Origin of the sequence: Pseudomonas sp. ef1 (assembly GCF_007293365.2) — a bacterium.
In the GTDB taxonomy this organism is placed as follows: Bacteria; Pseudomonadota; Gammaproteobacteria; order Pseudomonadales; family Pseudomonadaceae; genus Aquipseudomonas; species Aquipseudomonas siliginis.
In genome coordinates, this window is sequence record NZ_CM129815.1 from 2,123,343 (window position 1) to 2,351,994 (window position 228,652).

The 228,652-nt window shown below is 59.7% G+C and carries 208 protein-coding genes, 2 tRNA genes and 6 pseudogenes (1 of these 216 running past the window's edge); 133 read left to right on the plus strand and 83 right to left on the minus strand.

Annotation, left to right across the window (positions count from 1 at the left end):
- From FEE99_RS09540 to FEE99_RS09575, 8 genes are all read right to left on the minus strand, one after another.
- A protein-coding gene (locus tag FEE99_RS09540; protein WP_041478211.1) for a membrane-targeted effector domain-containing toxin crosses the window boundary here: on the minus strand, window positions 1-1,580 show its 5' end (the start). Its footprint begins 4,144 nt before the window's first position; only the first 1,580 of its 5,724 coding nucleotides appear in the window; the start codon lies at window positions 1,578-1,580; its stop codon lies beyond the left edge, outside the window.
- Window positions 1,581-1,709: 129 nt separating this feature from the next.
- On the minus strand, window positions 1,710-3,425 hold the full coding sequence (gene nagE / locus FEE99_RS09545; RefSeq protein WP_041478210.1) for an N-acetylglucosamine-specific PTS transporter subunit IIBC: 1,716 nt from the start codon (window positions 3,423-3,425) through the stop codon (window positions 1,710-1,712).
- 23 nt (window positions 3,426-3,448) lie between these two features.
- Window positions 3,449-5,962: a phosphoenolpyruvate--protein phosphotransferase gene (gene ptsP / locus FEE99_RS09550; protein ID WP_041478208.1), complete on the minus strand. Its 2,514-nt coding sequence runs from the start codon at window positions 5,960-5,962 to the stop codon at window positions 3,449-3,451.
- Window positions 5,963-6,114: 152 nt separating this feature from the next.
- Window positions 6,115-7,137 carry an SIS domain-containing protein gene (locus FEE99_RS09555; protein ID WP_143978889.1) on the minus strand — a complete coding sequence of 341 codons (1,023 nt, stop codon included), beginning with the start codon at window positions 7,135-7,137 and terminating at the stop codon, window positions 6,115-6,117.
- Window positions 7,118-8,224 (minus strand): N-acetylglucosamine-6-phosphate deacetylase, encoded by a 1,107-nt coding sequence (gene nagA, locus FEE99_RS09560; protein ID WP_041478206.1) that lies wholly within the window; start codon window positions 8,222-8,224, stop codon window positions 7,118-7,120. The genes FEE99_RS09555 and nagA overlap by 20 nt, the downstream gene beginning before the upstream one ends.
- A gap of 24 nt (window positions 8,225-8,248) precedes the next feature.
- Window positions 8,249-8,980, minus strand: a complete 732-nt coding sequence (locus FEE99_RS09565) for a GntR family transcriptional regulator (protein WP_041478204.1) — start codon at window positions 8,978-8,980, stop codon at window positions 8,249-8,251.
- 281 nt (window positions 8,981-9,261) lie between these two features.
- The gene (locus FEE99_RS09570) at window positions 9,262-9,777 is read right to left on the minus strand and encodes a L,D-transpeptidase family protein (RefSeq protein WP_016771549.1); all 516 of its coding nucleotides are present in this window, start codon (window positions 9,775-9,777) and stop codon (window positions 9,262-9,264) included.
- 74 nt (window positions 9,778-9,851) lie between these two features.
- Complete coding sequence (locus tag FEE99_RS09575; RefSeq protein WP_041478203.1) at window positions 9,852-10,406, minus strand: NUDIX hydrolase; 555 nt, start codon at window positions 10,404-10,406, stop codon at window positions 9,852-9,854.
- A gap of 147 nt (window positions 10,407-10,553) precedes the next feature.
- On the opposite strand from FEE99_RS09575, the gene FEE99_RS09580 reads away from it, so the two are divergent.
- The 5 genes from FEE99_RS09580 to purT all read left to right on the plus strand — a co-directional run bounded on the left by FEE99_RS09580 (window position 10,554) and on the right by purT (window position 13,831).
- Window positions 10,554-11,153: a CoA pyrophosphatase gene (locus tag FEE99_RS09580; protein WP_016771547.1), complete on the plus strand. Its 600-nt coding sequence runs from the start codon at window positions 10,554-10,556 to the stop codon at window positions 11,151-11,153.
- Between the two features lie 37 nt (window positions 11,154-11,190).
- Entirely contained in the window at window positions 11,191-11,715 is a 525-nt protein-coding gene (locus FEE99_RS09585; RefSeq protein ID WP_016771546.1) for a gamma carbonic anhydrase family protein, read from the plus strand.
- Window positions 11,712-11,927: a DUF1289 domain-containing protein gene (locus tag FEE99_RS09590; RefSeq protein ID WP_041478202.1), complete on the plus strand. Its 216-nt coding sequence runs from the start codon at window positions 11,712-11,714 to the stop codon at window positions 11,925-11,927. Before FEE99_RS09585 ends, FEE99_RS09590 begins: the two co-directional genes overlap by 4 nt.
- Before the next feature lie 154 nt (window positions 11,928-12,081).
- Complete coding sequence (locus FEE99_RS09595; protein WP_016771544.1) at window positions 12,082-12,549, plus strand: VUT family protein; 468 nt, start codon at window positions 12,082-12,084, stop codon at window positions 12,547-12,549.
- Window positions 12,550-12,649: 100 nt separating this feature from the next.
- Window positions 12,650-13,831, plus strand: a complete 1,182-nt coding sequence (purT, locus tag FEE99_RS09600; RefSeq protein ID WP_041478201.1) for a formate-dependent phosphoribosylglycinamide formyltransferase — start codon at window positions 12,650-12,652, stop codon at window positions 13,829-13,831.
- 93 nt (window positions 13,832-13,924) lie between these two features.
- Here the strand turns inward: purT and FEE99_RS09605 are convergent, their stop codons facing one another.
- The 3 genes from FEE99_RS09605 to FEE99_RS09615 all read right to left on the minus strand — a co-directional run bounded on the left by FEE99_RS09605 (window position 13,925) and on the right by FEE99_RS09615 (window position 17,583).
- Complete coding sequence (locus tag FEE99_RS09605; RefSeq protein WP_041478199.1) at window positions 13,925-15,241, minus strand: MFS transporter; 1,317 nt, start codon at window positions 15,239-15,241, stop codon at window positions 13,925-13,927.
- 275 nt (window positions 15,242-15,516) lie between these two features.
- Window positions 15,517-16,758, minus strand: a complete 1,242-nt coding sequence (locus FEE99_RS09610) for a CNNM domain-containing protein (protein ID WP_041478198.1) — start codon at window positions 16,756-16,758, stop codon at window positions 15,517-15,519.
- Window positions 16,759-16,770: 12 nt separating this feature from the next.
- Window positions 16,771-17,583, minus strand: coding sequence for a cytochrome C assembly family protein (locus FEE99_RS09615; protein ID WP_016771539.1), 813 nt, complete (start codon window positions 17,581-17,583; stop codon window positions 16,771-16,773).
- A gap of 210 nt (window positions 17,584-17,793) precedes the next feature.
- Here FEE99_RS09615 and ffh point away from each other — a divergent pair, with 210 nt between their 5' ends.
- The 12 genes from ffh to FEE99_RS09675 all read left to right on the plus strand — a co-directional run bounded on the left by ffh (window position 17,794) and on the right by FEE99_RS09675 (window position 28,961).
- Entirely contained in the window at window positions 17,794-19,170 is a 1,377-nt protein-coding gene (ffh, locus tag FEE99_RS09620) for a signal recognition particle protein (RefSeq protein ID WP_007967791.1), read from the plus strand.
- Between the two features lie 249 nt (window positions 19,171-19,419).
- Entirely contained in the window at window positions 19,420-19,671 is a 252-nt protein-coding gene (rpsP, locus tag FEE99_RS09625) for a 30S ribosomal protein S16 (RefSeq protein WP_003185073.1), read from the plus strand.
- A gap of 5 nt (window positions 19,672-19,676) precedes the next feature.
- Window positions 19,677-20,213: a ribosome maturation factor RimM gene (gene rimM, locus FEE99_RS09630; RefSeq protein WP_016771538.1), complete on the plus strand. Its 537-nt coding sequence runs from the start codon at window positions 19,677-19,679 to the stop codon at window positions 20,211-20,213.
- Window positions 20,214-20,257: 44 nt separating this feature from the next.
- Window positions 20,258-20,968 (plus strand): tRNA (guanosine(37)-N1)-methyltransferase TrmD, encoded by a 711-nt coding sequence (gene trmD, locus FEE99_RS09635; RefSeq protein WP_231507574.1) that lies wholly within the window; start codon window positions 20,258-20,260, stop codon window positions 20,966-20,968.
- 45 nt (window positions 20,969-21,013) lie between these two features.
- Window positions 21,014-21,364 carry a 50S ribosomal protein L19 gene (gene rplS, locus FEE99_RS09640; RefSeq protein ID WP_041478196.1) on the plus strand — a complete coding sequence of 117 codons (351 nt, stop codon included), beginning with the start codon at window positions 21,014-21,016 and terminating at the stop codon, window positions 21,362-21,364.
- A gap of 187 nt (window positions 21,365-21,551) precedes the next feature.
- Complete coding sequence (gene xerD, locus FEE99_RS09645; RefSeq protein ID WP_041478195.1) at window positions 21,552-22,448, plus strand: site-specific tyrosine recombinase XerD; 897 nt, start codon at window positions 21,552-21,554, stop codon at window positions 22,446-22,448.
- Between the two features lie 366 nt (window positions 22,449-22,814).
- Window positions 22,815-23,546, plus strand: a complete 732-nt coding sequence (gene dsbC, locus FEE99_RS09650; RefSeq protein WP_041478193.1) for a bifunctional protein-disulfide isomerase/oxidoreductase DsbC — start codon at window positions 22,815-22,817, stop codon at window positions 23,544-23,546.
- 131 nt (window positions 23,547-23,677) lie between these two features.
- Window positions 23,678-24,982, plus strand: a complete 1,305-nt coding sequence (locus tag FEE99_RS09655) for a homoserine dehydrogenase (protein ID WP_024011722.1) — start codon at window positions 23,678-23,680, stop codon at window positions 24,980-24,982.
- A gap of 106 nt (window positions 24,983-25,088) precedes the next feature.
- Window positions 25,089-26,498 carry a threonine synthase gene (thrC, locus tag FEE99_RS09660; RefSeq protein WP_024011723.1) on the plus strand — a complete coding sequence of 470 codons (1,410 nt, stop codon included), beginning with the start codon at window positions 25,089-25,091 and terminating at the stop codon, window positions 26,496-26,498.
- Window positions 26,499-26,618: 120 nt separating this feature from the next.
- The gene (locus FEE99_RS09665; protein ID WP_041478192.1) at window positions 26,619-27,992 is read left to right on the plus strand and encodes a transporter substrate-binding domain-containing protein; all 1,374 of its coding nucleotides are present in this window, start codon (window positions 26,619-26,621) and stop codon (window positions 27,990-27,992) included.
- A 117-nt stretch (window positions 27,993-28,109) separates the two neighbouring features.
- Complete coding sequence (locus FEE99_RS09670; protein ID WP_041478191.1) at window positions 28,110-28,517, plus strand: response regulator; 408 nt, start codon at window positions 28,110-28,112, stop codon at window positions 28,515-28,517.
- Window positions 28,518-28,679: 162 nt separating this feature from the next.
- Complete coding sequence (locus FEE99_RS09675; RefSeq protein WP_016771530.1) at window positions 28,680-28,961, plus strand: DUF3509 domain-containing protein; 282 nt, start codon at window positions 28,680-28,682, stop codon at window positions 28,959-28,961.
- Between the two features lie 220 nt (window positions 28,962-29,181).
- Here the strand turns inward: FEE99_RS09675 and FEE99_RS09680 are convergent, their stop codons facing one another.
- Window positions 29,182-30,381: a CaiB/BaiF CoA transferase family protein gene (locus FEE99_RS09680; RefSeq protein ID WP_041478190.1), complete on the minus strand. Its 1,200-nt coding sequence runs from the start codon at window positions 30,379-30,381 to the stop codon at window positions 29,182-29,184.
- 146 nt (window positions 30,382-30,527) lie between these two features.
- Here FEE99_RS09680 and FEE99_RS09685 point away from each other — a divergent pair, with 146 nt between their 5' ends.
- The 3 genes from FEE99_RS09685 to FEE99_RS09695 all read left to right on the plus strand — a co-directional run bounded on the left by FEE99_RS09685 (window position 30,528) and on the right by FEE99_RS09695 (window position 34,207).
- Window positions 30,528-31,070, plus strand: a complete 543-nt coding sequence (locus FEE99_RS09685) for a YaeQ family protein (protein ID WP_007908961.1) — start codon at window positions 30,528-30,530, stop codon at window positions 31,068-31,070.
- 54 nt (window positions 31,071-31,124) lie between these two features.
- The gene (gene recJ, locus FEE99_RS09690) at window positions 31,125-32,834 is read left to right on the plus strand and encodes a single-stranded-DNA-specific exonuclease RecJ (protein ID WP_143978890.1); all 1,710 of its coding nucleotides are present in this window, start codon (window positions 31,125-31,127) and stop codon (window positions 32,832-32,834) included.
- Window positions 32,835-33,100: 266 nt separating this feature from the next.
- The gene (locus tag FEE99_RS09695) at window positions 33,101-34,207 is read left to right on the plus strand and encodes an NADH:flavin oxidoreductase/NADH oxidase (RefSeq protein ID WP_041478189.1); all 1,107 of its coding nucleotides are present in this window, start codon (window positions 33,101-33,103) and stop codon (window positions 34,205-34,207) included.
- A 177-nt stretch (window positions 34,208-34,384) separates the two neighbouring features.
- Here FEE99_RS09695 and FEE99_RS09700 read toward each other — a convergent pair whose 3' ends face one another.
- On the minus strand, window positions 34,385-36,013 hold the full coding sequence (locus FEE99_RS09700) for a glucan biosynthesis protein D (RefSeq protein ID WP_143978891.1): 1,629 nt from the start codon (window positions 36,011-36,013) through the stop codon (window positions 34,385-34,387).
- A gap of 403 nt (window positions 36,014-36,416) precedes the next feature.
- On the opposite strand from FEE99_RS09700, the gene FEE99_RS09705 reads away from it, so the two are divergent.
- Window positions 36,417-36,602, plus strand: coding sequence for a hypothetical protein (locus FEE99_RS09705; RefSeq protein ID WP_041478186.1), 186 nt, complete (start codon window positions 36,417-36,419; stop codon window positions 36,600-36,602).
- 180 nt (window positions 36,603-36,782) lie between these two features.
- Window positions 36,783-37,514 (plus strand): tellurite resistance TerB family protein, encoded by a 732-nt coding sequence (locus FEE99_RS09710; RefSeq protein ID WP_039759087.1) that lies wholly within the window; start codon window positions 36,783-36,785, stop codon window positions 37,512-37,514.
- Between the two features lie 294 nt (window positions 37,515-37,808).
- Here FEE99_RS09710 and FEE99_RS09715 read toward each other — a convergent pair whose 3' ends face one another.
- From FEE99_RS09715 to FEE99_RS09785, 15 genes and pseudogenes are all read right to left on the minus strand, one after another.
- The gene (locus tag FEE99_RS09715) at window positions 37,809-38,240 is read right to left on the minus strand and encodes a hypothetical protein (RefSeq protein WP_041478184.1); all 432 of its coding nucleotides are present in this window, start codon (window positions 38,238-38,240) and stop codon (window positions 37,809-37,811) included.
- Window positions 38,241-38,545: 305 nt separating this feature from the next.
- Entirely contained in the window at window positions 38,546-38,851 is a 306-nt protein-coding gene (locus FEE99_RS09720) for a hypothetical protein (protein ID WP_052392158.1), read from the minus strand.
- Window positions 38,852-38,992: 141 nt separating this feature from the next.
- Entirely contained in the window at window positions 38,993-40,018 is a 1,026-nt protein-coding gene (locus tag FEE99_RS09725) for a hypothetical protein (RefSeq protein ID WP_041478182.1), read from the minus strand.
- A 197-nt stretch (window positions 40,019-40,215) separates the two neighbouring features.
- A complete protein-coding gene (locus tag FEE99_RS09730) occupies window positions 40,216-40,506 on the minus strand; it encodes a hypothetical protein (RefSeq protein ID WP_041478181.1) in 291 nt (96 codons plus the stop codon).
- Window positions 40,506-43,039, minus strand: a pseudogene (locus FEE99_RS09735) (RHS repeat-associated core domain-containing protein); the annotation flags it as partial. The pseudogene FEE99_RS09735 and the gene FEE99_RS09730, both read right to left, overlap by 1 nt.
- Window positions 43,040-43,103: 64 nt before the next feature.
- Complete coding sequence (locus tag FEE99_RS09740) at window positions 43,104-43,448, minus strand: hypothetical protein (RefSeq protein WP_167351290.1); 345 nt, start codon at window positions 43,446-43,448, stop codon at window positions 43,104-43,106.
- 425 nt (window positions 43,449-43,873) lie between these two features.
- Window positions 43,874-45,381, minus strand: a pseudogene (locus FEE99_RS09745) (RHS repeat domain-containing protein); the annotation flags it as partial.
- A 661-nt stretch (window positions 45,382-46,042) separates the two neighbouring features.
- Window positions 46,043-46,342 (minus strand): hypothetical protein, encoded by a 300-nt coding sequence (locus FEE99_RS09750; RefSeq protein ID WP_143978892.1) that lies wholly within the window; start codon window positions 46,340-46,342, stop codon window positions 46,043-46,045.
- A 73-nt stretch (window positions 46,343-46,415) separates the two neighbouring features.
- Window positions 46,416-46,829: a hypothetical protein gene (locus FEE99_RS09755; RefSeq protein WP_041478177.1), complete on the minus strand. Its 414-nt coding sequence runs from the start codon at window positions 46,827-46,829 to the stop codon at window positions 46,416-46,418.
- A gap of 302 nt (window positions 46,830-47,131) precedes the next feature.
- Window positions 47,132-48,438: pseudogene (locus FEE99_RS09760) on the minus strand (RHS repeat domain-containing protein); the annotation flags it as partial.
- 22 nt (window positions 48,439-48,460) lie between these two features.
- Window positions 48,461-48,763 (minus strand): hypothetical protein, encoded by a 303-nt coding sequence (locus FEE99_RS09765; protein WP_041478175.1) that lies wholly within the window; start codon window positions 48,761-48,763, stop codon window positions 48,461-48,463.
- A 3-nt stretch (window positions 48,764-48,766) separates the two neighbouring features.
- Window positions 48,767-53,422 (minus strand): RHS repeat-associated core domain-containing protein, encoded by a 4,656-nt coding sequence (locus tag FEE99_RS09770; protein WP_041478174.1) that lies wholly within the window; start codon window positions 53,420-53,422, stop codon window positions 48,767-48,769.
- Window positions 53,422-54,159: a DUF4123 domain-containing protein gene (locus tag FEE99_RS09775; RefSeq protein WP_041478173.1), complete on the minus strand. Its 738-nt coding sequence runs from the start codon at window positions 54,157-54,159 to the stop codon at window positions 53,422-53,424. Before FEE99_RS09775 ends, FEE99_RS09770 begins: the two co-directional genes overlap by 1 nt.
- Entirely contained in the window at window positions 54,149-56,191 is a 2,043-nt protein-coding gene (gene tssI, locus FEE99_RS09780) for a type VI secretion system Vgr family protein (RefSeq protein ID WP_041478172.1), read from the minus strand. Before tssI ends, FEE99_RS09775 begins: the two co-directional genes overlap by 11 nt.
- Window positions 56,192-56,325: 134 nt before the next feature.
- Entirely contained in the window at window positions 56,326-56,841 is a 516-nt protein-coding gene (locus tag FEE99_RS09785) for an Hcp family type VI secretion system effector (protein WP_007949952.1), read from the minus strand.
- 438 nt (window positions 56,842-57,279) lie between these two features.
- On the opposite strand from FEE99_RS09785, the gene FEE99_RS09790 reads away from it, so the two are divergent.
- The 13 genes and pseudogenes from FEE99_RS09790 (at window position 57,280) to FEE99_RS09850 (ending at window position 72,253) form a co-directional block, all read left to right on the plus strand.
- Window positions 57,280-58,902: a methyl-accepting chemotaxis protein gene (locus tag FEE99_RS09790; protein ID WP_041478171.1), complete on the plus strand. Its 1,623-nt coding sequence runs from the start codon at window positions 57,280-57,282 to the stop codon at window positions 58,900-58,902.
- On the plus strand, window positions 58,902-59,438 hold the full coding sequence (locus FEE99_RS09795; protein ID WP_041478170.1) for a chemotaxis protein CheW: 537 nt from the start codon (window positions 58,902-58,904) through the stop codon (window positions 59,436-59,438). The genes FEE99_RS09790 and FEE99_RS09795 overlap by 1 nt, the downstream gene beginning before the upstream one ends.
- Window positions 59,435-60,708 (plus strand): annotated as a pseudogene (locus FEE99_RS09800) (CheR family methyltransferase). Before FEE99_RS09795 ends, FEE99_RS09800 begins: the two are co-directional and overlap by 4 nt.
- Complete coding sequence (locus FEE99_RS09805; RefSeq protein WP_041478167.1) at window positions 60,705-61,388, plus strand: chemotaxis protein CheW; 684 nt, start codon at window positions 60,705-60,707, stop codon at window positions 61,386-61,388. Before FEE99_RS09800 ends, FEE99_RS09805 begins: the two are co-directional and overlap by 4 nt.
- Window positions 61,385-63,655, plus strand: coding sequence for a hybrid sensor histidine kinase/response regulator (locus FEE99_RS09810; RefSeq protein ID WP_143978893.1), 2,271 nt, complete (start codon window positions 61,385-61,387; stop codon window positions 63,653-63,655). Before FEE99_RS09805 ends, FEE99_RS09810 begins: the two co-directional genes overlap by 4 nt.
- Window positions 63,652-64,662 (plus strand): chemotaxis response regulator protein-glutamate methylesterase, encoded by a 1,011-nt coding sequence (cheB, locus tag FEE99_RS09815; RefSeq protein ID WP_041478163.1) that lies wholly within the window; start codon window positions 63,652-63,654, stop codon window positions 64,660-64,662. Before FEE99_RS09810 ends, cheB begins: the two co-directional genes overlap by 4 nt.
- Window positions 64,663-64,710: 48 nt before the next feature.
- Window positions 64,711-65,712 carry a response regulator gene (locus FEE99_RS09820; RefSeq protein ID WP_041478162.1) on the plus strand — a complete coding sequence of 334 codons (1,002 nt, stop codon included), beginning with the start codon at window positions 64,711-64,713 and terminating at the stop codon, window positions 65,710-65,712.
- Window positions 65,713-65,914: 202 nt separating this feature from the next.
- Window positions 65,915-67,010, plus strand: a protein-coding gene (gene prfB / locus FEE99_RS09825) for a peptide chain release factor 2 (RefSeq protein WP_099758102.1) whose coding sequence is annotated in 2 segments (ribosomal slippage) — window positions 65,915-65,986 and window positions 65,988-67,010 — 1,095 coding nt in all. Because the reading frame shifts where the segments join, the coding sequence is not laid out codon by codon here.
- Between the two features lie 79 nt (window positions 67,011-67,089).
- Window positions 67,090-68,592: a lysine--tRNA ligase gene (gene lysS / locus FEE99_RS09830; RefSeq protein WP_024011743.1), complete on the plus strand. Its 1,503-nt coding sequence runs from the start codon at window positions 67,090-67,092 to the stop codon at window positions 68,590-68,592.
- A 105-nt stretch (window positions 68,593-68,697) separates the two neighbouring features.
- Window positions 68,698-69,411 (plus strand): TetR/AcrR family transcriptional regulator, encoded by a 714-nt coding sequence (locus FEE99_RS09835; RefSeq protein ID WP_016771505.1) that lies wholly within the window; start codon window positions 68,698-68,700, stop codon window positions 69,409-69,411.
- 195 nt (window positions 69,412-69,606) lie between these two features.
- Window positions 69,607-70,857 (plus strand): flavohemoglobin expression-modulating QEGLA motif protein, encoded by a 1,251-nt coding sequence (locus FEE99_RS09840; protein WP_166554750.1) that lies wholly within the window; start codon window positions 69,607-69,609, stop codon window positions 70,855-70,857.
- A 164-nt stretch (window positions 70,858-71,021) separates the two neighbouring features.
- Window positions 71,022-71,927, plus strand: a complete 906-nt coding sequence (locus FEE99_RS09845; protein WP_041478161.1) for an alpha/beta hydrolase — start codon at window positions 71,022-71,024, stop codon at window positions 71,925-71,927.
- Complete coding sequence (locus FEE99_RS09850) at window positions 71,924-72,253, plus strand: hypothetical protein (RefSeq protein WP_041478159.1); 330 nt, start codon at window positions 71,924-71,926, stop codon at window positions 72,251-72,253. The genes FEE99_RS09845 and FEE99_RS09850 overlap by 4 nt, the downstream gene beginning before the upstream one ends.
- Window positions 72,254-72,492: 239 nt before the next feature.
- Here FEE99_RS09850 and FEE99_RS09855 read toward each other — a convergent pair whose 3' ends face one another.
- The 4 genes from FEE99_RS09855 to FEE99_RS09870 all read right to left on the minus strand — a co-directional run bounded on the left by FEE99_RS09855 (window position 72,493) and on the right by FEE99_RS09870 (window position 76,897).
- Complete coding sequence (locus FEE99_RS09855) at window positions 72,493-74,736, minus strand: hypothetical protein (protein ID WP_052392156.1); 2,244 nt, start codon at window positions 74,734-74,736, stop codon at window positions 72,493-72,495.
- Window positions 74,737-74,937: 201 nt separating this feature from the next.
- On the minus strand, window positions 74,938-75,726 hold the full coding sequence (locus tag FEE99_RS09860; protein ID WP_024011746.1) for an OmpA family protein: 789 nt from the start codon (window positions 75,724-75,726) through the stop codon (window positions 74,938-74,940).
- 55 nt (window positions 75,727-75,781) lie between these two features.
- A complete protein-coding gene (locus tag FEE99_RS09865) occupies window positions 75,782-76,186 on the minus strand; it encodes a DUF4398 domain-containing protein (RefSeq protein ID WP_024011747.1) in 405 nt (134 codons plus the stop codon).
- Window positions 76,187-76,552: 366 nt separating this feature from the next.
- Entirely contained in the window at window positions 76,553-76,897 is a 345-nt protein-coding gene (locus FEE99_RS09870) for a hypothetical protein (RefSeq protein WP_016771500.1), read from the minus strand.
- Window positions 76,898-77,109: 212 nt separating this feature from the next.
- Between FEE99_RS09870 and ppc the strand changes: the two genes are divergently transcribed.
- From ppc to FEE99_RS09905, 7 genes are all read left to right on the plus strand, one after another.
- The gene (ppc, locus tag FEE99_RS09875) at window positions 77,110-79,740 is read left to right on the plus strand and encodes a phosphoenolpyruvate carboxylase (RefSeq protein ID WP_041478158.1); all 2,631 of its coding nucleotides are present in this window, start codon (window positions 77,110-77,112) and stop codon (window positions 79,738-79,740) included.
- Window positions 79,741-80,040: 300 nt separating this feature from the next.
- Window positions 80,041-80,691 (plus strand): adenylate kinase, encoded by a 651-nt coding sequence (gene adk / locus FEE99_RS09880; RefSeq protein WP_039762420.1) that lies wholly within the window; start codon window positions 80,041-80,043, stop codon window positions 80,689-80,691.
- A gap of 95 nt (window positions 80,692-80,786) precedes the next feature.
- Window positions 80,787-81,461 (plus strand): tRNA (adenosine(37)-N6)-threonylcarbamoyltransferase complex dimerization subunit type 1 TsaB, encoded by a 675-nt coding sequence (tsaB, locus tag FEE99_RS09885; RefSeq protein WP_041478157.1) that lies wholly within the window; start codon window positions 80,787-80,789, stop codon window positions 81,459-81,461.
- A 257-nt stretch (window positions 81,462-81,718) separates the two neighbouring features.
- Window positions 81,719-82,027, plus strand: coding sequence for a hypothetical protein (locus tag FEE99_RS09890; RefSeq protein WP_016771497.1), 309 nt, complete (start codon window positions 81,719-81,721; stop codon window positions 82,025-82,027).
- A complete protein-coding gene (locus FEE99_RS09895) occupies window positions 82,027-82,887 on the plus strand; it encodes a DUF72 domain-containing protein (protein ID WP_041478155.1) in 861 nt (286 codons plus the stop codon). The genes FEE99_RS09890 and FEE99_RS09895 overlap by 1 nt, the downstream gene beginning before the upstream one ends.
- 30 nt (window positions 82,888-82,917) lie before the next feature.
- On the plus strand, window positions 82,918-83,754 hold the full coding sequence (locus FEE99_RS09900; RefSeq protein WP_041478153.1) for an isocitrate lyase/PEP mutase family protein: 837 nt from the start codon (window positions 82,918-82,920) through the stop codon (window positions 83,752-83,754).
- Window positions 83,755-83,756: 2 nt separating this feature from the next.
- Complete coding sequence (locus FEE99_RS09905; protein WP_041478152.1) at window positions 83,757-84,449, plus strand: extensin-like domain-containing protein; 693 nt, start codon at window positions 83,757-83,759, stop codon at window positions 84,447-84,449.
- A 3-nt stretch (window positions 84,450-84,452) separates the two neighbouring features.
- On the opposite strand, the gene FEE99_RS09910 is transcribed toward FEE99_RS09905, so the two are convergent.
- A complete protein-coding gene (locus tag FEE99_RS09910; RefSeq protein WP_041478150.1) occupies window positions 84,453-85,073 on the minus strand; it encodes a hypothetical protein in 621 nt (206 codons plus the stop codon).
- Window positions 85,074-85,165: 92 nt separating this feature from the next.
- On the opposite strand from FEE99_RS09910, the gene FEE99_RS09915 reads away from it, so the two are divergent.
- Window positions 85,166-85,948 (plus strand): class I SAM-dependent methyltransferase, encoded by a 783-nt coding sequence (locus FEE99_RS09915; protein WP_041478224.1) that lies wholly within the window; start codon window positions 85,166-85,168, stop codon window positions 85,946-85,948.
- Window positions 85,949-86,024: 76 nt separating this feature from the next.
- On the opposite strand, the gene FEE99_RS09920 is transcribed toward FEE99_RS09915, so the two are convergent.
- Window positions 86,025-86,678, minus strand: coding sequence for a TetR/AcrR family transcriptional regulator (locus FEE99_RS09920; protein ID WP_041478149.1), 654 nt, complete (start codon window positions 86,676-86,678; stop codon window positions 86,025-86,027).
- A gap of 94 nt (window positions 86,679-86,772) precedes the next feature.
- Between FEE99_RS09920 and FEE99_RS09925 the strand changes: the two genes are divergently transcribed.
- The 3 genes from FEE99_RS09925 (at window position 86,773) to FEE99_RS09935 (ending at window position 92,905) form a co-directional block, all read left to right on the plus strand.
- The gene (locus tag FEE99_RS09925) at window positions 86,773-87,873 is read left to right on the plus strand and encodes an efflux RND transporter periplasmic adaptor subunit (protein ID WP_041478148.1); all 1,101 of its coding nucleotides are present in this window, start codon (window positions 86,773-86,775) and stop codon (window positions 87,871-87,873) included.
- A 6-nt stretch (window positions 87,874-87,879) separates the two neighbouring features.
- Window positions 87,880-90,948, plus strand: coding sequence for an efflux RND transporter permease subunit (locus tag FEE99_RS09930; protein WP_041478146.1), 3,069 nt, complete (start codon window positions 87,880-87,882; stop codon window positions 90,946-90,948).
- Between the two features lie 565 nt (window positions 90,949-91,513).
- Window positions 91,514-92,905, plus strand: coding sequence for a Fic family protein (locus FEE99_RS09935; RefSeq protein ID WP_041478145.1), 1,392 nt, complete (start codon window positions 91,514-91,516; stop codon window positions 92,903-92,905).
- Here FEE99_RS09935 and FEE99_RS09940 read toward each other — a convergent pair.
- The 3 genes from FEE99_RS09940 to plsB all read right to left on the minus strand — a co-directional run bounded on the left by FEE99_RS09940 (window position 92,902) and on the right by plsB (window position 96,638).
- A complete protein-coding gene (locus tag FEE99_RS09940) occupies window positions 92,902-93,591 on the minus strand; it encodes a DUF4197 domain-containing protein (protein WP_041478144.1) in 690 nt (229 codons plus the stop codon). The two genes, FEE99_RS09935 and FEE99_RS09940, sit on opposite strands and share 4 nt — an antisense overlap.
- 27 nt (window positions 93,592-93,618) lie before the next feature.
- Complete coding sequence (locus FEE99_RS09945) at window positions 93,619-94,017, minus strand: YbaY family lipoprotein (protein WP_041478142.1); 399 nt, start codon at window positions 94,015-94,017, stop codon at window positions 93,619-93,621.
- Window positions 94,018-94,136: 119 nt separating this feature from the next.
- Complete coding sequence (plsB, locus tag FEE99_RS09950; protein WP_041478140.1) at window positions 94,137-96,638, minus strand: glycerol-3-phosphate 1-O-acyltransferase PlsB; 2,502 nt, start codon at window positions 96,636-96,638, stop codon at window positions 94,137-94,139.
- A 236-nt stretch (window positions 96,639-96,874) separates the two neighbouring features.
- Here plsB and FEE99_RS09955 point away from each other — a divergent pair.
- Window positions 96,875-97,083: pseudogene (locus tag FEE99_RS09955) on the plus strand (cold-shock protein).
- An 83-nt stretch (window positions 97,084-97,166) separates the two neighbouring features.
- On the opposite strand, the gene FEE99_RS09960 reads toward FEE99_RS09955, so the two are convergent.
- The 4 genes from FEE99_RS09960 to FEE99_RS09975 all read right to left on the minus strand — a co-directional run bounded on the left by FEE99_RS09960 (window position 97,167) and on the right by FEE99_RS09975 (window position 102,414).
- Entirely contained in the window at window positions 97,167-97,544 is a 378-nt protein-coding gene (locus FEE99_RS09960) for a hypothetical protein (RefSeq protein WP_016771488.1), read from the minus strand.
- 75 nt (window positions 97,545-97,619) lie between these two features.
- Entirely contained in the window at window positions 97,620-98,429 is an 810-nt protein-coding gene (locus tag FEE99_RS09965) for a putative RNA methyltransferase (protein WP_041478139.1), read from the minus strand.
- On the minus strand, window positions 98,429-99,580 hold the full coding sequence (gene dapE, locus FEE99_RS09970; protein WP_041478138.1) for a succinyl-diaminopimelate desuccinylase: 1,152 nt from the start codon (window positions 99,578-99,580) through the stop codon (window positions 98,429-98,431). The genes FEE99_RS09965 and dapE overlap by 1 nt, the downstream gene beginning before the upstream one ends.
- Before the next feature lie 242 nt (window positions 99,581-99,822).
- Window positions 99,823-102,414, minus strand: coding sequence for a glycosyltransferase (locus FEE99_RS09975; protein ID WP_041478137.1), 2,592 nt, complete (start codon window positions 102,412-102,414; stop codon window positions 99,823-99,825).
- Between the two features lie 214 nt (window positions 102,415-102,628).
- On the opposite strand from FEE99_RS09975, the gene tcdA reads away from it, so the two are divergent.
- Window positions 102,629-103,447 carry a tRNA cyclic N6-threonylcarbamoyladenosine(37) synthase TcdA gene (gene tcdA, locus FEE99_RS09980; RefSeq protein WP_039762445.1) on the plus strand — a complete coding sequence of 273 codons (819 nt, stop codon included), beginning with the start codon at window positions 102,629-102,631 and terminating at the stop codon, window positions 103,445-103,447.
- An 89-nt stretch (window positions 103,448-103,536) separates the two neighbouring features.
- Here tcdA and FEE99_RS09985 read toward each other — a convergent pair whose 3' ends face one another.
- From FEE99_RS09985 to FEE99_RS10000, 4 genes are all read right to left on the minus strand, one after another.
- Window positions 103,537-103,941, minus strand: coding sequence for a SufE family protein (locus FEE99_RS09985; RefSeq protein ID WP_041478136.1), 405 nt, complete (start codon window positions 103,939-103,941; stop codon window positions 103,537-103,539).
- A complete protein-coding gene (locus tag FEE99_RS09990) occupies window positions 103,938-105,143 on the minus strand; it encodes an aminotransferase class V-fold PLP-dependent enzyme (RefSeq protein WP_041478135.1) in 1,206 nt (401 codons plus the stop codon). Before FEE99_RS09990 ends, FEE99_RS09985 begins: the two co-directional genes overlap by 4 nt.
- 131 nt (window positions 105,144-105,274) lie before the next feature.
- Window positions 105,275-106,309 (minus strand): 2,3,4,5-tetrahydropyridine-2,6-dicarboxylate N-succinyltransferase, encoded by a 1,035-nt coding sequence (gene dapD, locus FEE99_RS09995; RefSeq protein ID WP_041478134.1) that lies wholly within the window; start codon window positions 106,307-106,309, stop codon window positions 105,275-105,277.
- Between the two features lie 31 nt (window positions 106,310-106,340).
- Window positions 106,341-106,649, minus strand: a complete 309-nt coding sequence (locus FEE99_RS10000) for an arsenate reductase (RefSeq protein ID WP_050977860.1) — start codon at window positions 106,647-106,649, stop codon at window positions 106,341-106,343.
- A gap of 346 nt (window positions 106,650-106,995) precedes the next feature.
- Between FEE99_RS10000 and FEE99_RS10005 the strand changes: the two genes are divergently transcribed.
- Window positions 106,996-108,627 carry a Na+/H+ antiporter gene (locus FEE99_RS10005; RefSeq protein ID WP_041478133.1) on the plus strand — a complete coding sequence of 544 codons (1,632 nt, stop codon included), beginning with the start codon at window positions 106,996-106,998 and terminating at the stop codon, window positions 108,625-108,627.
- 45 nt (window positions 108,628-108,672) lie between these two features.
- Here FEE99_RS10005 and dapC read toward each other — a convergent pair whose 3' ends face one another.
- From dapC to map, 3 genes are all read right to left on the minus strand, one after another.
- Window positions 108,673-109,872, minus strand: coding sequence for a succinyldiaminopimelate transaminase (gene dapC, locus FEE99_RS10010; RefSeq protein ID WP_041478132.1), 1,200 nt, complete (start codon window positions 109,870-109,872; stop codon window positions 108,673-108,675).
- 221 nt (window positions 109,873-110,093) lie between these two features.
- Complete coding sequence (locus tag FEE99_RS10015; RefSeq protein ID WP_041478131.1) at window positions 110,094-112,796, minus strand: [protein-PII] uridylyltransferase; 2,703 nt, start codon at window positions 112,794-112,796, stop codon at window positions 110,094-110,096.
- 40 nt (window positions 112,797-112,836) lie between these two features.
- Window positions 112,837-113,619 (minus strand): type I methionyl aminopeptidase, encoded by a 783-nt coding sequence (gene map / locus FEE99_RS10020; RefSeq protein ID WP_024011828.1) that lies wholly within the window; start codon window positions 113,617-113,619, stop codon window positions 112,837-112,839.
- Window positions 113,620-113,991: 372 nt separating this feature from the next.
- Between map and rpsB the strand changes: the two genes are divergently transcribed.
- The 23 genes from rpsB (at window position 113,992) to ispD (ending at window position 140,110) form a co-directional block, all read left to right on the plus strand.
- Window positions 113,992-114,729 carry a 30S ribosomal protein S2 gene (gene rpsB / locus FEE99_RS10025; RefSeq protein WP_003222119.1) on the plus strand — a complete coding sequence of 246 codons (738 nt, stop codon included), beginning with the start codon at window positions 113,992-113,994 and terminating at the stop codon, window positions 114,727-114,729.
- A 191-nt stretch (window positions 114,730-114,920) separates the two neighbouring features.
- Window positions 114,921-115,784 carry a translation elongation factor Ts gene (gene tsf / locus FEE99_RS10030; protein WP_041478130.1) on the plus strand — a complete coding sequence of 288 codons (864 nt, stop codon included), beginning with the start codon at window positions 114,921-114,923 and terminating at the stop codon, window positions 115,782-115,784.
- A 209-nt stretch (window positions 115,785-115,993) separates the two neighbouring features.
- Window positions 115,994-116,737 (plus strand): UMP kinase, encoded by a 744-nt coding sequence (pyrH, locus tag FEE99_RS10035; RefSeq protein WP_003222124.1) that lies wholly within the window; start codon window positions 115,994-115,996, stop codon window positions 116,735-116,737.
- Window positions 116,734-117,291: a ribosome recycling factor gene (frr, locus tag FEE99_RS10040; RefSeq protein ID WP_007954771.1), complete on the plus strand. Its 558-nt coding sequence runs from the start codon at window positions 116,734-116,736 to the stop codon at window positions 117,289-117,291. Before pyrH ends, frr begins: the two co-directional genes overlap by 4 nt.
- A gap of 14 nt (window positions 117,292-117,305) precedes the next feature.
- Window positions 117,306-118,061 carry a polyprenyl diphosphate synthase gene (gene uppS, locus FEE99_RS10045; RefSeq protein WP_016771475.1) on the plus strand — a complete coding sequence of 252 codons (756 nt, stop codon included), beginning with the start codon at window positions 117,306-117,308 and terminating at the stop codon, window positions 118,059-118,061.
- A complete protein-coding gene (locus FEE99_RS10050) occupies window positions 118,061-118,867 on the plus strand; it encodes a phosphatidate cytidylyltransferase (protein WP_016771474.1) in 807 nt (268 codons plus the stop codon). Before uppS ends, FEE99_RS10050 begins: the two co-directional genes overlap by 1 nt.
- On the plus strand, window positions 118,864-120,054 hold the full coding sequence (ispC, locus tag FEE99_RS10055) for a 1-deoxy-D-xylulose-5-phosphate reductoisomerase (protein WP_041478129.1): 1,191 nt from the start codon (window positions 118,864-118,866) through the stop codon (window positions 120,052-120,054). Before FEE99_RS10050 ends, ispC begins: the two co-directional genes overlap by 4 nt.
- A gap of 54 nt (window positions 120,055-120,108) precedes the next feature.
- The gene (gene rseP / locus FEE99_RS10060; protein WP_041478128.1) at window positions 120,109-121,461 is read left to right on the plus strand and encodes a sigma E protease regulator RseP; all 1,353 of its coding nucleotides are present in this window, start codon (window positions 120,109-120,111) and stop codon (window positions 121,459-121,461) included.
- Window positions 121,462-121,535: 74 nt separating this feature from the next.
- Complete coding sequence (gene bamA, locus FEE99_RS10065; protein ID WP_041478127.1) at window positions 121,536-123,911, plus strand: outer membrane protein assembly factor BamA; 2,376 nt, start codon at window positions 121,536-121,538, stop codon at window positions 123,909-123,911.
- Window positions 123,912-123,956: 45 nt separating this feature from the next.
- Window positions 123,957-124,460 (plus strand): OmpH family outer membrane protein, encoded by a 504-nt coding sequence (locus FEE99_RS10070; RefSeq protein ID WP_003222140.1) that lies wholly within the window; start codon window positions 123,957-123,959, stop codon window positions 124,458-124,460.
- Window positions 124,461-124,463: 3 nt separating this feature from the next.
- Entirely contained in the window at window positions 124,464-125,519 is a 1,056-nt protein-coding gene (gene lpxD / locus FEE99_RS10075) for a UDP-3-O-(3-hydroxymyristoyl)glucosamine N-acyltransferase (RefSeq protein ID WP_041478126.1), read from the plus strand.
- 106 nt (window positions 125,520-125,625) lie between these two features.
- A complete protein-coding gene (gene fabZ / locus FEE99_RS10080) occupies window positions 125,626-126,066 on the plus strand; it encodes a 3-hydroxyacyl-ACP dehydratase FabZ (protein ID WP_016771469.1) in 441 nt (146 codons plus the stop codon).
- Window positions 126,063-126,839, plus strand: a complete 777-nt coding sequence (gene lpxA / locus FEE99_RS10085) for an acyl-ACP--UDP-N-acetylglucosamine O-acyltransferase (RefSeq protein ID WP_016771468.1) — start codon at window positions 126,063-126,065, stop codon at window positions 126,837-126,839. Before fabZ ends, lpxA begins: the two co-directional genes overlap by 4 nt.
- Window positions 126,840-126,841: 2 nt before the next feature.
- On the plus strand, window positions 126,842-127,972 hold the full coding sequence (gene lpxB, locus FEE99_RS10090) for a lipid-A-disaccharide synthase (protein ID WP_041478125.1): 1,131 nt from the start codon (window positions 126,842-126,844) through the stop codon (window positions 127,970-127,972).
- Between the two features lie 11 nt (window positions 127,973-127,983).
- The gene (gene rnhB, locus FEE99_RS10095) at window positions 127,984-128,610 is read left to right on the plus strand and encodes a ribonuclease HII (protein ID WP_016771466.1); all 627 of its coding nucleotides are present in this window, start codon (window positions 127,984-127,986) and stop codon (window positions 128,608-128,610) included.
- 76 nt (window positions 128,611-128,686) lie between these two features.
- Window positions 128,687-132,208 carry a DNA polymerase III subunit alpha gene (gene dnaE, locus FEE99_RS10100; protein ID WP_041478124.1) on the plus strand — a complete coding sequence of 1,174 codons (3,522 nt, stop codon included), beginning with the start codon at window positions 128,687-128,689 and terminating at the stop codon, window positions 132,206-132,208.
- A 139-nt stretch (window positions 132,209-132,347) separates the two neighbouring features.
- Window positions 132,348-133,295, plus strand: a complete 948-nt coding sequence (locus FEE99_RS10105) for an acetyl-CoA carboxylase carboxyltransferase subunit alpha (protein WP_016771465.1) — start codon at window positions 132,348-132,350, stop codon at window positions 133,293-133,295.
- Window positions 133,296-133,428: 133 nt separating this feature from the next.
- Window positions 133,429-134,757 carry a tRNA lysidine(34) synthetase TilS gene (gene tilS, locus FEE99_RS10110; RefSeq protein ID WP_041478123.1) on the plus strand — a complete coding sequence of 443 codons (1,329 nt, stop codon included), beginning with the start codon at window positions 133,429-133,431 and terminating at the stop codon, window positions 134,755-134,757.
- A 274-nt stretch (window positions 134,758-135,031) separates the two neighbouring features.
- Window positions 135,032-136,663 carry a CTP synthase gene (locus tag FEE99_RS10115; protein WP_016771462.1) on the plus strand — a complete coding sequence of 544 codons (1,632 nt, stop codon included), beginning with the start codon at window positions 135,032-135,034 and terminating at the stop codon, window positions 136,661-136,663.
- Window positions 136,664-136,667: 4 nt separating this feature from the next.
- On the plus strand, window positions 136,668-137,513 hold the full coding sequence (kdsA, locus tag FEE99_RS10120) for a 3-deoxy-8-phosphooctulonate synthase (protein WP_041478122.1): 846 nt from the start codon (window positions 136,668-136,670) through the stop codon (window positions 137,511-137,513).
- Between the two features lie 155 nt (window positions 137,514-137,668).
- The gene (gene eno / locus FEE99_RS10125; protein WP_041478121.1) at window positions 137,669-138,958 is read left to right on the plus strand and encodes a phosphopyruvate hydratase; all 1,290 of its coding nucleotides are present in this window, start codon (window positions 137,669-137,671) and stop codon (window positions 138,956-138,958) included.
- Window positions 138,959-139,127: 169 nt separating this feature from the next.
- Window positions 139,128-139,406, plus strand: a complete 279-nt coding sequence (gene ftsB / locus FEE99_RS10130; protein ID WP_016771460.1) for a cell division protein FtsB — start codon at window positions 139,128-139,130, stop codon at window positions 139,404-139,406.
- Window positions 139,403-140,110, plus strand: a complete 708-nt coding sequence (ispD, locus tag FEE99_RS10135) for a 2-C-methyl-D-erythritol 4-phosphate cytidylyltransferase (protein ID WP_041478120.1) — start codon at window positions 139,403-139,405, stop codon at window positions 140,108-140,110. Before ftsB ends, ispD begins: the two co-directional genes overlap by 4 nt.
- Window positions 140,111-140,242: 132 nt before the next feature.
- Here ispD and FEE99_RS10140 read toward each other — a convergent pair whose 3' ends face one another.
- On the minus strand, window positions 140,243-141,139 hold the full coding sequence (locus tag FEE99_RS10140; protein ID WP_041478119.1) for a LysR substrate-binding domain-containing protein: 897 nt from the start codon (window positions 141,137-141,139) through the stop codon (window positions 140,243-140,245).
- Window positions 141,140-141,256: 117 nt separating this feature from the next.
- On the opposite strand from FEE99_RS10140, the gene FEE99_RS10145 reads away from it, so the two are divergent.
- The 8 genes from FEE99_RS10145 to rpoS all read left to right on the plus strand — a co-directional run bounded on the left by FEE99_RS10145 (window position 141,257) and on the right by rpoS (window position 148,480).
- On the plus strand, window positions 141,257-142,369 hold the full coding sequence (locus FEE99_RS10145; RefSeq protein ID WP_041478118.1) for an S-(hydroxymethyl)glutathione dehydrogenase/class III alcohol dehydrogenase: 1,113 nt from the start codon (window positions 141,257-141,259) through the stop codon (window positions 142,367-142,369).
- 88 nt (window positions 142,370-142,457) lie between these two features.
- Window positions 142,458-143,303 carry an S-formylglutathione hydrolase gene (fghA, locus tag FEE99_RS10150; protein ID WP_041478117.1) on the plus strand — a complete coding sequence of 282 codons (846 nt, stop codon included), beginning with the start codon at window positions 142,458-142,460 and terminating at the stop codon, window positions 143,301-143,303.
- 43 nt (window positions 143,304-143,346) lie between these two features.
- Window positions 143,347-143,820: a 2-C-methyl-D-erythritol 2,4-cyclodiphosphate synthase gene (gene ispF / locus FEE99_RS10155; protein ID WP_016771456.1), complete on the plus strand. Its 474-nt coding sequence runs from the start codon at window positions 143,347-143,349 to the stop codon at window positions 143,818-143,820.
- Window positions 143,817-144,875: a tRNA pseudouridine(13) synthase TruD gene (truD, locus tag FEE99_RS10160; protein ID WP_041478116.1), complete on the plus strand. Its 1,059-nt coding sequence runs from the start codon at window positions 143,817-143,819 to the stop codon at window positions 144,873-144,875. The genes ispF and truD overlap by 4 nt, the downstream gene beginning before the upstream one ends.
- Window positions 144,863-145,606 (plus strand): 5'/3'-nucleotidase SurE, encoded by a 744-nt coding sequence (gene surE, locus FEE99_RS10165; RefSeq protein WP_447121762.1) that lies wholly within the window; start codon window positions 144,863-144,865, stop codon window positions 145,604-145,606. Before truD ends, surE begins: the two co-directional genes overlap by 13 nt.
- 43 nt (window positions 145,607-145,649) lie before the next feature.
- Window positions 145,650-146,285 carry a protein-L-isoaspartate(D-aspartate) O-methyltransferase gene (locus FEE99_RS10170; RefSeq protein ID WP_160768345.1) on the plus strand — a complete coding sequence of 212 codons (636 nt, stop codon included), beginning with the start codon at window positions 145,650-145,652 and terminating at the stop codon, window positions 146,283-146,285.
- 211 nt (window positions 146,286-146,496) lie between these two features.
- Complete coding sequence (locus tag FEE99_RS10175) at window positions 146,497-147,366, plus strand: peptidoglycan DD-metalloendopeptidase family protein (RefSeq protein ID WP_041478115.1); 870 nt, start codon at window positions 146,497-146,499, stop codon at window positions 147,364-147,366.
- Between the two features lie 106 nt (window positions 147,367-147,472).
- Window positions 147,473-148,480 (plus strand): RNA polymerase sigma factor RpoS, encoded by a 1,008-nt coding sequence (gene rpoS, locus FEE99_RS10180; RefSeq protein WP_016771451.1) that lies wholly within the window; start codon window positions 147,473-147,475, stop codon window positions 148,478-148,480.
- A gap of 528 nt (window positions 148,481-149,008) precedes the next feature.
- Here rpoS and fdxA read toward each other — a convergent pair.
- Window positions 149,009-149,332, minus strand: coding sequence for a ferredoxin FdxA (gene fdxA, locus FEE99_RS10185; RefSeq protein WP_041478114.1), 324 nt, complete (start codon window positions 149,330-149,332; stop codon window positions 149,009-149,011).
- 163 nt (window positions 149,333-149,495) lie between these two features.
- Window positions 149,496-152,078 (minus strand): DNA mismatch repair protein MutS, encoded by a 2,583-nt coding sequence (gene mutS, locus FEE99_RS10190; protein ID WP_041478113.1) that lies wholly within the window; start codon window positions 152,076-152,078, stop codon window positions 149,496-149,498.
- A 202-nt stretch (window positions 152,079-152,280) separates the two neighbouring features.
- Between mutS and FEE99_RS10195 the strand changes: the two genes are divergently transcribed.
- The 42 genes and pseudogenes from FEE99_RS10195 to recX all read left to right on the plus strand — a co-directional run bounded on the left by FEE99_RS10195 (window position 152,281) and on the right by recX (window position 183,998).
- Entirely contained in the window at window positions 152,281-153,024 is a 744-nt protein-coding gene (locus FEE99_RS10195; RefSeq protein ID WP_081932448.1) for a LexA family transcriptional regulator, read from the plus strand.
- A gap of 458 nt (window positions 153,025-153,482) precedes the next feature.
- Entirely contained in the window at window positions 153,483-153,995 is a 513-nt protein-coding gene (locus FEE99_RS10200; protein WP_081932446.1) for a tail fiber assembly protein, read from the plus strand.
- 137 nt (window positions 153,996-154,132) lie between these two features.
- The gene (locus FEE99_RS10205) at window positions 154,133-154,471 is read left to right on the plus strand and encodes a phage holin family protein (protein WP_041478110.1); all 339 of its coding nucleotides are present in this window, start codon (window positions 154,133-154,135) and stop codon (window positions 154,469-154,471) included.
- 71 nt (window positions 154,472-154,542) lie between these two features.
- A complete protein-coding gene (locus FEE99_RS10210; RefSeq protein ID WP_041478109.1) occupies window positions 154,543-155,064 on the plus strand; it encodes a hypothetical protein in 522 nt (173 codons plus the stop codon).
- A 3-nt stretch (window positions 155,065-155,067) separates the two neighbouring features.
- Entirely contained in the window at window positions 155,068-155,676 is a 609-nt protein-coding gene (locus tag FEE99_RS10215; RefSeq protein ID WP_041478108.1) for a phage baseplate assembly protein V, read from the plus strand.
- 14 nt (window positions 155,677-155,690) lie between these two features.
- Window positions 155,691-156,023: a phage baseplate protein gene (locus FEE99_RS10220; protein WP_041478107.1), complete on the plus strand. Its 333-nt coding sequence runs from the start codon at window positions 155,691-155,693 to the stop codon at window positions 156,021-156,023.
- A complete protein-coding gene (locus FEE99_RS10225) occupies window positions 156,020-157,015 on the plus strand; it encodes a baseplate J/gp47 family protein (protein WP_041478106.1) in 996 nt (331 codons plus the stop codon). Before FEE99_RS10220 ends, FEE99_RS10225 begins: the two co-directional genes overlap by 4 nt.
- A complete protein-coding gene (locus FEE99_RS10230; RefSeq protein WP_041478105.1) occupies window positions 157,012-157,647 on the plus strand; it encodes a phage tail protein I in 636 nt (211 codons plus the stop codon). Before FEE99_RS10225 ends, FEE99_RS10230 begins: the two co-directional genes overlap by 4 nt.
- Window positions 157,648-159,261 carry a phage tail protein gene (locus FEE99_RS10235; protein WP_237143808.1) on the plus strand — a complete coding sequence of 538 codons (1,614 nt, stop codon included), beginning with the start codon at window positions 157,648-157,650 and terminating at the stop codon, window positions 159,259-159,261.
- 9 nt (window positions 159,262-159,270) lie between these two features.
- A complete protein-coding gene (locus FEE99_RS10240) occupies window positions 159,271-159,849 on the plus strand; it encodes a phage tail protein (protein ID WP_237143809.1) in 579 nt (192 codons plus the stop codon).
- 231 nt (window positions 159,850-160,080) lie between these two features.
- Window positions 160,081-160,266 carry a hypothetical protein gene (locus FEE99_RS10245; protein ID WP_041478104.1) on the plus strand — a complete coding sequence of 62 codons (186 nt, stop codon included), beginning with the start codon at window positions 160,081-160,083 and terminating at the stop codon, window positions 160,264-160,266.
- Between the two features lie 2 nt (window positions 160,267-160,268).
- Complete coding sequence (locus FEE99_RS10250; protein ID WP_041478103.1) at window positions 160,269-161,435, plus strand: tail protein; 1,167 nt, start codon at window positions 160,269-160,271, stop codon at window positions 161,433-161,435.
- A complete protein-coding gene (locus FEE99_RS10255) occupies window positions 161,435-161,941 on the plus strand; it encodes a phage major tail tube protein (RefSeq protein ID WP_039762530.1) in 507 nt (168 codons plus the stop codon). Before FEE99_RS10250 ends, FEE99_RS10255 begins: the two co-directional genes overlap by 1 nt.
- Window positions 161,942-162,093: 152 nt before the next feature.
- Entirely contained in the window at window positions 162,094-162,675 is a 582-nt protein-coding gene (locus tag FEE99_RS10260) for a phage tail assembly protein (protein WP_041478102.1), read from the plus strand.
- 202 nt (window positions 162,676-162,877) lie between these two features.
- Window positions 162,878-164,776 (plus strand): phage tail tape measure protein, encoded by a 1,899-nt coding sequence (locus FEE99_RS10265; RefSeq protein WP_447121766.1) that lies wholly within the window; start codon window positions 162,878-162,880, stop codon window positions 164,774-164,776.
- Complete coding sequence (locus FEE99_RS10270) at window positions 164,776-165,159, plus strand: phage tail protein (protein ID WP_041478101.1); 384 nt, start codon at window positions 164,776-164,778, stop codon at window positions 165,157-165,159. Before FEE99_RS10265 ends, FEE99_RS10270 begins: the two co-directional genes overlap by 1 nt.
- Window positions 165,152-165,364, plus strand: coding sequence for a tail protein X (locus FEE99_RS10275; RefSeq protein WP_041478100.1), 213 nt, complete (start codon window positions 165,152-165,154; stop codon window positions 165,362-165,364). The genes FEE99_RS10270 and FEE99_RS10275 overlap by 8 nt, the downstream gene beginning before the upstream one ends.
- A 9-nt stretch (window positions 165,365-165,373) precedes the next feature.
- Entirely contained in the window at window positions 165,374-166,396 is a 1,023-nt protein-coding gene (locus FEE99_RS10280; RefSeq protein WP_041478099.1) for a phage-like tail protein, read from the plus strand.
- A 157-nt stretch (window positions 166,397-166,553) separates the two neighbouring features.
- Window positions 166,554-167,138 carry a phage tail terminator protein gene (locus FEE99_RS10285; RefSeq protein ID WP_041478098.1) on the plus strand — a complete coding sequence of 195 codons (585 nt, stop codon included), beginning with the start codon at window positions 166,554-166,556 and terminating at the stop codon, window positions 167,136-167,138.
- A complete protein-coding gene (locus tag FEE99_RS10290; protein ID WP_024011856.1) occupies window positions 167,135-167,317 on the plus strand; it encodes a DUF2635 domain-containing protein in 183 nt (60 codons plus the stop codon). Before FEE99_RS10285 ends, FEE99_RS10290 begins: the two co-directional genes overlap by 4 nt.
- Entirely contained in the window at window positions 167,317-168,813 is a 1,497-nt protein-coding gene (locus tag FEE99_RS10295; protein ID WP_041478097.1) for a phage tail sheath subtilisin-like domain-containing protein, read from the plus strand. The genes FEE99_RS10290 and FEE99_RS10295 overlap by 1 nt, the downstream gene beginning before the upstream one ends.
- A 67-nt stretch (window positions 168,814-168,880) precedes the next feature.
- Window positions 168,881-169,228, plus strand: a complete 348-nt coding sequence (locus FEE99_RS10300) for a phage tail tube protein (RefSeq protein WP_007908779.1) — start codon at window positions 168,881-168,883, stop codon at window positions 169,226-169,228.
- Window positions 169,225-169,521, plus strand: coding sequence for a phage tail assembly protein (locus tag FEE99_RS10305; RefSeq protein ID WP_024011858.1), 297 nt, complete (start codon window positions 169,225-169,227; stop codon window positions 169,519-169,521). The genes FEE99_RS10300 and FEE99_RS10305 overlap by 4 nt, the downstream gene beginning before the upstream one ends.
- A gap of 130 nt (window positions 169,522-169,651) precedes the next feature.
- A complete protein-coding gene (locus tag FEE99_RS10310) occupies window positions 169,652-171,541 on the plus strand; it encodes a hypothetical protein (protein WP_041478096.1) in 1,890 nt (629 codons plus the stop codon).
- Window positions 171,538-172,776, plus strand: a complete 1,239-nt coding sequence (locus tag FEE99_RS10315) for a DNA circularization protein (RefSeq protein ID WP_041478095.1) — start codon at window positions 171,538-171,540, stop codon at window positions 172,774-172,776. Before FEE99_RS10310 ends, FEE99_RS10315 begins: the two co-directional genes overlap by 4 nt.
- Before the next feature lie 3 nt (window positions 172,777-172,779).
- Window positions 172,780-173,823 carry a phage baseplate assembly protein gene (locus FEE99_RS10320; RefSeq protein WP_041478094.1) on the plus strand — a complete coding sequence of 348 codons (1,044 nt, stop codon included), beginning with the start codon at window positions 172,780-172,782 and terminating at the stop codon, window positions 173,821-173,823.
- A gap of 142 nt (window positions 173,824-173,965) precedes the next feature.
- Window positions 173,966-174,475, plus strand: a complete 510-nt coding sequence (locus FEE99_RS10325) for a phage baseplate assembly protein V (protein WP_041478093.1) — start codon at window positions 173,966-173,968, stop codon at window positions 174,473-174,475.
- Entirely contained in the window at window positions 174,475-174,873 is a 399-nt protein-coding gene (locus tag FEE99_RS10330) for a phage GP46 family protein (protein WP_041478092.1), read from the plus strand. Before FEE99_RS10325 ends, FEE99_RS10330 begins: the two co-directional genes overlap by 1 nt.
- Window positions 174,863-175,909 carry a baseplate J/gp47 family protein gene (locus FEE99_RS10335; protein WP_041478091.1) on the plus strand — a complete coding sequence of 349 codons (1,047 nt, stop codon included), beginning with the start codon at window positions 174,863-174,865 and terminating at the stop codon, window positions 175,907-175,909. The genes FEE99_RS10330 and FEE99_RS10335 overlap by 11 nt, the downstream gene beginning before the upstream one ends.
- A complete protein-coding gene (locus FEE99_RS10340; protein ID WP_041478090.1) occupies window positions 175,897-176,496 on the plus strand; it encodes a YmfQ family protein in 600 nt (199 codons plus the stop codon). Before FEE99_RS10335 ends, FEE99_RS10340 begins: the two co-directional genes overlap by 13 nt.
- A 13-nt stretch (window positions 176,497-176,509) precedes the next feature.
- Window positions 176,510-177,391 carry a gp53-like domain-containing protein gene (locus FEE99_RS10345; RefSeq protein WP_052392154.1) on the plus strand — a complete coding sequence of 294 codons (882 nt, stop codon included), beginning with the start codon at window positions 176,510-176,512 and terminating at the stop codon, window positions 177,389-177,391.
- A 17-nt stretch (window positions 177,392-177,408) separates the two neighbouring features.
- Window positions 177,409-177,828, plus strand: coding sequence for a tail fiber assembly protein (locus tag FEE99_RS10350; protein ID WP_052392153.1), 420 nt, complete (start codon window positions 177,409-177,411; stop codon window positions 177,826-177,828).
- 210 nt (window positions 177,829-178,038) lie between these two features.
- A pseudogene (locus FEE99_RS10355) lies at window positions 178,039-178,239 on the plus strand (hypothetical protein); the annotation flags it as partial.
- 75 nt (window positions 178,240-178,314) lie between these two features.
- A complete protein-coding gene (locus FEE99_RS10360; RefSeq protein ID WP_420480644.1) occupies window positions 178,315-178,743 on the plus strand; it encodes a gp53-like domain-containing protein in 429 nt (142 codons plus the stop codon).
- A gap of 9 nt (window positions 178,744-178,752) precedes the next feature.
- Window positions 178,753-179,190 (plus strand): phage tail assembly chaperone, encoded by a 438-nt coding sequence (locus FEE99_RS10365; protein ID WP_041478088.1) that lies wholly within the window; start codon window positions 178,753-178,755, stop codon window positions 179,188-179,190.
- Window positions 179,191-179,281: 91 nt separating this feature from the next.
- Window positions 179,282-180,484 (plus strand): carbohydrate-binding protein, encoded by a 1,203-nt coding sequence (locus tag FEE99_RS10370; RefSeq protein ID WP_041478217.1) that lies wholly within the window; start codon window positions 179,282-179,284, stop codon window positions 180,482-180,484.
- Between the two features lie 9 nt (window positions 180,485-180,493).
- Window positions 180,494-180,709, plus strand: coding sequence for a hypothetical protein (locus FEE99_RS10375; RefSeq protein ID WP_081932444.1), 216 nt, complete (start codon window positions 180,494-180,496; stop codon window positions 180,707-180,709).
- A 36-nt stretch (window positions 180,710-180,745) separates the two neighbouring features.
- The gene (locus tag FEE99_RS10380; RefSeq protein WP_041478087.1) at window positions 180,746-181,312 is read left to right on the plus strand and encodes a glycoside hydrolase family 19 protein; all 567 of its coding nucleotides are present in this window, start codon (window positions 180,746-180,748) and stop codon (window positions 181,310-181,312) included.
- On the plus strand, window positions 181,291-181,809 hold the full coding sequence (locus FEE99_RS10385; RefSeq protein WP_041478086.1) for a lysis system i-spanin subunit Rz: 519 nt from the start codon (window positions 181,291-181,293) through the stop codon (window positions 181,807-181,809). Before FEE99_RS10380 ends, FEE99_RS10385 begins: the two co-directional genes overlap by 22 nt.
- Window positions 181,810-181,876: 67 nt before the next feature.
- A complete protein-coding gene (locus FEE99_RS10390; RefSeq protein ID WP_041478216.1) occupies window positions 181,877-182,377 on the plus strand; it encodes a CinA family protein in 501 nt (166 codons plus the stop codon).
- An 83-nt stretch (window positions 182,378-182,460) separates the two neighbouring features.
- Entirely contained in the window at window positions 182,461-183,519 is a 1,059-nt protein-coding gene (recA, locus tag FEE99_RS10395) for a recombinase RecA (protein ID WP_024011876.1), read from the plus strand.
- Window positions 183,520-183,527: 8 nt separating this feature from the next.
- The gene (gene recX / locus FEE99_RS10400; RefSeq protein ID WP_041478085.1) at window positions 183,528-183,998 is read left to right on the plus strand and encodes a recombination regulator RecX; all 471 of its coding nucleotides are present in this window, start codon (window positions 183,528-183,530) and stop codon (window positions 183,996-183,998) included.
- 60 nt (window positions 183,999-184,058) lie between these two features.
- Here the strand turns inward: recX and FEE99_RS10405 are convergent, their stop codons facing one another.
- Window positions 184,059-185,174, minus strand: a complete 1,116-nt coding sequence (locus FEE99_RS10405; protein ID WP_041478084.1) for an LOG family protein — start codon at window positions 185,172-185,174, stop codon at window positions 184,059-184,061.
- Between the two features lie 341 nt (window positions 185,175-185,515).
- On the opposite strand from FEE99_RS10405, the gene FEE99_RS10410 reads away from it, so the two are divergent.
- Window positions 185,516-185,713 (plus strand): hypothetical protein, encoded by a 198-nt coding sequence (locus tag FEE99_RS10410; RefSeq protein WP_016770569.1) that lies wholly within the window; start codon window positions 185,516-185,518, stop codon window positions 185,711-185,713.
- Here the strand turns inward: FEE99_RS10410 and FEE99_RS10415 are convergent, their stop codons facing one another.
- Window positions 185,714-186,139, minus strand: coding sequence for a PA3611 family quorum-sensing-regulated virulence factor (locus tag FEE99_RS10415; RefSeq protein ID WP_007908738.1), 426 nt, complete (start codon window positions 186,137-186,139; stop codon window positions 185,714-185,716).
- 189 nt (window positions 186,140-186,328) lie between these two features.
- On the opposite strand from FEE99_RS10415, the gene FEE99_RS10420 reads away from it, so the two are divergent.
- The 3 genes from FEE99_RS10420 (at window position 186,329) to FEE99_RS10430 (ending at window position 188,386) form a co-directional block, all read left to right on the plus strand.
- Window positions 186,329-187,075 carry a tRNA-uridine aminocarboxypropyltransferase gene (locus FEE99_RS10420; RefSeq protein WP_041478083.1) on the plus strand — a complete coding sequence of 249 codons (747 nt, stop codon included), beginning with the start codon at window positions 186,329-186,331 and terminating at the stop codon, window positions 187,073-187,075.
- A gap of 223 nt (window positions 187,076-187,298) precedes the next feature.
- A complete protein-coding gene (erdR, locus tag FEE99_RS10425; RefSeq protein WP_016771412.1) occupies window positions 187,299-187,949 on the plus strand; it encodes a response regulator transcription factor ErdR in 651 nt (216 codons plus the stop codon).
- Window positions 187,950-188,023: 74 nt separating this feature from the next.
- Entirely contained in the window at window positions 188,024-188,386 is a 363-nt protein-coding gene (locus FEE99_RS10430) for a diacylglycerol kinase (RefSeq protein ID WP_041478082.1), read from the plus strand.
- On the opposite strand, the gene FEE99_RS10435 is transcribed toward FEE99_RS10430, so the two are convergent.
- Window positions 188,383-189,309, minus strand: coding sequence for a LysR family transcriptional regulator (locus FEE99_RS10435; RefSeq protein WP_024011881.1), 927 nt, complete (start codon window positions 189,307-189,309; stop codon window positions 188,383-188,385). The two genes, FEE99_RS10430 and FEE99_RS10435, sit on opposite strands and share 4 nt — an antisense overlap.
- Before the next feature lie 132 nt (window positions 189,310-189,441).
- Between FEE99_RS10435 and fpr the strand changes: the two genes are divergently transcribed.
- The gene (fpr, locus tag FEE99_RS10440; RefSeq protein ID WP_007908723.1) at window positions 189,442-190,221 is read left to right on the plus strand and encodes a ferredoxin-NADP reductase; all 780 of its coding nucleotides are present in this window, start codon (window positions 189,442-189,444) and stop codon (window positions 190,219-190,221) included.
- A gap of 176 nt (window positions 190,222-190,397) precedes the next feature.
- On the opposite strand, the gene tsaA is transcribed toward fpr, so the two are convergent.
- The 6 genes from tsaA to rimO form a co-directional block, all read right to left on the minus strand.
- Window positions 190,398-191,096, minus strand: a complete 699-nt coding sequence (gene tsaA / locus FEE99_RS10445; RefSeq protein ID WP_041478081.1) for a tRNA (N6-threonylcarbamoyladenosine(37)-N6)-methyltransferase TrmO — start codon at window positions 191,094-191,096, stop codon at window positions 190,398-190,400.
- Between the two features lie 182 nt (window positions 191,097-191,278).
- Window positions 191,279-192,049: an SDR family oxidoreductase gene (locus FEE99_RS10450; protein ID WP_041478080.1), complete on the minus strand. Its 771-nt coding sequence runs from the start codon at window positions 192,047-192,049 to the stop codon at window positions 191,279-191,281.
- Window positions 192,050-192,213: 164 nt separating this feature from the next.
- On the minus strand, window positions 192,214-192,681 hold the full coding sequence (locus FEE99_RS10455; protein WP_016771408.1) for a YehS family protein: 468 nt from the start codon (window positions 192,679-192,681) through the stop codon (window positions 192,214-192,216).
- Window positions 192,682-192,751: 70 nt separating this feature from the next.
- On the minus strand, window positions 192,752-193,462 hold the full coding sequence (locus FEE99_RS10460) for an rRNA pseudouridine synthase (protein WP_041478079.1): 711 nt from the start codon (window positions 193,460-193,462) through the stop codon (window positions 192,752-192,754).
- 191 nt (window positions 193,463-193,653) lie between these two features.
- Complete coding sequence (locus FEE99_RS10465; protein ID WP_041478078.1) at window positions 193,654-194,127, minus strand: GNAT family N-acetyltransferase; 474 nt, start codon at window positions 194,125-194,127, stop codon at window positions 193,654-193,656.
- A 207-nt stretch (window positions 194,128-194,334) separates the two neighbouring features.
- Window positions 194,335-195,672 (minus strand): 30S ribosomal protein S12 methylthiotransferase RimO, encoded by a 1,338-nt coding sequence (rimO, locus tag FEE99_RS10470; RefSeq protein WP_041478077.1) that lies wholly within the window; start codon window positions 195,670-195,672, stop codon window positions 194,335-194,337.
- A gap of 349 nt (window positions 195,673-196,021) precedes the next feature.
- Here rimO and FEE99_RS10475 point away from each other — a divergent pair, with 349 nt between their 5' ends.
- Window positions 196,022-197,863 (plus strand): potassium transporter Kup, encoded by a 1,842-nt coding sequence (locus FEE99_RS10475; RefSeq protein WP_371924010.1) that lies wholly within the window; start codon window positions 196,022-196,024, stop codon window positions 197,861-197,863.
- A gap of 162 nt (window positions 197,864-198,025) precedes the next feature.
- Here FEE99_RS10475 and FEE99_RS10480 read toward each other — a convergent pair whose 3' ends face one another.
- The 5 genes from FEE99_RS10480 to FEE99_RS10500 all read right to left on the minus strand — a co-directional run bounded on the left by FEE99_RS10480 (window position 198,026) and on the right by FEE99_RS10500 (window position 203,455).
- Window positions 198,026-198,352, minus strand: coding sequence for a DUF3077 domain-containing protein (locus FEE99_RS10480; RefSeq protein WP_041478075.1), 327 nt, complete (start codon window positions 198,350-198,352; stop codon window positions 198,026-198,028).
- A 518-nt stretch (window positions 198,353-198,870) separates the two neighbouring features.
- A complete protein-coding gene (locus FEE99_RS10485; RefSeq protein ID WP_041478074.1) occupies window positions 198,871-200,166 on the minus strand; it encodes a virulence factor family protein in 1,296 nt (431 codons plus the stop codon).
- A complete protein-coding gene (mprF, locus tag FEE99_RS10490; protein ID WP_041478073.1) occupies window positions 200,166-202,805 on the minus strand; it encodes a bifunctional lysylphosphatidylglycerol flippase/synthetase MprF in 2,640 nt (879 codons plus the stop codon). Before mprF ends, FEE99_RS10485 begins: the two co-directional genes overlap by 1 nt.
- Window positions 202,806-203,084: 279 nt before the next feature.
- Window positions 203,085-203,161 (minus strand) — tRNA-Met (locus tag FEE99_RS10495).
- A 217-nt stretch (window positions 203,162-203,378) separates the two neighbouring features.
- Window positions 203,379-203,455 (minus strand) — tRNA-Met (locus FEE99_RS10500).
- Between the two features lie 279 nt (window positions 203,456-203,734).
- Between FEE99_RS10500 and dinB the strand changes: the two genes are divergently transcribed.
- The gene (gene dinB, locus FEE99_RS10505; RefSeq protein WP_041478215.1) at window positions 203,735-204,796 is read left to right on the plus strand and encodes a DNA polymerase IV; all 1,062 of its coding nucleotides are present in this window, start codon (window positions 203,735-203,737) and stop codon (window positions 204,794-204,796) included.
- Window positions 204,797-204,922: 126 nt separating this feature from the next.
- Here the strand turns inward: dinB and FEE99_RS10510 are convergent, their stop codons facing one another.
- The 4 genes from FEE99_RS10510 to FEE99_RS10525 all read right to left on the minus strand — a co-directional run bounded on the left by FEE99_RS10510 (window position 204,923) and on the right by FEE99_RS10525 (window position 209,695).
- Window positions 204,923-205,876 carry a hypothetical protein gene (locus FEE99_RS10510; protein ID WP_041478072.1) on the minus strand — a complete coding sequence of 318 codons (954 nt, stop codon included), beginning with the start codon at window positions 205,874-205,876 and terminating at the stop codon, window positions 204,923-204,925.
- A 17-nt stretch (window positions 205,877-205,893) separates the two neighbouring features.
- Window positions 205,894-207,609, minus strand: a complete 1,716-nt coding sequence (locus FEE99_RS10515; protein ID WP_041478071.1) for a proline--tRNA ligase — start codon at window positions 207,607-207,609, stop codon at window positions 205,894-205,896.
- A 129-nt stretch (window positions 207,610-207,738) separates the two neighbouring features.
- Window positions 207,739-209,298, minus strand: a complete 1,560-nt coding sequence (locus FEE99_RS10520; protein WP_041478070.1) for an AmpG family muropeptide MFS transporter — start codon at window positions 209,296-209,298, stop codon at window positions 207,739-207,741.
- Between the two features lie 43 nt (window positions 209,299-209,341).
- Entirely contained in the window at window positions 209,342-209,695 is a 354-nt protein-coding gene (locus FEE99_RS10525) for an MGMT family protein (RefSeq protein WP_016771391.1), read from the minus strand.
- A gap of 165 nt (window positions 209,696-209,860) precedes the next feature.
- On the opposite strand from FEE99_RS10525, the gene FEE99_RS10530 reads away from it, so the two are divergent.
- Window positions 209,861-210,868 (plus strand): DUF481 domain-containing protein, encoded by a 1,008-nt coding sequence (locus tag FEE99_RS10530; protein WP_041478069.1) that lies wholly within the window; start codon window positions 209,861-209,863, stop codon window positions 210,866-210,868.
- Between the two features lie 118 nt (window positions 210,869-210,986).
- Here FEE99_RS10530 and FEE99_RS10535 read toward each other — a convergent pair whose 3' ends face one another.
- A complete protein-coding gene (locus FEE99_RS10535; protein ID WP_002554837.1) occupies window positions 210,987-211,196 on the minus strand; it encodes a cold-shock protein in 210 nt (69 codons plus the stop codon).
- 355 nt (window positions 211,197-211,551) lie between these two features.
- Between FEE99_RS10535 and dcd the strand changes: the two genes are divergently transcribed.
- Window positions 211,552-212,118, plus strand: coding sequence for a dCTP deaminase (dcd, locus tag FEE99_RS10540; protein WP_007940589.1), 567 nt, complete (start codon window positions 211,552-211,554; stop codon window positions 212,116-212,118).
- A gap of 107 nt (window positions 212,119-212,225) precedes the next feature.
- Window positions 212,226-212,435, plus strand: coding sequence for a hypothetical protein (locus FEE99_RS10545; RefSeq protein WP_016771389.1), 210 nt, complete (start codon window positions 212,226-212,228; stop codon window positions 212,433-212,435).
- A gap of 44 nt (window positions 212,436-212,479) precedes the next feature.
- Here FEE99_RS10545 and pdeM read toward each other — a convergent pair whose 3' ends face one another.
- The 10 genes from pdeM to FEE99_RS10595 all read right to left on the minus strand — a co-directional run bounded on the left by pdeM (window position 212,480) and on the right by FEE99_RS10595 (window position 225,730).
- A complete protein-coding gene (gene pdeM, locus FEE99_RS10550; RefSeq protein ID WP_310214578.1) occupies window positions 212,480-213,133 on the minus strand; it encodes a ligase-associated DNA damage response endonuclease PdeM in 654 nt (217 codons plus the stop codon).
- Entirely contained in the window at window positions 213,130-215,619 is a 2,490-nt protein-coding gene (locus tag FEE99_RS10555; RefSeq protein WP_041478067.1) for a ligase-associated DNA damage response DEXH box helicase, read from the minus strand. The genes pdeM and FEE99_RS10555 overlap by 4 nt, the downstream gene beginning before the upstream one ends.
- Before the next feature lie 182 nt (window positions 215,620-215,801).
- A complete protein-coding gene (locus FEE99_RS10560; protein ID WP_041478066.1) occupies window positions 215,802-216,566 on the minus strand; it encodes an ABC transporter ATP-binding protein in 765 nt (254 codons plus the stop codon).
- A gap of 12 nt (window positions 216,567-216,578) precedes the next feature.
- Entirely contained in the window at window positions 216,579-217,697 is a 1,119-nt protein-coding gene (locus tag FEE99_RS10565) for a succinylglutamate desuccinylase/aspartoacylase family protein (protein ID WP_041478065.1), read from the minus strand.
- Window positions 217,698-217,725: 28 nt separating this feature from the next.
- Window positions 217,726-218,436, minus strand: a complete 711-nt coding sequence (locus FEE99_RS10570; RefSeq protein WP_041478064.1) for an ABC transporter permease — start codon at window positions 218,434-218,436, stop codon at window positions 217,726-217,728.
- A complete protein-coding gene (locus FEE99_RS10575) occupies window positions 218,433-219,161 on the minus strand; it encodes an ABC transporter permease (protein WP_016771383.1) in 729 nt (242 codons plus the stop codon). Before FEE99_RS10575 ends, FEE99_RS10570 begins: the two co-directional genes overlap by 4 nt.
- A gap of 56 nt (window positions 219,162-219,217) precedes the next feature.
- A complete protein-coding gene (locus FEE99_RS10580; RefSeq protein WP_041478063.1) occupies window positions 219,218-220,000 on the minus strand; it encodes a transporter substrate-binding domain-containing protein in 783 nt (260 codons plus the stop codon).
- Window positions 220,001-220,370: 370 nt separating this feature from the next.
- Complete coding sequence (locus FEE99_RS10585; protein WP_041478062.1) at window positions 220,371-222,059, minus strand: ATP-dependent DNA ligase; 1,689 nt, start codon at window positions 222,057-222,059, stop codon at window positions 220,371-220,373.
- On the minus strand, window positions 222,056-223,090 hold the full coding sequence (locus FEE99_RS10590; RefSeq protein WP_041478061.1) for a ligase-associated DNA damage response exonuclease: 1,035 nt from the start codon (window positions 223,088-223,090) through the stop codon (window positions 222,056-222,058). Before FEE99_RS10590 ends, FEE99_RS10585 begins: the two co-directional genes overlap by 4 nt.
- A 189-nt stretch (window positions 223,091-223,279) precedes the next feature.
- Complete coding sequence (locus FEE99_RS10595) at window positions 223,280-225,730, minus strand: penicillin acylase family protein (RefSeq protein ID WP_041478060.1); 2,451 nt, start codon at window positions 225,728-225,730, stop codon at window positions 223,280-223,282.
- 201 nt (window positions 225,731-225,931) lie between these two features.
- Between FEE99_RS10595 and FEE99_RS10600 the strand changes: the two genes are divergently transcribed.
- Window positions 225,932-226,489, plus strand: coding sequence for a cysteine hydrolase family protein (locus FEE99_RS10600; RefSeq protein WP_041478059.1), 558 nt, complete (start codon window positions 225,932-225,934; stop codon window positions 226,487-226,489).
- Between the two features lie 201 nt (window positions 226,490-226,690).
- On the opposite strand, the gene FEE99_RS10605 is transcribed toward FEE99_RS10600, so the two are convergent.
- The 3 genes from FEE99_RS10605 to FEE99_RS10615 all read right to left on the minus strand — a co-directional run bounded on the left by FEE99_RS10605 (window position 226,691) and on the right by FEE99_RS10615 (window position 227,983).
- Window positions 226,691-226,894: an SEC-C metal-binding domain-containing protein gene (locus FEE99_RS10605; RefSeq protein WP_003198420.1), complete on the minus strand. Its 204-nt coding sequence runs from the start codon at window positions 226,892-226,894 to the stop codon at window positions 226,691-226,693.
- 5 nt (window positions 226,895-226,899) lie between these two features.
- Complete coding sequence (locus tag FEE99_RS10610; protein WP_024011906.1) at window positions 226,900-227,385, minus strand: LEA type 2 family protein; 486 nt, start codon at window positions 227,383-227,385, stop codon at window positions 226,900-226,902.
- A gap of 121 nt (window positions 227,386-227,506) precedes the next feature.
- The gene (locus tag FEE99_RS10615; RefSeq protein WP_041478058.1) at window positions 227,507-227,983 is read right to left on the minus strand and encodes a YchJ family protein; all 477 of its coding nucleotides are present in this window, start codon (window positions 227,981-227,983) and stop codon (window positions 227,507-227,509) included.
- Window positions 227,984-228,652: the final 669 nt, after the last annotated feature.

Sequence of the window (228,652 nt, forward strand, 5' to 3'; positions counted from 1 at the left end):
GCGCGCAGCTGTGGATCGCTGCCGTTACGCAGGCGCTGGAGCATTTGCAGATCGCCGTCGAGCAGGTGCCCTTGCAGCGCTGCGGCATGGGCGAGCGCGACGATGCGCTGATCGAGCATCTGCTCGATCGCAGGTTTGATCGCGGATCTCGCCTGCATCTGCGTTTGCAAGCGTGCGAAGTCGACGCGCGGTTCCAGCTCCAGTGCCTGCTTGATCACCCAGGCGGGCGTTACGTCCGCGTACTCGTCGGATAACGGCAGGTCGTTGTAAGTCAGCCGGGTGTGGCTGAGAAACGCCGAGCCTGGTAACTCATCGCCGGTGTGCGGGCCGCGCAAGGTCAGCTCGAGCAGATTGCTCTTGTGCACATAAGCGCCGAATCCGGGGACCTGTCGATCCGTAATGATCTGCAGCTTGTCCGGTTCCAGGTCGTCGATTTGCAGATCATCACTCAGCCGTTCCAGCCATTGGTGGCGGGCCACGGCCATCAGGCTGACCGCCGGACCCATCAGGTCAAGCAGGTTTTGCCGGGCCTGATTGTAATTGCCCAGGTGCAACGCCAGTTCGGCCCGCTTGGCGGCGTCGGCGCTGCGGTACCAGTCCGGGGCGCTGTTGCGCAAATGCCGCTCGAACAGGGTTTGTGCCTGAAGTGCCAGGCGCGGGGTGAGATCCGGCAGCGCAGCGCCGATGGCGCGCTCCAGCTCGGCGATCAATACAGCGCCATCCTGCTGCGGATTGGCGGCAAAACTCAATGCATGTTCGATATCCTGGGTGCGCTTTTCGATCAGGGCATCGTAGATGTGTTCGAACAGCGGTTTGCTGTCGATGGGCGCCAGCTGCAATGGCCAGATTCCCGCTGTACCGACATCGTGGTAGCGGCTGGGCAGCAGCTGCATCAATTCGCCACGGCTGATGCTGTGCTGCATGGTCTTGAGCAGATGGGCATCGAGATCAGCCAGGGAATTGAACAACTCCAGGCCCCTGGCCGGTGTGAACAACACGACGAAGCCCGCGCTCTGGTCGGTCAGCAGATCGCTGACTTTCGGGGTGTCGTTTTGCGTCACAAGAAAAGCCCCGGCCAGCTCGACAGTGGTTTGCTGATAAGTGAACTGCAACGTATACATCGCCGGACGCAACAGCGGGCCGAGTGCCAGTTTCTGTATCAGCTCGCCGGCCTGTGGGTGCAGCAGGCGATCGGTGACGGCCTGTTGCGCTTCGTACTCAAGCGCAGTGAAGCCGGCGTCATATTTGAGGAAGGTTTTTGCCGATTTGCCGTCGATCTCGTCACGCAGATCCATGTTGATCAGTTGCGTGTTGAGGCGCACCTTCAGCGTGGCGATCAGTTGCTTGCCTGCCTCGCTCTGCAGGTCGGTGGTTGCCAGCGCCTGATAGAGCGCGCGGCTGCGTTGCAGATAGCCGTCGCGATAGGTTTTCAGCTGCTCTTCGAGGCGTTTGAGATGAGCCTGCTCGGTGCTCGGTTTGTGCTCGGGCAACAGCGGGGTTTCGGTGTTGAAGAGAAGACGACCGATCTGGTTGAGATCGTTTTTGAGCTCATCGGGTGTGGGTGCGTTGGGGGTGCTCATGGGCACGATTTCCATGCTGGGGATGAAGGGCCAGCATGGCGAGCAGGGCGTGGAGGAGGGTGGTATTCATGTATCGTGCGCGTGCCGTATTTTCGGCGCCCGCTCCAGTCCTCCCGCCACCCGCGCAGATCAAACCTGCGCGCGGATCTCCCCGCGACTCAGCAACGCCTCGATCGCGCCACTCAAACTCGCGGCCTTGTCCCCCACCAGCAAATGCCAGACGCCACCGTCCAACCGGCTGACACCCAGGCAGCCGAGCGCTTTGAGCTGCGCCTCGGACGGCGCCTTGGCATCGGCCAGTTGCAGGCGAATACGGGTCATGGCGATGCAATCGAGTTGCAGCACATTGTCGCGACCGCCCAGTGCATTCAGCCATTGCTGCGCCTCGTTGCGGGTAAGCGCAACAGTCGTCGGCTCATCGGCAACTACTACGGTTTCTGCCAAAGTTGTACGGCCCAGCGCAGGCATGGCCAAGCGAATCTCATCGGCAATGCTGTCAGCCAACGGCCCGACCACGACCTGCAAGCTGCCGCCCTTGCCCGGGCGCACCACCGCCATTGCGCCCAGCGCTTTCAGATCGGCATCCGAGGCCTTGTTGCGGTCGACCATCTCCAGGCGCAGTCGGGTCGTGCACGCGCCGACGGTGAGCAGATTCTCGGCGCCGCCCAAGGCTTTGATATACGCGCTGGCGCGTTCGGTTTCCGAAAGCACGGCTTTTTCGGCGCTGGCGACGTCTTCACGTCCCGGCGTCTTCAGGTTGAAGCGGCGGATACAGAAGTCGAAAACCAGGTAATAGATGGCCGCATAAGCCAGCCCGACCGGCACCACCAGCCAACCATTGGTCGACTTGCCCCAGCCGAGAATCATGTCGATGAAACCACCGGAAAAGGTGAAGCCCAGATGAATGTTCAGGCCGTTGGTGATCGCCATCGACAGCCCGGTCAGCAGCGCATGCAGGAGGAACAGCAGCGGCGCGAGAAACATGAAGGCGAATTCGATCGGCTCGGTCACACCGGTGAGAAACGAGGTCAGTGCCATCGACAGGAAGATCCCGCCCATCACCTTGCGCCGCTCTGGCAAAGCGTTGCGGTACATCGCCAGGCACGCGGCGGGCAGGCCGAAGATCATCATCGGGAACATGCCGGTCATGAACTGCCCACCCTTCGGATCGCCGGCGAAATAACGCGACAGATCGCCGGTCACCAATGCCCCAGTGGTCGGGTCGGTGAAGTTGCCGAAGACGAACCACGCCATGTTGTTGAGGATGTGGTGCAGGCCAGTGACGATCAGCAGGCGGTTGAACACGCCGAAGACGAAGGCGCCGATGCTGCCGCTTTCCATCATCAGCGCGCCGAACGCATTGATGCCCTGCTGGATCGGAGGCCAGATATAGCCGAACAGCACGCCCAGCCCCACCGCTGCAAAACCGGTGACAATCGGCACGAAACGCCGGCCACCGAAGAACGCCAGATACTCCGGCAGCTTGATGTCCTTGAAGCGGTTGTACAGCGCACCGGCCATCAGGCCGCTGACGATCCCGGCGAGCATGCCCATGTTGATGGTCGAATCGAGCACCTTGAGCGTGGAGATCATCACCAGATAACCGATCACCCCGGCCAGACCGGCGGTGCCGTTGTTGTCTTTGGCGAAACCGACGGCGATGCCGATGGCAAAGATCATCGCCAGGTTGGCGAAGATCACTTGCCCGGCATCGTGAATGATCGCGATGTTCAACAGGTCCGTATCGCCCAGGCGCAGCAGCAGGCCGGCAATCGGCAGGATCGCGATCGGCAGCATCAGCGCGCGGCCCAGGCGTTGCAGGCCTTCGATGAAGAGTTGGTACATGGCGTTTGTCCTTTTTGTTTTTGTTAGCGCAGAGGCCAATGTTGATGACAGGCGTGGCGAACGGCAGCGGCGCTGGCCAGCTTGAGCAGGTCGCGGCTCAGGCGCTGACATTCGGCTTCATGCAGCTGACGCACGCGGTCCTTGATTTCACCGATCTGCACCGGGCTCACCGACAGTTCGGTGACGCCCAGGCCGATCAGCACCGGCGTCGCCAAAGGGTCGGAGGCGAGGGCGCCGCAGACGCCGACCCAGCGCTTGTGTACCGCCGCACCCTCGCAGGTCATGGCGATCAGGCGCAGCAACGCCGGGTGCAGGGCATCGACCCGCGCCGCCAGCCCGGCGTGGTCGCGGTCCATGGCCAGGGTGTATTGCGACAGATCGTTGGTGCCGATCGAGAGGAAGTCGGCGTGTTCGGCCAATTGCTCGGCTTGCAGCGCGGCGGCGGGGACTTCGATCATCACGCCGATTTCCGGGCGCTCGGTAATCCCCAGCTCAAGACACAAGGCATCGACGCGCTGGCGGATGTGCAGCAGCTCGTCGACCTCGGTGACCATCGGCAACAGAATCCGGCAACGCGGCAACGGCTTGACCTGCAACAGCGCGCGCAGTTGCTGATCGAGAATTTCCGGGCGCGCCTGCGCCAGACGAATGCCGCGCAATCCGAGCACCGGGTTGGCCTCGGCGGGCAGTGGCAGGTAGTCGAGTTGCTTGTCGCCTCCGACGTCGATGGTGCGGATGATCACCGACTTGTCGCCCATGGCATCAATCACCGCTTGATAGGCGCTGCGCTGTTCTTCGACGTCGGGTGCCGTCTGGCGATCGACGAAGAGAAACTCGGTGCGCAACAGGCCTACACCATCAGCACCGTTGGCAAAAGCGTCTGCCGCTTCGTTGCTTGAGGCGACGTTGGCGACCACTTCGATGTGCACGCCATTGCGCGTTTCAGCGGGCAAATGGGCTTTGGCCTGTTGGCTTTCGCGACGCTGCTGACGCTCGATCTGCGCCTGTTGCACTTCGCTCAGGCGCTCGGCGTTTGGCGTCAATTCGAGGCGCCCGCCGTCAGCATCGAGCACCACGGCCTGATCTTGCGGCTGCTCAAGAAATTGCGCGCCCAAAGCGACGAGGCACGGCAGACCTTTGCCGCGCGCCAGAATCGCTACGTGGGAAGTCGCGCCGCCCTCGGCCATGCACAACCCGGCGACGCCTTGCGCGCTGAGTTGCAGCAGATCCGACGGCGTCAGTTCTTGTGCGGCGACGATGGCGCCGGCCGGAACCTGGTATCCCCAGGCCTCGCCAAGCAGAGCGCGCAGGACGCGTTGCTTGAGGTCGCGCAAATCGTTGGCACGTTCGGCCAGCAGCGGACTGCCGGTGCCTTGGAGCATGTCGCACTGGGTGTCGATCGACTGACTCCAGGCGTGCGTCGCAGCGGTGCCTTGCGCGATGAATTGCTGCGCGGCGTCGAGCAGGGCCGGGTCTTCGAGCAGCGCCATGTGTGCGGCGAAGATCGCTTCTTCGTCGGCGTTCTTGTGCTTTTTCGCCTGGGCGAGGGTGGCGGCGATTTCGCTGCGCACCGCGTTCAATGCCGTTTCAAGCGTCTGCTGCTGTTGCACCGGATCGTGATGGCCCGTATCCGCCGGCAAGGTGATCGCGTTCAAGCGAAACAACGGCCCGGCGACCAGCCCCGGCGCCGCGCAGACACCGTGCAGCACACCTGCCTCGGCCGGGCGTTTCGGCGCCGCAGTGCTGACCGGCGCTTGCGCGTGATGATCGTCTGGCAGCGCCGTGGCCAATGCGCCAAGCAGGGCGTGCAGCGCGGCATCGGCGTCCGGCCCCTGACAACTGACCTGCACCTCATCCTGCTCGCCAATGGCCAGACCCATCAAACCGATCAGGCTGTTGCACGGCGCCGATTTGCCGTTGAAGTGCAGCTGTGAGTGGCTGCTGAAACCTTGGGCGGTCTGGCGGATCAGCGCAGCCGGGCGCGCATGCAAGCCGCCGCGATGAGCGACCCGCGCTTGGCCACGAACCTCAGGCCCGCCGCTTGTATCGGCATTCGCCGCCACTACATTGCGCGCGATGATGTGCAGCAACGGCTCGCCGACTTTCACTGTTTTGAGGGTGATCGGCCGTACCTGAAAATCCGCGCTGTTGGTCAGGATCAACAGGCTGACCAGGCTTTTGCAGTGCTGGCCGACCTTGTCCAGGTCATAACGCAGCAGCGGCTGACCGAGGCTGACGCGATCGCTTTCCTTGACCAGCATGGCGAAACCTTCGCCGTTCAGCTCAACGGTATCGAGGCCCAGATGCAGGAGGATTTCCGCACCGTTGTCGGCACGCACGGTCACCGCGTGACTGCTGCGCGCGACGTGGATGACCACGCCGGCGCAGGGCGAATACAGCGTGTCGTTGAGCGGGTCGATGGCGATGCCGTCGCCCATCGCGCCACTGGCGAACACCGCGTCCGGGACGTTGGCGAGCGTCAGTACCGGGCCGCTGAGCGGGGCGCTGAGGGTCAGCTCTTTATTGTTGTCGGGCATGGCTGGGTCTCATCAGTTGAATCTCGGTTCGATGCCCCCTGTAGGAGCTGCCGAAGGCTGCGATCTTTTGATCTTGTTTTTTCGCTACGTGAAAAAAACAAAAGATCGCAGCCTTCGGCAGCTCCTACAGGGAGTACATCCGTCAACGGCTATCAGTGCGTGCGGGTCACTTTGCTCAAATGGCGCGGCTGATCCGGGTCCATGCCCCGCGCCACGGCCAGGCCAGCGGCCATTACGTAGAAACTCTGGATCGCCAGAATCGGGTCGACGGCCGGGTGTTCGGCGCGGCTCAGGGTCAGGTCGCGTTCGCTGACGTCATCCGGCGCGGCGAGCAAGACCCGGGCGCCGCGCTGGCGCATTTCCGCCGCCAGGCTCAGCAGGCCGGCCTGCTCGGCGCCGCGCGGGGCGAAAACCAGCAGCGGATAGTGTTCGTCGATCAGTGCCATCGGGCCATGACGGACTTCGGCACTGCTGAACGCTTCGGCCTGAATCGCCGAGGTTTCCTTGAACTTCAGCGCCGCTTCCTGAGCAATCGCGAAACCGGCGCCACGGCCGATCACCATCAGGCGCTCGCAATCGCGCAACGCTTCGATGGCCAAGCTCCAGTCCTGTTTCGCCGCTTCGCGCAGGCCTTCTGGCAGCGCATCGTGGGCTTGCAGCAATTCGCTGTCCTCTTTCCAGTGCGCGATCAAACGCGCGCTGGCGCTGAGGGTGGCGATAAAGCTTTTGGTCGCAGCGACGCTGCTTTCAGTCCCGGCAAGCAGCGGCAGGCTGAATTCACAAGCTGCCTCCAGGGGGGAATCGGCGGCATTGACCATCGACACGCTCAGCGCGCCACGCTTGCGCAACAGACGCAGGCTGTTGACCAGATCCGGGCTCTGCCCCGACTGCGAGAACGCAAAGGCGACCTGACCGCTGACTTTCAGCGGCGCCTGCTGCATGGTCACCACCGACATCGGCAATGAGGCCACCGGCACGCCCAGTTGCTGCATGGTCAGGTAGGCGAAGTAGCTCGCCGCGTGGTCGGAGCTGCCACGGGCGACGGTCATCGCCACTTGCGGCGGCTGCCGGCGCAGGCGCCCGGCGATCTCGATCATCGGCGCGTCGAGCTGTTGCAGTTGGGCTTGCACGGCCTCGAACGAGGACAGCGCCTCTTCAAGCATTTTTGAAGTCAATGTCTTCTCCTTCGACCATGACGGCGGTCAGTGTGAGTGAGCGATCGAGCCGCACGCAGTCGGCCCAGGCGCCGGGGGCAAGGCGCCCGCGTTCGGTAATGCCGAGGTAGTCGGCGGGAAATTGCGACAGACGCTGCGAGGCTTCGGCGATCGGCAGACCGATTTTCACCAGATTGCGCAGGGCCTGATCCATGGTCAGGGTGCTGCCGGCCAGCGTGCCGTCGGGCAGACGCACGCCGCCCAGGCATTTGGTCACAGTGTGGCTGCCGAGCTTGTATTCACCGTCGGGCATGCCGGCGGCGGCGGTCGAATCGGTGACGCAATACAGGCACGGGATCGAACGCAGGGCCACGCGAATGGCGCCGGGGTGTACGTGCAGCAGATCGGGAATCAGCTCGGCGTATTTGGCGTGCGCCAGTGCTGCGCCGACGATGCCCGGCTCGCGGTGATGCAGCGGGCTCATGGCGTTATAGAGGTGAGTGAAACTGCTGGCACCGGCAGCCAATGCGGCGACGCCTTCCTCGTAGCTGCCGAGGGTGTGGCCGATCTGTATGCGGATGCCCCGACTGCTCAGCTCACGGATCAACGCATCGTGGCCAGCGATTTCCGGGGCGATGGTGATGACGCGGATCGGCGCCAGCGCCAGATATTCTTCAACTTCGGCCATCAACGCGGTGTGGGCGAAGTTCGGTTGAGCGCCGAGTTTTCCCGGGTTGATGTAAGGGCCTTCAAGGTGTACGCCGAGGACTCGCGCGGCGCCTTTCGGACGCTGTTCACAGAATTCTCCTACCTCTTTCAAGACGCTGGAGATCTCCGCGCTAGGCGCAGTCATGGTGGTGGCCAACAGCGAGGTGGTGCCGAAACGCACATGGGTTTTGCTGATGGTTTCGAAGGCTTCGGCGCCTTCCATAATGTCTTTGCCACCGCCGCCATGCACATGCAGGTCGATGAAGCCCGGCAGCAGATAGGGCAGATCGTTAGCCGCCGGATCGCAGGGCACGCCCTCGATCGACACGATCTTGCCGTGTTCGTGAATCAGCCGGCCGCGAACCCAGCCGCTGGCGGTGAGGATGTTGTCTTCGGACATTTTCGTTCTCGCTTGGGGCCGCTCTCAGCGGCGCAGCTCTGCCACAAAGTCGTAGTAGTCGTTGCGGCAATAGGTGTCGGTGACTTCGATCGGCGTGTTGTCTTCCAGATAGCCGACCCGGGTCATCAGCAGCATGGCGGTGCCAGGGGCGATGCCAACCAGTGCGGCGAATTCGTCAGAGGCGTTGATTGCCTGGATGTGCTGAAGGGCGCGGACGATCGGTTTGCCGATGCCGTCGAGGTATTCGTAAAGCGAATCGCCCACCGCTTGCGGCCTGGGCATGATCGACGCGGGCAGGGTGCTCATCTCGATCGCCATGACCGTGTCATCGGCTTTGCGCAGACGCTTCATGCGTGCCACCTTGTCGTTCGGCGACAGGCTGAGGCGGATCAGTTCTTCGTGGGTTGGCAGGGTGATCTCCCGCTCCAGCCATTTCGAACTCGGCACGAAACCTTTCAGGCGCAGCATTTCGCTGAAGCCGGACAGGCGCGACAGCGGTTGTTCCAGGCGTGGGGTGATGAACGTGCCCGAGCCTTGCAGGCGGCGGATCAGGCCTTGCTCAAGCAAGACTTCCAGCGCCTTGCGTGCGGTGACTCGGGAGATGCCGAGCTGGTCGCTGAGGCTGCGCTCGGACGGCATCGCCTGTTCGGCCTTCCACTGCCCGGCATGAATCGCCGCTTCCAGATTGCGCGCCAGTTGCAAGTACAGCGGCGTCGGCTGGGAATCGTCGGGACGTAAGGTCTGGAGGTCGTTCATGTAGGTCGTTTCCGTCGCGAGTATAGGATTGTTGTGGCTCGCTTGTGCGACGGAAACTAATACCACTTGAATACCATGTCAACGCGATGAAATGGCATCTAACCCGATGGATTGGCGGTTTTCAGGGGGCAGTGTTTAAAGTGGTATTAGTGATGGCCTATAAAAAGCAAAAGATCGCAGCCTGCGACAGCTTCTACAGTTAAGAGTGGTATCACCCCTGTAGGCGCCGTCGCAGGCTGCGATCTTTTGATTTATTTTTTTGCGGTGACCAGCGGTCGAGGTTACGGACGAATCTCGATCATCGTGCCGTCCGGTACCAGATTCCACACTTCACGCATGTCGACGTTGCGCATGGCGATGCAGCCGTCGGTCCAGTCGAGGGTATGGAACAGCTGTTCCGGGTTGTCTGCCGAGTCCGGGGTGCCGTGAATCATGATCATGCCGCCGGGTTCGACACCTTCGCGACGTGCGCGGGCGGCATCGCTGATGTTCGGGTAGGAAATGTGCATCGACAGGTTGAATTTCTCGCTGGTCTTGCGCCAGTCGATCCAATAGAAACCTTCGGGAGTGCGTTTGTCGCCCTCGATCAGTTTCGGGCCTTTCTTCGCGCCCTTGCCCAAGGAAATGCGATAGGTCTTCAGCGGCTTGCCGTCGGCAATCAGCTGCAGTTGATGGGCTGATTTGAGTACCAGGACTTTTTCGATCAGTGGAGTGTTCGAGGGCGTCACGGTGGTCACGAATGACGCTTGTGAAACGCTGACGAACGACAGGCACAGCAGGGCAAGCAACCAGCGCATTGAAACGATTCCCCAGGGAGTGACGCAATCAGGTTTTAGGTAGGAGCTGCCGAAGGCTGCGATCTTTTGATCTTCTAGCCAACAATCACCGGCTGAACCAATGGCGGAATCGATTCCGAACGAACCGGATACTTCTCGACGCGCCGATCAGCGAAGAAGCATTCTAAGGTACGACCGACCGTGCGGAAAGCCAGCTCGTCCCAGGGAATGTCGGCTTCTTCGAACAGCTGCACTTCAAGGCTTTCCGGCCCGGCCGCATACTGCAGATCGGCCAGTTCGGCGCGAAAGAACACATGCACCTGGCTGATGTGCGGCACATCGATCAGCGTGTAAATGCTCAGGTTGCGCACCCGGGCGCAGGCTTCTTCGGCGGTTTCGCGGATGGCGGCCTGCTCGATGGTCTCGCCGTTTTCCATGAAACCGGCAGGCAGCGTCCAGTAACCGAGACGCGGCTCGATGGCGCGGCGGCAGAGCAGCACTTTCGTCCCCCAGGTCGGTACGCACCCGGCGACGATGTTGGGGTTCTGGTAGTGAATGGTCTGACAGCTGTCGCAGACAAATCGCAGCCGCGAGTCGCCTTCGGGAATGCGCTGGGTGACCGGGTTACCGCAGTGGCTGCAAAAATTCATGCTCGGGTTCCTGAATGCTGCGCCTATCTTGGCGTGCAGCGGGGCCGGTCGGCAAGTTGTCGTTTCGCGACACGACGGGTTTCGGGGGCTTGGGCGCTCGCTTTGATTGGTGCATGATGCGGAGCAAGGCACCGATCGAGAACACTCATGCTGGACGAGCTACTGCATAGGGTAAGCAACCACACACCGCGCACGCTGGAGACCGACGCACGTTTTCCCGAAGCCGCCGTGCTGGTGCCGATCACCCGCAGTGACGAACCGGAACTGGTCCTGACCCTGCGCGCCAGCGGGCTTTCGACCCACGGCGGCGAGGTCGCCTTCCCCGGAGGGCGCCGCGACCCGGAAGATCCGGACCTCATATTCACCGCGCTGCGCGAAGCCGAAGAAGAAATCGGCCTGCCGCCGGGTCTGGTCGAAGTCATCGGCCCGCTAAGCCCGCTGATCTCCCTGCACGGCATCAAGGTAACGCCGTATGTCGGCGTGATTCCCGACTTCGTCGAATACCAGCCCAACGATGCCGAGATCGCCGCCGTCTTCAGCGTACCGCTGGAATTCTTCCGCAAGGACCCGCGTGAGCATACCCATCGCATCGACTATCAGGGCCGCAGCTGGTACGTGCCGAGCTATCGCTTCGGCGAGTACAAGATCTGGGGCCTGACGGCGATCATGATCGTCGAGTTGATCAACCTGCTCTATGACGCCAAAATCAGCCTGCACCGACCGCCGAAAAGTTTTATCGATACCTGAGCCGTCGTTCGAACGGCCGTGAGCCCGAGGAAAAAAAATGAAATACCGCCTGGGCGACGCCCGTGTCGAAACCCATCCGCAGAGCTGGGTCGCGCCCAATGCCGTACTGGTGGGCAAGGTCCGCCTGGAAGAGGGCGCCAACGTCTGGTTCAACGCCGTATTGCGCGGCGACAACGAACTGATCCTCATCGGCAAGAACAGCAACGTGCAGGATGGCACGGTGATGCACACCGACATGGGCTATCCACTGACCATCGGTACCGGCGTGACCATCGGCCACAACGCGATGCTCCACGGCTGCACGGTCGGCGATTACAGTCTGATCGGCATCAACGCGGTGATTCTCAATGGCGCGAAGATCGGCAAGAACTGCATCATCGGCGCCAATTCGCTGATCGGCGAAGGCAAGGAAATTCCCGACGGCTCGCTGGTGATGGGCTCGCCGGGCAAGGTCGTGCGGGAACTGACCGAGGCGCAAAAGAAGATGCTCGAAGCCAGCGCCGCGCACTATGTGCATAACTCGCAGCGTTACGCCCGCGATCTGGTCGAGCAGGAACAATGACGACTGTTGAACGACCCGTTGCCTCGCCGTGTGTGAATATCTGCGCGCTGGACGAAGATGACGTTTGTACCGGGTGCCAGCGCACAGTCGCAGAGATCACCTGCTGGGGCCGCATGAACAATGACGAGCGCCGGGTGGTGCTGGGGTTGTGTCATGAACGGGCGAAGGCGAGTGGATTGGTCTGGATGATTCCCGCGAAGTCAGGCGTCTGAACCACCGCTTTCGCGAGCAGGCTCGCTCCCACCTTGAAAATGCATTCCACTGTGGGAGCGAGCCTGCCCGCGAAGACGTCGGTCCTGTCACCGCACCTATTGGCGCAATACCGGCGCTCAAGTAACCTGTGCGCCAAATCGACAGGCCGCCCCCATGATCTTTCTCATCGCCTACATCAGCAGCGTCGTGCTGATCAACTTCGCCTTTTCCACCGCACCGCACCTGGACATCATCTGGTCGGCCTGGGGCGGGCTGGTGTTCGTGCTGCGCGACATGGTGCAAACGCGCTTCGGTCACGGCGCGATCGTGGCGATGCTGGCGGCGCTGGTGCTTTCCTACATCACCTCCGACCCTTCCATCGCGCTGGCCAGCGCCACGGCGTTCGCGGTCTCCGAGTGCATCGACTGGCTGGTGTTCAGCATCACCAAGCGGCCATTGCGCGACCGTCTATGGATCAGTTCGGCGCTGAGCATTCCGCTGGATACCTTCATCTTCTTCGGCATGATCGACGCCTTGACGCCGCCGGTGATCATCACCGCGCTGGCCTCGAAGTTCGCCGGCGTTACCGCCGTCTGGCTGATCATGGCCTGGCGTGATCGCAAACAGGCTGTCGCCAGCTGAAGCCAAACCCTCGGGTTCATGTAAAATGCCGCGCTTTCTCCCCATGGAAAGCGCACCTGCGTGGCTTTCCTCGATGATCCGCTTCCTTTGAGGACCTGAGATGACCCGTATCGGAACTCCATTGTCGCCAACCGCGACCCGCGTATTGCTGTGTGGCTGTGGTGAGTTGGGCAAGGAAGTGGTAATCGAACTGCAGCGCCTGGGCGTTGAAGTGATTGCCGTCGACCGCTACGCCAACGCGCCGGCCATGCAAGTCGCCCATCGCAGCCACGTGATCAACATGCTCGACGGCGCTGCTTTGCGTGCAGTGATCGAAGCCGAGAAGCCGCACTTCATCGTGCCGGAAATCGAAGCCATCGCTACCGCCACGCTGGTCGAGCTGGAAGCCGAAGGTTTCACCGTGATTCCGACCGCGCGTGCGGCGCAGCTGACCATGAACCGGGAAGGTATTCGTCGTCTGGCTGCCGAAGAGCTGGATCTGCCGACTTCGCCGTACCACTTTGCCGACACCTTCGAGGACTACAGCAAAGCCGTTCAGGACCTGGGTTTCCCCTGCGTGGTCAAGCCGGTAATGAGTTCGTCGGGCAAGGGTCAGAGCCTGCTGCGCAGCGCCGATGATGTGCAAAAAGCCTGGGATTACGCGCAAGAGGGCGGTCGCGCCGGCAAAGGTCGGGTGATCATCGAAGGCTTCATCGATTTCGATTACGAAATCACCCTGCTGACCGTGCGCCACATTGGCGGCACCACGTTCTGCGCACCGGTCGGTCACCGTCAGGAGAAGGGCGACTATCAGGAATCCTGGCAGCCGCAGGCCATGAGCCCGATTGCTCTGGCTGAATCCGAGCGTGTTGCCAAAGCTGTGACGGAAGCGCTGGGTGGCCGTGGTCTGTTCGGCGTCGAGCTGTTCATCAAGGGCGACCAGGTGTGGTTCAGCGAAGTTTCGCCACGTCCGCATGACACCGGGCTGGTGACGCTGATCTCTCAGGACCTGTCGCAGTTTGCCCTGCATGCCCGCGCCATTCTCGGCCTGCCGGTACCGCTGATCCGTCAGTTTGGCCCGTCGGCGTCGGCAGTGATTCTGGTGGAAGGCCAGTCGACCCAGACCGCATTCGCCAATCTGGGCGCTGCGTTGAGCGAGCCGGATACCGCGCTGCGTCTGTTCGGCAAGCCGGAAGTGAACGGTCAGCGCCGCATGGGCGTGGCGCTGGCACGGGATGAGTCGATCGAGGCTGCTCGCGCCAAGGCGACCCGTGCGTCCAAGGCTGTAGTTGTAGAGCTGTAACCGAGTAGCGCCGATCGCGAGCAGGCTCACTCCCACATTTGGAATGCATTTCCCTGTGGGAGCGAGCCTGCTCGCGAAGCTCTTGATCTTCTGTCAGGCAACCTGATTCAGATCGTTATTGCGCGTCTCCTTCAAACACAACACCGCAATCAGGCTCAACACCGCCGCCGCCGACACATACCCGCCGACATAGCTCAACCCGCCCATCGCCACCAGTTTCTGCGCAAAGAACGGCGCCGCCGAGGCCCCGACGATGCCGCCCAGGTTGTACGCCGCTGAAGCGCCGGTATAACGCACGTGGGTCGGAAACAGCTCAGGCAACAGCGCGCCCATCGGTGCGAATGTCACGCCCATCAAAAACAACTCGATGCACAGAAACAGCGCCACGCCCCAGGTCGAGCCCTGCGTCAGCAATGGCTCCATCAGGAACCCGGACAGAATCGCCAGCACGCCACCGATAATCAGCACCGGTTTGCGCCCGTAACGGTCGCTGGCCCAAGCGGATAATGGTGTCGCTGCAGCCATGAACAACACGGCAAAGCACAGCAGGCCGAGGAACGTTTCGCGGCTATAACCCAGCGTGGCCACGCCGTAGCTCAGGGAAAACACCGTCGAGATATAGAACAGCGCATAGCACACCACCATCGCCGCCGCACCGAGCAGGGTCGGCGCCCAGTATTGGCTGAACAACTCGACCAGCGGCACTTTCACTCGCTCCTGACGGGCGATCGCATTGGCGAACACTGGCGTTTCATGCAATTTGAGGCGCACATACAGGCCGACCATCACCAGCGCCGCGCTGAGCAGAAACGGAATGCGCCAGCCCCAGCTGCGGAACTGTTCATCATCCAGGGTCATCGCCAGGGTCAGAAACAGGCCGTTGGCCGCAAGAAAACCAATCGATGGCCCGAGCTGCGGGAACATGCCGAACCAGGCGCGTTTGCCCTTCGGCGCGTTTTCCGTGGCCAGCAGCGCCGCACCGCCCCATTCGCCGCCAAGGCCCAGGCCCTGACCGAAACGCAGCACGCACAGCAGAATCGGCGCCCAGGCACCAATGCTGTCGTAGCCCGGTAGCACGCCAATCAAGGTGGTGCACACGCCCATCAACAGCAGCGAGGCGACCAGCGTCGACTTGCGCCCGATGCGGTCGCCGAAGTGGCCAAACAGTGCTGAACCCAGTGGTCGGGCGAGGAAGGCAATGCCGAAAGTGAGAAACGCCGAAAGCATCTGCGCCGTGCCGGAGGTCTGCGGAAAGAACACCGGCCCGATCACCAGCGCCGCAGCAGTGGCATAAACGTAGAAGTCGTAGAACTCGATGGCGGTGCCGATGAAGCTTGCCGTGGCCACGCGGGTGGCGGAATTGGTCGGCTGGGCAGGCGCGGTTTCGCTGTAAGCGGTATGGGTCGTCATGCGGTGATCCCTGACAGTCATGAGCTCAAGTGGAGCGAATTATTATGGTCGAACACCCAGGGATGTGGGGTAGGGCGCGAGCGCTGTTTCGAGTAGGAACAGTCGTCGGTTTGCAGCGGAAACAGTCAGGATCCGGGCAGTGCCGGGTAGGCACAGGGATCGACGGCGCTTGGGTAAGCGCTTCGATTATAGGAAGGGGGCTAACGATCAAACAAGCGCAAAAGATCGCAGGGTGGGAGCTGCCGAAGGCTGCGATCTTTTGATCTTTTGATCTTTTATCTGGCGGGCACCAAAGCAGGAGCAGAAGATGTATGCCAGATCAGCACCTTGCTCACCCGGTTCTCTTCGGTCTCGAGGATTTCCAGTCGATAACGCCCGATCTTCAGGCACACCGCGCTTTCCGGAATGGTTTCCAGCGCTTCGGTGACCAGGCCGTTCAGGGTCTTCGGCCCGTCGCTCGGCAGGTGCCAGCCCAGGCACTTGTTCAGGTCGCGGATTGACGCGGCGCCATCGATCACCATGCGACCGTCGGCCTGGGGATGAATGTGCGGATTGTCGAGGCTGTGCTCGCTTTCGAATTCGCCGACGATTTCTTCGAGAATGTCTTCAAGGGTGACGATGCCCAGCACTTCACCGTACTCGTCCACGACCATGCCGAGACGGCGTTGCTGCTTGTGGAAGTTCAGCAGTTGCAGTTGCAGCGGCGTGCTTTCCGGGACGAAGTAGGGCTCGTAGCTGGCGGCCAGCAGCGCCTCGCGGGTCAATCCGCCGTTGCTCAGCAAATGGCCGATCTGGCGGGTGTTGAGCACCGCTTCGACCTGATTGATGTCACTGTGAAACACCGGCAGACGCGTGCGCTTGTTCTCGCGCAGTTGCTCGATGATCTCTTCGATCGAATCGTCGAGGTTGATGCCATCGACATCGCTGCGCGGCACCAGAATGTCGTTGACCGTGATGTTGTCCAGCGCATGAATGCCCGACACCGGGTGGGCGCGGACCGGATGTTCGGGATCATCATCGTGATCGGCCGGCAACTCGTCCTCGCTCTGTTGCACCACCTGAGCCTTGCGCGTGAACGGGGTCAGCAGCAAAGCGCTGACCCGGCTGAACAGCCACGCGAACGGGTAGACGATTTTCATCGGCACCGCCAGCAGGGCATTGCCGAACGCCAGCACGGCGTCGGGATAGCGCCGGGCCACCGTGCGCGGGAAATAATCGGCGAACACCAGCAGGATGGCACCGGCGCCCAGGCAGGCCGCCCACGGGCCATTTTCTTCGCAGAGAAAAATCGCCAGCAGCGTCGCGAGGATCACCGCGAGGGCGCGGCACAGGGTGTTGCAGAGGATCAGGCTGTCGAGCGGGAAGCTCAGCTTCGCCAGCGGCTTGTCGCTGGCGCGCGAGGCGATCCGTTGCGCGAGCAGGTGCTGCTGCGCGATTTCGACGGCGGTAAACAGCCCTGACCATAAGATCAGCAGGACAAATACCGCGAGCATCGGCCCTATGGGCAAACCGTCCATTTATGCCGCCCGTCAGATGTGCAGTATGTATTCACGAACCAGTTTGCTGCCGAAGTACGCCAGCATCAGCAGGCAGAAACCGGCGAGGGTCCAGCGAATCGCCTTGTGGCCGCGCCAGCCCAGTCGGTTGCGACCCCACAGCAGCACGCTGAAGACGATCCATGCCAGACAGGCCAGCAGGGTCTTGTGCACCAGATGCTGGGCAAACAGGTTCTCGACGAACAGCCAGCCGGAAATCAGCGACAGCGACAGCAGCGTCCAGCCGGCCCAGAGAAAGCCGAACAGCAGGCTTTCCATGGTTTGCAGGGGCGGGAAGTTCTTGATCAGTCCGGACGGGTGCTTGTGCTTGAGCTGATGGTCCTGAACCAGCAGCAGCAACGCCTGGAACACGGCGATGGTGAACATGCCGTAGGCGAGGATCGACAATAGAATGTGCGCGAGAATGCCCGGCTCTTCGTCGATGATCTGCACTGTGCCGGTCGGCGCGAACTGCGCCAGCAATACCGTGATCGCACCGAGCGGGAACAGCAGCACCAGCAGGTTTTCCACCGGGATCCGCGAACAGGCCAGCAGAGTCAGGGCAATCACCGCAGCGGCAATCAGGCTGGACGCGCTGAAGAAGTCCAGACCGAGGCCGATCGGGGTCAATAGATGTGTAAGCAGGCTGGCGCCGTGGGCGAGCACGGCGAATACGCCGAGGCTGACCAGCAGGCGCTTGTTCGCCTTGGCGCCGGTGGCCAGGCGGGTACTTTGATAGACGGTCGCAGCGGCATAGAGCAGGGCGGCGGCGAGGGTGGTCAGCAAACTGGGTGACAAGGGGAGCATAAATCCTGTTAGGCGAGCCCGAAAGGCGCTGAGTTTGGCATAGAACCGCCACGGCACGAAAGACTCCGCAAGCTGACGGCGAGGTGTCCGCCGGCCGCAGTCTTCGCTATAATCCGCGACCTGCCCACGCCGCAGGCTCGCCGAGCACATGTTGATTCCGGTCTGGGCCGCCATTATCCCGGTTCGTACAGGGCCTGAAAGGATCGCGCAATGTTTGAAAACTTAACCGACCGTCTCTCGCAGACGCTGCGCCATGTCACCGGCAAGGCGAAGCTGACCGAGGACAATATCAAAGACACCCTGCGTGAAGTGCGCATGGCGTTGCTCGAAGCTGACGTCGCATTGCCGGTGGTCAAGGACTTCGTCAATTCGGTCAAGGAGCGCGCTGTCGGCACCGAGGTGTCGCGCAGCCTGACGCCGGGCCAGGCGTTCGTGAAGATCGTCCAGGCCGAACTCGAAAGCCTGATGGGCGCGGCCAACGAAGACCTCAACCTGAGCGCCGTTCCGCCAGCCGTGATTCTGATGGCCGGTCTGCAGGGCGCGGGTAAAACCACCACTGCCGGTAAGCTGGCGCGCTTCCTTAAAGAGCGCAAGAAGAAGTCGGTCATGGTCGTGTCTGCGGACATTTACCGTCCGGCCGCGATCAAGCAGCTGGAAACCCTGGCCAACGACATCGGCGTGACGTTCTTCCCGTCCGACCTGAGCCAGAAGCCGGTCGACATCGCCAACGCGGCTATTAAAGAAGCCAAACTGAAATTCATCGACGTGGTCATCGTCGACACCGCGGGTCGTCTGCACATCGACGAAGAAATGATGGGCGAGATCAAGGCGCTGCACGCCGCGATCAACCCGGTCGAAACCCTGTTCGTGGTCGACGCCATGACCGGTCAGGACGCCGCCAACACGGCCAAGGCCTTCGGCGATGCGCTGCCGCTGACCGGTGTGATCCTGACCAAGGTCGACGGCGACGCCCGTGGCGGTGCCGCGCTGTCGGTGCGCGCCATCACCGGCAAGCCGATCAAGTTCATCGGTATGGGCGAGAAGAGCGAAGCGCTCGATCCGTTCCACCCTGAGCGTATCGCCTCGCGAATCCTCGGCATGGGCGACGTGCTCAGCCTGATCGAACAAGCTGAAGCGACGCTGGACAAGGACAAGGCCGACAAACTGGCCAAGAAGCTGAAAAAGGGCAAGGGCTTCGACCTCGAAGACTTCCGCGATCAGCTGCAACAGATGAAGAACATGGGCGGCCTCGGCGGCCTCATGGACAAACTGCCGAGCATCGGCGGCGTCAACCTGTCGCAGATGGGCAATGCCCAGAACGCCGCAGAGAAGCAATTCAAACAGATGGAAGCCATCATCAATTCCATGACCCCGGCCGAGCGCCGCGACCCTGAGCTGATCAGCGGTTCGCGCAAGCGTCGGATCGCCATGGGTTCCGGCACGCAGGTGCAGGACATCGGCCGCTTGATCAAGCAGCACAAGCAGATGCAGAAGATGATGAAGAAATTCACCGCCAAGGGCGGTATGGCAAAAATGATGCGCGGCATGGGCGGTATGTTGCCCGGCGGCGGCATGCCGAAAATGTAAAGACTTCGCCGGTCGTCGCACCGGCGCAGACCCTGCAAGGACGCAGGATCAACAGCAAACCCGCACTCGGCGGGAGCTGACTGGCCGTTTTTATCGACGGCTCTCTATGCAAATCTGCACGGCATGCCATGGGCGCCGGAAAAAGTCATTTGCAAAAGTCCGGATATTCCTTAGAATATGCGGCCTTTCGGGCACCCATGCCCGCTGTGCATTTAGATTTGCAGCACCGACTACAGGAACGATGTTCACATGCTAACAATCCGTCTTGCCCTTGGCGGCTCCAAAAAGCGCCCGTTTTACCACCTGACCGTAACCGACTCGCGTAACCCGCGTGACGGCTCCCACAAAGAACAGGTTGGTTTCTTCAACCCTGTTGCCCGTGGTCAGGAAATCCGTCTGTCCGTGAACCAAGAGCGCGTTGCCTACTGGCTGAGCGTTGGTGCACAACCTTCTGAGCGCGTTGCTCAGTTGTTGAAGGAATCTGCCAAGGCTGCGGCCTGAGCAATATGAACGCGACGCCAGCCCCTGCCGATGATTTGATCGTTATTGGCAAAATTTATTCTGTTCATGGCGTTCGCGGCGAAGTGAAGGTTTATTCCTTTACTGATCCGACTGAAAACCTGTTGCAGTACAAAACCTGGACGCTCAAGCGCGAAGGCAATGTCAAACAGGTCGAGCTGGTCAGTGGACGCGGGAGCGACAAGTTCCTGGTCGCCAAGCTCAAGGGTCTCGATGATCGTGAAGAAGCTCGTCTTCTGGCCGGTTATGAGATCTGCGTGCCGCGCAACCTGTTCGCTGAATTGACCGAAGGCGAGTACTACTGGTACCAGCTGGAAGGTCTGAAGGTCATCGACACCCTCGGGCAACTGCTCGGGAAAATCGATCATCTTCTGGAAACCGGCGCCAATGATGTAATGGTCGTCAAGCCTTGCGCTGGCAGCCTGGATGATCGCGAACGCCTGTTGCCCTATACGGAGCAATGCGTGTTGGCCGTCGACCTGGAAGCGGGCGAGATGAAGGTGGATTGGGACGCGGACTTCTGAACGTGGCTAACTTGCGCGTAGAAGTGATCAGTTTGTTTCCCGAGATGTTTTCCGCCATTGGCGATTACGGCATCACCAGTCGTGCGGTCAAACAGGGGCTCTTGCAGCTGACCTGTTGGAATCCGCGAGATTACACGACGGATCGGCATCACACTGTGGACGATCGCCCGTTTGGCGGTGGTCCGGGCATGGTGATGAAGATCAAGCCCCTGGAAGATGCGCTGGCTCAGGCCAAGGCAGCAGCCGGGGAGGCGGCGAAGGTGATTTACCTGTCCCCCCAAGGCCGTCAACTGACTCAGTCGGCGGTACGCGAGCTGGCACAATCGGATGCATTGATCCTGATTGCCGGCCGCTACGAAGGCATTGACGAGCGCTTTATTGAGGCTCATGTCGATGAAGAGTGGTCGATTGGCGACTATGTACTGTCTGGCGGCGAGCTGCCGGCCATGGTCCTGATCGATGCGGTTACACGACTGCTGCCTGGAGCTTTAGGGCATGCGGATTCCGCTGAGGAAGATTCCTTTACGGATGGTCTGCTGGATTGCCCGCACTACACCCGACCGGAGGTGTATGCGGATCAGCGTGTTCCCGACGTGTTGCTGAGTGGCAATCACGCGCATATCCGGCGTTGGCGTTTACAGCAGTCCCTTGGTCGGACCTATGAACGACGCGCCGATCTTCTGGAAAGCCGCTCGCTTTCTGGAGAAGAGAAGAAGCTGCTCGAGGAATACATCCGCGAGCGGGACGATAGTTAACAACGTATCGATGGTAGATCGAACGATTTACCTTAGGAGCACAGCATGACCAACAAAATCATCCTTGCACTCGAAGCAGAGCAGATGAGCAAAGAAATCCCTACCTTCGCCCCAGGCGACACTATTGTCGTTCAGGTGAAAGTGAAGGAAGGCGATCGTTCCCGTCTGCAAGCGTTCGAAGGCGTTGTAATCGCCAAGCGTAACCGCGGCGTGAACAGTGCGTTCACCGTTCGTAAAATCTCCAACGGTGTTGGCGTAGAACGTACTTTCCAGACCTACTCCCCGCAGATCGACAGCATGGCTGTTAAACGTCGCGGTGACGTACGTAAAGCCAAGCTGTACTACCTGCGCGACCTGTCGGGTAAAGCAGCCCGCATCAAGGAAAAACTGGCTTAAGCCCAGCTTCCGATGCAGAAAAAAGCAGCCTACGGGCTGCTTTTTTGTTGCCTGCGATTTACCGGATCAATCTGACACGCCTCATTCAATGAAGCTGCCTGTTTCTTGATCTGGCCGGCTATGAAAGACTAGCGCGCCTTTATTCTCTATTTGCACGCAGCTTGAAAAAGCCCTGCCCTGAGCACCCATGCCTGCCATCGACCATCCGCTGATTGATCAATTCCTCGACGCTTTATGGCTGGAGAAAGGCCTGTCCGACAACACCCGCGACGCCTATCGCAGCGACCTCGCGCTGTTCAACGGCTGGTTGCAGGAGAAAAATCTCGAGCTGATCAATGCCGGTCGCGAGTTGATCCTCGATCACCTGGCGTGGCGGCTGGAGCAGAACTACAAGCCGCGCTCCACCGCGAGATTTCTCTCCGGGGTGCGTGGCTTTTATCGCTATCTGCTGCGGGAAAAGCTGATCAGCGTCGACCCGACGTTGCGCGTCGACATGCCGCAACTGGGCCGGCCGTTGCCCAAATCGCTGTCGGAAGCAGATGTCGAAGCACTGCTCAAGGCTCCGGACCTGAGTGACGCCATCGGCCAGCGCGACCGCGCGATGCTGGAAGTGCTGTATGCCTGTGGCCTGCGCGTAACCGAACTGATCAGCCTGACGCTGGAACAGGTCAACCTGCGCCAGGGCGTATTGCGGGTGATGGGCAAGGGCAGCAAGGAGCGTCTGGTGCCGATGGGCGAGGAGGCGATTGTGTGGGTCGAGCGCTATATGCGTGATGCTCGTGGCGAGTTGCTCGGTGGCCGCCCCAGCGATGTGCTGTTCCCCAGCCAGCGCGGCGAGCAGATGACCCGGCAGACGTTCTGGCATCGGATCAAGCATCAGGCCAAGGTCGCCGGGATCAGCAAATCGCTGTCGCCGCACACATTGCGTCACGCGTTCGCCACGCACCTGCTCAACCACGGCGCGGACTTGCGCGTGGTGCAGATGCTGCTCGGGCACAGCGACCTCTCTACGACGCAGATCTATACCCATGTCGCCCGCGCCCGCTTGCAGGATCTGCACGCCAAACACCACCCCCGGGGCTAAGGCAGGCTTCCATGTTGAGAGAATTACCTGTGGTGAGGGGATTTATCCCCGTTCGGCTGCGCAGCAGTCGCAAACCCGGCTGGCTCGATTTTGACTGAAAGATCGCGGTGGATGGTTTAGGGCTTCTTCGCAACCCGGCGGGGATAAATCCCTTCGCCACAATAATGTGTGTCAGCCACATGTGGTTGTGGATCAACTGTACAAGCATGAAGATGTGTCAGTTGCACATGAGTGTGTGGCGACAGGCGCATTCGGCCCTCGCGGCCTTATGTGTTAGGCTTTGCCGGTTTGCACGATGGACGGTTATGACCCGGTGTTTCGCACGGGCGTTCTGATCGTTTCATTGGCCCGCCCTCAGGAGTACTCATGCGTCTGACCCAGATTTTCGCCGCCGCCGCTATTGCGCTGGTGAGCACCTTTGCCGTCGCCGACGACGCGGCCGACAAAGCCATTCGTCAAAGCCTGGAAAAACTCGAACTCGAGGTTCCGGTCGAAAGCATCAATGCCAGCCCGTTGCCTGGCATGTACGAAGTCAAACTCAAAGGCAGCCGCGTGCTGTACGCCAGTGCCGATGGCCAGTACATCGTGCAGGGCAACCTGTACCAGCTCGCGAATGGCAAACCGGTCAACCTGACCGAGAAGACCGAACGCCTGGGCATTTCCAAACTGATCAATGCCATCCCGGTGGCCGAAACCGTGGTCTACCCGGCCGTGGGCGAGACCAAATCGCACATCACCGTGTTCACCGACACCACCTGTCCGTACTGCCACAAACTGCATGCCGAAGTGCCCGAGCTGAACAAGCGCGGCATCGAAGTGCGCTACGTGGCGTTCCCGCGCCAGGGCCTGAATTCGCCGGGTGACGAGCAGCTGCAAGCAGTGTGGTGTTCGAAAGACAAGAAAGCCGCCATGGACAAAATGGTCGATGGCAAGGAAATCAAAGCCGCCAAGTGCGATAACCCGGTTTCCAAGCAATTCGCGCTAGGTCAGTCGATCGGCGTGAACGGTACACCGGCCATCGTTTTGGCCGACGGCCAGGTCATTCCGGGCTACCAGCCGGCGCCACAAGTCGCCAAACTGGCACTGGGCGCGAAGTAATTCGCATCGTCACGGGCAACCGTTGACGATCGTGGTCCGGCAGCAGCAGCGCCGGGCCATCAACAGAGAGCCGCGAGCACGCGGTTGTTTTCCGGCCGACCCTGTGTCGGCCGTTTCATGGGGAGTTCACAGTGAATCCGGTCAAAGTAGGCATCTGTGGGTTAGGGACCGTCGGTGGCGGTACCTTCAACGTACTTCAGCGCAACGCCGAGGAAATTGCTCGTCGTGCCGGGCGTGGAATCGAAGTGGCACAAATTGCCACGCGCACGCCAAAGCCTCAGTTCCAGACGACCGGTATTGCGATTACCAACGATGTCTTCGAAGTGGCCACGAACCCTGAGATCGACATCGTCATAGAGCTGATGGGCGGCTACACCGTTGCCCGCGAGCTGGTACTCAAGGCCATCGAGAATGGCAAGCATGTGGTCACCGCGAACAAGGCGCTGATAGCCGTTCACGGTAATGAGATTTTCGCCAAGGCACGCGAGAAAGGCGTGATCGTGGCATTCGAAGCTGCCGTGGCCGGTGGCATTCCGGTGATCAAGGCGATCCGCGAAGGCCTGTCCGCCAACCGCATCAACTGGGTTGCCGGGATCATCAACGGCACCGGCAACTTCATCCTCACCGAAATGCGCGAAAAAGGTCGTACGTTCGAAGACGTGCTCGCCGAAGCGCAAGCGTTGGGTTACGCCGAAGCCGACCCGACCTTCGACGTCGAAGGCATCGATGCGGCGCACAAGCTGACCATTCTGGCGTCTATCGCCTTCGGTATTCCGCTGCAATTCGACAAGGCGTACACCGAAGGCATCACCAAACTGACCACTGCCGACGTCAACTACGCCGAAGCGCTGGGCTATCGCATCAAGCACCTCGGCGTGGCGCGCAGCACTGACGCCGGCATCGAGTTGCGCGTGCACCCGACGCTGATTCCGGCCGATCGCCTGATTGCCAACGTCAACGGCGTGATGAACGCAGTGATGGTCAACGGTGACGCCGCCGGTTCGACGCTGTTCTATGGCGCCGGCGCTGGCATGGAGCCGACCGCTTCGTCGGTGATCGCCGATCTGGTCGACGTTGTTCGCGCGATGACTTCCGACCCGGAAAACCGTGTGCCGCACCTGGCCTTCCAGCCGGACTCGCTGTCGGCGCATCCGATCCTGCCGATCGAAGCCTGCGAAAGCGCTTACTACCTGCGCATTCACGCCAAGGACCACCCGGGCGTACTGGCTCAGGTGGCGAGCATCCTGTCGGAGCGCGGCATCAATATCGAATCGATCATGCAGAAGGAAGTCGAAGAGCATGACGGCCTGGTGCCGATGATCCTGCTGACCCACCGCGTGGTCGAGCAGCGCATCAACGATGCGATCACCGCGCTGGAAGCACTGGCTGGCGTCGACGGCCCGGTTGTACGGATCCGTGTCGAACATTTGAACTAAAAGCAGCGGCAAGCTTCGAGCTGCAAGCGGCAAGAGAGAAGCAGTCTGGCTTTTACTTGCGACTTGCAGCTTGCAGCTTGCAGCTCAAACCGAAGGTTTGAAAAAAATGCGATATATCAGTACTCGCGGCCAGGCCCCGGCCCTGAATTTCGAAGAGGTCCTGCTGGCCGGTCTGGCGACCGATGGCGGTCTGTACGTCCCGGAAAACCTGCCACGTTTTACTCAGGAAGAGATCGCTTCCTGGGCTGGCCTGCCGTATCACGAACTGGCCTTCCGGGTGATGCGCCCGTTTGTCACCGGCAGCATCCCGGATGCCGATTTCAAGAAGATCCTCGAAGAAACCTACGGTGTGTTCGCCCACAGCGCCGTTGCGCCACTGCGTCAGTTGAACGGTAATGAATGGGTGCTTGAGCTGTTCCATGGCCCGACCCTGGCGTTCAAGGACTTCGCTCTGCAACTGCTCGGTCGTCTGCTTGATTACGTGCTGGAAAAGCGCGGTGAGCGCGTAGTGATCGTCGGTGCCACCTCCGGTGATACCGGTTCTGCGGCCATCGAAGGCTGCAAGCACTGCGAAAACGTCGACATCTTCATCCTGCATCCGCACCAACGAGTGTCTGAAGTGCAGCGTCGGCAGATGACGACAATCTTCGGCGAGAACATCCACAACATCGCCATCGAAGGCAACTTCGATGACTGCCAGGAAATGGTCAAGAACAGCTTCGCCGACCAGAGCTTCCTCAAAGGCACGCGTCTGGTGGCGGTGAACTCGATCAACTGGGCGCGGATCATGGCCCAGATCGTTTACTACTTCCATGCGTCCCTGCAGTTGGGCGGTCCGGCGCGTTCGGTGTCGTTCTCGGTACCGACCGGTAACTTCGGCGACATCTTCGCCGGCTACCTGGCACGCAACATGGGCCTGCCGATCAATCAGTTGATCGTGGCGACCAACCGCAACGACATCCTGCACCGCTTCATGAGCGGCAACCAGTACGTCAAGGAAACCCTGCACGCAACGCTGTCGCCGTCGATGGACATCATGGTGTCGTCGAACTTCGAGCGCCTGCTGTTCGACCTGCACGGGCGTAACGGTGCGGCGATTGCCGGCCTGATGGACTCGTTCAAAAAGGACGGCAGTTTCAGCGTCGAACAAGAACGCTGGACCGAAGCACGCAAGCTGTTCGATTCGCTGGCGGTGGACGATGCGCAGACCTGCGAAACCATCGCCGACGTCTACGAGCAAACCGGTGAAGTCCTCGACCCGCACACTGCCATCGGTGTGAAAGCTGCGCGCGAATGCCGTCGCAGTCTGGATATCCCGATGGTAATTCTGGGTACTGCCCATCCGGTCAAGTTTCCTGAGGCAGTGGAGAAAGCGGGTGTAGGAAAAGCGCTCGAACTACCTGCACATCTTTCTGATTTGTTTGAGCGAAACGAGCGTTGCACGGTTCTGCCAAACGACCTGAAAGCCGTGCAAGCCTTTGTCAGCCAGCATGGCAACCGCGGCAAGCCACTCTAAGCCAGTAAAAGCTGTCACATTTTGAAGCCCGTCTCCTGACGGGCTTTTTTGTTTCTGCTGCCACACTGCTCGGGTTTTCACCCACGAAGGACGGGTGAGTCGATCACGAAGGAAATGGCAATGCTGTTTTACAGAGGTTTGAAACCGGCACTGGGCTGGTTGTTTTTGTTGGCGGTGCTGGGATGGATGCACAGCGGCGTGGCAGCGCAGATGGCACTCGATCAGGCCAATGCGTCGGGCACTGTGCCGGCTGTCGAACTGGATGCGCACGAGCGGCAATGGATCCGTGACAACCCCAGAGTAACGGTGGCATCGGTGCAATATCCGCTGTACCTGTTTCAGGACGAACACGGCCAGTGGAGCGGTCTGAACAACGATGTGCTCAAGCGGGTCAGCGCTATGACCGGACTGCAATTCGAGCACCAGGAATCGTTCTCGACCGACCATATGCTCGATCGCCTGCAAAGCGGGGTCGCGGACATCAGTACGACGTTGGCCATGAGCGATGAACGCAAGGCCTTTCTCGATTTCAGTCATGCTTTCGGAGGGGCTGGCTGGGTGTTTGTCGGACATGCCAATGCCCCGAGGGTGGAGTCTTTCGAGCAACTGGCGAAGCGCGTTCTGGTGCTGCCCGCCCGTCATGCCCTGGAGGATGCGATTCGGCGCGATTATCCGTCGATTGAAATACGCTCGGTGAAAACCTACGCCGAAGCGCGGGCGCTGGTCGAGAGTGGGGAAGCCTACGCAACCATCGAAAACGAAATCGGCGCGCAGCTCTATCCGTTGGGCATGCTCAAGGTCGGTGCCCTGGTAGAGGGCAAGTGGGAAGCCGATCATCTGGCTGTACGAAAAGGCATGCCGCAACTACTGAGTATTCTTAACAAGGCGCTGGAAGCTTTCCCTGCTGCGGAGTTGCGGGCGATTCGTCTCAAGTGGCTGGCAGGCGTTTCGCCGCCGCCCGTGCCCTCCGTGTGGAAGCGCCTGGTCGAGTGGGCATGCTGGGCGATGGGGGGAATCGGCGTTTTCGGAATGCTGTCGCTGGTGTGGAACCGGCGCCTGGCGGCCGTGATCAAGCTGCGCTGCGCGGCGGAAAAGGAGTTGGGCGATCAACTGGCCTTTCAGCACGCCCTGATCGATTCGATGCCGGATCCGGTGTTTGTCCGTGATCTGCACGGGCGTTTGATCATCTGCAATCGCAGTTACGAAGAGGCGCTGTCGGTGCGCCAGGACCAGATGCAGGGACGCTTGCTGATCGAAGTCGATGCGTTTCCGGAAACCACCGCGCGGATGCTCCACGACGAATTCATCGCCCAGTTGCAAACCCGCAAGTCGCGCTTCAGCAAACGCCAACTGCTGTTCAAGGGCGGGCCTCGCGAGGTTTATCAGTGGACCGTGCCGTTTTACAGCGGCGACGGCAAATTGCGCGGCTTGTTGGGCGGCTGGACCGACATCACCCAGCGTCGGACCGAGAGCGGGTGCCGCTGTCTGCAGTAAAGAAGGGAAATGTCCTGCAAGACGCGGCTACTTTTCTGATGGGAGGCTTAAGACGCCTGCCCTAGAGTGAACGACACCTGCGGTGAGAGTCCGCGATGATCGCTCCAGAGGTCGCCCATGCGCTCGCTTAAAGTCCTGATTCTTGAACCCAACCCGTTCCAGCTGATGGCATTGCATCAAATGCTCAATGCCATCGGCATCTACGACGTATTGACCGCGCCTTCGCTGGCGTCAGCCCTGTCTTCACTGGGGCATCGCGGTGCGGTCGATATCGCCATTTGCGATCCGCAGCTCAAAGGTGGCGATGGGTTGGCATTGATTCATCACCTGGCGGCGCACCATGAGGCGCGTGCCCTGATTCTGCTGGGCTCGGTCGCGCAGAGTTTGTTGAGTGACCTGGAGCCGGTGCTTCGTCAACAACGCCTGCGCCTGCTGGGGCGTCTGCAGACACCGGTTTCGGCGGTGTTGATGCGAGGTCTGCTGGACAGTTATCTGATCACTGCGCAGGCACTCATCGAGGCCTGATACCGGCGAATATTTTTCTGTCATCTTCGCCATGCATGCTCTGTCAGACACGGTCCTGCAAGGTCGGAACGTGACAGGCAGAACTTTCTTCTCGGGCCGGTGGTCATTTAATGTGAACACGCCCCAGGCACTGTGTTTTCGGACTATTGAGTGGAGATCGAGATGGAAAGTATCAGTCTATTGCTCGGTGAGGCTCTGAGCCCGTATCAGGTGACGCTGACCCCTCGCGGCAGCCATGGTGAATGTCTGGTGACGCTGAAGAACAGCAGCGGCGCCATTGTGGTGGAACGCGAATTCAATCAGGCCCAGTTGAGCGACAAGCGCTTGCTGACCGACGTGGTGGACGGCCTGCACCGTGACGTGATGATCGCCGAAGGGCGGCTGGAACCCTGCGTCATTGCGGCGTTGCGCAATGCAGCTCTGGACAAGCGTCCGGCCCTGTAAAGATGAAATATTTTTTGTGGGAACCTTCCTGCATCCCTGTCAGTCAGACCCCATAACAGCAGGATCAAGCATTGTGCTCCGGTGCTTGTCGCTTGCTGCTACGGGTCTCGAAGCAGACCCCGTTTAACCCCGAGTTGTCTCCCCACTTCTCGGGGTTTCTTTTGCCCGGCGTTTGCCCTGTGCGCAGCTTTCTGCTCGAAAACCAAACCTCCAGCGTTGCTCAAATGGCCCCGTCTTCGCGCAGCCGAGCGATTTGCGCCGCGTCGTAGCCCAGATCGCCAAGCACCTGCGCATTGTGTTCGCCAAGCTGCGGTCCGACCCATTCGGACGAGCCCGGCGTTTCCGACAGCTTCGGCACGATGCCGGGCATCTTGAAGTCCTTGCCGTCCGGCAGCTTGGCATGCAGGAACATTTCCCGCGCCAGGTATTGCGGATCGTTGAACATGTCCTCGGCGCTGAAGATCCGGCTGACCGGTACGTCGGCCTGATTGAGCAAGTCGAGAACGGTCTGCAGCGGTAAGGAATTGACCCAGCGATCAATCACGCCATACAACTCGTCCCGGCGACTGTCACGCCCGTCGTTACTGGCCAGCACCGGGTCGTTGGCAAGATCTGCGCGGCCAATCACGAGCATGAAGCGTTTGAAGATCGCATCACCATTGGCGCCGATCTGCACATGTTTGCCGTCGGCACTGGTGTGGATCGAAGAGGGCGTGATGCCCGGCATGATGTTACCGCTGCGCTCGCGGATGAAACCGAAGACGTCGAACTCCGGCACCATGCTTTCCATCATCGCGAAGATAGCTTCGTATAGCGCAACGTCGACCACTTGGCCCAGTCCGCCATTGACCTCGCGATGACGCAGCGCCATCAGTGCACCGATCACGCCCCACAGCGCGGCAATCGAATCGCCGATGGAAATCCCGGTGCGCACTGGCGGCCGGTCTTCGAAACCGGTGATGTAACGCAAACCGCCCATGGATTCGCCGACAGCGCCGAAGCCGGGCTGATCTTTCATCGGCCCGGTCTGACCGAAACCGGACAGGCGCACCATCACCAGTTTCGGGTTCAGGGCGTGCAGGGTTTCCCAGCTCAGACCGAGTTTTTCCAGTACGCCGGGGCGGAAATTCTCGATGAGGATGTCGGCCTCGCCCAGCAGCTGTTTCAGGATCGCCAAGCCGTCGGGGTGTTTCAGATTGAGGGTCAGCGACTTCTTGTTGCGCGCCTGGACAAACCACCACAACGAGGTGCCTTCGTACAACTTGCGCCATTTGCGCAGGGGATCGCCGCCGTCCGGCGATTCGATCTTGATCACTTCGGCGCCGAATTCGCCGCAAATGCGCGAGGCAAACGGCCCGGCAATCAACGTACCCAATTCAATGACTTTCAGACCCGAGAGCGGTTTGCTGGTGAACGGCATGCGAAATCCTGTAGGACAAGGCTGAACGGATACAGGGTTTTAACATAGCCGGCTGTCAGACGCCGCAGCTGGATTGCCATCAATTCGATGATTGCCTGTGGCATCGGTTAGACTTGCCGACTTTCCTCGTATCAAGAAGCCCGTTCATGGCCCAGCCGTCCACAACCTACAAATTCGAACTGAACCTCACCGACCTCGACCGCAGCGTCTACGAAAGCGTCAAGCAGACCATCGCCCGTCATCCTTCGGAGACCGAAGAACGCATGACTGTGCGGCTGCTGGCCTACGCGCTCTGGTACAACGAGCAGCTGTCGTTCGGCCGTGGTCTGTCAGACGTGGATGAACCGGCCTTGTGGGAAAAGAGCCTGGACGACCGTGTCCTGCACTGGATCGAAGTCGGCCAGCCGGATGCCGATCGCCTGACTTGGTGCTCGCGCCGTACCGAACGCACCAGCCTGCTGGCCTACGGCAGCCTGCGTGTGTGGGAAACCAAGGTGATCCCGGCGATCAAGAACCTGAAAAACGTCAACATCGCCGCCGTCCCGCAGGAAGTGCTGGAGACCCTGGCCAAGGACATGCCGCGCGTCATCAAGTGGGACGTGATGATCAGCGAAGGCACGATCTTCGTCACCGACGATCGCGGTCAGCACGAAGTCCAGTTGCAATGGCTGCAAGGTGAGCGCGGCTGAGGTCGCGACACCGCTGATATTTCCCACGAATCAAAGAGAAGCCTCCGTCGCCCCATGCGTATCGAACCTCGTCAATTGCCTGCCACGTTGCCTTTCCTCGGTGATCTGCCGCCACTGCTGACCCGCCTGTACGCGGCGCGGGGCGTGCAGTCGGAGGCGGAGCTGGACAAAAGTCTGGCGCGCTTGATCCCGTTCCAGCAGCTCAAAGGCATCGATGCGGCGGTCGACCTGCTGGTGACGGCTCTGGAGCAGCGTCAGCGCATTCTCATTGTTGGCGACTTCGATGCGGACGGCGCCACCGCCAGCACTGTCGGTGTGCTCGGTCTTCGCCTGTTGGGCGCGGCGCATGTCGATTACCTGGTGCCGAACCGCTTCGAATACGGCTACGGCCTGACGCCGGAAATCGTCGAAGTCGCGCTGACCCGTGAACCGCAATTATTGATCACCGTCGACAATGGTATCTCCAGTGTCGAAGGCGTCGCGGCGGCCAAGCGCGCCGGACTGAAGGTGTTAATCACCGACCACCACTTGCCCGGCGATGAACTGCCGCAGGCTGATGCGCTGGTCAATCCGAATCAGCCGGGCTGCGAATTTCCGAGCAAAGCGCTGGCCGGCGTCGGGGTGATCTTCTACGTACTCATGGCGTTGCGCGCGCGTCTGCGCAGCCTCGGCTGGTACGAGAGCAAGCCACAACCGAACATCGGCGAACTGCTCGATCTGGTGGCGCTGGGCAGCGTCGCCGACGTGGTGCCGCTGGATGCCAACAACCGCATTCTCGTGCATCAAGGGCTGGAGCGGATTCGTGCCGGCCGGGCGCGGCCGGGGATCAAGGCGATTCTCGAAGTCGCCAAGCGAGAGGCTGCGCGGATCACTTCCACCGACCTGGGTTTCATCGTCGGCCCGCGCCTGAACGCCGCCGGACGTCTGGACGACATGAGCCTGGGCATCGAATGCCTGCTCACGGCCGACGCCAATCTGGCGCGGGAGATGGCTGCGCAACTGGACGGCATGAACCAGGATCGCAAATCCATCGAGCAGGGCATGCAGCGTGAAGCGCTGGCGCAGCTCAAGGATCTGCCGGTCGAGTCGATGCCGTTTGGTCTGTGCCTGTTCGATCCGGAGTGGCATCAGGGCGTGATCGGCATCCTCGCCTCGCGCATGAAAGAGCGCCATTTCCGCCCGACCATTGCTTTCGCCGATGCCGGTGATGGTCTGCTCAAGGGCTCCGGTCGCTCGGTGCAGGGCTTCCATATTCGCGATGCGCTGAGTGTGGTGGCGGCGCAGCATCCGAACCTGATCGCCAAGTACGGTGGCCACGCGATGGCCGCTGGTCTGACCTTGCCGCAGGAGAATTTTCCGCTGTTCGCCGAGGCATTTGACGCTGAAGTACGTAGGCAACTTCGCGAAGAAGACCTCACTGGGCGCATGTTGTCGGACGGCACGCTGGCCGTTGAAGAGTTTCATCTCGAACTGGCTCGCGCCTTGCGCCACGCCGGGCCGTGGGGGCAGCATTTTCCCGAGCCGCTGTTTCACGGTGTGTTTCAACTGGTCGAGCAGCGCGTGGTCGGCGAACGGCATTTGAAAGTGGTGCTGAAAAGCGAATGCGGTTCGGTGAAGCTCGATGGCATCGCGTTTGGCATTGATCGCGATGTGTGGCCGAACCCGACGATTCAATGGGTTGAACTGGCTTACAAGCTCGACGTTAACGAGTTTCGTGGCAACGAGACTGTGCAGCTGATGATTGCTCATATCGAACCGCGTTAAGCCATTCGCGAGCAGGCTCGCTCCCACAGGTACGGTGCAGTCTTGTGGGAGCGAGCCTGCTCGCGAAAGCATCCTTTCACACACTGAATTACTCTGAACCCTCCGTCATTCCCGGTTGTCGACTAGGCTCTAAGCACTGCTTGATTGGCCTTGTGACGTCTTGTCGAATTTTTGCCCGCGGGGGCGGGTGCTGCACCCTTTTTCTGTCACTCGTCGACTTTTCAAACAGAACCCTGGAGCCTGCCCACTGATTCGAGAGGTGCCCCATGAGTCTGCTGCTTGAACCCTTTACTCTTCGCCAACTGACCCTGCCCAACCGCATCGCCGTGTCGCCGATGTGCCAGTACTCCAGCGTCGACGGCTTGGCCAACGACTGGCATCTGGTGCACTTGGGCAGCCGCGCGGTGGGCGGTGCCGGCCTGGTTTTCACCGAAGCCACGGCGGTCACTGCCGACGGGCGCATTACCGCCGAAGACCTCGGCCTGTGGAATGACGAACAGATCGCTCCGCTGCAACGCATCACCCGCTTCATCACCGCCCAGGGCGCGGTCGCCGGTATTCAACTGGCCCATGCCGGGCGCAAGGCCAGCACTCACCGGCCGTGGATCGGCAAGCATGGCAGCGTCAAACCCGAAGATGGCGGCTGGACCCCGGTCGGGCCATCGCCGATTGCTTTCGACCCGCAGCACACCCAACCGAAGCAGCTGGATGAAGGGCAGATCGCCGAAGTGATCCAGGCCTTTGTCGACGCGGCCAAACGCGCGCTGACGGCGGGTTTCAGCGTGGTCGAGGTGCATGCTGCGCATGGCTATCTGCTGCATCAGTTTCTCTCGCCGCTGAGCAATCAACGCCGCGATCAGTACGGTGGTTCGTTCGAGAATCGTATCCGTCTGGTGCTGCAAGTCACTGAAGCGGTGAGGGCGGTATGGCCGGAGGAGTTGCCGGTGTTTGTCCGCGTCTCGGCGACCGATTGGGTCGAAGATGGCTGGAATCCGGATGAGACCGTGGAGCTTGCGCGCCGCCTTCATACGCTGGGCGCCGATCTCATTGACGTGTCTTCAGGAGGGACTGCTGCAAACGCGGAAATCCCGGTTGGACCCGGATATCAGACGCGCTTCGCCGAGCGTGTACGCAAAGAGTCAGGCATCGCCACCGGTACTGTCGGAATGATTACCGAGCCGGCCCAGGCCGAGCACATTCTGCGTACCTGTCAGGCCGATATCATTTTCCTCGCCCGAGAGCTGCTGCGCGATCCGTACTGGCCGCTGCATGCCGACGATGATCTGGGTGGGCGCAAAGCGGTGTGGCCGGCGCAGTATCAGCGCGCGACCCATCGCGACCAGCCGATTCATGAGTCGGATTTGCGTGATTGATTGAAGGCTGGAAAGCAAAAGCCCCGAGCCGGTGAGGGTCGGGGCTTTTCTATTCGGCACAAGTTTGCGTTGTCAGGCGGGCCTCTTCGCGAGCAGGCTCGCTCCCACAATAGGAATGCGGACCCCTGTGGGAGCGAGCCTGCTCGCGAATGACGCCAGAACAGCCGCCTTATAACCTCAAGGGTATTTACGCTTGTCCGGCGCCGGCGGGAAATACTGGTACAGCCAGGTCTCGCTCAACGTGCGGTCATTGGTGCGAATGAACAAGCGCAGTTCCACTGGCTCGACGCTGTCATTGGTCGGGTACCAGTCGAACAGGATCCGGTAACCCTTGATGTCATCCAGCACCAACACGCTGAAGTCCTGCACCTTGCCGTTGGAACAGGTAATCACCGGCTCGATCCCGGTGCCCTGTGGCAGGCGCTCAAGGCCGCCACCGGTGAAGTCCACGGCAAAGCGCCGCGCCCAGACCGGCGGGTAGTGCTCACCCGGCGCCCAGCCCTCGGTGAAGCCGCCCATGCCCGAACGCGTCGCGTGCACCCGCGCCAGTGGCGTGCCGACCGGTGGCAGGGCGCTCCAGTACAGCTTATACCCGTAGTTCAGCGAATCACCGGCAGCCACGGGTTTCTTCGGCGTCCAGAACGCGACGATGTTATCCAGCGTCTCGCCGGTCGTGGGAATTTCCAGCAGATCAATAGAGCCTTCGCCCCATGCGGTTGTCGGTTCTACCCACAGGCTCGGGCGCTTGCTGTACCAGTCGACAGTGTCCTGATAGTTGGCAAATTCGTGGTCGGTCTGCACCAGGCCGAAACCCTTCGGGTCCTTGTCGGCAAATGCATTGAATTGCAGCGTCGCCGGGTTGTTCAACGGCCGGCAGATCCACTCGCCATTGCCGCGCCACATGGCCAGACGGTCGGAGTCGTGGATCTGCGGGTGAATGGTGTCGCACATGCGCCGTTCGTGGGTGCCGCAGCTGAACATGCTCGTCATTGGCGCCGCGCCGAGTTGTTCGATGATGGTACGAGCATTGATGTGCGCGTCGATTTCCATGACCACGCGCTCGGCCTGGCAATCGATGTCAAAGCGATAGGCGCCGGTCGCGCTCGGCGAGTCGAGCAGGGCGTAGACCACAAAACGCGTGGCGTTCTTGTCAGGCGTCTCGAACCAGAACTTGGTGAAGTCGGGAAACTCTTCGCGTTTCTTCGCGTAAGTGTCGATGGCCAGGCCGCGCGCGGAAAGGCCATATTGGCCAGTAGCATCGACCGCACGGAAATAGCTGGCGCCCAGAAACGACACCACGTCATGCCGATCCAGCTCCGGCGCCTTGAACAGTTTGAAGCCGGCAAAACCCAGGTCGCCCTTGAGCTGCTGGGTGTCGACCGAAGTGTTCTCGTAATTGAACAGCGCCGGGCGGAAATGCACCTCGCGCGCCATGCGCGTCTTCGGATCAACGCTGTACATGCGCACCGGCTGACGGAAACCCATGCCGACGTGGAAAAACTGCACGTCCAGCTGACCTTTGTTTTCCTTCCACAAGGAATGCTCGCCATCGTAGCGGATCGCGTTGAAATTTTGCGGAGTCATGGTCGCCAGGGTTGGCGGCAACACCTGTTTCGTATCCTGATAGGCATTGCCGGCGAGCTGCTTGGCCTGACGCTTCAACGCCTCGAAATCGAAGGCCTGAGCCTCGCCATCGGCGGCGCCGCCATTGGCTGCCCAAGCGCGGGCGGCCAACAGGCCCGACGCGGAAAGACCGGTATAGGCCGCAATGGCCATGGACGCTTTGAGCAAATTCCTGCGGTGCATAAATACAACCTGTCGTGTGCAATCCGGCGCCGTTCCTGGCACCTGTCGGATCGGAAATTACGGTTCGGTCATGCCTTCGGCCAAACGCAACGGACTATAAACAGATGCCCGCTAGCTTAATCGGTTCGATTGTCGGGCAAAAAGGCTTGTTTGCGTTGCGTCACCTGGCAATGAAACAAGACATGTCTGTAATTTTTCTGACAGGGCTCTCTGATTTAGAGGGCATATCTGCTTTTTTCGATTAATTACTCTAAAAACCGCTTTTCAACGCCGATTTAATTCCTATTCTATGGACAAGACCGGATACAAGCCTTCGTGCCGGCGGGGCACACGACGCTGCTCGAAGAGGCAGGGCGATGTGAGGTTCAGCAGTTTCTTGACTCAATAGAGAAGGACATCGTCCATGGCAAAAATACAGAGCATCACCGAAATGTTGGGCATCTTCCCTTGCTTGGGCGGCGGGCGCAGAAGACGCCGCCTCAATTCCGAAGAATTAAAACTTGTGGAGCGTTATCGAGAACTATCGGAAAGCGACCGGATCGCCATGCGCTATCTGGTGGATGCGATGCGGAGTGTTTCGCGATTCTAAGGGGGAGGGGGAGAAGGGGGCAGGCCGAGAGGCCTGCCCCCTTTTCAATTGCGTAACGCTCGAAACATGCCCTTCTGAGTCGCGAGCAACATCTCGAAGCACACTCACGGGGCGGGTTGGGGCACTTTCGAACTAGGCTGAGGGCCTTAGATCCGGATAACCCTTGTTTGGAGACGGAACATGAACACCCGTGGATTGCTCGATCAACTGCTCAAGTCCGGGCAGGAAATGCTGCAGAACAAGACTGGTGGCGCTTCCAACAAGTCGGCTGCCAGCGGACTGGGCGGTTTGCTCGGTGGCTCGTCTGGCTCCAGCGGCCTCGGCGGCCTGCTGTCCGGCGCGGGCGGCGGCGCATTGGCCGCGGGCGCGATGGGCCTGCTGCTCGGCAATAAAAAGGTCCGCAAGGTCGGCGGCAAAGTCGCCATCTACGGCGGCCTCGCCGCGCTGGGCGTGCTGGCCTACAAGGCCTACGGCAACTACAACGCTCAGAAAGGCAGCGCACCACAACGCGAACCACAAACGCTCGACCGCCTGCCACCCGCGCAAGTCGAAGAACACAGTCAGGCGATCCTCAAAGCCCTGGTCGCCGCCGCCAAAGCCGACGGCCACATCGACGAGCGCGAGCGCGAACTGATCGAAGGCGAATTCACCAAACTCGACAACGACCAGGAGCTGCAACACTGGCTCCACGCCGAACTCAACAAACCACTCGACCCCACCGACGTCGCCCGCGCGGCAAGCACGCCGGAAATGGCGGCGGAGATGTACATCGCCAGTGTGATGCTGGTGGATGAGGAGAATTTTATGGAGAAGAGTTATCTGGATGAACTGGCACGGCAGTTGAAGCTGGAGCCGGGGTTGAAGGTGGAGTTGGAGAGGCAGGTGCGGTTGGTGGGGGCGGATAGCGTGTAATCGTAGTGGCGATCGCCTTGCATCAGCAGGCGGTTGCCCTTTTACGTTAGCTAGACTTCCTGCGTTTCAGTAGTTTCCGTAACGGCGTTGAATCGATCTTTGTCCCGATAGCGGACACTGCGCATGCCGCTGGCTCTGTACATACTTTTGGCACTGACCGGGTAATAGAGCTGGCAAATAGATCACTAGCAATCGGTGATTAGCGCACTGACGTCGTCGCCAGATCAGTGTTATTTAACAGTCGACCATTGAGGTCTGAGTCGGCGGGCCTGCCGTCGAGCAAGTTTCCTTCTGCTAGAAGTATTTGAATGGGTATGTGTCTCCCGTGATTATTATTGAATCTTTTTCTGTATATACGCTGTTGATATTGTTGATAACCAGCTGTAGGTTGGTTGGGTTTTGAAAAAGATGATAGAAGAGTTCGAAGTAAAGATAATCTTCGATCAAACTTGCTGCTAGATTTGGATGGTTGTTCAGAAGTTCGTTAAAAGTCGGGTAATCAACTGTCGCAAGCTCTGGGATGTCCACACAGCCTTGCTCGGTATCATCAATCCTGCATTCCGAAATAAACGTGTCTGCAATGATTTTAAACTCTCTTGGAAAGTCGCCGGGTTTGATTTGCAGTATGTAGGGCTGAGTCTTGATCGTAACCGCCTCTCCGAATCCCAAGCTTCTATAAGATACGGTACTTGGATTGACTGCGTTGCCCGAGCACTTAAATATCATGGTTTTGCTTTCGCTGTTATAAGTTTGGTTGTCGAGATTTTTTTAACCGAAAAAAACTCCCTTGTACTACAGGTCTGAGGCTTTTCCCAAATTAATTGTATAGGCATAGGCATAGGCATAGGCATAGGCATAGGCATAGGCATAGGCATAGGCATTAGGCATTAGGCAGCGACTGCGCACTGCTTTAGCGTAGTGGGTTGCTCTAACAAATTTTGTCATCGATTGGCAGCGCCGCTACACCCTATGGCTTAGCCAATGTCAGGTCCACTGCTTTCCCCATATACTCCTAATATGTGAAGCCTGCATCAGATTTGTTTAACTTTATGCAGCGTGTGATCTAAGATTTTGCCAAGGTCGCTCCAGGTTTTGGCGGTGTCGGTGTATATCGGAGATTCCCAATTTCGATTTGCAATTAATGAAATTCTAAAGGCACCATTTTTGTCAAATTCTGGATACCATCCGATGTCTAATATTTGTTCGTTTGAGAATGCTGCCTGTAAGAGATCCTCTTTCAGGTTCTCTGAGATGAGTGCTATGTCGTAATCGATTAGGTTGGATAGTTCGTCGAAAATTACTTTTCCGCCGAGACGTATTATTTTTTCAAATTTCATGTTTTTTTTGCTTTTGATTGCGAGTAAGAAAAGGGGACAGATTTATATTCAGTTTGAAGAAAGAAATCTGTCCTCTTTTACTCAGTCCCTTTTGCTCAGAAGACAAAGCGACCACATGATCGCTCTGTCTTCAGAGATGAATTAGACCTCCTGCCGCCAAGCGGAAAACGTGATCACTGTGCCGGCTTCTTTTCTATTGGTGATTTCTACTTTATAGGTAGCACCATTGATGCGGCCTTCAACGAGCGCTTTGCGCTCGTTGCCGCTGACTTCGGCGTCCTTTGCATGTTGCTGATAGAAGTCGATAACATCCGCGTATTCGGTAAAAGTCCTGAGAATGACCTCATATTCATGCTGAGGGCGTCCGGCTATTTTGTCCCAGTCACCGTCAATTGACGTGCCCTCCATACCCGGTGTCGTAAAGACACCGTGAGCGCCGGCGCCAATCAAGTGAGCTCGCTGCGGAAGCAACGGCAGCATCGCTTTTGGAAAATCGGAAGGTAATTGAGCCGCAGTCCAGGCTCCCTGTTTCGGCTGAGTCACGATGTACTCAACGTGGGCAATCTTCTGCGCAGCGGCTCGGCGTTCTGGATCGTCACTCTCCGCCCACAGCGCCATCATAGGAGGCAGTTGCTTACTCCAGGGGATCAAAGCATCGGCGTCAGACTTGCCGGCGCCTTCTGGCTGGAAAATAGTCAGCACGGTTTCCGGCGCATCGTTACAAGTCAATGGTTCCTCGCGAGACTTGACGGTGCAGTGGCCATTGACCAGTCCTACGGCGAGCAACTGCCCCTTGTCGTCCAGCAGCAATGCGGCGCGCTCGAACCCGTTGTTACCGTCGTCCATGGCAGTGATCATTTTTCTGCCGGGAGGCACACCATCAACAAAAGTCGACATTTCTGACTCGAGCGCTTCAAGAACCTGCTGCACGATCATCGTATTGTCATTGGTGTAACTTCCGGTTTGGTAGCCAAAAAAATCAACGAGTGCAGAGCGAACCGCCGGGTCTTGGTTGAGCTTGTGAGCCCGTTCTGGACTGGCTTCGTTTGTAAGCAACAAGACAGTTGTGCCGTCGGGACGTTGTTCGGATCGTAGTGACAGCGCGCTTGCGCTTAGGGAGAAGGTAAAGACTAGAAGCAAGGAGAGAGTGCGGCTCAAGTGTTTCAAGATAACAGTCCTTTGATATTTAATCCGTGAGAGTGGTCGCAGAGATTTGATCTGGTGATTATGCGTTGAGCATAAGTTTTCTGTTTTTCATTATTCTTTAATGGGGAGTTTAAGTTGACAGTCGCCTTGAAGGTTTCAGTGACGTGTTTTTCACGCGTATCAGGCGGCCCAGGAGATTTCTTCGTACAGCCAATCATTCAAGGCTTCCAGAATTCAATTCCCTCCACATGACGCTCTATGTCATCCATGTCATCCTCGCCAAGAGTTGAGTCAAAGTTTTTGCTGATAATTGTTCTGATTTTTGCTAGTCGCTGAGTTACGTTTTCATTGTCAATGAACTCGGTTGTAGCTTTTCGATATTCTTCAACCGGTTTGTCGCTATAGTAACTTCCCATTTTATGTAGAGAAATCATGATGAATTCAATATTTGCGAGTGCTTCCAGAGCATCTTCGCCAGTCAGTATGATTTTCTTGTTTTTTTCTAACATTATTTTCTCCGAGTAAAAGTTGGGTTCTCTAATTTCAAGTTTCCTTTAATGGTCAGCTCCATAGTTCCATACCTAGGGTTTTTAACCCATTCGAGCTGCGAGTCAGGTACGTCTGTCTCAATGTAATCCCGGCCGCGGCCTCTGCCAATTTGGTATTTTTCTTCAGCATCAAGCTGGCTCAGCGGCTTCTTGTTGGCGGGTTCGACGTAAACACGATTGTTATCCTGAGCTTGGATTACACCATCGCTTTCGATACCAGTAGAGCCTTTTCTGTTGGTGTAGTGCCGGACACGAGTAGTACTTTCTCCGCGAGGGACGGGGGAAGGTGCCGCTGGTTCGCCTTCGTTGACCTTGGCTTTTTCGGAAGGGTTACCGATATCGCCCTTAGATTTAGCTTTCTTCTGTGGACATTCGCTACTCAACCCCAAAGGATCCACCCACCCCGTAGGGTTAGGCACGTACTGGTAGCTGTTCAACCCACCCGCAAGCTTGATCGGGTCCGGCGTCAAGAACCGCCCAGTGCTCGGATTGTAGTAGCGGTGGCGGTTGTAATGTAACCCTGTCTCGACGTCGAAATACTGACCCTGAAAACGCAGCGGATTATCGATTTCGCTCACATCCAGCGCCGCGAGGTTGCCGTAGGCCTGGTACTTCGCTGACCACATGATCTCGCCGCTGTAGTCGGTGAGTTCCTGCGGTGTGCCGAGGTGGTCGAGTTGATAGTAGAACGGGGCCGCTTTTAGCGGGCCTTCGCCTTCGAGCATTGCCAACGGGCGGAAGGTGCCCGGTTCGTAGATGTAGCTGCGGTAACGGTTTTCGGCGCTTTCGGCGATCAGACGTTCGCCTTGCCAGAGGAATTCAGTGGTGTGGCCGTCGACGGTTTTCTCGATGCGGCGGCCGAAGGTGTCGTATTTGTAGCTTGCGGTGCTGCCACCCGGCAGGCTGACGCCGATCAGGCGGTGTTGGCAGTCGTAGCGGTATTCGGTGACGAGCTTTTGGCCGGTTCCGCGACGCTCGCGGATCAAGTTGCCGTAGGCGTCGTAATCGTAATGGCGGTCGCCTTGCATCAGCAAGCGGTTGCCTTTGACGTTTGCGAGGTTCGCAACGGGCAGGTCATTTTGTCCGAGGAGGTTGCCCGCCGGGTCGTGAGCGAAGCTCTCTGGCATGGCGCCGCGTACGCTGATCAATCGGTCGAGTGGATCGTAGTGATAGCTGCGGTTGCCTTTGCGGCTGTCGTTAATACCGGCGAGGTTGCCGTTGGCATCGTAGTTGTAGCGACGCTGGAACAGGTGCTTGTCCCGTTGGCTGACGCTGTGGGCCTGTAGTCGGCCCTGTTCATCGTATTGGTATTGGCTAAGCAGCAAGCCTTGTTGGCGTTGTTGCTCGCGACCGGCGTTGAACTGGTGGCTGGTCAGGCGAGAGCCGTTGAGGTCGATGCTGCTCAGCCGTCCACCGGACAAATGACGGTAATCGAGCGTGCAGCCATCGGGCAGACGGCAGTGGCTGAGCTGACCGACTTTGTCGTAAGCGTAACGCGTGGTGCCCCAGCCCTGATGTTCGATGATCAAGCGATCTTGCACGTCGTATTCATAAGCGAGCGGCCAATGGCCGTCGTCGACGTTTACCAGGCGACCGAGTGCGTCGTAGCTGTAATGAATCTCTTCGCCATCGGGCAGCGTCTTGACCAGCAAACGGCCTGCGGCATCGCGCTGGTATTCGGTAACCAGTTCACTACCGTCGTCACCGAACTCGGTTTTCTTCAGCAGTTGGCCGTTGAGGTCGTACTCGTACGCGGTGCGTCGACCATCGAAACCGGTTTCCTGCTGGATCAGGCCGTTCGAGTAATAATCGAGTTGATAGCGTTCGCCGCGCTCGTTTTCGATCTCGGTGAGGTTGAGTTGCGAGTTGTCGTAGCGGTAGCGCAGTTGGCTGCCGTCGGGATTGATCCCGCGGCTGACGAGGTGCAGGTTGTCGGCGTATTCGTAGCGGGTGATCCGCCCGAGCTCGTCGCGTTCGGCGGTGACGCGGCCATACGGGTTGTAGGTAAACGCACGTGTGGCGCCGCCGGGCAGGGTGACCTGAGTGAGGCGGTCGACGGCATCCCATTGGTATTGGGTGATCGCTCCGAATTCGTCCTGGCGAGTGATTTGCCGGCCGAGGGCATCGTAGCGGTATTTTCGTTGACCGCCGTCCGGCAGGCGTTTTTCCAACAACTGGCCGAGGTTGTTCCAGCCCAGTTGATGACGACTGCCGTCGGAGTGACGGATCTCCAGCAAGCGTCCCTGACGGTCATAGCTGTAGAAGGTCTCGTTGCCGTCAGGATCGGTTTGTTGGGTGATATCGCCCTGACGGTTGCGTTCGTATTTCCAGCGGGCCTTGCCGCGCTGGACATCAATAAGTTGACCGTTGAAGTAGTTGTAACGCGCCGGAACACCCTCAGGAGGGATCCATCCGGATCGACCTTGGCAACGAGTCGAGCCTTGTCATCGTGGGTGTAGACTTCTTCGCTGCCATCGGCATTGTTTACTGGGACGACAAATGGGGACAGAATTATTTCAGTGCTTAAAAAATAAATCTGCCTCCATTTTCTAAATTTTTTACACTTCCAACATAAAGGATTCGATTTTCTCGATAAATTCAAGTTTGCTCTTGGTTCTGAATTCTCCAAGGAAAATTTCTGAGTTTTTTATCGGTTTCCCTTTGTGGTCATATTCAATTGTTAGAAAGTCAATTACAAAATACCCTTCGGGATCACCTTCCGGCTCCACTCTAGAATCAAAACAGTGCCCAGTGCTTCGGCGGACTCCACCAATCAAAACGGAGCTGGAGAACCATTCACTTGTATCAGGTGTAAGCTCAACTTCAAATAGGTTGTTGATTGTTATCGTCCAACCGCTTGGCACGCGTATAGGGTGAAGCTTGTGCTCTAGTTTTGGTCTCATTTCACATTGCCCATATATTTTTTTACCTGTTCAGGGGCGGCTGGAAAACTATGGATGACAGGCTCGCCGGCTTTGGATAGCTCTATCCTGACCCAGTTTGTCAGTTCTCCATTGTTGTAGCCGACTGGAGTTTCTGATCTATAGAACATATATCTTGAGCCGCCGTGATCAAACACATTTCCATCGCGCACTGCTGAGTACGCTGCTTGTTTCTCAAATCCGCTCACATTATTAGCGATATCGGGAAGATAGGAGGCCTCAGGTTTTCCGTCTCTGGTGCCTTGGCCTAGACTTAGCGATTTCGCTTGTTCTGCCGATTGTGCATTTGTGTGCTTTGTCGCATGCCTACCTTCTGGACGTTTCGCATCATAAATATCTGTTCGTAGATCTTTACGCGTTTGGTACTCGCTTGTATCAATCTTTTTCGGGCAATTAGTGCTGTTCAGCCCCAACGGATCCACCCACCCCGTAGGGTTAGGCACGTATTGGTAGCTATTCAACCCACCTGCAAGCTTGATCGGATCCGGCGTCAAGAACCGTCCAGTTCCCGGATTGTAGTAGCGGTGGCGGTTGTAATGTAACCCTGTCTCGGCGTCGAAATACTGACCCTGGAAGCGCAACGGGTTATCGATTTCGCTGACATCCAGCGCTGCGAGGTTGCCGTACGCGCGATACTTCGCCGACCACATGATTTCGCCGCTGTAGTCGGTCAGTTCCTGCGGCGTGCCGAGGTGGTCGAGTTGGTAGTAAAACGGGGCCGCTTTTAGCGGGCTTTCGCCGTCGAGCATTGCCAACGGGCGGAAGGTGCCCGGTTCGTAGATGTAGCTGCGATAACGATTTTGTGCGCTTTCGGCGATCAGGCGTTCGCCTTGCCAGAGGAATTCAGTGGTATGGCCGTCGACGGTTTTCTCGATGCGGCGGCCGAAGGCGTCGTATTTGTAGGATGCGGTGCTGCCACCCGGCAGGCTGACGCCGATCAGGCGATGCTGGCAGTCGTAGCGGTATTCGGTGACGAGCTTTTGGCCGGTGCCGCGACGCTCTCGGATCAGGTTGCCGTAAGTGTCGGAGTCGTAGTGGCGGTCGCCTTGCATCAGCAGGCGATTGCCTTTGACATTGGCGAGGTTGGCTGCGGGCAGGTCATTCTGGCCGAGGAGGTTGCCTGCCGGGTCATGGGCGAAGCTCTCTGGTATGGCGCCGCGTACGCTGATCCAGGCGATCCAGGCGATCCAGGCGATCCAGGCGATCCAGTGGATCGTAGTGATAGCTGCGGTTGTCTTTGCGGCTGTCGTCGATGCCGGCGAGGTTGCCATTGGCGTCGTATTGGTAGCGGCGCTGGAACAGGTGTATGTCCCGCTGGCTGACGCTGTGTGCTTGAAGTCGGCCCTGTTCGTCGTATTGGTACTGGCTGAGCAGCAAGCCTTGTTGGCGCTGTTGTTCGCGACCGGCGTTGAACTGATGGCTGGTCAGGCGTGAGCCGTTGAGGTCGATGCTGCTGAGTTGCCCGCCAGGCTGGTGACGATAATCGAGTTTGCTGCCATCGGGCAAGCGGCAGTGCTTGAGCTGGCCGACGCTGTCGTATTCGTTCTTCGCTGCCATCGGCGTTGGTTACGGTGACGCTGCCTTTGTCGTCCCAGACGTACTGCGCTTCCATCTGCGAAAAGTTGGCCCAGTGACGAGTGCAGCGAGACAGTTTGCCTTCGTTTTCCCACTCCCAATAGAACGCCGCGCCGCCTGCCAATTGCCGCTCGAGAATGACGTGCTGGTCGTTGTAGCGATAGCGTTCGGCTTCGTCTGCGGCATTCTTCGCCTCGATCAGGCGATGCTGCGTGTCGTAGCTGTAAGTGACCAGCGTCTGCACTGTGTTCCATGCGGCCTCAAGATTGTCCGCTGGCAGGAACTGTTGATAGTCGACGGCGATGATGTGCTTGCGATCGTTCCAGGGAAACCGGGCCCGACTCTGGCTAAGAACCGGCCACGTCAGGTCGTGGTGAAGAGAGCAGATCCATATGAATGTACTAGATCAATAGTAGATTTTCGACTCTTCTGTTTTAAAGTCTCGGATATGCTCAAACGGATCCGTCGTTGTAATAAGCTTTTAAGTTGGAAGTAGTAATGTTTCTTGCGCTACATGTGACAATGCATGAGTTATTGATTTCAATTTTTACGGCAAGCATCTGGTTCTCATTCATGATCGATAGAATTGTAGGTCTGGCGAAGTTGAAGTTTTCTATTTTGAGTGATTCGATAAATTCTATGTAAAGATCAAATTCATATTCGTTGTAGTATTTTTCAACCATTTCGCAGGTGCTGTTTTTTCTTTTACCCTACTATGTAGTTTTAATTGTGACGAGTTTTCGTCTAATAGTGCGTAGCTAGTGAACGAATGCTCTGGGGAATAAAACTCTCCAATGATCGATGTTCATTCTTTTTTTTGAAGTTGAATTTGTCAGCATTTTCTTTATTGCTCAAATACGTAATGGCGTGCCACACTTCATAAGTGGAGTGTTCTGTTTCGATGAGCATTGCCTGATACAGAGTCGTATTCTCTAATATTAAGGTGTGTATTTATGAGAAGCATGGGAGGCTGGATAGTCCTAATGTCCGTACGAATGTTCCTGAATGACAACGCGTTCTTTATCAATATTTTTGTAGCGATACTCTTTAATCATCACCATATTACCTTCCGCGTCTCGAACAAACTCCGTACCCCTACCATTTTCAGCTTCTTTCGTAAGCGAAACACGTTTCACCCTAATTAGAACAGCTGTGTTAGGGAATTTGGCGTCGCGCTTAGCCTCTCTAAACGCAGCTCTACGTGTCGCAATGTTTTTATCACTAGGGACAAATGGGGACAGATTTATTTCAGTAGGAAGTAAATCTGTCCCCATTTGCATTTATACTAACCATCAAGGATGGTGGTTTTGTACGTTGAAAATAACAGTAGCGATTTTGGTCCTTGGTTGTTTTCTATTCGGCGTTCATCATTTTCCTATAGCTGTCGAATGTATTAACGCATTCTTCGTCTTCGTTAATCAACCTTTCATAGAAGCTCTCATCGTCAGCCCACTCGCAAAATACGAGCTGGGTCTTGACTTTTTTGTTGTGCGTGCACTGTGAGTTAAGAACCCAGTGAGACGACATTTTTTTTTCGGTGACTTCAAAAAAGTCCAATGCGAATGGTTTAGGGTATTCGTCATAAGGCTCTGGGCATATATAAACCCATGGGCAGTTGTCCCAAAATTCAACGCCGTATACGGTATATTCTTTTCCGACTTCGATGTCTAGCTCACTGTCGCCGATCGAGATATAGCGCTTAAGCCTTATTGAAGTATCCTGCGTGAAGCTTTGGTCTATTTTGTTTGTTTTACATTTAACTTTCATTTTTTTTCAGAATCCCCGGGTGGTACGGATGGGTCGTTTCCCCACGGTTTTATATCGTCGGTGCTATGCTTTTTGAATTTAAAGTCCATTAATTTGCCAGTCTACGGATCACGAACATAGTGCACCACCGAGTCGTTACCGTTTTTGGATTTTACTTTAAGCTCCCATTTGTCCATTCCTTTGAAGTTTGGATCATTTAAGCCCTCAATGATCCTGACCCCGTGTCCTTCTTTCGCCGCCTGCAATGTCATCTGATCCTGAATGCTTTTAGGTTCACGACTCCATTTGTCATGTTTTGGTGGTTCAGGAGGAGGGGGCGATCCTTCCTTTACAACTGCTTTACTTGCAGGGTTTTCGGTGCTTGAGCCGGAGGAGCCATCTTTGCCTCCGGGGCATCCGCTCAATCCCAAAGGATCCACCCACCCCGTAGGGTTAGGCACGTACTGGTAGCTATTCAACCCACCCGCAAGCTTGATCGGATCCGGCGTCAAAAACCGTCCAGTCCCCGGATTGTAGTAGCGGTGGCGGTTGTAATGTAACCCTGTCTCGGCGTCGAAATACTGCCCTTGAAAACGCAGCGGATTATCGATCTCGCTGACGTCCAGCGCAGCGAGGTTGCCGTAGGCGCGGTATTTTGCCGACCACATGGTTTCGCCGCTGTAGTCGGTGAGTTCCTGCGGTGTGCCGAGGTGGTCGAGTTGGTAATAGAACGGGGCCGCTTTTAGCGGGCCTTCGCCGTCGAGCATTGCCAATGGGCGGAAGCTGCCCGGTTCGTAGATGTAGCTGCGATAACGATTTTCTGCGCTTTCGGCGATCAATCGTTCGCCTTGCCAGAGGAATTCAGTGGTATGGCCGTCGACGGTTTTCTCGATGCGGCGGCCGAAGGCGTCGTATTTGTAAGATGCGGTGCTGCCTCCCGGCAGGCTGACCCCGATCAGGCGGTGTTGGCAGTCGTAGCGGTACTCAGTGACGAGCTTCTGGCCGGTGCCGCGACTTTCGCGGATCAGATTTCCGTGGGCGTCATAATCGTAGTGGCGGTCGCCTTGCATCAGCAGGCGATTGCCTTTGACGTTGGCAAGGTTGGCTGCGGGCAGTTCATTTTGTCCGAGGAGGTTGCCTGCCGGGTCATGGGCGAATCTCTCAGGCATGGCGCCGCGGACGCTGATCAGGCGATCCAGCGGGTCGTAGTGATAGCTGCGATTGACTTTGCGGCTGTCGTCGATGCCGGCGAGGTTGCCATTGGCGTCGTATTGGTAGCGGCGCTGGAACAGGTGTTTGTCCCGCTGGCTCACGCTGTGCGCTTGCAGGCGGCCCTGTTCATCGTATTGGTATTGGCTGAGTAACAGACCTTGCTGGCGCTGTTGTTCGCGACCGGCGTTGAACTGGTGGCTGGTCAGGCGTGAGCCATTGAGGTCGATGCTGCTCAGGCGTCCACCGGACAAATGACGGTAATCGAGCGTGCAGCCATCCGGCAGACGGCAGTGGCTAAGTTGGCCGACGCTGTCGTATTCGTAGCGCAAGGAGCCCCAGACTTGGTGTTCCTCGATGAGTTGGTCTGCAAGTCATATTTATAGGCGAAAGGCTAACGACCGTCGTCGACGCTGGCTAGTCAACGCGAGCTCGTCGATCCATTAAATTTTTACTTTATTCAATGTATGGTCTAACGCTTTTTCAAGATCGGCCCAGGTTTTGGCCGTTTCGGTGTATATAGGCGATGCCCAATTTTGATTTGCTATTAATGAGATTCTGAAGGCGCCGTGTTCACTGAATTCGGGATACCAACCAATGTCTATTGTTTGCTCGTGCGGGAGTAGCGCTTGCAAAAGATCCTCCCTTAATTCATCTGTAATGAGCGAAATATCCGATCCGACTAGGCTGGATATTTCGTCAAAAGTTATCTTGCCACCAAGTTTTTTTATGTTTTCAAGATTCATAAATCATTTCTTCTTTTTCGTTAGTTTTCTAAACGATTCTTCTGATATTGGATGTCCATGTATTGTGTTTGCACTTAACTCCACTCTCATGTACTGAGTTTCTTTTCCGTCATTGGCGCCTATGGTTTTTCCCATGTCAATTACTTTCCATGGTTTTCCGTTGTTAACATCTTGACCATTTGCAAACGCGTGCCGCTCTAACGCTTCAATGTCCGTGCCGGGTAGATATTTAGCTGCACCTCCATTAGCGGTCGATTTTACAACAGATGGCCAAGGAGCCTTAGGCGCCACATGTTTATTGCCATGATTTGTCCATTGAACGTCGGGAGGAGGCGGGGCTCCATCGCTTACCCTGGCTTTTCCTTCAGGTATTTCAGCGCTTTGCCCCGGAACGCATTTATCTCCGCCTGGACAAGTATTCAACCCTAGGGGATCCACCCACCCCGTAGGGTTAGGCACGTACTGGTAGCTATTCAACCCACCCGCAAGCTTGATCGGATCCGGGGTCAAAAACCGTCCAGTCCCAGGATTGTAATAGCGGTGGCGGTTGTAATGTAACCCTGTCTCGGCGTCGAAATACTGCCCTTGAAAACGCAGCGGATTATCGATCTCGCTGATGTCCAGCGCAGCGAGGTTGCCGTAGGCGCGGTATTTTGCCGACCACATGATTTCGCCGCTGTAGTCGGTGAGTTCCTGCGGTGTGCCGAGGTGGTCGAGTTGGTAATAGAACGGGGCCGCTTTTAGCGGGCCTTCGCCGTCGAGCATTGCCAATGGGCGGAAGCTGCCCGGTTCGTAGATGTAGCTGCGATAACGATTTTCTGCGCTTTCGGCGATCAATCGTTCGCCTTGCCAGAGGAATTCAGTGGTATGGCCGTCGACGGTTTTCTCGATGCGGCGGCCGAAGGCGTCGTATTTGTAAGATGCGGTGCTGCCTCCCGGCAGGCTGACGCCGATTAAGCGGTGTTGGCAATCGTAGCGGTATTCGGTGACGAGTTTTTGTCCGGTGCCGCGACTTTCACGGGTCAGGTTGCCATAGGCGTCGTAATCGTAGTGGCGGTCGCCTTGCATGAGCAGGCGATTGCCTTTGACGTTGGCGAGATTCGCAACGGGCAGGTCATTTTGTCCGAGGAGGTTGCCTGCCGGGTCATGGGCGAAGCTCTCTGGTATGGCGCCGCGCACGCTGATCAGGCGATCCAGCGGGTCGTAGTGATAGCTGCGGTTGCCTTTGCGGCTGTCGTCGATTCCGGCGAGGTTGCCGTTGGCGTCGTAGTTGTAGCGACGCTGGAACAGGTGCTTGTCCCGTTGGCTAACGCTGTGCGCTTGCAGACGGCCCTGTTCGTCGTATTGGTACTGGCTGAGCAGCAAGCCTTGTTGGCGCTGTTGTTCGCGGCCGGCACTGAACTGGTGGCTGGTCAGGCGCGAGCCGTTGAGGTCGATGCTGCTGAGTTGCCCGCCAGGCTGGTGGCGGTAATCGAGTTTGCTGCCATCGGGCAAGCGGCAGTGCTTGAGCTGGCCGACGCTGTCGTATTCGTAGCGCAGAGTGCCCCAGCCCTGGTGTTCTTCGATGAGTCGGTCTTGCAAATCGTATTTATAGGCGAGCGGCCAATGACCGTCATCGACATTGACAAGGCGACCGAGCGCATCGTAGCTGTAATGAATCTCGTCACCATCGGGCAGCGTCTTGACCAGCAAGCGGCCTGCGGCATCACGCTGGTATTCGGTCACCAGTTCACTACCGTCGTCACCGAACTCGGTTTTCTTCAGTAGTTGGCCGTTCAGGTCGTACTCGTAGGCAGTCCGACGACCATCGAAGCCTGTTTCCTGTTGGATCAGGCCGTTGGCGTAGTAATCGAGGTGGTAATGCTCGCCGCGCTCGTTTTCAATTTCAGTGAGCAGCAGGCGCGAGTTGTCGTAGCGATAGCGCAGTTGGCTGCCGTCGGGATTGATGCGGCGGCTGACGAGGTGCAGGTTGTCAGCGTATTCGTAGCGGGTGATACGGCCGAGCTCGTCGCGTTCGGCGGTGACTCGACCGTATGCGTTGTATGTAAATGCCCGTGTTGCTCCACCGGGCAAAGTAATTTGTGCCAGGCGATTCGCGGCATCCCATTGGAAGTGCGTGATGGCACCGTTTTCGTCCTGACGTGTGATCTGCCGGCCGAGTGCGTCGTAACGGTATTTGCGCTGACTACCATCGGGCAGGCGCTCTTCCAGAAGCTGGCCGAGACTATTCCAGCCCAACTGGTGCCGGCTGCCATCGGGCAGGCCGATTTCCTGCAGGCGGCCCCGACGGTCATAGCTGTAGTAGGTGGTGTTGCCTTCTGGATCTGTCTGTTGGGTGATATCGCCTTGATTGTTGCGCTGATATTTCCAGACTGCTTTACCGCGAACAACCTTACTTACGAACCCACGGCTGTACTCGTAGCCGGTTGGTTCGTCTTCTGGAGGTATGACTGCGACCAGGTGCCCTGATTCGCTGTATCGGTATTCGGTGATAGCTCCGAGCGGATTTTGCTCTGCGATCAGGCGTCCCTTTTCGTCATATGCCTTGAGATTTTCGGCTCCGTCCGGATCAATTTGAGCAACCAGTCGGGCTTGGTCGTCGTGGGTGTATATCTCTTCGCTACCGTCTGCGTTCGTGACAGTGACACTTCCCTTATCATCCCAAACGTAGCGAGTATCCATCTGCGAGAAGTTCGCCCAGTGATGAATACAGCGTGCAGATTTGCCCTCTCTTTCCCATTCCCAGTAGAAGCTGGCACCTCCGGCTAGACGGCGCTCGAGAATGACGTTTTGATCGTTATAGGCGTAACGCTCGGCTTCTCCAGCGGCGTTTTTCGCTTCAATCAAGCGGTGTTGCGAGTCGTAGGCATAACTGATTATCGTCTGGACAGTGGTCCATCCGTCTTCCAGATTGTCTGCTGGTGTGAACTGTTGATAGTCGACCGCCACAATATGCGTGCGATCGTAGCGCAACAGCAAGGCACGACCGGCACCATTGTCGATACGTTTGATCCGACTGTGAATATCGCGCGTGACATGAAGGCGGTTGTCGTATTTGTCACTGATGGCTATCAGTGTTGCGCCTTTGCGATCGTAGCGGAAGTGATAGAACTGAGCATGCTCACCAGCCTGAGTGAGAATAAGTTCTGATGGATCGTCCCCGATGAAGATGGCTGCTTCCGAGAGGCTATTGGTTATCGCCGGGCGTTGGATGCTTGGAAGTGGGAAGGTGATCACCCGGTTTTCATGATCGGTCCATACCACTTCATCGACGTTGATTTCTAACCGCTGTGCTAGCGCGTGGCTCCAGCCAAAACCCAGCCCACAATCGATTTCCGCTGCGCTGGTTCTATAGAGACGAGTCCAGCTAAATGGTACAGCCCCTCCGAGCTCTCCATCGGTCAGCGTCAGTAGCTCTTCGCCAGTGACCATGGAGACCGGGCAGCCGTTAGTGCAAGTGTTCTTTGCGCAAGTTGCGCTTTTTTCATCTGGGGTCTTGGATTGTGCAGGGGCATCGTGCCGGGTTTTCGGGGTTTCGACGGTGGTCACACGCTTCCCATCAAAACGCAACTCGGAAATCCCGTTTCTGACCTTTGCCGTTATCCCTCGGGCCGCCACAGCGGTGTACTTGGCGACATACTCCATAAAACCGTTGATGATCTTGAACACCGACTTCACGAAGCCGATCACAGCCTTGATGACAAGCTCTCCGTACTTCTTCAGTCGGGCCGCAAGGTAGATTACGCCGGTACCTTCGGCCGCGATGGTCAATACCACGCCGATCACGATGTCGATCGCAATGCCTACGACAATGGCCGTGGTCATCTTCGCTACGTCGCCCGCCATCTTCATCGGCGGCAAGCCCGCGAGCCAGATCACCGCACTGCGCACCAGCAAAAACAAAGCCGCCTCGTCGCTGGCCAGCAACATGGCCTTTTTCATGATGTCCGGCGAGCTCTTGGCGACTTTGATCAGCTCGTCTGCGCCAGCGCCGAGATCCTTCGCAAACTTTCCTGGGTCCTGAAGGATGTCGAGCACGAGACTGATGCCGTCCCATACGCCCTTGATCGCTTCCCAGCCACCTTCAAGAATGCCGTTGCCGATGGCCATGGCTGTGCCGGAGGTCGAAAGATTCGACCATTGCGGTTTGAAGCCGGCCCATTCCTTGCGCAGGAAACCTTCAAGGTCCGCAGTCACGCCGCTGTAAGAACTGAAGAGGGCGTCGATCTGCGCCGGGGTCACTTCGTTATGGACGCGAATCGTGTAGAACTTGCCGGGCACACCGCCGGTCCATGCGGCTTTGCCTTGGGCGTCGAGTTTGACCTTGCTGACAGCACCACCGTCCACGGCCACGATTTCGACTTCGATATCGCCGACGGGAATGTCGTAAACCGATTCGAATTTGCTCTCGATCAGCAACGGACCCTTGAGCGGACATTGAGCCACGTTCGAGGTGAAGTTACCGTCGGTCATGCTCACCGCTTTACTGGTGTTGCCCACCTTGATGACACGCTCCATACCCAGCAAAGACGGCATGTCAGCGGCACGGCTACCCTTGTCGAGGGCCTGTGCATACCAGGTTTTGGTTTGTTCCTGATACAGCTTCAGACTGTCCTTGAAGGTGTTCAGTTGGTTGTCAACAAAGGCAACGCGATCCATCAGCCTTGCTCCAGAATCAGGTGGTTTATCAATGCTTCTTTAAGATTTTGCGGCGCATCCGGGCGGCGCACGAAGCGGGTGATTTTCAGCTTCAGATTGTTCTCGGGCCATGCGGTGTAGAGGTCCGGGCGGTCTTCTTCCAGCCACTGCATCAGGTTGCTGACCAGCGTCGCCGGATTGTCCTTGCTCAACCCTTCCAACAACCCCTTCGGCACCTCCCACCACGGCCAGTCCTTGACCTTCGGCACCACCCGCGTGCCCACTTCCAGCGCCTGCCCATTGATCAGATACCGCTCAAACACCGGCAGCACCTCTCCAGCCTTTTCCCCAAGCCCCCGCAGAATCGGATAAATATGCCGCCCATCCCAAAACCGGAAAAACACCTCGGTGCCATCCGGCATTTTCACCTGCGTCAGGCTGCGCAGGTGTTCGAACACTTCGTTCGGTTCTGAACGCGACACCGCCAGCCAGCCCCAGTCGAGGGCGTCGGTTTCGGCGATCCATGGCAGGAAGGCGGAGTTGGCTTTGAGTTCGGTGAGGTAGGGCATCACCGGTTGCCAGGTGGAGTAGGGCGTGCCGCCCCAGATCGGGATGAGTTGGGCGGTGGGTTCGGTGAGGTACAGGGTTTTCAGGGCGTCGGCATCGCTGGCCGCGCTGATGATCAGGTACAAGCGCTCGCCGCTTTGCAGCGGCTGTTGCGCCAGCCAGTCCTTGGGGGTGATTGGTTCAGATGGCACAGGCACCTGCCTTGCATTTTTCGCATTCTTCACAGAACGGCGCGTTACGTTTTAGGGTGTTGATCTGCGCCGGGGTCAGGACTTGGCCAGCCTTGTCGGCATCCGCCTGTTTCAGCACGCCGGGCATCAACGGCGCAGCACCAGTCCCACTGCCCGGACTACCACCAGAATTCATGTTGATCACCGGCCCGCTCATGGTCACGCCACCAGCATCAATCTTGATAAAGCTGCCGCCGCCGACCAGGGTCAGCTCTGCACCAGCCTCCATCACCACTTTCATGCCGCTGCTCAGGTGGATTTCCTGGCCGGCGTCGATGAACTGGCCGGTGCCGATCTTGATGTGCTGATTCACGCCGACGGTGAGGTGGTCGTTGGCGCGGGTTTCGACTTTGCGGTCGGCGTAGACGGTGTGGTGTTCTTCGGCCTTGAATTCGCTGTAGCTGTTCTGTTCGACGGTGTCGTGGCGTTCGTTGCCGACGCGGATTTTCTGGTCGTGCTCGATGTTCTCGTCCCAGTCGCGCTGGGCGTGCAGGTAAATCTGTTCCTGACCTTTTTTGTCTTCGATGCGCAGTTCGTTATAGCCGCCGCCACCCATTGAGCTCAGGGTCTTGAAAGTACTGCGGGTCTTGTTCGCCGGCAGTGGATAGGGGACGGTGTTTTCCTTGTGGTACAGGCAGCCGCTGATCAGCGGTTGATCGGGGTCGCCTTCAAGGAAGGTCACCAGCACTTCCATGCCGATGCGCGGGATGGCGATGCCGCCGTACTGGGCGCCGGCCCAGGCGCTGGAGACGCGCAGCCAGCAGCTGGTCTTGTCGTCGGCCTGACCTTCGCGGTCCCAGTGAAACTGGACTTTGACCCGGCCGTACTCGTCGCAGTGGATTTCTTCACCTTTCGGGCCAGTGACCACGGCGCTCTGGCTGCCGAGGATGCGTGGTTTCGGATGGCGTAGCGGCGGGCGATTGGGCACGTCCCACGGCGTGGCCTGGAAGTGGTTGCGGTAGCCCTGGTGGAAATCGTCTTTCAGCGCCGTGGTGTCGCTGGTCACCGACTCTTCGAGGACTTGCGGCTGTTTGCCTTCATGCAGGACTTCGGTGAGCAGCCACAGGTCGTTCCACTTGGCTTTCGGGTGTTCGGTCAGGGCGAGGAAATGGCCGCTGACCAGCAGTGGCTGATCACTCTTGCCTTCGGCCAATTGGAAGTCGCTGCGATGACGTTCGAGGGCGCGTTTGGCCAAATGTTTGCCGCGCTCGCGGTCGATGAAGCGGCCCGGGTAATCGTAGTCTTCGAGGTCGGGCAGGGCGTCGCCACGGTTTTCGCTTTCCAGGGTCAGGCGCGGTTTTTCGAAGTCGTAGTCGCGGCGGGTGGTGCGGCTGGTGCGGGTTTCCAGGCGCAGGTCGAAACGCTTGATCACCGGGTTGCTGGCGACCATGCCGGAGTCTTGCTGATAGGGCACGGGGGCGAGTTTTGGAAACACCGTCTGGTCATCGCCGAAAACGAGCTTGTGCGCGTTGGCGCTGTGCTGGAAGTGGAAGTGAATGCCTTCTTCTTCGCACAGGCGCTGGATGAAATGCAGATCCGACTCGTCGTATTGCACGCAGTAGATGCGTTCAGGATAGATCGAGCCGGTCTTGAATTCGTAGGCGTTGCCTTGAATGCCGTGCTCTTCCAGCACCATGCCGATGATTTTCGGCACGCTGAGGTTCTGGAAGATGCGCTGGTTGATGCGGTGCGCGAGATAAGCCAGTTGCGGACGCAGCGTCACCGAATAACGGGTCAGGCGTTTGCCCGAGTCACCTTGCGCGGCGCGGTAGATCTGGCCATGGATGCCGCTGCCGTCAGGCGACAGCTGCAGGAAGGCCGGTTTGTGCAGCAGGGTTTCGAGGTCCAGCGACGGCTGCTCACTGACCAGCTCCACCTCAAAGACAAAAGGCTGGCTGATGGCTTCCCGGCCGGTGAGGGTAAACACCTGAAAGTCGGCGGAAAGCCCTTCGATGGTCAGGGCAAAGTGGGTTTCATTGGCCGGCGCGAACATCCCTTGTTCCTCGTGCTGTACAGCGGCGCTCGTCGACGGCCGCAAAAAAGCGGCTCAACGTACGCGAAATTCTGGAGGGGCGTAAACAACATCGACCAGCAGAGCTGGCCGATGCGTGTAACGGTCAGCCGTAATTAAACGACTGGAGCACGCCAGTCATCGGAACCCGAAGTACCGGATACTTCGTGGGTCCAGGTGATTTTGCGGTAGGTGAACTGCACTTCTTCCAGGTGGGTGAAGTGCGCGTTGCCTGGATCCTGGCAGTTGTGCATTTTGTTGTTGATGGCGACGATGATCGCGTCTTCCAGTTTGGTGGTGTAGTAGTGCTCTTGGGTGCCTTGGGCCGAAGTGCGGTACCACTGGATAACGATTTCGCTCATGCGCTCGCCGGAAGTCAGTGCTGCTTGCAGCAGTGGCGAAGCCTTGTCGTAGACCTTGGTGATCACAACTGGCTTGTGTACGCGTTGACCGGTTGGCTGACCGGATTGCGGGTCACGCGGGATGATCACGTCGTGGGTGAAAGCCTGAACCATGACCTGGTCTTCGTGGCCTTCCTGATAGGTGTTGCCAACGGAGTCGGCGGTGAAAGCGCCGGCAGTGATCAGGCCTTGTTTTTCGCCGGTAACCGACATGTACGCTGGTGTTGCCATGGGGTGCTCTCCTTGCGGATAAAGTTAGGGTGCCCGGAGGCGAAATCGCCCGGTGGGTGGCTGAGAGTTATCAAGGAGCGTGCCAGGTTTTGCGCGGTGCCCGGATGGCGGGGGCGCCACGGTAGTCGGTGATCATTCGGGGCGATTTTCAGCGGGAAAGTCGGGAGAAAGTGCGCAAGAAGTTGCGCAGTACTGCGCAACTTCTTGCGCACTTGGCTGCAGGGCTTGCGCCGCTTGGGCTGCAGGGGATTCAGGCCCTGAAATATTACGGGCAACTGCGCAACTTCTTGCGCAGTAGGGTATTTGCCGGGACTGCGGTGTTGCCTTCGCGAGCAGGCTCGCTCCCACAAGGACAGTGCTGCCAGTGAAAGCGTCTTATAAATGAAACACCGCCCTCGGCTATACTCCCCGCATTTCGATCAGGCACGAGGATTCACTGTGAAGAACTGGACGTTGCGCCAACGCATTTTGGCGAGCTTTGCGGTGATTATCGCCATCATGCTGTTGATGGTGGTGCTGTCCTACTCGCGGTTGTTGAAGATCGAGGCCAGTGAAAACAGCGTGCGCGACGATGCCATCCCCGGCGTCTATTACAGCTCGATGATTCGCGGCGCATGGGTCGACAGTTATTTGCAGACCCAAAAACTGCTCGGCCTCAAGGAAGGCCAGGGCGTTTCCAGTGAAGACGAAGCGGACTACAAGGCGTTCGAGGCGCGTCTGCAAGAACATATGGCCAGCTATCGCAAGACCATGGCCACCGATGAAGACCGTTCCGAATTCGCCCTGTTTGAGAAGTACCACGATACCTACATGCAGATTCAGGATGCCGTGCTGGACCTGCACAAGCGCAATCTGGAAGCCGATGCCATCAAGCTGTTCAACGAGAAACTGACCCCGGCGTGGTACACCGGGCGGATGAAACTCAACGACATCATTGGCGAGAACAAAGTCGTCGCTGATAACGCCATGGCCAACATCGACGACGCGGTGGCAACGGCCAAAGTCAGCATGGTCATTTCTCTGCTGGTCGCGGTGCTGGCCGCCGGCCTCTGTGGTCTGCTGCTGATGCGCGCGATCATGGCGCCGATGAACCGCATCGTGACCATCCTCGACATCATGCGCACCGGCGATCTGAGTTCGCGCCTGAACCTTGATCGCAAGGACGAGTTCGGCGCGGTCGAAACCGGCTTCAACGACATGATGACCGAGCTGACGTCGCTAGTATCCCAGGCCCAGCGCTCCTCGGTGCAGGTGACCACCTCGGTGACCGAAATCGCCGCCACGTCCAAGCAGCAACAGGCCACCGCCACCGAAACCGCAGCGACCACCACCGAAATCGGCGCAACCTCCCGCGAGATTGCTGCGACCTCGCGGGATCTGGTGCGCACCATGACCGAAGTGTCCACCGCTGCCGATCAGGCCTCGGTGCTCGCCGGCTCCGGCCAGCAAGGCCTGGCGCGCATGGAAGACACCATGCACTCGGTCATGGGCGCGGCGGATCTGGTCAACGCCAAACTGGCGATCCTCAACGAGAAGGCCGGCAACATCAATCAGGTGGTGGTGACCATCGTCAAAGTGGCTGACCAGACCAACCTGCTGTCGCTCAACGCAGCGATCGAAGCCGAGAAGGCCGGCGAGTACGGCCGCGGTTTTGCCGTAGTCGCCACCGAAGTCCGGCGCTTGGCCGATCAGACCGCCGTGGCCACCTACGACATCGAACAGATGGTTCGCGAGATCCAGTCGGCGGTGTCGGCCGGGGTGATGGGCATGGACAAGTTTTCCGAAGAAGTGCGCCGGGGCATGTCGGAAGTGCAGCAGGTCGGCGAGCAGCTGTCGCAGATCATCCATCAGGTGCAGGCGCTGGCGCCGCGCGTGCTGATGGTCAACGAAGGCATGCAGGCCCAGGCCACTGGCGCCGAGCAGATCAACCATGCGCTGGTGCAGTTGGGCGATGCCAGCAGCCAGACCGTCGAATCGCTGCGTCAGGCCAGTTTCGCTATCGACGAACTGAGCCAGGTGGCCGTCGGCCTGCGCAGCGGCGTTTCGCGATTCAAAGTCTGATGAGCGAAATCATCGCCAAACGTGGCGCCGCGCCAGTGGCGAAGCAGGCGCTGTTTCTGCTGTTTCGCATCGGCAAAGAGCGCTATGCCTTGCGCGCCACCGAAGTGGCCGAAGTGCTGCCGCGCCTGCCATTGAAACCGATTGCCCGGGCACCGCACTGGGTGGCCGGGGTGTTCGCCTATCGCGGGGCGGTGGTGCCAGTGATCGACCTCAGTGCGCTGACTTTCGGCCGACCCGCCGAGGCGCGTACCAGCACGCGGCTGGTGCTGGTCAATTATCAGCCGGATCAATCGCAATCAGCACAATGGCTCGGGCTGATTCTCGAGCAGGCCACCGACACGCTGCGCTGTCATCCGCAAGATTTCCAGCCCTACGGCCTCGACAACCGCGAGGCGCCGTACCTCGGTCCGGTGCGCGAAGATGCGCAGGGATTGCTGCAATGGGTGCGGGTCGATGACTTGCTCGATGATGCCGTGCGCGGTTTGCTGTTCCCCGATCCGCCGCGTGATCCGGCGCAGCTTGAGGCGCAGCCATGAGCAGTGAGCAGCGCTTTTTCGATTTCCTCAAGGAACGCATCGGCCTTGATGTCGCGTCGGTGGGCGCGGCGATCATCGAGCGTGCCGTACGCCAGCGCACGACGCTGTCCCAGGCTGCCCACGCCGACGAATACTGGCAGCTGTTGCAAGGCTCGCGGGATGAACAGCAGGCGCTGATCGAAGCGGTGATCGTTCCGGAAACGTGGTTTTTCCGTTATCCGGAATCTTTCGCGACGCTGGGCAAACTGGCGCGAGGTCGGCTTAAAGAACTCAATAATATGCGCGCGCTGCGAATTCTGAGCCTGCCGTGCTCGACCGGCGAAGAACCCTACTCGATTGCCATGGCCTTGCTTGATGCCGGATTGCAGCCGCATCAATTCAAGGTCGACGGCATGGACATCAGCCCGCTCTCGGTGGAAAAGGCGCGGCGTGCGGTGTATGGCAAGAACTCCTTTCGCGGTCAGGATCTGGAATACCGCGAGCGACATTTTTTTGCCGAGCAGGACGGCCACCGGGTCAACGAATACGTTCGCGAACAAGTGCGCTGGCAAGTCGGCAATGTGCTCGATCCGACGCTGTTGGCGACCGAGCCGGCCTTCGATTTCGTGTTCTGCCGCAACCTGCTGATCTACTTCGACCAGCCGACGCAAAAGCAGGTGTTCGAAGTGCTCAAGCGCCTGACCCACGTCGACGGTGTGCTGTTTATCGGCCCGGCGGAGGGCAGTCTGCTCGGGCGTTTGGGCATGCGCTCGATCGGCATCCCGCAGTCGTTCGCTTTCAGCCGCCATAGCGAGCCGCACCCCGAACCGCTGCCGACGCCCAAACCGGTCGCCGTGCCGGTCAGTCAACCACTGCGCAGCGCGCCGCCGCCAGCGCCAGTGCGCAATCGGCCGTTCGCTGCCGTGACGGCTTTGCCGGTGACGAAAAAACTGCCGACCCGGACGCCGCAACACTGCTGGCGCAGATTGCTGCACTGGCCAACGAAGGCAAAAGCGCCGAGGCCCGTGCCGCGTGCGAACACTATCTGCGCAGGCATGAACCCGTGGCGCAGGTGTTCTATTGGCTGGGCCTGCTCAGCGATGTCGCCGGCCTGAGCCTTGAGGCCCAGGGTTTTTATCGCAAGGCCTTGTACCTCGAACCGCAACATCCCGAAGCGCTGATGCACCTGGCCGCGTTGCTGCAGGCTCAGGGCGATACGGCGGGTGCCCGACGATTGCAGGAGCGCGCAGCCCGCAGCGGGCGCACCGCCGACAGTGAGCGTAAACGATGAGCGCGCCCGACACTTTGAACGTTACCCACGAAGACGCCCGCGCCATCGACGATTGCTGGAACCGCATCGGCATTCATGGCGACAAGTCCTGCCCGTTGCTGGAAGAGCATATTCACTGCCGCAACTGTTCGGTGTACTCCGCCGCCGCCACGCGCCTGCTCGACCGTTATTCGTTGCAGCAGGACCAGCGCGAAGCGGTGGTCAGCAAGGTCGAAACCGACGTCAAGACCCGCTCGCTGCTGATGTTCCGCCTCGGCGAGGAATGGCTCGGACTGGCGACGCGCAGCCTCGTCGAAGTCGCGCCGTTGCAGGCGATTCACTCGCTGCCGCACCAGCGCTCGCGGGCCTTGCTCGGCGTGGCCAATGTCCGTGGCGCACTGGTCGCGTGCCTGTCGCTGGTGGAACTGCTCGACCTCAGCGCCAGCGTTGCGCCGGTCAGCGGCGGGCGAATCATGCCGCGCATGCTGATCATCGCCGCGCACGGCGGGCCGGTGGTGGTGCCGGTAGACGAGGTCGACGGCATTCATGCCATCGACGAGCGCATCCTCGACGCCGCGTCGCAGTCCGGTGCGCAGAACAGTGCCAGGTACACCCGTGGCGTTCTGCAATATCGCGGTCGCAGCCTGCGCTGGCTGGATGAAGAACAGCTGTTGTCCGCCGTGACCCGGAGCCTGACATGACCCCCGAGCAAATGCGCGACGCCTCCCTGCTCGAGCTGTTCAGTCTCGAAGCAGAAGCCCAGACCCAAGTGCTCAGCGCCGGGTTGCTGGCGCTGGAGCGCAATCCGACCCAGGCCGATCAGCTGGAGTCGTGCATGCGCGCGGCGCACTCGCTCAAAGGTGCGGCGCGCATTGTTGGCATCGACAGCGGCGTCAGCGTCGCCCACGTCATGGAGGATTGCCTGGTCAGTGCGCAGGAAGGCCGTTTGTTGCTGCGTCCCGAACACATCGACGCGTTGTTGCAGGGCACCGACCTGCTGATGCGCATCGCCACGCCGGCCAATGCGCCGCAACCTGCGGACATTGAAGCCTACGTCGCGTTGATGGGGCGTCTGCTCGATCCTTCGGCGCCAGCCGCTGTGGTTGCCACGCCGCCAATGGCCGAGTTGCAGATCGAGCCAGTGCCGATAGTGTCGGCGCCGATTGTCGACGAGCCCGCCGAACCGACCCCGCGCAAAAACAAACGCACCACCGAAGGCGGCGAGCGCGTTTTGCGCGTCACTGCCGAACGCCTGAACAGCCTGCTCGATCTATCGAGCAAATCGCTCGTGGAAACCCAGCGTCTCAAGCCGCATCTGGCGACCATGCAGCGCCTCAAACGCATGCAGAACAACGGCCTGCGCGCACTGGAAAATCTCAATGTGCACCTGAAGGAGCATGCGCTGAGCCTGGAAGCGCTCGAGTCGCTGGAAGATGCGCGACGTTTGCTCGCCGAGTCGCAGCAATTGCTCAGCGAGAAAAACGCCGAACTCGACGAATTCGCCTGGCAGGCCAGCCAGCGTGCGCAAGTGCTCTATGACACCGCGCTGGCCTGTCGTATGCGCCCGTTTGCCGACGTGCTCAGCGGGCAGGCGCGCATGGTTCGCGATCTCGGGCGCAGCCTTGGCAAACAAGTGCGCCTGGAGATCGAAGGCGAGAAAACCCAGGTCGATCGCGATGTGCTGGAAAAGCTCGAAGCGCCGCTGACTCATTTGCTGCGCAACGCCGTCGATCACGGCATCGAATCCCCGGAGCAGCGCCTGCTCAAGGGCAAGCCCGAAGAAGGCCTGATTCGCCTGCGCGCCTCCCACCAGGCCGGTTTGCTGGTGCTGGAACTCAGCGATGACGGCGGTGGCGTCGATCTGGAGAAAGTCCGCCGCAGCATCGTCGAAAGGCAGTTATCCCCAGCCGAAACCGCAGCGCAACTGAGCGAAGAAGAACTGCTGACCTTCCTGTTTCTGCCGGGCTTCAGCCTGCGCGACAAGGTTACCGAGGTGTCCGGGCGTGGCGTCGGTCTGGATGCTGTTCAACACATGGTTCGCCAGTTGCGCGGGGCCGTGGTGCTGGAGCAGACGGCGGGCGAGGGCAGCCGTTTCCATCTGGAGGTGCCGTTGACGCTTTCGGTGGTGCGCAGCCTCGTGGTGGAAGTCGGCGAAGAGGCTTACGCATTCCCCTTGGCGCACATCGAACGCATGTGCGATCTGGCCCCCGAAGACATCGTGCAGGTCGAAGGACGTCAGCATTTCTGGCACGAAGGCCAGCATGTCGGGCTGGTTGCGGCCAGCCAGTTGCTCAATCGCCCGGCCAGTCAGAACGATGGCGCTACCCTGAAAGTCGTGGTGATCCGTGAGCGCGAGGCGATTTACGGGGTGGCGGTCGAGCGCTTCGTGGGTGAGCGCACGCTGGTGGGGTTGCCGCTGGACGAGCGTCTGGGCAAGGTTCAGGACATCTCCGCCGGGGCCTTGCTCGATGATGGTTCGGTGGTGCTGATCGTCGATGTCGAAGACATGCTGCGTTCGGTAGACAAGCTGCTCAACACCGGGCGTTTGGAGCGCATTGCCCGCCACGGCAATCAAGCTGCCGAAGCGGCGCGCAAACGAGTCTTGGTGGTCGACGATTCGCTGACCGTGCGCGAGCTGCAACGCAAACTGCTGCTCAATCGCGGCTATGACGTCGCGGTGGCGGTGGACGGCATGGATGGCTGGAATGCGCTGCGTTCGGAGAACTTCGATCTGCTGATCACCGACATCGACATGCCGCGCATGGACGGCATCGAGCTGGTCACGCTGCTGCGCCGCGACAACCGTCTGCAATCGTTGCCGGTGATGGTCGTGTCGTACAAGGATCGCGAAGAAGACCGCCGCCGTGGACTGGACGCCGGCGCCGACTATTATCTGGCCAAAGCCAGTTTTCATGACGACGCCCTGCTCGATGCAGTGGTCGAGCTCATCGGGGGAGCGCGGGCATGAGGATCGCAATCGTCAATGACATGCCCCTGGCGGTGGAGGCCCTGCGCCGAGCGCTGGCGTTCGAGCCGGCGCATCAGGTGATCTGGGTCGCCAGCAACGGCGCCGAGGCGGTGCAACGCTGCGCCGAACAAACGCCGGACCTGATTTTGATGGACCTGATCATGCCGATCATGGACGGCGTCGAAGCCACGCGGCGGATCATGGCCGAGACCCCATGCGCGATCGTCATCGTCACCGTCGACCGCCAGCAGAACGTGCACCGCGTGTTCGAGGCCATGGGCCACGGCGCGCTGGACGTGGTCGACACGCCGGCGATCGGCGCCGGCAATGCCCAGGAAGCGGCGGCGCCGTTGTTGCGCAAGATCCTCAACATCGGCTGGCTGATCGGCGACAAGGCGCCACGTTCGCGCCCGGCGCCGAGTACGCCGCGCAGTTCGCCGTCACGTCAGCGGCTGGTGGCGATCGGTTCGTCTGCCGGTGGGCCGGCGGCGCTGGAAGTGTTGCTCAAAGGCCTGCCGAAGGATTTTTCCGCCGCGATCGTGCTGGTGCAGCATGTCGATCAGGTGTTCGCAGCCGGCATGGCCGAATGGCTGGCCAGCGCCAGCGGCCTCGATGTGCGTCTGGCCCGTGAAGGCGAGCCGCCGCAAAGTGGCGCGGTGCTGCTGGCTGGAACCAATCACCATATTCGCTTGTTGAAAAACGGCACGCTGGCCTACACCGCCGAACCGGTCAACGAGATCTATCGCCCCTCGATCGACGTGTTTTTCGAGAGCGTCGCCAGTTACTGGAACGGTGACGCGGTCGGGGTTTTATTGACCGGGATGGGGCGCGATGGCGCGCAAGGGCTTAAGCTCATGCGCCAGCAGGGTTATTTGACCATCGCCCAGGATCAGCACAGCAGTGCGGTGTACGGCATGCCCAAGGCTGCCGCGGCAATCGATGCCGCGGTGGAAATCCGTCCGCTGGAAAAGATAGCGCCACGATTGCTGGAGATTTTCCCCAAATGAACAGGTTGATCCGCAATCCAGGCCCCCGCAGTACTCAGGTGACCGCTCATGAATGATTTACAGATCGACGACATTAAAACCGACGAGAACGCCGCCATGGTGTTGTTGGTGGATGATCAGGCGATGATCGGCGAAGCGGTGCGCCGTGGGCTGTCGAATCAGGAAAACATCGACTTCCACTTCTGCTCCGACCCGCAGCAGGCCATCGCCCAGGCGGTGCGGATCAAACCGACGGTGATTCTCCAGGACCTGGTGATGCCCGGCCTCGATGGCCTGAGCCTGGTGCGCGAATACCGCAATCATCCGGCGACCAAGGACATCCCGATCATCGTTCTCTCGACCAAGGAAGACCCGCTGATCAAAAGCGCGGCGTTCTCCGCTGGCGCCAACGACTATCTGGTGAAACTGCCGGACACCATCGAACTGGTCGCGCGCATTCGTTATCACTCACGTTCCTACATGACATTGCTGCAACGCGACGCCGCGTACCGAGCGTTGCGGGTCAGCCAGCAGCAATTGCTCGACACCAATCTGGTGCTGCAACGGCTGATGAACTCCGATGGCCTGACCGGGCTGTCCAACCGCCGTCACTTCGACGAGTACCTGGAACTGGAGTGGCGCCGTTCGCTGCGTGATCAGACGCAGCTGTCATTACTGATGATCGACGTCGATTACTTCAAGTCGTACAACGACAGTTTTGGCCACGTTGAAGGCGACGAAGCCTTGCGCAAGGTCGCCACGGCGATCCGCGAGGCCAGTGCGCGACCGTCGGATCTGCCGGCGCGTTATGGCGGCGAGGAGTTTGTGCTGGTCCTGCCGAACACTTCACCGGGCGGCGCGCGGCTGTTGGCCGAGAAACTGCGCCAGACCGTGGCGGCGCTGAAAATTCCGCATAACACGCCGGCCGAGGGCTCCAGTCTGACCATCAGCATTGGTCTGGCGACTATGGTGCCGCAGGCGGGCAGTGATTGCCGGCTGCTGATTTCGGCGGCGGATCGCGGCTTGTATCTGGCCAAGAACAACGGGCGCAATCAGGTCGGGATCGAATAGGCCCGCGATCCTGGTAGGAGCTGCCGAAGGCTGCGATCTTTTGATCTTGAAAGCAAAATCAAAAGATCGCAGCCTTCGGCAGCTCCTACAGTGAGACTGTGTCAAGTGAATCACCTCCACACCCGCCAGACGGGCTGCCGCGACAGGCTGTTTACGTTATACTCGCCGGCTTTCAAAAGTTCGCCAACGAGTGCTGCCCGTCATGGAAATCAACCCGATCCTGAACACCATCAAGGACCTGTCCGAGCGCTCCGAAACTATTCGGGGGTATCTTTGACTACGATCAAAAGCATGAGCGTCTGACCGAGGTCAATCGCGAGCTTGAAGATCCGAGTGTCTGGAACAAACCTGAATACGCCCAGGAGCTGGGCCGCGAGCGTGCCGCGCTGGCGCAGATCGTCGACACTCTCGACGAACTGAACGGCGGTCTGGCCGATTGCCGCGACCTGCTGGACATGGCCGTCGAAGAGAACGACGAAGGCGCAGTGGGCGATGTCGTCGCCGAGCTGGCCCGTCTCGAGGAAAATCTGGCCAAGCTGGAATTCCGCCGCATGTTCAGCCATGAAATGGACCCGAACAACGCCTACCTGGACATCCAGGCCGGTTCCGGCGGCACCGAAGCGCAGGACTGGGCCAACATCCTGCTGCGCATGTACCTGCGCTGGGCTGACAAACGCGGTTTCGACGCAACCATCATGGAACTGTCCGCCGGTGAAGTCGCCGGGATCAAGGGCGCGACCGTGCACATCAAGGGCGAATACGCCTTTGGCTGGCTGCGTACCGAGATCGGCGTGCACCGTCTGGTGCGCAAGAGCCCGTTCGACTCCGGCAACCGTCGCCACACCTCGTTCTCCGCTGTTTTCGTCTCGCCAGAGATCGATGACAAGGTGGAAATCGAAATCAACCCGGCAGACCTGCGGATCGACACCTATCGTTCCTCCGGTGCCGGTGGTCAGCACGTAAACACCACCGACTCGGCCGTACGTATCACCCACGTACCGACCAACACCGTGGTCAGCTGCCAGAACGAACGTTCCCAGCACGCCAACAAGGACACCGCCATGAAAATGCTGCGGGCCAAGTTGTACGAGCAGGAAATGCAGAAGCGCAATGCGGCCTCGCAGGCGCTGGAAGACACCAAGTCCGATATCGGCTGGGGTCACCAGATCCGCTCTTACGTGCTCGATGCCTCGCGGATCAAGGATCTGCGTACCAACATCGAACGCAGCGATTGCGACAAGGTGCTCGATGGCGACATCGATGAGTACCTGGAAGCCAGCCTGAAATCCGGCCTGTAACACCCTCTGTGGGAGCGGGCTCGCCCGCGATCCCCAGCCGAAGGCTGGGGGCAACGAACCTGATGGAATACTTAAAGACATGAGCGACCTACAACTCGACCCGCAAGCCCTGCAACAGGAAGAAAACTCCCTGATCGCCCTGCGCAAGGAAAAGCTTGCTGCCGAGCGCGCCAAGGGCAATGCCTTCCCGAACGACTTCCGCCGCGACAACTACTGCGATGCCTTGCAGAAACAGTACGCGGACAAGACCAAGGAAGAGCTGGCAGAGGCTGCAATCCCGGTCAAGGTTGCCGGTCGCATCATGCTCAACCGTGGCTCGTTCATGGTGATCCAGGACATGACCGGGCGCATCCAGGTCTACGTCAACCGTAAGACGCTGTCCGAAGAAACCCTGGCCGCGGTGAAAACCTGGGACATGGGTGACATCATTGCTGCCGAAGGCACCCTGGCGCGTTCCGGCAAGGGCGACCTGTACGTTGAAATGACCAACGTGCGCTTGCTGACCAAGTCGCTGCGCCCGCTGCCGGACAAGCACCACGGCCTGACCGACACCGAGCAGCGCTACCGCCAGCGTTACGTCGACCTGATCGTCAACGAAGACGTGCGCCAGACCTTCCGCGTGCGTTCGCAAGTGATCGCACACATCCGCAGCTTCCTGATGAAGCGCGACTTCCTCGAAGTCGAAACGCCGATGCTGCAGACCATTCCCGGCGGCGCCGCAGCCAAGCCGTTCGAAACTCACCACAACGCGCTGGACATGGAAATGTTCCTGCGTATCGCTCCTGAGCTGTATCTGAAGCGTCTGGTGGTCGGTGGTTTCGAGAAAGTCTTCGAGATCAACCGTAACTTCCGTAACGAAGGCGTTTCGACTCGTCACAACCCTGAATTCACCATGTTGGAGTTCTATCAGGCTTATGCCGATTACGAAGACAACATGGACCTGACCGAAGAACTGTTCCGCGAGCTGGCGCAGCTGGTGCTGGGCAGCACCGACGTGCCATACGGCGACAAGGTGTTCCACTTCGGCGAGCCGTTCGTGCGTCTGTCGGTGTTCGACTCGATCCTCAAGTACAACCCTGAGCTGACTGCCGATGATCTGAACGACATCGACAAGGCTCGCGCCATCGCCAAGAAGGCCGGCGCCAAGGTGCTGGGTTTCGAAGGTCTGGGCAAACTGCAGGTGATGATTTTCGAAGAGCTGGTCGAGCACAAGCTGGAGCAGCCGCACTTCATCACTCAGTACCCGTTCGAAGTGTCGCCGCTGGCCCGTCGCAACGACGAAAACCCGAACGTCACCGACCGCTTCGAGCTGTTCATCGGTGGTCGTGAAATCGCCAACGCCTACTCCGAGTTGAACGACGCCGAAGACCAGGCCGAGCGCTTCATGGCGCAGGTGGCCGACAAGGACGCCGGCGACGACGAAGCCATGCATTACGACGCCGACTTCGTCCGTGCGCTGGAGTACGGCATGCCGCCAACCGCCGGCGAAGGTATCGGCATCGATCGTCTGGTGATGTTGCTGACCAACTCGCCGTCGATCCGCGATGTGATCCTGTTCCCGCACATGCGACCGCAAGCGTAAACGTTTCAGTTGAAAAGCCGCCTAAAACAGGCGGCTTTTTATTGCCTGTCTGGTACAAATGTATCAATTGGTTAATTTGGCATTAGTAGAGGAAGTGCTGTCGTGATGGGTGCATTAGCTCAAGAAGGTGCAGCGGGTATCGCCACTGCGGTCGCTGAAAGTGTTCAGTACCAGGGCCGCAAGGCCAGCCGACAGGGCAGTGAGCAGCGTCGCCAGGACATTCTCGACGCAGCGATGCGCATTGTCGTGCGCGACGGCGTGCGAGCCGTGCGCCATCGTGCGGTCGCGGCGGAGGCCGGTGTGCCGCTGTCGGCGACCACGTATTATTTCAAGGACATCGATGACCTGCTCACCGATACCTTCGCCCAATACGTTGAACGCAGCGCGGCGTACATGGCCAAGTTGTGGATCAATAACGAAGGTCTGCTGCGCGAAATGGTGGTCAGCGCCGACGGCAGCCCGGAGTCGCGCTCGCAACTGGCCGATGACATCGCGCGGCTGATGGCCGATTACGTGCACCGGCAACTGATCAACCGCCGCGAGCATCTGATGGCCGAGCAGGCGTTCCGCCAGGAAGCGCTGCTCAACCCGCGTCTGGCCATTCTGGTGCGCTCCCACCAGCAGATTCTGTTGCAGGGCACCTGCCAGTTGTTCCAGGTACTGGGCTCGCGCGAACCGCAGCAGGATGCCAAGGTGTTGACGGCGATTATCGGCCGGATGGAATATCAGGGCCTGCTCAACGACGCCGAGCCTCTGGCCGAAGAGGACATGCTCGGGATTCTGACGCGGTATATGCACCTTGTATTGGCGTCGGTGTAACACAATGTCGTCCGTCTGACGCCGATCCCCCTGTAGGAGCTGCCGAAGGCTGCGATCTTTTGATCTGCTTTTAGAAGACCAAGGTCAAAAGATCGCAGCCTTCGGCAGCTCCTACAGGGAGCCCGCGCCCAGTCATTCAAAGCGTCACGTTTTCTACAGGAGTTTCGGGTGGACGATTACCAGCAGACGATACGCATGTTGTCCGATCGCATTGTGCTGGCGCAGACGCCGATCCGCGTGCTCGATGCGGTCAAGTGGGACGACAACGTGCGCAAGGGCTTCCTCAAGGCCAAAGGCAAGGAAATGCCGGCGGTGGATCGCGACTACTACCTCAACCGCCCGCTGTCGTTCGATTCGAGCCAGGTCAAACTGGAATTTCAGAACATCGAGCGCGACATCACCCGCCAGCTCGGCCAGTTCAACCCGGTCGGGCAGATCATGCGGCGCATGTGCAAGGAATACCGCATGGTGGTGCGCATGCTCGAGGCGCGCGGCACCGAGGACTTCGGCCTGATCTCGCAGGAGCTGTACGGCGCGGCGTCCGATGCCTTTCACGCCGGTGACCCGACATTGGCCGACCTCGGCCTGATGATGTCCGACTACCTGAACAACATCGACGGACGCGGCGATCTGAAGGACGAACCGAAAATCCTCACCGCCAAAGACGCGGTGCACCTGCTGCAAACCCGACTGAACAAGGTATTCGGTGAGGCCGAAGAAACCATTCGCGTGTTCGAGTCCGACGGCATCGTCGCCGACGCCGCGGCGGGCGCCGACTACATCAAGATCCGCACGGATGCGCTGTTCAACGACCGCGACGTGCGCGCACTGGAAGTCCACGAAGGTCTGGTGCACGTCGGCACTACGCTCAATGGCTTGAACCAGCCTATCTGCACTTTCCTGTCCAAAGGCCCGCCCTCGTCAACGGTCACCCAGGAAGGGCTGGCGATCCTGATGGAAATCATCACCTTCGCTTCTTACCCGAGTCGCCTGCGCAAACTGACCAACCGCACCCGTGCGATTCATATGGTCGAGGAGGGCGCCGACTTTTTGCAGATTTACGAATTCTTCCGCGAGCAGGGTTTCGAGATGGCCGAAAGCTACGGCAATGCCAGCCGGGTGTTCCGTGGCTCGACGCCCACCGGTCTGCCATTCACCAAAGACTTGTCCTACCTCAAGGGCTTCATCATGGTTTACAACTACATTCAGTTGGCCGTGCGCAAGGGCAAGCTCGAGCAGATTCCGCTGTTGTTCTGTGGCAAGACCACACTGGAAGACATGCGGACCTTGCGGCAACTGGTGGATGAAGGACTCGTGGTGCCGCCGAAATATCTACCGGATCAGTTCCGTGACTTGAATGCGTTGTCTGCGTGGATGTGTTTCTCCAACTTCCTCAACCATTTGAGTCTGGACCGGATTGAGGCTGACTACTCCAATATCCTCTAACCCAAACACAATCCCCTGTGGGAGCTGGCTTGCCAGCGATTGCATTCTGTCAGTCAATATTGATGTTAGCTGACCCACCGCCATCGCTGGCAAGCCAGCTCCCACAGGGTTGTTTGTTTTTCTCTGAATCGATTGTTTGCCCATTTCTTGCGAGGTTTCACCGGATGAGAATCCTCGGCATCCTTTGCCTGCTCTTGACCCTCAGCGGTTGCAGTTCGCTGCTGTTCTACCCTGAACCGGGCCAGATATTTACTCCGGACAAAGCCAAACTCGAATACCGCACTGTCACTCTGAACACCGCTGATGGCTTGAAGCTCAACGCGTGGTGGCTGCCGGCCAAACCTGGTGTTGAGGTCAAAGGCACGGTCCTGCATCTGCACGGCAACGGCGGCAATCTGCCGATGCATCTGGGTGGCAGCTGGTGGTTGCCGAAGAATGGCTATCAGGTACTGCTGGTCGACTATCGCGGTTACGGTTTGTCCGAAGGCAAGCCGAGCCTGCCGGCGATCTATCAGGACATCGACGCCGCGTTTGCCTGGCTCGACAACGCGCCCGAAGTCAAAGGCAAGCCGCTGGTGCTGCTCGGGCAGAGCCTCGGCGGCGCGATGTCGGTGCATTGGCTGGCGCAGCACCCGGAGCGGCAAAAACAGCTGAAAGCGCTGGTGCTAGACGGTGTGCCCGCCAGCTATCGCAGTGTCGGCCAATTCGCCCTCAGCACTTCGTGGCTGACCTGGCCGTTGCAGGTGCCGCTGTCGTGGCTGGTGCCGGATGGCGACAGCGCGATCAACTCGATGGCGCAGCTGACCGGCGTGCCCAAGCTGATCTTCCACAGCATCGACGATCCGCTGGTGCCGATGGCCAACGGCATTCGTCTGTATCAGGCCGCGCCGCCGCCGCGGGTGTTGCAGCTGACCCGTGGCGGTCACGTGCAAACGTTCGGCGACCCGGTGTGGCGTCAGGTCATGCTGCGCTATCTCGACGATCCCGAGCACTTCGACGGCCTGCGCCGCCTCGGCGAAATCCCCAACTATCCGCCGCCCCCGAATTCTGAAGACGAGAGCCCGCAATGACTGAAGAACGTAATGCCATCCCGCTGATCATCACCGGTATCTGCAGCATCCTCGGCACCGTCGGGGCGCTGTGGTACTACGGCTACCTGCATTTTGCCAAGCCGGAGGATGCGTTGCTGCTCAGCGAATTCACCATGCTCAAGACCGTACCGGGCGAGGACTACAAAGTCTCGCTGACCCCCGCGCCGCAAGTGGCGCAGTGCATTGATGGCGTGCTGGTGTTGTTTGATACCGAGCAGAAAGGGTTGACCGGTGTGTTGATCAATGGCCAGAAAAAGGCTGTGCGCTGCATGGGGGAGGAGACGCCGCAGAAGCTGGAGCAGTGATTCTGCTGGATCACTTTCCCCCTCTCCCATTGGGAGAGGGGACTGACCGAGGTGTATTCCGCCATACATCGACCTGAGAGACCGTGTCGATTGTGGATTCAATAAAGCACTTTCAGATCGATGTAACTCTAGGGCATCCCCCAATCGGCTCCCTCTCCCTCGGGGGAGGGTTGGGGTGAGGGGCTACAGTACGAAACTTAACAAAGAGCCCCTCCATTTGAACGAAGGAGCTTTTACAGCTAAGGGCTGGCTGTCACCGTGATTTTTCGATTGGCACTCCACGGTGAGCGCTTACCGTCAATGCTTTGCCATGCAGTCATGGAAAACGGGCCGACGGGTAAGCTCCAGACACTTTGCACCGACCAGTTGCCGTAAGCATCGGCATCTGTTTCCGCCAGTATGTTGTAAGGGCCGTTAACCTTGGTGACCCGGATATGGGCACCCGGTAGCGCTTTTCCCGAGAGCAGCGGATTTTGGCCGCTTTTACTGCCCTCCACCGGTGTGTCGATAACAGGCGCTGCGGGTGCGTCAGTTACCGTGATTTTTCGATTGGCGCTCCAGGGTGAGCGATGGCCATCGATACTTTGCCATGCAGTCATGGAAAACGGGCCGACGGGTAAAGTCCAGACACTTTGCACCGACCAGTTGCCATAGTCATCGGCGTCTGTTTCCGCCAGTACCTCGTAAGGGCCGTAGACCTTGGACACACGGATATGTGCGCGCGGAACAGCTTTGCCGGAGAGCAGAGGGTTTTGACCACTGTCACTACCCTCTAGTGGGGTTTCTATGACTGGCGCCTCGAGCGTATCAATTACCTTGATTGTTCTATTGGCACTCCACGGCGAGCGCTTACCATCAATGCTTTGCCAGGCTGTCATGGAAAAAGGCCCTGAGGGTAATGTCCAGACACTTCGCACTGACCATTTGCCATAGGCATCAGCGTCTGTTTCCGCCAGTATTTCGTAAGGGCCGTAAACGCGGGTTACGCGAATATGGGCGCCAGGCAATGCTGTGCCTGAAAGCAAAGGGTTGTAACCGGAGTCAGCGTTTTCCACTGGCCTGGAGATAACCGGGGGAGGCACATTCACGATATCAACAACGTTGAATAAACGCTGCTCGGACGGCCCCGAGACTCTGTCGCCAAAGTACTGCCGAAGCACAAGTGCATTGGGGCCTGATGGCCTATCGGTAGGAGGGGTTATTGACCACCTGCCTTGTACATCCGCGATAGCTGTTGCGAAGAAAGTCTCCGGGGTTGCGGCTTCTGCTACCTTGATCGTTGCTCCCGGTCGCGCCGTTCCAGTGATCAAAGGTTTCAGCGTTGTTGTAGCGTTCTGCTCGGGTGTCATGACCAGCGGTGGCACGACTGTCGTTGTGCAATATGGGAGGCCTTGTCCGTTTATTGCAATTGCGAGCGATGCACCAGCCTTATCCGTCGCACAGACTTTGATTTTGATTTTTGCCGTCGCGTCTTCCAGCGTCCGTCCTGGCTGCAGGGTAGGATCGTTCGTTGTGGCAGTTTCTGGCGAGGCATCCAATTGCACGTTGCGCACCGTCCCGTTCAGTGACGAGTACCTGATCCAGACGCCGGTCACGCGATTATCGGTGGGAGAAAATTCGTCGAATGGTGTGGGCTGGCGGTACTCAAGCGCTATCAACTGAGGTTCTGTGGGCCGATTGATCATGTAAAGTTGAGGCCCTTCCTTACCCAATACCCCCAGGCGGTACAGACCTGTCTTACTGATCACGGCGGCTTGCGAGTCATCTAGCCAGCCGGAAAACCACCGGTTGATTGCCGGATAGAGTGTTCCGCCACCCGATACCGAGTCTCCAGTATCACCATACCCGACCGGGCTGCACTCTTCAGGAGCCTGAACAACGTCGTTACTCACCGGACATTTGGTATAAGTGCCGCCATGTGGGTATCCCAGATTGTGGCCGAATTCGTGCTTCCATGTATGCGGTGAGCCCGGCATACCTTTAACCCAAATCCAGTTTCCCGGCACCGTAGCGATTGCGCCGCCGCCACAGGGGACCGCCACAAAGAGGAATGGAAAACCTGCGGGATCAATGTTTTGTGCACGGGCCGCTTTGCGTCCTGCGTCGAGACTGCCTGAAGCGGAGCATGTTGCAGGTTTTGGACCGAAATCTGCCTCGATCTGTGTGCCTTCCAGTTTCAGTTTATTGCCGGAGGCAGCGAGGATGTAGGAGCGCAATGAATTCCAGTGCGTTGAGAAAGTTTGCTCAGCAATTTTTCCGGAGTCCAGGCCCGGTTCGCCTGACCAGTGCCCGACCACCAGCAATACCTTTTGAACGCCTGTGATGGGGCGTTTTATCGAGGGAGTCAGTAGTTCGGGATCGGTGCTGATGACCATGTCATCGGGATCATACAAAGGCTCTGGTGGGATTGCCGCGTTGCTCCAGCTCATCGCTGCATGGAGTAGTGTCGACAAAAATCCGACTGCGATGATTGATCGTTTCATCGGGGAATCCTTGTGAGGATCAGGCTGACAGGTAACAGCCTCTTCCAAGTACCGATCCTCGTCCACTGTCATAGTTGACAGTGGACTTCGCTTTCGGAAGACGAAACGGTCATGGGAATTGAGTCAACCGACTTTCACACTTCCACAAAAAAAGCCCCGCCTGATCAAGTCAGGCGGGGCTTTTGCGTTACCGGGTGAAGCTTAGTTCGAGCTCACCGAAGAACGCGGTGCTACTGGCTGGTTGTCGTTGGAAATGGTCACTTCCACACGACGGTTCATCGCCCGGCCCGAGACGCTGCCGTTATCCGCTACCGGATATTCCTTGCCATAACCCTGAGCGACGATGCGCGAAGGGTCGACGCCCATCTTGATCAGGGCCATCTGCACGGAAGTCGCGCGACGCTCGGACAGCGACTGGTTGTAGCTCGCGGTGCCGGTGCTGTCGGTGTAACCCTCGACGATCACTTTGCGATCCGGGTTTTCCTGGAGGAATTGCGCCAGTTTGTTGATGTTCACCAGGCCGCTGGATTTCAGATCAGCCTTGTTGGTGGCGAACAGCACGTCACCGAAAGTCACCAGCGTACCGCGATCAGTCTGCTTGGCGTTGAGGCTGTCCTGCAGCTGTTTGATCTGCTGGTCACGGGCATCCAGACGAGCCTGGGCACGTTGCGCAGCAGCGTTTTTCAGGTTGTTTTCAGCGGTGCGCAGAGCGATGGTCTGCTTGGCCACTTCCACGCGCTGGTTGGTCAGGTAAGCCAGTTGGTCAACCTTGGCTGCATCTTCTTTGTCCAGATAAGCCTTGTCGGCCTTGTCCAGGTAATCGCTGGCGTCTTTGGTTTCCAGTGCCGCGACTTTGCTCGCCTGTGGGTTGGCCTGCAGGCCGGCGTAGTTGGTGCGCGCCTGCTCCAGGTTCGGGTTAGGCGGGGTGGAGCAGGCTGCCAGTGCAACGCTTGCGGCCAGAAGAGCGGGAATCATCAGTTGCTTACGCATAATTTTTCGTCCTTTCTATCGGTAAGAGTTTCAGCTTTGCGGTCGGGATGCGCGCTTACTGCACAGTGCGCTGGCTTTCCTGACGCAGTTCCTGAACACCTTTCTGGGAATCCTTCACAGCCTGTTCGGCCTTGGCGGCCTGAGCCTTGCGTTCAGCGACGCGAGCGTCCCATTCAGCCTGTTCGGACAGGCGACGGGCTTCGTCATACTTCTTGTCGTGCATGGCGATTTCAGCTTGTTTCAGTTTGTCCTGAGCCTGCTTCATTTCCACCGCAGCGAATTCGGTACCGCCAGCGCTGACGGCGCTGTTCACAGCCGATTGGGTCACGGCGTACTGCTCGGTCGGTGGGTTACCGGCGCAACCGGCCAGTACGAAGCTGGTGCCGATGGCCAGAGCGGCCAGTTTCAGACCGCGCAGGTGGGAAAACGAGGTTTGGGTTTTCATGGTCTTCAACTCCATTAGGCATCTCCTGAAAATACAACTGAATCCATCCTGGCAGAGGAAGCGAAAGCATCGCTTGTAGACGCGAATTGAAACGCTCGTTCCAGGCGTGGTTACCTGTTCCGACCGGCGGCATTTTTGAAAAGTTCAGAAAAGATGGCCTATCGCCAAAAATTTAATTGACCGTTTGGACAAGGCTCTGGGGCGGGAACTTTGGGGCTTTGGAGCGGTACGCGCGGGTGAGTTTTAAGGTGATATCAGGGATGATCAATACCCTGTGGGAGCTGGCTTGCCAGCGATGAGGCCATCGTGCTCAGCACATCTTTGACTGAACTGCCGCTATCGCGGGCAAGCCCGCTCCCACATTTTTCTCGGTGTCAGGAATCAGTGCTTCTGCTTGTTCTCAGCCGAGGACAGATCATGCAAATGCCGCCGCGATAACGCCAGAAAACGCGGCGTCGGGCCAACATCTTCATACAGCGGATCACCTTCCTCATCCGTCGCCACCACTGTTGAACCCTTCACATACGGCAGGCTCGCTTCGAACTCCTCAAGCGCGGCGCCGATCAGCTCGCCGAGCAGTTCCTCGGGGTGACGCTTGGGGTACATTTCGGCAATCGCCGCCAGCCTTGCGGCGGCTTCGACGTCCAGATGAATCGTGTAGCCGGTGTCGGTCAGGCGACCTTTGGCGTTTTCTTCCCAATGCTGGGCGAGTTCACGAATTTTCATGATGACCTCATTTAGCGCCTGCTGATGGCAGGCCTGGGTGAGTGTCCGGCAGCGCCGGCGGCGGGCCGTCGTACGGCTTACTGTTGAGACTGGCTTTCGCGCGCAAGGTTTAAGTCGATTCGTCGCCTGCTTGTAAGAAGCGGCGCAGAGCGGCACTCTCTGGCAAAGCATTCGTTTCTGCGCTGTCCCCGATTACCGCTGGAGAACTGCTGATGACCGATATTGATGCACGCTTGCGCGAAGATGTTCACCTGCTCGGAGAGCTGTTGGGCAACACCATTCGAGACCAGTACGGCGAGGCGTTCCTCGACAAGATCGAGCAGATTCGCAAAGGCGCCAAGGCCGACCGGCGCGGCTCGATGGACGCTGAACTGAGCGCCAGCCTCAATCAATTGAGTGAAGACGAATTGCTCCCGGTCGCGCGGGCCTTCAATCAGTTTCTCAACCTGGCGAACATTGCCGAGCAGTACCAGCTGATCCATCGCCGCGAGGAGTCGCAACCGGCGCCGTTCGAGTCGCGGGTGTTGCCGGAACTGCTCGCGCGCCTGCGCAGCGAAGGGCACAGCGCCGAATCTCTGGCCCGGCAACTGGCGCGGCTGGAAATCGAACTGGTGCTGACCGCGCATCCGACAGAAGTGGCGCGACGCACGTTGATCCAGAAGTACGACGCGATCGCCGCGCAACTGGCCGCGCAGGATCATCGCGACCTGACCAGCGCCGAGCGCGAGCAGATCCAGAGCAAACTGCAACGGCTGATCGCCGAAGCCTGGCACACCGAAGAAATCCGCCGCATCCGCCCGACGCCGGTCGATGAAGCCAAGTGGGGCTTCGCGGTGATCGAGCATTCGTTGTGGCAGGCGATCCCCAACCATATGCGCAAAGCCGATCAGGCGCTGTTCGCCGCTACGGGCCTGCGCTTGCCGCTGGAAGCCGCGCCGATCCGCTTCGCTTCGTGGATGGGCGGCGACCGTGACGGCAACCCCAATGTCACCGCCGCCGTCACTCGCGAAGTCTTGCTGCTGGCGCGCTGGATGGCCGCTGATTTGTACCTGCGCGATGTCGATCATCTTGCTGCCGAGCTGTCGATGCAGCAGGCCAGCGATGCGCTGAAGGCCAAGGCTGGCGACAGTGCCGAACCGTATCGCGCGGTGCTCAAGCAACTGCGCGAACGCCTGCGCGCCACACGCAACTGGGCGCATGCCGCGTTGACCGCGCCGACCCCGGCAACCGCCGATGTGCTGCACGATAATCGCGATCTGCTCGAGCCTTTGCAGTTGTGTTTCAACTCGCTGCACGAATGCGGCATGGGCGTCATCGCCGACGGGCCGTTGCTCGATTGCCTGCGTCGGGCGGTGACGTTCGGCCTGTTCCTGGTGCGCCTCGATGTGCGTCAGGATTCGACGCGGCACAGCTCGGCGATGACAGAAATCACCGATTACCTCGGCCTCGGCCGCTATGAGGAATGGGACGAAGAACAGCGCATCGACTTCCTTACCGAGGAGCTGAGCAACCGTCGTCCGTTGCTGCCCGCGCATTTCAAACCGTCGGCGGACACCGCTGAAGTGCTCAACACCTGCAAGGAAATCGCTGCCGCGCCTGCTGCTTCGCTGGGCTCCTACGTGATCTCCATGGCTGGCGCGGCTTCCGATGTGCTCGCGGTGCAACTGCTGCTCAAGGAATCCGGCGTACTGCGGCCGATGCGCGTGGTGCCGCTGTTCGAGACCCTCGCCGACCTCGACAACGCCGGGCCGGTGATGGAACGTCTGCTGCTGTTGCCGGGCTATCGCGCGCGTTTGCACGGTCCGCAGGAAGTGATGATCGGCTATTCCGACTCGGCCAAGGATGCCGGCACCACCGCTGCGGCGTGGGCGCAATATCGGGCGCAGGAACGACTGGTGGAAATCTGCCGTGAGCAGCAAGTCGAGCTGCTGCTGTTCCACGGTCGCGGCGGCACCGTTGGCCGTGGCGGCGGTCCGGCGCACGCGGCGATTCTGTCGCAACCACCGGGTTCGGTGGCGGGACGTTTCCGCACCACCGAGCAGGGAGAAATGATTCGTTTCAAATTCGGCCTGCCGGACATCGCCGAGCAAAACCTCAATCTGTATCTGGCCGCCGTGCTCGAAGCGACCTTGCTGCCACCGCCGCCGCCGACGCCTGAATGGCGCCATCTGATGGACGAATTGGCGGCGGACGGTGTCAGCGCTTACCGCCAGGTGGTGCGGGAAAATCCGCAATTCGTCGAGTATTTCCGGCAGTCGACCCCGGAGCAGGAATTGGGACGTTTGCCTCTGGGCAGTCGCCCGGCCAAACGTCGCGCCGGCGGTATCGAAAGCCTGCGGGCGATCCCGTGGATTTTCGGTTGGACCCAAACCCGATTGATGTTGCCGGCCTGGCTGGGTTGGGAGACTGCGTTGAGCAAGGCGCTGGAGCGCGGCGAAGGTGAGTTGCTGGGGCAAATGCGCGAACAATGGCCGTTCTTTCGCACTCGCATCGATATGCTGGAAATGGTTCTGGCCAAGGCTGATGCGGATATTGCGCAGTCCTACGACGAGCGTCTGGTTGAAGCTGATCTGCTGCCGTTGGGCGCGCAGTTACGCGACCTATTGTCGCAGGCATGCACCGTCGTGCTCGGTCTGACCGGGCAGTCGCAGCTGCTGGCGCACAGCCCGGACACCCTCGAATTCATCCGCTTGCGCAACACCTACCTCGACCCGCTGCATCTATTGCAGGCGGAACTGTTGGCGCGTTCGCGGCAGCAGGATGTCGAGCAGGGCAGCCCGGTGGAACAGGCGCTGCTGGTGTCTGTGGCGGGGATTGCCGCCGGATTGCGCAATACCGGCTAAGGTTGCTGATCACCTCAGGCGGCATTCGCGACAAGGGTCGGATGCCGCTTCTCCTGCTGTAGGAAAGTGCCGCGAGGCGACAGTTAATGTAGGGGTTGCGACTTGGGTTACCGCGTCGCGAGGTCACGGCGGGCGTCGGTTTCTCCGACTTTTGGCGTCTTGTGTGGGCGCAGCCTGCTGTGTATCTTGATCAGCCTTTGGCCGTTTGTGCGGCCACGACCCGTATTTTCAGGATCCGCCGGTTACGAGCGAATCCTTTGTTTTGTAAAGCTTTTATATAAAAAATTGAGGAGCACATCGATGCGCGTCATTCTGCTGGGAGCTCCCGGGGCCGGTAAAGGTACTCAGGCAAAGTTCATCACCGAGAAATTCGGCATTCCGCAAATCTCCACCGGCGACATGCTGCGTGCTGCGGTCAAGGCTGGCACTCCACTGGGCGTGCAAGCCAAGAGCATCATGGATGCCGGCGGCCTGGTGTCGGATGACCTGATCATCGCGCTGGTCAAGGACCGCATCGCTCAACCTGATTGCGCCAACGGTTTCCTGTTCGACGGCTTCCCGCGCACCATTCCGCAGGCTGAAGCGCTGGTCACTGCCGGTGTCGAGCTGGATGCCGTGGTCGAGATCGCTGTAGAAGACGAAGAAATCGTTCAGCGCATCGCCGGTCGCCGTGTTCACGAAGCCAGCGGCCGCGTTTACCACATCGTCTACAACCCGCCGAAACTGGCTGGCAAGGACGACATCACCGGCGAAGAGCTGGTACAGCGCAAGGACGACACTGAAGAAACCGTGCGTCATCGCCTGTCGGTCTACCACTCGCAGACCAAACCGCTGGTGGAGTTCTACCAGAACCTTTCCGCCAAGAACGGCGGCAAGCCAAAGTACAGCCACATTCCAGGCGTAGGTTCGGTCGATGCGATCACCGCCAAGGTGTTGGCCGCGCTGAGCTGAAAAGTCTGAACCGCAGCATCAATCCACGGCCCGCTTGCGGGCCGTAGTTGTTTATACTGACGCACTTTTTTCCCACCCCTGTTTTGGAAACATCGATGAGCACCTTGCTGGCCCTGGACACCGCGACTGAAGCTTGCTCCGTTGCCTTGCTGCATGACGGCAAGGTCACGAGCCATTACGAGGTGATCCCGCGCCTGCATGCGCAGAAGCTGCTGCCGATGATTCAGCAATTGCTCGCGGATGCCGGCACCACGCTGCAAGCGGTCGACGCGATTGCTTTCGGCCGTGGCCCGGGCGCGTTTACCGGTGTGCGCATTGCCATTGGTGTGGTGCAGGGTTTGGCCTTTGCTCTGGATCGTCCGGTGTTGCCGGTATCCAACCTTGCCGTGCTGGCCCAGCGTGCCTTTCGTGAGCATGGTGTAAGCCAGGTCGCGGCTGCGATCGATGCGCGGATGGATGAGGTGTATTGGGGCTGCTACCGCGAGACGGCGGGGGAGATGCGTCTGGTTGGCGCCGAAGCGGTGTTGCCGCCGGAGGTGGCTGCGCTACCGGGCGATGCCACAGGTGACTGGTTCGGTGCCGGTACCGGTTGGGGTTACGGCGAGCGCATCGCGGTCAATCTGAGCGGCTCCGACGCCGGCATGCTGCCCCACGCCGAAGACCTGCTGACCCTGGCGCGTTTCGCCTGGGAGCGCGGTGAGGCGATCCCGGCAGATGACGCGCAGCCGGTTTACTTGCGCGATAAAGTTGCCACCCCCAAAGCCCGCTGATACGACACTTTCTCCTGTGGGAGCGAGCCTGCTCGCGAAGGCTTCTGGTCAGTCAATGCATGTGTTGAATGTGCTGAACCCTTCGCGAGCAGGCTCGTTCCCACAGGTTCGCGGTCACATACAAATATCGCCAATCGTCAGTTTCTGCCCCCTCGCTTAAAACCTTTTGCGCTTTATGTGTTCTAGTTATCACTCGGCGGTTTGCTAAGTCGGTCAAGTGCCGCTAAATTGCCATCATTGATACCGAGCATGACATTATGCGTATAGACGGCGTTTCCACTCAGTCCTACCCCATCAAGCGCAAGCCGCGTAAAGGCAATGCGGCGCTGGATGAGTCCGTCGAGATCATCGACGGCGAGCTGGAATTCCCGAGCGAAGAGCAGTTGGCCGCCCGTGCTGCCCAAGCTACCGCGCAACGCCTGAGCAACCTGCCTGCCCGTCAACAAGACATGATCTACCACCGCGCGATGAAGAAAAGCGTAGCCATGGCTCTGGCCAGCTACCTGAGCACCGCCGGTTTTGTCGATTGGGACGCAGACGTGCTGGGCCTCGATCTGTATATCTGATGGATCTGCCTTACTACCTCGGTTGCCCGTCCTGGAGCGAAAATGCCTGGCGCGAGTATCTGTATCCGGTAGACGCAAAAACCTCCGACTTTCTCGCTCTCTACTGCCAGGTGTTCAACGCCGTTGAAGGCAACACCACCTTCTACGCCAGCCCGTCGCCAGCCACTGTGCAACGCTGGGCCGAGATCATGCCGGCGCACTTTCGCTTCACTGCCAAATTCCCCGGCGACATCAGCCACAGCGGCGACTTGCGCGAGCAACTGACCGCTGCCGAAACCTTCCTGCAATTACTCAAGCCGTTAGGCGAACGTGTTTCGCCGCTGTGGCTGCAACTGTCGAAAAGCTTCACGCCGCAGCGTCTGCCGGAGCTCGCGGCGTTTATCGATGCACTGGATTGCCCGCTTGCGGTCGAGGTGCGCAATGAACAGTTCTTCGCCAAGGGCGAGAGCGAGCGTCTGCTCAATCGTCTGTTGCTGGATCGCGGTGTCGAGCGCATCTGTCTCGACCCGCGCGCGCTGTTCAGTTGCTTGTCGACCGAGTCCTCGGTGATCCACGCGCAGTCGAAAAAGCCGCGAGTGCCGACCCGTCCGGCGGCGTTCACGCAGTTTCCGCAGGTGCGCTTCATCGGCCATCCCGAGCTTGAGGCCAACGATGCGTTTCTCGTGCCGTGGGTGGCGAAGATTGCTGAATGGATCGAAGAGGGGCGCACGCCCTACGTTTTTCTGCACACCGCTGACAACCTGTTGGCAGCGAAACTGGCGCAACGTTTTCATGCACAACTGATGCAACGTTTGCCTGGCTTGCCCGCGCTGCCTGAGCTATACAGAGAACCCGCCGCCGAGCAGCTTGGCTTGCTCTGAGGCGGGTTTTTTCTGCCCGGGAGGCCGTCGATGAACGTCCAAGTCAGTCAACAGCAACGCCTCAAAGCCCAAGCCTTCAAGGCCCTGCATGATCGCCAGGGGATCTTCGTCATCCCTAATCCGTGGGATGCCGGCTCGGCGAAGATGCTCGCCGGTCTTGGCTATCAGGCCTTGGCAACCACCAGTGCCGGTTACGCGTTTTCCCAAGGCAAGGCTGATGGCGCGTTGAGTCTCGACGAGACCCTGGCCAATGTCCGGGCGATTGTCGCGGCGACGGATCTGCCGGTTGCGGTGGATCTGGAAAACGGCTTTGCCGATGATCCGGTCGAGTCTGCGCAGAGTCTGTTGCGCGCCGCCGAAGCGGGCGCGGTGGGCGGGTCGATCGAAGACGCTACGGGACGTCCGGACGCGCCGATCTATTGCTTCGAACACGCCGTTGCACGGATTGAAGCCGCTGTCGCGGCGGTGCGCACGCTGCCGTTTCCCTTCATCCTCACTGCTCGCGCGGAAAATTACCTGCACGGTAATCCTGATCTCGACGACACCATTCGCCGTTTGCAGGCATTTGCCGAAGCCGGAGCCGACGTGCTCTATGCGCCGGGTTTGCGCAGCGCCGAAGAAGTGCGCGCAGTGGTGCAAGCGGTGGCGCCGAAACCGGTCAATGTGTTGATGTCTGGCGGTTTGAAACTGACCGTGCAACAGCTCGAGGAACTGGGCGTCCGGCGGATCAGCACCGGCTCGGCACTGGCGCTGGCGGCGTTCGGCGAGTTCTTCCGCGCGGCTGAGGAAATCCAGCAATCCGGCACCTTTGGCTTCACGTCACAGTCGATGCCGTACGCCCGGGCCAACCAATTCTTCAAGGGCTGAGCATGGGACGTTGGCTGTTCTGGGGGGTGTTGCTCGCGATCGCTGGTGGCGCGGTGAGTGTCTGGCGTGGCTGGCTGGACGTGCCGCCGCAGTGGAACCCGTGGGCGCCATTGGACATTAAAGCCGCGCCCAACTGGCTCACCGGTTACAAACTCATGCGCCTGCGCAGCGATCCTGAGCTTTGCGCACAGGCGCTGAGCAGCTCGGATCTGCGCGTCAGCCCCCAGGCCGACAGCCCCGGCGCCAAGTGTCCGCTGGTCGGTGCTCTGCGGGTGCAGGGCGGTGGAGTGGCGCTGAGCAGCAGTTTCATCGCCAGTTGCCCGCTCGCGGTGGCCTACGCGATGTTCGAACACCACACCCTGCAACCGGCCGCGCAATCGGCTTATGGCCAGAAGATTGCGCGGGTCGATCACCTCGGCAGCTTTGCCTGTCGCAATGTCTACAACCGTGAGAGCGGTGCCCTCAGTCGACATGCCAGTGCCGACGCGCTGGACATTGCCGGTTTCCGTCTGGCTGGCGGACGCACGATCAGCGTGCTCAGGGATTGGCCCAAGCAAAACCAGGACGCAGAGTTTCTCCGCCAAGTGCGCGACGGCGCCTGCGAGTCATTCAGTGTGGTGTTGAGCCCGGATTACAACGCCGCCCATCGCAATCACTTTCATGTCGATGTCGGGCGCTGGAGCGTGTGTCGCTGAGGATCAGGCGGCGAGGCGCAGGTTCTGCAGAACGATCGGGCGAGCCCAGCCATTATCGAAGTCCAGAGCTTTCTGCTGCTCGACGATTTCTTCCGGCGGGAACGGCGGGCAAGGCTTCTGCAGCAAGTCCAGATCGAACTCGGCAATCGGAAGGTACAGCGGACGTTTCTGCGGCGCAGGGCCTGGCTCCGGCACTGGCTGGCCATTGTTGATCACAATCGGGCGTACCCAGCTGCTGTCGAAATCCTGTTGCTCTTGCTGGGCTTTGAGCTCTTCCGGCGGGAACGGTGGGAACGGCTTGTCCAGCAGCTCCATTTCGAACTCGGCGATCGGCAGGAACAGTGGCTCCGGCGGGCGAACCTGGGTTTCGACCACGTCGCACTCACGCTGGCTGACGATGTGCGCGTGCAGCTCGCTGCCAACGGTCGGTTCTTCCGGGCTGTTCAGGTCAACCGGTGGAAACGTGCCACAGGCAGGCACCACTTCACTCGTCTGTTCGGCCAGGGCCTGGGCAAAGAAATCCTGCCACAGGTGACTGACGCCGCTCAGTGCTTGAGTGTTATGACGGCTGAAGTCGCCATGGGGCGAAACGTAGCCAATCGATGTGGGAAGAATGCCTGACATTTTTTTCGGTTGACGCTCAGCTCTGGCAAAATGCGCGTTGAATGGTTTATCGGCGGTTTTTGTCGATCCTTAACTTTTTTGAGCGTTTTTTCATGATCGAGTCACCTGCGGCCTGCCGCATCCATGTCCAGGCCCTCGCCCCGACGTTTCAAGCACAAGCCGCACACTGGGCCGAACGTCTCGGCCTGCCGCTCGGCGAGGCGGACGGCGAGTTCGTCTTGCAGGTCGGCGAGCAGGGTTTGCAGTTGCAGCAGCTTGGCCCGGATGCGCCTGGACCGGTGCGGGTCGACTTCGTCGAAGGCGGCGCGGCGCATCGTCGTTTGTATGGCGGCGGTAGCGGCCAGATGATTGCCAAGGCTGTCGGCATCGCCCAAGGCGTGCGCCCGCGTGTGCTGGATGCCACGGCGGGCTTGGGCAAGGATGCATTTGTGCTGGCCAGTCTCGGTTGTGAAATGAGCCTGATCGAGCGTCAGCCGCTGATCGGCGCACTGCTTGAGGACGGCTTGGCGCGGGCGGCGGAAGATTTCGACGTGGCGCCGATCGTGGCGCGGATGAAATTGCTCAAGGGCAACTCCATCGAAGTGATGCGCAGTTGGGAAGGGGAGCCGCCGCAGGTGATCTATCTCGACCCGATGTTCCCGCATCGCGAGAAAACCGCGCTGGTGAAAAAGGAAATGCGCCTGTTCCGCCCGCTGGTCGGTGATGATCCGGATGCACCGGCCCTGCTTGAAGCGGCGCTGGCCTTGGCCACGCATCGGGTGGTAGTCAAACGCCCGCGCAAGGCGCCGTGCATCGAAGGGCCGAAACCGAGCCATGCGCTGGATGGCAAATCGAGCCGGTATGACATTTATCCGAAGAAAGCGCTGAAGCCTTAGAAGCAGCTGCAATCTGCAAGCTGCAAGCCAGAGCCAGAGCCAAGTCACTGCTTTTGCTTTTTCTTGCAGCTTGTAGCTAGAAGCTCGCAGCTGCTCCTCCCCCATAGGCCCTCATAAACAACCCCACCACCTCCTGCACATGCCGTTCCGCTGCCTCTCCGGTCAGCGGCTCGCCGCAGCCGTACAACAAACGAAAATTTCCCGCGCCTTTGATCAGGCAGAAGAAATGCTCGGCGGCATTGCGTGGCTGGTCGATGCTCAGCGCGCCGGTTGCATGGATTTTCGCCAGCAGACCTTCCATGCCGTTGACCACGCGCTCTGGGCCGGCCTCGAAGAAGATCAGCGACAGCTTCGGGTCCTGACTGCCCAGCGCCATGATCAGGCGGTGCAGGTTCACTGATTCATCGCTGTTGATCAGTTGGTGAAAGCCCCGGGCAATGTTCAGCAATACATTTTCCACCGCGATGCCGTCCGGCAATTCGAAGAACAGCGGCGGCAATTGTTCCTCGCATTTGGCGACGACGGCAGCGGAGAACAGCGTCTCCTTGTCGTTGAAATGGCTGTAGACCGTCAGCTTCGACACGCCGGCCTCGCTGGCAACCGCGTCCATGCTGGTGTTGGCGTAGCCATGACAGAGAAACAATGTTTTCGCCGCATCCAGGATCGCCTGGCGTTTGGCCAGATCCTTGGGGCGGCCCGGGCCGTTTGGAGCTGAAAGATTGTTCGACATTCTTCGCTTTTAATACTGGACTGGTGAGTTTGCTATTAATACCATACCCGCCAGTATAAATATTCCAAGCCTCATTCGCGAAAGGTCCGTCACCATGTTCCGCCATGCGTTGTCCTTTGCCGTGCCAGTCAGTCTGGCGTTCCTGTTATCGGCGTGCGGTCAGGAGGAGGTGACGAAAGTCACCGTGCGCCCGGCCATGGTGGTGCAACCCGAGCCTTCGGCGCAGGCGATGGAAAGTTATCCGGGCGAGGTGCGAGCCCGCTATGAGCCTGATCTGGCGTTCCGCATCGGCGGCAAAGTCAGCCGACGACTGGTCGACGAAGGCCAGCGCGTCAAAGCCGATCAGCCTCTGGCCGAACTCGATCCGCAGGATGTGCGCCTGCAACTGGAAGCTACCCGCGCGCAGGTCGCCGCCGCCGAGGCCAATCTGAACCTGGTCCGCGCCGAACGGGATCGCTATAAAACCCTGATGGATCGGCAGATGGTCAGCCGCTCGGCCTACGACAATGCCGAAAACCTATATCGCTCCGGCGAAGCCCGCCTTAAACAAATCAAAGCTGAATTCAACGTTTCGACCAACCAGGCCAGTTACGCGGTACTGCGTGCGCCACAGGATGGCGTGGTGGCCAAGCGTTCGGTGGAAGTCGGCCAGGTGGTCGCCGCCGGGCAAACCGTGTTCACCCTCGCCACCGATGGTGAGCGCGAAGTGTTGATCAGCCTGCCGGAGCAAAGCTTTGGCCGCTTCAAGGTTGGTCAGCCGGTTACCGTGGAATTGTGGGCACAGCAGAATCAACGCTTCGCCGGGCAGATCCGCGAGTTGTCGCCGTCCGCCGATCCGCGCTCACGCACTTTTGCTGCGCGTATCTCGTTCACCAGCGGCAAAGTCCCGGCTGAACTGGGGCAGAGCGCCCGGGTGTTCGTGCAATCGGCTGACAGTGTCTCGCTGTCCATACCGCTTTCCGCGCTGACCGCTGAAAACGGCGCGACCTACGTCTGGGTGGTCAACGGCAACAACACGTTGAAGAAAACCCCGGTGCGGGTCGGTCCGTTCGGCGAGAAAAGCGTGGCGGTGCTCGAGGGGCTCAATGCCAGCGACTGGGTAGTGGCTGCCGGCGTTCATGTGCTGCTCGACGGCCAGCAGGTGCGGCCGGTGGATCGCTCCAACCGTGTGGTCAATCTGGCGAACAAGGAGTAAGCCCCAATGCGCTTCAACCTCTCCGAATGGGCGTTGCGTAATCGCCAGATCGTACTGTTCCTGATGCTTTTGCTCGCCGTTGTCGGCGCGTTGTCCTACACCAAACTCGGCCAGAGCGAAGACCCGCCGTTCACTTTCAAGGCGATGGTCATTCAGACCCGCTGGCCCGGTGCGACCGCGCAGGAAGTCTCGCGCCAGGTTACTGAACGGATCGAAAAGAAACTGATGGAAACCGGCGAGTACGAACGCATCATGTCGTTCTCCCGCCCCGGTGAATCCCAGGTGACCTTCATCGCCCGCGACTCGATGCACTCCAAGCAAATCCCCGATCTCTGGTATCAGTTGCGCAAGAAGGTCGGCGATATCCGCCAGACCTTGCCGCCGGGAATTCAGGGGCCGTTCTTCAACGATGAGTTCGGCACCACCTTCGGCAATATCTACGCATTGACCGGTGACGGTTTCGACTACGCCGTGCTCAAGGATTACGCCGACCGCATCCAGATTCAGTTGCAACGGGTCAAGGACGTCGGCAAGGTCGAACTGCTTGGGTTACAGGACGAGAAAATCTGGGTCGAGCTGTCCAACGTCAAACTCGCCACCCTCGGCTTGCCGCTGGCGGCAGTGCAGCAGGCGCTGGAGGAACAAAACGCGGTGTCCACGGCGGGGTTCTTTGAAACCGGCAGCGAGCGCTTGCAGCTACGCGTCTCGGGGAATTTTCAGACAGTCGATGAGATAAAGAACTTTCCGATCCGCGTCGCCGATCGTACGTTCCGTATCTCCGATATCGCCGATGTGCGTCGCGGTTTCAGCGACCCACCGGCGCCGCGCATGCGTTTCATGGGCGACGATGCGATCGGTCTGGCCGTGGCGATGAAGGACGGCGGCGACATTCTGGTCCTGGGCAAGGCGCTGGAGGGCGAGTTCTCGCGGATCCAGAAAAACCTCCCGGCCGGCATGCAACTGCGCAAGGTGTCCGATCAGCCGGCAGCGGTAAAAACCGGCGTCGGCGAGTTCGTCCAGGTGTTGGTCGAGGCACTGGCGATCGTCTTGCTGGTGAGCTTCTTCTCCCTCGGCGTGCGCACTGGCATGGTCGTAGCGCTGACCATTCCGCTGGTGCTGGCGATGACCTTCGCCTGCATGTATTACCTCGGCATCGGCCTGCACAAGATTTCCCTCGGTGCGCTGGTGCTGGCGCTGGGTCTGCTGGTGGACGATGCGATCATCGCCGTGGAAATGATGGCGATCAAAATGGAGCAGGGTTTCGACCGCATTCGCGCGGCGAGTTATGCCTGGACCAGCACCGCATTCCCGATGCTCACCGGCACGCTGATCACCGCCGCCGGCTTCCTGCCGATTGCCACTGCGCAGTCCGGCACCGGCGAATACACCCGTTCGATTTTCCAGGTGGTGACCATTGCCTTGCTCGCCTCATGGGTCGCGGCGGTCATGTTCGTGCCGTATCTGGGGGAAAAACTCCTGCCGGATCTGGCGAAAATTCATGCGGCGAAACACGGCACAGGCGATGGTCAGCCGGACCCCTATGCGACGCCGTTCTATCAGCGCGTGCGGCGTCTGGTGGAGTGGTGCGTGGCCCATCGCAAGACCGTGATCGTGCTGACGGTGGGGCTGTTTATTGCCTCGGTGATGTTGTTCCGCTTTGTCCCGCAGCAATTCTTCCCGGCCTCAAATCGACTGGAGTTGATGGTCGATCTGAAACTGGCCGAAGGCGTTTCTCTGGCCAATACCACCAGCGAAGTCAAACGCCTCGAAGCGCTGCTCAAGGAGCACGCCGGCATCGACAATTACGTGGCCTACGTCGGCACCGGTTCGCCGCGCTTTTATCTGCCGCTGGATCAGCAACTGCCGGCGGCGAGTTTTGCCCAGTTCGTGGTGTTGGCAAAAACCATCGAAGAGCGTGAAGCGCTGCGCAGCTGGTTGATCGAAACCCTCAACGAACAGTTCCCGGCCCTGCGTTCGCGGGTCACCCGTTTGGAAAACGGACCGCCGGTTGGCTATCCGGTGCAGTTCCGCGTCACTGGCGAGCACATCGAAGAAGTCCGTGCGTTGGCGCGCAAAGTGGCGGCAAAGGTTCGCGAGAATCCGCACGTGGTCAACGTGCATCTGGACTGGGAGGAGCCGAGCAAAGTTGTCTACCTGAATATCGACCAGGATCGCGCCCGCGCCCTCGGTGTGAGCACGGCCAATCTGGCGAAATTCCTGCAGAGTTCGCTGGTCGGCTCGACGGTCAGCCAGTACCGCGAAGACAACGAATTGATCGAGATTCTGCTGCGCGGCACCGTGCACGAGCGCACTGAATTGTCGTTGTTGCCGAGCCTCGCGGTGCCGACGGATAACGGTCGCAGTGTGGCGTTGTCGCAGATTGCCACGCTGGAATACGGCTTCGAGGAAGGCATCATCTGGCACCGCAATCGGCTGCCGAACGTGACGGTGCGCGCCGACATTTACGGCAAGGAGCAACCGGCGACGCTGGTCAAGCAGATCATGCCGACGCTGGACCCGATTCGCGCCGAATTGCCCGATGGTTATCTGCTGGATGTGGGCGGCACTGTGGAGGATTCCGAGCGCGGGCAGAAGTCGGTGAATGCCGGGGTGCCGATGTTCATTGTCGTGGTGTTGACCTTGCTGATGGTGCAGTTGCGCAGTTTCTCGCGCACGGCGATGGTGTTTCTGACGGCGCCGTTGGGGTTGATCGGGGTGACGTTGTTTCTGATGGTGTTCCGGCAGCCGTTCGGGTTTGTGGCGATGCTGGGGACCATCGCGTTGTCCGGGATGATCATGCGCAATTCGGTGATTCTGGTCGATCAGATCGAGCAGGATATCGCTTCGGGGCTTAAGCCTTGGCAGGCGATTATCGAGGCGACGGTGCGGCGCTTCAGGCCGATTGTGTTGACGGCGCTGGCGGCGGTGCTGGCGATGATTCCGCTGTCGCGCAGTGTGTTTTTCGGGCCGATGGCGGTGGCGATCATGGGCGGGCTGATTGTGGCTACGGCGCTGACGCTGTTGTTTTTGCCGGCGTTGTATGCGGCCTGGTTTCGGGTGCGTAAGGAGGCTTGAGGTTTTTGTGTCGTGGCGGCCTTCGGGCCGACCATGACGTGGGGTTTTGGGTGTATATCCGTTGCTGTGGGTGTTGCTGATTACGGTTCCGCCCTTACGGCGGGTCACCTTTTTCAAACGCCAAAAAGGTAACCCAAAACGCTTGCTCCTGCGTTCGGCCCTCGCAGGCTCGGGTTCCTTCGCTGCGGGATCGATCCGGGCGCAGCGGCTACGGTTTGCTTCGCTGCACCTCCTTCCGCTGTGTCTGGCTGCGCCAGACGGTCGCTGCGCTCCCACGCCCGGATCAATCCCTCCACTCAGCCTTCCGACGTCGCCGGTGGATCAAGATCAAGAGCACTCGAGCTTGCGCTCATTGTTGAGTGGGGCGGCTTTGCCGCGGGCAGCTGCGCTGCTTTGCTTTTGTGGGAGCGAGCCTGCTCGCGAAGGCGGTCTGACAGCCAATTCATTTCGAATCGCCAATTCACGCTGCTTTCCTACAGCTTCTTCAGAGTCCTCCGATCTTGAGGCGCTGGCCGTCCAATGCTGTACTCCGGGTTCTGCTTTTCCGAGTCCTTGAGTCTGTCTGATGAAGAAACCACCGACATTAGCTGGCAGAACGGATCCTGTTTTCGACCTGTTGGCCCGCTCGCCCCACAAGCAACGACTTGCGGATTATCTGGCGCTGCTCAAGCCGCTCGATGATCAGGGGCGCTATCTGCCATTCGAGGCGTTGCGCTATCGCTGGGCGGCTGGGTTGGACGCGAATCTTTGTTGGGCGTTGGTGAAGAAGGCGCGGGCGGCCCAGTACATTCATTTGTTGCCGTTGGGCGAGCCGGTGCAGTGGGGCAAATACGTGCCAACGCCGTTGGCGCAGAAAACCTTGGCTGTGGTGGATCGTTACGCCAGTACGGCCGCGCTGGATTACATGACAAGTCAGATCGGCGAGCGGGCGCATTTCTCCTGTCTGCTCAATGACCTGATCGAAGACGAAGCCATCGCCAGTAGCCAGTTGGAGGGCGCGGCGACTACCACGCGCGTAGCCAGGGACATGCTCAAGCATCAGCGCCAGCCGCGGACGCCAGATGAGCGCATGGTCATGGGGAATTATCGAATGATGAATTTCGCTTGGGAAAAGCGTTATGAACCTCTGAGCATTGAGCTGATTGCAGAGATCCATCGAGTGGGTGTGGAGGGGATCGATGACGAGCAGTATTCCCCAGGATTGTTCCGGACCAATGATGAGGTGGTTGTTCAGGATGGTTCAGGCAACACCGTGCACCGACCACCTCCTGCTGCAGGATTGGTTGCGCGGTTGGCGAGGCTGTCCGCCTGGATCAACCGGCCCGCTGCCTCGATTCTGGACCAAAATTATCTGCATCCACTGATCAAGGCCGTGACGCTGCATTTCGCCATGGGTTATGAACATCCATTTCGCGACGGTAACGGGCGGGTCGCGAGAGCCTTGTTTTACTGGTTCATGTTCAAACATGAGTTCGCGGCGTTTCGCTACATTGCGATCAGTCTGCTGCTGCGCAATGCACCGGTGAAATACGGACGCTCCTACCTGCACACCGAGGCGGATGAGCTGGATCTGACTTATTTCATCGAGTTTCAATGCGCGGTTGTTTTGCGAGCCGTGGTCGGTTTTACAACTGTGTACCGCAAGAGTCTGGCAGACACTCAGGACTTTCAGCGCTGGCTGACGAGCTCTGGCGTAATTGCTCAACTGACGGAACGGCAGCGCGCGGTGTATCAGGTGGCTAAAAGCGGGGAGGCGAAGGAGTTTACGGCGAGCAATGTCGCGGAAAATTTTTCCTGCTCGGGTAGCGAGGCGGCGTCGATCCTGGAAGGGCTGGACCAATTGCAGCTTTTTGAGAGAAGGAAGATGGGGCGGGAGTGGGTGTTTTTTTTACGTAGTTCTTTACGTGGAGGCAAGCATGGGAGCGAATTGAATCGCCCCCATGTTGTAACGACTTAAAGCGTACCAAACACTTTCTTCGCCAGACTCGTCGCCGCAGCGGCCGGGTTCTGGCGGATGGTTTCTTCCTGTTTGCCGATCATCTCGAACAGGCCATTCAGTGCTTGCTCGGTGACGTAGTTCTCGACATTTGCGCTCTTCGCGTCCACCACGCCAAACGCAGCGGCCTGGCCCGCAAACGAGTTGTACTTCTGTGCGACGCCGACCTTGTCGGTGGCTTGCTTGACGATGGGCAGGAATTTCGCGCGGATCTGTTCGCGGCTGGATTTGTCCAGGTATTGGGTCGCCGAATCATTGCCGCCGCTGAGGATGCCTTTGGCGTCGGCCACGCTCATCTTCTTCACTGCATCGACGAGGATTGGCTGGGCCTGGGTCACGGCGGATTCGGCGGCTTTGTTCATCGCGGTTTCCAGTTCTTCGACCTGGGCGCCCATGCCGAAGGCTTTCATCTTGCTCGCGGCTTTGCCGAGTTTGCCCGGCAGTTCGATTTTCACTTCGGGGTTATTGCTGAAGCCGCCCGGGGTGCCGAGTTGTTTCACGGCGATCTGGGCGCCTTGGGTCAGGGCGTCCTTGAGGCCGCCGGTGGCGTCTTGCTGCGACAGGTCGCTGAGCGACAGGGCCAGGGCGTTGGCGGAGATCAGCAAGCCGGCGCAGGCGGCGGCGAAGCGAAGGGTAGGGCGGCGCATGGCGGCTTCCTTGTGGCGAAAAATGGATTAACGAACGGCGTCGACGCGGATTTTCAGCGGCTGCGGGTCGTTGCCGTCGAGTTGCACGGCGTGGTTTTCGGTGGTGATGAACATCAGCTCGCCGTTGACTTCAATGCGTGCGCTGATCGAATAACGATGGCCGGATTTGACCTGCGCCGGATCGTAGCTCAAATGGAATGGCAGCGGCACCTGGCCTTTGATCGGGCCTTTCTGTTCGGCGAGGACGATGGCGGGTGCATCGGCCAGCGACACGTCTTGCAGGCTGACGCTCAGAGTCGCGCTCGGGGGCAGGGCGATGCGTTGCAGGTAGAAGACTTCGCCGTCGAGGCTGGCCTTGCCGGCGGGTGTGGTTGATTGGCAGGCGCTGAGCAGGGTGGCGGCGGCGAGGGTCAACAGTTTTTTCATGGGTGAATCTCCTTTCAATGTGGGAGCGAGCCTGCTCGCGAAAGCGGTGGATCGGTCAAAATAAATGGCAACTGACACTCCGTCTTCGCGAGCAGGCTCGCTCCCACAGGGGTAAGGCTTCAAGCCTCAGGCTGTGGCGTGATCTGATCCGCCGCATCTTCACTGCGGTGCAGCGCGACCTGGCGGATCGACAGGCGAATCTCCGCCGGCAGCACGCGTTTGGCCGCGCCTTCGGCCAGCTCGCCGAGCAGTTCGTGGTAGCTGAGCTTGCCGGCTTCGTCGCGGCGCAGGACGTCGAGGTCGAGCAGGGTCTGGATGAAGTGGCGGAACAGACTCTTGTCGAAGAACTCCGGCGCATTCAGGCCATGGAGGATCGACAGACGCTGGGCCATGACCGTGCAGAGGTCTTCCAGCTCTTCGGCGCTGATGCTGTTCTGGCCGCTGTTGAGTAGCAGGGACACGGTCATGTAGAACCGCTGCAGGGTCTGCGCGATGCTTTTCGACAGCAGCGTCAGCAGCACGAAATGCCGCGAACTCGGCGCCGGGCGCAGGTACAGGTCTTTCTCGAAACGTAGCAGGCCCTGCTCGACGAACGCTTCCAGCCACTGATCGATCACCGCGTCGAGTTCGTCCAGGCTCCAGCGGATGAACAGCTCCGATTGCAGGTACGGATACAGCGCGCGGGTGTAGCGCAGGATCTGCTCGCGGCTCATGCGCGAGGTGCTCTGGAAGAAACTCGCCAGCAACGAGGGCAGGGCGAAAATGTGCAGGACGTTGTTGCGGTAGTAAGTCATCAGGACCGCGTTCTGCTCGTCCAGATACAGAATCTTGCCCAGCGCATCGTTCTGCTCGGCGAGCAGATCCATGTCTTTCACATGCTCGATCAGCGCGCGGCCATCGCCTTCAGGCAAGGTGGTGTGTGGCGAATACGGCACCTTGCGCAGCAGCGCCAGATACAGATCCAGCACCCGCGCCATGGCGCGATCATCCAGGGCCAGACGCGTGGTCGACAGCAGGGCCAGCGCTACCAGATTCACTGGATTGATCGCCGCCGCTTCGTTGAGGTGCCGGGCGACTTTCTCGCCGAGGCGGTTGGTGGTTTCGTTGAGCCACGCCGGTTTGAATTGCGGGCCGAGCTCCTGCCGGCGCCAGTCCGGTTGCTCGGCGTCGAGAAATTCCGCCAGTTTGATCGGCTCGCCGAAGTTGACCGCGACCTGACCGAAGCGCTGCTTGAGCGCGCCGATCACTTTGAAAATATCGAAGATCGACTCTTTCTTTTTGCTCGCGCCGCGCAGCTCACCGAGGTAGGTGCGGCCTTCGAGCACGCGCTCGTATCCGATGTACACCGGCACGAACACGATCGGCATCCGCGACGAACGCAGGAAACTGCGCAGGGTGATTGCGAGCATTCCGGTTTTCGGTTGCAGCATGCGCCCGGTGCGCGAGCGCCCGCCCTCGACGAAATACTCCACCGGGAAACCTTTGGTGAACAGCGTGTGCAGGTATTCGTTGAACACCGAGGTGTACAGCGGATTGCCCTTGAAGGTGCGGCGCATGAAGAACGCACCGCCGCGACGCAGCAGGCTACCGATCACCGGCATGTTCAGGTTGATCCCGGCGGCGATGTGCGGCGGGGTCAGACCATTGCGGAACAGCAGATAGGAAAGCAGCAGGTAATCGATGTGGCTGCGATGGCACGGCACGTAAATCACTTCGTGACCCTGCGCAACGTTCTGCACGCCCTCGATGTGATTGACCTTGATGCCGTCGTAGATCTTGTTCCAGAACCAGCTCAGCACCACTTCGAGAAAACGGATCGCGGTGTAGGTGTAGTCCGAAGCAATCTCGTTGCCATAGCGCAGGGCCTGGGCCTTGGCTTTCTCCGGGGAGATTTTCTCGCGCTCGGCTTCGTCGAGGATCGCCTGTTTGACCAACGGCTGATTGAGCAGGCCTTTGACCAGATTGCGCCGGTGAGAAATGTCCGGGCCGATCACCGCAGCTTTGAGATTGCGGAAGTGCACGCGCAGGATGCGCTGGGCCATGCGCACGGTGCGCTCGTGGCCCTTGTTGTGATCGATCAATTCGCGCAGGTGGATCGGCGCGGAAAATTGCACGCGGGTTTTACGCCCGAGGACGATGATGCTCAGCAGCCGGCGCAGGCGTCCGGTGACTGCCCAGCTGTCGGCGAACAACAGTTTCCACGGACTGTTTTCGCTGTCCGGGGACTGGCCCCAGAACACGCTGACCGGAATGATCTGCGCGTCTTCGGCAGCGTTCTGCGTCAGCGCGCTGACCAGACGGGTGAGGGTCGGCGGCGCACCACGTTTGTCCTGGCGGCCGAGCCAGTCCGGGTCCGGTGTCAGATAAAAAAACGCCGCAGGTTCGATCAGCGTACCGACCGACACCGCCAGCACCGGGCGGGGCAGGCCGGCCTTGGTGCACTCGGTGTCGACCACCGCCAGATCGGTCAGCGAAGGGTTTTGCAGGACGTAGAACACCGGACGACTGCGGTCGAGGTTAAGAGTGAACGACGACTGATTGATGGTCTCGGAGCGAACCCAGAGATACAACAGGCGGCGCAGGGTGCCAAACACAAGACGGCGGAACGGGGAACGGGTCATACGGCTTCTGCGTGAGTGGATAAAACCGAGCAGGCGCTCGGGGCGGACAGTTTGCCGTATTAGGCGAAAATCGGCAAAAAAGCGCCGAAGTAATCTCCTGTTGAGAGTTTCTTCACCTGTCATATACTCGGCGCTCTGTTGCCGGTGCCCTGTCATGGACGTCGGACGCAGGCTGACGTTCCTCTAAGGCTTTCCTGCGAAAAGCCCGTTCAATAATAAAAAAGGAGTATGAACAGATGGCAACACGCGAAACCGGCAACGTGAAGTGGTTCAACGACGCCAAAGGCTACGGCTTTATCCAGCGCGACGACGGCGTGGACGTGTTCGTGCACTACCGCGCGATACGCGGCGAAGGGCACCGCTCGCTGACCGAAGGTCAGCAGGTCGAGTATGCGGTGATCACCGGCGAGAAGGGTTGCAGGCGGAAGACGTTGTAGGCCTGTAAAAGCAGCCTCAAGCCTCAAGCCTCAAGCTGCAAGCAGTTCAGCTTGAAGCTTGAAGCTTGAAGCTTGAAGCTTTTAGCTGCCGCTAAGCGGTCTTCCAGGTGATCTCTTCTTCTCCGTCTTCGCTGATGCGAATCCAGCGATCGGCGGTTTCTTCACCTTCTTCTTCGACCCACGTCCCCGGTGCACAACGCACTTCGACGTTCAGTGCGGCAAAGGCTGCGCGGGCGCAGGCGATGTCGTCGTCCCAGGGGGTCTGGTCGCTTTCCAGGAACAGGCTGTTCCACTTGCCCACGGCTTTCGGCAGCCAGGTCACCGGCACGTTGCCGGCCTTGCACTTGTACGTCTGGCCTTTCTGTACCCAGTCGCTGCACGGGCCTAGCGCTTGGCCGAGCCAGGCGGCGATGGCCTTGTGGTCGACGTCGGCGTCTTTCAGGTAAATCTCGATGTCCGGTTGGCGCATGGATGTCCTCACTGCGGGTCTGAAAAATCCATTCGCGGATTTAGCCGGCCCCGGGCCTGTGCCCGAGACCAAAAGTTATTGAAGAACGAAATAATCGTAGCGCATCGACACGGTGGTCTCGAACGGCTCGGCCTGTTCGATCACCGCCGCACGACGCTCGGCACTGGCACGCCAGCCGTGAGGCGTCATCGCCAACAGGTTGGCGCGGTCCTCGGGCTTGTCCAGGGTCAGCTTGAATTCCAGGGTTTCGCTGTGCGCCAAAACCATGCCTTCCGGCACCAGGGCCAGGTGCTTGTCGTCGGTGTACTCGCGCACTTCGTCGTACAGGCGTTCGCGCAATTCCATCAGATGGCCACGGGTCGGGCCGACTTTCATCAGCCCACCGCCGACGCTGAGCAGACGCTTGGCTTCCTCCCAATCCAACGGACTGAAGACGCTGGCGAGAAACTGGCAACTGCCTGAAGCCAATGGCACGCGGGCCATGCTGGCGATCAACCAGGTGATCGCCGGGTTGCGTTTGCAGGCGCGTTTGACAGCTTCGCGGGAGATGTCCAGCGCGTAGCCATCAGCGTTCGGCAAAGCTTCGGCGATTTGCGCGGTGTAGTAACCCTCGCCACAACCGATATCGACCCAGCGCTCCGGCGCGTAACTCGCCGCCAATTCAGCCAGACGTTTGGCCACTGGCGCGTAATGCCCGGCGTTGAGGAAATCACGCCGTGCCTCGACCATCGCTTGATTGTCGCCCGGGTCGCGGCTGTTCTTGTGCTGCACCGGCAACAGGTTCAGATAACCCTGGCGCGCACGGTCGAACCGATGCCCGGCGGGGCAGACCACGCCGTTCTCTACCGCGTTGAGCGGTTCACTGCAGATCGGGCACGCGAGCATCAGGCGAGCAACTTGATCAGGGTCTGGTAATAGATTTCCGTCAGCACATCGAGATCCGCCGCCAGCACGCGCTCGTTGACCTGATGGATGGTCGCGTTGACCGGGCCCAGTTCAACCACTTGCGTGCCCATGGTCGCGATGAAACGGCCATCGGAGGTGCCGCCGCTGGTCGACGCCTTGGTCTCGCGACCGGTGATGTCCTTGATGCTCGACGATACCGCATCGAGCAGCGCGCCCGGTTCGGTGAGGAACGGCAGGCCGGACAGCGCCCAGTCGATGTGCCAGTCCAGACCATGCTTGTCGAGAATATCGGCAACGCGTTTCTGCAGGCCTTCGACGGTCGATTCGGTGGAGAAACGGAAGTTGAACACCGCCACCAGATCACCCGGGATCACGTTGGTCGCGCCGGTGCCGGAATTGACGTTGGAAATCTGGAAACTGGTCGGCGGGAAGAAGTCGTTGCCGTGGTCCCAGTGCTCGGCGGCCAGCTCTGCCAGCGCCGGAGCGGCGAGATGGATCGGGTTCTTCGCCAGGTGCGGGTAGGCCACGTGACCCTGCACACCTTTGACCGTGAGCTTGGCGCCGAGGGAACCGCGACGGCCGTTTTTCACCACATCGCCGACCAGCGTAGTGCTCGACGGTTCGCCAACGATGCACCAGTCCAGACGCTCGTTGCGCGCGACCAGACGTTCGACCACAGCCTTGGTGCCGTGATGCGCCGGGCCTTCTTCATCGCTGGTGATCAGGAAAGCGACCTTGCCTTTGTGGTTCGGGTAATCGGCGACAAAGCGTTCAGCGGCGACGGTCATCGACGCCAGGCTGCCTTTCATGTCTGCCGCGCCACGGCCGCAGAGCATGCCATGTTCGTCGATCACGGCATTGAACGGATCGATCTGCCATGCGGTAACCGGACCGGTCGGCACCACGTCGGTGTGGCCGGCGAAGCACAGCACCGGGCCGTCGTTGTTGCCGTGGGTGGCCCAGAAGTTATCCACATCTTCGATGCGCATCGGCTCCAGGGTGAAACCGGCATCGCCCAGGCGCTGCATCATCTGCTTCTGGCAGTCGGCATCGACCGGGGTTACGGAGGGACGGCGGATCAGGTCGATGGCCAGTTGAAGGGTCGGCGATAGGTCGGCGTGGGCCGTCATGGAAAACTCCGGGATCATGGGGTGTGAGCTTGGGCTTCTAATGTGGGAGCGAGCCTGCTCGCGAAAGCGGTCTACCAGGCACCTTAAAGGTTGAATGTTACAACGCCTTCGCGAGCAGGCTCGCTCCCACAAGGGACAGGGGTGGTCAGTCAGACCGGTTATCACGCCAAGCCCCGCAAAATGGCGGTTATCTTAAAGCAAAACGGCGACCATTGGCCGCCGTTTAGTGCTGCGTTGCGGATTTAGACGACCGGTGCCGGCTCAGCCTTGGCCGCAGGTTTGGGCAGCGACGACAGGAACGCCATGATCAGCGCGGCCAGATACGGCAGCGACTGCACCAGCAGCATGGTCACCCAGAAGCGCATGTCATTGCTCGGAATGCCCTGCACCAGGAAAATCCCCAGCGCCGCGCCCCACAGCAACAGCATGATGAACAGCTCCTCGCGAGCCTCGCTGATCGCCACCCAGAAACCGTGGTTGTCAGCGTTTTTCGGCGTGCGGAAGAACGGAATGCTGGTGGTGAAGAAACCGTACAGCACCGCTTTGGCGATGGTGTGCGACAACGCCAACCCGGCCAGCGCCGCGCAGAACGCATCTTTCAGATTCACGCCGACGGCGCGACGGTAGAGGAAGATGATCTTGCCGACCTTGAACACGAACAGCGCCAGCGGCGGGATCGCGAAAATCAGCAACGGTGGATCGACCCGTTGCGGCACGATGATCATCGCCGCCGACCACAACAGCGCGCCAACGGTGAAGAAGATGTTCATGCCATCGGCAACCCACGGCAGCCAGCCGGCGAGGAAGTGATAGCGCTGACCACGGGTCAGTTCGGTGTCCTTGCCGCGCAGCAGGCTGCGGGTGTGGCGCTTGATGATCTGGATCGCGCCATAGGCCCAGCGGAAACGCTGTTTCTTGAAGTCGATGAAGGTATCCGGCATCAGGCCCTTGCCGTAGCTGTCGTGGTAATACGCCGCCGACAGGCCTTTCTCGAACACGCGCAAACCGAGTTCGGCGTCTTCACAGATGCACCAGTCAGCCCAGCCCAATTCTTCCAGCACCGAGCGGCGGGTCATGGTCATGGTGCCGTGCTGAATGATCGCGTCACGGTCGTTGCGGGTGACCATGCCGATATGGAAGAAGCCTTTGTATTCGGCGTAGCAGAGCTTCTTGAAGGTGCTTTCGTTCTGGTCGCGATAATCCTGCGGAGACTGCACCACGGCGATTTTCGGGTCGGCGAAGTGCGGCACCATGTGCTTGAGCCAGTTCGGGTGCACGCAGTAATCGGAGTCGATCACCGCAATGACTTCGGCGTCCTTGGCGGTGTGCGGGATCAGATAATTCAGCGCGCCGCCCTTGAAACCGGCCAGCGGCGAAACGTGGAAGAACTTGAAGCGCGGGCCGAGGGTTGCGCAGTAGTCACGCACCGGTTCCCACACCGCCGGATCCTTGGTGTTGTTGTCGATGATCAGGACTTCGAAATCCGGATAGTCGAGCGCGGCCAGGGCATCGAGGGTCTGTTTGACCATCTCTGGCGGCTCGTTGTAGCAGGGCACGTGGATCGACACTTTCGGCCGGTAGTCGGAATCGCCCAGCACCGGCAGGAATTCCCGCCGGCGCTTGTGAATCCACACCGCTTCGGCCAGTTCATGGGCCTCGGTGAGCAGGACGATGAATACCCCGAGCGCACCGAGCGCCAGGAGGAATCCGACCGTGAGGCTGAACCACGTGCTGTATTGCTGGCTGTAGTCGTAACCGATGTACACCAGCACCGAGCCGCAGAGGAACGCGATAAACGTCAGGAACGTACGACCGCGCTGGCGCAGGGCCGAGCCGTCGATCATCAGCAGGGTCAGCGACAGCAGCGCCAGCACCACTGAGCCGATCGCCAGTACGCGCCATTGTGGAATCGCCACCACCGGGCCTTCGAAATTGAATTTCTGCTGGCGCGCGGCGTTGAACACGCCCCAGTAGGCGCCGACCGAACCTTCGTCGCTGGCCTTCCACGGCTGATCGAACGCTTCGATCACGAAGTAGTTGAAGCCTTGGCGATTGAGCTTGTTGACCAGCGTGCGCAGATAAATTGCCTGATCTGCCGGCGATGCATCGGCGCCACCGCGCATGCGACCGTTGCTCGGCCAGCCGACTTCGGACAGCAGCAGCGGTTTTTTCGGAAAGAGTTTTTTCAGATCGCGGGCGCGGTCGAAGACGAACTGGCCGGCCTTGTCCACCGGAATGAATTCCCAGTAGGGCAAGACGTGGGCGGCGATCAGGTCAACGTGTTTGGCCAGTTGCGGGTATTTCTCCCAGATGTGCCATTGCTCGGAAGTGGTCACCGGTACTTTGACCGCAGCGCGCACCCGATCCAGCAGAACGATCAGGGCTTCCGGGGTGATTTCTTCACGAAACAGCGCTTCGTTGCCGACCACCACGCGCACGACGCTGCGCGAGGTGTTGGCCAGTTCGATGGCTTTGGTGATTTCCCGTTCGTTGCGTTCCTGGTCCGGGCTGATCCAGATACCGAGGGTGACGCGCAGGCCGAATTCCTCCGCCAGTTTCGGGATGTCTCCCAGCGAACCGTCGACTGAATAGATACGGATGTTGTCGGTCAGCTTGCTCATGATTTCCAGGTCACGGCGCATTTCATCGTCAGACGGATACTGATCCTTCTGTGGGAATTGGCCTTGCTGGAATGGCGAATACGAGAAGCCGGAGATTTGCTGCGGCCAGTTCGGCGCCGTGACCGGGCGATTGACCAGCGCCCAGAAACCGGTGAACAAGGCAGCGATGGCCAGCACCACCACCAGGTTGAGTCCAAATTTACGCGATGACATAGCTGTTTCGGGTTCCAAAGGCTGTGGAACGAAGGATCGGTCGGATAGACGCCCGAGGGGCGCGCATCCTACACCGGCGGTTAACCAGTCGTACAACTGACGGGAAAATGCCTGACATTGGGCAGCCGTCTCTGACTTAAGTTCTTACACTTGTCGCTTGCAGCTTAAAACTTGTCGCTGCGTAGCCCTATAATGCGCGCCGGTTTTTGGGGTAATGGTCATGAGTACAGAAGATCCGCGGTTTGCAGGCATCGCCCGGTTGTATGGCATCGAGGGCCTGGAACGCTTGCGCGCCGCCCATGTGGCGATCGTCGGCGTTGGTGGCGTCGGTTCCTGGGCGGCGGAAGCCATGGCCCGTTGCGGGGTGGGCGAGATCTCGCTGTTCGACCTTGATGACGTCTGCGTCAGTAATGCCAACCGTCAGTTGCACGCCTTGGACAGCACTGTCGGCAAACCCAAGGTCGAGGTGATGGCCGAGCGCCTGCGCGGGATCAACCCCGATTGCACGGTGCACGCCGTGGCCGATTTCGTCACCCGCGACACCATGGCCGAATACATCACGCCGAACATCGACTGCGTGATCGACTGCATCGATGCGGTGAACGCCAAAGCGGCGCTGATCGCCTGGTGCAAACGCCGCAAGATCCAGATCATTACCACCGGCGGCGCGGGCGGGCAGATCGACCCGACGCTGATTCAGGTTTGCGACTTGAACCGCACCTTCAACGATCCGCTGGCCTCGAAAGTCCGTTCGACGTTGCGCCGGGACTACGGCTTCTCCCGCACCGTGACCCGTCACTACAGCGTGCCGTGTGTGTTTTCCACCGAACAGCTGCGCTACCCGAAACCGGATGGCAGCATTTGTCTGCAGAAGAGTTTTGTCGGCGACGGCGTGAAGCTCGACTGCGCCGGCGGATTTGGCGCGGTGATGATGGTTACCGCGACATTTGGCATGGTCGCGGCGACCAAGGCTGTGGACAAGATTGTCGCTGGTGTTCGGCGCCCGGCGGACCGGGTCAAGCCTCAAGCCTGAAGGTATTAATGAGGGCCTCTTCGCGAGCAGGCTCGCTCCCACAGGGAAATGCATTTCCATTGTGGGAGCGAGCCTGCTCGCGAAGGCGATTAGCGCGCCAACTCATTCATCCGCTGGAGCACGGCATTCAGGCCATTACTGCGCGAAGGCGACAACTGCCGCGACAGTCCCAGCTGATTGAACCACTCCGGCAGATCCACCTGCTGCAACTCCACCGCCGACAATCCGTTGACCCGCAACAGCAGCAACGCCACCAACCCGCGAATCATCCGCGCATCGCTGCTCGCCTTGAACTGCCAGTGCCCGTCGTGTAAATCCCCGACCAGCCACACCTGGCTCTCGCAGCCATGCACCCGATTGGCCTCGCACTTTTGCGCGTCATCCAGCGCCGGCAAGCGATCGCCAAACTGCATCAGCAGTCGTGCGCGCTGTTCCCAGCCCGCCGCATTGTGAAACGTCTGCAGGGCTTCGGCCGCTTCAACCGGCAAGCTCATCGCAACAACTCCAGCGCCTGATCCAGCGCCTCGAAAAAGCGCTCCAGATCTTCCGAGTTGTTATACAGCGCCAACGACACGCGAATCGCGCCGGCCAGTTCGAAGCTTTTCATCAACGGCATGGCGCAGTGATGCCCGGCGCGTACGGCGATGCCTTGTTCGGTGAGCAGATGCGCCAGATCAGCGTTGTGCACGCCTTCGACGACAAAACTGGCCAGCGCCAGTTGCGGCTTGCCCAGCAGGCGAATGCCATTGCGGGCGGCGAGGCCGCGCAACAGATAGTCGTGCAGTGCCGCTTCATGGGCAGATACGGCGTCCTGATCCAAACCGGCCAAGTAGTCGAGGGTCGCTCCGAGGCCGATGACACTGGCGATTGGCGGTGTGCCAGCCTCGAACCCCAACGGCGCCGGGCGGAAGCGCGAATCCTGATAGTTGGCGTCCAGCACCATCTCGCCGCCGAACTGCCATGGCTGCAATTGCTCCAGCGCAGCGTTGCGTCCGAACAGCACGCCCAGTCCCTCAGGGCCGTAGAGTTTGTGGCTGGAAAACACATAGAAGTCGCAACCCAGCGCCTGCACATCATGCCGGCCGTGCACCACGCCTTGCGCGCCATCGACTACCGTCAGCGCGTTCTGCGCCTTGGCCATGCCGAGCAAAGCGGTCAGCGGTTGCCAGGCACCAAGGACGTTGGACAGCTGACTGACTGCCAGCAAACGCGTGCGCGGGCCGATCAGATGCACGGCAGCGGCGAGGTCGATCAGGCCGTCGGCATCCAGCGGCAGGATCACCAGTTTCAGGTTGCCGCGTTGCGCCAGTTGCTGCCACGGCAAAAGGTTGGCGTGATGCTCCAGAGCGCTGATGACAATCTCATCGCCCGGCTCGAACAAATGTTCAAGACCGTAAGCCAGCAGATTCAAGGCACTGGTGGCGCCGTGCGTGAAAATTATCTGCCCGCTGTCACCGGCATTCAGCCACTGGCCAACCTTGCGCCGGCTGTCTTCGAACGCTTGTGTCGCGTGGGCACCGGGCAGGTGTTGCGCACGATGCACATTGGCCGCGCCGTTGGCGTAGTAATGCGTCAGTGCGTCGAGCAGGGCCTGGGGTTTTTGCGTGGTGGCGGCGTTGTCCAGATAGGTCTGGTCTTGCCGTTGCAGCGCGGCGATGGCCGGGAAATCGGCGCGCCACGGGGAGGGGATCATCATGGGTTCAGCCCTGTGAAATTGGGCGGGGTGTACGCCAAACCTTGTGGGAGCGAGCCTGCTCGCGACAGCGTCCTTGAGGACGCCAGAAGCTTCGCGAGCAGGCTCGCTCCCACAGGAGGTCGATGTGCTGCTTAGTTGTGAGCGTGCAGCGCTTCGTTCAGTTCGATCGCCGATTTGTGGGTCTTGCATTCCACTGCACCGGTTTCCGAATTGCGCCGGAACAGCAGATCAGTCTGACCGGCCAGCTCACGTGCTTTCACAACCTTGACCAGATTGTTGTTTTCGTCGAGTAGCGCAACCTTGGTGCCGGCGGTCACGTACAGGCCCGACTCCACAGTGTTGCGGTCGCCCAACGGGATACCGATACCAGCGTTGGCGCCGATCAGGCAGCCTTCACCGACCTTGATCACGATGTTGCCGCCGCCCGACAGGGTACCCATGGTCGAGCAACCGCCGCCCAGGTCCGAACCCTTGCCGACGAATACGCCAGCGGAAACGCGGCCTTCGATCATGCCCGGGCCTTCGGTGCCGGCGTTGAAGTTGATGAAACCTTCGTGCATGACGGTGGTGCCTTCGCCGACGTAAGCGCCCAGACGCAGACGTGCGGCATCAGCGATACGCACGCCGGCCGGTACCACGTAGTCGGTCATCTTCGGGAACTTGTCCACAGAGAACACTTCCAGCAGTTCGCCGCGCAGACGCGCTTCGAGTTGCATTTCCGCCAGTTCGCTCAGGTCGATCGCGCCCTGGCTGGTCCACGCCACGTTCGGCAGCAGCGGGAAGATACCGGCCAGGCTCACGCCGTGCGGCTTGACCAGACGGTGCGAGAGCAGATGCAGCTTGAGGTAGGCCTCAGGCGTGGAGGTCAGTTGCGCGTCTTCGGCCAGCAGCGTGGCAACCAACGGCTTGTGGCTTTCAGCCAGGCGGGTCAGCAGCTTGCCTTGCACGGCGTCGATGCCTTTCACGGCTTCAGCCAGTTGCGCGGCCTGGGCGGTGGTGAAGGTGATGGCCTGGTTGCCTTCGGTGTAACCGAGGATCGGCGCAACAGCCGCGACCAGTTCGGCCGAAGGATTGAGCAGTGGCTGGGCGTAGAACACTTCCAGCCATGCGCCTTGACGGTTCTGGGTGCCGACACCAAAGGCGATGCTGAACAGGGAATTGGACATGTGAATACCTCTACAAAGAGTGACGGGCTGCTTACTTCAGAGCGGCCGCGTAGATATCTGGCTTGAAGCCAATCAGGGTTCGGTCACCGAGATCGAGCACCGGGCGCTTGATCATCGAGGGTTGCGCGAGCATCAGTTCGATGGCTTTCGCTTGGTCGAGATCGGCTTTGCGTTCGTCGTCGAGTTTGCGAAAGGTCGTGCCGGCGCGGTTCAGCACGGTTTGCCAGCCGTGCTCGTCGCACCATTGGGTCAGGTGCTCACGGTCAATGCCGGCGGTCTTGTAATCGTGAAAGTCATAACTGACAGCGTGTTCATCGAGCCAGGTGCGCGCCTTTTTCATGGTGTCGCAGGCTTTGATGCCGAAAAGGTGCAACGTTTTACTTGAAACGGCCAAGGAATCGCCCCCTTTACAGGTGCTGGAAAAAAATGGTGACGGATTATGCCATGACCGGACGGTTTCGTCGGCCACGGTTGTCGTAACGCTGTAAAACCTGTGGGAGCGAGCCTGCTCGCGAAGAGGCCATATCAATCAATATCTCTGTGTGCTGAACGACCGCTTTCGCGAGCAGGCTCGCTCCCACAAGGGGGTCGCGTTCCGGTCGTGCGACATAGGTGCAACGGTCAGCCACAGCCTAAGGCGCTAATATGGCAGTTCAACGCTGTCGATCGCCTGAGATTTTCGTTTTATGCAAACTGCTTACACCGTCCTGATCCTGCTGATGCTGGTCAGCGTCTCGCGCTTGGTTGGGCGCGTTATCCCGCTGCCATTGCCGCTGGTGCAAATCGCCGCCGGTGCCTTGCTCGCCTGGCCGACCCTGGGGCTGCACGTCGCCCTCGACCCGGAATTGTTCCTGTTTCTGTTCCTGCCGCCGTTGTTGTTTTCCGATGGCTGGCGCATGCCCAAACGCGCCTTCTGGCAATTGCGCGGACCGATCCTGACCCTGGCCGTCGGCCTTGTTTTGTTCACCGTGGTCGGTGCCGGCTATTTCATTCATTGGCTGTTGCCGACGATTCCGCTGCCGGTGGCCTTCGCCCTTGCAGCGGTTTTGTCACCGACGGACGCCGTGGCGGTTTCAGCGATTTCGCAAAACCGTCTCCCCACGCCGCTGATGCACATCCTTCAGGGCGAGGCGCTGATGAATGACGCCTCAGGCCTGGTGACCTTCAAATTCGCCCTCGCTGCAGCGGTCACGGGCGTGTTTTCGCTGACCAATGCCAGTCTGACCTTCGTCGCGGTGGCGCTCGGTGGGCTGGCGGTCGGTGTGGCGTTGAGCTGGCTGGTCGGGCGCCTGCGCGCGTGGATGATCGCCCGGGGCTGGGACGATCCGGCCACGCATGTGGTGTTCATGTTGCTGCTGCCGTTCGCCGCTTACGTACTGGCTGAACGTCTGGGCGCTTCGGGCATTCTTTCGGCGGTGGCGGCGGGGATGATGCAAAGCTGGCTCGACCTGCTGCCGCGCCAGACCAGCACGCGGCTGCTCAACCGCAGCGTTTGGGCGCTGCTCGAATTTGCGTTCAATGGCTTGATCTTCCTGCTGCTTGGCCTGCAATTGCCAGACATCATCAAGGCCGTGGTCAGCCATGAGCCGACGCTGTGGCCGACGTTGTTCTATCGCTGCCTCGATGTATTGGCGATTTTCGTGGCGCTGGTGCTGCTGCGGTTCATCTGGGTGCAAAGCATCTGGCGCTTGTCGGTGTTGCTGCGCCGACTGCGCGGCAAGGGCGAGCTGACCCAAGTGCCGACGGCGCGTTCATGCTGGTTGCTGACGGTGGGCGGTGTGCGCGGGGCGGTGACGCTGGCAGGCGTGATGTCGGTGCCGATGCTGATCGGCGCCGAGGCTTTTCCTGAGCGCGACTTGCTGATCTTCATTGCTGCCGGGGTGATTCTGCTGTCGCTGGTCTCGGCCTGTATCGCGCTGCCCTTGCTGCTGCGCGGCATCGACAAAAGTCCCGACGACAAGCGTCGTCAGGAAGTGCGCGACGCCTGGCGCAAGACGGCCGAAGCGGCGATTCACTCGCTGGAAACCGAAGAAGTCGTCCCGCAGGATGCCGCTCAAGCGGCGCTGGCGGCGGAGCTCAAGGCGCGGATCATGTCCGAATATCGCCATCAACTTGATGTGTTCAATGATTCTGCCGAGGCTCAGGCGCTGGCATTCCAGATGGATCTGCTTGAGCGTCGCCTGCGTTTGAAAGCGCTGCGCGCGCAACGCCTGGAACTCTACAGCCTCAGTCGTCAGCACCAGATCGGTGATGACGTGTTGCGAGAAGTGCTCGGGGAACTGGATTTGAGCGAGGCCAATCTGGGCCAGGTCAAATAACCGGTTGAGCGCTTGCAGCAGGGGACTGCCGCAAGCGCTCCGTGATCACTTCTGGCGGGTGATGAAGTCACGAATCCGTTCGGCGGCTTCGACGCATTCCGCCAGCGGCGCAACCAGTGCCATACGCACACGGCCGGCGCCAGGATTGACGCCATCGACATCGCGAGACAGATACGAGCCCGGCACCACGGTCACGTGTTCCTGCTCGAACAGATCGCGGCAGAACGCCGCATCATCGCCCTGCACATTCGGCCACAGATAGAAGCTGCCATCCGGGCGCTGTACGTCCATCACCGGGCCGAGGATCTCCAGCACCGCATCGAATTTCTCCCGGTACAGCGCACGGTTGGCGCGCACATGCACTTCGTCATTCCACGCGGCAACGCTGGCCAGTTGAGTCTGTACCGGCATCGCGCAGCCGTGGTAAGTGCGATAGAGCAGGAAGCCCTTGAGGATGTCGGCATCGCCGGCAACGAAGCCTGAACGCAGGCCTGGCAGGTTGGAGCGCTTGGACAGGCTGTGAAAGACCACGCAGCGCTTGAAGTCATTGCGGCCGAGTTCGACGCAAGCACTCAGCAGGCCCGGCGGCGGCGTCTGTTCGTCGAAGTACAGTTCGCTGTAGCACTCGTCGGCGGCAATGACGAAGTCGTACTGATCAGCCAGGGCGATCAGCTTCTTCAGGGTCTCAACCGGAATCAGCGCGCCGGTCGGGTTGCCCGGCGAGCACAGGAACAGGATCTGGCAGCGCTGCCAGATGTCTGGCGAAACGGCGTCGAAGTCCGGGTTGAAGCCGTTTTCATCCAGGCACGGCAGGTAATGCGGCTTGGCCCCGGCGAGAAACGCCGCGCCTTCGTAGATCTGATAGAACGGGTTCGGGCTGACCACCAGCGCATCGTCGCCACGATTGACCACGGTCTGGGTGAAGGCGAACAGCGCTTCACGGGTGCCGTTGACCGGCAGCACATTGCGCGCCGGATCGATCCAGCCGTTCGGCACGCCAAAACGACGCTCGCACCAGCCGGCGATGGCTTCGCGCAGGGCCGGAATGCCGAGGGTAGTCGGGTACACCGCCATCTGATCCAGATTGTTCGCCAGCGCTTCGGCGACAAAACTCGGCGAACGGTGTTTCGGCTCGCCGATCGACAGGGCGATCGGGCGCTTGTCCGGGTTCGGCGTAACGCTGCCGAGCAGGGCGCGGAGTTTTTCGAACGGGTACGGCTGGAGCTGGTTCAGAGCGTTGTTCATTGGGGCCTCTTTTAAATGCTCAAGAGCTTTCTGTGGCGAGGGGCTTTATCCCCGTTGGGCTGCGCAGCGGCCCCAAAACCATCACTGCGGTTCAACTGAATGTCCGCATGCACAGGGTTTACGACTGCTTCGCAGCCGAACGGGGATAAATCCCCTCGCCACAGGGGATTGTATGTACCGGAGGAAAGCATGGGCTGCATTCACAGGGATAAACGGGTGATTCAGATACTGATCCGCGAAAGTTTGATATCCGGTTCCTGATTGACGCTCAGTTGTTCGACGATCGCATCCTGCAAACGGCTGCACAGCAGCGGATCGGACAGCGGTTGGTTGTGCGCGTCGGTGATGAAGAACACGTCTTCCACACGCTCGCCCAGGGTCGCAATCTTGGCGTTCTGCAGCGACAGGTCGAACTCGAGGAAGATCCCCCCGACCCGCGCCAGCAGGCCCGGCCGGTCAGGCGCCGTCAGTTCCAGCACGGTCACCGGACGCTGGGCGTCGTTGTGAATGGTCACTTGCGGCGCAAAGGCGAAGTGTTTGAGCTGACGCGGCACCCGGCGCTGGATGATCGTCGGGTAGTCGTCCGGGTTGCGCAGGGCTTCGGTGAGGCCTTCACGGATCTGCTTGATCCGCGCCGGGTTGTCGCCGATCGATTCGCCTTCGTTGTCGAGCACGATGTAGGTGTCGAGGGTGAACTGGCTGCTCGAGGTGATGACCCGGGCATCGTGAATGTTCAGGTTGAGCTGGTCCATCGCCGCCACGGTCACGGCGAAGAAGTCGTGCTGGTCCGGTGCATAAATGAAGATCTGCGTGCCGCCCTCGAACTCGCGCTGGGTGGTTTCCTTGATCAGCACCAGCGGCCCGCCATCCACCGGTTGCTGCAGGATCGCATCGCTGTGCCAGGCCACGTCGCCGGCGGTGTGGCGCAGGAAATAGTCATCGCCCAATTGCGCCCACAGCTGCTCGACGTCGTCCGGGTCGGTGCCGCCGCGCACCAGAATGTCCAGCGCCGCGCTTTGTGTCTGGCGGATCTGCTCTTCGCGATCCACCGGATTTTCCAGACCCCGGCGCAGGGCTCGTTTGGTCTCGGTGTAGAGCTGGCGCAACAGGCTGGCGCGCCATGAATTCCACAGCGTCGGATTGGTCGCGTTGATGTCGGCCACGGTCAGCACATAGAGATAGTCGAGGCGTGTTTCGTCGCCGACCGCCTGGGCGAAATCGTGGATCACCTGCGGGTCGGACAGATCCTTGCGCTGCGCAGTGGTGGACATCACCAGGTGGTTCTGCACCAGCCAGACGATCAGGCGGCTGTCCCACACCGGCAACTGATGGCGCTGGCAGAACGCCTCGGCATCGACCGCGCCAATCTCCGAGTGATCGCCATGCCGGCCCTTGCCGATGTCGTGATACAGACCGGCCATGTAGATCAGCTCAGGTTTGGGTAGCTTGGCCATGAGCTTGGCGGCCAGCGGAAATTTCTCCGAGACCTGGGTGTACTGCAGTTTGCGCAGGTGCTTGATCAGGTTCAGCGTGTGCGCATCGACCGTATAGATGTGGAACAGGTCGTGCTGCATCTGTCCGACGATAAAGCCGAACTCCGGCAGATAACGGCCGAGAATGCCGTAACGGTTCATCCGCCGCAGATTGCGGTGGATACCGATCTTGCACTTGAACAGCTCGATGAACAGGCTGGTGTTGCGGATATCGTTACGGAAGTTGTCATCGATCAGATGACGATGTTCGCGCAGCAGACGAATGGTGTCGGCGCGCACGCCTTTGATTTCCGGCTGCTGGGCCATCAGCACGAAAATTTCCAGCATGGCGAACGGCGTGCGGCGGAACACATTGTCATTGCGCGCCTCGATGTAACCGTCATGCAACTGGAAGCGCGAGTTGATCGGTTGCGGCGGCGCTTCGTCTTCCGGGGCGAGGATGACTTCCTCGAAGTGCTGGATGATCAGATCGCTCAGTTGGGCGATGCTCATCACGGTGCGGAAGTACTGCTGCATGAAGTTTTCGACCGCCTGTTTGGCGTCGTCTCCTTCAAAACCAAGCAGGCCGGCAATGGTGCGTTGATGATCGAACAGCAAGCGGTCTTCGGAGCGGCCGGCGAGCATGTGCAGGGCATATCGCACTTTCCACAGAAATTCCTGGGAGGAGGCGAGCAGGGCATTTTCGCTTTCGACCAGAAAACCTTCGCCGGCGAGGGCGCGCAGGTTCAGGGTGCCGTACTGTCTGCGGGCGACCCAGAGGATTGTCTGAATGTCACGCAGACCGCCGGGCGAGCCTTTGACGTTCGGTTCGAGGTTGTATTCGGTGTCGTTGTATTTGTGATGACGAGCCTTCTGCTCGGCTCGCTTGGCCAGGAAGAACTCCTTGGCCGGCCACATGTGCGCGGTGCTGGTGACGTCGAGCATGCGCTGGCGCAGACGCTCGGGGCCGCAGATAGTCCGGCTTTCCATCAGATTGGTGACCACGGTCAGGTCGGCGCGGGCTTCTTCGGCACACTCATCGACCGAGCGCACGCTCTGGCCGACTTCCAGACCGATGTCCCACAACAGCGTCAGAAAACGCTCGATGGAGTCGCGGAAAACTTCGTGGTCAGCGCTGTCGAGCAGGATCAGCAGATCAATGTCGGAATAGGGATGCAGCTCGCCGCGGCCGTAGCCGCCTACCGCCACCAGGGCGATGTCGGCGTCTTCGCTCCAGTTGAACTGCTCCCAGGCCTTTTGCAGGATGTTGTCGACAAACCAGGCGCGGTCTTCGATCAGGCGGCGGATGTCGCGGCCCTTGCGAAAACGCGTGTCAAGGACCTCGCGAGCCTGGCGGATCGCCTTCTTGAACGCCGCGATGGGACTCGCTTTGAGGGCCAGTTCAGCCTGGAACTGGCCGCGGTCGAAGAGTTCGGGATCCACCTGCGGCATCGATTGGCTTTCCTTCTATAGGCTGGGAGCGTTCTGGGTGTCAGGCCGAGATACGCGGGATGGTGTCATCGCTGCGCAAAGTGAAAATCTCGTAGCCGGTGTCGGTGACCAGCAGGGTGTGTTCCCACTGTGCCGAGAGCTTGCGGTCCTTGGTGATTGCGGTCCAGCCGTCGCCGAGCACCTTGGTGTCGGCCTTGCCCTGGTTGATCATCGGCTCGATGGTGAAGGTCATGCCGGCCTTCAGTTCCATGCCAGTGCCGGCGCGACCGTAGTGCAGGATCTGCGGCTCTTCGTGGAAGACCTTGCCGATACCGTGGCCGCAGAACTCGCGCACCACCGAGAAACCGTTCTTTTCCGCGTGCTTCTGGATCACTTCACCGATGTCGCCGAGGCGGCAGCCGGGCTTGACGATCTCGATGGCCTTGTACATGCATTCCTGGGTGACCTGCGACAGGCGCTCGGCCCAGACCGGCACTTCGCCGACGTGGAACATGCGGCTGGTGTCGCCGTGGTAGCCGTCCTTGATCACCGTGACGTCGATGTTCAGGGTGTCGCCGTTTTTCAGCGGCTTGTCATTCGGGATGCCGTGACAGACCACATGGTTGATCGAAGTGCAGATTGACTTCGGGTAGCCCTTGTAGTTGAGCGGGGCGGGGATGGCCTGCTGCACATTGACGATGTAGTCGTGGCAAATCTGGTTGAGCTGATCAGTGGTCACGCCCGGTTTGACATGTTCGGCAATCATTTCCAGCACATCGGCGGCCAGTTTGCCGGCGACACGCATGCCAGCGATGTCCTCGGGGGTTTTGAGGTTGACGGTCATACAGGCTCTCTCTGCGCTCGGCGGCGCTTACGGATACGAATTGGGTGGCAGGTGTATTTTTGCGACCCTGAAAAACGCGATTCTAACAGACGAGAGGCGCAAATCCGCGCCTGCATGTCTGGCTTGTGTCTATACAATGGTGCCCGTCGAGCCGATTCCAAGGGGGCTGCGCCCATGTCACTGGTGCGAATACAGATTCCGGGTTCCGTTTCTGCGCACCCTGTGGTATAAAATGCGCCGCTTTCCGGGGATGCCCCGAAAAGCTTAAATCCACACACGTGTCGACACGATGACCTGGGTGCCTTGGGCTTTATGCCTCTGGTTGGTCATTGGGATACGTGGAGGCCAAACCCGACTTATCAAGGAACTATCATGTCCCAAGTCAACATGCGCGATATGCTGAAGGCCGGTGTGCACTTCGGTCACCAAACCCGTTACTGGAATCCGAAAATGGGCAAGTACATTTTCGGCGCGCGTAACAAGATTCACATCATCAACCTTGAAAAAACCCTGCCAATGTTCAACGAAGCTCTGACTTTCGTAGAGCGTCTGGCCCAGGGCAAAAACAAGATTCTGTTCGTCGGCACCAAGCGTTCCGCTGGCAAGATCGTTGCTGAAGAAGCAGCACGTTGCGGTTCGCCGTACGTCGATCACCGCTGGTTGGGCGGCATGCTGACCAACTTCAAGACCATTCGTGCTTCCATCAAGCGTCTGCGTGACCTTGAAGTTCAAGCCGAAGACGGTACTTTCGCCAAGCTGACCAAGAAAGAAGCGCTGATGCGCTCCCGTGATCTTGAGAAGCTGGATCGTTCGCTGGGCGGTATCAAGGACATGGGCGGTCTGCCAGACGCACTGTTCGTGATCGACGTTGACCACGAGCGCATCGCGATCACCGAAGCCAACAAGCTGGGCATCCCGGTCATCGGCGTTGTCGATACCAACAGCAGCCCGGAAGGCGTTGACTACATCATCCCAGGCAACGATGACGCCATCCGCGCTATCCAGCTGTACATGGGTTCGATGGCTGACGCAGTTATCCGCGGTCGCAACAACGTTGCTGGCGGTACTGTTGAATTCGCAGCTGAAGAAACTCAGGCTGCAGCTGAGTAATCGACGCCCCTGGCGTTGACTCAGTAAGCAAAAAGGGGGCTTGGCCCCCTTTTTGCCACCTCGAAAACCATTTGTCGGCGCCCACGTCTGTATTTGTCATGTGCGGCAGCCAACATGGGTGGTTCGGGAAGAATTGAACGCCCGTTCGATCGGGTGGAATGGTTGAAAACCTATCCAAGAGGAATTTGAAAATGGCAGCAATTACTGCAGCGTTGGTCAAAGAACTGCGCGAGCGTACCGGCGAAGGCATGATGGATTGCAAGAAAGCCCTGGAAAAGGCTGACGGCGACATCGAAAAAGCCATTGATGACATGCGTGCTTCGGGCGCCATCAAGGCTGCGAAAAAAGCTGGCAACGTTGCCGCTGAAGGCGCAATCGCCATCAAATCGAATGACAAGGCAGCCGTGCTGCTGGAAGTCAACTCGCAGACCGACTTCCTGGCCCTGCAAGACGATTTCAAGAACTTCGTTGCTGCCAGCGTAGAAAAAGCTTTCGACGAAAAACTGACCGACGCAGCTCCGCTGATCGCCGCTCAGGAAGCGGCTCGTGAAGCGCTGGTTGCCAAAGTCGGCGAGAACGTCAACATCCGTCGTCTGGTACGCGTAGAAGGTGACGTTGTCGGCACCTACCTGCACGGTAACAAGATCGGTGTTGCTGTTGTCCTGAAAGGCGGTGACGTCGAGCTGGCCAAAGACATCGCTATGCACGTTGCTGCAAGCAACCCTGAGTTCCTGCTGCCTTCGCAAGTCTCTGACGAAGCGATCGAGCGTGAGAAAGCTGTATTCCTGCAGCTGAACGAAGAAAAGATCAAAGGCAAGCCAGAAAACATTGTTGAGAACATGGTCAAAGGCCGTATCAGCAAGTTCCTGGCAGAAGCGAGCCTGGTCGAGCAGGCGTTCGTCAAGAACCCTGAAGTCAAGGTTGGCGAGCTGGCCAAGAAAGCCGGCGCAGAAATCGTTTCCTTCACTTACTTCAAAGTAGGCGAAGGCATCGAGAAGCCGGTCGACAACTTCGCTGAAGAAGTTGCTGCCCAGCTGGCTGCCGCCAAGCAATAAGACAGTTTTTCAACTGTCGCCCGAAAGAGGCTGCCCGCTAACGCGCGCAGCCTCTTTTCAGATGGGGTACCAATTTTTTATTTGGTTTCCACCCGGAACTGACTTACAAAGCCATGTTCCGATGGCGCTGCAGCAGCGCCAAGCTAGAGTGAACGCCAGCTGTAAACAGCTCGCAAAGAATTTTAAATACGCCGCAGGAGAGATTCGCAATGGCTCAGCAGGGCAGTGGTTATCAGGCTCGCTATAAACGCATTCTACTCAAGCTTAGCGGCGAGGCCCTGATGGGCTCGGAAGAGTTCGGGATCGATCCTAAGGTACTGGATCGCATGGCGCTGGAAGTCGGCCAGCTGGTCGGCATCGGCGTGCAGGTCGGTCTGGTCATCGGCGGTGGCAACCTGTTCCGTGGCGAAGCCCTGAGCAAGGCCGGGATGGATCGGGTCACGGGCGACCACATGGGCATGCTGGCCACTGTGATGAACGCCCTGGCCATGCGCGATGCGCTGGAACGTGCCAATATCTCGGCCATCGTCATGTCGGCCATTTCCATGGTCGGTGTGACCGATCACTACGATCGCCGCAAAGCCATGCGTCACCTGAACTCCAAAGACGTCGTGATCTTCGCGGCCGGTACCGGCAATCCGTTCTTCACCACGGATTCGGCAGCCTGCCTGCGTGCAATCGAAATCGACGCCGACGTTGTGCTCAAGGCCACCAAGGTTGATGGCGTGTACACCGCAGACCCGTTCAAAGACCCGCATGCCGAGAAGTTCGATCATCTGACTTATGATGAAGTACTGGATCGCAAGCTGGGCGTAATGGATCTGACTGCCATCTGTCTGTGCCGCGATCACAAGATGCCGCTGCGCGTATTCAACATGAACAAGCCCGGCGCCCTGCTGAACATCGTGCACGGCGGCGCTGAAGGGACTTTGATCGAGGAAGGCCAACAATGATCAACGAAATCAAGAAAGACGCCCAAGCGCGTATGCAGAAATCCCTGGAATCTCTGAACCACGCGTTCGGCCAGATTCGTACCGGCAAGGCTCACCCGAGCATCCTCGGCAGCGTCATGGTGCCTTACTACGGCACTGACACTCCGCTGAGCGGCGTTGCCAACGTCACCGTGAAAGATTCGCGCACCCTGCAGGTTGTGGCCTTCGAGCGCAACATGCTCGCTGCTGTCGACAAGGCAATCCAGAGCGCCGGTCTGAACCTCAACCCGACCAACCTGGGCGAGTTGCTGCTTATCCCGATGCCTGCCCTTACCGAAGAGACGCGCAAAGGCTTCACCAAGCAGGCCCGCAGTGCAGCCGAAGACGCGCGCGTTGCTGTGCGCAACATCCGTCGCGATGCCTTGGGCGAGCTGAAAAAACTGGTCAAGGACAAGGAAATCAGCGAAGACGAAGAACGTCGTGCCATCGCTGATATCGACAAGCTGACCAAGGAATCCGAGGCCCAGATCACCAAGGCCACGGACGAGAAAGAAAAAGACCTGATGGCCGTATAAGGGTCGAGCTTTAAATGGACAAGACCAAGCAGACTGCGCCGTCCGCGGTGCCGCGCCATGTCGCGATCATCATGGATGGCAATAATCGCTGGGCGAAAAAACGCTTTATGCCGGGTGTCGCCGGGCATAAAGCGGGCGTGGATGCTGTGCGGGCGGTGATCGAGGTGTGCGCTGAGGCCAAGGTCGAAGTCCTGACCCTGTTCGCCTTCTCCAGTGAAAACTGGCAGCGCCCGGCCGATGAAGTCAGTGCCTTGATGGATCTGTTCTTCAAGGCGCTGCGTCGTGAGGCCAAGCGTCTCAACGACAACAACATCAGCCTGCGCATCATTGGCGATCGCTCGCGCTTCCACCCTGAGCTTCAGGCGGCGATGCGCGAGGCCGAGGCCATGACGGTCGGTGCCAACCGCTTTGTCCTGCAGATCGCCGCCAACTACGGCGGTCAGTGGGATATCGCTCAGGCCGCGCAGCGTCTGGCGCGTGAAGTCCAGGCCGGGCACTTGCGCCCGGAGGACATTACCCCGGATCTGCTGCAGACCTGTCTGGCTACCGGCGATCTGCCGTTGCCTGACCTGTGCATCCGTACCGGTGGCGAGCATCGCATCAGCAACTTCCTGCTGTGGCAGCTGGCCTACGCCGAGCTGTACTTCTCCGACCTGTTCTGGCCGGACTTCAAACACGACGCCATGCGCACTGCGCTGGCCGATTTCGCTTCGCGCCAGCGTCGTTTCGGTAAAACGAGCGAACAGGTCGAAGCTGGAGCCCGGGTTTAATGCTTAAACAACGAATCATCACTGCACTGATCCTGCTGCCGATCGCCTTGTGCGGGTTTTTCCTGCTCAAAGGTGCAGGCTTCGCGCTGTTCATCGGTCTGGTAGTCAGTCTCGGTGCGTGGGAATGGGCGCGTCTGGCCGGCTTCACCGCACAATCGTTCCGCGTCGGCTTTGCCGCCGTGGTCGCCTTGATGCTGTTTGTCATGTACGTGCTGCCCGGGCTTGCGCCTTGGGTGCTCGGTGCATCGGTAATCTGGTGGGCGATTGCGACTTATCTGGTGCTGACGTATCCACGCTCCAGCGCGCACTGGTCCACAGCGGCGACCAAACTGCTGATTGGTCTGCTGATCCTGCTGCCTGCGTGGCAGGGTCTGGTGCAGATCAAGCAGTACCCGCTGGGTAACTGGTTGATCATGGCGGTGATGGTGTTGGTCTGGGGCGCGGACATCGGCGCTTACTTTTCCGGGCGCAAGTTCGGCAAGCGCAAGCTCGCGCCGCAGGTCAGCCCGGGCAAGAGCTGGGAAGGCGTGTACGGTGGTCTGGCACTGAGTCTGGTGATCACTGCGATCGTCGGGCTGGTGCGCGACTGGACCGTGGCCGAGCTGCTCAAAGGCCTGATCGGCGCTGCAGTGATCGTCTTTATTTCCGTGGTCGGTGACCTTACCGAAAGCATGTTCAAGCGCCAATCCGGCATCAAGGACAGCAGTAATCTGCTGCCCGGGCATGGTGGCGTGCTGGATCGCATCGACAGCCTGACCGCGGCCATTCCGGTGTTCGCCGTATTGCTCTGGATGGCCGCACCGTGAGTCGTCCCCAGCAGATTACGGTGTTGGGTGCGACCGGTTCGATCGGTCTGAGCACCCTGGATGTGATTGCGCGTCATCCTGAGCGTTATCAGGTTTTTGCATTGAGTGGTTTCACACGCCTCAGTGAGTTGTTCGCGTTGTGCGTGCGTCATGTGCCGCAGTTTGCCGTGGTGCCTGAAGTGGCCACAGCGCGTGGGTTGCAGGACGATTTGCGTGCAGCCGGTTTGCCGACTCGCGTCCTGGTAGGCGAGGAGGGCCTGTGTCAGGTTGCCTCCGCGCCCGAAGTCGATGCAGTAATGGCGGCCATCGTCGGTGCGGCCGGGCTGCGTCCGACACTGGCGGCGGTCGAGGCGGGCAAGAAGATTCTGCTGGCCAATAAAGAAGCGCTGGTGATGTCCGGCGCTCTGTTCATGCAGGCCGTGCGCAAAAGCGGTTCGGTACTGCTGCCGATCGACAGCGAACACAATGCGATTTTTCAATGCATGCCAGCGGATTTCGCCCGCGGCTTGAGCTCGGTGGGTGTGCGGCGGATTTTGCTGACAGCCTCTGGCGGGCCTTTCCGGCAGACACCGATGTCCGAGCTGGCGAATGTTTCGCCTGAGCAGGCGTGTGCACATCCGAACTGGTCCATGGGGCGCAAGATCTCCGTGGATTCTGCGAGCATGATGAACAAGGGCCTGGAACTGATCGAAGCCTGCTGGTTGTTCGATGCCAGGCCGGCTCAGGTCGAAGTGGTGATTCATCCGCAGAGCGTGATCCATTCTCTGGTGGATTACGTCGATGGCTCGGTGCTGGCGCAATTGGGCAACCCCGACATGCGCACACCGATCGCTAACGCATTGGCCTGGCCGGAGCGTATCGATTCCGGCGTACCGCCACTGGATCTGTTCGCCATTGCACGACTGGATTTCGAAGCGCCCGATGAAAGCCGTTTCCCCTGTCTGCGTTTGGCCCGTCAGGCGGCCGAAGCTGGCGATAGCGCGCCGGCGATGCTTAACGCGGCCAATGAAGTGGCAGTTGCAGCGTTTCTCGACGGACGGGTTCGCTACCTGGAAATCGCGAGTATCATCGAGGAAGTCTTGAATCTGGAGCCGGTGGTGGCGCTGAACGATCTGGATGCCGTATTTACGGCGGACGCGAAAGCGCGAGTGCTGGCCGAGCAATGGTTGAGTCGGCACGGCCGATAGTTTTTGCAACACAACGGCGACACGCGACACTGAACAGGATTGCGGAGAAAGTAGATGAGCGCGCTCTATATGATTGCCGGCACCCTGATCGCCCTGGGTGTGCTGGTCACCTTCCACGAATTCGGCCACTTCTGGGTCGCGCGTCGCTGTGGCGTCAAGGTTCTGCGTTTCTCCGTGGGCTTTGGCATGCCGTTGCTGCGCTGGCATGACAAGCAAGGCACCGAGTTCGTGGTCGCCGCGATTCCGCTGGGCGGCTACGTCAAGATGCTCGACGAGCGCGAAGGCGAAGTGCCGGTCGATCAGCTTGATCAGTCGTTCAATCGCAAATCGGTGCGTCAGCGCATTGCTATTGTTGCCGCCGGCCCGATTGCCAACTTCCTGCTGGCGCTGGTGTTTTTCTGGGTGCTGGCGATGCTCGGCAGCGAGCAGGTGCGTCCGGTCATCGGCGCGGTCGAGTCTGGCAGCATTGCCGCCAGGGCTGGTCTGAACGCGGGTCAGGAGATCGTCTCGATTGATGGCGAGCCAACGTCCGGTTGGGCTGCGGTCAATCTGCAACTGGTGCGTCGTCTCGGTGAAAGCGGTGCCATTCAATTGCTGGTGCGCGAGCAGGGCTCGACCGCTGAGTCGCCCCGCACGCTGGCACTGGATAACTGGCTAAAAGGTGCCGACGAGCCGGATCCTATCCGCTCGCTGGGCATTCGTCCTTGGCGTCCGGCCTTGCCGCCGGTGCTTGCCGAGCTGGACCCGAAAGGTCCGGCCCAGGCCGCCGGGCTGAAAACCGGCGATCGCTTGCTGGCGCTTGATGGTCAGCCGCTGAGTGACTGGCAGCAGGTGGTTGATACCGTTCGTACGCGTCCTGATACCAAAATCATGCTGCGCATCGAGCGCGACAATGCTCAAATCGACGTCCCTGTGACCCTGGCGGCTCGCGGTGAAAACAAATCGCCAAGCGGTTATCTGGGCGCTGGCGTCAAAGCCATCGACTGGCCACCGGAAATGATCCGCGAGGTCAGTTATGGTCCGCTGGCCGCGATTGGCGAGGGTGCCCGTCGCACTTGGACCATGAGCATTCTGACGCTGGATTCACTGAAGAAAATGCTGTTCGGCGAGCTCTCGGTAAAAAACTTGAGTGGACCGATAACCATTGCTAAAGTGGCGGGCGCTTCTGCCCAGTCGGGCGTCGCTGATTTCCTGAATTTCCTTGCTTATCTGAGTATTAGCCTGGGCGTTCTGAATTTGCTGCCCATTCCTGTACTGGATGGGGGGCATTTGTTGTTTTATCTGATCGAGTGGGTGCGTGGTCGCCCCTTGTCGGATCGGGTGCAAGGTTGGGGGATACAGATCGGTATCAGTTTGGTGGTCGGGGTGATGTTGCTTGCTCTGGTCAACGATCTGGGTCGACTGTAACGCTTCGCTGAATTGCGAATCTGCCGCATTTTGCGGCAGTTTGTTTATTGCCAGTTGGAATAAGAAAGGACTTCATGAAACGTCTGCTGCTAACTGCGGTTCTCACCGTATTGATGATCGCCGAAGTTCACGCCGAGTCCTTCACTATCTCTGATATTCGCGTCAATGGCCTCCAGCGGGTCTCCGCGGGTAGCGTCTTTGGTGCCTTGCCGTTGAACGTCGGCGAGCAGGCGGATGATCGTCGCCTGGTGGAATCCACTCGTGCGTTGTTCAAAACCGGTTTCTTTCAAGATATCCAGCTGGGCCGCGAAGGCAACGTTCTGGTCATCACCGTGGTCGAGCGTCCATCGGTCGCCAGTATCGAGATCGAAGGCAACAAGGCGATCTCTACTGAAGACCTGATGAAAGGCCTCAAGCAATCCGGTCTGGCCGAAGGCGAAATCTTCCAGCGCGCCACCCTCGAGGGTGTGCGTAACGAACTGCAACGTCAGTACGTCGCCCAGGGTCGCTACTCGGCAACCGTTGACACCGAAGTGGTTTCGCAGCCGCGTAACCGCGTGGGTCTGAAGGTGAAGATCAACGAAGGTACCGTTGCCGCCATTCAGCACATCAACGTGGTAGGCAATACGGTTTTCCCTGAGGAAGACCTGACCGACCTGTTCGAACTGAAAACCACCAACTGGCTGTCGTTCTTCAAGAACGATGACAAATATGCCCGTGAAAAACTTTCCGGTGACCTGGAGCGTCTGCGTTCCTACTATCTGGACCGCGGCTATATCAACATGGACATCGCTTCGACCCAGGTATCGATTACCCCGGACAAGAAGCACGTCTACATTACTGTCAACGTCACCGAAGGCGAGAAGTACACCGTTCGTGACGTCAAGCTCAGCGGTGACCTGAAAGTCCCTGAAGACCAGATCAAGTCGCTGTTGCTCGTGCAGAAGGGCCAGGTGTTCTCGCGCAAGCTGATGACCACCACCTCCGAGCTGATCACCCGTCGTCTGGGTAACGAGGGCTACACCTTCGCCAACGTCAACGGCGTGCCTCAGCCGCACGATGATGACCACACTGTGGACATCCTCTTCGCTGTCGATCCGGGCAAGCGTGCCTACGTAAACCGCATCAATTTCCGTGGCAACACCAAGTCCGAGGACGAAGTGCTGCGTCGTGAAATGCGTCAGATGGAAGGTGGCTGGGCTTCGACCTACCTGATCGACCAGTCCAAGACCCGTCTTGAGCGTCTGGGCTTCTTCAAGGAAGTCAACGTTGAAACCCCGGCCGTGCCAGGTGTCGACGACCAGGTTGATGTGAACTACGCCGTTGAAGAACAGGCTTCCGGTTCGATCACCGCCAGCGTTGGTTTCGCCCAGAGCGCCGGTCTGATCCTTGGTGGTTCGATTACCCAGAACAACTTCCTCGGTACCGGTAACCGCGTCAGCATCGGTCTGACCCGCAGCGAATACCAGAGCCGCTACAACTTCGGCTACGTTGACCCCTACTGGACCGCCGACGGCGTGAGCCTGGGTTACAACGCGTTCTATCGCACCACCGACTACGATGAACTCGATGCCGATATCTCGAGCTACGCCGTCGACAGCCTGGGCGCTGGCGTCAACGTTGGCTACCCGATCAGCGAAACATCGCGTCTGACCTTCGGTCTGTCTGCTCAGCAGGACAAGATCAACACCGGTCGCTATACCGTTGACGAGATTTTCGATTTCGTCGAGAAGGAAGGCGACAACTACCTGAACTTCAAGGCCTCGGCCGGTTGGTCCGAGTCGACCCTGAACAAAGGCGTGTTGCCGACCCGTGGTCGTTCCCAGAGCCTGACCCTGGAAACCACCATTCCTGGCAGCGACCTGTCGTTCTTCAAACTTGACTACCGTGGTCAGCTGTTCCAGCCGATCACCGAAAACTACACACTGCGCCTGCACTCCGAACTCGGTTATGGCGATGGTTACGGTTCGACCGATGGTCTGCCGTTCTATGAAAACTACTATGCCGGTGGTTTCAACTCGGTTCGTGGCTTCAAGGACAGCACCCTCGGCCCGCGTAGTACGCCGAGCCGTGGTAACAACCCGGGCACTATTGCAGACCCGGACCAGGATCCACTGCCGTTCGGTGGTAACGTCCTGATCCAGGGCGGTGTAGAAGTTCTGTTCCCGCTGCCATTCGTCAAGGATCAGCGTTCCCTGCGTACTTCGGTCTTCTGGGATGTCGGTAACGTGTTTGACTCGCAGTGCAAGGACACTACGAACGCGAACGGTTCTTCGTCCAACACCAAGTGCAACGACATCAGCCTGAGCAACATGGCCAGTTCCGTAGGTGTCGGCGTGACCTGGGTCACCGCACTGGGTCCGTTGAGCTTCGCCCTGGCGATGCCGATCAAGAAACCGGATGACGCTGAAACTCAAGTGTTCCAATTCTCCCTCGGCCAGACGTTCTAAGCGTCTGACCCAAGATAACGACAATGGATTTTGTAGGAGTGCATCGTGCGTAAGTTGACTCAATTGGTTCTCCTGGCCTCCGTACTGGTGGCAGGCCCGGCGTTCGCCGACATGAAAATTGCCGTGCTGAACTATCAGATGGCTCTGCTGGAATCCGACGCGGCGAAGAAGTACGCGGTGGATGCAGAGAAGAAGTTCGGTCCGCAACTGACCAAGCTGAAAACCCTGGAAAGCAGCGCCAAAGGCATTCAGGACCGTCTGATGGCCGGTGGCGACAAAATGCAGCAGGGCGAGCGTGAGCGTCTGGAGCTGGAATTCAAGCAAAAGGCTCGTGACTTCCAGTTCCAGTCCAAGGAGCTGAACGAAGCCAAAGCTGTTGCCGACCGCGAAATGCTCAAGCAGCTGAAGCCGAAACTGGACAGTGCCGTGGAAGAAGTCATCAAGAAAGGTGGTTTTGACCTCGTGTTCGAGCGTGGCGCAGTCATCGATGTCAAACCTCAGTACGACATCACGCGCCAGGTTATCGAGCGCATGAATCAGCTGAAGTAACCCATGACCGTGACTATCAGGCTCGGCCAGTTGGCCGAGCACCTCGGCGCCACCCTGCGTGGCGACCCCGAGACGCAAATTACTGGGCTAGCCACTTTGCAAGAGGCTGGCCCAGCTCAGTTGAGCTTTCTGGCAAATCCCCAATACCGCAAATACCTGGCCGGTTCTCAGGCAGCTGCACTGCTGCTCAAGGAAGCCGACGCCGAAGGTTTCGCCGGTAATGCCTTGGTGGTGCCGGATCCTTACCTGGCCTATGCACGCATCTCGCATCTGTTCGATCCTAAGCCAAGAGCCGCGACGGGAATTCATCCGACAGCGGTGATCGCGGAGGACGCAGTGGTTGATCCAAGTGCCAGCATCGGTCCGTTCGTGGTGATCGAAGCCGGTGCACGCATCGCTGCACAGGTCACGCTGGGCGCGCATTGCGTAGTCGGCGCGCGCAGCGAAATCGGTGAAGGCGGCTGGCTGGCTCCGCGCGTCACGCTCTATCACGATGTGCGCATCGGTAAGCGTGTGGTTATTCAGTCCGGCGCAGTCATCGGCGGTGAGGGCTTCGGCTTCGCCAACGAGAAAGGTGTCTGGCAGAAAATCGCCCAGATCGGTGGCGTGACCATCGGCGACGATGTCGAGATCGGCGTGAACACCGCCATCGACCGCGGCGCTCTGGCCGATACGGTGATCGGCAACGGCGTGAAGCTCGACAACCAGATCCAGATCGCGCACAACGTCCAGGTCGGTGATCACACCGCCATGGCCGCGTGCGTCGGCATTTCCGGCAGCACCAAAATCGGCAAGCACTGCATGCTCGCCGGCGGTGTTGGTCTGGTCGGCCACATTGATATTTGCGACAACGTTTTCCTGACCGGGATGACCATGGTGACTCACTCGATTACCGAGCCGGGCGCCTATTCTTCCGGCACAGCCATGCAACCGGCGGCCGAATGGCGCAAAAGCGCGGCCCGCATCCGTCAGCTCGATGACATCGCGCGACGGTTGAAACAGCTGGAAAAGCGCGTTGGGGAAGTGACCCCTGACGGCAATGCTTCATCTGATGGCTGATACCATTTCCATATCAAGTGTGCACAGCCTCTGGACTGCCTCCTTGATTTGCTAGAGGAGTGCGCGTCAGTCGCGCTCCCAATCTTTACATAGGCTTTCCCCTGAAATGATGGACATCAACGAGATTCGCGAATACCTGCCTCACCGTTACCCGTTCCTGCTGGTGGACCGGGTGGTGGAACTGGACACTGAAGGCAAGCGAATTCGCGCCTACAAGAATGTCAGCATCAATGAACCGTTCTTCAATGGTCACTTCCCTGCGCATCCAATCATGCCGGGCGTGCTGATCATCGAAGCGATGGCTCAGGCTGCCGGGATCCTCGGTTTCAAGATGCTCGACGTCAAACCGGCCGACGGCACCCTGTATTACTTCGTCGGTTCCGACAAGCTGCGCTTCCGCCAGCCAGTCAAGCCGGGCGACCAGTTGATCCTTGAAGCGACCTTCATCAGTTGCAAGCGCAAGATCTGGAAGTTCGAGTGCCAGGCTTCGGTAGACGGCAAGCCGGTGTGCTCGGCAGAGATCATCTGCGCGGAACAAAAAGTATGAGTTTGATTGACCCTCGCGCAATCATCGATCCGTCCGCCGTTCTGGCTGACGGCGTCGAGGTCGGCCCGTGGTCGATCATCGGCGCAGGTGTGGAAATCGGCGAGGGTACCGTGATCGGGCCGCATGTGATCCTCAAGGGGCCGACCCGCATTGGTAAACACAATCGCATCTACCAGTTTTCTTCGGTAGGCGAAGACACCCCGGATCTGAAGTACAAAGGCGAGGAAACCCGCCTGGTGATCGGCGACCACAACGTCATCCGTGAAGGCGTGACCATTCACCGTGGCACCGTGCAGGACCGTTCGGAAACCACCCTGGGTGATCACAACCTGATCATGGCCTATGCCCACATCGGCCATGACAGCGTCATCGGCAACCACTGCATTCTGGTCAACAACACTGCGTTGGCCGGGCATGTACACGTTGACGACTGGGCGATCCTCTCCGGTTTTACCCTGGTGCACCAGTACTGCCACATCGGCGCCCACAGTTTTTCCGGCATGGGCACGGCGATCGGCAAGGACGTTCCGGCGTTCGTCACCGTATTCGGCAACCCGGCCGAAGCGCGCAGCATGAACTTCGAAGGCATGCGCCGTCGCGGTTTCAGCGAAGACGCGATCCACGCCTTGCGTCGTGCTTACAAGACGGTCTATCGGCAGGGCCTGACGGTCGAGCAGGCGCTGGCCGAGCTGGCCGAGCCGTCTGCGCAGTTCCCTGAAGTCGCCGTGTTCCGCGATTCGATCCAGGCGTCGACTCGCGGCATCACCCGCTGATCATGGCCAGTCTGCGTATCGCGCTGGTGGCGGGTGAGGCTTCCGGTGACATTCTCGGCGCCGGCCTCATGCGCGCGCTCAAGACTCAGCACCCGACAGTCGAGTTCATCGGCGTCGGCGGTCCGCTGATGCAGGCTGAAGGCCTGACCTCGTACTTTCCCATGGAGCGCTTGTCGGTCATGGGGCTGGTGGAGGTCCTCGGTCGGCTGCGTGAGTTACTCAAACGCCGCAAAGAGCTGATTGCCACACTGATCGCCGCGAAGCCGGACGTGTTCATCGGCATCGATGCGCCGGATTTCAACCTCAATATCGAACTCAAGCTGCGTCAGGCCGGGATCAAGACCGTGCATTATGTCAGCCCGTCGGTATGGGCGTGGCGGCAGAAGCGGGTGCTGAAGATCCGCGAAGGCTGCGATCTGATGCTGACCCTGTTGCCGTTCGAGGCGAAATTCTACGAAGAGAAAGGCGTGCCGGTGCGTTTCGTCGGTCACACCTTGGCCGATACCATTCCGCTGCAAGCCGACCGCGCCGCTGCACGCACCGAACTAGGCTTGGCCGACGGTCCGCTGGTAGCGCTGATGCCGGGCAGCCGTGGCGGGGAAGTCAGTCGCCTCGGTGCGCTGTTCCTCGACACCGCCGAACGTCTGCGCGCCATGCGTCCGGGCGTGCGCTTTGTCATTCCTTGTGCAAACCCGGAACGCCGGGTGCAACTCGAGGCCTTGCTTGCTGGCCGGGATTTGCCGGTAACCTTGCTCGACGGTAAATCTCATCTGGCGCTCGCCGCGTGCAACGCCGTGTTGATCGCCTCCGGCACTGCTACCCTTGAAGCGCTGCTGTACAAGCGACCGATGGTGGTGGCATATCGGTTGGCGCCGCTGACATTCTGGATTCTCAAACGCATGGTCAAAAGCCCGTACGTGTCGCTGCCCAACTTGCTCGCTCAGCGCTTGCTGGTGCCGGAGTTGTTGCAGGATGATGCGACTGTCGAAGCCTTGGCGCAGACGCTGTCGCCCTTGATCGATGGCGGTGATGAACAGACCCGCGGTTTCGACGAGATCCACCGCACGCTGCGGCGCGATGCTTCCAATCAGGCGGCGCAAGCCGTCCTTGACCTGATCGGCAAACCACAATGAGCAAGACAAGCATGCAAATGGGCCTGGATTTCACCCTGGTCGCCGAAGTCGAAGAGCTGGTCGCCGGTGTTGATGAAGTCGGTCGTGGTCCGTTGTGCGGTGCGGTGGTGACGGCGGCAGTGATTCTCGATCCGAACCGGCCGATCCTCGGCCTCGACGATTCGAAAAAACTCACCGAAGCCAAGCGCGAAAAGCTCTACGACGAGATCTGCGAAAAGGCGCTGAGCTGGTGCATCGCCCGCGCCGAAGTCGAAGAAATCGACGATCTGAATATCCTCCACGCAACCATGCTGGCCATGCAGCGCGCGGTCGCCGGTCTGCATATTCAGCCGAAGCTGGCGATGATCGATGGCAACCGCTGCCCGCATTTGCCGATGCGTGCCGAGGCTGTGATCCAGGGCGACGGCAAGGTACCGGCCATCGCGGCGGCGTCGATTCTGGCCAAGGTCAGCCGTGACCGCGAAATGGCGGCATTCGAATTGATCTACCCGGGCTACGGCATCGGTGGCCATAAAGGCTATCCGACGCCCGTTCATCTGGAAGCGCTGGCGCGGCTCGGCCCGACGCCGATTCACCGCCGCTCGTTCGCCCCGGTACGCCTGGCTTACGAGGCGCGGGAAAGCCTGACGCAGGTTTAGGCGCAAGGCTGATGTTTTATTCGAGGCCCGGTACAATCCGGGCCTCGTTGTCTCTATGTAACTGGACAGGATCACTATGCCGGCTTCATTCGTTCATCTACGCCTGCACACTGAATACTCCCTGGTCGACGGGCTGGTGCGGATCAAGCCGCTGGTCAAGGCGCTGACCGCCATGAACATGCCGGCGGTCGCGGTCACCGACCAGAACAACATGTGTTCCCTGGTCAAGTTCTATAAAAACGCCATGGGCGCCGGCATCAAGCCGATCTGCGGCGCCGACCTGTGGCTGGCGAACAAGGACCCGGATGCACCGCTGAGCCGCCTCAGCCTGCTGGTGATGAACGCTCAGGGTTATCGCAATCTCACCGAACTGATCTCGCGTGGCTTCATCGAAGGCCAGCGCAACGGCATGGTCATCGTCGAGCGCGAGTGGGTGGCCGAGGCCAACGAAGGTTTGATCATGCTGTCCGCCGCCAAAGAAGGCGAGATCGGCATGGCCATGATCGGCGGCAATCCGGCGGAAGCCGAAGCGCTGGCGCGCGAGTGGATGGCGGTGTTCCCGGATCGTTTCTATCTGGAAATCCAGCGCACCAACCGCCCCAACGATGAAGAGCAACTGCACGGCGCCGTGGCGCTGGCCGACAAGCTTGGCGCGCCGCTGGTGGCGACCAACGATGTGCGCTTCATCAAGCAGGAAGACTTCGCCGCCCACGAAACCCGCGTGTGCATCGGTGAGGGCCGCGCCCTCGATGACCCGCGTCGTTCGAAGAATTACAGCGATCAGCAGTACCTGAAAAGCGCCGAGGAAATGCTCGAGCTGTTCAGCGATATTCCCGACGCCATCGAAAACACCGTCGAGATCGCCAAGCGCTGCAACATCGAAGTCAAGCTGGGCACACACTTCCTGCCCAACTTCCCGATCCCCGATGGCATGACCATCGACGAATATTTCCGCAAGGTCTCCTTCGAAGGGCTCGAAGAACGCTTGGCGGTGCTGCTGCCCAAGGACACCACCGAAGACTACGAAGCCAAGCGCCAGGTCTATGTGGACCGCTTGAATTTCGAGCTGGATATCATCATCCAGATGGGCTTCCCCGGTTACTTCCTGATCGTGATGGACTTTATCCAGTGGGCCAAGAACAACGGTGTGCCGGTAGGTCCGGGCCGTGGGTCGGGTGCCGGTTCGCTGGTGGCTTACGTACAGAAGATCACTGACCTCGACCCGCTGGAATATGACCTGCTGTTCGAACGTTTCCTCAACCCGGAACGGGTTTCCATGCCCGACTTCGACGTCGACTTCTGCATGGACGGTCGTGACCGGGTGATCGATTACGTGGCCGAAAAGTACGGCCGCAACGCGGTGAGCCAGATCATCACCTTCGGTTCCATGGCCGCCAAGGCTGTGGTCCGTGACGTGGCGCGGGTGCAGGGCAAGTCCTATGGCCTGGCGGATCGTCTGTCGAAGATGATTCCGTTCGAAGTCGGCATGACCCTGGAAAAAGCCTACGAGCAGGAAGAAATCCTGCGCGACTTCATCAAGGTCGATGAAGAAGCAGCGGAAATCTGGGAGATGGCGCGCAAGCTTGAGGGCGTGGTGCGTAACGTCGGCAAGCACGCCGGTGGTGTGGTGATCGCGCCGACCAAATTGACCGACTTCTCGCCGATCTATTGCGACGAGGCCGGTGACGGTCTGGTGACCCAGTTCGACAAGGACGACGTTGAGGCCGCCGGTCTGGTGAAGTTCGACTTCCTCGGCCTGCGTACCCTGACGATCATCGACTGGGCGTTGAAAACCATCAACCGCGACCGCGCCAAGGTCAGCGAGCCGCCGCTGGATATCGCCTTTATCCCGCTCGACGACAAGCCGACCTATCAGTTGCTGCAAAAAGCCGAAACCACGGCGGTGTTCCAGCTTGAATCCCGGGGCATGAAAGAGCTGATCAAAAAGCTCAAGCCCGACTGCCTGGAAGACTTGATCGCACTGGTGGCACTGTTTCGTCCCGGTCCGCTGCAATCGGGCATGGTGGACGACTTCATCAACCGCAAGCACGGTCGCGCCGAACTGGCCTATCCGCACTCGGACTACCAGTACGACGGTCTCAAGCCGGTACTGGCGCCGACTTACGGCATCATCCTGTATCAGGAACAGGTGATGCAGATTGCCCAGGTCATGGCCGGTTACACCCTCGGCGGTGCGGACATGCTGCGTCGGGCGATGGGTAAGAAAAAGCCCGAGGAAATGGCCAAGCAGCGCGGCGGTTTCATTGAGGGTTGCGCGACCAACGGGATCGACGCGGATCTTGCCGGTAACATTTTCGACCTGGTGGAGAAATTCGCCGGTTACGGCTTCAACAAGTCCCACTCCGCCGCTTACGGCCTGGTGTCGTACCAGACCGCTTGGCTGAAAGCTCACTACCCGGCGCCGTTCATGGCCGCGGTACTTTCGGCGGATATGCACAACACCGACAAGGTCGTGACCTTGATCGAGGAAGTGCGGACGATGAAGCTGCGCCTCGACGCGCCGGACGTGAACACTTCGGAGTTCAAGTTCACGGTGAACGACGATGGCCGCATCGTTTACGGCCTCGGCGCGATCAAAGGCGTCGGTGAAGGTCCGGTGGAAGCGATCACCGAAGCGCGTCAGGCCGGTCCGTTCAAGGATCTGTTCGATTTCTGCGCGCGGGTCGACCTCAAGCGCATCAACAAACGAACTCTTGATGGCTTGATTCGCAGCGGCGCGCTGGATCGCCTCGGCCCGTATTTCCACGACGAACAAAAGGCCTATCAAGCCAACATCGACCGTAACCGCGCGGTACTGCTGGCGGCGATGGAAGAGGCGATCAAGGCGGCCGAGCAGACTGCGCGGACCCACGACAGTGGCCACGCCGACCTGTTTGGCGGCTTGTTCGTCGAAGAAGACGCTGACGTTTACGCGTCTCATCGCAAAGCCAAGGAACTGACCCTCAAGGAACGCCTCAAGGGTGAAAAAGACACCCTGGGCCTGTACCTGACCGGTCACCCGATCGACGAATACGAAGGCGAAATCCGCCGTTTCGCCCGTCAGCGCATCATCGACCTGAAACCGGCGCGCGACACGCAGACGGTGGCGGGGATGATCATTGCCCTGCGGGTGATGAAGAACAAGAAGGGCGACAAGATGGGCTTCATCACCCTCGACGACCGCTCCGGACGGATCGAGGCGTCGCTGTTTGCCGATGCGTTCCATTCGGCGCAGTCGCTGCTGCAGACCGACGCGATGGTGGTGGTCGAAGGCGAGGTCAGCAACGACGACTTCTCCGGCGGCCTGCGCCTGCGGGTCAAGCGGGTGATGAGCATGGAGGATGCGCGAACCAATCTGGCCGAGAGCCTGCGCCTGAAGCTGCACACCCAGGATCTCAAAGGCGATCAGCTACGCTGGTTGGGCGAACTGCTCAAGCGTCATCGCGGCGCGTGCCCGGTGACCATGGAGTACACCAGCCCGGATGCGAAGACCTTGCTGCAGTTCGGCGAGACCTGGCGGATCGACCCGGCGGATACCTTGATTCAAGCCCTGCGTGACCAGTTCGGGCGAGACAACGTCTTCCTCCAATACCGTTGACCGGCAAGTGCCATCATGGCGCTTGCCCGCAACCTGAATTTTTAATCTCGACCTCAGCGCGCCTCTCCCTTAAGGTAGGGCGCGAATAGACAACCGGCCGGCCCAAGCTCACTTGGGACACGACCCAAGACGGACGCCTATGAACCCGAATTTTCTAGATTTCGAACAGCCGATCGCCGACCTGCAAGCCAAGATCGAAGAGTTGCGCTTGGTCGGTAATGACAATTCGCTGAATATCGGCGATGAGATCTCCCGCCTGCAGGACAAGAGCAAGACGCTGACCGAAGACATCTTCGGCAAGCTGACCAGCTGGCAGATCGCACGCCTGGCGCGTCACCCGAAACGCCCTTACACCCTCGATTACATCGAGCACATCTTCACCGAGTTCGACGAGCTGCACGGCGACCGTCACTTCTCCGACGACGCTGCCATCGTTGGCGGTATCGCCCGTCTGGAAGACCAGCCGGTGATGATCATCGGCCACCAGAAGGGCCGTGAAGTGCGTGAGAAAGTTCGCCGCAACTTCGGTATGCCGCGTCCGGAAGGCTACCGCAAGGCCTGCCGTCTGATGGAGATGGCCGAGCGCTTCAAGATGCCGATCCTGACCTTCATCGATACCCCGGGCGCTTATCCTGGCATCGACGCTGAAGAGCGCAACCAGAGCGAAGCGATTGCCTGGAACCTGCGTGTGATGGCGCGTCTGAAGACTCCGATCATCGCCACTGTAATTGGTGAAGGTGGTTCCGGCGGCGCACTGGCCATCGGCGTCTGCGATCAATTGAACATGCTGCAATATTCGACCTACGCGGTGATCTCGCCGGAAGGTTGCGCATCGATCCTGTGGAAGACCGCCGAGAAAGCACCGGATGCCGCTGAGGCAATGGGCATCACCGCTGAGCGTTTGAAAGGCCTGGGTATCGTCGACAAGGTGATCAGCGAGCCACTGGGCGGCGCCCACCGTGATCCGGCTGCTGCCGCCGCTTCGATCCGCGCCGAACTGAGCTCGCAACTGGCGATGCTCAAGCAGTTCGATAACGAAGCGCTGCTCAAGCGCCGTTACGATCGCCTGATGAGCTACGGTCTCTAATCAGACGCGTGCTATCACTGTGGGAGCGAGCCTGCTCGCGAAGCCGGTATGACAGTCGACGAATCTGTTGAATGTTAAGCCGCATTCGCGAGCAGGCTCGCTCCCACAGGGGTTTTTAGGCAAAGGTGCAGAAATGGGCCAGTCCCCAACTGATTTGCCATCCCGGCTATCGCTGAGCCTTGAGCCCTGGCGCCACGCCGCTCACTGGCGCATCGCCTTCTCCGGTGGCCTCGATTCCACCGTCCTCCTGCATCTGCTCGCCACTCTGGCGAACACTGAATCCCTCCCTGCGCTCAGCGCCATTCATATCCACCACGGCCTTCAGGCTGCGGCCGGTGCATGGCCGCAACATTGCCAGGCCGTTTGCGATGCGCTGGACATTCCTTTGCAAGTGGAGCGGGTGACCGTAAAGGGCGGGGCGAGCCTGGAGCGGGCGGCGCGGGATGCGCGTTATGCCGCGTTCAGTTCGCTGACGCAGACCAATGACGTGTTGCTGACTGGTCAGCACCGCGATGACCAAGCGGAAACGCTGCTGTTTCGGCTGTTGCGCGGTGCCGGTGTACGCGGGCTCGGGGCGATGCCGCAGCAGCGCCCAGTGGGGCAGGGCATGCTGGTTCGACCGTTGCTCGATGTCAGCCGTGCTGAGCTGGAAGGTTATGCACAGGCGCATCAGTTGCGCTGGATCGAAGACCCGTCGAACCAGGACCGGCAGTTTTCGCGCAACTATCTGCGCCATCAAGTCATGCCGGTCCTCACCGAACGCTGGCCGCAAGCGCAGGCCAGCATGGCGCGCACGGCTGCGCATCTGCGTGAGGCGCAGGGCTTGCTTGATGAGCTGGCGCAGATTGATCTCGCACAAGCCGAAACGCCCAATGAATTCGCTTGGCTGGGTGTGCCATCGCTGGAGCTGACACCATTGACGGAGTTGTCTGACGCGCGCCAGCGAAATGTCCTCAGCCACTGGCTCGAACCGTTGACCCGGCTGCCGGATGCTGACCATTGGTCGGGTTGGACAACGCTGTGCAATGCCGGCGCCGACGCTTCACCGATCTGGCGTCTGGCCGACGGAGAGCTGCACCGCAGCGGCGGTCGCGTCTGGTGGCTGAGCGACAGTTGGTTGCGCACGCCAGTGATCGGCGCCGACTGGCAGACCCCGACTTCAGCGCTACGCTTGCCGGATAACGGACGCGTCATGCTCCACGGGCAAGCTCCATCCGGGCCTTTGCGTATTGCCTATCGGCAGGGCGGTGAGGTCATGCAATTGGCTGAGCGCGGCAGCCGTGATCTCAAGCGTCTGCTCAACGAGCGCGCGGTCCCGGCCTTCGTGCGTGGCAGATTGCCGCTGCTGTTTCGTGGCGAAGAATTGCTCGCCGTGGCAAACCTGCCGGGTCTTTCTGGTCAGATGGACGAAGGCTGGACATTGCACTGGCAGCCAACAGACGAAGATCAAGGTTTGAGCTGAAAGGAGCATTCCGGTAGACTACGCTCCCTTCTTGATACAACTTCTGTGGATTCGCCTGAATTGCAGGAGTTGCCGATTACCAAGCAGTCTTTGCTGGGCGATTCCAAAAAATGTGTAGCGAGCAACGTACCGGTGTTTCATCTGCCGGTCTGTCACAACGCGGCGGTTTTTTCGAAAGGTGCACTGTGATTAATGCAGGTGATCGGGGGCTTCGGCCTTCCTTCGCTTTCCCCGGCGGCTCGTTCCGCTTTAACGCAGACTTCTAGGGTTTTTCATGACGCGCTACATATTCGTCACGGGCGGTGTTGTTTCTTCATTGGGGAAAGGCATTGCCTCGGCTTCATTGGCGGCTATCCTGGAGGCGCGGGGGCTTAAGGTCACCATGCTGAAGCTGGATCCGTACATCAACGTCGATCCAGGCACCATGAGTCCGTTCCAGCACGGTGAAGTGTTCGTCACCCACGACGGCGCCGAGACCGATCTGGATCTGGGGCACTACGAGCGGTTCATCCGCACGACCATGACCCAGAACAACAACTTCACCACCGGCCGTGTCTACGAGCACGTGCTGCGCAAAGAGCGCCGTGGCGACTACCTGGGTGCAACCATCCAGGTGATCCCGCACATCACCGACGAAATCAAGCGTCGCATCATCAAAGGTGCCGGTGACGCTGACGTGGCGATGGTTGAAATCGGTGGCACCGTCGGTGACATCGAGTCGCAACCATTCCTCGAAGCCATCCGCCAGTTGCGTTTCGAAGTCGGCGCCAAGCGCGCGATGCTGATGCACCTGACGCTGGTGCCGTACATCGCCACCGCTGGCGAAACCAAGACCAAACCGACTCAGCACTCCGTCAAGGAACTGCGCTCGATCGGTCTGCAGCCAGACGTGCTGGTGTGCCGCTCCGATCACCCGATCGATGTGTCCTCGCGTCGCAAGATCGCGCAATTCACCAACGTTGAAGAGCGTGCGGTAATCGCGCTGGAAGACGCCGATACCATCTACAAGATCCCGGGCATCCTGCACTCGCAGGGCCTGGACGATTTCGTCGTCGAGCGGTTCGGTCTGCAGTGCGGCAGCGCCGATCTGTCCGAGTGGGACGCAGTGGTCGATGCCAAGCTGAACCCGGAACACGAAGTGACCATCGCCATGGTCGGCAAGTACATGGAGCTGCTCGACGCGTACAAGTCGCTGATCGAAGCGATGAGCCATGCCGGCATCAGCAACCGCACCAAGGTCAACCTGCGCTACATCGATTCCGAAGACATCGAGAACCAGGGCACTGCGCTGCTCGAAGGTGTTGACGCGATTCTGGTGCCGGGCGGCTTCGGTCTGCGTGGCGTTGAAGGCAAGATCACTGCCGTTCAGTACGCTCGCGAAAACAAGGTTCCGTACCTCGGCATCTGCCTGGGCATGCAAGTGGCGGTCATCGAGTTCGCCCGTAACGTGCTGGGCTGGAAAGACGCCAACTCCACCGAGTTCGATCGTGCCAGCGGCCATCCGGTGGTCGGTCTGATTACCGAGTGGGAAGACGCCACCGGCGCTGTCGAAGTACGTACCGAAGCGTCCGATCTGGGCGGCACCATGCGTCTCGGCGCACAGGATTGCCTGCTTGAGCCGGGCTCCAAAGTCCATGATTGCTACGGCAAGGACGTGATTGTCGAGCGTCATCGTCACCGTTACGAAGTGAACAACAACCTGCTGCCGCAGATCATCGAAGCCGGCCTGAAAATCTCCGGTCGTTCCGCCGATGCTGCGCTGGTCGAAGTGGTTGAAGCGCCGGATCATCCATGGTTCGTCGCCTGCCAGTTCCACCCTGAGTTCACCTCGACGCCACGCGACGGCCATCCGCTGTTCAGCGGTTTTGTCAAAGCCGCGTTGGCTCAACACCAGAAGAAGGCGTAACCCGATGGCACAGAAGATCATCCGCGTCGGCGACATCGAGATTGCCAACGACAAACCCATGGTGCTGTTCGGCGGCATGAACGTGCTGGAAAGCCGTGACATGGCCATGCAGGTTTGCGAAGAGTACGTGAAGGTCACCGAAAAACTCGGTATCCCTTACGTGTTCAAGGCCAGCTTCGACAAGGCCAACCGTTCTTCTGTGACCTCGTATCGCGGTCCTGGCCTGGAAGAGGGCATGCGCATCTTCCAGGACATCAAACAAGCCTTCGGCGTGCCGATCATCACCGACGTCCACGAGCCGCATCAGGCCGCGGTCGTCGCTGAGGTCTGCGACATCATTCAACTGCCGGCCTTCCTGTCGCGCCAGACCGATCTGGTTGTCGCGATGGCCAAGACCAATGCCGTGATCAACATCAAGAAAGCCCAGTTCCTCGCGCCTCAGGAAATGAAACACATCCTGAACAAGTGCGTGGAAGCCGGTAACGATCAGTTGATCCTCTGCGAGCGTGGTTCGAGCTTCGGCTACAACAACCTCGTGGTCGACATGCTCGGCTTCGGCATCATGAAGCAGTTCGAATACCCGGTGTTCTTCGACGTGACTCACTCGCTGCAAATGCCTGGCGGTCGTTCCGACTCCGCCGGCGGTCGCCGCGCGCAGGTCACCGATCTGGCCAAGGCCGGCATGAGCCAGTCGCTGGCGGGTCTGTTCCTCGAAGCGCATCCGGATCCGGACAACGCCAAATGCGACGGCCCTTGCGCCTTGCGTCTGGACAAACTGGAGCCATTCCTGGCCCAGCTCAAGGCTCTGGACGAACTGGTGAAGAGTTTTCCGACGGTAGAAACCGCGTAACGCTCGATTCTCCGGTAAAGTACCGCACGATTTGTCGCTCATGCCCTCGGGCGTGAGCGTTGTCGTCTGCAAGTCTGCCCGCTGTACTTCGCTTGCCGACGATAAAGATTTCCTCTAGCTGCGTCGTTTTCGTCAACTTTGGAGTGTTTACAACAATGGCAAAAATCGTCGACATCAAAGGTCGTGAAGTTCTCGACTCCCGTGGCAATCCCACCGTGGAAGCGGACGTGCTTCTCGACAACGGCATCATCGGCAGCGCCTGCGCGCCGTCCGGTGCATCCACTGGCTCGCGTGAAGCGCTCGAGCTGCGTGATGGCGACAAGAGCCGTTACCTGGGCAAGGGCGTGCTCAAGGCGGTAGCCAACATCAACGGTCCGATCCGCGATCTGCTGCTGGGCACCGACCCGAGCGACCAGAAAGCGCTGGATCAGGCGATGATCAAGCTCGACGGTACCGAAAACAAAGCGACCCTGGGCGCCAACGCCATCCTCGCCGTGTCCCTGGCTGCGGCCAAGGCGGCTGCGCAGGATCAGGATCTGCCGCTGTACGCACACATCGCCAACCTCAACGGCACCCCGGGTGTGTACTCGATGCCGGTGCCGATGATGAACATCATCAATGGTGGCGAGCACGCCGATAACAACGTCGACATCCAGGAATTCATGGTGCAGCCGGTCGGCGCCAAGTCGTTCTCGGAAGGTCTGCGCATGGGCACCGAGATTTTCCATCACTTGAAAGCTGTGCTGAAGGCCCGTGGCCTGAGCACCGCCGTTGGTGACGAAGGCGGTTTCGCGCCGAATCTGGCGTCCAACGAAGACGCGCTGAAAGTAATCTCCGAAGCCGTGGCCAATGCCGGTTACAAGCTGGGCACCGACGTGACCCTGGCGCTGGACTGCGCCGCGAGCGAGTTCTACGAAGACGGCAAATACAACCTGTCCGGCGAAGGCCAGGTGTTCACTGCTGAAGGTTTCGCCGACTACCTCAAAGGTCTGACCGAGCGTTATCCGATCATCTCCATCGAAGACGGTCTGGACGAGTCCGACTGGGCCGGCTGGAAAATCCTCACCGACAAGATCGGCGAGAAAACCCAGCTGGTGGGCGACGACCTGTTCGTGACCAATACCAAGATCCTGAAAGAAGGCATCGATAAAAAGATCGCCAACTCGATCCTGATCAAGTTCAACCAGATCGGCACCCTGACCGAAACCCTGGAAGCCATCCAGATGGCCAAGGCTGCCGGCTACACCGCCGTGATCTCGCACCGCTCCGGCGAAACCGAAGATTCGACCATTGCCGACCTGGCTGTGGGCACCTCGGCTGGCCAGATCAAGACCGGTTCGCTGTGCCGCTCCGACCGCGTTTCCAAGTACAACCAACTGCTGCGTATCGAAGAGCAGTTGAACGGCAAGGCCAAGTACAACGGCCGTGCCGAGTTCCGCGGTTAAGCGCAACCTGATCAAAGGACACCGGATTGTGTCGGAAAAGTCGTGACAGCGATGGATTTGCCACTAATCTGATGCCTTAAGCACAAGCCTGGATCTTTCCAGGCTTCGTGCTATCAGATGCTGCAACATTATGCGTGGCTGTCTTTTTTCACTGGATACCTGATATTCGATGCGCAGTCCTTACTGGTTGTTTCTTGTTTTGCTCTTGCTGCTGGCCGGTCTGCAGTACCGCCTGTGGGTGGGCAATGGCAGTCTGGCGCAGGTCGCCGAGCTGAAACAGCAGATCGCCGAGCAACATGCCGAGAACGAAGGCCTGCTGGAGCGCAACCGGGTGATGGACGCTGAAGTCAGCGAGCTGAAGAAAGGCATGGAGACCGTTGAAGAGCGTGCTCGTCACGAACTGGGCATGGTCAAGGACGGCGAAACCCTTTACCAGTTGGCCCAATGATCGATTCCCTGCCGGCCTTCTGGGCCGTGATTCCTGCCGCGGGCGTCGGTGCCCGAATGGCCGCGGACCGTCCCAAGCAATATCTGCAACTGGGCGGGCGCACAATTCTCGAACACAGCCTCGGCTGTTTCCTCGATCACCCTAGCCTTAAGGGCCTGGTGGTCAGTCTTGCTGTTGACGATCCCTATTGGCCGAATCTGGCATGCGTCAACGATCCGCGCATTCAGCGGGTTGATGGCGGGGCGGAGCGTTCTGCTTCGGTGCTAAACGCCTTGCTGCATCTGCATGCGCAAGGTGCCGACGATGACGACTGGGTGCTGGTGCACGATGCGGCCCGGCCGAATCTGAGTCGCGATGATCTCGACAAGTTGCTTGCCGAACTGGCGGATGACCCGGTCGGCGGTCTATTGGCAGTGCCCGCTCGCGACACGCTCAAACGCGTTGATAAAAACGGTCGTGTGGTTGAAACGGTGGACCGCAGTGTGATCTGGCAGGCGTATACGCCGCAGATGTTTCGCCTCGGCGCGTTGCATCGAGCGTTGGCCGATAGCCTGGTTGCGGATGCCGTGATCACCGATGAAGCTTCGGCGATGGAATGGGCCGGTCTGGCACCGCGTCTGATCGAAGGGCGGGCGGATAACCTCAAGGTGACCCGGCCGGAAGATCTGGAGTGGTTGCGCCAGCGATGGGCGAATCGCCGCTGAGATTTGGGGTCGCTGTGGCATTACCTTCGCGAGCAGGCCCGCTCCCGCAGAGGGAATGCATTCAGCTGTCGAGCTCGGTCAATTGTGGGAGCGAGCCTGCTCGCGAAAGCGGTCGCACAGGCGACCAATAACTCAAAGTTTGTACTCCGGCCTTTCAGCCAGTCCCACCTTCAAAAAATCCACCAACTTGCGCACCTTCGGCGACAGATGCCGCTGCTGCGGATACAGCGCCCACACCGCCGTATTCGGCGGCTGATGTGCCTCCAGCAAGGAAATCAGCGCGCCGCTGTGCAGATGCTCGAGCACGTAATAGTCCGGCAACTGACACAACCCGACACCCTGAAGCGCCGCGTCCAGCACCGCCTGCCCACTGTTGCAACGCCAGTTGCCCTGCACCCGTTGGGAAAATTCCCGCCCGTTCTGTTCCAGTTGCCAGATATCCGAACTGCCAATCAGGCAATTGTGCCGACTCAATTCCGACAAGCTGTGTGGGCGCCCGTACCGTTCCAGGTAGGACGGCGATCCGCACAGGTACATTCTCCGTGGTGCCAGACGTGTGGCGACCAAGCGCGAATCCTGTAACCGACCCAGACGGATCGCCAGGTCCAGCCCTTCATGCACCAGATCCAGCTGGCGATTGCTCAGCTCGATATCGATACGCAGCTGCGGGTAAAGCCCCATGAAACGAGTCACCAGCGGCACGATAAAGCGTTCGCCATAGGCCACCGCGCAGGTCATGCGCAGCATGCCTTTCGGTTCGCTGGTCAGATCGCCTACCGCGCGCAAGGCTTCTTCGCGACCGTCCTGCAGGCGCTGGCAATGCTGCAAAAAAGTCTGCCCGGCTTCGGTCAGCGTTACGCGACGGGTACTGCGGTAGAGCAGGCGCGTCTGCAAACGCTCTTCAAGCCGTACGATTTGTCGACTGACGTGGGAGGAAGAAACCCCAAGGCGCTCGGCAGCGGCGGTGAATTGGTTGCATTCGGCGACGGCAACGAACTCGTCGATGCCTTCCCAGCGGTTCTCCGACACTTGGATTATCCCTGTGTGGCAATAATGTTTTGCTTTCGTCCGGATTATTCCTCAGGACGCGCTGAACTACACTATATGTCTGCTTTTTTTATTTATTGGGTTCACTGGAGAGTCAGCATGATCAAGTCGCGCGCCGCCGTTGCCTTCGAGGCCAAGAAGCCGCTGGAAATCGTAGAAGTCGATGTCGCCATGCCCAAGGCTGGTGAAGTGTTGCTGCGCGTTGTCGCTTCCGGGGTGTGCCACACCGATGCCTACACCTTGTCCGGCGCAGACCCGGAAGGCATCTTCCCGTCGATCCTCGGCCACGAAGGTGGCGCCATCGTTGAAGCGATCGGCGAGGGCGTGACCTCGGTTGCCGTCGGCGACCACGTCATTCCGCTCTACACCCCGGAATGCGGCCAGTGCAAATTCTGCAAGTCGGGCAAGACCAACCTCTGCCAGGCGATTCGCGCCACCCAAGGCAAGGGCCTGATGCCGGATGGCACTTCGCGCTTTTCCTACAAGGGCGAAACGATTTTCCACTACATGGGCACATCGACGTTTTCGGAGTACACGGTACTGCCGGAAATTTCCGTAGCGAAGATCTCCAAAGACGCGCCGCTGGAGAAGGTCTGCCTGCTCGGTTGCGGCGTAACCACTGGTATCGGCGCCGTGCTCAACACCGCCAAGGTCAAACCGGGTGACACCGTGGCCATCTTCGGTCTCGGTGGTATTGGCTTGTCCGCCGTGATCGGCGCGGTGAAAGCCAAGGCTGCGCGGATCATCGCCATCGACATCAATCCAGCCAAGTTCGAAATCGCCAAGCAACTCGGTGCCACCGATTGCGTGAACCCGAAAGACTTTGATCGTCCGATCCAGGAAGTAATCGTCGACATGACCGATGGCGGCGTCGACTTCTCCTTCGAGTGCATCGGCAATGTGCAACTGATGCGCGCCGCGCTTGAGTGCTGCCACAAAGGCTGGGGCGAGTCGGTCATCATCGGTGTCGCCGGTGCCGGCCAGGAAATCGCTACCCGTCCGTTCCAGTTAGTCACCGGTCGCGTCTGGCGCGGTTCGGCGTTCGGCGGCGTGCGTGGCCGCAGCGAATTGCCAAGCTATGTCGACATGGCTCAGAGCGGCGAGATCCCGCTGGATACCTTCATCACCCACACCATGGGCCTGGAAGATATCAACAAGGCGTTCGACCTGATGCACGAAGGCAAGAGCATCCGCACCGTCATTCATTTCTGAGGAGCAGCGGCAAGCTACAAGCCACAAGCTGCAAGCAGGCGCAATTCCCTCTTGCAGCTTGAAGCTCGCATCTTGCGGCTGAAGTGCTATGAATCTGGAAAACATTTCCTGTCAGAAGAGTTTCGGTGGCTGGCACAAGCGTTATCGCCATCGCTCCGAAGTGCTTGATTGCGACATGGTCTTTGCCGTGTACCTGCCGCCACAAGCGGAGCAGGGCGGCAAGCTGCCGGTGTTGTACTGGTTGTCAGGCCTGACCTGCACCGATGAGAACTTCATGCAGAAGGCCGGTGCGATGCGCATGGCCGCCGAGCTTGGTTTGATCATCGTTGCCCCGGATACCAGCCCACGTGGCGCGGATGTACCGGACGATGCAGACAAGGCTTGGGATTTCGGTCTCGGCGCAGGGTTTTATCTGAACGCCACGCAGGAGCCGTGGGCACGTCATTACCGGATGCATGATTATGTCGTGCAGGAACTGCCTGCTTTGGTCGAAGCGCATTTCCCCGCTTCCGACAAACGCAGTATCAGCGGTCACTCCATGGGCGGCCACGGCGCATTGGTCTGCGCGCTGCGCAATCCCGGGCGTTATCAGTCAGTGTCGGCGTTCTCGCCGATTACCCATCCAATCGATTGCCCGTGGGGTCAGAAGGCCTTTTCCAACTATTTGGGCGAAGACCGTTCGAAGTGGAAGGAGTGGGACGCCTGTGTGCTGATCGCAGAGGCGACGGAGAAGTTGCCGTTGCTGGTCGATCAAGGTGATCGTGACGATTTCCTCGCCACGCAATTGAAACCCGAGGCCTTGCAACACGCAGCAAAACAAGCGGCGCATCCGCTGGAGCTGCGCCTGCAACCGGGCTACGACCACAGCTATTTCTTCATCTCAAGCTTCATTGACGACCACTTGCAGCATCACGCACGCGCTCTGCGCGGTTAATGCAGGTAGAATCACGCCCTGACAAAAATCGGGGCGTTTTTTTATGCGTATTGGCCACGGCTACGATGTGCACCGTTTCGCTGAAGGCGATTTCATTACTCTGGGCGGCGTGCAGATTGCACACAGCTTCGGGCTGCTCGCTCATTCCGACGGTGACGTCCTGCTGCACGCCTTGAGCGATGCCTTGCTCGGCGCGGCGGCGCTGGGTGATATCGGCAAACACTTCCCGGACACCGATCCGCAATTCAAGGGCGCCGACAGCCGTGTGCTGTTGCGTCATGTGGTCAGTCTGATTCACGCCAAGGGCTGGAAAGTCGGCAACGTCGACAACACCATTGTTGCCCAGGCGCCAAAAATGGCGCCGCATATCGAATCGATGCGCGCGCTGATCGCGGCGGATCTTCAAGTTGAGTTGGATCAAGTGAACGTCAAAGCTACCACCACCGAAAAGCTTGGCTTTGTCGGTCGCGAAGAAGGCATCGCCGTGCACTCCGTTGCCTTGTTGCTGCGCGCATGAATGAACTGCAATTACTCGGCCCACGGGCCTATGGCGAACCCCTCGGCACAGCGGTACTGAAAGCCATCGCCGAAGATTTCCAGGTCGATGAAGTGCTGGATATTCCGTTCAGCGGTGACGGCGAACACCTGTGGATCTGGGTGGAAAAGCGCGGCCTCAATACCGAAGAAGCGGCGCGGCGTATCGCCAAGGCAGCCGGCGTGCCGTTGCGTATCGTCAGCTATGCCGGGCTGAAGGACCGTCAGGCCCTGACCCGACAGTGGTTCAGCGTGCAGTTGCCGGGCAAGGCCGATCCGGATCTGTCGGCGGCGGAAAACGACACGCTGAAGATCCTCAAGACCACGCGCCACAAGCGCAAGCTGCAACGCGGTGCGCATTCGGCCAATGGCTTCACCCTGCGCCTGACGCAATTCAATGGCGACAAAGATGCGATTGAACAGCGGCTGCAACTGATCGCCAAACAAGGCATCCCCAATTATTTCGGCGCCCAGCGCTTCGGCCATGACGGCGGCAACGTTGTCGATGCCCGGGCGTGGGCGGCGCGCAAGGCTTTGCCGGAACAGCGCAATGTGCGTTCGCGGTTGCTATCGACGGCGCGCAGCTTTCTGTTCAACCAGGTGCTGGCGGCGCGCGTCGCCGATGGCACCTGGAACACCGCACTGGTGGGCGATCTGTTGGCCTTTACTGACAGCCGCAGCTTTTTCCCGGCCGGCGAAGCCGAATGCAGCGACCCGCGTCTGGCGATTCTCGACCTGCACCCGACCGGTCCGCAGTGGGGCGAAGGTGACTCGCCCACCGCTGGCGCAGTCCATGAACTGGAGCAGGCGATCGCCGCCCGCGAAGCGGATCTGCGCGACTGGTTGATCCACGCCGGCATGAGCCATGAACGTCGCATCCTGCGGCTGCCCATTGGCGGGTTGACGTGGCATTATCCCCAACCTGACATTCTGCAACTGGAATTCGTCCTCCCGGCCGGATGCTTTGCCACCGTATTGGTGCGCGAGCTCGTTGATCTGGTGCCGGTGGGGCAGACGGACAGCCCATGCGTATTCTGATTTCTAACGACGATGGGGTAACCGCGCCCGGTCTCGCCGCGCTTTATGCTGCGCTGGCGGATTACACCGAATGCGTGGTTATCGCCCCGGAGCAGGACAAAAGCGGCGCCAGCAGTTCGCTGACGCTCGACCGTCCGCTGCACCCGCAATACCTGGCGAACGGCTTTATCAGCCTCAACGGCACACCGACCGATTGCATTCACCTGGGCCTTAACGGCTTGCTTGAGCGCGAAGCGGACATGGTGGTATCCGGCATTAATCTGGGCGCCAATCTTGGTGACGACGTGCTGTATTCCGGAACCGTGGCGGCAGCGCTGGAAGGACGATTTCTCGAGCGCCCATCGTTTGCCTTCTCACTGGTTTCGCGTCAGGTGGACAATCTGCCGACTGCGGCCTACTTTGCGCGCAAACTGGTCGAGGCCCACGCCGGGCTGGATCTGCCGCCGCGCACGGTGCTCAACGTGAACATTCCCAATCTGCCCATCGATCACATCCGTGGCATTCAGTTGACCCGCCTCGGTCATCGCGCCCGCGCGGCGGCGCCGATGAAAGTGGTCGATCCGCGCGGCAAGGCCGGTTACTGGATCGCCGCTGCCGGCGACGCTGAAGACGGCGGCCCGGGCACCGATTTTCATGCCGTGATGCAGGGTTATGTGTCCATCACGCCGTTGCAGCTCGATCGCACTTTCAATGATGCCTTCAGAAGTCTTGATGGCTGGCTGGGGGGCTGAGCTGATGCGTGAACATGACGACCGCCTGCGCAGCGGCATAGGCATGACCTCCCAACGTACGCGCGAGCGCCTGATCCAGCGTCTATATGAAGAAGGCGTGTCGAACGCCAAGGTGCTGGAAGTGATCCGCCGCACGCCGCGTCATCTGTTTGTCGACGAGGCGCTGGCACATCGCGCTTATGAAGACACCGCGCTGCCGATCGGCAACAACCAGACCATTTCCCAGCCTTATATGGTGGCGCGCATGAGCGAGCTGCTGCTGGAGGCCGGCCCGCTGGATAAGGTGTTGGAGATCGGCACCGGTTCCGGCTACCAGACGGCGGTGTTGTCGCAACTGGTCGAACGGGTGTTTTCGGTCGAACGCATCAAGGTGCTGCAGGACCGCGCCAAGGAGCGCCTGGTCGAGCTGAACCTGCGCAACGTGGTGTTTCGCTGGGGCGATGGCTGGGAAGGCTGGCCGGCGCTGGCACCATACAACGGCATCATCGTCACCGCCGTTGCCACCGATGTACCGCAGGCTTTGCTGGATCAACTGGCCCCCGGTGGGCGCATGGTAATTCCGGTTGGCTCGGGTGAAGTGCAACAACTGATGCTGATCGTGCGCGAGGAACATGGCTTTTCCCGACACGTTCTGGGCGCTGTGCGTTTCGTGCCGTTGCTCAACGGGCCACTGGCCTGAGCATTTGCAAACAGGGCTGAATTCCTTTCAACGGCGCCGGTCTTACACCGGCAGCCAGAGTTTAAACGCAGCGTACTTGCCCCTGGCAAACGTGTGCGTCCGGTGATTTCGCTTCATTAAAGGTAAAGCCGGTTCGGCCCGTTATACTTGCGACACCTCATGCCGTAATGCGGCATTCAGAATTTTTCAGCCACCACAAAGGGAGCGGCGGGTGAGTCTCACAGTCATTGCGCAGCGTATGGGTAACACGAGCTTTCAGCGCCTGGTGACTGGCCTTGTCTTGAGCACCTTGCTGGTCGGTTGCTCCAGCACCAAATCGAGCAACGTGCGCGTTGTTGATCGCAACAATGCGGTGGCGCAACGTCCTACCGTTACCACCGGGCAGTATGTAGTCCGTCCCGGCGATACCTTGTTTTCGATCGCCTTTCGTTACGGCTGGGACTACAAAACCCTCGCCGCCCGGAACAATATTCCTACGCCGTATACGATCCATCCGGGTCAGACAATTCGCTTCGACGGGCGCAGCGGTTCAACGCCGACAGCGGTGGTGAGCAACTCCAGTTCCTCACCTTCTTCGTCGAGTAAAACCACAGTAATCCGGCGCCAGGCGAATGGCACCACAACCACTACAACCACCGGTTCCAAAGGGGTTGTACCGTCCGTCGCGAGCAAACCTGCACCCGCTCCACTGCCTCCGGCAGGCCCGGCCCCGACCGGCTGGGGATGGCCATCTAATGGCGTTCTGATTGGAAAATTCTCTTCAAACGGTAGTTTGAATAAAGGAATTGATATCGCCGGAGATTTGGGACAGCCTGTTTTAGCTGCGTCTGATGGGACGGTCGTATACGCCGGGAGTGGCTTAAGGGGCTACGGCGAATTGGTCATCATCAAACACAGCGAAACCTACGTCAGTGCTTACGGACATAACCGCAGGCTGTTGGTTCGGGAGGGGCAGCAGGTCAAGGTCGGACAGACAATTGCCGAAATGGGGTCAACGGGTACAGACCGGGTGAAACTGCATTTTGAGATTCGCCGCCAAGGTAAACCAGTGGATCCGCTGCAGTTCCTGCCAAGACGTTGATTTGTAGGCCAGCCTGTTCCGTCGCGTAGAGGGGACAGGCTCCAGCGTTGCCAAGGATAAAGGCGTCGCTTGAGCTTGGGGTCGAACTCACCAAAGGACTATAACAATGGCTCTCAGTAAAGAAGTGCCGGAGTTTGACATCGACGATGAGGTTCTCCTTATGGAGACCGGCATCGATTCGGATTCGATGTTGAATGATGAAGGGGCTGCTCCACCTTCCGTTCGTTCCAAATCCAGACACTCCGCCACACTCAAACAACATAAATACATCGACTACACTCGGGCACTTGATGCCACGCAGCTGTATCTCAACGAAATCGGCTTTTCCCCTCTGCTCTCCCCGGAAGAAGAAGTTCATTTTGCGCGCTTGTCGCAAAGTGGCGATCCTGCCGGGCGCAAGCGCATGATCGAAAGTAACCTGCGGCTGGTCGTCAAGATCGCCCGGCGTTACGTCAATCGGGGGCTGTCGCTGCTGGATCTGATCGAAGAGGGCAACCTCGGCCTGATCCGCGCGGTGGAAAAGTTCGATCCCGAGCGCGGCTTCCGCTTCTCGACCTACGCGACCTGGTGGATCCGTCAGACCATCGAACGCGCGATCATGAATCAGACCCGGACCATCCGGCTGCCGATACATGTGGTCAAGGAGCTCAACGTCTACCTGCGCGCCGCACGTGAGCTGACGCAAAAACTCGACCACGAACCTTCACCCGAAGAAATCGCCAACCTGCTGGAGAAACCGGTGGGGGAGGTCAAGCGCATGCTGGGCCTCAACGAAAGGGTTTCTTCGGTCGACGTCTCGCTGGGTCCGGATTCGGATAAAACCCTGCTGGACACACTCACTGACGATCGTCCGACCGATCCGTGCGAACTGCTGCAGGACGATGACCTGTCGCAGAGCATCGATCAATGGCTGTCGGAGCTGACCGACAAGCAGCGCGAGGTGGTGATTCGCCGCTTCGGGCTGCGTGGTCACGAAAGCAGCACGCTGGAAGATGTCGGCCTGGAGATCGGTCTGACCCGCGAGCGGGTACGGCAGATCCAGGTGGAAGGGCTCAAGCGCCTTCGCGAGATCCTTGAAAAGAACGGCCTGTCGAGCGAGTCGCTGTTTCAATAAGCGCCTGATCGTCCGCCCGCAAAAAGCCCCGGCTGATTCGATCAGTCGGGGCTTTTTTGTTTTTCGCGTGCAGCAAATCGGGCTTTCGGCAGCCACCAGACAAGCGGTCGTCAATTTCTGAATTTGTAGTCTCGCGCTGTAAGCCTTTGCTTACTGTGTCGTAAGTGTTCGTTATTTTTACACTTCGGTAGATGGCGATCGCGCTCACTTCCACTGAGCAACCTTTTGATTTTGTTGATTATTTCTTAATTGTTATGCCCTTGTGACAGAGCGCGCGTACGCCGAGGGCCAATTGCTCGTCTCCAGAAACTCTCTAATATCTCAACTGTGTCGACGGACAGACACGCCCTTCACGGAAGAGGGGAACGGACATCGCAGGAGGCGATTCATCAGGACGATGAAAAGGAATACAGGGAATAGGGAAAAAATGTGGGCGGGTCATACCGCCCCTTTTTTCGTCTGCAGAAAAGCAGAATCTGCAAAAGCAAAAAGGCCCGTAAGGGGCCTTTCAGTCGAGCGCGGGGCAGATCAGCGTTCGAGTTGTTCGATCTTGTTCGGCTTGCCATCCCACTCTTCAGCATCAGGCAGCGATTCTTTCTTTTCGGTGATGTTCGGCCAGATATCCGCCAGCTCGGCATTGAGCTCGATGAAGTTTTCCATGCCGCTTGGGATCTCGTCTTCCGAGAAGATCGCCACAGCCGGGCATTCTGGTTCACACAGCGCGCAGTCGATGCACTCGTCCGGGTGAATCACCAGGAAGTTCGGGCCTTCGTAAAAGCAGTCCACCGGACAGACTTCTACGCAGTCGGTGTACTTGCACTTGATGCAGTTGTCGGTGACGACGAAGGTCATTTCTAATTTTCTCCTCAGGCGGCGGCAGCGTTGCCCCTTCACGGTTGGGGTCGCCAGGTTCGGGAGCGATACCTGCTGACCAGGCTATGAGCCAGCAGCATCCCGAACCGCGCGAGATTCTAACAGCTTGAAGCGAATTGCGTTATATCCGCTTCTTCAGTGCTTATATCCGGTTCTTCAGTGCATAGAGCATTTCCAGCGCTCGACGTGGCGTCATGTCGTCCAGATCCACTTTCGCCAATTCGTCCAGCACCGGATGTGGCAGTGAGGCGAACATGTCGCTTTGCTGCGGTGTCGACGGCTTGCCCTTGGCCGCCGGTTTCGGCGCTTCGTGGGGCAGGGCGGTGTCTTCCAGGCGACTCAGATGCTCTCGCGCTCGCAGAATCACCTCGCTCGGCACGCCGGCCAGTTGTGCCACCGCCAAGCCATAACTCTGGCTGGCAGGCCCAGGCAGAACGTGGTGCAGGAACACGATCCGTTCGTTGTGCTCGGTAGCGTTGAGGTGCACGTTAGCTACAAGAGGTTCGGCTTCCGGCAGCACGGTCAGTTCAAAATAGTGCGTGGCGAACAGGGTGTAGGCACGCAGATGAGCCAAGCGCTCGGCCGCTGCCCACGCCAGCGACAGACCGTCAAAGGTGCTGGTACCGCGCCCGACTTCGTCCATCAGGACCAGACTGCGCTCGGTGGCGTTATGCAGGATGTTGGCGGTTTCGCTCATCTCGACCATGAAGGTCGAGCGACCGCCGGCCAGATCATCGCTTGAGCCGATACGGGTGAAGATGCGGTCGACCAGCGACAACTCGCAACTGGCGGCCGGCACGAAACTGCCAATATGCGCTAGCAACACGATCAACGCGGTTTGCCGCATGTAAGTGGATTTACCGCCCATGTTCGGACCGGTGATGACCAGCATGCGCGTATTGTCATCCAGGCTCAGATCGTTGGCCACGAACGGCGTGGTCAGCACTTGCTCGACCACAGGGTGACGACCCTGGGTGATGCGCATGCACGGCTCGCTGACGAAACGCGGGCAATTGAGGTCGAGATTCAGCGCACGCTCGGCAAGGTTGCTCAGCACATCCAGTTCGGCCAATGCGCCGGCGGTGTCCTGCAGCGGTGGCAGCTGGCTGATCAAGTCTTCGAGCAGCGCCTCGTAAAGCATTTTTTCCCGGGCCAGCGCGCGGCTCTTGGCGGAAAGTGCCTTGTCTTCGAATTCTTTCAGCTCAGGTGTGATGAAGCGCTCGGCGCCTTTGAGCGTCTGCCGGCGGATATAGTCAGCCGGCGCCGATTCGGCCTGCTTGCTCGGCAGTTCGATGAAGTAGCCGTGGATACGGTTGTAGCCGACTTTGAGGTTGGCCAGACCAGTACGGGCTTTCTCCCGGGCTTCGAGATCGATGAGGAACTGGCCGGCGTTTTCGCTCAGTGATTGCAGTTCATCGAGCTCACTGTCGTAACCAGTTTTCAGCACACCGCCGTCGCGGATCACCGCAGGCGGGTTGTCGATAATGGCTTTTGCCAGCAGCGCCGCCAGTTCCGGGTAAGTGCTGGTGGTGGCCGCCAGATGCTGCAGGTGCGGCGCTTCCAGATCGGTCATCGCCACTTGCAGTTCGGGCAGTGCGCCGAGTGCATCGCGCAGACGCGCAAGGTCACGTGGTCGCGCATTGCGCAGACCGATACGCGCCAGGATCCGCTCGATATCGCCGATTTCCTTGAGCTGCGGTTGCAGCTTTTCGAAGCGGTAGCCGTCGAGCAGGCAGCGGATCGACGTCTGGCGTGCCAGCAGCACGGTGAGGTCGCGCAACGGCCGGTTCAGCCAGCGGGTCAGTAAACGGCTGCCCATGGCGGTCTGGCAGCGATCGACCACCGATTGCAGTGTGTTGTCGCGGCCACCGGCGAGGTTGGTGTCGAGTTCCAGATTGCGCCGGCTGGCGCCGTCGAGCACCACGGTGTCGTCGAGACGCTCGTGACGCAGGCTACGCAAATGGGGCAGGGCGGTGCGCTGGGTTTCCTTGGCGTAGGCCAACAGGCAACCGGCAGCGCCAATGGCCAGGGTCAGGTTCTCGCAGCCGAAGCCTTTCAGGTCTTGAGTGGAAAATTGCTGACAGAGACTTTTCAGCGCCGAGTCACGCTCGAAATCCCACGGCGCGCGACGGCGTACGCCACGGCGTTTTTCCGCCGGCAAGTCTTTCGGCCAGTCATCAGGAATCAGCAATTCCACCGGGTTGACCCGCTCCAGTTCGGCGAGCAGGTTTTCCCAGCCTTTGATCTCGAGCACGGTGAAGTTGCCGCTGGTGATGTCCAGCACCGCCAGACCGAATAGACGCTCGTCGCCCAACACCGCTGCGATCAGGTTATCGCGGCGTTCGTCCAGCAGCGCCTCGTCACTGACTGTCCCCGGCGTGATGATCCGTACGACCTGGCGCTCCACCGGGCCTTTGCTGGTGGCCGGGTCGCCGACCTGCTCGCAAATCACTACCGATTCGCCGAGCTTGACCAGTTTCGCCAGGTAACCTTCCGCCGCATGGTAAGGAATCCCACACATCGGAATCGCCTGGCCCGCCGACTGCCCGCGCGCGGTCAGGGTGATGTCCAGCAACTTGGCGGCTTTCTTCGCATCTTCGTAGAAGATTTCGTAGAAATCGCCCATGCGATAGAACATCAGCTGGTCCGGGTGCTGATTCTTCAGGCGCCAGTATTGCTGCATCATCGGAGTGTGGGAGGACAGGTCGGAGACGGCTTTATTCATCGGATTGTCGGGCAACTCTTTAAAAGATGTAGGGCAAAGCGCGGGCAGTGGCCGGGCTTTTCCGCGATGGGCGCAAGGTTACCATGGCCAGTCTGCCCGACGCAGGCGCTGCGGTCGGGTGAGCATTTATTGACAGGGAAAAGTTGATCTATGCACGATTTATGCAAATCAGCATTTGTCTTCGCGAAAAACTTCAAGCACTATGCGCGTTATGCAAAAACGCAACGTTTCCTCCGTCTTAAGAGCACTGCTCGACCAGCACGGGATCTCCCCCACGGAGCTCCACCGTCGCACCGGCGTGCCTCAATCAACGCTCTCGCGGATTCTCAGCGGGAAGATTGTCGATCCTTCGGATAAACACATCTCGAAGATCGCTGAATATTTCAACGTCAGCACCGATCAGTTGCGCGGGCGTGCGGATGTCCCGCCAACGACCGGCGGTACGCGCGCTGACGTGCATGCGGAACTCAAGGACATAAGCCTGTGGGACGATGACACGCCTGTCGATGACGACGAGGTGTCGGTGCCCTTTCTACGTGAGGTTGAATTGGCTGCTGGATCAGGAAGATTCGTCATCGAAGAGAGCGAGCGCTCAAGCCTGCGCTTCGGCAAGCGCAGCCTGCGCCACAACGGTGTGCAGTTCGACCAGGCCAAGTGTGTGACAGTACGCGGCAACAGCATGTTGCCGGTTCTGCGCGATGGCGCCACCGTCGGCGTCAATGCCGGCAAGTGCGGCATCGGCGACATCATCGATGGCGACCTGTATGCGATCAATCACAATGGTCAGCTGCGCGTGAAGCAACTCTATCGTTTGCCCACCGGTATCCGTCTGCGCAGCTTCAATCGCGACGAGCATCCGGATGAGGACTACAGCTTCCAGGAAATCCAGGAAGAGCAGATCGTTATCCTTGGTCACGTCTTCTGGTGGGGCATGTACGCCCGCTAGCCCCTTTCGATTCAACTGAAACCTGCCCCTCGGCAGGTTTTTTTTCGCCTGCAGAAATCTCCCCACCCCTTGGCCGCTTGGGTTTCATGCATATGCGCAAATTTAATGCATAAATAAATGCATTTACGCATTGACTGTATATGCATCCATGCATATTCTTGCCACCAAGCCGCTCGACAAAGCGGCTGGCAAGACAAGCTCTTTAGTTCCACAAGAACAGGCAGCGATGAACCGGCCTCAACGGTTCAGAGGGTTGGCAACTGACCCGGGTGTGCAGCGTAAAGCACCAGAAGCAGTTATCCGGCGGGCAGGGACCGCGGTCGGAAAAACAATCTGAATGGACTCGTACCGCGCCAGTAGCGCCGAAAAGTCAGCTTCCTTCTCGAACACAGGATTTGAAGGAAGGCGAAGGAGCGCATTACTGAAAAGCCCGGTGTACAAGCGCCGGGCTTTTTGGAATGCCTGCCTCGGTTGCGGCAAGCATTGTCTGGCCAAGTGTGAAGCTAAATCAGCAGCACTGGCTGAAACCCGTCAAAAAGGAAATTGAGATGAACCGTTATGTCCTGACTATTTCGCCTAGTAACACCATTGTCGTTCTTCAGGTGCTGGACACTGAGGGAGAGCCGCCTGCAATCCCTGCCAATGAACCTTTCTCAGTGTGGCGTAATGTCACCGGTGACACCACCGCACAGCCGGGATACAAATTGCAACCAGGCCCTTACGGCGAGACTTTTTTGCCTCTCGAACCCGATGAAATCGACCGTGTCGTCCAAGGCCGCCTGCAACAACGCTTTGACAAAGTCGAGCAGTTCCTGAAGTTCAACCCACTGCAGTACAAAGTGGACCTGGCAGTCGCCACTCCAGAAGAGTGGTCGCAATTGCGTGCCATCAAACAGTATTACCTCGACGTCTGCGCCACGACAGAGCAGAACACCTTTCCCGAAGTCATCTGGCCGATCGCGCCATTCTGATCGCTGCGCTTTGCAACGCTTGATCGCGAAAGAGCATTGCTGAAAAGCCTGGCCCCGCCGGGCTTTTTGGAATGCCTGCCTCAAGAGAAACCGTTTGAACCCAACCCATACTCATCAATCACCCACGGAGGCGTGACATGACAAACGAGCAACAAGCGTTGGCGGACATGCCGATCTGGCTGGTCATCCTCCTTGCCGTCGTTGGCGGGGTGTCCGGCGAAATGTGGCGCGCCGACAAGGAGGGCGCCCGCGGCTGGTCACTTGTGCGGCGTCTGGCCTTGCGTTCCGGCGCCTGCATGATCTGCGGGGTGTCGGCAATCATGCTGCTGTATGCCGCCGGCATGTCGATCTGGGCCGCTGGCGCTTTTGGCTGCCTGACGGCGATGGCCGGCGCTGATGTCGCCATAGGCCTTTACGAACGCTGGGCGGCCAAGCGTATCGGCGTCTGCGAAGTGCCGCCGCGCGACCTCCCTTAACCCTGAATATTTTTCCCTGTCGCCATGTTGGCGGCAGGGCTGCGCGTGGACGATTGAAAAGGAGGTCATGTATGCCCACACCGATCCAGCAGCCGTCGCAACTTTTTACAGCCATCGCGACGTCACTGCGCAACACCGCCGGCTTCAACCTCACCGTCGGCAACCATGATGATTTCACTGCACCGGGCGATCAGGCCTGGGTGCTGATCGACTTCGACCGCAATGGACCCGGGGTGCGCGCCGCTGACGGGCGAATTGCTCATGTCATGACGGTTTCTCTGCAAGTCATCCCGGCCCTTGCCGCCAGTGCATTTGCAGCGTGCGATCTGATCGCCGTGCTGAAAAACCTGATCACCGACAACCGCTGGGGATTGCCCGGCGATCAATGCGATCTGCCCCTGAATATCGATGGCTTGCCATCGTTGCTTATCAGTGCTGATCAACAATATAGAGCCTGGACCCTGACCTTCGAGCAGACGCTCTACCTCGGCTCGACCCTGCTCGACGATCCACTGGGCATGCCGAAATTCGCTCGCACCTGGGAAGTCAGCAACATCGACGATCCAGACCAGTACACCGCGCTGGAGGGCTGACCGATGTTCGATGCATTACTGCGCATGCAACTCGGCCCGATCATTGAGCGTCTGGCGGAAATGGAAGCGGAAATCGAAGACTTGCACCGCCGCGCCGAGAGTTTCTGTCGCATTGGCATCTGCCAGTCAGTTGATGCGGCGAGCAATACCTGCCAAGTCAGCCATGGTGGATTGCTCACCCCAGCGATCAAGTTCTTCAACCCCAGCGCTGGTGCGCAAAGTGAATCGCGCATCCCGACGGTGGGCGAGCAGTGCCTGCTGTTCAACTATGGCAGCGGTGAAAGCGGTGCGCAGAGTGTCGCGTTGTTCGGCTTGAACAGTGACCGTTTCCCCCCGGCCTCGACTGTGCCGACGCTGACCCGTCGGGTACATCAGGACGGCAGTGAAAGCGGTTACGACGACGCCAGCCACGCCTTGCACTGGCTCAACGGACCAACGCAATTCCACGGGTCTCGCGAGTCGCTCGAACTGAGCATCGGCCCTGCACGTCTGGCCATGACGCCACAACTGATCATCCTGCAACTGGGCGCCGTCGGCCTGAGTATCGACGCCTCGGGCGTGCATTTCAGCGGCCCCTTGGTCGATCACCAGGGCCGCGTCATCAGCCCCTGATTCAAGAGCCTCCCATGATCGGAATCGATAGAGACAGCGGGGCCACGGTCGACGACTGGCTGCAATTCGTGCAGCGCGCGACCCGAGCCCTGACCACACCGCTGAGCACTCGGCAAAAACGGCCCTTGTACGGATCGCTGATCCCCTCGCTGTTGGGACAGAACCTCGGTGACGACATTCTGCTTCTGGCCCAGAGCCACGCCGCGCAAGCGTTCTACAACCCGCATAACGGTATCGATGATTTTCAGCCGCAAGTGATTGTTGCCAGTCGCCACGGTGACGGCCTGCTGCTGCGTTTTGCCGGCACCTGGAAAAACCGCCAACAAACCTTCAAGGTGGTGACATGAGCATGCTGATCCCCGGCCAGAATCAACTGGCCGAACCCGCGCTGATCACGGTTGAAGCGTTCGAAGATTTACTCAACGAGTTCAAAGCCTTCGTCGTCGAATACGTGGGTGCTCGCTCGCCGGCCAGCGCCGTGAAACTCAAGGCGAGTCTGGAAAACGAAAGCGAATTGCTGACCCTCGCGCTGGAAGCGTTCTGCGTGCGTCTGCAAACCCATGAGCGCAAATACAACGCACGCATCAAACAGATGCTGGCGTGGTGGGCGACCGGCAGCAATCTCGATGCGCGGCTGGCCGACATGGGGCTTGAGCGGCAACTGCTCGATCCCGGCGACCCGGCGGCATTCCCGCCAGTGCCGGCGATTTATGAAAGTGATGACGACGCTCGGTTGCGTTATTACCTGGCACCTCATGCGCCGGCGGCGGGTTCGCGGATGCAGTATCGCCGCGAGGTGTTCACCCTCGGCGAGCGGCCCACTGTGCAGGTTGAGTCCACTGATTCCGGCGTGGTAAACGTCACCTACACCTTCGATCCCGACGGCCTCGCCGCGCAGGTCAAGGACGGCAACGGGCGGCGCATTGCGCCGGGCGAAGTGCAAGTCACCGTGCTTTCTCGAGATGGCGATGGCACGCCTTCCGAAGCATTGCTCGAGGGCGTCCGTCAGCACTTTGCTCGTCCAGACGTGCGCCCGGAAACTGACCTCGTTACCGTCAAGGCTGCCGAGATCCAGCGCTACAAAATCCGCGTCGTCGCCAAGATCAATTCCGGCCCCGACTCGGGCCTGACCAAGGTCGCGGCGCAAGCACAATTGCAAGCGTATGCCGACAGTTGCCATCGCCTCGAAGGCCGGGTCGATCCGAGCTGGATCGACTACACGCTGCACAGCGCCGGCGCCGTGCAACTGCAGATTGTCGAACCGCTGGCGCCGATCGTGACCAGCGCATTTCAGGCGCCGTACTGTACGGCGGTCGAGGTTGAGGTGCTGACGCTATGAGTGAAAAAACTCAGCGCCCGACCTTACTGCCGGCCAACAGCTCGGCCCTCGAACGCGGACTGGATCTGGGTTTCGGCGCCTTGCTCGATCGCATCGCACCGCCGTTCCCGGAACTGATGAACCCCAGCGAAACGCCAGTGGCCTTCCTGCCTTATCTGGCTGCCGATCGCGGTGTCGCCGAATGGAGCACCGATGCGCCGGTGGCGGAGAAGCGCGTAACCGTCGAACTGGCCTGGCCCACCGCGCGCCAGGCCGGCACACGCAAGGCGCTGGAAAACGCCGCCAAGGGTTTGCAATTAAGACCCGAGATCCGCGCCTGGTACGAACAGACACCGCCCGGCGCGCCGTACAGCTTTTCCGTGCGTGCCTTCAGCGACCAACCCTACAGCGAAGAAATCGACGCCCGTCTCGACCGCCGTCTGGCCGATGCGAAAAGCGAGAGGGACGTTCTTTCGGTGTCGGTGGGGTTGAGCGCGTTCGGCAATCACGTCATCGGCGCCGCGACGTTATGCGGCGAACTGACCACGGTTTATCCGGTGTTCATCGAAGGTCTTGAAACCTCTGGCGAGGCGTTCATGGCTGCCGGCATGTACACCGTCGAAACATCCACTATTTATCCTCAGGGGGCCTGAATGGCTGACTATTACACCCTGCTCACCAACGCAGGGATTGCCCACGAAACGGCGTGCAAGGCTGCGGGTGTGCCGATCAAGTTGACGCAGATTTCGGTCGGCGACGGCGGCGGCGCGGTCTACAACCCGGCTGCCACCGCGACCGCTCTGAAACGCGAAGTCTGGCGCGGACCGCTCAACGCACTGTTCCAGGATGAGAAAAACCCGAGCTGGCTGCTCGCCGAAGTCACTATCCCGCCGGACGTCGGCGGCTGGTATGTGCGTGAAGCCGGGCTGTGGACCGACACCGGCATTCTCTACGCTATCGTCAAATACCCGGAGTCGTTCAAACCGGTGCTGGCGACGTCGGGTTCAGGTAAAGAGTTTTATATCCGCTCGATTTTCGAGACCAGCAATGCCTCGCTGGTGACCTTGTTGATTGATGACACGGTGGTCAAGGCTACTCGTGCGTGGGTCATGAGTTACCTCGCCGAAGAACTCGGCAAGCTCGATGGCAAGCAGTCGGTGCGCGTTGCGGCGACTGGCAATGTCGTGATGAACAGCGCACAGCAGATTGATGGTGTTGCCGTAATTGCCGGCGATCGTGTGCTGCTGCCGAGCCAGACGCTGGCCAAGGACAACGGCTTGTGGATCGTTGCCAATGGCGACTGGGTGCGGGCCACCGATGCCAACACCAGCGCCAAGGTCACCCCGGGTCTGACGGTCATGGTGGAGGAGGGCACGGCGAACGGTGATTCGCTGTGGCACCTGACCACCAATGCGCCGATCACCCTCGGCACCACCGCGCTGCAATTCAAGATGCTCGCCGGGCGAACCGGGATTGCTGCGGGGACTTACAAGAGTTTGACCGTTGATGAATACGGTCGGGCGACAGCAGGTGCGAATCCGCAAACGTTGGCTGGGTTCGGCATCACCGACGCCCTCGGGATCAATAGCACAGCGGTTGCCGCTCGCAAGCTTGAATCGGCGCGCAGCATTGCCATTTCCGGCGCGGCTAGCGGTAGCACTTCGTTTGACGGCTCGGCAAACGCCAACATTTCACTAGCGTTGGCCGACTCGGGCGTTTCTGCCGGCACTTACACAAAAATTGCCGTTAATGCCAAAGGGTTGGCTACCAGCGGCGGGAACCTGATCGCATCGGATGTTCCCGCTCTGGACTGGAGCAAAATCAGCTCAGGAAAACCCAATACGTTGGCGGGCTACGGAATTGTCGATAGCTATACTCAAGGCCAGACCAACAGCGTTGTCAGCAGTGCTTTTGCGAACTTCTCTGCGCCTAACCTCCAGGTTCCAGCATTTATCAACGGCTTCACCGACAATCATTCCTCTCGATACTGGAGAGCCAATGGCAATATCTATGTGAGCCTCGATGTTGCTCGCTGGGTCAGTAGCGGTAGCGATGCATTGGTCATGTTCACGCTTCCACCAGGCTTTCGCCCCCTCAGCAGAATGAGCGGCGCAGGCGGTTGGGCGACCAGTGCTCAGCTTGGGTTCGGTTTGTTGTCATGGCGCGTGGAAACCACGGGCGAGGTCGTCCTGGATTACTCGATTGGATCCACGTCGGGTGTGGGTGGTTATCGCTGCCAATTCAGTTTCTGTGTCCAAGCGGCTTAAGGGGGCAACATGATTTTTGTCATTGATCAAACCGGGCGATTTCTCTATGCCACAGATACCCCGGGCGGGGCCGTAAATTGGACGGCTGTCCAATTGCCTCAACCTTGCTGGAATCCACGATTCAAAGGTGAGCGAATCAGTGATACCGGCGAGTGGAAAGGCCAATGGGAGCATGACGGTGAGCCTTTGCCTACCGCCGCTGACCTGTGCGCGAGGATTGATAACTTCGCCGACCAAGCGCGGCGGATTGCTGCCGGCGATCCATTCCGGGCGGTCGAACATGAACAAGCGGCGGCCGAAGCGCAAGCATTCAAAGACGCTGGCTATCCCGAAGATGTGGTACCACGCAGCGTTGCTGCCTGGGCAATCTCGGGCCGCACGCCTCAGGAGGCGGCCGACGGTATCCTGATCGAGGCCACCAGGTACGCGGAGGTCCTTTACTTGATCCGCGAAAGACGTCTGGAGGCGAAAGAACTGGTCAAGGCCAATATTGCAGTTGGTGCAATCGATGAAGCACGACAGATCGTCGACAAAGCAATCAAGGCTATTCAAGCGACTGTTGCTGGCATTGAGCGTGCGCAGGGTTAAAGGTGCGCGTCGTACGTTTTCAGTTCCGCATAGCGAATAGTCCGAGGGGCCTGGATCCGTGAACTCATTACCCAGACGGATCCTGGTACTGCAGGTACCAGCCCACTCGGCCTCAACCGGCACCTCATGAAACGCCCCGCCTATCGGGGCGTTTAATTTGACGGCCAAAACATTCAACACCCGCCAAGCCCCTCCCCACGAGGGGCTTTCCCGTTTATGGAGAAACGAAAAATGGCAACCCGCCAAACCTACACCGTGCTCGTCCCATTCCCCACCGGCGGTGGGCATTGGTCGAGCGTCGGTCAAGACCTTGATCTGCTCGACGTTGAGGCCAGTGCCTTGCACTTTGCCGGTCGACTTGAGCCGAAAACCCCTATCACCCAGGCCAAAAAGGCCGCTGCCAAGAAGGCTGACTGAACATGGCTGAGGTTCTGAACTTCGAGCACAACGGCATTACCGTCAATGCCACCGAATCCCCCGAGGCCATGGGTGGCCTGGGTGACAACGTCATCGGTCTGGTCGGCACCGCGCCGAAAGCCGATCCGCTGATTCCGCGAAACGCGCCGTTTCGCATCAACAGCTTCACCACCCATTCGCTGCTCGATCCGACTGGGTCGGAAGAGGGCACGCTGTATCACGCGGTTTACCAGATCCTCAAAGTGGTCAAGGTGCCGGTGTACGTAGTCATCGTCGAAGCAGGCGCGACGCCGGCCGACACGGTCAACAATGTGATCGGCGGTGTCGAACCAGCGACCGGTCGCAAGCTGGGTCTGGCGGCGCTGGGCAGTGTCCCGGAAGACCTGACCATCATCGGCGCGCCGGGCTTCACCGGCAGCAAAGCGGTGGCCGGTGAGTTCGCCGCGTTCGGCAAGCGCATCAAGGCCCGTGTGGTGCTGGACGGCAAGGATGTCTCGGTGGCCGATCAGGTGCTGTACAGCCAGGAACTCGGTGGCGCCGAGCTCGGTTTCGACCGTTGCCTGGTGGTGCACAACATGCCCGCCGTGTATTCGAAAGCGGCGAAGAAAAACGTCTTCCTGTCGCCTTCCAGTCTGGCGATTGCCGCGCTGGCCAAGGTCAAGCAGTGGGAGAGCCCGGGCAACCAGGTGACCTTCGCCGAAGACGTTTCGCGGGTCGTCGAGTACAACATCCTCGACACGTCCACCGAAGGCGATCTGCTCAACCGTTACGGCGTCAGCTACTACGCCCGCACCGTGCTTGGCGGCTTCTCGCTGCTGGGTAACCGCTCGATCACCGGCAAGTTCATCAGCTACGTCGGCCTCGAAGATGCGATCAGCCGCAAGCTGGTCAAGGCCGGTCAGAAAGCCATGGCCAAGAACCTCACCAAATCCTTCATGGATCAGGAGGTCAAGCGCATCAACGACTGGCTGCAGACCCTGGTCGCCGACGAAACCATTCCTGGCGGCAGCGTGTATCTGCACCCGGAACTCAACAGCGTCGAGAAGTACAAGAACGGCACCTGGTACGTGGTCATCGACTACGGCCGCTACGCGCCGAACGAACACATGGTTTATCAACTCAACGCCCGCGATGAAATCATCGAGCAGTTCCTGGAGGACGTTCTCTAATGTTTACCAACCGCGTAAGACAGGCCATCGCGGCCACCCTGCAAGGCCTGCCGTTGTCGGCGACCGTTGAGGAATTCACCCCGCCGAAAATCGAATTCGACATGGAAGAGATGCGCGGCGGGCGCTTTATCGTCGAAGAAATGGCCAAGGGCGGCAAAGCGCTCGGCGCCAAGCTGACCCTGCAAGGCCTCGGCGCCGAGGTTCTGCTGGCGCTGGGCGTGAAGCTCGGCGACGACATTCTGCTGAACGTGCGTGAAGCCGGTCAGGATCAGGACGGCAATACCTGGTTCACCTACCACACCGTCGGCGGCCAGTTGAAATCCCTTGAGGAAACCGCAGTGAAAATGGGCGAGAAGCCCAAGACCAATCTGGAACTGTCCTGCCGCACCTACAACCGCCTTGAAAACGGCGTGCCGGTGATCGACATCGACGTGCGCACGCAGAAGTTCGTGCTCAACGGCGTCGACATCCTCGGTGATGCACGGCGTGCGGTGTTGATGCCGTAAACCCCGGTTTACCGGCAAATCACAAAACCCTGTGGGAGCGAGCCTGCTCGCGAAAGCGGTCGTTCAGTTACATCAATTTCGAATGTGCCAAAGCCTTCGCGAGCAGGCTCGCTCCCACAGTGGATCTAAACGAATCACCAAGGAATTCATACATGCCGTGGATGCCCCCCCAACACGAACTGCTGTCGCCGATCACCGGCGACGATGGCTCGCAGATCGAATCGATCCAGCTCAAACCGCTGTTCTACGCCGCACAGAAAGAAGCGCTGGAACGCGCCGGCGATGACGAAGACGATCAGTTCTTCGAGCTGGCGCTGCTCGCCACCGGCCTGTCGGTGAAAGAGCTCGATCAACTCAAACGTCCGGACTACGTGAGCATCGCTCAGTACGTCCATGAGATGTCGACCCGGCCGAGTGCGTACTTTCTCGACCAGGTCGAGGACGCGGAGAAATCCGACGATCCCGATCAGGTGCAATTGCTGCAAACGCTCGCCGTGACCGGTCGCACCGTGACTTCGCTGAGCCTGGAAATGCCCGTGCTGCGCGCCACCAAAGTGATGAAGAAACTGAAAACGGCCAAGGAACGCGCCGAATTCATCACCGCCCACTGCACCGGCCTGATGATCCCCGATCTGGCCCACCTGACCGTCCCGGACTGGACGCAATTGCAGGTGCGCATCGACGATTTTTTAAACCAGCCGGCGGCCTACTTTCGGAACGCGACATCGAAGTAATCCTCGATATCGTCCCGCTCATTTACCCGGTAAGTGAAGCGGAGATTCTGGAATGGGACGCCGAAAAGGCGTTGCGCCGCTACGACATAGCGATCACTCGCCTTGGCGTGAAACAGGAGTAGAGCGGCATGGCAGAAAGCAAATTTGCGCCAATGAATGCCGATGAGCGGGGGGCGCAGCAACCGGTGATATCCGCTTGAACATGGCTGCGGCAAACCCCGGCCCCGGACCGATCATCGGCGATCAATATCCCCAGCTGAGTCAGGCGCTCGTCACCGCAAGTATCAGGATCGATGCGTTGACGACAGCGATCGATTCATTGCGATTGGCATTGTCCAACTTGCGGATGCTCTCGTTGAGTTCCACCGCAAACGGTGAAGCCACCAGCGCGTCGGCAGCGCCGGATGAGGCCGCCGAGCGGACCAAGGCACCAGAAAGTGTGAGGCCGGCGATTGACTTTTATTCGGCGGCGGCCGATCTGGGTAGCGCGGCACAATTGACGCCAGTGCAGGCCAACGAAATCGCACTGTCGAGCTTGATCATGGCCAGTAAGCCGATGGTGGCGGCGGGAGGCACCAGCGGTATCGAACTGATCAAGGTTGCAACGCTGGCCGCCGACTCAGGAATTGGCAATGAGCTGACCAACGCGTCGGACAAGTCTTTTGAGCTGCTCAACTTCGCCAGCGACGCTGCGGTCGTAGCGTCGGCACTCAAAATCCCAGCGATGGAAGTCGCCGAGATGATGACGGTGTGGCGCACCTCGATGAAGCTCACTCGCGATCAGGCGTTTGACCTCGCGGATGCGACACACCTGCTCGGCAAAATGCCGGGTGGCGTCAAGTCCGCCGACATCGGCGCCGTACTCAAGCAATCAGGCGAGGCGGCGCTCACTGCAGGCTTGCAGCCCGAGCAGGCCGCAGCGCTGTCGGCAGCCTTGCTCCGCAGCGGAACGGGCAAAGACGATGCCGGGCAGGCGTTGAAGAGCCTTTCAGCTGCCTTGGGCAAAGGTGACAGCGTCTCCGCCGCCGAACGTGGCGCCTGGAAGCAGTTGGGACTTGATCCTGCTGCCGTGACCGCTGCAATGCATGACCCCGACAAGCAGAATGCCCAGGGTGCGCTGCTCTCGGTGCTTGCCGCGCTGCACGCAAAACCTGTCGAACAACGCGCCACGCTGGCGCGAACCCTGTTTGCTGACAGCGCCAATGCGGTGCAGTTGTTGGCGCAGAATCCGGGCGATGTCAACGAGGCCTTTTCGCAAGTAAAGGACAAAAGTCAGTACGCGACTTCGGTGATCGGTGAGCGGAGTTCGGTGCGCCAGTCTGCACTGGCACGCTCCAATTCCCCGCAAGGACAGTGGAATGCTCAGACTGCTCGAAACGAGCGCTTGGCTATCGCCAGCGCCCAAGCGGTGGCGCCTTCTCCTGAAGGGCTGAGCGTTGCTGGTGCCGGCATCGACAGGATGAGTGAATTCGCTGAGGACCATCCGACGATCACGGCGGGGGTCATTGTTTTGGGTTCAGCCCTGAAAAAGCTATTCGATCTTGTGTTGGACGCCGGTGTCGATGAGGCGAAAGACCGGTTGCGCAAACGGATACCTGGAAGCGCCCTGGCGAATCCCCCCGATCTTTCGTCAACAGCAGATTCTGCATCGAGGCTCGCAGCGGACAAGCCGGTGACAGAGATTGCCAGTCTGGCTCCTGCGGCCGGTGCGGAAATGGCAATTGGCGAACGAGCATCATTGGTCGATACGCCGCACCTCGGGCCATCGACGGTTTCTCTGGAGGCGATTTCGCAGGCGATTCCGGCATCGAGCAGAAACGCGCAAACTGCTTTGAGTGAAAGACTTGCTATCACCGCGCCTGACACGCTTTCTGCGCCCGCCCAAGTGAGCAAGGATCTGGCGAGCGCCCATGCGTCTAACCAGCACGTGACCTACGCACCTTCGGTCCAGGTCTACTGCAGCGACCCCGGCAGCTCGGACAAGATCGGTATGTTGGTCGCGCAGCATCTGCAAAACCAGTTCATGCAAATGACCCCGCTGCTCACCAACAACCCCCTCGCCACCCGCCGCGACGCGGCCCTGACCGATGGAGTCGCCTGATGAAACAACAAATGGCATTGGGCAGTTTCATCTTCGGCCTGTCGCGCAACTTTGCGTACCACCAGTTGCTGCGCAAGTCTGACGGCGGCTGGACCGAGATACAGATCCTCACCAGCAAACCCAAGTCCAGCCAGACCGGACAGAAACCGGAAACCCTGACCATTACCGGCAAGTCGATGTACGCCGTAGCCATGGATCGGCTCGATGAATTGCGAGCTTTGCAGGCGCTGCGTATCCCGCTGCCGTTGATCGACGGGATTGGTCGAAACTGGGGCCTGTGGCGGATCAGCAGCGTTCAGGAAACCCAGACCCAGATCATCGATGACGGTACGGCGATGGTAGTCGATTGGGTCATCGAACTAGCGGAGTTCAACAATGCGTAAAGCACGAAGCGTGGCCGGTGATTCGGTGAATCTGCTGCTCTACCGCGAAACCGGGCGCAGTGATGACGCTGCCGAAGAAGTGCTGTGGAAGCTCAACCCGACCCTGGCCGAACAAGGGCCGATTCTGCCCGCCGGCGTCTGGATCGTGCTACCGGAACTGGATGTGAAACCCGCCGTGGTCAAAGCAGCGACGGCGTGGGATTAAGGAGGTTGAATGGCACTGGGATTTACGCCGGCAGTGAATATCTACGGGGCCAACGCGGCCCTGCTCAATCAGCGCCTGATCAGTTGGGAGCACATCGATGCCGCCGGTTTCGAGTCCGATCAGCTGACGCTGACCATCGATCTGGAGGGCCTTGAAGGGCTGCCGAGTCTGGGTGGAAAAATTGGCCTGCAAGTTGGTTATCGAGAAACCGCAATGGTCGACAAGGGCCAGTTCAAAGTGACGCGTCTGACGCCGACACTGTTTCCGTTTCGCCTCACCCTGGTGGCCACTGCGGCGCCATTCAGCAAGGATGATGAAACCGGCTTCAAGCAGCGCCGCACCGCCAGTCATGGGCCAACGACGCTGGGTGGATTATTTCGCAAGCTGGTGGAGCTGCACGGCTTTTCGCCACGGGTCGCGCCGGAGATTTCGTTGATACGCATCGAGCACATCGACCAGTCCAACGAGACCGACATGGGGTTTGTCACGCGTCTGGCGAAAAAATACAACGTCGTCGCCAAGCCTTACGGCGATGTTTATGTGCTGGCGCGGCCCGGGCAGACCAAGTCGTTGTCGGGGCAGATTCTGCCGGACGTGACGCTGTCGGTTACCCACAACAATCGCCCCGGCGATCACGCCTTCATCAGCGCCACGCTGGAAGAATCTGCCCGCGAGCAGGCCAAGGGCTGCAAGACCTGTTTCTGGGATGCGGCGGCCGGGGTGCTGCGCTGGGTTGAAACCGGTGTTGCGCCGTTCAAGACGCTGCGCCAGAAGCAGCCCAGCGAAGCTGATGCCATCGCAGTAGGCGAGGGCGAAGTGCGCAAGATGCTGCGGCAGAAGTACAAGGTGCAAATCACCTGCCCGGGGGATCCACGGCTCGCGGCCGAAGGGCTGGTATTGCTCGATGAGAGCTGGCCGGACTTCATGCGCGGACGCTGGTCGATCGACAAGGTCACCGCCAGCGGCAGTCGCGAGAACAGCTATCGCTGCCTGATTGATGCGTCGTGCCTGGATCCCAAGGCGGAACAGTAATCCTGAACCGAGTGCATATTCCTGTGGGAGCGAGCCTGCTCGCGAAAGGGACGTCAGCTTCAGTATCGATGTGACTGATCGACCGCTTTCGCGAGCAGGCTCGCTCCCACAGGGACTGCGGCGTTCACTGTAATTTCTCTTACTTCGGAACACCCCCATGAAGATCACCCCGATCCTCACGCAACTGCGTGGGCAATGCCCTGGCCTTGCCAATCATATTTCGGTGGGTGTCGATCTGGCGTTGCTGCAAGGCAACCCCGATCTACCGACGCCCTCGGCTCACGTACTGCCGCTGGCCGATCTGGCCAGTCCTGGCACCACCCAAAACCTCACCACCCAACCGATCCGCGAGCGCTTCGAAATCGTTCTGGTGCTTGACGCTACCGACGCGACAAAAGCGCTGGATGGGTTGCACGACCTGCGCGCCGAACTGTGGCGCGCGCTGGTGGGGTTCAAACCCGATTCCGACTACAGTGCCATCGTCTACGACGGCGGCGAGATGGTCTCGATCAACAGCAGCCGCGCCTTCTATCGGCTGCGTTTTTATGCCGAGTTCCAGCTCGGCCGCAATCTGCCAAGTCAGCCTGCGGAGAGTTGGCACGAGCGCGAACTGGACGCTTTGTCGTCCTTTACCGGGATGACGGTGCGGGTCGATGCGATCGATCCGGCCGACCCCAATCTGCAACGCCCGGGTCCGGATGGCCGGGTGGAAATGACTTTCTCTGGAGACGTAACCCCATGAGCAACCGCATCACCGTAGTGCCGGCCGCTGGCCGTGTCGTACCTGACCCGGAGGCGGGCGACTTGCTGCCGGCCGCAGGCCGAGAAGTGCTGGACAGCGCCTGGTGGCGCCGGCGTCTGGCCGACGGCGATATCACACTCAAAACCGCAAAAGCGGCTAAACCACAGGGAGCCAAATAATGGCGATCGGATTCAGCAACATCCCGGCGGACATTCGTGTTCCGCTGTTCTATGCCGAAATGGACAACTCGGCCGCCAACAGCGCGACCTCGGCCATGCGCCGTTTGATCGTCGCGCAGGTCAACGACAATATTGCCCCGACTGAGGTCGGCAAACTGGTGCTGGTTTCCAGCGTGGCGCTGGCGAAAAGCATCGGCGGCCAGGGCTCGATGCTCGCTTCGATGTACGAGACCTTCCGCAAGGCTGACCCGATCGGCGAGATCTGGTGCCTGCCGCTGCACAACACCGAAGGCGCCATCGCCAAGGGTGTGTTGACCCTGACCGGTACCGCGACTCAAGCGGGCATGCTCAATCTATATGTCAGCGGCGTGCGCGTGCAGGCCACCGTGGTCAATGGCGCCACCGCCGCTCAAGCGGCCACGGCACTGGCGCAGAAAATCAACGCCACTGCCGACCTGCCAGTCAGCGCAGCCACTGCCGAAGGCGTGGTCACCCTGACCGCCAAATGGACCGGCGACAGCGGCAACGACATCAGCCTGCAATTCAATCGCCTGGGCAAGAGCAACGGCGAAGAAACTCCGGCCGGTCTGACCAGCGCAATCACCGCCATGACCGGCGGCGCCGGTGTGCCGGATCAGATCGCCGCCGTCGCGGCTCTAGGCGATGAGCCATTCGAATTCATCGCCTTGCCGTGGTCCGACTTGGCCACCCTCAACACATGGCAAGCGGTCATGGACGACAGCACCGGGCGCTGGTCGTGGGCCAAGCAATTGTTTGGTCACGTCTACAGCGCCAAGCGCGGCACGGTCGGTACGCTGGTCGCTGCCGGCCAGGCGCGCAACGATCAGCACATGACCATCCAGGCGCTGGAGCCGGGCGTACCACAACCGTTCTGGGTACAAGCGGCGGCACTGGCTGCGCGCACGGCGGTGTTCATCTCCGCCGATGCCAGCCGTCCGACGCAAAGCGGCAGCCTGCCGGGTGTTGACCCGGCGCCGGCCAGCGAGCGCTTCACCCTGACCGAGCGTCAGTCGCTGCTCAACTACGGCATCGCTACTGCGTACTACGAAGGCGGTTACGTGCGCATCCAGCGCTCGATCACCACCTACCAGAAGAACGCCTACGGCCAGGCCGACAACTCCTATCTGGACAGCGAAACCATGCACCAGTCGGCGTTCATCGTGCGTCGTCTGCAAAGCGTGATCACCAGCAAATACGGCCGCCACAAACTGGCCTCCGACGGCACGCGTTTCGGTGCCGGCCAGCCTATCGTCACCCCGGCGACCATTCGCGGCGAGCTGATCGCGCAGTACGCCAAACTTGAACTGGAAGGCCACGTGGAAAACGCCGAGCTGTTCGCCGAGCACCTGATCGTCGAGCGCGACGTGCAGGACCCGAGCCGCGTGAACGTGCTGTTCCCGCCGGATTACATCAACGGCCTGCGCGTGTTCGCACTGCTCAACCAGTTCCGTCTGCAGTACGACGACGCGGCCTGATCCGCGCAGTCGGCGCTAAGCATTCAGCCCACCTCGCGTGGGCTTTTTATTTGAAGGGAGAAACACCATGGGTCAACTGATTGCAGGCACCTGCTACGTCAAGGTCGACGGCGCACAACTGACCATCAATGGCGGCTGCGAAGCCCCGCTGATGGCCGTCAAACGTGAAACCGTCGTGCCCGGTTTCTACAAGGAAACCGACATCGCACCGTCGTTCAAAGTGACCGCGCTGCACACCGCCGACTTCCCGCTGAAGAAGCTGATCGAAGGCACTGATATCACCGTCACCTGCGAATTCAGCAACGGCAAAGTCTACGTGCTGGCCGGCGCCTATCTGGTCGAGGAGCCAGTTTCCAAGGGCGACGACGCCACCATCGAACTGAAATTCGAAGGCATCAAGGGGACCTGGCAATGAGCGCCGCCGTGAAGCTTCAAGTAGCAATCGAAGCCCACGGCGAGCCACTGACCGAACTCGTTCTGCGTCGTCCGACGGTGCAGGAAGTGCGAGCGATCAAGGCGCTGCCGTACAAGATCGACAAGAGCGAAGAAGTCAGCCTCGACATGGACGTGGCGGCCAAATACATCGCTGTGTGCGCGGGCATCCCGCCGTCGTCGGTCAACCAGTTGGATCTGGCTGACCTCAACGCGCTGAGCTGGGCCGTCGCGAGTTTTTTCATGAGTGCGGCGTCGGCGCCATCACCGACCTGATCGCCGTCGCCTATGACCTGGCCTGGTTCTGGAAGGTTGACCCCGAACAGATGATGGCCAGGCCACTGGATGTGCTCCGCGAATCGCTGGAGCACGCGCAACGGATCAATGCGATGCAGCAGGTGCAGTGATGGCAGACGAAGAGAAGAAAACCCCGAAACCGGTGCTGATCACTGGCATCGATGAACTCTCGCCCAAACTGGGCGCCCTGCGCATGAAGGTTGAGAGTTTTAAAAACAATCTCGAGCAGACCGGCCTCGGCAAACTGGACATCAGTGGTCTGTTCAACGGCGGCAGCGTGATCACGCCGTTTGTAGACGGCATCAAATCGGCCGCAGCGTTCCAGGGCAAATTGAGCGAAGTCAGCGACACGGCGAAAACCGTCGATCTGCCCGCCGCGCCGACAGCAGCGACGCAGAACATGAACGTGTTCAGTGCGTCGATGCAGAAGGTTTCGGCGGCGTTGGACGCCGCGCTGGTGCCGGCGGTGGGGGCCTTGGTGGTCGGGCTGGAACCGATGCTGACGCAGGTCGGCAGCCTGCTCGCCGACAACCCGAAACTGGTTGAAGGCCTGGCGGCGGGGGCGATTGCCTTCTCCGCCATGCAAACCGCCGTCACCGGTATGACTCAGGTGATGGACCTCATGAGCATGGTGCTCAAGACCAACCCGATCATGCTGATCGCCATGGGCATTGCCGTGGCGGCCGGTTTGATCGTGGCCAACTGGACACCGATCAGCGCGTTTTTCACAGGGATGTGGGAAGGCGTGAAAAACGCCGGGGCGAGTGCGATGGCGACGTTGCGCTCGATACTCGACTGGCGACCGCTGGCGGCACTGGCGGCGTTGTGGGAACCGGTCACGGGATATTTCTCGGCTATCTGGGACAAGGTCACGGTCGTGACGGCGCCAGTGATCGACTTCTTCAAGTCGGTTTTCTCGTGGTCGCCTGCGGGGATGATCATTGAAAACTGGGGGCCGCTGACCGGCCTGTTCTCGGCGATCTGGGAATTGCTCAAGGCCTTGAGTGTGCCGGTGATGGCATTTCTTAGAAACCTGTTCGATTTCTCGCCGATGCAGATGCTTACCGATGCGTGGGGTGGTGTTGTCGCGTTCTTCGAACCGATGTTCAGCGGCCTGCTAGAAGTCGCGCTACCGGCTAAAGAATTCCTCGTGTCGCTGTTCGACTTCTCGCCAATGCAGATGATCACCAGCGCCTGGGGAGGCATTGTTGCGTATTTCCAGCCGATATTGACGACGCTGCAATCGGCTGTGCAAAGCACCCGGGATACTTTGCGGGCACTGTTCGATTTTTTCCCGATGCAAATGCTCACCAGCGCCTGGGGTGGGATTGTCGGGTTCTTCGAACCGATCTGGATGGCGCTGCAAACGTCTGTGCAGCGGGTCAGAGGCTTTTTCACCAGCCTGTTCGAGTGGTCGCCGCTGGAGCAGATTACTCAGTATTGGCAGCCGATCGGTGAGGTCTTTTCGGCGATCTGGGGCGTCGTGTTGGCGCTTTCCGCGCCGGTCGTGGATTTTCTGCACAGCCTGTTCGAATGGAAACCGCTGGATCAGATCATCGAGAGTTGGGGACCGATCACCGAGTGGTTCGGCGAGTTGTGGCAAAAGCTGCAAACCGTCATTGCGCCGATCAAGGAGTTGTTCGACGGTGGCTTCGCCGGACTGATCGCCAAGGTCACCGGCAAGGTCGAAACGCTGACCCAAGCGCAACGCGAGACCAATGCCGAAGGCAAAGGCGAACTGGCACCGGCGTTCTTCGCTGCCAGTCCGGCGCCTGCTGGCAACGGCGCACTGCAAAGCGGTTCGTTGCCACAAACCTCCAGCGCGCTGATCCAGCAAAGTGCCGCCAACAACCGTACGCAACTCGAAGGCGGCCTGACCGTGCGCTTCGAAAATGCGCCGGCCGGCCTGCGCACCGAACAACCGCAAACCAATCAACCGGGCCTGGCCGTGTCTTCACGCATCGGCTATCGCTCGCTGTCGATGGGAGGTTCCCAATGAACTGGCGTGACCGTTTATTGCCGGCATCCTTTCGCGGTGTCGGTTTCTGGATCGACCAGGCGAAAACCCCGGTCGGGCGCAAAGGGCAGTTGCATGAGTACCCGCAACGCGACCTGCCGTTTTTCGAGGACCTCGGCCAGCAGGCCAAGACTCACGATCTGACCGCGTTCATCATCGGCCCCGATTGCCTTGAGCAGCGCGACAAGCTGCTCAAGGCGCTGGAGCAGGGCCGTGGCGAGCTGGTGCATCCGTGGCTTGGACGCCTGCAAGTCAAGGTCGGCGAATGCGACATGACCCACACCCGCCAGGACGGTGGGCTGGTGACGTTTGCATTGAAGTTCTATCCCGACCAACCCCTGCCGTTTCCGACCGCTACGGTCAGCACGCAGAAAGTGCTGCTGGCCAAGGCCGACGGGCTGCTGGGTTCGGCGGTGGCGCGTTTCGAACAAGCGATGACGCTGATCAAGGCCGCGCGGATCGGCATCACCAACCTGCGCAACAGCCTTACCGGCGTCTATGAAGTGATCAAGGAGCAATTGAAACCTTTGATCGAGCAGTACCGCCAGATCACTGAACTGGTCAAGGCCGTGAAGGAGTTGCCCAAGGAAGTGGCGGCGGAATTCAACGGTTTGCTCGGCGATATCCAGGAACTGAAAGCGTTCGCCAAGGAAGGTTACCGTGGCGTGATTGCCGACGTGTCGCAGCAACTCGAAGCGATTCGCAAGGCCGATGCGCCGAAGATCACCACCGGCAAGGACACCAATGCCGCAGCGCAAGCGATGGCCGATCTGGTGCAGGACACGCTGATCGTCAAAGTGGCGCAGTGGGTCGCATCGATGCCAGTGGCCACCCGAGCGCTGCAACTGCCTTCGACGCCCACCGTTGCTCAGCAGGCCCATCAGCAAGTCACCCGCCCGGAAGTTCCGGCCACGGATGATTTGCAGGCGCTGCAAAAGGATTTGGTGGAGGCGCTGCAAGGGGCGAAAAACAAGGCCGATCCTGATCACTATCAAGCCATCAGTGACGTGCAGGATGCCTTGGTTGCGCACCTCAAGGCCGTGGCATCCTCGGGCGTGCGACTGGTCAGCAAATCCTTTCAGGAAAGCCTTCCGGCACTGGTCATAGCGTACAAACAGTTTGGCGACGCCACGCGAGTCACCGAAGTCGTGCAGCGCAACGGCGTGACCAATCCGTTGTACCTCCCGCAAAGCGATGTGAAAGTCTCCAGGGAGTGAACCATGGACGAGTTGGATAACCACGTCACACTGACGGTTAACGGCATGGAATACGGCGGCTGGAAAAGCGTCGAAATCACCGCCGATCTCGAGCGTCAGTTCCGCACCTTCAAGCTCGACATTACCTGGCAATGGCCGGGGCAGGCGGTGAGCAAACCGATTAAACCCGGTGACCCCTGTGAAGTGAAAATCGGCAAGGACCTGGTGCTCACCGGTTACGTGTTCAAGGCGCCGATCCGCTATGACGGGCGGCAGATCAGCCTGACCATCGAAGGCAGTTCGAAGACCCAGGATCTGGTCGATTGCGCCGCCCGTAACCTGCCCAGCCAATGGCAGCAACAACCCTTGCTGACTATCGTCCGCGATCTGGCGAGCGAATATGGACTGTGGGTCGTCAATGAAATCAGCGACACCACACGCCTGACCAAACACACCATCGTGCCGGGTGAAACGGCATTCCAGTCGATCGACCGATTGCTGTCGCTCCTGCGGGTGTTTTCCACCGACAACGAGCTGGGCCAGTTGGTGCTGGCCAAACCCGGCAGCGGCGGACGCGCCAGCGATGCGCTGGAGCTGGGCAAGAACATCCTGTCGGCCAGTGCGCCAATGGATTTCAGCCAGGTGTTCTCCGAGTATCGGGTGATCGGCCAGCAGAAAGGCTCGGATGCGAAAAGCGGCGCGGCGGTCAGCGAAGTCGAGTCGACGGCGGCCGACCTGAGTTTCAAACGGCGACGCACCACGGTGATCAATGAAGGCACGCAACTGACCTTTGAGTTGGCGCAGCAGCGTGCTCTATGGGAAAGCGCGACTCGCATGGGCCGCGCGCAGACCACCACCTATCAGGTGCAGGGCTGGCGGCAGAGCAATGGCGATTTGTGGCGCCATAACACGCTGGTCAAGGTCAAGGACCCGGTGCTGGATTTCGATGGTGACATGCTGATTTCCAAGGTCACTTATTCGTTGTCGGCGCAAGGTTCGGTGACCACGCTGCAAGTTGCCCCGCCGCATACCTTTGATCCTGATCCGACGCCCCCGAAAAAAACCTGAGCCTGACCCCGAACCCTGTGGGAGCGAGCCTGCTCGCGAAAGCGTCGCCAGCCTCAACATCACAGCGCCTGACCCGCCGCGTTCGCGAGCAGGCTCGCTCCCACACTGATCCCATTCGGGCGACTCTTTTCAAGGACACCCCATGAGCCTACTGACACGCCTGCTGGCGCGCGGCACTGTCGTGCTCGCCAATTCGGCTTCGAAACTGCAATCGCTGCAAATGCGCCTCACCGCCGGTGAAGTCAACGACGACCTCGAACACTTCGAACCCTACGGTTTCACCAGCCATCCGTTGGCTGGCGCTGAAGGGGTCGTCACCTTCATCGGCGGCGACCGTTCCCACGCCATCGCCCTGGTCATCGCCGACCGTCGCTATCGCCTGCAAGCGCTCGCTGCCGGTGAAGTGGCGATCTACACCGACGAGGGCGACAAAATTCATTTCAAGCGCGGGCGGATCATCGACATCGAAACCGCCACGCTGAACATCCGCGCCAGCAGCGCGGTGAACTTCGACACGCCGGTGATAAACCAGACCGGCAAGATCGTTTCCACCGGTGATCAACTGGCTGGCGGCATCAGCCAGATCAAACACGTGCATGTTGGCGTGCAGGCCGGTAACGGTCAGACCGGCGCGCCGGCAGGAGGCCAGTGATGTTCATCAGCCAGAACCTCCACGCCGCGCTGACCCGCGCCGTGCTCATCAGTCTGTTCACCTGGCGCCGCGCCGCTGATGACGACGCCCTCGATGATGAAGAACGCTTCGGCTGGTGGGGCGACAGTTTTCCCACGGTTGCCGACGATCGCATCGGCTCGCGGCTGTGGCTGCTGCGCCGGGTCAAGCTGACCCGGCAGACGCAAATGGACGCCGAATTTTATGCCCGCGAAGCCCTGCAATGGCTGCTCGACGACGGCCACTGCAGCGCCATCGACATCATCAGCGAACGCCTCGACGCCCAGCGCCTCAACCTGCGCACGATCCTCACGCTGGCCGACGGCGAACGTCTGGACATCAACCCCGATAACAGTTGGCAGGTGATCTATGCCGTTTGAAACTCCTTCGCTGCCGGTGCTGATCAAACGCACCCAAAGCGACCTGGCCGGCGATTCGCTGCGCCAGTCCGATGCGCAAGTGCTCGCCCGCACCCTCGGCGGCGCCGCTTATGGCTTGTACGGTTATCTCGACTGGATTGCCGAGCAGATCCTGCCCGACAAAGCCGATGAGTCAACCCTGGAACGCATCGCCGCGCTGCGCCTGAATCAACCGCGCAAAGCCGCGCAAGTGGCTACCGGCAGCGTCAGTTTTACCGCCACTCCCGGCGCCGTGCTCGACGTCGACACTCTGCTGCAAGCGAACGATGGCCGCACCTACAAAGTCACCATGGCGCGCACCACGGTCAATGGCAGCAACAGCACCACGATTGCGGCGCTGGAGGCCGGCAGTCTGGGCAACGCTGATGCGGGTCTGACGCTGACCCCGGTGCAGCCGATTGCCGGGATTGTCGGCAACAGCTTCGTGGTGCTGGCGCCGGGCCTCAGCGGCGGTGTGGCGCGGGAAAGCCTCGAATCGCTGCGCTCGCGGGTCATCCGTTCCTACCGCGTGATTCCCCATGGTGGCGCGGCCAGCGACTACGAAACCTGGGCGCTGGAAGTGCCGGGTGTGACGCGGGCGTGGTGCCGGGGCGGCCTGCTCGGGCCGGGCACGGTGACGGTGTTCATCATGCGTGATGAAGACCCGCAACCGGTGCCGAACGATGAGCAGTTGGCGGAGGTTCAGGAGTACATCGAACCGCTGCGTCCGGTGACCGCGGAAGTGCACGTGCAGCGACCGGTTCAGGTGCCGGTAGTGTATCGCTTCAAGAGCGTCAATCCGGACACCACCGCCGTGCGCGCCGCCGTTGAAGCGCAGTTGCGCGATCTGCACAACCGCGAGGCCGATCTCGGTGTGCCGCTGCTGATCAGCCATATCCGCGAAGCGATCAGCAGCGCCGGCGGCGAATACGATCACACGCTCACTGCTCCGGCCGCTGACGTGCCGGCCGGGCAGAGCGAACTGCTCACCTTCGGAGGCTGCGTATGGGGGGCATAAGAACCGCCGCGCAATACCAGGCGCAGTTGCGCGCCTTGCTGCCCAGTGGCCCGGCATGGGATCCGGAGCGGGTGCCCGAGCTTGAGGAAGTGCTGCAAGGCGTCGCCGTCGAACTGGCCCGTCTGGATGCGCGCGCCGCCGATCTGCTCAACGAAATGGACCCGGCCGGCGTCAGCGAACTGGTGCCGGACTGGGAGCGGGTGATGAACCTGCCCGACCCGTGCCTGGGCGCCACGCCACTGTTCGACGACCGCCGCCTCGCCGTCCGCCGCCGCTTGCTCGCGGTCGGCAGCCAGGCTGTCGGCTACTACCTCGACATCGCCAAAAGCCAGGGTTACCCCAACGCCAGCATCACCGAACACGAAGCCCCACGCATGGGCCGCGCCCGGTTTGGTTCGGCGCATTGGGGCACTTGGGAAGCGCAGTTCATGTGGACGCTCAACACCGGCGGCCGCCTGCTGCTCGGCCGCCGTTACGGCGCGAGCTACTGGGGCGAGCGCTTCGGCGTCAACCCGGGCTCGGCGCTGGAATGCCTGATCCACCGCAGCGCGCCGGCGCATACCAAGGTGCACATCAATTATGACTAGGGAGGGATGAGGGATGGATTATCCGAAAAGCATGCCCGGTGTCGGTTTGGTCAACAGTCGTTTCGTCGATGAAAATCCCGTCACCGGAACACCCGGATCGTTGATTCCAGCTGAGTGGGGCAATGCGCTCACCGAAGAGGTGTTGGCGGTTATCAAAGCTGCCGGGATCGAACCGACCGAAGGCTTGAACACGCAGTTGCTGGAAGCGATTCGCGGAAAAAACCTGTTTGAGACCCCGGTCCAGTTCGATGTCAGCCAGAAAGTCGCGACGACTGAATTCGTCCAACGCGCACTCGGTAGTCTGGCCGGGCAAACCAACTACGTCGGCGATGTTTCGTTGACGGTCGCGGACGTCGGCAAACTTTCGATCTTCACTAGCCCAGGCACGGTGACACTGCCGCAATGGTCGACTGTGCCTGCGGGAGGCTTGGTGTCGCTGGTGGCAGGTTCCGGTGCTTTGAACGTGAAAGTCAGGAGTGGCGAGAGTCTGGGCACCGCCAGCGCTGCTGCACCGGATAACACATTGTCATTTGTCGGTGGCAGCTACGTTACTTTTCGCCGGCTTCTGCTCGGTGGTGGCTGGGGCCTGGATTCTGGTGACGGTGCGCTCAAGTACTCGCCAGCGTTTACCGCTTCCTTGAACACTGCAGGCGGCTATCAGCGGTTGCCCAGTGGCCTGATTCTGCAATGGGGACTGGCCACGGGCGGCGCACTCAGCGAAACCGTCACCTATCCGATTGCCTTTCCCAAAAGCGTGCTCTTTCTCTCGGGCGGCGATCTTTCACCGGCATTCTCCGACCTGCGTTTTTCCCTTTACCGACTCTCGCAAAGCCAGTTTCAGCGCTTCTCCAATGCTGACCCTGGCGGCTGGAACTGGTTCGCCATCGGCTTTTGAAATCAACGGTGAATGAAATGAAATACATTGACTTTGATGCCCAGGGCGAACTGCTTGGGCGCTATGACTCGGCGATTCACACGCAGATGCCTGCCACTGCCGTAGAGATCTCCGATGAGCTGTTCCTGCGCACGATCGAGGAGCGCGACGGCATCTGGAAGTGGACCGACGGCAAGGTCACCAAACATGCATTGCCGAACGCATCGCAGTTGGTTGAAAGCGAACAGCGAGCATCGGCGCTGGCGCGGCGTGACGAGTTGTTGGCCGAAGCTGATCAGCAAACCGTCGGTATGGCCGACGCCTACATCGCAGGGTTGTTGGAGGCCGATGACATGCAGTGGTTCAGGGCTTTTGCTACCTACAAACTGGCGCTAAACAAGATCGACAGGCAGCCCGGTTATCCGCAAAACGTGGACTGGCCTGTGTTGCCGGTTTGACGCCCTTTCTGACGTGAAACCATCACAAACTGCTTCGTGAACAGTCACCCAATACCACGGGAGACCCCCGCATGGACTATCCAAGCAGTGTGCCCAGCGCCGGAATGGTGAAAGGGAACTTGTTGATGAAAACCCGATGATCGGGACAGTGGGATCGCTGATTCCGGCGCCCCGGTGAACGGCTGTTTTTTTTGCACAAGGAGAAGTGAAATGGATTATCCAAAAAGTTTGCCCGGCGCCGGCCTGGTCAACGGCAAGTTTGTCGACGAAAACCCGTTGACCGGCGCCATTGGGTCTTTGATTCCTGCGCAGTGGGGCAATGCTGTCACTGAGGAAGTGCTGAATGTGATTCAGTCGGCTGGCCTCGCAGCGGATGAGCAGGACAACGCTCAATTGAAGTCTGCCATCGAGCAGAAAATCACCCAGAGTGTGTTGCCTGTGGCCAGTGTCCAAGACGCGGAGCAGGGAACCGACAACGTTAAACGCATGACTCCGTTGCGGGTTTTTCAAGCCATCGCCAAGCGCGTGGTGCAGGCGAGCGAAAGCATTGCCGGAGTGGCGAAGATAGCTACTCAGGTGCAGACCGACAGTGGCGCGGATACCACCACGATCGTGACGCCGAAAACGCTCCGCTTTGGCTTTTCTGCCAGTCTGACCACCAACGGCTACATTGTTTTTCCTTCCTGGCTGGGTGGTTTCATCATTCAGTGGATCGGGCTTTCGACCTTAGGAATTCAAGGGGCATATTCGAGTTTTACCTTGGCGTTTCCCAACGTTTGTCTTGCGGTATTTCCATCCACTTTGAATGGATCGGCTCCGGGCAGTGTTTCGCTGGGTGCGAAAAATCAGAACGGTTTCACGTTGTACTCGGAACTGTTGCCTTGCGGCTTTTGTGCAATCGCGTTCGGACGCTGAGGAGTAACCATGAACCGTTTTTATAGTCAGTCCACAGGCTGTGTGTACCTGTCCGGCATCAATCCAAGCATGCCGAGCGATGCAGTACCGATCACTGAGGAGCGTTTCATCGCTGTGATCGGCAACCCTGCGCCCGGCAAAATCCGCAGCCATGATGCCGATGGTTTGCCGGTGTTGATCGATGCCGCGCCGCTGTCGGATGCCGAACTTTCGATGCTGGCGCGCAAGTGGCGCGACGGGCAGCTGTTGGCCAGCCAATGGCTGGTTGATCGTGATCGGGATGAGGAGACCGCGGGCAGACCGATGAGCCTGAGCATTGAGGACCATCAGGAGCTTCTGGACTATCGCCAAGAGCTGCGGGACTGGCCGTCGAGCACGGGTTTTCCCGCAAACGGGAGTCGACCCTTACCGCCGGACTGGCTGATGCGAATGCTCGCTGTGGCTTGATGACGCGAGTTAAACAGAGTGTTACAGCAATTTTTGCCAACGCCCGCCTATGCGGGCGTTGGCGTTTTATGCGACCTCAAAGGAGCTGAAAGTGGATTACCCAAAAAGCATTCCCGGCGCTGGCCTGGTCAACGGCAAGTTCGTTGACGAGGACGCGATCGCCGGTACACCCGGCTCGCTGATTCCAGCGAGTTGGGGCAACAGTGTCACGCAGGAAATACTCAGCGCGATTACCGCAGCGGGGCTGAGCCCGGACGAACAGCAAACTGATCAGTTAGCTCAAGCGATCCGGCAATTGTCCAAACCAGATCCAATGCAACAGTTTCCGGTGCAGGTTTACCGCAGGAATCTGCTGATCAACGGCGGATTCGATATCTGGCAACGCGGTACGACCAATCAGGCACCGAATGTCGGCGGCTACGTCGCTGATCGTTTCCGTTGCGACTGGAACGGCAATGCTGCGGTGAATATCTCTCGCCAGGATTTCGCGCCAGGCCAATCCGAAGTGTCGGGCGAGCCCGCTTGTTTTTTGCGTTGGCAGCAGACAACAGCCGGTGTCGGTTCCACTGAGCACAAAATTTCCCAATATATCGAGTCGGTCAGAACCCTGGCCGGTAAAACCGCCACCGTGACCTTTTGGGCGCGCTCCGATGCTGCGCGGCCGCTGAAGGTATTCATCACCCAGTACTTCGGAACGGGTGGCTCGGAGCCGGTGATGAAAGCGGTCGAGGTCTTTCAGTTGACCACGGCTTGGACCAGGTACACGGCCACCTTTCAGGTACCTGTGATCGCCGGGAAAATGCTCGGTGCCAATGATTGTCTGAGGCTGGCTTTTGATCTTCCGCTGAACTTAGTGCAAACGGTTGACCTGGCGAGAATTCAATTGGAAGAAGGACCAGTTTCCACCCCGTTCGAAAATCGACCAGCTGCGGAAGAACTGATGCTGTGTCAGCGCTATTTTGAAAAGTCTTTCGCAGACCGCTTGCCTATCCGGGCAAACAACGGCCCAAGTACCTGTATAGCCACATTCACCCAAGCCGCCGCGGCGAAGTCACCCCAATCCGGGATGGCAGTAACCATGCTGGTTCAGAAGCGCGTTCAGCCTACGATCAAGATGTATTGTCCCGGCGAGGCCAGCGGTGAAATCTGGAATTTTTCACTTGTGAAGGCATGTAACGGATCATTCGTGCAAAGTGTGACCGAGCGAAGTTTTGCGTTTGGCACAATGACACCGGTCGACAGTATTCCGGGACAGATACTGCAGATTGAATGGACTGCGGATGCCGAGCTCTAGGAGTAAACAATGAGTTATCAATTGACTACATGTGGCGTACTGAGGCTGAGCGATGCAGCTTATATCCCGCAAGATCCAACCAATCGCGACTGGCTTGATTATCAAGACTGGCTTTTATCTGGCGGCGAGGTAATGCCGGCAAACGATTCGTTTGGAACAGCCCTGAACAGTCCCCTGAAAACTCTGGCAAATAAATGGCTGGCAAGCATCAGCCGCCAGCCGTGATTCAATCGGGACAACATCCAGGGAGGATCAAGCATCATGCAATTAACTGAAAAACACCTTATCGACATCATGCCCAACGCCCGCTCCCAAGCGGGCGTTTTTGTTTCGCCACTCAACACCGCGATGGCCAGGCATCGCATCGATACGCCAAAACGTATCGCGGCTTTTCTGGCACAGGTCGGTCACGAGTCGGGCCAATTGCGTTACGTGCGCGAACTGGGCAACAACCAGTACCTGAGCAAATACGACACCGGCACCCTGGCGCTGCGTCTGGGCAATACGCCCGAGGCGGATGGCGACGGGCAAAAGTATCGCGGGCGTGGACTGATTCAGATCACCGGCCGGGCAAATTATCGTCAGTGCAGCCTCGGCTTGTTTGGCGATGAGCGTCTGTTGGCGTTGCCCGAATTGCTCGAGCAATCGCAGTGGGCGGCCGAGTCGGCGGCGTGGTTCTGGGCGCAGAAGGGCCTGAATGAACTGGCCGACGCGGACCAGTTCAACACCATCACCCGCCGGATCAACGGCGGGTTGAATGGCTTGCAGGATCGACTCGAGATCTGGGCACGGGCGAGGGCGGTGCTATGTCCGGCTCCTGGCGCGTGATGGGTCTGTTGCTGCTGGTGACCGGGGCGTTTGCAGCGGCATGGCAGTTTCAGGACTGGCGCTACGGGCGGCAATTGGCCGAGCAGGCGTGGTTAAACACCGAAACCCTCAATCAACTGAAGCAGACCGCCGCCACCGAGCAACAGGCCGAGCAGGATAGACGCCTGACGCTGGAGCAGCGGCTCGCGGCCAGTGAACAAACCCATTATCGAGCGCTGAGCGATGCCCAACGTGATCAGGATCGCTTGCGCGATCGCCTTGCTACTGCCGATGTGCGGCTGTCAGTCCTTCTCGATGCCGGCGACGTTGCCCACGGCTGTGCGGTGCCAGCCGCCGCCGGTACCGGCGGCGTGGATCCTGCAACCGTACGCGCCCGACTTGACCCGGCGCATGCTCAACGAATTATCGCCATCACCGACACCGGCGACCGTGGATTGATTGCGTTGCAGGCCTGTCAGGCCTATGTCAGAGCGCTGGCGCCCGAACATCTTGAATGATCTTGTGTATTGAAAGCATGGCCGGCTCGTGTACGGTGAAGGCATTCCACACGATTCGGAGCTCGCCGTGAAAGAGACCACTCAACTGGCCGCAGAACTGGGCCGACGTCTGCAAGTGCTCAATGCTCATGTCACTACCGCCGAGTCCTGTACCGGTGGCGGTATCGCCGAAGCGATTACGCGGATTCCGGGCAGTTCGGCCTGGTTTGAAGCGGGTTATGTGACGTACTCCAATCGGCAGAAAACCCGGCAGCTGGATGTGCCAGGCGATTTGTTCGAGACGGTAGGGGCGGTCAGTCGTGAAGTGGTCGAGGCCATGGTGCGCGGTGCGCAGCATCACAGCCTGGCGCATTTTGCCGTGGCGGTCAGCGGTGTCGCCGGTCCCGACGGTGGCACGCCGAACAAACCGGTGGGCACAGTGTGGCTGGCCTGGGGTGTGGGCGATGAGGTTTACACTGAAGTTCAGCACTTCCCCGGCGGTCGTGATGAAGTCCGCCGACAAACGGTGAAGGCCGCGCTAGAGGGGCTTGTGCGACTAGCGGCACGAGAAATCGAAAATCAGGGGTAGGCGATCTTCGAACGCTGTGGAATAATACTGGCTACTTATACAGGTGTTGGCCGTCAGGCCTTATTGATTACGTGAGGACTTTAATGGACGACAACAAGAAGAAAGCCTTGGCTGCGGCCCTGGGTCAGATCGAACGTCAATTCGGCAAGGGTGCCGTAATGCGTATGGGCGATCAGGACCGTCAGGCGATCCCGGCCATCTCTACTGGCTCTCTGGGTCTGGACATCGCACTCGGCATCGGCGGTCTGCCAAAAGGCCGTATTGTTGAAATCTACGGTCCTGAATCCTCCGGTAAAACCACACTGACCTTGTCCGTGATCGCCCAGGCGCAAAAAGCCGGCGCGACCTGCGCATTCGTCGACGCCGAGCACGCCCTCGATCCAGAGTACGCCGGCAAGCTGGGCGTCAACGTTGACGACCTGCTGGTTTCCCAGCCGGACACCGGCGAACAGGCCCTCGAAATCACCGACATGCTGGTGCGCTCCAATGCCGTTGACGTGATCATCGTCGACTCCGTGGCGGCACTGGTACCGAAGGCTGAAATCGAAGGTGAAATGGGCGACATGCACGTCGGCCTGCAAGCACGTCTGATGTCTCAGGCGCTGCGTAAAATCACCGGTAACATCAAGAACGCCAACTGCCTGGTCATTTTCATCAACCAGATCCGTATGAAAATCGGCGTGATGTTCGGCAGCCCGGAAACCACCACCGGTGGTAACGCGCTGAAGTTCTACGCCTCGGTTCGTCTCGACATCCGCCGTACCGGCGCGGTGAAGGAAGGCGACGAAGTGGTCGGCAGCGAAACCCGCGTCAAGGTTGTGAAGAATAAGGTGGCTTCGCCGTTCCGTCAGGCCGAGTTCCAGATTCTTTACGGCAAAGGCATCTACCTCAACGGCGAGATGATCGATCTGGGTGTGCTGCACGGTTTTGTCGAGAAGTCCGGCGCCTGGTACGCCTACGAAGGCACCAAGATCGGTCAGGGCAAGGCCAACTCGGCCAAGTTCCTGGCGGACAACCCGGAAATCGCCGCGAAGCTCGAGAAGCAGCTGCGTGACAAGCTGCTGTCGCCAGCGGTGATCGCGGATTCCAAGGCCTCGGCGGTCAAAGAGACCGAAGACGACCTGGCCGACGCTGATCTCTGATACCAGCGATGACCACCGCCGTACTGGATACCCTCGTCGCGGTGCGGCGAACCGCCATGGACCTGCTCGCACGTCGCGAGCATGGTCGAGTCGAGTTGACGCGTAAGCTGCGTCAGCGCGGCGCCGAGGCGGAGCTGATCGAAACAGCCCTCGACCGTTTGACGGAAGAGGGGCTGCTTTCCGAAGCCCGTTACCTTGAAAGTTTTGTCTCCTACCGCGCCCGTTCCGGCTATGGCCCTCTGCGAATTCGCGAGGAGCTCAGCCAGCGGGGTTTGCAACGTACCGATATCGAAATCGCCCTGCGCGAAAGTGGTATCAATTGGCAGGCGCAGCTTCAGGATACGTGGCAACGCAAGTTCTCCGGACATTTACCGATTGATGCGAAAGAACGGGCCAGGCAAGGCCGGTTTCTGGCGTATCGGGGGTTCTCGATGGAGATGATCAACCGCTTGTTCAGCGGTCGAGGGATGGACGATTAGACCGATTCAACAAAAAAGGCCCGCTATTTTTTAAAAAAATAGCGGGCCTTTTTTTTGCCTTCAAATCACGTTGAAAGGCTCGAGTGAGCGTTGTGCAGTGGGCGGTTTTGAATCGGCCCAGTTTTCCGGCAGATTGATAAAGTCCACCAACTCCCTCAGACGACCATGGGTACGGCCATTGAAGGCAAAGGCCAGCCGTGCCAGATGGCTGAACTGCGCATCGTCGTGTTCTTCGCCGCTGTAGGCATGTTGGTGGAACTGGTCGCTCAGGCACAGATCAGCAAACTCCTCCTGCATCCGCGCCAGTGCCTGGTCGCTGAGCTTGTGGTTCATGCGAATCACAAATTGCCGCTTGAGCCAGCGGCTGGAGTGGAAGTTGCTGTAGAACTGATTGATCTCTTCCACCGCTTCTTCAACGCTGTAGACCAGTCGCATCAGCTTCATATCGGTCGGCAGGATGTAGCGGTTTTCTTCCAGCTGATTGCGGATGAAGTCCAGCGCGCCTTGCCAGAACGTCCCGCCCGGAACATCCAGCAACACCACCGGCACCAATGGGCTTTTGCCGGTCTGAATCAGCGTCAGCACTTCCAGCGCTTCATCAAGGGTGCCAAACCCGCCCGGGCACAGCACCAGCGCGTCAGCCTCTTTGACGAAGAACAGTTTTCGGGTGAAGAAAAAGTGGAAGGGCAACAGATTGTCGGTGCCGTCGACGGTGGGATTGGCATGTTGCTCGAAGGGCAGGGTGATATTGAAACCCAGGCTGTGGTCACGTCCGGCTCCTTCGTGGGCGGCGGCCATGATGCCGCCGCCGGCGCCGGTGATGACCATCATCTCTGCGCGTGTCAGTGCTGCGCCGAGTTCGCGGGCCATTGCATACAGCGGATGCTCCACTGGCGTACGTGCCGAGCCGAACACGGTAACTTTGCGCCGCCCCTTGAATTGCTCGAGTACACGAAATGCTTGCTCCAGTTCACGCAGGGCTTGCAGGGTGATCTTGGCGTTCCAGCGGTTGTGGTCTTCCTGAGCCATGCGCAGCACGGTCAGGATCATGTCACGGTAGATGGGGATGTTCGGGCTGTTGGTGGAAATATGACTGAGTTGGGCTTCGACCTGGCTGATGAGGTCGCCGCTTTCCTGAAAATGACGGCTCAAGAGGTCGTTCGGTTGATAAGGCATTCAACGTCTCCTTCTGTACAGGGCGGGTAGCCCGGACAACCAGCGTCCGGGTCGCACTGCAAAAACACACAGGGCCGGCAGTTCCATTTCTGCCGTTAACGAATGATCGGGAATACTCTCAATCTAGACCCTCGCACGCATTCGCGCTGACTTGAACAGTGCGCTGTAACGTTTTGTCTGGCAACCGCTTACTGATTTGCGCCAAAGCCCCGCCGCTCGTCTGAACGTATCGCAAAGGGCCATCACTCTGATTTACTCAAATACAGACGTCGCAAGACAACCTTGCGTTTGCGCAAGGCAAAGCAATTCAAGGATTCGTGGGTGGCAAGGAGGCGGGATGCATGGTCAGAGTGGTTCTGGAGATCGATACGCAGTTGTATCGAATGTTGCAGGAGTCGGCCGAGACGCATCAATTGAGTCTCGAAGAAGAGTGCTGCCGACGATTGGCCGGCGGCGAGCGTCGCTCGCGCTATCTGCAGGCGCTAGTGGCGGAATTGCGCGCCGAGGATGAGCAGCGGCGCGCCAAGGCTTCGCGCTGATTACTTCTTCTTCGCTGGCGCGGCTTTCGGGCAATCGGATTCCTGGTAACTGGCCGAGCCGATCGCTTTGTTGGTTTTCACTTCGGTGAAGTCGTAACGCATGATCGCGCCCTTGGCCATCAGCTTGCGGTACGACGGGTTGTTGCACACCGACGCGCCCAACTGGAAATACACAGCCTTGGGATCGGCGCGCATCTTGTCGGCGTGGCTCTTTTGCACGCTCAGATGGTTGATCAGCTGCGTGCCTTCGACGGTGTAGCCTTGATCAAGAATGTCTTCATTGATCGCCCGTGGCGTGCCGACGCTGCTTTGGGCGGCGACGTTGCGCAGCTCTCGGTTCAGATTCTGCTCACTCAGGGACGCAGCCTGAGCGGTAAAGGACGACGCCAGCAGAATGGCAGCGGTGGGAACGATAAGGCGCAGCATGAAACTCTCCTGATTCGGTGACTGGTGGTTCGACCCGTCACGGGGCGGTGCGTTCAGTGGCGGCGAATTATAGGGGAGCCGGTCTGGACGGTACAGGCTTGTGGCCGACGCTCTGGTAAACTGCCGGCCTTTATTGCCCTGCCGAGTGTTTTTCGTGTCGAGTTTCCCTGTCAGCCGGTGTTGCCTGCGATGAACCATGCCCCCAACGCCGTGGCCCGCCTGCGCGATCAGCGCGAAGACGAAGGCATCAAGCCGATTCAGGCGCGCGGCTTTCGCTCCGAGCGTTGCCGCGATTGCCGGGTCATCATCAGTCATTGCCTGTGCGCGTGGCGGCCAAGCGTCGACACCCGCTCCGGCGTGTGCCTGATCATGACCGGCAAGGAAGTGTTCAAGCCAAGCAACACCGGTTGGCTGATTGCCGATGTGGTGCGCGACAACCATGCGTTCATCTGGTCACGCACCGAGCCCGACCCGCAGATGCTTGCACTGCTCAACGATCCGCAATGGCAGCCGTACCTGGTGTTTCCGGGTGAATACGTCGAACCGTCGCGGGTGACCAACACGGTGACAGTCGATAGCAGCAAGCGCCCGCTGTTCATTCTGCTCGATGCGACCTGGACCGAGGCGCGCAAGATCTTTCGCAAGAGTCCGTATTTCGACCGCTTGCCGATCCTCAGTCTGCTGCCCGACAAACTCTCGCGCTATCGCTTGCGCCGTTCGACCCGCAGCGAGCACCTGTGCACCGCCGAAGTCGCGGCGTTGTGCCTGGAACTGGCCGGTGACAGCGAAGCCGCTTCGGCGCTGGATGCATATTTCGATGTGTTCAGCCAGCATTACCTCGGTGCCAAGCAGCAACTGGACATGAATGAATCAACGCCCGCTCACGCCGAGCTGCTGCCCTATATACGAAAGCCGCAGCCGGCGTTGGCCCGATAGTGGCCCATACTGTCGACAGCGCTGGCCATCTTGCTTGACCACCCCGGCTGCGCTGGGCATGCTTGGCGCCGATTAGGGTGCGGCCAAGGTTTGAGACGCCGTGTTTGCTGTTGATTGGCGTCGAACGTGCCCCTGTGGATATCGCTTCCAAGCGTTGTCTCGAGTTGCTTTGGCCAGACCGGAATCTACCGCGTCTGCCATCAAAAACAGGATCATTTGAAAAATGGCCACATACGACATCCTGATTGCCGATGATCACCCCCTGTTTCGTAGCGCCCTGCACCAAGCGGTGACGCTGGGCCTTGGCCCGGACGTGCGACTGGTGGAGGTGGCGAGCATTGCCGAACTGGAAGCTCGCCTGACTGAAAAGGCTGACTGGGATCTGGTCTTGCTGGACCTGAACATGCCCGGCGCCTATGGTTTTTCCGGGCTGGTGCTGCTGCGCGGGCAGTATCCGCAGATTCCGGTGGTGATGGTCTCTGCCCAGGAAGAAGCTTCGGTGATGGTCAAATCCCGCGAATTCGGCGCCAGTGGTTTCATTCCCAAGTCCAGCGATCTGAGCGTGATTCAGGAAGCGGTGCGCAAGGTGCTCGATGGCGACGTGTTCTGGCCGCCGCAAGCGTTTGAAGCAGTCAGCGTGTCGGATGAGGCGAAAGCTGCCAGTGATGGCCTCGCCAGCCTGACGCCGCAACAGTTCCGCGTGCTGACCATGGTCTGCGAAGGTCTGCTGAACAAGCAGATCGCTTATGAGCTGAGCGTGTCGGAAGCGACCATCAAGGCCCACGTCACGGCGATCTTTCGCAAATTGAACGTGCGCACTCGCACGCAAGCGGCTTTACTGCTGCAACAACTTGAGTCAATTCCGAGCCAGTGATGGCTGGCGGTTTCACGCTTTTTTGACTTTCGTTGATCTAGCTTCCCCACACCTTTTTGGCTGGTTTCTTTCTTATGTCACCTTTCAAGGGCCAGACCGGCCTGAAACGCATCCTCAACGCGTCCGGCTATTCGCTTGATGGCCTGCGCGCCGCCTTCACTGGCGAAGCGGCATTCCGCCAACTGGTGCTGCTCAACGTGCTGCTGATTCCGCTGACATTCTTCCTCAATGTCAGCCGGGTCGAGCAGGCGGTGTTGATCGCGGTTTGCTTGCTGGCGCTGATTGTCGAGCTGCTCAATTCGGCGGTGGAAGCGGCCATTGACCGCATCTCGCTGGAATTGCATCCGCTGTCGAAGAACGCCAAGGACATGGGCAGCGCCGCGCAGTTCGTGGCGCTGAGCATGATCGGGCTGGTGTGGGCGGTGATTCTGCTTTAAGCGATGGTCGGCAAGACGATCTCGTCGCTGCGCTGCACCCCGGCGGTGAATGCTCGGCACAGCTCGAGAAACTCGCGCATCGCTGAAGTCTGGTACTTCTGTTTGTGCCAGATGAAATAGAACTGCCGCGCCAGGTCCAGATCCGGCGTCTCCACCGGCACCAGACTGCCGCGCCGGAAGGCATCGCGCAGCGCCAGCCGCGAAATGCAGCCAATCCCCAGCCCTGATTCCACTGCGCGCTTGATCGCTTCGGTGTGTTCCAGCTCGAGACGAATGTTCAGCGCGCTGCGATGGTGACGCATGGCCTGATCGAAGGTCAGCCGCGTGCCAGAACCCTGTTCACGCAAAATCCACGCTTCATGGGTCAGCTCTTCCATCGTCGCGCTGCCGCGTTTGGCCAGCGGATGTTGCGGCGCGCAGAACACCACCAGCTCATCCTCGACCCAGCTCTGCACTTCGATGTCCGGGTGGCTGCAATCGCCTTCGATTAGACCCAGATCAATTTCGTAGTGGGCGACCTGCTGCACGATATTGGCAGTGTTCTGCACGTGCAGCTTGACCTGACTTTCGGGGTGGCGCTGCATGAAGCTGCCGATCAGCAGGGTGGCCAGATAGTTGCCAATGGTCAGCGTCGCCCCCACTGATAAAGAGCCGAAACCGGATTTGCCATTGAGCAGGTCTTCGATTTCCTTGGCCTGGTCGAGCAGGGCCACCGCTTGCGGCAACAGTTGTTTGCCGAGGGCGTTGAGGCTCAGGCGTTTGCCGGCGCGGTCGAACAGCTGGCAACTGGACTGGCGCTCAAGCTCGGTGATCGAAGTACTCGCCGCCGATTGCGAGAGGTTGAGCAGACCCGCAGCACGGGATACGCTTTCCTGCTGGGCGACGGCGACGAAGACTTGCAGTTGACGGAGAGTAAATCGCATATCGATATAACCGATAACCCTTATCTTAATAATCCAGTTAACAGATATTGTCGTCGCTATTAGAATGCGATGCAATTGCGCACGTTGAGCCTCATTGAGCCGCGCAGACCAATCTCCAGGAGTCAAACGTACATGAGCAACATGAACCACGAGCGTGTCCTCAGTGTTCATCACTGGAACGACACTCTGTTCAGCTTCAAGTGCACCCGCGATCCGGGCCTGCGCTTCGAGAACGGTCAGTTCGTGATGATCGGCCTGCAACAGCCCAACGGCCGCCCGCTTATGCGCGCTTACTCGATCGCCAGCCCGAACTGGGAAGAGCATCTCGAGTTCTTCAGCATCAAAGTGCAGGACGGTCCGCTGACCTCCCAGCTGCAGCACTTGAAGGAAGGCGACGAGATCATCATCTCGAAGAAGCCTACCGGTACGCTGGTTCTTGATGACCTGAACCCGGGCAAGCACCTTTACCTGCTGAGCACCGGCACCGGTCTGGCGCCGTTCATGAGCGTCATTCAGGACCCGGAAACCTACGAGCGCTTTGAGAAAGTGATCCTGGTTCACGGTGTGCGTTACGTCAACGAAGTGGCCTACCGCGAGTTCATCACCGAGCACCTGCCACAGAACGAGTTCTTCGGCGAAGCGCTGCGTGACAAGTTGATCTACTATCCGACCGTGACCCGCGAGCCGTTCGAGAATCAGGGCCGCCTGACTGACCTGATGCGCAGCGGCAAGCTGTTCAGCGACATCGGCCTGCCACCGATCAACCCGCAGGACGACCGCGCGATGATCTGCGGCAGCCCGAGCATGCTCGACGAGACCAGCGAAGTGCTCGACAGCTTCGGCCTGAAAATCTCGGCGCGGATGCGCGAGCCGGGTGATTACCTGATCGAGCGTGCGTTCGTCGAGAAGTAAGCGCCACGGAGAGCCCCCATTGCCTTGGCAGGCAATGGGGGCTTTTTTATGCCCGAAGCATTTCCTTCATGCCTGCCACGATCCAGGAGCTGCCGAAGGCTGCGATCTTGATCTTGCTTTTTAAAATCAAGATCAAAAGATCGCAGCCTTCGGCAGCTCCTACACTGGGCGCGGTTTCAGGCTGTGGCCGGGATGACTTCCAGCACGCGGATCTGTTCGGGCGTCGGGTAATGCCAGCGCACGTCCAGATCCCAGAACTGCGCACCATATTCACGTTCCGGCGCCGGTGTCTGATACGCCGGGCGCGGATCCTGAGCCAGACATTGTTCAATCAGCTCAACCAATGGCTCTTCAAGCCGCTGAGCGTGGGTGTGCGCTTGTTTCAAGGCTGAATCCGCCCACTGCACGTCGATCAACTGCGGCGCGGCGCTGGCGATGTCATTGGTCGCCCCAGGGATGATGTCGGCATACGGCACATACGGTTTGATATCCAGCACCGGTGTGCCGTCGAGAAGATCGATCCCGGAGATAAACAGCCGATTACCTTCGACCCTGTCCAGCTTCACCACCGACTGGCCAATGCCGTTCGGCCGGTGCGTGGCGCGGGTGGCGAACACGCCCATCGACTTGTTGCCGCCCAGGCGTGGCGGGCGCACTTTCAGGCGCGGTTTGTCTTCCAGGGCTTGGTGGAACAGAAACAACAGCCACACATGGCTGACCTGCTCCAGCCCCTGCACGGCGTCACCCTGGTCGAACGGCGCGACCAGTTCCAGCACGCCACGGGCGGCCGGGGCCAGTTGTGGCTGGCGGGGGATGGCGAACTTCTCCTTGAAGCAGGAGCGCACGAAGCCGATGGGGGAGACGCTGTAAGTCATGGTCTGGGATCGAAGCGGGTAGGGCGGGCATGATAACCCGGCTCGCTTCAAGTCTGGTGGTGACAGGGCGGACGCCATCGCTGGCAAGCCAGCTCCCACAGGTTTTTGAGTGAACCTGGATTGTTCAAACACCAAAGAACCCTGTGGGAGCTGGCTTGCCAGCGATAGTCACACCGCCGATGTCAGAGGCTGAACCCACCATCAAGAGGAATGATATTCCCGGTCATATAAGCCCCCGCCGTACTCGCCAGGCTGATCGCCAGCGCCGCCATCTCCTCCTCACGCCCCCAGCGCTTCATTGGAATCAGCGCCGTATCCTCAGCCAACGCCTGTTCATCATTACCAATATGCTGGGTCATCTTGCTCGGAAAGCGACCCGGCGCAATCACGTTGACATTGATGTGCTGGCTCACCAGTTCTCGCGCCAGAATGCGCGACAACTGATGCAGAGCGGCCTTGCTCGGCCCATAGGCGTAAGCCTGCTCGCCAAACGAAGAAATCCCCGCCACCGAACCGATATTGATGATCCGCGCCGGATTCGCCGCCGAACCAGCCTTGCGCAGCAACGGCAGAAACTGCTGGATGCAACTGAACACCGACGTCACGTTGAGCTGCATGACCTTCTCCCAGCCCTTGACCGGATAGCTCTCCAGCGGCGCGCCCCAGGTGGTGCCGGCATTGTTCACCAGAATGTCCAGATGAGTGATCTGCTCACCCAGACGCGCGGCCAATTCCCGCACGCCTTCTTCGGTCGCCAGATTCGCCGCCACGCCGTGGCAAGTGCCCATGGCGCCAAGTTCTTCGGCGGTTTGATGGCAGGCTTCGACGTCGCGCGAGCACACGTAGACATGGGCGCCGGCCTCGACGAACGCCTTGGCGATCATCTTGCCGATACCACGGGTGCCGCCGGTCACCAGAGCGGTGCGGCCTTGCAGGGAAAAGTAGGGATGCATGACGAGTCCTGAAGATTAGGGATCAGTACACTCTAGGCCATGCGGCCAGCTTCGAGCTGCAAGCTACAAGCGGCAAGTCAAACACCGTGCCTCGCCTTGCCGCTTGTAGCTTGTAGCTTGTAGCTTGTAGCTTGTAGCTTGTAGCTTGTAGCTTGCAGCTGTTTTCAGGCTCTCACGCGCAGCGTGAGCCCTTTGAGGAAGTTACGCAGCAACTGGTCACCACACGGACGGTAGTTGGTGTGGCCGACCTTGCGGAACAGCGCGCTCAGTTCGGGCTTGGACACCGGAAACTCGGCGGCTTTGAGGATCGCGTGCATGTCGTCTTCTTTCAGCTCGAACGCCACACGCAGTTTTTTCAGGATGATGTTGTTGGTCACCGGCACTTCGATCGGCTGCGGCGGACGGCTTTCGTCCTTGCCGCGTTTGAAGATCACCAGACCGTCGAGGAAGTGCGCGATGACTTCGTCCGGGCAGCGTACGAAGCCTTCTTCGTCTTCTTCTTTCTTGTCGAGCCAGGTGATTACATCGGCGAGCGTGACGTCCATGCCGCCCAGTTTGATGATCTCGACAACTTTCTTGTCGCTGATGTCGAGCATGTAGCGCACGCTGCGCAGTACGTCGTTATGAACCATGTCGGTATTCCTGATGCGTTGTGGGCAGCGCTCGTAAGCACTGCCGAAATGTGTGGCGGCAGTGGAAGTTCTAGAACTTCTCTTTGCCGGACAGGTAGCGCCACTGGCCGAGCGGGACCTTGCCGATCGACACGCCGCCGATGCGGATGCGGCGGATGCCGATGACCTTCAGGCCGACCGCTTCGCAGAACTGCGCGATGATTCCCGGCTGAGGGTTTTTCATGGCGAAGCGCAGGCGGTTTTCGTTCTGCCAGCTGGCCTTCACCGGCGGCAACTCCTTGCCCTTGTGCGTCAGGCCATGCTGCAAACGGTTGAGGCCGTGGGCAGCCATCTCACCTTCGACTTCGACGATGTATTCCTGCTCGATCTTCGCAGCGTCGGCGGTGAGTTTGCGCAGGATTTTCCAGTCCTGGGTGAACACCAGCAGGCCGCTGGCCTTGGGCTGCAGGTCGGCGCTGGCGGTCAGGCGCAGGAAATGCCCGCGCAACGGACGCTTGCCGTAGCGATGGTCTTCGCTGAGGGTTTCGGCGCTGAGCGATTGCATGGCGCTGTCGACATCCATGCCGGCGGGCGCGTTAAGCAGGATAGTCACCGGCTCCGGCGCGGTGGCCTTGGCGTCCTTGTCGAGCTCGACCTTTTGCTCGCCGACCTTGAATTGCGGCTCATCGATGACTTCGCCGTCCACGGTGACCCAGCCGCCTTCGATGAACAGCTCGGCCTCCCGGCGGGAGCAACCGACCAGTTCGATGAGGCGTTTGGAGAGGCGAATCGGGTCAGTCATGACGGGGCCGTAACAAAAAAGGGGTGGGCATTGTACCTGTGTGGAAGCGGTTAAGCCCGGTTCCATTTGCAGGCGCTGTATTCAATGTGGGAGCGAGCCTGCTCGCGAAGGCGTTCTGCCAGTCAATGTTTGCATTGACGGGTACACCGCATTCGCGAGCAGGCTCGCTCCCACAGGGGTTTCATGGTGTGTCAGCCGTTGCCTGAGCGCTGCTGGGACTGCCGCAAGCGCATATGCAGCAGCGGATACGGCTGGCCCATGCCATCGACCTCGGAGCGGCCGATCACCTCGAAGCCCTGTTTCTCGTAAAAACCCAAGGCTTGCGGATTTTGTTCGTTGACGTCGAGTTCATCGGCGTTCAGCCGTTCGATCGCATAGCGCAGCAACTGCTTGCCCAAGCCTTGACCACGATGGTCGGGATCGATGAACAGCATTTCAATCTTGCCCGCCGCCACACCGGCAAACCCGGTGATGCGCTGCTGGCGGTCCTTGGTGCAGATCAGCATTACCGCGTCGAGATAGCGGGTGAGCACCAGATTGCGCAGCAGCTCGATATAGCTGTCCGGCAGGAACCGATGAGTTGCACGGACCGAGGCCTCCCAGACCCGGGTCAGTTCTTCGTAATCGCTGATTTTCGGTGTGTGGATGACCGAATGCTGACGCATGTGCGTGTGCCTCTTGTGCCGTTCAAGGGAGTCCGTCCCCCGCTAAACGATAGCCGCAAAAAAGCCCCGCATCGAGCGAGGCTTTCAATACAGCGATCCCTGTAGGAGCTGACGAGTGAAACGAGGCTGCGATCTTTTGACTTTCAAGATCAAGAGATCGTCCGATCGCGGCCCGAGCCTTCGGCAGCTCCTGCAGGGTGCTCGGCTTTAGATCTGCTCAGCCCACAAATCATATTCGTCGGCATCAGTCACCTTGCACCAGACCTTGTCGCCCGGCTTCAGGTTGCTGCCGTTGTCGATAAACACGTTGCCATCGATTTCCGGGGCGTCGAAGAAGCAACGGCCGACCGCGCCTTGCTCGTCCACCTCATCCACCAGCACCTCAATCTCACGACCGATGCGCATTTGCAGGCGTGCCGAGCTGATCGCCTGCTGGTGCGCCATGAAGCGCTCCCAACGATCCTGCTTGACGTCGTCCGGGACCACTTCCAGATCCAGATCGTTGGCCGGTGCGCCATCCACCGGCGAGTACTGGAAGCAGCCGACGCGGTCGAGCTGGGCTTCGGTCAGCCAGTTCAGCAGGTACTGAAAGTCTTCCTCGGTTTCGCCCGGGAAGCCGACGATGAAGGTCGAACGGATGATCAGGTCCGGGCAGATTTCGCGCCAGTTCTTGATGCGTGCCAGGGTCTTGTCTTCGAACGCCGGGCGTTTCATCGACTTCAGGACTTTCGGGCTGGCGTGCTGGAACGGGATATCCAGGTACGGCAGGATCTTGCCGGCGGCCATCAGCGGGATCAGCTCGTCGACGTGCGGGTACGGGTAAACGTAGTGCAGGCGCACCCAGACGCCCAGCGTGCTCAGCGCTTCGCACAGTTCGGTCATGCGGGTTTTCACCGGCGCGCCGTTCCAGAAACCGGTGCGGTATTTCACGTCGACGCCGTAGGCGCTGGTGTCTTGCGAGATCACCAGCAATTCTTTGACGCCGGATTTGACCAGGCGCTGCGCCTCGTCGAGCACATCGCCAACCGGACGGCTGACCAGTTTGCCGCGCATCGACGGGATGATGCAGAACGAGCAGCTGTGGTTGCAGCCTTCGGAAATCTTCAGGTACGCGTAGTGGCGCGGGGTCAGCTTGATGCCTTGCGGCGGCACCAGGTCGATCAGCGGGTTGTGATCCTGACGCGGCGGCACCACTTCGTGCACGGCGTTGACCACTTGCTCGTACTGCTGCGGGCCGGTCACGGCCAGCACGCTCGGGTGCACGTTGCGGATGTTGCCTTCTTCCACGCCCATGCAGCCGGTAACGATGACCTTGCCGTTTTCCTTGATCGCTTCGCCAATCACTTCCAGCGACTCGGCCTTGGCCGAATCGATGAAACCGCAGGTGTTGACCACCACGACGTCGGCGTCCTGATAGGTGGACACCACGTCATAGCCTTCCATGCGCAGCTGGGTCAGGATGCGCTCGGAGTCGACCAGTGCTTTCGGGCAACCCAGAGATACAAAGCCAACCTTTGGATTGGCCGGCGCAGGAGTGGTGGACATGTCTAACCTCGGTGTTTTGTGACGTCGCTTGCTTGATGCGCAAGCCGACGGATGGGCGCTTAGGGCGCGCCTCTGATCAAAAAGTGCGCAATTCTAGCGGCGGGCAACGCACTTGACCAGCTTTATACGGGGAAATACGACGAGTGCTGCGCTATGCTTCGCGCCGTTGAGCTTTACCGATTTCTTGCAGTCAATCATTGGTCTGTAACAACAGGTAAAACAGCGCATGCTGCAACTCAAAGCATAGTGCTTCCTTCAAAGAAGCCGGTATCGAGATCAGGAGTGTTGGATGGGTCAGGCAAGTAGTCATGCGGCGGGCGCCGAGGGTTCGGCAAGCAGACCGCTGAGCATGCTGGTCGCGGCGGTCGGGGTGGTTTATGGCGACATCGGTACGAGCCCGTTGTACACCCTCAAGGAAGTGTTTTCCGGCGGTTACGGCGTGGCGGTCAATCACGACGGCGTGCTGGGCATTCTGTCGTTGATCTTCTGGTCGCTGATCTGGGTGGTCTCGATCAAGTACATGATGTTCGTCCTGCGCGCCGACAACCAGGGCGAGGGCGGCATCATGGCGCTGACCGCACTGGCTCGGCGGGCAGCGGCGGGGCGCAAGCGCCTGCGCACGCTTCTGGTGGTGTGCGGGCTGATCGGCGCGGCGCTGTTCTATGGCGACAGCATGATCACCCCGGCCATTTCGGTGCTGTCGGCGATCGAAGGCCTCGGCCTGGCGTTTGAAGGCATCGATCACTGGGTGGTGCCGCTGTCGCTGGTGGTGCTGGTCGCGCTGTTTCTGATCCAGCGCCACGGTACCGCGCGGATCGGCATTCTGTTCGGGCCGATCATGGTCACCTGGTTCCTCGTCCTCGGCGCCCTCGGTGTGTACGGCATCAGCCACACCCCGGAAGTGCTGCACGCGCTGAACCCGATGTGGGCGGTGAATTTTTTCGTCGTGCACCCGGGCATGGGCGTGGCGATTCTCGGCGCCGTGGTGCTGGCGCTGACCGGCGCGGAAGCGCTATACGCCGACATGGGCCACTTCGGTCGCAAGCCGATCGCCCGCGCCTGGTTTCTGCTGGTGCTGCCGGCCCTGGTGCTCAACTACTTCGGCCAGGGCGCATTGCTGCTGGAAAACCCGGACGCGGCGCGTAACCCGTTTTATCTGCTGGCGCCGAGCTGGGCGCTGATTCCGCTGGTCGGCCTGTCGACCCTGGCCACGGTGATCGCTTCGCAAGCGGTGATTTCCGGCGCGTTCTCCCTGACCCGTCAGGCGATCCAGCTCGGTTATATCCCGCGCATGTACATCCAGCACACCTCCAGCGACGAACAAGGCCAGATCTACATCGGCGCGGTGAACTGGGCGCTGATGGTCGGCGTGGTCCTGTTGGTGCTGGGCTTCGAATCCTCCGGTGCACTGGCCTCGGCCTACGGCGTCGCAGTGACCGGCACTATGCTGATGACCACCATTCTGGTGTCGGCGGTCATGCTGCTGCTGTGGAAATGGCCACCGATCCTTGCGGTCCCGGTGCTGCTTGGCTTCCTGTTGGTGGATGGCCTGTATTTCGCCGCCAACGTGCCGAAGATCGTTCAGGGCGGCGCTTTCCCGGTGATCGCCGGTATCGCGCTGTTCGTGTTGATGACCACCTGGAAGCGCGGCAAACAGCTGCTGGTCGAACGCCTCGACGAAGGCGCGCTGCCGCTGCCGATTTTCATCAGCAGCATCCGCGTACAACCGCCGCACCGGGTGCAGGGCACTGCCGTGTTTCTCACCGCGCGCTCCGACGCCGTGCCCCATGCGTTGTTGCACAACCTGCTGCATAACCAGGTGCTGCATGAGCAAGTGGTGTTGCTGACGGTGGTTTACGAAGACATCCCGCGCGTACCGCCATCGCGGCGTTTTGAAGTGGAAGCGCACGGTGAAGGCTTCTTCCGGGTGATCCTGCACTTCGGCTTCACCGACGAGCCCGACGTGCCGCAGGCGTTGAAGCTGTGTCATCTGGATGATCTTGATTTCAGCCCGATGCGCACGACCTACTTCCTCAGCCGTGAAACGGTGATTGCCTCGAAACTTGAGGGGATGGCGCGTTGGCGTGAGGCGTTGTTTGCGTTCATGTTGAAGAATGCCAATGGCAATTTGCGGTTCTTTAATCTGCCGTTGAACCGGGTGATTGAGTTGGGGACGCAGGTGGAGATGTAAGCCTGACCTCAACTGAAAAGCCCCCGTCAGCCTAGTTGCTGGCGGGGGCTTTTTTGTGGGCGGCAACTTCAGATCAAAAGATCGCAGCCTTCGGCAGCTCCTACAGGTTCCGCATTCCATGCAGGAGCTGGCGAAGGCTGCGATCTTTTGATCTTCAAACTTTTACAAGCCTTCAGGTATCTCTGCTTCAGACTCGGTCTTCGTCCGCGCAGGTCGTGGCATCAACGCCTGAATCACGTCATCAATCAAGGCTTTGCCCATCACCGTCAGGTAATGCGCGGCCCAGGCATGGCGGTCGGTATCTTTGATGAAAGCAGCGTCCTCGGCGAAGGATTTGGCGAGGGATAGCAGGTCGGAGGATTGGGACAAGGCATCGATGATCGGGATGCCGGAGCGGACGTTGAAGAACGCTTGATCCGCGTTGTAGAGGAAAGGGGTGAAGCCGATGGTTTTAGCGTTTGCAAGTCCGTGCAGATCAGTTTCGGTCATCGTGTTACTCCTTAGTTCGAAGTGCCGCGACTTTCGTTACCACGCGAAAGGGAGGCAACTGTACGCAGGGTGGTAAACCGGGAACCAAGGAAACCGGCACGCCCGAAAGCGTCCCACGCACAGCCGCCATAACTCGACGAGCGCGCTGTTGCGATGGTTTCTCCGGGTTACCACACCCGATCGCTGAATGGGTCAGCGACGTCCGGAGAGTATCCCGTCGAAAAACAGCGCAATAGAGCGGCACAGCGCCCCAACAAGAGTTTCGGAGTTTGCCTACAAGGTCTGTGGGCGTCATCTGATATTGCGAGACTGGAAGTAAACGAAAGTAAACACCTGGCACTTTTTTCTCTGTGGGAGCGAGCCTGCTCGCGAAGGCGTAGTGTCAGTCGACGAATCTGTAAACTGACCCACCGCATTCGCGAGCAGGCTCGCTCCCACAGGGATTTTGGTGGCTGTTAGGATGTAAAAAGCCCCCGCAACCGTGAAGTTGCGGGGGCTTTTTGTGGATGCGCTTCAGATCACTCTTCGGCGACCGAATCCTTGCTCTGACGCTTCTGGATCAAATCCACCAAGCGCTTGGCCAGGGCCGGGTAGTTCTCGTCGAAGTGGTGGCCGCCGGGCAGTTTCACCGCTTCGCCAACAGCAGTCTTGTCCGTGCAGCCGCTTTCATCGGTCTCTTCTTCACCATAGATGCACACAACCTTGGCCGCTGGCAGCTTGGCCATTTCCGGGCTGGTCGCGGCTTCTTTGCCGGCGTTGCCCAGCCAGCCTTCGACTTCGATTTCGAAGCTGCCGGTGCGGGCGAAGGCGAGCAGAATGATGGCGTCGACGCGTTGCTGTTCGTTCTCTGGCAGGCGGTTGTAGATCGCCGGGAGTACGTCAGCGCCGAACGAATAACCGGTGAGGATGAAGCGTTTGGTGCCCCATTTCTGCCGGTAGTGCTGCATCAGTTCGGTGAGGTCGAGCGCGCTTTGTTCCGGGCTCTTGTGTTGCCAGTAGTAGCGCAGGGTGTCGATGCCGACCACCGGGTAGCCGATCTTGGCCATTTCGCCGGCCACGTCGCGGTCGAGGTCACGCCAGCCGCCGTCGCCGGAAAGGAACAGGGTCACGGTGTCGTTGGCCTGACCGGCCGGCACTTCCACGACCGGGATCGCCAGGCCGCCGTTGGCCTTGTCGCCGCCGACGAGGATTTTGCGCAGTTCGTTGTTCAGCACTTGCGGCAGGTTGATGTCGTAGTCGCTGATGCTGGTCTCGGCGTTCGGCTGATCGCGCACAAAGCCTGCGCTGGCGTCGTCCGGGTTGTCGTTCCACGCCACCAGCCAGTGGCCGTGGGCGGCGGATTTCGGCAGCAGGTGAGTGCAGCCGGGTTTTTCCAGGGCCAGATCGACGGAGACGGCCTGGGCCTTGTCGTCTTTCTGTTCCGCCAGCCAGCGCCACGCCAGTACAGCGCCCGGGCCGATGCCGCTGACCAGGGTGGCCGGGCCATTCAGTTCACGCAGGCCCGATTGCAGAGCGCGGCTTTGCAGCAGGCAGTCCTTGGGCAGAATCACCTGAACGATCTGCGCCGAGGCGCTGCGGCTGAGGGTGGTCAGTTGTTTCTCGGAGAGCTTCTGCTCGTCGGTGACGGCCACCAGCACCTGAGCCTTCGGCTTGTTGCCGGGGATCACGCGGGTCATGGCCGTGCCATCGGCGGGTTTCAGTTGTTCGACGGTCGGTTCCGGTGCCGGACGTTTGAGGTACCAGTAACCGCCGCCGGCAATCACGGCCAGCACCAGCAGGGCGGCCAGGATGTACTTCAGGGAGCGTTGAATCATCAGCGTTTCACCAATCCAGTCAAGCCGCCCGCGATCAGGGCAGCAGTGTCGGCCAGCGCCACGAGCGGATCGAGTCCGGCGGGCACGGCCATATAACGGGGTTCCCAGTCAGGCTGGAACTTGTCTTTGAAGCGGCGCAAGCCTTGGAAGTTGTACAGCTGCTCACCACGGCGGAAGACCATCGAGCCCAGGCGCTGGGTCAGCGGTGCGCCGCGCCGGGGTTGCAGCCCCGACAACGGCACCATGCCCAGGCTGAAGCGCGCGTATCCGTGACTCTTATAGTGTTGAATCAGGCCGACCATCATGAATTCCATGGTCAGCTTCGGCGCTTCCGGGTGCGCGCGCATCAGGTCGAGACTGGCCAGATCGTGGCTGTAGGTCTCGAGCAGATTGGCGAACGCTACCGGGCGGCCTTCGAAGCGAATCACCGCAATGCGGAAATGCTTCAGGTAATCGTCGCTGAAACGGCCGAGGGAGAAGCCTTTCTCGCGCACGTTCTTGCCGGTCAGCCAGGCATCGGAAATCACTTTCAGCTCGTCCATCGGCGCCTGCCCCGGCTCATGGATTTCCAGCGAGAGACCATCGCGGGTGCCACGGTTCCAGGTGTAGCGCAGATCCTTCATCTCCTTGCCCTTGGCTTCCAGATCGAAGCGCAGCAGATCGACCCGGGCTTCTTCGCCGAGCTTGATCGCCGTCAGGCCGATGTCCATGTAGTACGGCAGGTTCTCCGCGCGCACCTGATAGAACACCGGGCGGGTGTGATGGATGTCGCAGAGGTCGCGGAACTGCCAGATCATTTCCGCACGTTGCTGGCTCGGCCCGATCGGGTCGTACAGCGCCACCAGACTGCGGCCACGACGGGCGTACATCAGGAACGCCTCATCGTTGGGGTGAAACAGCAGCGCCTTGTCACCGGTCAGCGCGAGGCCGCCGTCGGGTTGTGACGAGGCCATGAGGATTTTCGCCGCGCGATCCAGTTCGTCCGGCGTCGGCAAATGAATCACCGGGCGCGCCGTGCGCAGCAGCCAGGTCAGCGAGATGATCACCAGCAACACCGCCGCACCGAGCAGCGAGCGCAGACCGCGCGGCGCGTCAGCGTCGAGGGTGAACTGCCACCACAGCTGATGGCTGTAGGGTACGTCCTGATAGGCAAACAGCAGCAACCAGGCCGAAGCGCCCAGTACGCACAGGCTGGCGACCAGATACAGCGGCGAAAACGGCAGTTCGGTCAAACGGCTCGGACGGTAGAAGGAGCGGCGGAACACGCCGAGCAGCGCGGCCGTCAACGTCATCAGCGTGGCTTCTTCCCAGTCGAAGCCTTTGAGCAGCGAGAGCAGGGCGCCAACCAGCAGCAGAATGGTGGTCAGCATCCACGCCGCCGACAGGCGTCGGCGCAGACCTTGTGCGAGCAACAGACAGAGGACGCCGATCAGGCTGGCGCCGAAGTGCGAGGCGTCGACCAGGCGATGCGGGATCAGAAAACCGATGTGCTCCAGGCGCGTGTCGATTTCCGGGGTCGCGCCGGAAAACAGCAGCACCACGCCAGACAGGAACACCAACACCGCCAGAACCGGCGCGGCCAGACCGGACGCCGCGCGCATGGTCTGGGATTGAAACAGGCGCTGGCCTTCGTTGATCAGCAGCAATACGCAAGCGACCAGCAGCGGCAGCACCACGTAGATCAGGCGATACAGCAGCAGTGCAGCGGCCAGCGGCGCGGCGCCAAGCTTGTCGGCAAACGCGGCGAGCAGAATCGCTTCGAACACACCGACGCCGCCAGGTACATGACTGAGCACACCGGCGGCCAGGGCCAGCAGATACACCAGCAGGAACGGCGCAAACGGCGGCGCTTCCGGCAGCAACAAGTAGAGAACGGTGGCGGCAGCCGCGACATCGAGGGCGGTGATCACCAGTTGCAGAAAGGTCAGGCGCCGACCCGGCAGGCGCAGGGTGCGCCGCCCGGCACGGACCAGCAGATTGTCGGGGTAGGGTTGTTCCGGCAGGCGACGACGATAGATGCCGATCGCCAGCACCGTACCAAGGATCAATACGGCAGCGGCGACCGAGCCCAGCAAGAATTCGGACAGCCCCAACGCTTGCGAGGCGGCGGGCAGGTTGCTCAGGGTGGCCAGCGCTGCCAGTGGCGGCAAGGCGCAGCCCAGCGAGAGGCTGGCAAATAGCGTCATGTGCGCAACTTCCGACGCACCGACGCCCAGTCGCGCATATAAACGATAACGAACCGAGCCGCCGGACAGCAGCGACAGGCCGATCGCATTGCCAATCGCAAATGCGGTGAAGCCGCCGAGCGCGAGCGTGCGCGGCGGCAGTTTCACCCCAGCGTAGCGGCTGGCCGACCATTCATAGCCGAGCAGAATGATGAAACCGACCACGGTCGCACCGATGGCGCCGAGCAGGGCAGGTTTGGGCACGTCGAGAATCGAGTCATGCAGCGCGTCTAGATCGAGCTCGGCGAGCAGATGGCGGCAGGCAATCAGGGCAATGGCAAACAGCAGCAACGTGACGGCCAGACCGATCGGCTGACGGTATTTGCTTAATCGATCCAGCCAGCGCAAACGCTCGGGTTTGATCGGTTGTTCTGCTGTAACGGTGTCTTGTGGATCAGACGAGTTGGCGCGCATCAATCACCTCTTGGATTGTGCGCGACAGGATGGAGGTATCCAGCCAAGTTACCAATCCCTGTAGAAAAAAATAATCACAAAATACTACGCCTCTCGTCGGGCATCGGCGAGGGCAGTTCCTGGATTGCAGATACCTTGTCCGCGACTCAAGCATAGTCGCAAGTCAGTGGTTCTGATGATCCCCAGCGGTTCACTGCACAGTGACAGATCATTGTTGCGAAAGGACTTTTTCGACAGATACAAAAAAGGCCACTCTTTCGAGTAGCCTTTTTTGATGTTTGGTTGCGGGAGCCGGATTTGAACCGACGACCTTCGGGTTATGAGCCCGACGAGCTACCAGACTGCTCCATCCCGCGTCTGTGTGGCGGCATTCTACAGGCGAACGACGAGGTGTCAACCGCTAATCCCGGAATGGGCCAAATAACTGCGAAATCGCGGCGAACGGTCGCAGGTAATGCGTAAGTTTCGGAAATGCAACAAATTGCCGTTTCGCTGGCGATTGAGCGGGGCGCCCGTTTGCAAAACAGACGCGCACAAAAAAGGCCACTCTTTCGAGTAGCCTTTTCTGATGTTTGGTTGCGGGAGCCGGATTTGAACCGACGACCTTCGGGTTATGAGCCCGACGAGCTACCAGACTGCTCCATCCCGCGTCTGTGTGGCGGCATTCTACAGAGGTTCGCGAGTGTGTCAACCGTCGATCCGGATAAATCTGTTGAGGTTCAAGCGCTTAGCGTATTTTCACGGCGGGCGGCCGGCGCGCAGGGCAAGCGGCGCAAGGCTTTCAGCTCTATTGCGCGCTGATCTGTGATTGAAAAAATAAATTCATCGGAAATCTCCTACGGTCGGAAAAGAACATTCAACCACTGGTGCTATATACAGGTACCAATGAGATACTGCCGCTCCGGCTTGCCACGTTGTCTTTTTCCGACATGACCCAGCGAAAAATCATCCACATCGACTGTGACTGTTTCTATGCCGCCATCGAGATGCGCGATGACCCGCGTCTGGCCGGCAAGCCACTGGCGGTGGGTGGTTCGGCGGATCGGCGCGGGGTGATCGCCACCTGCAACTATGAAGCGCGCGCCTATGGTGTGCGCTCGGCCATGGCTTCCGGGCATGCATTAAAGCTGTGTCCGGACCTGACCATCGTCAAGCCGCGCATGGACGCTTATCGGGAAGCGTCGAAGGAAATTCATACGATCTTCGCCGATTACACCGACCTGATCGAGCCGCTGTCGCTCGACGAGGCCTATCTGGATGTGTCCGACAGCGCGCACTTCGGCGGCAGCGCCACGCGCATCGCCCAAGACATTCGCCGCCGGGTCTCCAACCAATTGCACATCACCGTCTCGGCTGGCGTTGCGCCAAACAAATTTCTGGCGAAGATCGCCAGCGACTGGAAAAAACCCAACGGTTTGTTCGTGATCACCCCGGATCAGGTCGAGGAGTTCGTCAGTGGTCTGCCGGTGAGCAAGCTGCACGGCGTCGGCAAGGTCACCGCCGACAAGCTCGGCAAGCTCGGCATCGTTGACTGCCAGCACCTGCGCGAGTGGGGCAGGCTGGCGCTGGTGCGCGAATTCGGCAGCTTCGGCGAGCGCTTGTGGAATCTGGCTCGTGGGATCGATGACCGTCTGGTGCACAACGACAGCCGCCGTCAGTCGATCAGCGTGGAAAATACCTACGACGTTGATCTGCCGGACTTGCGCAGCTGCCTGGACAAATTGCCCGAGCTGCTCGATACCCTGAAAACCCGCATGGCCCGAATCGACAGCAGTTATCGACCGGGCAAGCCGTTCGTCAAAGTCAAATTTCATGATTTCACCCAGACCACGCTGGAGCAGGCTGGGGCAGGGCGCGACCTGGGCAGTTATCAGTTGATGCTGACGCAGGCGTTCAACCGCGGCGGCAAGCCGGTGCGGCTGTTGGGGGTGGGAGTGAGGCTGGAGGATTTGCGCGGCGGGTTTGAGCAGATGGAGTTGTTTGAGCGGTAGATTTGCGGCGTATTCAGATAATCATCGCGGGCAAGCCCGCTCCCACATTGATCGATGGTGAAACACATATTGTGTGAACACCCATAAACCCTGTGGGAGCGGGCTTGCCCGCGATGCCTTTAGCTTTTAATTCGGTCCCGGATCTGCAACCAGGCGCCCTGCATCCTTGGCCAGAGACTTGAGAAACTCAGTCTGCAACTCAGGATCATTGCGGGTCAGTTCGATCAGGCTCTGTTCCAACTCACTGGCTTCTTCTTCCAGACCCAGCTCCGACAGGCGTTTGACCCGGTGTACCCACTGGCTCACCTCGTCATCTTCCAGATCGTCATAAATTAGCCCATGCGCCTCAATCAACTTGCCGCGCAGGTGGCCGCTGAGCATCAGGGTCGAGTCGGAATGCACATCGTCCTTGGCGTCTTCGACACTGATCTGCAAGCGGCCGACATGGTTGAGGTCATGTTCGGCGAACGGACTGTCGAGCAGGTTCAAGCGCAGCACACCGTTGCGGTCGGTGGTCATGTCGAACGTCTGCTTGCCGGCCTTGACCTGCACCGGTCGTTCGCTCCACGGCAGGCTCGAATACTCCGTGCGCTTGTCGCGCTGGACTTCATCGATGCCTGCGAGGTTCTGCTGCGCACGACCATTGGACTGCACGTTCATGAACGGGTTGAGCCCGGCGAAACCATAGCTCAGCCAATCCCGGGTGACGCTGTCCGGCAGATTGCCGAGTGCGAACACGTTGACCACGTTGGCACCGACACCACCGACCACGGCCACCGCGCCCAGCGGAATCTCGTAGACTTCGCGCCAGGGTTGGTAAGGCGTGTAGCGGTCGTAACGACGAGTGACCTCGAACTCGGTGACTTCGAAAGTCTTCTGCTCGTTGATCTTCACGCGTCGCTGCGGCAGCTCGAGCACCTTGGGCTCGCCGACATCGATCTGCAGGCTGTGATCGAGCAACTTTCGCTCGACCCGCTCTTCGTGCTCGCTGCGTTGCGACATGTGATTGGCGCAGCCGCTGACCAGCAGGGCGCCGCACAGGGCGGCGCCACCGAGGCCTAAGGTGTTTCGCTTGAACATGACGTCTCTATCTGGTTTCAGCGGCGGATACGGGCCTGAAGGAAGGACACAACATCGGCCACCGGCAGCGCTTGCGCCTCTGCTTCGGAACGACTCTTGTATTCCAGGTTGCCTTCGGCGAGGCCGCGGTCGCTGACTACGATCCGGTGTGGAATGCCGATCAGCTCCATGTCCGCGAACTTGATGCCCGGGCTGGTTTTCTTGTCGCGATCGTCCAGCAGCACTTCGAAGCCGGCCGCCGTCAGTTCGGCGTACAGCTTGTCGGTGGCTTCGCGCACCTGCTCGGTTTCATAGCGCAGCGGTACCAGCGCGATCTGGAACGGCGCCAGGGTGTCGCTCCAGATGATGCCGTTGGCGTCGTTGTTCTGCTCGATAGCCGCAGCGACCACGCGGGAAACGCCAATGCCGTAGCAACCCATTTCCAGAGTCACCGGCTTGCCGTTTTCGCCCAGCACTTCGCACTTCATCGCCTTGCTGTACTTGTTGCCCAGCTGGAAGATGTGGCCGACTTCGATGCCGCGCTTGATTTCCAGCGTGCCTTTGCCGTCCGGGCTTGGGTCGCCGGCGACGACGTTGCGCAGGTCGGCAACGGTCGGAACCGGCAGATCACGCTCCCAGTTCACGCCGAAGTAGTGCTTGTCATCGATGTTCGCGCCAATGCCGAAGTCGCTCATCATCGCGACCGAGCGGTCGATGATGATCGGCAGCGGCAGGTTCAGCGGGCCGAGCGAGCCGGCGCCGGCGCCAATCGCGTCACGCAGTTCGGCATCGGAGGCCATCACCAGCGGGCTGGCCACGCCAGGCTGGTTGGCAGCCTTGATCTCGTTCAGTTCGTGGTCGCCACGAATCACCAGCGCGATCAGCTTGCCTTCTTCTTCGGCGTGGACGATCAGGGTCTTGATGGTCTTTTCAATCGGCAGATTGAATTTTTCCACCAGCGCCGCGATGGTCTTGGTGTCTGGCGTATCGACCAAGCGCAGTTCTTCGGTTGGCGCAGGGCGCGAGGTTTCCCGTGGCACCGCTTCGGCTTTTTCGATGTTTGCCGCGTAGTCGGAACCGTTGCTGAAGACGATATCGTCTTCGCCGGACTCGGCCAGCACGTGGAATTCGTGGGAACCGGCACCACCGATCGAACCGTTGTCGGCTTCTACCGGGCGGAATTTCAGGCCCAGACGCGTGAAGATGTTGCAGTAGGCTTCATGCATGCGGTCGTAGGTGACCTGCAGCGACGCCTGATCGGCGTGGAAGGAGTAGGCGTCCTTCATGATGAATTCGCGGCCGCGCATCAAACCGAAGCGTGGGCGGATTTCGTCGCGGAATTTGGTCTGGATCTGGTACAGGTTGATTGGCAGCTGCTTGTAGCTGCTCAACTCGTTGCGCATCAGATCGGTGATCACTTCTTCGTGGGTCGGGCCCGCGCAGAAATCACGACCGTGGCGGTCTTTGATGCGCAGCAGCTCAGGGCCGTATTCTTCCCAGCGCCCCGATTCCTGCCACAGCTCGGCCGGTTGGGTGCTCGGCATCAACACTTCCAGAGAACCGGCAGCGTTCATCTCTTCGCGAACGATGGCTTCGACCTTGCGCATGACTCGCAGGCCCATCGGCAGCCAGGTGTACAGGCCCGAGGCAAGCTTGCGGATCATGCCGGCGCGCAGCATCAGCTGGTGGCTGATCACGACCGCGTCGGAAGGCGTTTCTTTCTGTGTGGCGAGCAAAAATTGACTGGTGCGCATGGTTGGCCGTTGTCGGTTGCTATGACTGGAAATGACGGAGCAGTGTACCGGCGAGTTTTGCTGACGTACAGAAGTGTGGCCGGCGGAAGGCGCCAGCGGCGGGATTCCTCCCGCCATTGGCGAAGCGTCCTACGATTCTTCGGTGACGGGCGTCGGTGCAGGCTCGGGCGTCGGTGTTTGTCCTTCGCGGCGGCGCTCCTGGAACCAGTGCAGCGCGATCAGTAGCAGCGTCGGTACGCCGAGCAGGGCGGTAATGAGGAAGAAGCTGTGATAACCGAACTTCTCGACCAGCACGCCGGAATAGCCGCCCATCAGGCGCGGCAGCAGCAACATGATCGAGCTGAGCAGGGCATATTGCGTAGCGGAAAACTTCAGGTTGGTCAGGCTCGACAGGTAGGCAACGAACGCCGATGTCGCCAGGCCCGAGCTGAAGTTGTCGAGGGAAATGGTCACCACCAGCATCTGCAGGTTCGGGCCCATGTCCGCGAGCATGACGAACAGCAGGTTGGTCGCTGCCGAAGACACACCACCGATAAACAGAATCGGCAGAATGCCGAAACGCACGATCAACAGGCCGCCCATGCCGGCGCCGACGAGGGTCATGATCAGGCCGAAAATCTTGCTGACGCTGGCGATCTGATCCTTGGTGAAACCCTGGTCGATGTAGAACACGTTGGCCATCACGCCCATTACCGTGTCGGACATCCGGTAAGTGGCGATCAGGCCCAGCAGCAGCAGCGCCTGCCAGCGATAACGCAGGATGAAGTCATTGATCGGCGTCAGTACCGGCGCCAGTCCGCGCCGGCCCATGGCCGACAGACACATCCCCGTCAGCAACGTATAGAGGATGGCACGCAGGAAGGCGCGGTCTTCGAGCAGCAAATCGAGTGGGCTCATGTCGCCGAACAGCACGCCGGCGAAATCGGTGTTGTATAGCTGGGTGAACATCGCCGGTACGGAAACCAGCAGCACGATCAGCACGAACACCGACATCAATTGATGCATGAACGTGTAGCGCCCGGCCTGCAACTGCGTGCGCAGCGGTACGGGTGGTTCGCGCATGAACAGCGTGGTCAGCAGCGCGGGCACCATCAATGCGCCGAACAGCACATAGGTGCCGGTCCAAGCTGCGTGCTTATAGTTGAAGCCGGTGGAGCCGAAACCTTCGGCGAAGAACAGCGCACCGGCGGTGGCGAGCAGGGCGGCAACGCGGTAACCGGACATGTAGCTGGCGGCGAGAGCGGCCTGGCGGCTGTCATCGGCGATTTCCAGGCGATAGGCGTCGACCGCAATATCTTGCGTGGCGGAGGCGAAGGCAACCACGACAGCAATGGCGATCAGCCAGGACAAATGCTTCTGCGGATCACAGAAACCCATGCCGATCAGCCCGAGAATCACCAGTGCCTGGGAGAGCACCAGCCAGGAGCGGCGACGGCCGAGTTTGCCCAGCAAGGGCAGGCGCCATTGGTCGAGCAGAGGTGACCAGACCCATTTGAACGCGTACGCCAGGCCGATCAGGCTGGCATAGCCGATGGTTTCACGGGCCACGCCTGCTTCACGCAGCCATACGGAGAGCGTCGAGAACACCAGCATGTACGGCAGGCCGGCGGCAAAACCGAGCAACAACAGCACGAGCGTCGAAGGACTGGCATAGGCGGCGAGCGCGGCGCGCCAGGTTTTACGGGGCATGGGCTGAAGTCTGCCTCAAAATTGCGAAAACAAAGCGCGCACTCTAACCGCTGTGCTCTACCGGACGCCAGCCATGGCGCCGAATATCCACACGATTGTTCTGGACGGTGATGCCTTCCATGCGCAATCGCGCGCGCTGCTCGTCACCGGAAGGGCTGCCGACCGGCAGACTGATGCGCCCGCCGGCGCCGAGTACGCGGTGCCAGGGCAGCTTGGTGTCGCCGGGCAACTGGCTCAATGTCCGCCCGACCCAGCGCGCGGCGCGGCCCAGCCCCGCAAGTTCGGCCAACTGGCCATAACTGACGACTTTGCCTTCGGGCACTTGCGCGAGCGTCGAGTAGAGTGCCGTGCGTCGGATTTGCGCATCGTTTTCGACGCTGTCGAGCGGGTCTTTCACGTACGCGGCTCCTGAGCATTGGCGTGATGATGGCGACAAGGGTAATCGCTCGTGGCGCAGTTGAGAAATGAACTCAATTGAAATAGTCCGGTCAGTCCTTGTCATGGGCAAAATCCTACGGATAATGCCGACCCTTTTCGCCAACTCTGAGCCCCCGATCTGCTTATGTTCCCCAGAACCCTGTTGTGCCTTGCTGTTTTCAGCGCGTCCACGCCCCTGCTTGCCGACACCGTCTGGTTGAAAAACGGCGACAAGCTGAGTGGCACTATCACGGTTTTCGACGGCGGCAAGCTGTTGATCCAGACCAAATACGCCGGCGCAGTGGCGATTGACTGGAAAGAGGTCAAGACCCTCGACAGCGATCAGCACCTGTTGGTGAAGCAGGACGCCTATGCCGGCGAAGTGTCGAAGTCGCTCACCGCGGCCGACGATGGCAAGGTCACCCTGGCCAACGGCGAAGCGCCGAAGACTGTCGAATTGGCGAGCATTCAGCAGATCCTCAAGCCCAAGCCGATCGTCACCGATCTGGTGTGGAAGGGCAACGTCGATCTGGCGCTGGACTATCAGCGCGCCGAAAAGGACACCGACGATTACGACGTCGCCTTCAAGACCTCGGCTCGCCATGGTCGCTGGCGCCATACCGGCGAGGGCGAGTACAACCGCGAAGTGCAGGATACGGAAACCACCACCAACAACTGGCGCGCCGAATATTCCCTCGACCGCTTCCTTACCGATCAGTGGTTCTGGCAAGGGCGCATCAACTACAAGCGTGATCACATCGAAGAGCTGGCGCGTCAGCGTGTGGTCGGTACCGGTCCGGGTTACCAGTTCTGGGACGATGAACTGGGTGCGTTCTCGCTGGGCTCGTTGCTCAACCGTACCGATTACGAATATCGCGATGGCAGCAAGGACAACTTCTACTCCGTCGCGATGAAGTGGGACTACAACCGCTACCTGATCGGAAAGAAGGTCGAGTTCTTCACCAATGGCGAAGTAGGCAAGCCGCTGTCGGGTGTTGCCGATTACGCACTGGATGCCGAGCTGGGCCTGCGCTACAAGGTCACCGACTGGGCCTCGCTCAACCTCAAGGCCGAGCGCGACATCATCAGTGGCACCAACGATGCGGATCTGAACAAGACCCGTTATACCGCAGGGTTTGGCGTCGCCTGGTAAGGGCAGAAACAAAAAATCGCGGCCTCAAGGGTCGCGATTTTTTTTGCCAGCGCAAAACAGGCGCCCACAAAAAAGCCCCGCTTTTAAGGGCGGGGCTCTTTTCTAAAGAAGCTACAAGTTAGATAACTTGTACTTCTTCAGCTTGCATGCCTTTCTGACCGCGGGTAGCGATGAAAGAAACCTGTTGGCCTTCTTTCAGGCTTTTGAAGCCGTCGGATTGGATAGCTTTGAAGTGAACGAACAGGTCGTCACCGGATTGTGGAGTGATGAAGCCGAAGCCTTTTTCATCGTTGAACCACTTAACGGTACCGGTTTGGCGATTAGACATGGTGTAACTCCTTGAACAAAGATAACTGCGACTCAGGAAGAACCCTGGCCGAGACTGAGTGCAAAGAGCAGGAAAAATTCTTGTAGATGGTTGGATCGAAATTCAACATATCGTGTAGAGATTCTCAGTGACACAAGCAACACAGTGACGCCACCTTAACCCTTTTTCCGGAACGTGCCAATGTTTCTTGCAAAGGATTCTGTGTTTTAGGGATCGGCGGTGCGACGGTTCGTCGCCACATCGCGTAAATACGGGGTGTTCGCCGAGAATTGCGTTGCGCACTTTGATCGCGGCGACGCGCCCGGTAAGATGCCGGACAGAATTTTTCCACCTCGCTATTCAGGACAAACCCGCCATGAGCATCAAATCGGACAAGTGGATTCGCCGCATGGCGCAGGAACACGGCATGATCGAACCGTTCGTCGAGCGCCAGATGCGCGGCAGCGACGACAGCCGGGTGATTTCCTACGGCGTGTCGAGCTACGGCTACGACGTGCGTTGCACTAACCACTTCAAGGTGTTCACCAACATCAACTCGGCCATTGTCGACCCGAAGAACTTCGACGCCGGCAGCTTCGTCGACATCCACAGCGACGTCTGCATCATTCCGCCGAACTCCTTCGCCCTGGCCAGCACCGTCGAATACTTCCGCATTCCGCGCAACGTGCTGACCATCTGCCTGGGTAAAAGCACCTACGCGCGTTGCGGCATCATCGTCAACGTCACTCCACTCGAGCCTGAGTGGGAAGGTCACGTGACCCTGGAATTCTCCAATACCACCAACCTGCCGGCGAAAATCTACGCCAACGAAGGTGTGGCGCAGATGCTCTTCCTCGAATCCGATGAAGAATGTGAAGTTTCCTACAAGGATCGCGGCGGCAAATACCAGGGCCAGCGTGGCGTGACCTTGCCGCGTACCTGATCGACCATCCGACGGATGTCGGGAATTCTTTGGCGGGCAGACACTCTATGGGGTGTACTGCCCGTTTTTGTTACACACAGATTCGGGCCTTCACTGAGGAGTGCCCTATGAAGATCGACCCGCGAATCAGCGCTGAACTGGCAAGGCTTGAGCCCAATCAGATAGGCGTTCTGGCCTGGTCGTTACTGGCGAATCCGTCTTTGAGCCTGTCCGGCGGCGTGCCCGGCCAGCCCGATCCCGATACTCCCAACGAACAACCGACCGAACCAGGCGAACCGACGCTGCCGGACGAGCCGCCTCCGGCGCCTGTGGCCTGATCCACTGTCATGAATATGGCCCGTCAGTCTGATCGATTTGCGATCTAGCTGATGGGCCATATTTCGTTGTCGCCGATCACGAAGACTTTGCAGCTGTCGTCGCGCTCGACCTGATAGCCGCCGGTGAACGCACCGAATGCCGGCATCAGGCTGATGCGCTCACCGAGTCTGAAACAGGCCAGGCGCAGGCTCTGCCGACCTTTGCCGTGCAATCGATAAACCGGATGCACATGGCCCGCGAGCACGTGCCGTTCCGGATGCGGATCGGGCTCATGCTGCAGGGCGAATGGTCCTAGTAACAGCGGCTCTGGTACCACGCGAATATTCAGCGAGGCTGGTGGGTCGCCTGCGCGTTTATCGTGGTTGCCGCGAATCAGTGTCATCGGCAGGTCAGCGTGCCGTGCACGCCACTCTGCCAGCGCATTAAGTGTGGTGGGGACATGGGAGCCAGGCCCATGCAGGAAGTCCCCAAGGAAAATCAACTGGCGACACGGCAACCGCGCCAGCAACGCGTCGATTACCTCGATGTTGCTCGCTGTCGTGCCATGCGGCACCGGCTGGCCGAGGCTGCGATAGGCCGCCGCTTTACCGAAATGCACATCGGCGATCAGCAATGCTTCCTGCGCTGGCCAGTACAGCGCTTTCTCCGGCAGCAGCCACAACTCCTCACCGGCCAAACGCACCGGGTACGCACTCACGACGATTTCCCGTTATCAGCGGTTTTTTCCAGGTCACCGACCATTCTTCTAATCCTGTCAGCCAGTTTTTCCGAACTCATGCTCTCGCGCATCCGCTCCACCAGCAGCGGAAAGCCCAACGGTGTAGGACGTTTAACCTGATGCACGTCCAGTTTCATCTGATTGATGCGCTCCAGTGTCTGTTCCAGGCGGCGAATATCCAGCTCTTCGCGTAGGACTTCTTCCCCAGCCTGGGCTAGCAGCAGGTTGTCGGCGTCATATTGTTTGAACACTTGGAAAAACAAGCCACTCGACGCCTGCACCTGGCGGGTGCTTTTTGGTGCGCCCGGATACCCGGCGAACACCAGCCCGGCGATCCGCGCGATTTCGCGGAAGCGGCGCAACGCCAGTTCACCGGCATTGAGACTGGCGAGCACGTCCAGCAACAAGTCATCGGCATTGAACAGGTGAGCGTCGAGATGCGTGGCCCAATCCACCGGCGTGGCGCTGAGCAGTTCCAGGCCGTAATCATTCACGGCAATCGAGAAGGTCACCGGCTGGCGCTGACTGACACGCCATGCCAGCAGGCTCGCCAGTCCCAGATGCACCTGCCGCCCGGCAAACGGATAAAGGAAAAGGTGCCAGCCTTCGCGGGATTTCAGCACCTCGGCCAGCAGATTCTCCGTGGTGGGCAAACCGGACCAGCGTATCTGCGTCTCCAGCAGCGGACGCAGCGCGTGCATTTCCGGGCCTTTGAACTGACCTTGAGCAGCGGCGCTGAAGCGCGTGACCACCGCTTCGGCCAGTTCGTTGGATAATTGCATGCGTCCGCCATTCCAGCGCGGCACGGCAGCCTTTTTCGCGGTACTGCGTTTGACGTAGGCGGTCATGTTTTCCACCCTCACCAGTTCCAGCAAGCGGCCGGCGAAGAGGAAACCATCGCCGGGTTTCAGGCGCGCGATAAAACCTTCCTCGACGCTGCCCAGCTGTTTGCCGCCGCCGCCCTTGCTCCAGAATTTCAGGTTGATGCTCGCGTCGCTGACGATGGTGCCGATGCTCATGCGATGGCGCCGCGCCAGACGCGCATCCGGCACACGCCAGACGCCGTGTTCGTCCGGCTCGACCCGGCGGTAATCCGGATACGCTGTAAGAGACATCCCGCCATGGCGTACGAACGCCAGCGCCCAGGCCCAGTCTGCCGCTGTCAGGTCGCGATAGGCCCAGGCGCCTCGGACTTCTTCGTACAAGTCTCCAGGAATAAAGCCACCGCCAAGGGCCATGCTGACCAAATGCTGGACCAGCACATCCAGCGGCTTGAGCGGTGACAGGCGCGGCTCGATGCGCCGTTGCTCGACGGCATCGCGTGTGGCAACCGCTTCGATCAGTTCCAGGCTGTGGGTCGGCACCAGCGTCACCCGCGAGGTGCGCCCCGGTGCGTGGCCGGAGCGCCCGGCACGTTGCATCAAGCGCGCAACGCCTTTGGCCGAGCCGATCTGCAGCACGCGTTCGACCGGCAGGAAATCTACGCCCAGATCCAGGCTCGAGGTGCACACCACCGCTTTCAACTGGCCATTCTTCAACGCCTGCTCGACCCAGTCGCGGGTATCGCGTGACAGTGAGCTGTGATGCAGCGCGATCAACCCGGCCCAGTCCGGCCGCGCTTCCAGCAGCGCCTGATACCAGATCTCCGATTGCGCGCGGGTGTTGGTGAACACCAGGCTGCTGGCGCAGGCATCAAGTTCGGCGACCACTTGCGGCAGCATCTTCAGACCGATGTGGCCGGCCCAGGGAAAACGCTCGATGGCCGGTGGCAGCAGGGTGTCGACTTGCAGGGTTTTTTCGCTTTTGCCTTGGACACTGACGCCGCCGCCCTGTGGGATCAGCACTTGCTCGGCGTGGGATTGATTACCGAGGGTGGCGGATACCCCCCAGACAATCAGTTCCGGCTGCCAATGACGCAGGCGGGCGAGGGCCAGTTGCAATTGCACGCCGCGTTTGTTGCCGAGCAATTCGTGCCATTCATCCACGACGATCATGCGCAGGGTCGACAACGCCGTGCGCGCATCGGCGCGGGCGAGTAGCAGAGTGAGGCTTTCCGGGGTGGTGATCAGCGTCGTTGGCAAACGCCTGCCCTGACGAGCGCGTTCGCTGCTGCTGGTGTCGCCGGTGCGCAGGCCGATCGACCACGGAATCTGTAAATCATCCACCGGAATCTGCAACGCGCGGGCGGTATCGGCGGCGAGGGCGCGCATCGGCGTGATCCACAGCACCGTCAGCGGTTCGGCCGGCGGTTTGCGTTTGCGCGGTGTAGCCACGGGCGGTTGCTGGCGGGCGAAGCGGTTGAGCGCAGCAAACCATACCGCATAAGTTTTGCCGGCGCCGGTGCTGGCGTGGAGCAACCCGGATTCGCCGTTTTTCACCGCCGCCCACACCTGTGTCTGAAAGGCGAACGGCTTCCAGTCGCGGGCGCTGAACCAGGTTTTTGCAAAGTCGGGGGATTTCGCCATGCCGGCTGCGTGCGCTCTGGAGGTGTTGTTTCAGAGACCACAGCAACAGACCAAAGGTTTAAAACAACGCGATTCCCTTGTAGGAGCTGACGAGTGATACGAGGCTGCGATCTTTTGATCTTTGAAGCAGAGTCAAAAGATCGCAGCCTTCGGCAGCTCCTACAGGAGAATTGTGTACGGTGTTATTTAAGATTGCCGCTGAGGAATTGCTTCAGCCGTTCGCTTTTCGGATTGCCCAGCACGTCTTCAGGTGCACCTTCTTCCTCCACCAGACCCTGATGCAGAAACAGCACCTGATTCGACACCTTGCGCGCAAAACTCATTTCGTGGGTGACCATGATCATCGTCCGGCCTTCCTCGGCCAGACCCTGAATCACTTTCAGCACTTCGCCGACCAGTTCCGGGTCGAGTGCCGAGGTCGGTTCGTCGAACAGCATCACTTCCGGCTCCATCGCCAGTGCCCGGGCGATCGCCACGCGCTGTTGCTGGCCGCCGGACAGAAACGCCGGGTATTGATCGGCGACCCGCGCCGGCAAGCCGACTTTGTCCAGATAACGTCGGGCGCGATCCTCGGCTTCCTGTTTGCTGCAGCCCAGCACCCGGCGCGGGGCCATGGTGATGTTTTCCAGCACGGTCATGTGGCTCCACAGGTTGAAATGCTGGAACACCATCGCCAGCCGCGTGCGCAGGCGTTGCAGTTCATCGGCGTCGGCAACGTGCATGCCGTGGCGGTCGGTGACCATGCGGATCGCCTGGCCATCGAGGCTCATGGCGCCGTCATTCGGTTGTTCAAGGAAATTGATGCAGCGCAAAAAGGTGCTTTTGCCCGAGCCGCTGGCGCCGATCAGGCTGATCACGTCGCCGGTTTTGGCCTTGAGCGAAACGCCTTTGAGCACCTGATGATCGCCATAGCTTTTGTGCAGGCCTTCAACGGTCAGTTTGTACATGGACGAGCATCCTCAAGGCGAAAGTAGGTAGCCGCTGCGATAGGCCTGGGCGCCCGCGACGTGGGCGATGACCATGCCGGCAGTGGCCATGCGCCGCAGCGAGCGCGCATACAGCAGGCCGGCGGCGGTGCAATGAATGGGGGTGACCTTGTCGTGGACCGGGTCGATGATTTCGGCGATCTGCTGGCCGGCTTCCAGGTATTGGCCGGGCGTGGCGCAGTACACCAGCAGGCCGCCGACTGGTGTGGTCACCGGTTCGACCCCGGCCAGCGGCGTGGCCGGGTACGGCAGTGGCGGTTGCGGCTTGGTCTCGCCGACGATGGCATCGAACTGGATCAGATAGTCGATCAGCGCCTGACAATCGCGGCTGGCCAGCGGGTGATTGACGTCGCCCTGGCCGCGCAATTCGACGGTCACCGAGAAGCTGCCCAGCGGAATCTCGAACTGTTCGCCGAAGCGTTCGCGTAGTTGCCACCAGAGCAGGGTGAAGCACTCGTCGAACGACTGCCCGCCAGAGTCTGTAGCAAGCAGGCTGGCCTGCGCTTCCATGTAGCGCGCCAAGGGCTCGACCTGCGGCCACGCCTCGGGCGTGGTGTACAGGTGCACCACCGATTCGAAGTCGCAGTGCAAGTCCAGCACCATGTCGGCATCGCAGGCCAGGCGTTGCAGGGTCAGACGCTGGGATTGCAGTTGTGTGGTCGGCTTCTGACGGTCGAGGGCGTTGCGCAGGCTGGCGCGGATCAGTTCGAGGTTGTGCTGCGCGTCGTCGTTGAGTTGGCCTTCGATGGCGTTGCCGATTTCTTCGCTGAGGTCGACGAACCAGCGATTGAAGTTCTGCCCGCTCTCCAGGTCGTAACGGCCCAGCGGCACGTCCATCAGCACTTGTTCGAGGCCGACCGGGTTGGCCACCGGCACCAGGACGATTTCGCTGCGCAGGCGGCCGGCAGCTTCCAGTTCGGCCAGACGCTGTTTCAGGTGCCAGGCGACCAGCATGCCCGGCAGTTCGTCAGCGTGCAGCGACGCCTGGATGTAAACCTTGCCCTTGGCCTGCGGTGGGCCGAAGTGGAAGCTGTGAATCTGCCGTGCGGTCCCCGGCAGCGGGGCCAGCAAGTCATGGATCTGGTGGCGCATTGTTTTCTCTTTATTTTTGAAACCAGTGCTAGTGAGTCGGCCCGAGGAAGGCCAGCCAGCGGCGTTCGGCGAGGCGGAACAGACCGACCAGCGCAAAAGTAATGGTGAGGTAGATCAGCGCGGCGATGCCGAATGACTGGAAGGTCAGGAAGGTCGCCGAGTTGGCATCCCGCGCGACTTTCAGAATATCGGGAATGGTCGCGGTGAACGCCACGGTCGTCGAGTGCAGCATCAGGATCACTTCGTTGCTGTAGTAAGGCAACGAGCGGCGCAATGCCGACGGCATGATCACGTAGGCATACAGCTTCCAGCCGGTCAGGCCATAAGCCTTGGCCGCTTCGACTTCGCCGTGGTTCATGCTGCGAATCGCCCCGGCAAAAATCTCCGTGGTGTACGCGCAGGTGTTGAGGGCGAAAGCGAGGATCGTGCAGTTCATCGCGTCGCGAAAGAAACTGTCGAGGATCGGCTGCTCGCGCACGGCGGCGAGGCTGTAAATGCCGGTGTAGCAGATCAGCAGCTGGATATACAGCGGCGTGCCACGGAACAGGTAGGTGTAGAACTGCACCGGCCAGCGGACGTAGAAGTGCGGCGAGACGCGGGCAATCGACAGCGGAATCGAGACGATGAAGCCGATGCAGATCGAGGCGGTCAGCAGCCACATCGTCATCGCCAGCCCGGTGATGTTCTGGCCGTCGGTATAAAGGAAGGCGCGCCAATATTCCTGGAGAAGTTCGATCATCGTACGGCCTCCCGGGCACCGGCGGCGTAGCGGCGTTCGAGCCAGCGCAGGATGAAGTTCGAAGCACTGGTGATCAGCAGATAAATCAAGGCGGCGAGGACCAGAAAGTAGAACAGTTGATAGGTGCTTTTACCGGCGTCCTGGGCAGCCTTGACCAGATCGGCGAGGCCAATGATCGACACCAGCGCGGTGGCCTTGAGCATGACCATCCAATTGTTACCGATGCCCGGCAACGCGAAGCGCATCATTTGCGGAAACACCACGAAGCGAAAACGCTGGCCACGTTTGAGGCCATACGCGGTGGCGGCTTCGACCTGACCACGCGGCACCGCGAGAATGGCGCCACGGAAGGTCTCGGTGAAATAGGCGCCATAAATGAAGCCCAGCGTCAGCACGCCGGCGCTGAACGGGTCGATTTCAATATATTCCCATTCCATGTAGTCGGTCAGCGACGTCAACCAGGTTTGCAGGCTGTAGAAGATCAACAGCATCAGCACCAGATCCGGCACGCCGCGAATCAGCGTGGTGTAGAGCTGCGCGGGCAGGCGCACCAGTTTGACTTTCGACAGTTTGGCACTGGCGCCGAGCAGGCCGAGCAACACGGCCACCAGCAGCGACATTGCCGATAATTTGATGGTCATCCAGGTGCCTTGCAGCAGCAACGGGCCGAAGCCCTGCAGACTGAACGAGGCCAGCCCCAGATTTTGCAGGAGGGTTTCAAACATAAATCAGCAACCTGAGCGGATGGAAAAGGCGCCCATCGAGGATGGGCGCCGGGGCATTATTTGCCGCTGTACAGATTCAGGTCACCAAAGTGTTTCTTTTGAATCTCGGCGTATTTGCCGTCGTCGTGTAACGCTTTGATACCTTTATCCAAAAGTGCTTTCAGCTCAGTGTTACCTTTCTTGATACCGACAGCGGTTTTGGCTGGCAGCAATTCGCTGTCGACCGGCTGGCTGATTTCATAATCAGCGCCTTTTGGCGACTTCAGAAAGCCCAGTTCGGCTTGCAGCATGTCCTGGATACCGGCGTCGAGACGACCGGAGGTCAGGTCGGAATACACCTGATCCTGGTTCTGATAGGCCTGGGTTTTCACGCCAGCCTTGTCCAGCACGGCTTTGGCGTAGGCTTCCTGAATAGTGCCTTGCTCGTAACCGACGGTTTTGCCCTTGAGCGAAGTGACGTCGGCGGTGATGCCGGAGCCTTTCTTGAACACGTAAGCGGTCGGGCCGGAAAACAGTTCGCTGGAGAAGTCGATGACCTTCTCGCGCGCCGGAGTCACGGTCATCGACGAGATCACGCCATCGAACTTGTTGGCCTTGAGGCCCGGAATCATGCCGTCGAAATCGCTTTCGACCCATTTGCACTTGACCTTCAGTTCGGCGCAGATCGCGTTGCCCAGATCGATATCGAACCCGACCAGGCTGCCATCGGCCGCTTTCGACTCGAACGGTGCGTACGAAGGGTCAACGCCAAAGCGCAGCTCTTTGTATTCCTTGGCCAGCGCGGAGCCGGCGGCCATGCACAACGCCAGTGCAGAAAGGGTCAGCAATGCTTTTTTCATTATTCAATCCCTAAGAACCAATATGAGCGCTTGTGGCGCAGAATTATTGTTACTGCAACGCTTACGACCTATAGAAAGTAGCAATTTCCGAACCAGAGTGCCGAACAGGTGTTTTAAAAGGTTGAGCGGAGAGAGGCAAGGGTAGTTGAATGCACGGAAACGGGCATTGCTGTTTGCATGCACTGTTCCGGTTCAAACGCGTAGCTCAGAGCAGGGAAAAACTGTGGCGAGGGATTTGTCCCCGATCGGCTGCGCAGCAGTCGCAAAAACTTGAGTGCACGATTTCAGGTGGGAATTGCTGGGGGCCGCTGCGCAGCCCAGCGGGGATAAATCCCCTCGCCACAGGGTTCTGCGATGTGTCGAGAATGAATCAGGCCAATAAGTCTTGCAAAGTCGCGAGGCTGTCCGCTTCTTCGACGGTCTTGTCCTTGCGCCAGCGCAGCATGCGCGGGAAACGCACGGCGATGCCGCTCTTGTGCCGGCGCGACAGGGCGATGCCTTCGAAGCCGAGTTCGAACACCAGGCTCGGCTTGACGCTGCTGACCGGGCCGAATTTCTCCACGGTAGTCTTGCGCACGATGCTGTCGACCTGGCGCATCTCTTCATCGGTCAGCCCCGAATAAGCCTTGGCGAACGGTACCAGCGAGCGTTGACTGGATTCCGGCGGGCCGTCCCACACCGCGAAGGTGTAATCGCTGTACAGACTGGCGCGACGACCGTGTCCGCGCTGGGCATAAATCAGTACCGCGTCGACGCTGAACGGGTCGACCTTCCACTTCCACCACACGCCCATGTCCTTGGTCCGGCCGACGCCATAAAGCGATTCGCGCGCCTTGAGCATCATGCCTTCGACGCCGAGTTTGCGTGACGCTTCGCGCTGGCGGCCGAGGTCGAGCCAGTCTTCGCCGGTCAATACGGGGGAGGGCAGCAGTACCGGGCTGTTGCAGCGCGCGATGACTTCCTCGAGTTGCGCCCGCCGCTTGACCTGCGGCTGGTTGCGCCAGTCTTCGCCCTGCCATTCCAGCAGGTCGTAGGCCAGCACCACCACCGGCACTTCTTCGAGAATCTTCTTGTCGAGCGTCTTGCGACCGATGCGTTGTTGCAGCAGGGCGAACGGTTGCACGGCCGGCGGCTCATCGGATTGCGGATCGAAGGCATCTTCGGTGGTCGGATGGGTGCTCTTCCACACGACGATTTCGCCGTCGATCACCGTGCCGTCCGGCAAGCCGTGGACCAGCACATCGAACTCGGGGAAGCGCTCGGTCACCAGTTCCTCGCCGCGCGACCACACCCACAGCTTGCCGTCGCGCTTGACCACTTGCGCGCGAATACCATCCCACTTCCATTCCACCTGCCAGTCGCTGGCCGGGCCGAGCAGCGCTTCGAATTCCTCGACCGGTTGCGCCAAGGCGTGGGCAAGAAAGAACGGGTAGGGCTGGCCGCCGCGCTGGGCATGTTCGTCTGCGGATTCCGGGGCGATGAGTTTCAGGTAACTCGCGGCGTTGGGCCGGTTCGACAGATCGGTGTAACCGACCAGACGCTGAGCCACGCGTTTGCTGTCGAGGCCGGCCATCGACGCCAGGGCGCGCGTGACCAGCAACTTCGACACGCCGACGCGGAAACTGCCGGTGATCAGCTTGATGCACAGCATCAGGCTCGGCCGGTCCAGTTGCGCCCACAACATCGGCAGTTGGCGCGCCAGATATTCCGGGGTTTCACCGCGAAGTGGCAGCAGCTTGTCTTCGATCCATTCGGCTAGACCGGCCTCGGAGCTGTGGGAATTTTCCGGCAGCACCAGAGAAATGGTCTCGGCCAGATCGCCGACGGCCTGATAGCTTTCTTCGAACAGCCATGGCTCCAGTCCCGAAACTTCGACCGCCAGCTCTCGGAGTATGCGCACCGGTACCAGTTGCCGAGGCCGACCACCGGAGAGGAAATACACCGCCCACGCGGCATCTGCTGGCGCGGCCTGTGCGAAGTACACCTGCATCGCCGCCAGCTTGGCGTTGCTCGACGTGGTGGCGTCGAGTTCGGCATATAACTCGGCGAACGCTTTCATGGGGACGTCTCGGCAACGGTGGGTTCGGTGGCGATGTTGTCGTCTTCGTCATCGCCGTATTCAGTGGTGAAGCCTTGTGCATCAAGACCCTGTTCGCGCAGATGACGTACGAGCACGCCGATCGAGCCATGAGTGACCATCACCCGCTCCGCGCCGGTCTGGTTGATCGCCCAGAGCAGGCCGGGCCAGTCGGCGTGGTCGGAGAGGACGAAGCCGCGATCGACGCCGCGCCGCCGCCGGGTCCCGCGCAAGCGCATCCAGCCGCTGGCGAAGGCATCGCTGAAGTCGCCAAAACGGCGCATCCACGTGCTGCCGCCCGCCGATGGCGGAGCAATGACCAGCGCCTGGCGCATGATCGGATCGCTTTTTTTCACGTCGCCTGCGTAAATCGTCGGCGGCAGGTATACGCCGGCATCGCGGTAGACGCGGTTCAACGGTTCGACTGCGCCGTGGCTGAGGATCGGCCCGAGGGTTTCGTCGATGCCGTGGAGGATGCGTTGGGCCTTGCCGAAGGAGTAGCAGAACAGCACGCTGGCCTTGCCGGCGGCGATATTGGCCGCCCACCACTGATTGATCTCGGCGAAGATCTGCGCCTGCGGCTGCCAGCGATAGATCGGCAGGCCGAAGGTCGATTCGGTGATGAACGTGTGGCAGCGCACCGGTTCGAATGGGGCGCACGTGCCATCCGGCTCGACCTTGTAATCCCCCGACGCGACCCAGACTTCGCCGCCGTATTCCAGGCGCACTTGCGCTGAACCGAGGACATGCCCGGCGGGGTGAAAGCTCAGGGTCACGCCGTGATGGGTCAGGCGTTGGCCGTAATCAAGGGTTTGCAACTGGATGTCCTGACCCAGACGCGCGCGCAGAATCCCGGCGCTGGCGCTGCTCGACAGGTAGTGCTGATTACCGGTGCGCGCGTGATCGCCATGGGCATGGGTGATCACCGAACGCTCGACCGGCCGCCACGGATCGATATAGAAATCTCCGGCGGGGCAGTAGAGACCTTCAGGTCGGGCAATAACAAGATCCATGTCGTGACCGGAATGGGGGGCTTGTTAACTATGAGGCGGGCGTGAAGCTGGAAGTTCTATCGACTTTCAAGGGCGATGCAAAGCCAATGTGGGAGCGAGCCTGCTCGCGAAAGCGGTTTACCTGACACATCAATTCTGACTGTGACTCCGTCTTCGCGAGCAAGCTCGCTCCCACAGGGGGAACTGCGTTTACTTGCCGGGGGTGAGGGTCAAGCGGGTCTTGCCATACACCCGATCAAAGTTCTGCGGCTGCATCGGCAGGCCGATGTACTGACCTTTCAGCCACGCATCGATCCCGTTCAGGTAGTTCGGACTCAGCGGGTTGCCCGACTGCCCCGTACCGTTCTGCGCCATCAGTGGCTCGCTCTGGCCGAAGTCGACGATAAAACGCATCGACGGCGCGCGCGTGGTGGCGAAGTCCTGGCCCCAGGCAAACGCCGAGTTGTTCAGCGTGGTGTGATCGCCTCCGGCTGCCAGTGGTCCGCGCACGGTCTGGCCGTTGCTGTTTTTCCACGCATAGCTGTGCAATTTGCCCCACTGCCAGGCGCGATGATCGCCGCCCAACTGGCTGTCACCGGCAGTAATCGCCGCAGCGAGGCTGCGGGCGAGAATCACCGCTTTGTCTTCCTTCTGCGGCGTGCGCAGGTCATCCCAGAACGGACTGTCCTCACGCCCCAGCAGATGATCGGCCTGCGCCGCGTAGGACAGATCGCCATTGGCGACAAAAGCCTTCCACGCCGGGCTCGACTCAGGACCCAGTTCATCGAGGAAGATCTGCTTCATGCTTTGCTGCAGAAACAGTTCATAAATCGCTGCATCCGCCGAGGTCGGGCTGAGCTTGCCGTCGAACGCCATCAAGCGCGTGAAGGCTTCGCGGGCCTTGCTGCGCTCCGCTTCCGGCAGGGCGTCGATCGCCTGTTTCAGCGGTTGCTTCATGCCCGGTGCTTCGAAGACTTTTTTCAGCTTGGCGGCGAACGTGGTGGTCTGGTCGTACTGCATGGCGATCACGCTGCGGCTGTCGTGCTTGCCGCTGCCAGCCATTTCCGCCAGGCGTTCGCCACGCTCCGGTGCCGCCCAGGATTTCGACAGCTGCATGCCGTAGCCGTCGGGAATTACGCGCTGGTTGGCGGTACCGAGCCAGCCTTGTGCCGGGTCCTGATCGTAGGGGTGCAGCATCGGGTCGGCGTAACCGTCCCAGTCGTAGCGACCGTCCCAACCCGGCGAGGGCAGCAGGCCTTCACCTTCGCGACGGTTGGGGAAGCGCCCGGTGACTTGCCAGCCGATATTGCTTGCATCGGCAAAGACCAGATTCAGGGTAATGGCGCGGATTTCACGGCTGGCGTCTGAGGCGCGCTCGACGTTCTGCGCGCGGGTCAGGTCGAAGAAGGCATCCAGGGTTTTGTCGTCGGTGAAGCTTGGCGTCTGTAAAGCGAGACCGAAACCGCTGCCCTGCGCCGCTGCGTGGGCACTGTTGAGCAGCGCGCCGTGGCGGGTTTCGTAAACGGCTTCACGAATCGGCCGCTGGCCTTTGACGAAATAGGTTTCATTGCGCACGCCCAACGGCTGCCATTTGCCGTTGACTTCATAAGTGAGGCTGCTGCCCTGACGGCGGATTTTCTCGAGGAACAGGTCCTGATTGTCGCCGAGCACGCTGGTCATGCTCCACGCCACTTTGCCGTTGAAGCCGCCGAGCACCATCGGCAGACCGGCAACCGTGACGCCGGCTGCCTGATATTTCGGCGCGCGGATCTGCACGAAACTCCACAACGACGGCGCTGCCAGCGGCCCGTGCGCATCGCTGGCCAGCAGGCTCTTGCCGCTGCGGCTGCGTTGCGGGGCGATCGCCCAATTGTTCGCAGTCGGTGTGGCGAGCAGGTTCAGCGCCGACAGTTGCTGGCTGGCGTTGCTCAATTCCGTCAGCCCCGGAATCTGCCCGTTGAGCTTGAGGCCTTGCAGTTTGTCGGCTTCAGCCACTGGCAGGTTTTCATCAGGCGCCGACGGGCTCAGCCAGGCGAGTTTGTCAGTGGTCACGGTTTGCGCGAGCACCAGTGACTGGATTTCCTCCGGCAGGTTGGCCGACTGGCTGAAATTCAGCAGGGCAAAAATCAGCGCCGAATCTTCCGGTTTCCAGTATTCGGGCTTGTAACCGCTGGCGGCGAGGTCGCCCGGCAACTTGTCGGCGTAGCGGAACAGATAAGCGTTGACGCCTCGTGCGTAGACTTCGAAGAAGCGCTTGAGCCGTGGCGACGAGGCCTTGTACAACTCGTCGGCGCTCTTCTTCAGATTGACCGCGCGCATGTAGCGGTCGGCATCAAGCATCGACGCGCCGGACATTTCCGCCAACCGGCCCTGGGCCAACAGGCGCAGGGTGACCATCTGGTTGATGCGGTCGCTGGCGTGGACATAGCCGAGGCTGAACAGCGCGTCATGGAAGCTGTTGCTCTCGATCAACGGCATGCCCATCGCATTGCGCCGCACCGACACGTTCTGCGCCAGGCCCTTGAGCGGTTGCACGCCGGAGGTCGGCGGCAGGCTGTCCTGGGCGTTCCAGGTCTGGCAACCGGACAGGCCGAGGACACCGGCCACTGCTGCGGCAACGCCGAACCGGGGAAGAAAATGTGTAAGGGCTGGCGAGGCCATGGCGAAGCTCCTGCGGGGGTATAAGGCTGGGGGCGCAATAAAGCCGCTACGTTAGTGACGGCGCGAGGGCCGCGCAAGCGGGGCGAGTGGTTATTTATGCAGTTGTCGGCTGATCGGTCAGAGGCGTGACAGTTGCTTGTGGGAAAGCGCTGATGTTGAACTGCGGAATGAGTCCCCAGACCTGTCAGGAGAAAGATCGCTATGGAGCTTCAAAGCAACGCTGCGCTGATCATCATCGACCAGCAGAAAGGCATTCTGCATCCGCGTCTGGGGCGGCGGAATAATCCTCAGGCCGAAGAGCGAATGCTTGAGTTATTGGCGCTGTGGCGCCTGCGCGGGCGCCCGGTGATTCACGTGCAGCACTTGTCGCGCTCACCTGATTCGGTGTTCTGGCCGGAGCAGGACGGAGTGGAGTTTCAAGAGCGTTTTGTCCCTCAGGGCGGGGAATGGCTGATCCAGAAACAGGTGCCGGACGCGTTTTGTGCCAGTGGGCTGGAGGCGCAGTTGCGTGAGGCCGGGATCGGGCAACTGATCATCGTTGGTGTGGCGACCAACAACTCTGTTGAGTCGACGGCGCGCACTGCGGGCAATTTGGGATTCGATACGTTTGTGGCGGAGGATGCGTGCTTTACCTTCGACAAGGCCGATTATTTCGGCAAACCGCGTACCGCTGAAGAGGTGCACGGGATGTCGCTGGGCAATCTGCATGGGGAGTATGCGACGGTGGTCAGTGCTGCCCTGATTCTGACAGTCAACTGATAGACCTGTGGGAGCTGGCTTGCCAGCGATTGCGGTGAATCAGGCGACATCAATGCAGGGATGTGCCGCCCTATCGCTGGCAAGCCAGCTCCCACAGGGGCTGCGCAGGTTCACAAAAATGTGTTGAGTGCAGATCAACTGTGGGAGCGAGCCTGCTCGCGAAAGCGGTGTGTCAGGCGAAGAAGATCTTCGCCCGTGACATCAAGCGCCGTGGCACTTCTTGAATTTCTTGCCGTTGCCGCATGGGCAAGGGTCGTTGCGGCCGACGTCTTTCAGGGCGTTGCGCACCGGTTCCTGGTGGGCGTGGCCGCAGTTCGGGCCGTGGACATGGCCATGGTCGTGATCATGATGGTGGTCATGATCGTGGTTGCAGTCAGGGCCATGGACATGGGGTTGCTGGGTCATCGAGGTCACTCCGGAGTTAGATCGGCGGGGATTATCACGCCATTGCGCTCAAGGTGCACGTAGTGGGCGATGAATAAACCGGTTTCCATTTCCCCCTGCAATCGATAGGGAATCTGCTGGTTCGGATTTTTCAGCAGTTTCACCACCTGTTTGACCTTCGGCCACAGGTTGGTGCGGATCGGCACTTTGAAGTAAGCGCTGCGCTTGGGACCCACGGTAAACCAGTGCTCATGCTCGCCTTCGGTGAGCAGCATGTCGGCCAGGTGAATCCGGTATTCGAGGCCGCGCACGGTCAGGTCGCTGTCGTTGGGATTGTCGACGCGAAAGTGCAGGATGAATTTCTGTTCGAGCAGTTTGGCCCGCACCACCTCGACTTTCACCAGATGCACGGCAGGCTCGACGCTGTCATCGCTGAACCACGAGGCACAGCCGCCGAGGTTTACGATCAGCATCAACAGCAGGAAATGTAATGTGCGCCGACGACCGAGCATGGTTGTACTCCCTTTGTTGCCAGTCTAGACGCTAAAAGATCGCAGCCTTCGGCAGCTCCTGCAGAATGAACGCAAATCCTGTGTAGGAGCTGCCGAAGGCTGCGATCTTTTGATCTTCAGCTCAAGCGCCGAAATAACCCGAACAACACTTCTTGAACTTCTGCCCGCTGCCGCAAGGGCAGCCGTCATTGCGCCCCAGCTTCAGCTGCACCGTGGGATCGATGAAGTACCAGCGCCCGCCGTTCTGCACAAACGAGGAGCGCTCGCGATGGCTGTGCTCGCCCTGGCTGTCATGCCAGCGCGCGGTGAAGGTCACAAAAGCGTGTTCCGGCTGGCCGCCGAACACTTCCGAGCTTTCCACCTCAAGACCAAGCCAGGTGCTTTGCGCGCTCCAGTCGCTGATCGATTGTCGGTTCAGCCCCGCCTGCTGCGCGGGCAGGGTGGTCGCCACCAGATAGTCGATCAGCCCCAGCACATAAGCGCTGTAGCGCGAACGCATCAGGGCTTCGGCACACGGTGCCGGGTGGCCGTCGTGATAAGGGCCGCAGCAGGCATCCAGCAGATTGCCGCTGCCGCAAGGGCAAATGGCTGTACTCATTGCATTACCACCAGTATTTCCCGAAGTTTTCCGGATTGGCCCAGAACTGAGTGGGGTATGGCGGCAGGCCAAGCGTAGCGGGCTTCATAGAGGACCTCAAGGAGTTTGGTGACAAAGCTGGTGACAGTGTTGGTGACAGACAGCAAGACCGCAAGGGTGAATTAACCGGGGTCCTTAACGCGCCCACCGGCACCCATGCGAGGGCCTACGGGGGAGCCAGCGCGGGAAGTCTTGTAATGGTGACCTTTCAGATTTTTCTGTCAGATTCTCAAAGGGCCTTAGGGTGGTCTATGCGACCACAACCAGAACCCCAGTTGCACGGCCAGACAGACCCAGTAGAGGGCCTGTAGGTGGTCCATGGGGTTCTCCTTGAGGGATTAGAGTGACTTGTGAAAGCGAACGTCTGTGAGTTCGTGTTGCAGGGCTACCTCAAGGAGGCGCTCATATGAATGCGGCCAGCTCCCTTGGGATTGGTCGTCAGAGGCGCCTGATTGAAGCAAGGCATAGCATAGCGCCGCATGTGGAGTCAGAGACTCGACAGGCACTTTGGTTACTACCCGTTTACCCTTGTAGGTGTAACACAGCGTGACACTCATGGAGGCGTCTCGTCAGGACAAGTTAGTCATTCAGCATAGCCCGTCACGCTTCGTTTGAGGAAGTGTCATTCAA

Excerpts from the sequence above, each read along its gene's own strand:
- FEE99_RS10255 (WP_039762530.1), top strand. The coding sequence starts at position 161,435 with ATGTTTACCAACCGCGTAAGACAGGCCATCGCGGCCACCCTGCAAGGC.
- FEE99_RS09840 (WP_166554750.1), top strand. The coding sequence starts at position 69,607 with ATGTTGTCCGATCGCATTGTGCTGGCGCAGACGCCGATCCGCGTGCTC.
- FEE99_RS10535 (WP_002554837.1), bottom strand. The coding sequence starts at position 211,196 with ATGTCTAATCGCCAAACCGGTACCGTTAAGTGGTTCAACGATGAAAAA.
- FEE99_RS10365 (WP_041478088.1), top strand. The coding sequence starts at position 178,753 with ATGAACCGTTTTTATAGTCAGTCCACAGGCTGTGTGTACCTGTCCGGC.
- uppS (WP_016771475.1), top strand. The coding sequence starts at position 117,306 with ATGGACAAGACCAAGCAGACTGCGCCGTCCGCGGTGCCGCGCCATGTC.
- FEE99_RS09665 (WP_041478192.1), top strand. The coding sequence starts at position 26,619 with ATGCTGTTTTACAGAGGTTTGAAACCGGCACTGGGCTGGTTGTTTTTG.
- FEE99_RS09850 (WP_041478159.1), top strand. The coding sequence starts at position 71,924 with ATGACTGAAGAACGTAATGCCATCCCGCTGATCATCACCGGTATCTGC.
- FEE99_RS10320 (WP_041478094.1), top strand. The coding sequence starts at position 172,780 with ATGGACGAGTTGGATAACCACGTCACACTGACGGTTAACGGCATGGAA.
- dapD (WP_041478134.1), bottom strand. The coding sequence starts at position 106,309 with ATGTCCAATTCCCTGTTCAGCATCGCCTTTGGTGTCGGCACCCAGAAC.
- FEE99_RS09700 (WP_143978891.1), bottom strand. The coding sequence starts at position 36,013 with ATGCACCGCAGGAATTTGCTCAAAGCGTCCATGGCCATTGCGGCCTAT.
- FEE99_RS10475 (WP_371924010.1), top strand. The coding sequence starts at position 196,022 with ATGCTGGTCGCGGCGGTCGGGGTGGTTTATGGCGACATCGGTACGAGC.
- FEE99_RS10015 (WP_041478131.1), bottom strand. The coding sequence starts at position 112,796 with ATGCCGCAGGTGGATCCCGAACTCTTCGACCGCGGCCAGTTCCAGGCT.
- FEE99_RS09845 (WP_041478161.1), top strand. The coding sequence starts at position 71,022 with ATGAGAATCCTCGGCATCCTTTGCCTGCTCTTGACCCTCAGCGGTTGC.
- truD (WP_041478116.1), top strand. The coding sequence starts at position 143,817 with ATGAATGAACTGCAATTACTCGGCCCACGGGCCTATGGCGAACCCCTC.
- FEE99_RS09715 (WP_041478184.1), bottom strand. The coding sequence starts at position 38,240 with ATGATATTTAAGTGCTCGGGCAACGCAGTCAATCCAAGTACCGTATCT.
- FEE99_RS09595 (WP_016771544.1), top strand. The coding sequence starts at position 12,082 with ATGATCTTTCTCATCGCCTACATCAGCAGCGTCGTGCTGATCAACTTC.
- rpsP (WP_003185073.1), top strand. The coding sequence starts at position 19,420 with ATGCTAACAATCCGTCTTGCCCTTGGCGGCTCCAAAAAGCGCCCGTTT.
- FEE99_RS10405 (WP_041478084.1), bottom strand. The coding sequence starts at position 185,174 with ATGCCTTATCAACCGAACGACCTCTTGAGCCGTCATTTTCAGGAAAGC.
- FEE99_RS09900 (WP_041478153.1), top strand. The coding sequence starts at position 82,918 with ATGAACGTCCAAGTCAGTCAACAGCAACGCCTCAAAGCCCAAGCCTTC.
- FEE99_RS09965 (WP_041478139.1), bottom strand. The coding sequence starts at position 98,429 with ATGCTCGCGTGCCCGATCTGCAGTGAACCGCTCAACGCGGTAGAGAAC.
- FEE99_RS09935 (WP_041478145.1), top strand. The coding sequence starts at position 91,514 with ATGAAGAAACCACCGACATTAGCTGGCAGAACGGATCCTGTTTTCGAC.
- rpsB (WP_003222119.1), top strand. The coding sequence starts at position 113,992 with ATGTCCCAAGTCAACATGCGCGATATGCTGAAGGCCGGTGTGCACTTC.
- FEE99_RS10275 (WP_041478100.1), top strand. The coding sequence starts at position 165,152 with ATGCGTAAAGCACGAAGCGTGGCCGGTGATTCGGTGAATCTGCTGCTC.
- FEE99_RS10560 (WP_041478066.1), bottom strand. The coding sequence starts at position 216,566 with ATGTACAAACTGACCGTTGAAGGCCTGCACAAAAGCTATGGCGATCAT.
- FEE99_RS09860 (WP_024011746.1), bottom strand. The coding sequence starts at position 75,726 with ATGCGTAAGCAACTGATGATTCCCGCTCTTCTGGCCGCAAGCGTTGCA.
- FEE99_RS09855 (WP_052392156.1), bottom strand. The coding sequence starts at position 74,736 with ATGAAACGATCAATCATCGCAGTCGGATTTTTGTCGACACTACTCCAT.
- FEE99_RS09740 (WP_167351290.1), bottom strand. The coding sequence starts at position 43,448 with ATGAGACCAAAACTAGAGCACAAGCTTCACCCTATACGCGTGCCAAGC.
- rpoS (WP_016771451.1), top strand. The coding sequence starts at position 147,473 with ATGGCTCTCAGTAAAGAAGTGCCGGAGTTTGACATCGACGATGAGGTT.
- FEE99_RS10585 (WP_041478062.1), bottom strand. The coding sequence starts at position 222,059 with ATGAAAGCGTTCGCCGAGTTATATGCCGAACTCGACGCCACCACGTCG.
- FEE99_RS10605 (WP_003198420.1), bottom strand. The coding sequence starts at position 226,894 with ATGACCCAGCAACCCCATGTCCATGGCCCTGACTGCAACCACGATCAT.
- FEE99_RS10610 (WP_024011906.1), bottom strand. The coding sequence starts at position 227,385 with ATGCTCGGTCGTCGGCGCACATTACATTTCCTGCTGTTGATGCTGATC.
- kdsA (WP_041478122.1), top strand. The coding sequence starts at position 136,668 with ATGGCACAGAAGATCATCCGCGTCGGCGACATCGAGATTGCCAACGAC.
- FEE99_RS10415 (WP_007908738.1), bottom strand. The coding sequence starts at position 186,139 with ATGCTGCGCCTTATCGTTCCCACCGCTGCCATTCTGCTGGCGTCGTCC.
- purT (WP_041478201.1), top strand. The coding sequence starts at position 12,650 with ATGACCCGTATCGGAACTCCATTGTCGCCAACCGCGACCCGCGTATTG.
- FEE99_RS10300 (WP_007908779.1), top strand. The coding sequence starts at position 168,881 with ATGGGTCAACTGATTGCAGGCACCTGCTACGTCAAGGTCGACGGCGCA.
- FEE99_RS10265 (WP_447121766.1), top strand. The coding sequence starts at position 162,878 with ATGGCTGCGGCAAACCCCGGCCCCGGACCGATCATCGGCGATCAATAT.
- FEE99_RS10315 (WP_041478095.1), top strand. The coding sequence starts at position 171,538 with ATGAACTGGCGTGACCGTTTATTGCCGGCATCCTTTCGCGGTGTCGGT.
- FEE99_RS10170 (WP_160768345.1), top strand. The coding sequence starts at position 145,650 with ATGACCTCCCAACGTACGCGCGAGCGCCTGATCCAGCGTCTATATGAA.
- ftsB (WP_016771460.1), top strand. The coding sequence starts at position 139,128 with ATGCGCAGTCCTTACTGGTTGTTTCTTGTTTTGCTCTTGCTGCTGGCC.
- FEE99_RS10290 (WP_024011856.1), top strand. The coding sequence starts at position 167,135 with ATGAGCAACCGCATCACCGTAGTGCCGGCCGCTGGCCGTGTCGTACCT.
- FEE99_RS09755 (WP_041478177.1), bottom strand. The coding sequence starts at position 46,829 with ATGAAAGTTAAATGTAAAACAAACAAAATAGACCAAAGCTTCACGCAG.
- FEE99_RS10515 (WP_041478071.1), bottom strand. The coding sequence starts at position 207,609 with ATGCGCACCAGTCAATTTTTGCTCGCCACACAGAAAGAAACGCCTTCC.
- FEE99_RS10380 (WP_041478087.1), top strand. The coding sequence starts at position 180,746 with ATGCAATTAACTGAAAAACACCTTATCGACATCATGCCCAACGCCCGC.
- FEE99_RS09905 (WP_041478152.1), top strand. The coding sequence starts at position 83,757 with ATGGGACGTTGGCTGTTCTGGGGGGTGTTGCTCGCGATCGCTGGTGGC.
- fdxA (WP_041478114.1), bottom strand. The coding sequence starts at position 149,332 with ATGACCTTCGTCGTCACCGACAACTGCATCAAGTGCAAGTACACCGAC.
- FEE99_RS09890 (WP_016771497.1), top strand. The coding sequence starts at position 81,719 with ATGCGTATAGACGGCGTTTCCACTCAGTCCTACCCCATCAAGCGCAAG.
- nagA (WP_041478206.1), bottom strand. The coding sequence starts at position 8,224 with ATGTCCGAAGACAACATCCTCACCGCCAGCGGCTGGGTTCGCGGCCGG.
- ffh (WP_007967791.1), top strand. The coding sequence starts at position 17,794 with ATGTTTGAAAACTTAACCGACCGTCTCTCGCAGACGCTGCGCCATGTC.
- FEE99_RS09785 (WP_007949952.1), bottom strand. The coding sequence starts at position 56,841 with ATGGCAACACCAGCGTACATGTCGGTTACCGGCGAAAAACAAGGCCTG.
- FEE99_RS09985 (WP_041478136.1), bottom strand. The coding sequence starts at position 103,941 with ATGAGCTTGCCGGTTGAAGCGGCCGAAGCCCTGCAGACGTTTCACAAT.
- FEE99_RS10230 (WP_041478105.1), top strand. The coding sequence starts at position 157,012 with ATGAGTGAAAAAACTCAGCGCCCGACCTTACTGCCGGCCAACAGCTCG.
- FEE99_RS10285 (WP_041478098.1), top strand. The coding sequence starts at position 166,554 with ATGAAGATCACCCCGATCCTCACGCAACTGCGTGGGCAATGCCCTGGC.
- tsaA (WP_041478081.1), bottom strand. The coding sequence starts at position 191,096 with ATGACTTACAGCGTCTCCCCCATCGGCTTCGTGCGCTCCTGCTTCAAG.
- nagE (WP_041478210.1), bottom strand. The coding sequence starts at position 3,425 with ATGTACCAACTCTTCATCGAAGGCCTGCAACGCCTGGGCCGCGCGCTG.
- FEE99_RS09975 (WP_041478137.1), bottom strand. The coding sequence starts at position 102,414 with ATGTCATCGCGTAAATTTGGACTCAACCTGGTGGTGGTGCTGGCCATC.
- FEE99_RS09870 (WP_016771500.1), bottom strand. The coding sequence starts at position 76,897 with ATGAAAATTCGTGAACTCGCCCAGCATTGGGAAGAAAACGCCAAAGGT.
- ispD (WP_041478120.1), top strand. The coding sequence starts at position 139,403 with ATGATCGATTCCCTGCCGGCCTTCTGGGCCGTGATTCCTGCCGCGGGC.
- tssI (WP_041478172.1), bottom strand. The coding sequence starts at position 56,191 with ATGTTCGCGCCGGCCAATGAAACCCACTTTGCCCTGACCATCGAAGGG.
- FEE99_RS10145 (WP_041478118.1), top strand. The coding sequence starts at position 141,257 with ATGATCAAGTCGCGCGCCGCCGTTGCCTTCGAGGCCAAGAAGCCGCTG.
- FEE99_RS09910 (WP_041478150.1), bottom strand. The coding sequence starts at position 85,073 with ATGTCAGGCATTCTTCCCACATCGATTGGCTACGTTTCGCCCCATGGC.
- frr (WP_007954771.1), top strand. The coding sequence starts at position 116,734 with ATGATCAACGAAATCAAGAAAGACGCCCAAGCGCGTATGCAGAAATCC.
- FEE99_RS10215 (WP_041478108.1), top strand. The coding sequence starts at position 155,068 with ATGTTCGATGCATTACTGCGCATGCAACTCGGCCCGATCATTGAGCGT.
- thrC (WP_024011723.1), top strand. The coding sequence starts at position 25,089 with ATGCGATATATCAGTACTCGCGGCCAGGCCCCGGCCCTGAATTTCGAA.
- FEE99_RS10305 (WP_024011858.1), top strand. The coding sequence starts at position 169,225 with ATGAGCGCCGCCGTGAAGCTTCAAGTAGCAATCGAAGCCCACGGCGAG.
- FEE99_RS10435 (WP_024011881.1), bottom strand. The coding sequence starts at position 189,309 with ATGCGATTTACTCTCCGTCAACTGCAAGTCTTCGTCGCCGTCGCCCAG.
- tilS (WP_041478123.1), top strand. The coding sequence starts at position 133,429 with ATGGGCCAGTCCCCAACTGATTTGCCATCCCGGCTATCGCTGAGCCTT.
- FEE99_RS09590 (WP_041478202.1), top strand. The coding sequence starts at position 11,712 with ATGACGACTGTTGAACGACCCGTTGCCTCGCCGTGTGTGAATATCTGC.
- FEE99_RS09765 (WP_041478175.1), bottom strand. The coding sequence starts at position 48,763 with ATGAATCTTGAAAACATAAAAAAACTTGGTGGCAAGATAACTTTTGAC.
- ispF (WP_016771456.1), top strand. The coding sequence starts at position 143,347 with ATGCGTATTGGCCACGGCTACGATGTGCACCGTTTCGCTGAAGGCGAT.
- xerD (WP_041478195.1), top strand. The coding sequence starts at position 21,552 with ATGCCTGCCATCGACCATCCGCTGATTGATCAATTCCTCGACGCTTTA.
- FEE99_RS09940 (WP_041478144.1), bottom strand. The coding sequence starts at position 93,591 with ATGCGCCGCCCTACCCTTCGCTTCGCCGCCGCCTGCGCCGGCTTGCTG.
- rplS (WP_041478196.1), top strand. The coding sequence starts at position 21,014 with ATGACCAACAAAATCATCCTTGCACTCGAAGCAGAGCAGATGAGCAAA.
- FEE99_RS10115 (WP_016771462.1), top strand. The coding sequence starts at position 135,032 with ATGACGCGCTACATATTCGTCACGGGCGGTGTTGTTTCTTCATTGGGG.
- FEE99_RS09915 (WP_041478224.1), top strand. The coding sequence starts at position 85,166 with ATGATCGAGTCACCTGCGGCCTGCCGCATCCATGTCCAGGCCCTCGCC.
- FEE99_RS09695 (WP_041478189.1), top strand. The coding sequence starts at position 33,101 with ATGAGTCTGCTGCTTGAACCCTTTACTCTTCGCCAACTGACCCTGCCC.
- FEE99_RS09930 (WP_041478146.1), top strand. The coding sequence starts at position 87,880 with ATGCGCTTCAACCTCTCCGAATGGGCGTTGCGTAATCGCCAGATCGTA.
- FEE99_RS10450 (WP_041478080.1), bottom strand. The coding sequence starts at position 192,049 with ATGCATCCCTACTTTTCCCTGCAAGGCCGCACCGCTCTGGTGACCGGC.
- FEE99_RS10310 (WP_041478096.1), top strand. The coding sequence starts at position 169,652 with ATGGCAGACGAAGAGAAGAAAACCCCGAAACCGGTGCTGATCACTGGC.
- plsB (WP_041478140.1), bottom strand. The coding sequence starts at position 96,638 with ATGACCCGTTCCCCGTTCCGCCGTCTTGTGTTTGGCACCCTGCGCCGC.
- mprF (WP_041478073.1), bottom strand. The coding sequence starts at position 202,805 with ATGCGCGCCAACTCGTCTGATCCACAAGACACCGTTACAGCAGAACAA.
- pyrH (WP_003222124.1), top strand. The coding sequence starts at position 115,994 with ATGGCTCAGCAGGGCAGTGGTTATCAGGCTCGCTATAAACGCATTCTA.
- FEE99_RS09580 (WP_016771547.1), top strand. The coding sequence starts at position 10,554 with ATGCTGGACGAGCTACTGCATAGGGTAAGCAACCACACACCGCGCACG.
- FEE99_RS09810 (WP_143978893.1), top strand. The coding sequence starts at position 61,385 with ATGACCCCCGAGCAAATGCGCGACGCCTCCCTGCTCGAGCTGTTCAGT.
- FEE99_RS10595 (WP_041478060.1), bottom strand. The coding sequence starts at position 225,730 with ATGGCCTCGCCAGCCCTTACACATTTTCTTCCCCGGTTCGGCGTTGCC.
- map (WP_024011828.1), bottom strand. The coding sequence starts at position 113,619 with ATGACCGTCAACCTCAAAACCCCCGAGGACATCGCTGGCATGCGTGTC.
- tcdA (WP_039762445.1), top strand. The coding sequence starts at position 102,629 with ATGGTCATGAGTACAGAAGATCCGCGGTTTGCAGGCATCGCCCGGTTG.
- dapC (WP_041478132.1), bottom strand. The coding sequence starts at position 109,872 with ATGAACAACGCTCTGAACCAGCTCCAGCCGTACCCGTTCGAAAAACTC.
- dcd (WP_007940589.1), top strand. The coding sequence starts at position 211,552 with ATGAGCATCAAATCGGACAAGTGGATTCGCCGCATGGCGCAGGAACAC.
- FEE99_RS10590 (WP_041478061.1), bottom strand. The coding sequence starts at position 223,090 with ATGGATCTTGTTATTGCCCGACCTGAAGGTCTCTACTGCCCCGCCGGA.
- FEE99_RS09705 (WP_041478186.1), top strand. The coding sequence starts at position 36,417 with ATGGCAAAAATACAGAGCATCACCGAAATGTTGGGCATCTTCCCTTGC.
- FEE99_RS09820 (WP_041478162.1), top strand. The coding sequence starts at position 64,711 with ATGAATGATTTACAGATCGACGACATTAAAACCGACGAGAACGCCGCC.
- fpr (WP_007908723.1), top strand. The coding sequence starts at position 189,442 with ATGAGCAACATGAACCACGAGCGTGTCCTCAGTGTTCATCACTGGAAC.
- fghA (WP_041478117.1), top strand. The coding sequence starts at position 142,458 with ATGAATCTGGAAAACATTTCCTGTCAGAAGAGTTTCGGTGGCTGGCAC.
- FEE99_RS10570 (WP_041478064.1), bottom strand. The coding sequence starts at position 218,436 with ATGATCGAACTTCTCCAGGAATATTGGCGCGCCTTCCTTTATACCGAC.
- FEE99_RS09575 (WP_041478203.1), bottom strand. The coding sequence starts at position 10,406 with ATGAATTTTTGCAGCCACTGCGGTAACCCGGTCACCCAGCGCATTCCC.
- FEE99_RS10220 (WP_041478107.1), top strand. The coding sequence starts at position 155,691 with ATGATCGGAATCGATAGAGACAGCGGGGCCACGGTCGACGACTGGCTG.
- FEE99_RS10330 (WP_041478092.1), top strand. The coding sequence starts at position 174,475 with ATGTTCATCAGCCAGAACCTCCACGCCGCGCTGACCCGCGCCGTGCTC.
- FEE99_RS10510 (WP_041478072.1), bottom strand. The coding sequence starts at position 205,876 with ATGTTCAAGCGAAACACCTTAGGCCTCGGTGGCGCCGCCCTGTGCGGC.
- FEE99_RS09615 (WP_016771539.1), bottom strand. The coding sequence starts at position 17,583 with ATGCTCCCCTTGTCACCCAGTTTGCTGACCACCCTCGCCGCCGCCCTG.
- bamA (WP_041478127.1), top strand. The coding sequence starts at position 121,536 with ATGAAACGTCTGCTGCTAACTGCGGTTCTCACCGTATTGATGATCGCC.
- FEE99_RS10430 (WP_041478082.1), top strand. The coding sequence starts at position 188,024 with ATGTCACCTTTCAAGGGCCAGACCGGCCTGAAACGCATCCTCAACGCG.
- FEE99_RS10335 (WP_041478091.1), top strand. The coding sequence starts at position 174,863 with ATGCCGTTTGAAACTCCTTCGCTGCCGGTGCTGATCAAACGCACCCAA.
- FEE99_RS09680 (WP_041478190.1), bottom strand. The coding sequence starts at position 30,381 with ATGCCGTTCACCAGCAAACCGCTCTCGGGTCTGAAAGTCATTGAATTG.
- rimO (WP_041478077.1), bottom strand. The coding sequence starts at position 195,672 with ATGTCCACCACTCCTGCGCCGGCCAATCCAAAGGTTGGCTTTGTATCT.
- FEE99_RS09570 (WP_016771549.1), bottom strand. The coding sequence starts at position 9,777 with ATGCGCTGGTTGCTTGCCCTGCTGTGCCTGTCGTTCGTCAGCGTTTCA.
- rseP (WP_041478128.1), top strand. The coding sequence starts at position 120,109 with ATGAGCGCGCTCTATATGATTGCCGGCACCCTGATCGCCCTGGGTGTG.
- FEE99_RS10105 (WP_016771465.1), top strand. The coding sequence starts at position 132,348 with ATGAACCCGAATTTTCTAGATTTCGAACAGCCGATCGCCGACCTGCAA.
- erdR (WP_016771412.1), top strand. The coding sequence starts at position 187,299 with ATGGCCACATACGACATCCTGATTGCCGATGATCACCCCCTGTTTCGT.
- FEE99_RS10195 (WP_081932448.1), top strand. The coding sequence starts at position 152,281 with ATGCGCGTTATGCAAAAACGCAACGTTTCCTCCGTCTTAAGAGCACTG.
- FEE99_RS09720 (WP_052392158.1), bottom strand. The coding sequence starts at position 38,851 with ATGAAATTTGAAAAAATAATACGTCTCGGCGGAAAAGTAATTTTCGAC.
- FEE99_RS10615 (WP_041478058.1), bottom strand. The coding sequence starts at position 227,983 with ATGAGTACAGCCATTTGCCCTTGCGGCAGCGGCAATCTGCTGGATGCC.
- ptsP (WP_041478208.1), bottom strand. The coding sequence starts at position 5,962 with ATGCCCGACAACAATAAAGAGCTGACCCTCAGCGCCCCGCTCAGCGGC.
- FEE99_RS09805 (WP_041478167.1), top strand. The coding sequence starts at position 60,705 with ATGAGCGCGCCCGACACTTTGAACGTTACCCACGAAGACGCCCGCGCC.
- FEE99_RS10455 (WP_016771408.1), bottom strand. The coding sequence starts at position 192,681 with ATGGTTCATAACGACGTACTGCGCAGCGTGCGCTACATGCTCGACATC.
- FEE99_RS10580 (WP_041478063.1), bottom strand. The coding sequence starts at position 220,000 with ATGAAAAAAGCATTGCTGACCCTTTCTGCACTGGCGTTGTGCATGGCC.
- FEE99_RS10225 (WP_041478106.1), top strand. The coding sequence starts at position 156,020 with ATGAGCATGCTGATCCCCGGCCAGAATCAACTGGCCGAACCCGCGCTG.
- surE (WP_447121762.1), top strand. The coding sequence starts at position 144,863 with ATGCGTATTCTGATTTCTAACGACGATGGGGTAACCGCGCCCGGTCTC.
- FEE99_RS09920 (WP_041478149.1), bottom strand. The coding sequence starts at position 86,678 with ATGTCGAACAATCTTTCAGCTCCAAACGGCCCGGGCCGCCCCAAGGAT.
- FEE99_RS09960 (WP_016771488.1), bottom strand. The coding sequence starts at position 97,544 with ATGCGCCAACCGGACATCGAGATTTACCTGAAAGACGCCGACGTCGAC.
- lpxA (WP_016771468.1), top strand. The coding sequence starts at position 126,063 with ATGAGTTTGATTGACCCTCGCGCAATCATCGATCCGTCCGCCGTTCTG.
- FEE99_RS09730 (WP_041478181.1), bottom strand. The coding sequence starts at position 40,506 with ATGTTAGAAAAAAACAAGAAAATCATACTGACTGGCGAAGATGCTCTG.
- recX (WP_041478085.1), top strand. The coding sequence starts at position 183,528 with ATGACCACCGCCGTACTGGATACCCTCGTCGCGGTGCGGCGAACCGCC.
- FEE99_RS10005 (WP_041478133.1), top strand. The coding sequence starts at position 106,996 with ATGCAAACTGCTTACACCGTCCTGATCCTGCTGATGCTGGTCAGCGTC.
- FEE99_RS09750 (WP_143978892.1), bottom strand. The coding sequence starts at position 46,342 with ATGCAAATGGGGACAGATTTACTTCCTACTGAAATAAATCTGTCCCCA.
- FEE99_RS09895 (WP_041478155.1), top strand. The coding sequence starts at position 82,027 with ATGGATCTGCCTTACTACCTCGGTTGCCCGTCCTGGAGCGAAAATGCC.
- FEE99_RS10200 (WP_081932446.1), top strand. The coding sequence starts at position 153,483 with ATGCCTGCCTCGGTTGCGGCAAGCATTGTCTGGCCAAGTGTGAAGCTA.
- dapE (WP_041478138.1), bottom strand. The coding sequence starts at position 99,580 with ATGACGGCCCACGCCGACCTATCGCCGACCCTTCAACTGGCCATCGAC.
- dinB (WP_041478215.1), top strand. The coding sequence starts at position 203,735 with ATGACCCAGCGAAAAATCATCCACATCGACTGTGACTGTTTCTATGCC.
- FEE99_RS09565 (WP_041478204.1), bottom strand. The coding sequence starts at position 8,980 with ATGAACGACCTCCAGACCTTACGTCCCGACGATTCCCAGCCGACGCCG.
- FEE99_RS09990 (WP_041478135.1), bottom strand. The coding sequence starts at position 105,143 with ATGATGATCCCCTCCCCGTGGCGCGCCGATTTCCCGGCCATCGCCGCG.
- FEE99_RS09770 (WP_041478174.1), bottom strand. The coding sequence starts at position 53,422 with ATGGATCGCGTTGCCTTTGTTGACAACCAACTGAACACCTTCAAGGAC.
- FEE99_RS10295 (WP_041478097.1), top strand. The coding sequence starts at position 167,317 with ATGGCGATCGGATTCAGCAACATCCCGGCGGACATTCGTGTTCCGCTG.
- ppc (WP_041478158.1), top strand. The coding sequence starts at position 77,110 with ATGACCGATATTGATGCACGCTTGCGCGAAGATGTTCACCTGCTCGGA.
- FEE99_RS10205 (WP_041478110.1), top strand. The coding sequence starts at position 154,133 with ATGACAAACGAGCAACAAGCGTTGGCGGACATGCCGATCTGGCTGGTC.
- FEE99_RS10000 (WP_050977860.1), bottom strand. The coding sequence starts at position 106,649 with ATGAAAAAGGCGCGCACCTGGCTCGATGAACACGCTGTCAGTTATGAC.
- FEE99_RS10485 (WP_041478074.1), bottom strand. The coding sequence starts at position 200,166 with ATGATTCAACGCTCCCTGAAGTACATCCTGGCCGCCCTGCTGGTGCTG.
- trmD (WP_231507574.1), top strand. The coding sequence starts at position 20,258 with ATGTTTTCCGCCATTGGCGATTACGGCATCACCAGTCGTGCGGTCAAA.
- FEE99_RS10245 (WP_041478104.1), top strand. The coding sequence starts at position 160,081 with ATGGCAACCCGCCAAACCTACACCGTGCTCGTCCCATTCCCCACCGGC.
- FEE99_RS10280 (WP_041478099.1), top strand. The coding sequence starts at position 165,374 with ATGGCACTGGGATTTACGCCGGCAGTGAATATCTACGGGGCCAACGCG.
- FEE99_RS09945 (WP_041478142.1), bottom strand. The coding sequence starts at position 94,017 with ATGAAAAAACTGTTGACCCTCGCCGCCGCCACCCTGCTCAGCGCCTGC.
- FEE99_RS09835 (WP_016771505.1), top strand. The coding sequence starts at position 68,698 with ATGGGTGCATTAGCTCAAGAAGGTGCAGCGGGTATCGCCACTGCGGTC.
- FEE99_RS10250 (WP_041478103.1), top strand. The coding sequence starts at position 160,269 with ATGGCTGAGGTTCTGAACTTCGAGCACAACGGCATTACCGTCAATGCC.
- FEE99_RS10340 (WP_041478090.1), top strand. The coding sequence starts at position 175,897 with ATGGGGGGCATAAGAACCGCCGCGCAATACCAGGCGCAGTTGCGCGCC.
- FEE99_RS10480 (WP_041478075.1), bottom strand. The coding sequence starts at position 198,352 with ATGACCGAAACTGATCTGCACGGACTTGCAAACGCTAAAACCATCGGC.
- FEE99_RS10345 (WP_052392154.1), top strand. The coding sequence starts at position 176,510 with ATGGATTATCCGAAAAGCATGCCCGGTGTCGGTTTGGTCAACAGTCGT.
- FEE99_RS10240 (WP_237143809.1), top strand. The coding sequence starts at position 159,271 with ATGATTTTTGTCATTGATCAAACCGGGCGATTTCTCTATGCCACAGAT.
- FEE99_RS09670 (WP_041478191.1), top strand. The coding sequence starts at position 28,110 with ATGCGCTCGCTTAAAGTCCTGATTCTTGAACCCAACCCGTTCCAGCTG.
- FEE99_RS10385 (WP_041478086.1), top strand. The coding sequence starts at position 181,291 with ATGTCCGGCTCCTGGCGCGTGATGGGTCTGTTGCTGCTGGTGACCGGG.
- lpxD (WP_041478126.1), top strand. The coding sequence starts at position 124,464 with ATGACCGTGACTATCAGGCTCGGCCAGTTGGCCGAGCACCTCGGCGCC.
- eno (WP_041478121.1), top strand. The coding sequence starts at position 137,669 with ATGGCAAAAATCGTCGACATCAAAGGTCGTGAAGTTCTCGACTCCCGT.
- FEE99_RS09675 (WP_016771530.1), top strand. The coding sequence starts at position 28,680 with ATGGAAAGTATCAGTCTATTGCTCGGTGAGGCTCTGAGCCCGTATCAG.
- FEE99_RS09685 (WP_007908961.1), top strand. The coding sequence starts at position 30,528 with ATGGCCCAGCCGTCCACAACCTACAAATTCGAACTGAACCTCACCGAC.
- FEE99_RS10420 (WP_041478083.1), top strand. The coding sequence starts at position 186,329 with ATGAACCATGCCCCCAACGCCGTGGCCCGCCTGCGCGATCAGCGCGAA.
- FEE99_RS10210 (WP_041478109.1), top strand. The coding sequence starts at position 154,543 with ATGCCCACACCGATCCAGCAGCCGTCGCAACTTTTTACAGCCATCGCG.
- FEE99_RS09925 (WP_041478148.1), top strand. The coding sequence starts at position 86,773 with ATGTTCCGCCATGCGTTGTCCTTTGCCGTGCCAGTCAGTCTGGCGTTC.
- FEE99_RS10235 (WP_237143808.1), top strand. The coding sequence starts at position 157,648 with ATGGCTGACTATTACACCCTGCTCACCAACGCAGGGATTGCCCACGAA.
- fabZ (WP_016771469.1), top strand. The coding sequence starts at position 125,626 with ATGATGGACATCAACGAGATTCGCGAATACCTGCCTCACCGTTACCCG.
- FEE99_RS09605 (WP_041478199.1), bottom strand. The coding sequence starts at position 15,241 with ATGACGACCCATACCGCTTACAGCGAAACCGCGCCTGCCCAGCCGACC.
- FEE99_RS10545 (WP_016771389.1), top strand. The coding sequence starts at position 212,226 with ATGAAGATCGACCCGCGAATCAGCGCTGAACTGGCAAGGCTTGAGCCC.
- tsaB (WP_041478157.1), top strand. The coding sequence starts at position 80,787 with ATGAGCACCTTGCTGGCCCTGGACACCGCGACTGAAGCTTGCTCCGTT.
- FEE99_RS10260 (WP_041478102.1), top strand. The coding sequence starts at position 162,094 with ATGCCGTGGATGCCCCCCCAACACGAACTGCTGTCGCCGATCACCGGC.
- lpxB (WP_041478125.1), top strand. The coding sequence starts at position 126,842 with ATGGCCAGTCTGCGTATCGCGCTGGTGGCGGGTGAGGCTTCCGGTGAC.
- FEE99_RS09710 (WP_039759087.1), top strand. The coding sequence starts at position 36,783 with ATGAACACCCGTGGATTGCTCGATCAACTGCTCAAGTCCGGGCAGGAA.
- cheB (WP_041478163.1), top strand. The coding sequence starts at position 63,652 with ATGAGGATCGCAATCGTCAATGACATGCCCCTGGCGGTGGAGGCCCTG.
- FEE99_RS10050 (WP_016771474.1), top strand. The coding sequence starts at position 118,061 with ATGCTTAAACAACGAATCATCACTGCACTGATCCTGCTGCCGATCGCC.
- FEE99_RS09585 (WP_016771546.1), top strand. The coding sequence starts at position 11,191 with ATGAAATACCGCCTGGGCGACGCCCGTGTCGAAACCCATCCGCAGAGC.
- FEE99_RS10530 (WP_041478069.1), top strand. The coding sequence starts at position 209,861 with ATGTTCCCCAGAACCCTGTTGTGCCTTGCTGTTTTCAGCGCGTCCACG.
- adk (WP_039762420.1), top strand. The coding sequence starts at position 80,041 with ATGCGCGTCATTCTGCTGGGAGCTCCCGGGGCCGGTAAAGGTACTCAG.
- mutS (WP_041478113.1), bottom strand. The coding sequence starts at position 152,078 with ATGAATAAAGCCGTCTCCGACCTGTCCTCCCACACTCCGATGATGCAG.
- tsf (WP_041478130.1), top strand. The coding sequence starts at position 114,921 with ATGGCAGCAATTACTGCAGCGTTGGTCAAAGAACTGCGCGAGCGTACC.
- recA (WP_024011876.1), top strand. The coding sequence starts at position 182,461 with ATGGACGACAACAAGAAGAAAGCCTTGGCTGCGGCCCTGGGTCAGATC.
- FEE99_RS10350 (WP_052392153.1), top strand. The coding sequence starts at position 177,409 with ATGAAATACATTGACTTTGATGCCCAGGGCGAACTGCTTGGGCGCTAT.
- FEE99_RS10600 (WP_041478059.1), top strand. The coding sequence starts at position 225,932 with ATGGAGCTTCAAAGCAACGCTGCGCTGATCATCATCGACCAGCAGAAA.
- FEE99_RS09795 (WP_041478170.1), top strand. The coding sequence starts at position 58,902 with ATGAGCGAAATCATCGCCAAACGTGGCGCCGCGCCAGTGGCGAAGCAG.
- FEE99_RS10460 (WP_041478079.1), bottom strand. The coding sequence starts at position 193,462 with ATGACTGACCCGATTCGCCTCTCCAAACGCCTCATCGAACTGGTCGGT.
- lysS (WP_024011743.1), top strand. The coding sequence starts at position 67,090 with ATGAGCGACCTACAACTCGACCCGCAAGCCCTGCAACAGGAAGAAAAC.
- FEE99_RS10325 (WP_041478093.1), top strand. The coding sequence starts at position 173,966 with ATGAGCCTACTGACACGCCTGCTGGCGCGCGGCACTGTCGTGCTCGCC.
- FEE99_RS10375 (WP_081932444.1), top strand. The coding sequence starts at position 180,494 with ATGAGTTATCAATTGACTACATGTGGCGTACTGAGGCTGAGCGATGCA.
- FEE99_RS10270 (WP_041478101.1), top strand. The coding sequence starts at position 164,776 with ATGAAACAACAAATGGCATTGGGCAGTTTCATCTTCGGCCTGTCGCGC.
- dnaE (WP_041478124.1), top strand. The coding sequence starts at position 128,687 with ATGCCGGCTTCATTCGTTCATCTACGCCTGCACACTGAATACTCCCTG.
- FEE99_RS09865 (WP_024011747.1), bottom strand. The coding sequence starts at position 76,186 with ATGGAGTTGAAGACCATGAAAACCCAAACCTCGTTTTCCCACCTGCGC.
- FEE99_RS10360 (WP_420480644.1), top strand. The coding sequence starts at position 178,315 with ATGACTCCGTTGCGGGTTTTTCAAGCCATCGCCAAGCGCGTGGTGCAG.
- dsbC (WP_041478193.1), top strand. The coding sequence starts at position 22,815 with ATGCGTCTGACCCAGATTTTCGCCGCCGCCGCTATTGCGCTGGTGAGC.
- FEE99_RS09610 (WP_041478198.1), bottom strand. The coding sequence starts at position 16,758 with ATGGACGGTTTGCCCATAGGGCCGATGCTCGCGGTATTTGTCCTGCTG.
- FEE99_RS10555 (WP_041478067.1), bottom strand. The coding sequence starts at position 215,619 with ATGGCGAAATCCCCCGACTTTGCAAAAACCTGGTTCAGCGCCCGCGAC.
- FEE99_RS10465 (WP_041478078.1), bottom strand. The coding sequence starts at position 194,127 with ATGCGTCAGCATTCGGTCATCCACACACCGAAAATCAGCGATTACGAA.
- rimM (WP_016771538.1), top strand. The coding sequence starts at position 19,677 with ATGAACGCGACGCCAGCCCCTGCCGATGATTTGATCGTTATTGGCAAA.
- FEE99_RS10575 (WP_016771383.1), bottom strand. The coding sequence starts at position 219,161 with ATGTTTGAAACCCTCCTGCAAAATCTGGGGCTGGCCTCGTTCAGTCTG.
- FEE99_RS10565 (WP_041478065.1), bottom strand. The coding sequence starts at position 217,697 with ATGCGCCACCAGATCCATGACTTGCTGGCCCCGCTGCCGGGGACCGCA.
- FEE99_RS10410 (WP_016770569.1), top strand. The coding sequence starts at position 185,516 with ATGGTCAGAGTGGTTCTGGAGATCGATACGCAGTTGTATCGAATGTTG.
- FEE99_RS10520 (WP_041478070.1), bottom strand. The coding sequence starts at position 209,298 with ATGCCCCGTAAAACCTGGCGCGCCGCGCTCGCCGCCTATGCCAGTCCT.
- recJ (WP_143978890.1), top strand. The coding sequence starts at position 31,125 with ATGCGTATCGAACCTCGTCAATTGCCTGCCACGTTGCCTTTCCTCGGT.
- rnhB (WP_016771466.1), top strand. The coding sequence starts at position 127,984 with ATGCAAATGGGCCTGGATTTCACCCTGGTCGCCGAAGTCGAAGAGCTG.